Annotated in this window: 207 protein-coding genes, 1 tRNA gene, 2 pseudogenes, 1 riboswitch and 1 other annotated feature (2 of these 212 running past the window's edge); of the genes and pseudogenes, 178 read left to right on the forward strand and 32 right to left on the reverse strand. The window is 41.5% G+C overall.

Translation table 11 applies throughout. The features are described 5' to 3' along the window. The 3 genes from GOP56_RS02050 to GOP56_RS02060 all read left to right on the forward strand — a co-directional run. Positions 1 to 907: the 3' end of an amino acid adenylation domain-containing protein gene (locus GOP56_RS02050; RefSeq protein ID WP_163244362.1), read on the forward strand. 5,567 nt of this gene lie to the left of the window's left edge; only the last 907 of its 6,474 coding nucleotides appear in the window; its start codon lies off the left edge, out of view; its stop codon occupies positions 905 to 907. 136 nt (positions 908 to 1,043) lie between these two features. Continuing rightward, positions 1,044 to 5,546 (forward strand): amino acid adenylation domain-containing protein, encoded by a 4,503-nt coding sequence (locus GOP56_RS02055; protein ID WP_254068569.1) that lies wholly within the window; start codon positions 1,044 to 1,046, stop codon positions 5,544 to 5,546. 17 nt (positions 5,547 to 5,563) lie between these two features. Continuing rightward, positions 5,564 to 8,656 (forward strand): cyclic peptide export ABC transporter, encoded by a 3,093-nt coding sequence (locus GOP56_RS02060; RefSeq protein WP_254068571.1) that lies wholly within the window; start codon positions 5,564 to 5,566, stop codon positions 8,654 to 8,656. 163 nt (positions 8,657 to 8,819) lie between these two features. On the opposite strand, the gene GOP56_RS02065 is transcribed toward GOP56_RS02060, so the two are convergent. Continuing rightward, on the reverse strand, positions 8,820 to 9,470 hold the full coding sequence (locus tag GOP56_RS02065; protein WP_096887374.1) for a YHYH domain-containing protein: 651 nt from the start codon (positions 9,468 to 9,470) through the stop codon (positions 8,820 to 8,822). A gap of 605 nt (positions 9,471 to 10,075) precedes the next feature. Between GOP56_RS02065 and GOP56_RS02070 the strand changes: the two genes are divergently transcribed. The 15 genes from GOP56_RS02070 (at position 10,076) to GOP56_RS02140 (ending at position 25,165) form a co-directional block, all read left to right on the forward strand. Beyond that, positions 10,076 to 10,654, forward strand: a complete 579-nt coding sequence (locus GOP56_RS02070; protein ID WP_163244364.1) for a guanosine-3',5'-bis(diphosphate) 3'-pyrophosphohydrolase — start codon at positions 10,076 to 10,078, stop codon at positions 10,652 to 10,654. A gap of 139 nt (positions 10,655 to 10,793) precedes the next feature. Then, the gene (locus tag GOP56_RS02075; RefSeq protein ID WP_003338466.1) at positions 10,794 to 11,471 is read left to right on the forward strand and encodes a site-2 protease family protein; all 678 of its coding nucleotides are present in this window, start codon (positions 10,794 to 10,796) and stop codon (positions 11,469 to 11,471) included. A 32-nt stretch (positions 11,472 to 11,503) separates the two neighbouring features. Further along, the gene (locus tag GOP56_RS02080) at positions 11,504 to 12,265 is read left to right on the forward strand and encodes a segregation and condensation protein A (protein WP_003338467.1); all 762 of its coding nucleotides are present in this window, start codon (positions 11,504 to 11,506) and stop codon (positions 12,263 to 12,265) included. Continuing rightward, the gene (gene scpB, locus GOP56_RS02085) at positions 12,255 to 12,839 is read left to right on the forward strand and encodes an SMC-Scp complex subunit ScpB (protein ID WP_163244365.1); all 585 of its coding nucleotides are present in this window, start codon (positions 12,255 to 12,257) and stop codon (positions 12,837 to 12,839) included. The genes GOP56_RS02080 and scpB overlap by 11 nt, the downstream gene beginning before the upstream one ends. Positions 12,840 to 12,926: 87 nt before the next feature. Continuing rightward, a complete protein-coding gene (locus tag GOP56_RS02090) occupies positions 12,927 to 14,099 on the forward strand; it encodes a D-alanyl-D-alanine carboxypeptidase family protein (RefSeq protein WP_022583914.1) in 1,173 nt (390 codons plus the stop codon). Beyond that, complete coding sequence (locus GOP56_RS02095; protein ID WP_022583913.1) at positions 14,092 to 14,682, forward strand: nucleoside recognition domain-containing protein; 591 nt, start codon at positions 14,092 to 14,094, stop codon at positions 14,680 to 14,682. The genes GOP56_RS02090 and GOP56_RS02095 overlap by 8 nt, the downstream gene beginning before the upstream one ends. Before the next feature lie 14 nt (positions 14,683 to 14,696). Continuing rightward, the gene (locus GOP56_RS02100) at positions 14,697 to 15,230 is read left to right on the forward strand and encodes a spore maturation protein (protein WP_003338473.1); all 534 of its coding nucleotides are present in this window, start codon (positions 14,697 to 14,699) and stop codon (positions 15,228 to 15,230) included. A gap of 309 nt (positions 15,231 to 15,539) precedes the next feature. Then, positions 15,540 to 16,292, forward strand: coding sequence for a pseudouridine synthase (locus tag GOP56_RS02105; RefSeq protein ID WP_022583912.1), 753 nt, complete (start codon positions 15,540 to 15,542; stop codon positions 16,290 to 16,292). A 122-nt stretch (positions 16,293 to 16,414) separates the two neighbouring features. Continuing rightward, complete coding sequence (gene resA / locus GOP56_RS02110) at positions 16,415 to 16,948, forward strand: thiol-disulfide oxidoreductase ResA (protein ID WP_003338476.1); 534 nt, start codon at positions 16,415 to 16,417, stop codon at positions 16,946 to 16,948. Positions 16,949 to 16,969: 21 nt separating this feature from the next. Then, positions 16,970 to 18,631, forward strand: coding sequence for a cytochrome c biogenesis protein ResB (locus GOP56_RS02115; RefSeq protein ID WP_163244366.1), 1,662 nt, complete (start codon positions 16,970 to 16,972; stop codon positions 18,629 to 18,631). 18 nt (positions 18,632 to 18,649) lie between these two features. Beyond that, entirely contained in the window at positions 18,650 to 19,876 is a 1,227-nt protein-coding gene (gene ccsB / locus GOP56_RS02120) for a c-type cytochrome biogenesis protein CcsB (protein WP_163244367.1), read from the forward strand. Positions 19,877 to 20,019: 143 nt separating this feature from the next. After that, a complete protein-coding gene (locus GOP56_RS02125; protein ID WP_003338479.1) occupies positions 20,020 to 20,733 on the forward strand; it encodes a response regulator transcription factor in 714 nt (237 codons plus the stop codon). After that, positions 20,734 to 22,512, forward strand: coding sequence for an ATP-binding protein (locus GOP56_RS02130; protein WP_163244368.1), 1,779 nt, complete (start codon positions 20,734 to 20,736; stop codon positions 22,510 to 22,512). It abuts the gene before it with no gap. Between the two features lie 42 nt (positions 22,513 to 22,554). After that, the gene (locus GOP56_RS02135) at positions 22,555 to 23,691 is read left to right on the forward strand and encodes an HAD family hydrolase (protein WP_163244369.1); all 1,137 of its coding nucleotides are present in this window, start codon (positions 22,555 to 22,557) and stop codon (positions 23,689 to 23,691) included. A gap of 208 nt (positions 23,692 to 23,899) precedes the next feature. Then, positions 23,900 to 25,165 (forward strand): MFS transporter, encoded by a 1,266-nt coding sequence (locus GOP56_RS02140; RefSeq protein ID WP_163244370.1) that lies wholly within the window; start codon positions 23,900 to 23,902, stop codon positions 25,163 to 25,165. 143 nt (positions 25,166 to 25,308) lie between these two features. Here the strand turns inward: GOP56_RS02140 and GOP56_RS02145 are convergent, their stop codons facing one another. The 6 genes from GOP56_RS02145 to GOP56_RS02170 form a co-directional block, all read right to left on the reverse strand. Continuing rightward, positions 25,309 to 25,587 carry a hypothetical protein gene (locus GOP56_RS02145; protein ID WP_068793137.1) on the reverse strand — a complete coding sequence of 93 codons (279 nt, stop codon included), beginning with the start codon at positions 25,585 to 25,587 and terminating at the stop codon, positions 25,309 to 25,311. A 15-nt stretch (positions 25,588 to 25,602) separates the two neighbouring features. Then, positions 25,603 to 26,883 carry an ArsB/NhaD family transporter gene (locus GOP56_RS02150; protein WP_163244371.1) on the reverse strand — a complete coding sequence of 427 codons (1,281 nt, stop codon included), beginning with the start codon at positions 26,881 to 26,883 and terminating at the stop codon, positions 25,603 to 25,605. A gap of 129 nt (positions 26,884 to 27,012) precedes the next feature. Next, entirely contained in the window at positions 27,013 to 28,602 is a 1,590-nt protein-coding gene (serA, locus tag GOP56_RS02155; RefSeq protein WP_163244372.1) for a phosphoglycerate dehydrogenase, read from the reverse strand. Next, positions 28,595 to 29,749: a pyridoxal-phosphate-dependent aminotransferase family protein gene (locus GOP56_RS02160; RefSeq protein WP_163244373.1), complete on the reverse strand. Its 1,155-nt coding sequence runs from the start codon at positions 29,747 to 29,749 to the stop codon at positions 28,595 to 28,597. Before GOP56_RS02160 ends, serA begins: the two co-directional genes overlap by 8 nt. A gap of 110 nt (positions 29,750 to 29,859) precedes the next feature. Next, positions 29,860 to 30,099, reverse strand: a binding site (T-box leader). A 431-nt stretch (positions 30,100 to 30,530) separates the two neighbouring features. Beyond that, positions 30,531 to 30,740, reverse strand: coding sequence for a ferredoxin (locus GOP56_RS02165; protein WP_003338489.1), 210 nt, complete (start codon positions 30,738 to 30,740; stop codon positions 30,531 to 30,533). 114 nt (positions 30,741 to 30,854) lie between these two features. Further along, positions 30,855 to 31,781: a hypothetical protein gene (locus tag GOP56_RS02170; protein WP_163244374.1), complete on the reverse strand. Its 927-nt coding sequence runs from the start codon at positions 31,779 to 31,781 to the stop codon at positions 30,855 to 30,857. Between the two features lie 104 nt (positions 31,782 to 31,885). On the opposite strand from GOP56_RS02170, the gene GOP56_RS02175 reads away from it, so the two are divergent. The 6 genes from GOP56_RS02175 to GOP56_RS02200 all read left to right on the forward strand — a co-directional run bounded on the left by GOP56_RS02175 (position 31,886) and on the right by GOP56_RS02200 (position 38,194). Then, positions 31,886 to 32,998 (forward strand): YpbB family protein, encoded by a 1,113-nt coding sequence (locus GOP56_RS02175; RefSeq protein ID WP_163244375.1) that lies wholly within the window; start codon positions 31,886 to 31,888, stop codon positions 32,996 to 32,998. Further along, positions 32,983 to 34,605: a RecQ family ATP-dependent DNA helicase gene (locus GOP56_RS02180; protein WP_163244376.1), complete on the forward strand. Its 1,623-nt coding sequence runs from the start codon at positions 32,983 to 32,985 to the stop codon at positions 34,603 to 34,605. The genes GOP56_RS02175 and GOP56_RS02180 overlap by 16 nt, the downstream gene beginning before the upstream one ends. Beyond that, positions 34,602 to 35,192 carry a CPBP family intramembrane glutamic endopeptidase gene (locus GOP56_RS02185; RefSeq protein ID WP_163244377.1) on the forward strand — a complete coding sequence of 197 codons (591 nt, stop codon included), beginning with the start codon at positions 34,602 to 34,604 and terminating at the stop codon, positions 35,190 to 35,192. The genes GOP56_RS02180 and GOP56_RS02185 overlap by 4 nt, the downstream gene beginning before the upstream one ends. 20 nt (positions 35,193 to 35,212) lie before the next feature. Next, positions 35,213 to 36,046 (forward strand): LysM peptidoglycan-binding domain-containing protein, encoded by an 834-nt coding sequence (locus GOP56_RS02190; protein WP_163244378.1) that lies wholly within the window; start codon positions 35,213 to 35,215, stop codon positions 36,044 to 36,046. A 66-nt stretch (positions 36,047 to 36,112) separates the two neighbouring features. Then, positions 36,113 to 37,024, forward strand: coding sequence for an NAD(P)/FAD-dependent oxidoreductase (locus tag GOP56_RS02195; RefSeq protein WP_068793144.1), 912 nt, complete (start codon positions 36,113 to 36,115; stop codon positions 37,022 to 37,024). A 579-nt stretch (positions 37,025 to 37,603) separates the two neighbouring features. Beyond that, a complete protein-coding gene (locus tag GOP56_RS02200; protein ID WP_003338497.1) occupies positions 37,604 to 38,194 on the forward strand; it encodes a genetic competence negative regulator in 591 nt (196 codons plus the stop codon). 65 nt (positions 38,195 to 38,259) lie between these two features. Here GOP56_RS02200 and GOP56_RS02205 read toward each other — a convergent pair whose 3' ends face one another. After that, the gene (locus GOP56_RS02205; protein WP_163244379.1) at positions 38,260 to 39,018 is read right to left on the reverse strand and encodes a PIG-L deacetylase family protein; all 759 of its coding nucleotides are present in this window, start codon (positions 39,016 to 39,018) and stop codon (positions 38,260 to 38,262) included. 296 nt (positions 39,019 to 39,314) lie between these two features. On the opposite strand from GOP56_RS02205, the gene GOP56_RS02210 reads away from it, so the two are divergent. Continuing rightward, on the forward strand, positions 39,315 to 40,589 hold the full coding sequence (locus GOP56_RS02210) for a Glu/Leu/Phe/Val family dehydrogenase (protein ID WP_003341845.1): 1,275 nt from the start codon (positions 39,315 to 39,317) through the stop codon (positions 40,587 to 40,589). Between the two features lie 156 nt (positions 40,590 to 40,745). On the opposite strand, the gene GOP56_RS02215 is transcribed toward GOP56_RS02210, so the two are convergent. Next, complete coding sequence (locus GOP56_RS02215) at positions 40,746 to 41,717, reverse strand: asparaginase (protein WP_163244380.1); 972 nt, start codon at positions 41,715 to 41,717, stop codon at positions 40,746 to 40,748. Positions 41,718 to 41,806: 89 nt separating this feature from the next. On the opposite strand from GOP56_RS02215, the gene prsW reads away from it, so the two are divergent. The 16 genes from prsW (at position 41,807) to GOP56_RS02290 (ending at position 53,809) form a co-directional block, all read left to right on the forward strand. Further along, entirely contained in the window at positions 41,807 to 42,481 is a 675-nt protein-coding gene (gene prsW / locus GOP56_RS02220) for a glutamic-type intramembrane protease PrsW (RefSeq protein WP_003341841.1), read from the forward strand. Between the two features lie 23 nt (positions 42,482 to 42,504). Beyond that, entirely contained in the window at positions 42,505 to 42,669 is a 165-nt protein-coding gene (locus tag GOP56_RS23255) for a hypothetical protein (protein WP_003341839.1), read from the forward strand. Further along, entirely contained in the window at positions 42,599 to 43,324 is a 726-nt protein-coding gene (locus GOP56_RS02225) for a cell wall hydrolase (RefSeq protein ID WP_242401339.1), read from the forward strand. The genes GOP56_RS23255 and GOP56_RS02225 overlap by 71 nt, the downstream gene beginning before the upstream one ends. A gap of 31 nt (positions 43,325 to 43,355) precedes the next feature. Continuing rightward, the gene (ypeB, locus tag GOP56_RS02230; protein WP_003338503.1) at positions 43,356 to 44,732 is read left to right on the forward strand and encodes a germination protein YpeB; all 1,377 of its coding nucleotides are present in this window, start codon (positions 43,356 to 43,358) and stop codon (positions 44,730 to 44,732) included. A 113-nt stretch (positions 44,733 to 44,845) separates the two neighbouring features. Then, positions 44,846 to 45,529 (forward strand): flagellar brake protein, encoded by a 684-nt coding sequence (locus GOP56_RS02235; protein WP_163244381.1) that lies wholly within the window; start codon positions 44,846 to 44,848, stop codon positions 45,527 to 45,529. A gap of 35 nt (positions 45,530 to 45,564) precedes the next feature. After that, positions 45,565 to 45,750 (forward strand): hypothetical protein, encoded by a 186-nt coding sequence (locus tag GOP56_RS02240; RefSeq protein ID WP_003338506.1) that lies wholly within the window; start codon positions 45,565 to 45,567, stop codon positions 45,748 to 45,750. Positions 45,751 to 45,869: 119 nt separating this feature from the next. Next, positions 45,870 to 46,520, forward strand: coding sequence for a (d)CMP kinase (gene cmk, locus GOP56_RS02245; RefSeq protein ID WP_003338507.1), 651 nt, complete (start codon positions 45,870 to 45,872; stop codon positions 46,518 to 46,520). A gap of 14 nt (positions 46,521 to 46,534) precedes the next feature. Beyond that, positions 46,535 to 47,128 carry a lysophospholipid acyltransferase family protein gene (locus GOP56_RS02250; protein WP_163244382.1) on the forward strand — a complete coding sequence of 198 codons (594 nt, stop codon included), beginning with the start codon at positions 46,535 to 46,537 and terminating at the stop codon, positions 47,126 to 47,128. 177 nt (positions 47,129 to 47,305) lie between these two features. Then, a complete protein-coding gene (rpsA, locus tag GOP56_RS02255; RefSeq protein ID WP_163244383.1) occupies positions 47,306 to 48,487 on the forward strand; it encodes a 30S ribosomal protein S1 in 1,182 nt (393 codons plus the stop codon). A gap of 176 nt (positions 48,488 to 48,663) precedes the next feature. Beyond that, the gene (locus GOP56_RS02260; RefSeq protein ID WP_163244384.1) at positions 48,664 to 49,320 is read left to right on the forward strand and encodes a YphA family membrane protein; all 657 of its coding nucleotides are present in this window, start codon (positions 48,664 to 48,666) and stop codon (positions 49,318 to 49,320) included. A gap of 8 nt (positions 49,321 to 49,328) precedes the next feature. Further along, positions 49,329 to 50,243 carry a YIEGIA family protein gene (locus tag GOP56_RS02265; RefSeq protein ID WP_003341824.1) on the forward strand — a complete coding sequence of 305 codons (915 nt, stop codon included), beginning with the start codon at positions 49,329 to 49,331 and terminating at the stop codon, positions 50,241 to 50,243. Further along, positions 50,240 to 50,422 (forward strand): capping complex subunit for YIEGIA, encoded by a 183-nt coding sequence (locus GOP56_RS02270; RefSeq protein ID WP_003338513.1) that lies wholly within the window; start codon positions 50,240 to 50,242, stop codon positions 50,420 to 50,422. Before GOP56_RS02265 ends, GOP56_RS02270 begins: the two co-directional genes overlap by 4 nt. Positions 50,423 to 50,477: 55 nt before the next feature. Then, positions 50,478 to 51,791, forward strand: coding sequence for a ribosome biogenesis GTPase Der (gene der / locus GOP56_RS02275; RefSeq protein ID WP_163244385.1), 1,314 nt, complete (start codon positions 50,478 to 50,480; stop codon positions 51,789 to 51,791). A gap of 18 nt (positions 51,792 to 51,809) precedes the next feature. After that, positions 51,810 to 52,415, forward strand: coding sequence for a glycerol-3-phosphate 1-O-acyltransferase PlsY (gene plsY, locus GOP56_RS02280; RefSeq protein ID WP_022583886.1), 606 nt, complete (start codon positions 51,810 to 51,812; stop codon positions 52,413 to 52,415). A gap of 12 nt (positions 52,416 to 52,427) precedes the next feature. Continuing rightward, positions 52,428 to 53,462 (forward strand): NAD(P)H-dependent glycerol-3-phosphate dehydrogenase, encoded by a 1,035-nt coding sequence (locus GOP56_RS02285; protein WP_003338518.1) that lies wholly within the window; start codon positions 52,428 to 52,430, stop codon positions 53,460 to 53,462. Between the two features lie 83 nt (positions 53,463 to 53,545). Further along, entirely contained in the window at positions 53,546 to 53,809 is a 264-nt protein-coding gene (locus tag GOP56_RS02290) for a stage VI sporulation protein F (protein WP_003338519.1), read from the forward strand. Positions 53,810 to 53,941: 132 nt separating this feature from the next. Here GOP56_RS02290 and GOP56_RS02295 read toward each other — a convergent pair whose 3' ends face one another. Beyond that, positions 53,942 to 54,508 (reverse strand): hypothetical protein, encoded by a 567-nt coding sequence (locus GOP56_RS02295; protein WP_003338520.1) that lies wholly within the window; start codon positions 54,506 to 54,508, stop codon positions 53,942 to 53,944. 179 nt (positions 54,509 to 54,687) lie between these two features. Between GOP56_RS02295 and GOP56_RS02300 the strand changes: the two genes are divergently transcribed. The 7 genes from GOP56_RS02300 (at position 54,688) to folE (ending at position 59,437) form a co-directional block, all read left to right on the forward strand. Further along, entirely contained in the window at positions 54,688 to 54,822 is a 135-nt protein-coding gene (locus GOP56_RS02300; RefSeq protein ID WP_231929042.1) for a DUF2768 family protein, read from the forward strand. 11 nt (positions 54,823 to 54,833) lie between these two features. Continuing rightward, positions 54,834 to 55,133, forward strand: a complete 300-nt coding sequence (locus tag GOP56_RS02305) for a 2Fe-2S iron-sulfur cluster-binding protein (RefSeq protein ID WP_101668024.1) — start codon at positions 54,834 to 54,836, stop codon at positions 55,131 to 55,133. Between the two features lie 15 nt (positions 55,134 to 55,148). Then, positions 55,149 to 55,493 carry a 2Fe-2S iron-sulfur cluster-binding protein gene (locus tag GOP56_RS02310; RefSeq protein WP_068793151.1) on the forward strand — a complete coding sequence of 115 codons (345 nt, stop codon included), beginning with the start codon at positions 55,149 to 55,151 and terminating at the stop codon, positions 55,491 to 55,493. A gap of 10 nt (positions 55,494 to 55,503) precedes the next feature. Next, the gene (locus tag GOP56_RS02315) at positions 55,504 to 56,220 is read left to right on the forward strand and encodes a hypothetical protein (RefSeq protein ID WP_003338525.1); all 717 of its coding nucleotides are present in this window, start codon (positions 55,504 to 55,506) and stop codon (positions 56,218 to 56,220) included. Positions 56,221 to 56,425: 205 nt separating this feature from the next. Beyond that, positions 56,426 to 57,904: a stage IV sporulation protein A gene (spoIVA, locus tag GOP56_RS02320; RefSeq protein ID WP_003341806.1), complete on the forward strand. Its 1,479-nt coding sequence runs from the start codon at positions 56,426 to 56,428 to the stop codon at positions 57,902 to 57,904. Between the two features lie 404 nt (positions 57,905 to 58,308). Then, positions 58,309 to 58,581, forward strand: a complete 273-nt coding sequence (locus GOP56_RS02325; RefSeq protein ID WP_003338529.1) for an HU family DNA-binding protein — start codon at positions 58,309 to 58,311, stop codon at positions 58,579 to 58,581. A 289-nt stretch (positions 58,582 to 58,870) separates the two neighbouring features. Next, positions 58,871 to 59,437, forward strand: coding sequence for a GTP cyclohydrolase I FolE (gene folE, locus GOP56_RS02330; protein WP_173645579.1), 567 nt, complete (start codon positions 58,871 to 58,873; stop codon positions 59,435 to 59,437). A 432-nt stretch (positions 59,438 to 59,869) separates the two neighbouring features. On the opposite strand, the gene GOP56_RS02335 is transcribed toward folE, so the two are convergent. After that, positions 59,870 to 60,277 carry a lectin gene (locus tag GOP56_RS02335; RefSeq protein WP_163244386.1) on the reverse strand — a complete coding sequence of 136 codons (408 nt, stop codon included), beginning with the start codon at positions 60,275 to 60,277 and terminating at the stop codon, positions 59,870 to 59,872. A 373-nt stretch (positions 60,278 to 60,650) separates the two neighbouring features. On the opposite strand from GOP56_RS02335, the gene GOP56_RS02340 reads away from it, so the two are divergent. From GOP56_RS02340 to GOP56_RS02580, 51 genes are all read left to right on the forward strand, one after another. Beyond that, positions 60,651 to 60,794 (forward strand): hypothetical protein, encoded by a 144-nt coding sequence (locus tag GOP56_RS02340; RefSeq protein WP_163244387.1) that lies wholly within the window; start codon positions 60,651 to 60,653, stop codon positions 60,792 to 60,794. A gap of 263 nt (positions 60,795 to 61,057) precedes the next feature. Next, positions 61,058 to 61,789, forward strand: a complete 732-nt coding sequence (locus GOP56_RS02345) for a geobacillin-26 family protein (protein ID WP_163244388.1) — start codon at positions 61,058 to 61,060, stop codon at positions 61,787 to 61,789. Positions 61,790 to 64,213: 2,424 nt separating this feature from the next. After that, positions 64,214 to 64,290, forward strand: a tRNA-Pro gene (locus GOP56_RS02350). Positions 64,291 to 65,066: 776 nt separating this feature from the next. Further along, positions 65,067 to 65,807 carry a lytic transglycosylase domain-containing protein gene (locus GOP56_RS02355; RefSeq protein WP_163244389.1) on the forward strand — a complete coding sequence of 247 codons (741 nt, stop codon included), beginning with the start codon at positions 65,067 to 65,069 and terminating at the stop codon, positions 65,805 to 65,807. 45 nt (positions 65,808 to 65,852) lie between these two features. Continuing rightward, the gene (mtrB, locus tag GOP56_RS02360; RefSeq protein ID WP_003338534.1) at positions 65,853 to 66,092 is read left to right on the forward strand and encodes a trp RNA-binding attenuation protein MtrB; all 240 of its coding nucleotides are present in this window, start codon (positions 65,853 to 65,855) and stop codon (positions 66,090 to 66,092) included. Between the two features lie 286 nt (positions 66,093 to 66,378). Beyond that, positions 66,379 to 66,852 (forward strand): PTS sugar transporter subunit IIA, encoded by a 474-nt coding sequence (locus GOP56_RS02365; protein WP_003338535.1) that lies wholly within the window; start codon positions 66,379 to 66,381, stop codon positions 66,850 to 66,852. A gap of 18 nt (positions 66,853 to 66,870) precedes the next feature. Next, positions 66,871 to 67,158: a PTS sugar transporter subunit IIB gene (locus tag GOP56_RS02370; protein ID WP_003338536.1), complete on the forward strand. Its 288-nt coding sequence runs from the start codon at positions 66,871 to 66,873 to the stop codon at positions 67,156 to 67,158. A gap of 28 nt (positions 67,159 to 67,186) precedes the next feature. Then, on the forward strand, positions 67,187 to 68,530 hold the full coding sequence (locus GOP56_RS02375) for a PTS galactitol transporter subunit IIC (protein WP_003338537.1): 1,344 nt from the start codon (positions 67,187 to 67,189) through the stop codon (positions 68,528 to 68,530). A 229-nt stretch (positions 68,531 to 68,759) separates the two neighbouring features. Then, a complete protein-coding gene (locus GOP56_RS02380; RefSeq protein ID WP_163244390.1) occupies positions 68,760 to 71,495 on the forward strand; it encodes a PTS sugar transporter subunit IIA in 2,736 nt (911 codons plus the stop codon). Beyond that, positions 71,483 to 71,653: a hypothetical protein gene (locus GOP56_RS23260; protein WP_003338539.1), complete on the forward strand. Its 171-nt coding sequence runs from the start codon at positions 71,483 to 71,485 to the stop codon at positions 71,651 to 71,653. The genes GOP56_RS02380 and GOP56_RS23260 overlap by 13 nt, the downstream gene beginning before the upstream one ends. 166 nt (positions 71,654 to 71,819) lie before the next feature. After that, positions 71,820 to 72,806: a thiamine pyrophosphate-dependent dehydrogenase E1 component subunit alpha gene (locus GOP56_RS02385; RefSeq protein WP_163244391.1), complete on the forward strand. Its 987-nt coding sequence runs from the start codon at positions 71,820 to 71,822 to the stop codon at positions 72,804 to 72,806. Between the two features lie 27 nt (positions 72,807 to 72,833). Beyond that, positions 72,834 to 73,817, forward strand: a complete 984-nt coding sequence (locus GOP56_RS02390; RefSeq protein ID WP_163244392.1) for an alpha-ketoacid dehydrogenase subunit beta — start codon at positions 72,834 to 72,836, stop codon at positions 73,815 to 73,817. A gap of 15 nt (positions 73,818 to 73,832) precedes the next feature. After that, complete coding sequence (locus GOP56_RS02395) at positions 73,833 to 75,194, forward strand: dihydrolipoamide acetyltransferase family protein (protein ID WP_163244393.1); 1,362 nt, start codon at positions 73,833 to 73,835, stop codon at positions 75,192 to 75,194. Between the two features lie 11 nt (positions 75,195 to 75,205). After that, a complete protein-coding gene (gene lpdA, locus GOP56_RS02400) occupies positions 75,206 to 76,585 on the forward strand; it encodes a dihydrolipoyl dehydrogenase (protein WP_163244394.1) in 1,380 nt (459 codons plus the stop codon). A gap of 205 nt (positions 76,586 to 76,790) precedes the next feature. Continuing rightward, positions 76,791 to 77,759: a sugar-binding transcriptional regulator gene (locus GOP56_RS02405; protein WP_003338544.1), complete on the forward strand. Its 969-nt coding sequence runs from the start codon at positions 76,791 to 76,793 to the stop codon at positions 77,757 to 77,759. 13 nt (positions 77,760 to 77,772) lie between these two features. Beyond that, positions 77,773 to 78,123: a hypothetical protein gene (locus tag GOP56_RS23665; protein WP_022583872.1), complete on the forward strand. Its 351-nt coding sequence runs from the start codon at positions 77,773 to 77,775 to the stop codon at positions 78,121 to 78,123. Positions 78,124 to 78,227: 104 nt separating this feature from the next. After that, complete coding sequence (locus GOP56_RS02415; protein ID WP_003338548.1) at positions 78,228 to 78,731, forward strand: hypothetical protein; 504 nt, start codon at positions 78,228 to 78,230, stop codon at positions 78,729 to 78,731. Between the two features lie 153 nt (positions 78,732 to 78,884). Then, positions 78,885 to 79,715, forward strand: coding sequence for a heptaprenyl diphosphate synthase component 1 (locus GOP56_RS02420; protein WP_003341709.1), 831 nt, complete (start codon positions 78,885 to 78,887; stop codon positions 79,713 to 79,715). Between the two features lie 3 nt (positions 79,716 to 79,718). Beyond that, on the forward strand, positions 79,719 to 80,438 hold the full coding sequence (locus tag GOP56_RS02425) for a demethylmenaquinone methyltransferase (protein WP_003338550.1): 720 nt from the start codon (positions 79,719 to 79,721) through the stop codon (positions 80,436 to 80,438). Positions 80,439 to 80,473: 35 nt separating this feature from the next. Next, a complete protein-coding gene (locus GOP56_RS02430; protein WP_068793163.1) occupies positions 80,474 to 81,343 on the forward strand; it encodes a UbiA-like polyprenyltransferase in 870 nt (289 codons plus the stop codon). After that, positions 81,340 to 81,951, forward strand: a complete 612-nt coding sequence (locus GOP56_RS02435; protein ID WP_022583870.1) for a UbiX family flavin prenyltransferase — start codon at positions 81,340 to 81,342, stop codon at positions 81,949 to 81,951. Before GOP56_RS02430 ends, GOP56_RS02435 begins: the two co-directional genes overlap by 4 nt. Then, positions 81,944 to 82,804, forward strand: a complete 861-nt coding sequence (locus GOP56_RS02440; RefSeq protein ID WP_163244395.1) for a menaquinone biosynthesis protein — start codon at positions 81,944 to 81,946, stop codon at positions 82,802 to 82,804. The genes GOP56_RS02435 and GOP56_RS02440 overlap by 8 nt, the downstream gene beginning before the upstream one ends. Before the next feature lie 9 nt (positions 82,805 to 82,813). Continuing rightward, positions 82,814 to 83,779 (forward strand): polyprenyl synthetase family protein, encoded by a 966-nt coding sequence (locus tag GOP56_RS02445; RefSeq protein ID WP_163244396.1) that lies wholly within the window; start codon positions 82,814 to 82,816, stop codon positions 83,777 to 83,779. A gap of 229 nt (positions 83,780 to 84,008) precedes the next feature. Next, on the forward strand, positions 84,009 to 84,452 hold the full coding sequence (gene ndk / locus GOP56_RS02450) for a nucleoside-diphosphate kinase (protein ID WP_003338555.1): 444 nt from the start codon (positions 84,009 to 84,011) through the stop codon (positions 84,450 to 84,452). Positions 84,453 to 84,568: 116 nt separating this feature from the next. After that, complete coding sequence (locus GOP56_RS02455; RefSeq protein ID WP_003338557.1) at positions 84,569 to 85,348, forward strand: CheR family methyltransferase; 780 nt, start codon at positions 84,569 to 84,571, stop codon at positions 85,346 to 85,348. An 89-nt stretch (positions 85,349 to 85,437) separates the two neighbouring features. After that, positions 85,438 to 85,605, forward strand: a complete 168-nt coding sequence (locus tag GOP56_RS23265) for a hypothetical protein (RefSeq protein ID WP_003338558.1) — start codon at positions 85,438 to 85,440, stop codon at positions 85,603 to 85,605. Positions 85,606 to 85,726: 121 nt separating this feature from the next. Then, positions 85,727 to 86,890: a chorismate synthase gene (aroC, locus tag GOP56_RS02460; protein WP_003341697.1), complete on the forward strand. Its 1,164-nt coding sequence runs from the start codon at positions 85,727 to 85,729 to the stop codon at positions 86,888 to 86,890. After that, on the forward strand, positions 86,890 to 87,999 hold the full coding sequence (gene aroB, locus GOP56_RS02465; protein ID WP_163244397.1) for a 3-dehydroquinate synthase: 1,110 nt from the start codon (positions 86,890 to 86,892) through the stop codon (positions 87,997 to 87,999). The genes aroC and aroB overlap by 1 nt, the downstream gene beginning before the upstream one ends. Continuing rightward, on the forward strand, positions 87,996 to 88,367 hold the full coding sequence (gene aroH / locus GOP56_RS02470; RefSeq protein ID WP_003338561.1) for a chorismate mutase: 372 nt from the start codon (positions 87,996 to 87,998) through the stop codon (positions 88,365 to 88,367). The genes aroB and aroH overlap by 4 nt, the downstream gene beginning before the upstream one ends. 267 nt (positions 88,368 to 88,634) lie before the next feature. Beyond that, positions 88,635 to 90,179, forward strand: coding sequence for an anthranilate synthase component I (gene trpE / locus GOP56_RS02475; protein ID WP_163244398.1), 1,545 nt, complete (start codon positions 88,635 to 88,637; stop codon positions 90,177 to 90,179). Beyond that, positions 90,173 to 91,198, forward strand: a complete 1,026-nt coding sequence (gene trpD / locus GOP56_RS02480; RefSeq protein ID WP_163244399.1) for an anthranilate phosphoribosyltransferase — start codon at positions 90,173 to 90,175, stop codon at positions 91,196 to 91,198. Before trpE ends, trpD begins: the two co-directional genes overlap by 7 nt. Then, on the forward strand, positions 91,188 to 92,009 hold the full coding sequence (gene trpC / locus GOP56_RS02485) for an indole-3-glycerol phosphate synthase TrpC (RefSeq protein WP_163244400.1): 822 nt from the start codon (positions 91,188 to 91,190) through the stop codon (positions 92,007 to 92,009). The genes trpD and trpC overlap by 11 nt, the downstream gene beginning before the upstream one ends. Further along, positions 92,006 to 92,707: a phosphoribosylanthranilate isomerase gene (locus GOP56_RS02490; RefSeq protein WP_163244401.1), complete on the forward strand. Its 702-nt coding sequence runs from the start codon at positions 92,006 to 92,008 to the stop codon at positions 92,705 to 92,707. The genes trpC and GOP56_RS02490 overlap by 4 nt, the downstream gene beginning before the upstream one ends. Continuing rightward, the gene (gene trpB / locus GOP56_RS02495; RefSeq protein ID WP_163244402.1) at positions 92,679 to 93,893 is read left to right on the forward strand and encodes a tryptophan synthase subunit beta; all 1,215 of its coding nucleotides are present in this window, start codon (positions 92,679 to 92,681) and stop codon (positions 93,891 to 93,893) included. Before GOP56_RS02490 ends, trpB begins: the two co-directional genes overlap by 29 nt. Before the next feature lies 1 nt (position 93,894). Continuing rightward, positions 93,895 to 94,713: a tryptophan synthase subunit alpha gene (trpA, locus tag GOP56_RS02500; protein WP_163244403.1), complete on the forward strand. Its 819-nt coding sequence runs from the start codon at positions 93,895 to 93,897 to the stop codon at positions 94,711 to 94,713. Between the two features lie 29 nt (positions 94,714 to 94,742). Next, on the forward strand, positions 94,743 to 95,840 hold the full coding sequence (gene hisC / locus GOP56_RS02505; RefSeq protein WP_003338569.1) for a histidinol-phosphate transaminase: 1,098 nt from the start codon (positions 94,743 to 94,745) through the stop codon (positions 95,838 to 95,840). 165 nt (positions 95,841 to 96,005) lie between these two features. Continuing rightward, the gene (locus GOP56_RS02510) at positions 96,006 to 97,106 is read left to right on the forward strand and encodes a prephenate dehydrogenase (protein WP_163244404.1); all 1,101 of its coding nucleotides are present in this window, start codon (positions 96,006 to 96,008) and stop codon (positions 97,104 to 97,106) included. Between the two features lie 29 nt (positions 97,107 to 97,135). Next, positions 97,136 to 98,419: a 3-phosphoshikimate 1-carboxyvinyltransferase gene (gene aroA / locus GOP56_RS02515; protein ID WP_163244405.1), complete on the forward strand. Its 1,284-nt coding sequence runs from the start codon at positions 97,136 to 97,138 to the stop codon at positions 98,417 to 98,419. A gap of 212 nt (positions 98,420 to 98,631) precedes the next feature. Then, on the forward strand, positions 98,632 to 99,780 hold the full coding sequence (locus GOP56_RS02520; protein ID WP_163244406.1) for a DUF4097 family beta strand repeat-containing protein: 1,149 nt from the start codon (positions 98,632 to 98,634) through the stop codon (positions 99,778 to 99,780). 348 nt (positions 99,781 to 100,128) lie between these two features. Further along, entirely contained in the window at positions 100,129 to 101,265 is a 1,137-nt protein-coding gene (locus GOP56_RS02525; RefSeq protein ID WP_121474023.1) for an amidohydrolase family protein, read from the forward strand. Between the two features lie 266 nt (positions 101,266 to 101,531). Beyond that, on the forward strand, positions 101,532 to 102,125 hold the full coding sequence (locus GOP56_RS02530) for an RNA polymerase sigma factor (protein ID WP_003338575.1): 594 nt from the start codon (positions 101,532 to 101,534) through the stop codon (positions 102,123 to 102,125). Then, positions 102,122 to 102,772, forward strand: a complete 651-nt coding sequence (locus GOP56_RS02535) for an anti-sigma factor family protein (RefSeq protein WP_003341679.1) — start codon at positions 102,122 to 102,124, stop codon at positions 102,770 to 102,772. Before GOP56_RS02530 ends, GOP56_RS02535 begins: the two co-directional genes overlap by 4 nt. 77 nt (positions 102,773 to 102,849) lie before the next feature. Next, complete coding sequence (locus tag GOP56_RS02540; protein WP_003338577.1) at positions 102,850 to 103,797, forward strand: tetratricopeptide repeat protein; 948 nt, start codon at positions 102,850 to 102,852, stop codon at positions 103,795 to 103,797. A gap of 259 nt (positions 103,798 to 104,056) precedes the next feature. Further along, complete coding sequence (locus tag GOP56_RS02545) at positions 104,057 to 105,172, forward strand: hypothetical protein (RefSeq protein WP_163246786.1); 1,116 nt, start codon at positions 104,057 to 104,059, stop codon at positions 105,170 to 105,172. A 10-nt stretch (positions 105,173 to 105,182) separates the two neighbouring features. Next, positions 105,183 to 105,389 carry an IDEAL domain-containing protein gene (locus GOP56_RS02550; RefSeq protein ID WP_003338579.1) on the forward strand — a complete coding sequence of 69 codons (207 nt, stop codon included), beginning with the start codon at positions 105,183 to 105,185 and terminating at the stop codon, positions 105,387 to 105,389. Between the two features lie 76 nt (positions 105,390 to 105,465). After that, complete coding sequence (locus tag GOP56_RS02555; RefSeq protein ID WP_022583856.1) at positions 105,466 to 105,903, forward strand: DUF2487 family protein; 438 nt, start codon at positions 105,466 to 105,468, stop codon at positions 105,901 to 105,903. Between the two features lie 339 nt (positions 105,904 to 106,242). Beyond that, entirely contained in the window at positions 106,243 to 106,758 is a 516-nt protein-coding gene (locus tag GOP56_RS02560; protein WP_003338581.1) for a QcrA and Rieske domain-containing protein, read from the forward strand. Position 106,759: 1 nt separating this feature from the next. Then, positions 106,760 to 107,431, forward strand: a complete 672-nt coding sequence (gene qcrB, locus GOP56_RS02565; RefSeq protein ID WP_003338582.1) for a menaquinol-cytochrome c reductase cytochrome b subunit — start codon at positions 106,760 to 106,762, stop codon at positions 107,429 to 107,431. Positions 107,432 to 107,461: 30 nt separating this feature from the next. Beyond that, the gene (locus tag GOP56_RS02570) at positions 107,462 to 108,256 is read left to right on the forward strand and encodes a menaquinol-cytochrome c reductase cytochrome b/c subunit (protein ID WP_096887580.1); all 795 of its coding nucleotides are present in this window, start codon (positions 107,462 to 107,464) and stop codon (positions 108,254 to 108,256) included. A 188-nt stretch (positions 108,257 to 108,444) separates the two neighbouring features. Next, the gene (locus GOP56_RS02575; RefSeq protein WP_163244407.1) at positions 108,445 to 109,056 is read left to right on the forward strand and encodes a DUF1405 domain-containing protein; all 612 of its coding nucleotides are present in this window, start codon (positions 108,445 to 108,447) and stop codon (positions 109,054 to 109,056) included. Positions 109,057 to 109,104: 48 nt separating this feature from the next. Further along, positions 109,105 to 109,923 carry a sporulation protein YpjB gene (locus GOP56_RS02580; RefSeq protein WP_003341667.1) on the forward strand — a complete coding sequence of 273 codons (819 nt, stop codon included), beginning with the start codon at positions 109,105 to 109,107 and terminating at the stop codon, positions 109,921 to 109,923. 171 nt (positions 109,924 to 110,094) lie between these two features. On the opposite strand, the gene GOP56_RS02585 is transcribed toward GOP56_RS02580, so the two are convergent. Continuing rightward, positions 110,095 to 110,958: a YitT family protein gene (locus tag GOP56_RS02585; RefSeq protein WP_003338586.1), complete on the reverse strand. Its 864-nt coding sequence runs from the start codon at positions 110,956 to 110,958 to the stop codon at positions 110,095 to 110,097. A gap of 216 nt (positions 110,959 to 111,174) precedes the next feature. On the opposite strand from GOP56_RS02585, the gene GOP56_RS02590 reads away from it, so the two are divergent. The 15 genes from GOP56_RS02590 (at position 111,175) to GOP56_RS02660 (ending at position 127,099) form a co-directional block, all read left to right on the forward strand. After that, positions 111,175 to 111,507, forward strand: coding sequence for a nucleotide pyrophosphohydrolase (locus GOP56_RS02590; protein WP_003341666.1), 333 nt, complete (start codon positions 111,175 to 111,177; stop codon positions 111,505 to 111,507). Positions 111,508 to 111,518: 11 nt separating this feature from the next. Continuing rightward, positions 111,519 to 112,322 (forward strand): 4-hydroxy-tetrahydrodipicolinate reductase, encoded by an 804-nt coding sequence (gene dapB / locus GOP56_RS02595; protein ID WP_003338589.1) that lies wholly within the window; start codon positions 111,519 to 111,521, stop codon positions 112,320 to 112,322. 56 nt (positions 112,323 to 112,378) lie between these two features. Continuing rightward, positions 112,379 to 112,768 (forward strand): methylglyoxal synthase, encoded by a 390-nt coding sequence (locus GOP56_RS02600; RefSeq protein WP_003341664.1) that lies wholly within the window; start codon positions 112,379 to 112,381, stop codon positions 112,766 to 112,768. A gap of 13 nt (positions 112,769 to 112,781) precedes the next feature. Next, positions 112,782 to 113,483, forward strand: coding sequence for a bacillithiol biosynthesis deacetylase BshB1 (gene bshB1 / locus GOP56_RS02605; protein WP_003338591.1), 702 nt, complete (start codon positions 112,782 to 112,784; stop codon positions 113,481 to 113,483). Between the two features lie 72 nt (positions 113,484 to 113,555). After that, positions 113,556 to 114,674: an N-acetyl-alpha-D-glucosaminyl L-malate synthase BshA gene (gene bshA, locus GOP56_RS02610; protein ID WP_003338592.1), complete on the forward strand. Its 1,119-nt coding sequence runs from the start codon at positions 113,556 to 113,558 to the stop codon at positions 114,672 to 114,674. Between the two features lie 199 nt (positions 114,675 to 114,873). Further along, on the forward strand, positions 114,874 to 116,115 hold the full coding sequence (locus GOP56_RS02615; protein ID WP_163244408.1) for a CCA tRNA nucleotidyltransferase: 1,242 nt from the start codon (positions 114,874 to 114,876) through the stop codon (positions 116,113 to 116,115). Between the two features lie 83 nt (positions 116,116 to 116,198). Next, a complete protein-coding gene (locus GOP56_RS02620; protein WP_003341656.1) occupies positions 116,199 to 117,176 on the forward strand; it encodes a biotin--[acetyl-CoA-carboxylase] ligase in 978 nt (325 codons plus the stop codon). 268 nt (positions 117,177 to 117,444) lie between these two features. After that, the gene (panB, locus tag GOP56_RS02625) at positions 117,445 to 118,311 is read left to right on the forward strand and encodes a 3-methyl-2-oxobutanoate hydroxymethyltransferase (RefSeq protein ID WP_003338595.1); all 867 of its coding nucleotides are present in this window, start codon (positions 117,445 to 117,447) and stop codon (positions 118,309 to 118,311) included. After that, positions 118,308 to 119,165, forward strand: coding sequence for a pantoate--beta-alanine ligase (panC, locus tag GOP56_RS02630; RefSeq protein ID WP_163244409.1), 858 nt, complete (start codon positions 118,308 to 118,310; stop codon positions 119,163 to 119,165). Before panB ends, panC begins: the two co-directional genes overlap by 4 nt. 57 nt (positions 119,166 to 119,222) lie before the next feature. After that, positions 119,223 to 119,606, forward strand: coding sequence for an aspartate 1-decarboxylase (gene panD, locus GOP56_RS02635; RefSeq protein WP_003338597.1), 384 nt, complete (start codon positions 119,223 to 119,225; stop codon positions 119,604 to 119,606). Positions 119,607 to 119,703: 97 nt separating this feature from the next. Continuing rightward, on the forward strand, positions 119,704 to 121,173 hold the full coding sequence (locus GOP56_RS02640; RefSeq protein WP_174250649.1) for a tetratricopeptide repeat protein: 1,470 nt from the start codon (positions 119,704 to 119,706) through the stop codon (positions 121,171 to 121,173). Positions 121,174 to 121,223: 50 nt separating this feature from the next. After that, the gene (gene dinG / locus GOP56_RS02645; protein ID WP_163244411.1) at positions 121,224 to 124,112 is read left to right on the forward strand and encodes an ATP-dependent DNA helicase DinG; all 2,889 of its coding nucleotides are present in this window, start codon (positions 121,224 to 121,226) and stop codon (positions 124,110 to 124,112) included. Between the two features lie 80 nt (positions 124,113 to 124,192). Then, complete coding sequence (locus GOP56_RS02650) at positions 124,193 to 125,134, forward strand: ComEC/Rec2 family competence protein (protein ID WP_163244412.1); 942 nt, start codon at positions 124,193 to 124,195, stop codon at positions 125,132 to 125,134. 11 nt (positions 125,135 to 125,145) lie between these two features. After that, a complete protein-coding gene (locus GOP56_RS02655; RefSeq protein ID WP_003338602.1) occupies positions 125,146 to 125,769 on the forward strand; it encodes a redox-sensing transcriptional repressor Rex in 624 nt (207 codons plus the stop codon). 37 nt (positions 125,770 to 125,806) lie between these two features. Next, positions 125,807 to 127,099 (forward strand): amidohydrolase, encoded by a 1,293-nt coding sequence (locus GOP56_RS02660; RefSeq protein ID WP_035318530.1) that lies wholly within the window; start codon positions 125,807 to 125,809, stop codon positions 127,097 to 127,099. A gap of 97 nt (positions 127,100 to 127,196) precedes the next feature. On the opposite strand, the gene GOP56_RS02665 is transcribed toward GOP56_RS02660, so the two are convergent. Continuing rightward, the gene (locus tag GOP56_RS02665; protein WP_003341647.1) at positions 127,197 to 127,376 is read right to left on the reverse strand and encodes a hypothetical protein; all 180 of its coding nucleotides are present in this window, start codon (positions 127,374 to 127,376) and stop codon (positions 127,197 to 127,199) included. A 133-nt stretch (positions 127,377 to 127,509) separates the two neighbouring features. Here GOP56_RS02665 and GOP56_RS02670 point away from each other — a divergent pair, with 133 nt between their 5' ends. The 5 genes from GOP56_RS02670 to GOP56_RS02690 all read left to right on the forward strand — a co-directional run bounded on the left by GOP56_RS02670 (position 127,510) and on the right by GOP56_RS02690 (position 132,163). Then, on the forward strand, positions 127,510 to 128,220 hold the full coding sequence (locus GOP56_RS02670) for a hypothetical protein (protein ID WP_163244413.1): 711 nt from the start codon (positions 127,510 to 127,512) through the stop codon (positions 128,218 to 128,220). A gap of 18 nt (positions 128,221 to 128,238) precedes the next feature. Next, on the forward strand, positions 128,239 to 128,721 hold the full coding sequence (locus GOP56_RS02675) for a cell wall elongation regulator TseB-like domain-containing protein (protein ID WP_163244414.1): 483 nt from the start codon (positions 128,239 to 128,241) through the stop codon (positions 128,719 to 128,721). A gap of 199 nt (positions 128,722 to 128,920) precedes the next feature. Next, complete coding sequence (locus GOP56_RS02680; RefSeq protein ID WP_163244415.1) at positions 128,921 to 129,451, forward strand: hypothetical protein; 531 nt, start codon at positions 128,921 to 128,923, stop codon at positions 129,449 to 129,451. Then, the gene (locus tag GOP56_RS02685; protein ID WP_163244416.1) at positions 129,444 to 130,940 is read left to right on the forward strand and encodes an AAA family ATPase; all 1,497 of its coding nucleotides are present in this window, start codon (positions 129,444 to 129,446) and stop codon (positions 130,938 to 130,940) included. Before GOP56_RS02680 ends, GOP56_RS02685 begins: the two co-directional genes overlap by 8 nt. A 113-nt stretch (positions 130,941 to 131,053) precedes the next feature. Next, on the forward strand, positions 131,054 to 132,163 hold the full coding sequence (locus GOP56_RS02690; protein WP_163244417.1) for a WIAG-tail domain: 1,110 nt from the start codon (positions 131,054 to 131,056) through the stop codon (positions 132,161 to 132,163). A 129-nt stretch (positions 132,164 to 132,292) separates the two neighbouring features. On the opposite strand, the gene GOP56_RS02695 is transcribed toward GOP56_RS02690, so the two are convergent. Further along, the gene (locus GOP56_RS02695) at positions 132,293 to 133,276 is read right to left on the reverse strand and encodes a hypothetical protein (protein ID WP_163244418.1); all 984 of its coding nucleotides are present in this window, start codon (positions 133,274 to 133,276) and stop codon (positions 132,293 to 132,295) included. 218 nt (positions 133,277 to 133,494) lie between these two features. On the opposite strand from GOP56_RS02695, the gene GOP56_RS02700 reads away from it, so the two are divergent. From GOP56_RS02700 to GOP56_RS02825, 26 genes are all read left to right on the forward strand, one after another. Continuing rightward, complete coding sequence (locus GOP56_RS02700) at positions 133,495 to 134,679, forward strand: pyridoxal phosphate-dependent aminotransferase (RefSeq protein ID WP_096887567.1); 1,185 nt, start codon at positions 133,495 to 133,497, stop codon at positions 134,677 to 134,679. A 112-nt stretch (positions 134,680 to 134,791) separates the two neighbouring features. Continuing rightward, positions 134,792 to 136,084 carry an asparagine--tRNA ligase gene (gene asnS, locus GOP56_RS02705; protein ID WP_003341640.1) on the forward strand — a complete coding sequence of 431 codons (1,293 nt, stop codon included), beginning with the start codon at positions 134,792 to 134,794 and terminating at the stop codon, positions 136,082 to 136,084. Positions 136,085 to 136,415: 331 nt separating this feature from the next. Beyond that, positions 136,416 to 137,372, forward strand: coding sequence for an ABC transporter permease (locus GOP56_RS02710; RefSeq protein WP_003338614.1), 957 nt, complete (start codon positions 136,416 to 136,418; stop codon positions 137,370 to 137,372). Further along, the gene (locus tag GOP56_RS02715; RefSeq protein ID WP_163244419.1) at positions 137,359 to 138,315 is read left to right on the forward strand and encodes an iron chelate uptake ABC transporter family permease subunit; all 957 of its coding nucleotides are present in this window, start codon (positions 137,359 to 137,361) and stop codon (positions 138,313 to 138,315) included. Before GOP56_RS02710 ends, GOP56_RS02715 begins: the two co-directional genes overlap by 14 nt. After that, on the forward strand, positions 138,309 to 139,067 hold the full coding sequence (locus GOP56_RS02720) for an iron ABC transporter ATP-binding protein (RefSeq protein WP_003338616.1): 759 nt from the start codon (positions 138,309 to 138,311) through the stop codon (positions 139,065 to 139,067). The genes GOP56_RS02715 and GOP56_RS02720 overlap by 7 nt, the downstream gene beginning before the upstream one ends. A gap of 408 nt (positions 139,068 to 139,475) precedes the next feature. Continuing rightward, complete coding sequence (locus GOP56_RS02725) at positions 139,476 to 140,441, forward strand: siderophore ABC transporter substrate-binding protein (RefSeq protein WP_163246787.1); 966 nt, start codon at positions 139,476 to 139,478, stop codon at positions 140,439 to 140,441. A gap of 175 nt (positions 140,442 to 140,616) precedes the next feature. After that, positions 140,617 to 141,351, forward strand: a complete 735-nt coding sequence (locus GOP56_RS02730) for a DnaD domain-containing protein (RefSeq protein ID WP_163244420.1) — start codon at positions 140,617 to 140,619, stop codon at positions 141,349 to 141,351. A gap of 263 nt (positions 141,352 to 141,614) precedes the next feature. Beyond that, complete coding sequence (locus GOP56_RS02735) at positions 141,615 to 142,055, forward strand: hypothetical protein (protein WP_003341630.1); 441 nt, start codon at positions 141,615 to 141,617, stop codon at positions 142,053 to 142,055. Beyond that, on the forward strand, positions 142,052 to 143,233 hold the full coding sequence (locus GOP56_RS02740; RefSeq protein WP_163244421.1) for a glycosyltransferase family 4 protein: 1,182 nt from the start codon (positions 142,052 to 142,054) through the stop codon (positions 143,231 to 143,233). Before GOP56_RS02735 ends, GOP56_RS02740 begins: the two co-directional genes overlap by 4 nt. A 115-nt stretch (positions 143,234 to 143,348) precedes the next feature. Then, on the forward strand, positions 143,349 to 144,410 hold the full coding sequence (locus tag GOP56_RS02745) for a glucose-1-phosphate thymidylyltransferase (protein WP_163244422.1): 1,062 nt from the start codon (positions 143,349 to 143,351) through the stop codon (positions 144,408 to 144,410). Beyond that, positions 144,407 to 145,264 (forward strand): glycosyltransferase family 2 protein, encoded by an 858-nt coding sequence (locus tag GOP56_RS02750; protein WP_163244423.1) that lies wholly within the window; start codon positions 144,407 to 144,409, stop codon positions 145,262 to 145,264. Before GOP56_RS02745 ends, GOP56_RS02750 begins: the two co-directional genes overlap by 4 nt. Further along, positions 145,261 to 146,217: an NAD-dependent epimerase/dehydratase family protein gene (locus GOP56_RS02755; RefSeq protein WP_003341621.1), complete on the forward strand. Its 957-nt coding sequence runs from the start codon at positions 145,261 to 145,263 to the stop codon at positions 146,215 to 146,217. Before GOP56_RS02750 ends, GOP56_RS02755 begins: the two co-directional genes overlap by 4 nt. 4 nt (positions 146,218 to 146,221) lie before the next feature. Next, positions 146,222 to 147,319, forward strand: a complete 1,098-nt coding sequence (locus GOP56_RS02760) for a glycosyltransferase (protein ID WP_003338625.1) — start codon at positions 146,222 to 146,224, stop codon at positions 147,317 to 147,319. A gap of 35 nt (positions 147,320 to 147,354) precedes the next feature. Beyond that, a complete protein-coding gene (locus GOP56_RS02765) occupies positions 147,355 to 148,665 on the forward strand; it encodes a UDP-glucose dehydrogenase family protein (RefSeq protein ID WP_163244424.1) in 1,311 nt (436 codons plus the stop codon). Between the two features lie 121 nt (positions 148,666 to 148,786). Then, positions 148,787 to 150,601, forward strand: a complete 1,815-nt coding sequence (gene pepF, locus GOP56_RS02770) for an oligoendopeptidase F (protein WP_163244425.1) — start codon at positions 148,787 to 148,789, stop codon at positions 150,599 to 150,601. Positions 150,602 to 150,927: 326 nt separating this feature from the next. After that, positions 150,928 to 152,097: an N-acetylglucosamine-6-phosphate deacetylase gene (gene nagA, locus GOP56_RS02775; RefSeq protein ID WP_163244426.1), complete on the forward strand. Its 1,170-nt coding sequence runs from the start codon at positions 150,928 to 150,930 to the stop codon at positions 152,095 to 152,097. A gap of 3 nt (positions 152,098 to 152,100) precedes the next feature. Then, positions 152,101 to 152,835: a glucosamine-6-phosphate deaminase gene (gene nagB / locus GOP56_RS02780; protein WP_174250700.1), complete on the forward strand. Its 735-nt coding sequence runs from the start codon at positions 152,101 to 152,103 to the stop codon at positions 152,833 to 152,835. Positions 152,836 to 153,119: 284 nt separating this feature from the next. After that, positions 153,120 to 154,352, forward strand: a complete 1,233-nt coding sequence (locus GOP56_RS02785) for an efflux RND transporter periplasmic adaptor subunit (protein WP_163244428.1) — start codon at positions 153,120 to 153,122, stop codon at positions 154,350 to 154,352. Next, a complete protein-coding gene (locus GOP56_RS02790) occupies positions 154,349 to 157,444 on the forward strand; it encodes an efflux RND transporter permease subunit (RefSeq protein WP_163244429.1) in 3,096 nt (1,031 codons plus the stop codon). The genes GOP56_RS02785 and GOP56_RS02790 overlap by 4 nt, the downstream gene beginning before the upstream one ends. 171 nt (positions 157,445 to 157,615) lie before the next feature. Then, positions 157,616 to 158,311, forward strand: coding sequence for a 4'-phosphopantetheinyl transferase family protein (locus GOP56_RS02795; protein ID WP_163244430.1), 696 nt, complete (start codon positions 157,616 to 157,618; stop codon positions 158,309 to 158,311). A 43-nt stretch (positions 158,312 to 158,354) separates the two neighbouring features. Then, entirely contained in the window at positions 158,355 to 159,368 is a 1,014-nt protein-coding gene (locus GOP56_RS02800; RefSeq protein ID WP_163244431.1) for a zinc-binding dehydrogenase, read from the forward strand. Between the two features lie 167 nt (positions 159,369 to 159,535). Next, a complete protein-coding gene (locus GOP56_RS02805) occupies positions 159,536 to 160,015 on the forward strand; it encodes a hypothetical protein (protein ID WP_022583825.1) in 480 nt (159 codons plus the stop codon). A gap of 152 nt (positions 160,016 to 160,167) precedes the next feature. Further along, a complete protein-coding gene (locus GOP56_RS02810; protein ID WP_163244432.1) occupies positions 160,168 to 161,829 on the forward strand; it encodes an AMP-binding protein in 1,662 nt (553 codons plus the stop codon). A 382-nt stretch (positions 161,830 to 162,211) separates the two neighbouring features. Further along, the gene (locus GOP56_RS02815) at positions 162,212 to 162,649 is read left to right on the forward strand and encodes an Rrf2 family transcriptional regulator (RefSeq protein ID WP_003338637.1); all 438 of its coding nucleotides are present in this window, start codon (positions 162,212 to 162,214) and stop codon (positions 162,647 to 162,649) included. A gap of 79 nt (positions 162,650 to 162,728) precedes the next feature. Beyond that, positions 162,729 to 163,406 carry a DsbA family oxidoreductase gene (locus GOP56_RS02820; protein ID WP_003341596.1) on the forward strand — a complete coding sequence of 226 codons (678 nt, stop codon included), beginning with the start codon at positions 162,729 to 162,731 and terminating at the stop codon, positions 163,404 to 163,406. A 76-nt stretch (positions 163,407 to 163,482) separates the two neighbouring features. Then, entirely contained in the window at positions 163,483 to 164,412 is a 930-nt protein-coding gene (locus tag GOP56_RS02825) for an MBL fold metallo-hydrolase (protein WP_163244433.1), read from the forward strand. Between the two features lie 129 nt (positions 164,413 to 164,541). Here the strand turns inward: GOP56_RS02825 and GOP56_RS23670 are convergent. The 4 genes and pseudogenes from GOP56_RS23670 to leuC form a co-directional block, all read right to left on the reverse strand. Continuing rightward, positions 164,542 to 164,640, reverse strand: a pseudogene (locus tag GOP56_RS23670) (VOC family protein); the annotation flags it as partial. Between the two features lie 93 nt (positions 164,641 to 164,733). Further along, a complete protein-coding gene (locus tag GOP56_RS02835; RefSeq protein ID WP_163244434.1) occupies positions 164,734 to 165,075 on the reverse strand; it encodes a beta/gamma crystallin domain-containing protein in 342 nt (113 codons plus the stop codon). Positions 165,076 to 165,515: 440 nt separating this feature from the next. Then, a complete protein-coding gene (gene leuD, locus GOP56_RS02840) occupies positions 165,516 to 166,109 on the reverse strand; it encodes a 3-isopropylmalate dehydratase small subunit (RefSeq protein WP_163244435.1) in 594 nt (197 codons plus the stop codon). Between the two features lie 132 nt (positions 166,110 to 166,241). After that, a complete protein-coding gene (leuC, locus tag GOP56_RS02845; RefSeq protein ID WP_163244436.1) occupies positions 166,242 to 167,660 on the reverse strand; it encodes a 3-isopropylmalate dehydratase large subunit in 1,419 nt (472 codons plus the stop codon). 152 nt (positions 167,661 to 167,812) lie between these two features. Between leuC and GOP56_RS02850 the strand changes: the two genes are divergently transcribed. The 8 genes from GOP56_RS02850 (at position 167,813) to GOP56_RS02885 (ending at position 176,009) form a co-directional block, all read left to right on the forward strand. Continuing rightward, on the forward strand, positions 167,813 to 168,715 hold the full coding sequence (locus tag GOP56_RS02850; RefSeq protein WP_163246788.1) for a LysR family transcriptional regulator: 903 nt from the start codon (positions 167,813 to 167,815) through the stop codon (positions 168,713 to 168,715). 64 nt (positions 168,716 to 168,779) lie between these two features. Further along, positions 168,780 to 169,118: a thioredoxin family protein gene (locus GOP56_RS02855; protein WP_003338645.1), complete on the forward strand. Its 339-nt coding sequence runs from the start codon at positions 168,780 to 168,782 to the stop codon at positions 169,116 to 169,118. 129 nt (positions 169,119 to 169,247) lie between these two features. Next, positions 169,248 to 169,988, forward strand: coding sequence for a glycerophosphodiester phosphodiesterase (locus GOP56_RS02860; protein ID WP_163244437.1), 741 nt, complete (start codon positions 169,248 to 169,250; stop codon positions 169,986 to 169,988). Continuing rightward, positions 169,985 to 170,917 carry an RluA family pseudouridine synthase gene (locus tag GOP56_RS02865; RefSeq protein ID WP_163244438.1) on the forward strand — a complete coding sequence of 311 codons (933 nt, stop codon included), beginning with the start codon at positions 169,985 to 169,987 and terminating at the stop codon, positions 170,915 to 170,917. The genes GOP56_RS02860 and GOP56_RS02865 overlap by 4 nt, the downstream gene beginning before the upstream one ends. An 89-nt stretch (positions 170,918 to 171,006) precedes the next feature. Next, complete coding sequence (locus GOP56_RS02870) at positions 171,007 to 172,077, forward strand: YheC/YheD family endospore coat-associated protein (protein ID WP_163244439.1); 1,071 nt, start codon at positions 171,007 to 171,009, stop codon at positions 172,075 to 172,077. A gap of 168 nt (positions 172,078 to 172,245) precedes the next feature. Then, positions 172,246 to 173,211: a DMT family transporter gene (locus GOP56_RS02875; protein ID WP_163244440.1), complete on the forward strand. Its 966-nt coding sequence runs from the start codon at positions 172,246 to 172,248 to the stop codon at positions 173,209 to 173,211. Between the two features lie 67 nt (positions 173,212 to 173,278). Next, complete coding sequence (locus tag GOP56_RS02880; protein WP_163246789.1) at positions 173,279 to 174,703, forward strand: hypothetical protein; 1,425 nt, start codon at positions 173,279 to 173,281, stop codon at positions 174,701 to 174,703. Between the two features lie 116 nt (positions 174,704 to 174,819). Further along, positions 174,820 to 176,009, forward strand: a protein-coding gene (locus GOP56_RS02885) for an IS3 family transposase (protein WP_163244441.1) whose coding sequence is annotated in 2 segments (ribosomal slippage) — positions 174,820 to 175,108 and positions 175,108 to 176,009 — 1,191 coding nt in all. Because the reading frame shifts where the segments join, the coding sequence is not laid out codon by codon here. Positions 176,010 to 176,117: 108 nt separating this feature from the next. Here the strand turns inward: GOP56_RS02885 and GOP56_RS02890 are convergent. Next, on the reverse strand, positions 176,118 to 176,726 hold the full coding sequence (locus tag GOP56_RS02890) for a nitroreductase family protein (RefSeq protein WP_163244442.1): 609 nt from the start codon (positions 176,724 to 176,726) through the stop codon (positions 176,118 to 176,120). A gap of 290 nt (positions 176,727 to 177,016) precedes the next feature. Between GOP56_RS02890 and GOP56_RS02895 the strand changes: the two genes are divergently transcribed. The 5 genes from GOP56_RS02895 (at position 177,017) to GOP56_RS02910 (ending at position 179,559) form a co-directional block, all read left to right on the forward strand. Beyond that, positions 177,017 to 177,280, forward strand: coding sequence for a hypothetical protein (locus tag GOP56_RS02895; protein WP_163244443.1), 264 nt, complete (start codon positions 177,017 to 177,019; stop codon positions 177,278 to 177,280). A gap of 376 nt (positions 177,281 to 177,656) precedes the next feature. Further along, on the forward strand, positions 177,657 to 177,899 hold the full coding sequence (locus tag GOP56_RS02900; protein ID WP_101668075.1) for a hypothetical protein: 243 nt from the start codon (positions 177,657 to 177,659) through the stop codon (positions 177,897 to 177,899). A 143-nt stretch (positions 177,900 to 178,042) separates the two neighbouring features. Further along, positions 178,043 to 178,183, forward strand: coding sequence for a hypothetical protein (locus tag GOP56_RS23270; RefSeq protein WP_003338653.1), 141 nt, complete (start codon positions 178,043 to 178,045; stop codon positions 178,181 to 178,183). 30 nt (positions 178,184 to 178,213) lie between these two features. Next, positions 178,214 to 178,603: a kinase-associated lipoprotein KapB gene (kapB, locus tag GOP56_RS02905; protein WP_096887547.1), complete on the forward strand. Its 390-nt coding sequence runs from the start codon at positions 178,214 to 178,216 to the stop codon at positions 178,601 to 178,603. Positions 178,604 to 178,698: 95 nt separating this feature from the next. Continuing rightward, positions 178,699 to 179,559, forward strand: coding sequence for a spore coat protein (locus tag GOP56_RS02910; RefSeq protein ID WP_163244444.1), 861 nt, complete (start codon positions 178,699 to 178,701; stop codon positions 179,557 to 179,559). A 324-nt stretch (positions 179,560 to 179,883) separates the two neighbouring features. Here the strand turns inward: GOP56_RS02910 and GOP56_RS02915 are convergent. From GOP56_RS02915 to GOP56_RS02925, 3 genes and pseudogenes are all read right to left on the reverse strand, one after another. Next, positions 179,884 to 180,288, reverse strand: a pseudogene (locus GOP56_RS02915) (CatB-related O-acetyltransferase); the annotation flags it as partial. 440 nt (positions 180,289 to 180,728) lie between these two features. Beyond that, positions 180,729 to 184,562 (reverse strand): NTTRR-F1 domain, encoded by a 3,834-nt coding sequence (locus GOP56_RS02920; protein WP_163244446.1) that lies wholly within the window; start codon positions 184,560 to 184,562, stop codon positions 180,729 to 180,731. Between the two features lie 567 nt (positions 184,563 to 185,129). Next, positions 185,130 to 185,576, reverse strand: coding sequence for a MarR family winged helix-turn-helix transcriptional regulator (locus tag GOP56_RS02925; RefSeq protein WP_096887544.1), 447 nt, complete (start codon positions 185,574 to 185,576; stop codon positions 185,130 to 185,132). Positions 185,577 to 185,855: 279 nt separating this feature from the next. Between GOP56_RS02925 and GOP56_RS02930 the strand changes: the two genes are divergently transcribed. Then, positions 185,856 to 186,938, forward strand: coding sequence for a hypothetical protein (locus GOP56_RS02930; RefSeq protein WP_163244447.1), 1,083 nt, complete (start codon positions 185,856 to 185,858; stop codon positions 186,936 to 186,938). A 91-nt stretch (positions 186,939 to 187,029) separates the two neighbouring features. Here GOP56_RS02930 and GOP56_RS02935 read toward each other — a convergent pair whose 3' ends face one another. The 4 genes from GOP56_RS02935 to GOP56_RS02950 all read right to left on the reverse strand — a co-directional run bounded on the left by GOP56_RS02935 (position 187,030) and on the right by GOP56_RS02950 (position 191,146). Next, positions 187,030 to 188,073: a phosphodiester glycosidase family protein gene (locus GOP56_RS02935; RefSeq protein ID WP_003346080.1), complete on the reverse strand. Its 1,044-nt coding sequence runs from the start codon at positions 188,071 to 188,073 to the stop codon at positions 187,030 to 187,032. Next, positions 188,063 to 188,497: a hypothetical protein gene (locus GOP56_RS02940; protein ID WP_003337179.1), complete on the reverse strand. Its 435-nt coding sequence runs from the start codon at positions 188,495 to 188,497 to the stop codon at positions 188,063 to 188,065. The genes GOP56_RS02935 and GOP56_RS02940 overlap by 11 nt, the downstream gene beginning before the upstream one ends. Positions 188,498 to 188,884: 387 nt before the next feature. Beyond that, on the reverse strand, positions 188,885 to 190,645 hold the full coding sequence (locus GOP56_RS02945) for a SulP family inorganic anion transporter (protein ID WP_022584897.1): 1,761 nt from the start codon (positions 190,643 to 190,645) through the stop codon (positions 188,885 to 188,887). Positions 190,646 to 190,819: 174 nt separating this feature from the next. Beyond that, entirely contained in the window at positions 190,820 to 191,146 is a 327-nt protein-coding gene (locus tag GOP56_RS02950; protein ID WP_003346086.1) for an ArsR/SmtB family transcription factor, read from the reverse strand. Between the two features lie 624 nt (positions 191,147 to 191,770). Here GOP56_RS02950 and GOP56_RS02955 point away from each other — a divergent pair. Continuing rightward, complete coding sequence (locus GOP56_RS02955; RefSeq protein ID WP_163244448.1) at positions 191,771 to 192,130, forward strand: VOC family protein; 360 nt, start codon at positions 191,771 to 191,773, stop codon at positions 192,128 to 192,130. Positions 192,131 to 192,469: 339 nt separating this feature from the next. Further along, on the forward strand, positions 192,470 to 192,811 hold the full coding sequence (locus GOP56_RS02960; RefSeq protein ID WP_163244449.1) for a hypothetical protein: 342 nt from the start codon (positions 192,470 to 192,472) through the stop codon (positions 192,809 to 192,811). A gap of 99 nt (positions 192,812 to 192,910) precedes the next feature. Here GOP56_RS02960 and GOP56_RS02965 read toward each other — a convergent pair whose 3' ends face one another. Beyond that, entirely contained in the window at positions 192,911 to 194,209 is a 1,299-nt protein-coding gene (locus GOP56_RS02965; RefSeq protein WP_163244450.1) for a homocysteine synthase, read from the reverse strand. Between the two features lie 139 nt (positions 194,210 to 194,348). Further along, positions 194,349 to 194,456, reverse strand: a riboswitch (SAM riboswitch). Positions 194,457 to 194,933: 477 nt separating this feature from the next. On the opposite strand from GOP56_RS02965, the gene GOP56_RS02970 reads away from it, so the two are divergent. The 3 genes from GOP56_RS02970 to GOP56_RS02980 all read left to right on the forward strand — a co-directional run bounded on the left by GOP56_RS02970 (position 194,934) and on the right by GOP56_RS02980 (position 198,950). Continuing rightward, entirely contained in the window at positions 194,934 to 196,223 is a 1,290-nt protein-coding gene (locus tag GOP56_RS02970) for an NCS2 family permease (protein WP_163244451.1), read from the forward strand. A 109-nt stretch (positions 196,224 to 196,332) separates the two neighbouring features. Continuing rightward, positions 196,333 to 197,646 (forward strand): amino acid deaminase/aldolase, encoded by a 1,314-nt coding sequence (locus tag GOP56_RS02975; protein WP_163244452.1) that lies wholly within the window; start codon positions 196,333 to 196,335, stop codon positions 197,644 to 197,646. Beyond that, positions 197,643 to 198,950, forward strand: coding sequence for a D-arabinono-1,4-lactone oxidase (locus GOP56_RS02980; protein ID WP_163244453.1), 1,308 nt, complete (start codon positions 197,643 to 197,645; stop codon positions 198,948 to 198,950). The genes GOP56_RS02975 and GOP56_RS02980 overlap by 4 nt, the downstream gene beginning before the upstream one ends. Positions 198,951 to 199,050: 100 nt before the next feature. Here GOP56_RS02980 and GOP56_RS02985 read toward each other — a convergent pair whose 3' ends face one another. Then, a complete protein-coding gene (locus GOP56_RS02985) occupies positions 199,051 to 200,301 on the reverse strand; it encodes a dicarboxylate/amino acid:cation symporter (RefSeq protein WP_003337191.1) in 1,251 nt (416 codons plus the stop codon). Between the two features lie 195 nt (positions 200,302 to 200,496). Here GOP56_RS02985 and GOP56_RS02990 point away from each other — a divergent pair, with 195 nt between their 5' ends. The 3 genes from GOP56_RS02990 to GOP56_RS03000 all read left to right on the forward strand — a co-directional run bounded on the left by GOP56_RS02990 (position 200,497) and on the right by GOP56_RS03000 (position 201,750). Next, entirely contained in the window at positions 200,497 to 200,775 is a 279-nt protein-coding gene (locus tag GOP56_RS02990) for a hypothetical protein (protein ID WP_254068575.1), read from the forward strand. A 295-nt stretch (positions 200,776 to 201,070) separates the two neighbouring features. Continuing rightward, complete coding sequence (locus tag GOP56_RS02995) at positions 201,071 to 201,331, forward strand: hypothetical protein (RefSeq protein ID WP_174250650.1); 261 nt, start codon at positions 201,071 to 201,073, stop codon at positions 201,329 to 201,331. A gap of 20 nt (positions 201,332 to 201,351) precedes the next feature. After that, positions 201,352 to 201,750 carry a DUF350 domain-containing protein gene (locus GOP56_RS03000; RefSeq protein ID WP_096887537.1) on the forward strand — a complete coding sequence of 133 codons (399 nt, stop codon included), beginning with the start codon at positions 201,352 to 201,354 and terminating at the stop codon, positions 201,748 to 201,750. 107 nt (positions 201,751 to 201,857) lie between these two features. Here GOP56_RS03000 and GOP56_RS03005 read toward each other — a convergent pair whose 3' ends face one another. Next, positions 201,858 to 202,307 (reverse strand): hypothetical protein, encoded by a 450-nt coding sequence (locus GOP56_RS03005; RefSeq protein WP_022584886.1) that lies wholly within the window; start codon positions 202,305 to 202,307, stop codon positions 201,858 to 201,860. Between the two features lie 65 nt (positions 202,308 to 202,372). Here GOP56_RS03005 and GOP56_RS03010 point away from each other — a divergent pair, with 65 nt between their 5' ends. Continuing rightward, complete coding sequence (locus GOP56_RS03010) at positions 202,373 to 203,608, forward strand: glutathionylspermidine synthase family protein (protein WP_163244454.1); 1,236 nt, start codon at positions 202,373 to 202,375, stop codon at positions 203,606 to 203,608. A 7-nt stretch (positions 203,609 to 203,615) separates the two neighbouring features. Here the strand turns inward: GOP56_RS03010 and GOP56_RS03015 are convergent, their stop codons facing one another. Beyond that, positions 203,616 to 204,668, reverse strand: a complete 1,053-nt coding sequence (locus tag GOP56_RS03015; RefSeq protein WP_003344895.1) for a DctP family TRAP transporter solute-binding subunit — start codon at positions 204,666 to 204,668, stop codon at positions 203,616 to 203,618. Between the two features lie 80 nt (positions 204,669 to 204,748). Between GOP56_RS03015 and GOP56_RS03020 the strand changes: the two genes are divergently transcribed. From GOP56_RS03020 to tyrS, 3 genes are all read left to right on the forward strand, one after another. Next, complete coding sequence (locus GOP56_RS03020; protein ID WP_003344896.1) at positions 204,749 to 206,347, forward strand: ATP-binding protein; 1,599 nt, start codon at positions 204,749 to 204,751, stop codon at positions 206,345 to 206,347. A 2-nt stretch (positions 206,348 to 206,349) separates the two neighbouring features. Then, positions 206,350 to 207,030, forward strand: a complete 681-nt coding sequence (locus tag GOP56_RS03025; RefSeq protein WP_163244455.1) for a response regulator — start codon at positions 206,350 to 206,352, stop codon at positions 207,028 to 207,030. A 156-nt stretch (positions 207,031 to 207,186) separates the two neighbouring features. Further along, the gene (gene tyrS / locus GOP56_RS03030; RefSeq protein ID WP_003337201.1) at positions 207,187 to 208,470 is read left to right on the forward strand and encodes a tyrosine--tRNA ligase; all 1,284 of its coding nucleotides are present in this window, start codon (positions 207,187 to 207,189) and stop codon (positions 208,468 to 208,470) included. Between the two features lie 224 nt (positions 208,471 to 208,694). Here tyrS and GOP56_RS03035 read toward each other — a convergent pair whose 3' ends face one another. Beyond that, complete coding sequence (locus GOP56_RS03035; protein ID WP_003344898.1) at positions 208,695 to 209,327, reverse strand: nitroreductase family protein; 633 nt, start codon at positions 209,325 to 209,327, stop codon at positions 208,695 to 208,697. A gap of 435 nt (positions 209,328 to 209,762) precedes the next feature. On the opposite strand from GOP56_RS03035, the gene GOP56_RS03040 reads away from it, so the two are divergent. After that, positions 209,763 to 211,187 (forward strand): hypothetical protein, encoded by a 1,425-nt coding sequence (locus tag GOP56_RS03040; protein ID WP_233882744.1) that lies wholly within the window; start codon positions 209,763 to 209,765, stop codon positions 211,185 to 211,187. A 259-nt stretch (positions 211,188 to 211,446) separates the two neighbouring features. Here GOP56_RS03040 and GOP56_RS03045 read toward each other — a convergent pair whose 3' ends face one another. After that, positions 211,447 to 211,695, reverse strand: coding sequence for an aspartyl-phosphate phosphatase Spo0E family protein (locus tag GOP56_RS03045; protein ID WP_003337204.1), 249 nt, complete (start codon positions 211,693 to 211,695; stop codon positions 211,447 to 211,449). Between the two features lie 874 nt (positions 211,696 to 212,569). Here GOP56_RS03045 and GOP56_RS03050 point away from each other — a divergent pair. The 6 genes from GOP56_RS03050 to GOP56_RS03075 all read left to right on the forward strand — a co-directional run. After that, positions 212,570 to 214,036, forward strand: a complete 1,467-nt coding sequence (locus GOP56_RS03050; protein WP_163244456.1) for a class I adenylate-forming enzyme family protein — start codon at positions 212,570 to 212,572, stop codon at positions 214,034 to 214,036. A gap of 24 nt (positions 214,037 to 214,060) precedes the next feature. Then, complete coding sequence (locus GOP56_RS03055) at positions 214,061 to 214,336, forward strand: acyl carrier protein (RefSeq protein ID WP_022584878.1); 276 nt, start codon at positions 214,061 to 214,063, stop codon at positions 214,334 to 214,336. Positions 214,337 to 214,351: 15 nt separating this feature from the next. Further along, positions 214,352 to 216,226, forward strand: coding sequence for an asparagine synthase (glutamine-hydrolyzing) (gene asnB / locus GOP56_RS03060; RefSeq protein ID WP_163244457.1), 1,875 nt, complete (start codon positions 214,352 to 214,354; stop codon positions 216,224 to 216,226). 73 nt (positions 216,227 to 216,299) lie between these two features. Continuing rightward, a complete protein-coding gene (fabD, locus tag GOP56_RS03065; RefSeq protein ID WP_163244458.1) occupies positions 216,300 to 219,593 on the forward strand; it encodes an ACP S-malonyltransferase in 3,294 nt (1,097 codons plus the stop codon). A 39-nt stretch (positions 219,594 to 219,632) separates the two neighbouring features. Next, positions 219,633 to 226,352 (forward strand): SDR family NAD(P)-dependent oxidoreductase, encoded by a 6,720-nt coding sequence (locus tag GOP56_RS03070; protein ID WP_163244459.1) that lies wholly within the window; start codon positions 219,633 to 219,635, stop codon positions 226,350 to 226,352. 43 nt (positions 226,353 to 226,395) lie between these two features. Continuing rightward, positions 226,396 to 230,686 carry the 5' portion of an SDR family NAD(P)-dependent oxidoreductase gene (locus GOP56_RS03075; protein ID WP_163244460.1) on the forward strand. The gene runs 1,709 nt beyond the window's last position, so 4,291 of the gene's 6,000 nt are visible here — the first part of the coding sequence; its start codon is at positions 226,396 to 226,398; the stop codon falls past the right edge of the window.

Genomic DNA, 230,686 nt, shown 5'->3' on the forward strand with positions numbered 1-230,686 from the left:
GCAACGCTTTGGGCTCAGCCTGCCTTTGTCCGATTTATTTAAGGCCCCGACTATAGCAGGCTTATGTGATCATTTACAGAATCGAGAGTCTGTCCTAGACAAGAATGTTATTTTGCTTAAAAAAGGAAGTAGTAAGGTCCCTCCACTATTCTTGATTCACGGTCAAGGAGGAGGAGTTATTACATTCTCTCATTTAGCGCGTGAATTAGAGTGTGACTGTAGCGTTTATGGTATTCAAGCTGTTGGTTATGAGGGGGAAGCGGATGCTCTGTCAACAGTTGAAGAAATGGCTGCTCACTATATCGCTTCTATTCGACGGATTGCGCCAACAATGCCTATTCAGCTAGTTGGTTGGTCCTTTGGAGGCTTGGTTGCTTATGAAATGACTAAACAATTAGAGCAGCAGGGAGAACAGGTCGAATTACTGGCTATGATTGACTGTCTACCGCTGCTGGATAGGGAGCGCATTTCGATAGACCAGAGTTATAAAGAATTGGACGCTGTCATTTTATATGCGCTTCTAAATGGGATAAATCAGGAGGATTTGGCAGCAGTAGCGGAAGAAGAAAAAATGAGATTTTGCTGGGAAGAGGCATGCAAACAAAAACTGTTTCCCGACGAGGAGTATCGACCAGAGTTACTGTCTAAACTACGCATTCATGCAACGAACGGATTGGCTATTCACAAATATCGGCTTTCTGGGCAGATTGACACTGATCTGCACCTATTTCTTGCTTCAGATGAATCAATACGGCATCAGGTTACCACGAGTAAAGAGGTGACACGTTGGAAGCCATTTACTACGGGACAGATAAAGTCAGCATATTTTTCAGGGGATCATTACACGATGCTTGAAATGCCGCATGTTCAGCAGATGGCTAAAATCCTTAACGAGCTGATGATCTGAGATAGAAGAGTTTTCACCAATTGAGATTGACTGACATCTTTTTTATCGCTGATGGGATTCTACTTACCCTGTGGAAAATGGATTTGGAAAGCTGTAGCGATTTAGTAGTAGAGATTTATAAATACTGAAAGTGAGGGTGATTATTTTGACCGTTACGTATGAATACTTTCCGCTTTCGCATCCGCAAAAACGAATCTGGTACATAGAAAAAACATATCCTCACACCTCCATGTACAATATCGGGGGAATCGTTCAAATGAATGGCTCTGTTGATATTGCTTGCCTTACTCAGGCTATCAAGATTTTTATAAAAAAGCATGATGGGTTAAGGCTTCACATGCATGATAACGAGGGTAATGTAAGTCAATACATGGTAGAACTGGATGATGTTGAAGTGCCTTTCTACGATTTTAGTCATTCGGAGCATGCTGAAGAAGAGGCACTGAAATGGGCTGAGACAGAGTTTAAAAAGCCCTTTGTGCTAGTTGATCGTCCGTTGTTTTCTTTTGCTACTTTTCGAGCTCACGAGAAATATACTGGATATTTTGTTAAGTTACATCATATTATTGCTGATGGCTGGTCTATCAATATTATGACAAATCAAATCAGCAGTATTTATCAAAAAGTAAAAAATGGTCACGATTTAGCAGAAGAGGTTGAATCCTCATACTTAGATTTTTTGCAACAAGAGGACAAGTATTTAACTTCCTCACGTTTTGAAAAGAATAAGAAATATTGGAATGAGAAATTCCATTCACTCCCTGACAGCTTTTTGAATAAAAGCTCAGATCAGGTAGAAGGAAAGAGAAGGAGTATTGAGCTTGATAAAGACCTGTCAGCTCGTATAAATAGGTTTGCTACTAGTCACAAGCTATCGCTAAATTCCCTGTTTATCATGCTCGTCTTACTCTATCAGTACAAAACGCAACAAAATCATGATCAAATACTCGGTATCCCCGTACTTAATCGTTCGGGAAATAAAGAAAAAAATATCTTTGGAATGTTTACAAGCACCATGCCATTTCGCATGGTGCTAGAGGATACGGAAACATTAGTAGGCTTATCTAAACGGATTCATAATGAAATACTAAGTAATTTTTTTCATCAAAAATATCCGTATGATCTGTTGATTAGTGACTTGGAGCTGAAGAAAAAAGGCTATGATAACCTCTTCCAAGTTTGTGTGAATTATTATGGAACAAGACTAGTTAATGAGCTGGAAGGGATTCGCTTAGATAATGTGGAGTTTTATAGTGGGTATCAGGCTTATTCATTGCAGCTAGTAATAAAAGAATGGTCAAGTGAGAGCAAAATTACCTTATTCTACGATTACAAAACCAGTGATTATACCAATGAAAAAATAGAAGAAATTCACAATCGGCTAATGTACATGCTTGAACAGTTCTTAGAACAACCAGAGAAGTCGATCAAGGAGGTTTCTCTTTTAAGTCCTCAAGAAAAACATGAGAATTTGTATGGTCGAAATCAAACAGATGCGTTTTACCCAAAAGATAAGCTGATCCATCAGCTTTTTGAGGAACAGGTAGCGTTAACGCCTGATCGTGTGGCTGTGTGTTTTCAACAAAACACCTACACCTATTTTCAGCTAAATGAACAAGCCAACAGATTAGCACGCACCCTTCGTGCAAAAGGTGTAGGGCCAGATCAATTGGTTGGCATTTATATGAGGCATTCGTATGAGATGATTGTGGGCATCTGGGCGGTATTAAAAGCAGGAGGGGCATACGTGCCGATCGATCCTGATTTTCCGCTTGATCGTGTTTCATATATTTTGCAGGATAGTCAGGCCAAGCTTTTACTATCAAATGAAGATGTACATCTTGAAAGCTTCAAGGGAGAGATTATTCGTCTGGATGATCCAGCAAGCTATTCTTCAGAATCGCAAAACCTTACAACCCTTAATCAAGCAAGCGACTTGGTGTATGCGATTTATACTTCTGGCTCTACAGGAAAACCAAAGGGGACATTAATTGAACATAGAGGCTTGGTCAACTACATCCATTGGGCAAAACAAAAGTACATACAAACTCAGGATGAAACCTTTGCACTCTATTCTTCCTTAGCATTTGATTTAACCGTTACTTCTATTTTTGCTCCGCTTTTAAATGGAAATCAGGTGATTGTATATGTCGAGAATGACTCTGAATTTGTGCTAGATACAATTCTTCGCGAGAATCGTGTCAATATTCTTAAACTCACACCAGCACATCTTGCTTTAATTAGCAGCAGGGATAATCACAATTCCGTAATCAAGCGGCTTATCGTTGGTGGAGAAGACCTGAAGGCAACACTTGCCGCTAAAACCTATGAAAGCTTCAGCGGAGATATCTGTATTTACAATGAGTATGGTCCGACAGAAACGGTAGTGGGCTGCATGATTTATGAATATAATCCGCAGATAGATCGGATGGGTTCTGTGCCAATTGGTCGTCCAATTCATAACGTACAAATCTACCTGCTCAATGATGATTTACAGCCTGTACCTGATGGTGTTATAGGAGAGTTGTATATTTCTGGTGATGGAGTCGCTAGAGGATATTTGGCTAGAGAGGATTTAACGAAGGATCGTTTCTTAGACAATCCGTTTAAGCAGGGACATCGTCTGTACAAGACGGGTGACCTTGCCAGAATGCTACCTTCACAAGATATAGAGTATGCAGGAAGAATTGATCATCAGGTAAAGCTAAAAGGATATCGGATTGAATTAGGGGAAATTGAGAACTGCTTAACTAGTTTCGCATCTGTTAAGGAAGCTGTGGTCATTGATCGATTAGAGGAGAACGGGCACAAATACCTGTGTGCCTATATGATTGCAGATAAAAATATTTCCATCGTTGAGATGCGTGTAAAGCTAGCAAGCAAGCTCCCTTCTTATATGATTCCAAGCTATTTCGTTACGGTTGATACATTTCCATTAACCTCAAATGGAAAAATTGATCGCAATCAGCTTCCTGATCCGCTTGCTACAAATCGTGCTAATCAAGTGGGCGATAAACCGGCAAACGATACAGAAGGAATAGTAATGAAAATCATGAAAGAAGTGCTACAGACACATGAAATTACCGTAGATTCTAATTTTTATTTTCTTGGTGGAGATTCAATAAAAGCGATACAGGTTGTTAGTAAGTTAAACCAGATGAATCTGGGTGCAACCGTGAAAGATATTATGACTTTCCCAGTGATACATGAGCTTGCAGCAGCAATTGAATTGAACCAACAGCCTGTGGCTCCACAAACTGTGATGAGCGGTACAATTAAGCCAACACCAATCACCGCATGGTTTTTCTCACAGAATCTAAGTAAACCCGAGCATTGGAATCAATCTGTTCTGCTTCAACTAAAAAAGACATTTTCAACGGAACAAATAAGTAACGTACTCACAAAAATTGTCCATCATCACGATACGTTACGACTGAACTATGATGGGAAGGCAGAAGTCCTCTACTATAATGAGAAGCATTTAGCTCACCCAGTGGATGTTCAAACAGTTAATTTAATGGGAATGCCTATTGATAAACAGCTCGAAAAAATGAAACAAATGGGTGAGCAGGTGAAAAGCAGTCTAGATCTAGAAGGGGGATTATTGCTTAAGGCAGTATTGTTCCTGTTAGATGAAGGGCAGACAAGGTTGTTACTCACGGCACATCATTTAGTAGTAGATGGGGTTTCGTGGCGGATTTTATTAGAAGATATGGGGCTGCTTCTCGGCTGTATAGAAGGAGGACGTGATTTACATTTACCAGCAAAAACGCATTCGTTTCAAAAATGGGCGGAGGAGCTGGATGCTTATAGTAAAACAGGAGCATTACGCTATGAGCAATACTGGAAGGAAGCAATCGGGGCTCCGGTATTACAAAATGAAACAAAAAACGAAACCAAGGAATCCTTACAAAATACTGAAACACTTCATGCTGAGTTTAGCATAGAGTCAACGGAGCAATTGCTACGCAACGCCAACAGAGCATATCAAACCCATGCTCATGAGCTCATCATCATGGGAGTATGCTTAGCAATCAAATCTGCGATGAATGAAACTGACATAGTGCTTGAGATGGAGGGGCATGGACGAGAACAGTTGTTTTCTGATATCGATGTATCGCGTACCATTGGATGGTTTACGTCTATGTATCCCGTCAGATTACAACTTCCTCAGGGGGATATTGCTCAGGTAATGAAAGATATCAAGGAACAGATCAGAACTGTGCCTAATAAAGGGATCGACTTTGGAGTTCTCTCTTATTTGACAGGTACACTTACCCAGCCCTCAGATAAGCGAATTCGTTTTAACTTTTTAGGCGAAGTGGACAATCAAATGGACAACCAGTACCTTACGTTAGCACATGAGGATACGGGAACGGATATCTCCTTACAAAATCCAATGACATACCTCATAGAAATTAATGCCATGATCAAAGAGAAAAAATTGCATGTTGCTCTTACCTACAGTCAAAGCAACTATCAGCGAGTAGCCATGAAAGAATTTCTGGATATTATCATCACTAGCACAAACGATATTCTCAAGCATTGCTGCCAGTCAGAAGAGATACGAGATTTTACCCCTTCTGATTTTACTACTGTTACTCTCACACAAGATGATCTTGATGATTTATTCGCATAAGAAAGGAAACGAAACAGATGAACATGAAAAAATTGTTAAGCTTCCCCATTTTTTTGACATGGGTGCTTGCCTTTATTCTCTTCGTGTATCCAGTTACTCAAATCAGTGCAGCTACTCTTTCTCTATCACCCCAAAGCTTAGAGCAGATTGAATCGTTCATTACAAAGCAAATGAATACGGCTGAAATTCCTGGTCTACAGGTCATCATCGTGGAAAAAGACAAAACCATATATCAGAAGGGCTTTGGCTATGCAGATATATTGAGCAACAAGCCTGTTACAAATGAAACGTTGTTTGAACTGGGATCAAATAGCAAGGCTTTTACTGGTCTTGCCGTCTTAGAATTAGCTGATAAAGGACTGCTTGATTTGAATGACCCGGTAACAAAGTATCTTCCTTGGTTGAATCTTTCCTATAAAGGGAAGATTCAACCTATTACAATCAGACAATTCCTTTATCATACTAGTGGAGTTCCGTTCAAATCGATAGGTTTTCTCCCTGAAGGTAATGAAGAGGATGCACTTGAAAAAACGGTGCGAACATTGCTTTCACAGGAATTGAATCGTGAACCAGGTACAAGGTATGAATATGCGACCATCAATTACGATGTGTTAGGATTGGTAATAGAAAAGGTCACGAAACAATCTTTTGAAACCTATATCAAGCAAAATATCTTACATGCTCTTGAGCTTTCACATACATATGTTGGTGAGCAAAACGTCGATCAGACTCAAAAGGCCACAGGCTACAAGATAGGGTTCACAGAGCCTCAACAATACAATCCGCCTAGTTTCCGGGGAAATACGCCAGCAGGCTATCTCATAAGCAATGGAGTAGATATAGCTCGGTGGATGAAAATCCAAATCGGAGCAGCTAGCACAGGTAGTTTTAAGCCTGATCTAATAAAAGCATCTCATGAGCCAGATCGTAAGGTAAAACCTAGCAGCAATGGGTCATCATATGCGGCGGGCTGGGAGGTTTATCAAAGTGGAGATGGTGAGATTTCCCACTCCGGAAGTAACCCAACGTTTAGCTCGTTTATTGTCATTCGTCCAACTGAACAAATCGGAGTGGCTGTATTAGCCAATATGAACAGTACCTATACAGTTAATATCGGGCAGGGAATCATGAATATGCTTCTTGATAAAGAGGTGCCCCCCATTCATTCCGACCTGAATAAAAAACTGGACCAGTTAGCGTTTTCCATTATTTGTGTAGTTGCTCCAGTTTGTTTCGCCATTCTTTTTTTACTAGGCCGTATTTTTCTTGAAATAGGGAAAAAGCAACGAAAGCTTCAAGTGACAAAAAAGAAGGTAATTGTGGGTCTACTGTTCCATTTGTTGTTGTTATGCATATTTTCGTTAACCATTTTTTATTTGCCGAACCTACTGTTTATGGAATTAACGTGGCAATTTATTAAAGTATGGATTCCAGAGACAATTATGCTGGCTATATATGGAGTTACATTAGCATTTGTTCTCTATATATGTTATTCATTACTTCTTTTATTTTCTAAAAAAAAACAGGAAAACATCTATTTTTCCTTGATGGTTCTAAGCATTGTTAGTGGTTTTGGTAACGCCTTTATTATCTTCATTGTAAATGAAGCCTTTGTAAGAACGAATAATCTAGTTAACGGTTTATTGTTTTATTTTATCATCGGGATTTTTATGTATGTTGTAAGTCAAAAGGTACTTCGTTCACGTCTTGTGACATTAACCAATCAATTAGTTTATGAAAAACGGATGGAATTGGTTGATAAATTACTTCAAACTAGCTTTAGCAGCTTAGAACAAATAGAGCAAGGCCGTATTCAGGCAACACTAAACAATGATACAGAGGTTATTAGTCGAGCAATCAATATTATTATCACTTGTGTGACGAATCTAATCACGTTAGTGTGTTGCTTTATTTATCTAGGGGTCATGAATTTTTATGCATTTGTACTTTCCGCTCTGATCATCGGGCTTGTTGCAGCAATCTACTATCTGATTGGGGAGAAGGCAAATAAACTGTGGGAGAAAACACGTGATATTCAGAATGTTTTCTTCAAATTCATCAGCGATATGACTAGTGGAAGTAAAGAACTGACCTTGCATAGAAGGAAACGTGAAGAATTTCATCTTGCCGTTCAGGAAAGCTGCGCGGAATATCGGGACAAGCGAGCTGAGGGCGATCTTAAATTTGCCAACGTATTCATTATTGGAGAATTACTGTTTATTATCGTCATCGGTTGTGTCGTATTCATCTTTCCTGAGATTTTTAAACAAATGGATGTTGATATGCTGCGGAACTATGTTTTTGTTTTCTTGTATATGACCGGTCCTGTCAATGGTTTATTAAATGGACTCCCGCAAATTGTGATGATTCGTATTAGCTGGAAACGTATCACTAACATGATTCAAGAACTAGCTTTAGCCAAGGACAAAGAGCAAGATAAGGTGATATTGTCAGAGAGCGTCAAGCAACCCATTCGGATGGTCGTAACGGATGTTTCATACGATTATGAAGCTCAAGAGGAGCGAGGCTTTAGCGTTGGACCGATTAATTTTGAATTTGCGTCTGGAGAAATTATTTTTATTACAGGCGGAAATGGGAGTGGGAAGTCGACGCTCGCGAAGCTACTAACCGGTCTGTACGCCCCGGTAAAAGGGGAAATTTCTATCAATGGCAGCAAGGTGACACATGCTCAATTGAATCAATATTACTCTGCCATTTTTGGCGATTTCCACTTGTTTGATCGCCTTTATGGGATTGATTTTATGCAAAATGAAAAAGAGATTGAGCGTTATTTAGAGGTCTTAGAGCTACAGGATAAGGTGAAAGTGGAAAATGGGGTTTTCAGTACAACCAAGCTTTCAACAGGACAAAAGAAACGTCTTGCTCTTTTGATTACCTATCTTGAAGATCGGCCCATTTGCCTTTTTGATGAGTGGGCTGCTGACCAAGATCCTGAATATCGGCGCTTTTTCTACCAAGTATTATTGCCAGACATGAAGCAAAAAGGAAAATGTATTATTGCCATTACACATGATGATCAATACTTCCACATCGCAGATAAGGTGATTAAGATGGATGCGGGGCAAATGAAGAGCCCAGTATGTGTTTGAGCAGATGATGCGGTAGTTTGGTAAGCCAGCAAAGAGACTCACTTTTTACTGCCTTAAGCAGAAAGTGAGTCTCTTACTTTACCAAATCAGAAAACGTATGTAGTAGACAACTGGGTTCATCATTAGGCATCAAGGCATACTTGGGTTAAATTTATAGCAGAGATTAGTAAGCTACATTTTTGGAGATAAAACCGACAACCACGTTGCCATTTGAGTCCTTACTAGAACCATAGTACCAAGTCTGATTTTCTCCGACAACGGACACCTCAGCATGCAGCGGGGCAGAACCACGGGCTTTACTTTTAGTTGATGGTGTTGCATAGAAATAACCTTTATCAGCTTGGATGCTTACTTTTTTAGGGCTAATTACAGTGTATTGGGTTAGCAGTGTTTTAGAGAGATAGCCTTGCTCTAGGGAGGCAAACTGAGCTGAACCGCCTTTATCCTTTACCTCATAGCCATACCAGAGGGTTGTAGATACAGTAGCAGAGGTTGCAGGAGCACTATAGACAGGTGCTTGGTCGACTGCAACGATGGTTTTCTTCTGTACGACCGGGGCTTTTCCAGCAGGTTTCGCGGTGGGAGCAGTGCTTTTACTAGGTGCTTTAGCTTTGGTAGGAGATGTACCTTTGGTTGAACTGGAGCTACCACCATTATGGTAATGATATTCTCCATAGGAAAGGCCCCACTTTTCACAGTTGGTGCGGCAGGTATGCCCTCCGTTCTTGTCTGTACGACCTGGATGTGCAGAGGTTTGTTGGAAAGGAACAGCTAGCATCGTTACGAACAGAAAGAATAGTAGTGCTTTTTTCATAGAACATTCCTCCTATAATAATCTCGATTCTATCATAACATAAATCCAAAAAATGGAAAGTTATGAATTTATGCTCAAATATTGCTAGTAAAAATAGAAATGCATACAGCAAAAAAGAGAGGGACAGTACCCCTCTTTTTTGGTCAGATGTATCGCAATCATCGGTATTCATCTCTTATTTGGTGCACTCGTAATTCATCTCGTGGTATTCTTTAATTAGTTTTTTTAGAAGGATGCTTTCATAAGTGTTTAGACCTTGCGAATTCTCCAACATGATGAGGGAGTGTAGGTCGTTCTCTAGCATTAATTTCCTACGGTCTGTACTCGTTAGTGCCATGGGGTCTTCCCAACTCCTTTATTGTTAGATTGGTAATTAGTATATCGTTATTTCATTCTTTGGTAAAACATGGGAAATGGCGACCTCTCTTGATAATATAGCTTCTCATGGTCTGAGCGAAGCTGACTTAACCTATCCCTACAATTGCGACAATATAATGCCGAATACAGCCAAATACGGCTGTTTTGGGTAGAAATACAAGAAATAGGCATGATTTTTGTAATCATGGATTTCATCTAATAAAGAAGGTATTTAGGAGGAGTTACACATGAATATGGCTGTAGAAGCTGTTCTATTAGCAACAAAAGCACATGCCAATCAACAAGATAAAGGGGGACAGCCTTATATACTACATCCCTTGCGCGTTATGATGTACATGCCTTCGGACGAAGCGAGAGCCGTTGCTGTTTTACATGATGTATTAGAGGATACTGATGTCACTGTGGATGATTTGCGAGTAGCAGGATTTCCAAAGGAAGTTGTGGAGGCTGTTATGATTCTTACGAAAAATCCAAAAGAGGAATATGACAGCTATATTACAAGGGTGAAACACAATCAACTGGCGCGAGCTGTAAAGATTGCCGATATCAAGGATAATTTGGATTTAACTCGAATAGCTGAGCCTACGGAGGATGATTTGGCTTGCATAGAAAAATACAAGCGTGCACTTAAAGAATTAGAGGCTGATGATGAGAATAATCAAAAGGTAAAAAGGCAGGAGGCCAGTGCACCAGCACAAGCGGAGCTAGCAGAAAAAAACGAAGAAAGCACTTCTTGTGAATCTACAAAGGAAGACGATTCTCAAACAGAAGCGATGGCTAATGACCAACAAGATAAAGCGGAATGAAATTCTCAATAATTTTGATTGAAACTGCTTGGACTTGTGTCATTCTCTGAAGGCTGTTATTCTAATAAAATAGTGTATTTTTGCACAAGCGACCTACGATAAAGGAATGTGCAAGAGAGAGAGAATGAAGGAGGGCTCCATGGGCTTATTTCACTTTGACCTAAACACGCTCCCATTCCGGGTTATTGCGTTCGTGATTGCCTTTTCCATGCATGAATGGGCACATGCGTTTATTGCCTATCGATTGGGTGATAACACAGCGAAAAATGAGGGGCGTTTAACACTTAATCCAATTCCGCATCTAGATCCATTCGGACTCCTGATGATTTTGTTTGGACCATTTGGATGGGCTAGACCTGTTCCGTTTAATCCATATAATTTTAGAGGGAATAAACGCTTAGGAATTGTGTATGTTGCAGCAGCAGGACCGTTCATAAATCTAGTATTAGCATTTTTCTTTTCGTTTTTATGGTTTTATATTCAGACCCCATTCTGGGTAGATTTGATGGCTTCGTGGCCTGCCAAAGGGATAGAAGCAGTTTCCTTAACCTTGCAGTACTGTATTGTGATTAACTGCGCTATGTTAGTGTTTAACATGCTTCCTATAGCTCCATTAGATGGTTCTAAAATCTTGCGTTACATTTTACCTCAAAAATGCAGTGGATTCTTTGATAAATTAGATCTATATGGACCATGGCTGCTATTGTTAATCGTATTCTTGCCACCGTTGCGAGGATTGCTTAGCGTACCACTCAACATCGTATGGTCTTGGATTGAAAGCACGACTCGGTATGTGGTTATTCAGCTTTTTTTATAACATGATTGCAATGAAGTAAGGCGGGATTAGCGTTGTCATATAGTATTAAATTGGATTCGTTTGAAGGGCCGCTCGATTTGCTTTTGCATTTGATCGACAAGGCAGAGGTAGATATCTATGATATACCCATAGCTGTGATTACTGAACAGTATTTGGATACCATTCATACGATGCGTGAGCTTCAATTGGATGTAGCTAGTGAGTTCGTAGTCATGGCTGCTACTCTATTGGCCATCAAAAGCAAAACGCTGCTTCCGAAAAAAGAGGAGTTACATTTTGAGCCATTGCACGATGATTATGGTGAAGAGGAAGATCCTCGCGATGAACTGGTACAACGCTTATTGGAATATAAAAAATTCAAGCGTGTAGCCGAACAACTGCGCGAAATGGAGACGGGGCGTAGTCAGGTATTTACTCGACCGGCTGAAGACTTAACACCATATGTGCGTGAGGAAGAGCCCGGAGTTGCCAACGTAACCCTATTTGACATGCTTCACGCGTTAGAAAAATTGTTTGCTAGATTGCAAACAAAAGAGCCTGTAGCCAAGGTTTCACGGGATGAAATATCCATAAAGGATCGGATGAAAGAGATTCGTCAGCTCATTAAGGTTGGAGGAGGGCATGTTCGCTTCTCTCAATTGTTTATCACAAATGTTACTCGCACTGAGATTGTAACAACGTTCCTTGCCTTACTGGAATTGATGAAGGGAAAGGCTATCACGTGTGTTCAAAATCAATTATTTACGGACATCTTGATCAGTGAGGGAAAGGGAGAAACGGAACATGGATTATGATAAATTAAAATCGGTGATAGAGGGACTTTTATTTATCTCCGGTGATGAGGGGATAGATGCAAAGCAGATTGCGGAAATCATTGAGGTTTCTGAGGAGGTTGTCGTTGACCTACTCGAAGATATGAAGGCGGACTTTTACCGATCGAAAAGAGGCATTCAGCTTGTGGAAGTGGCGAAAGCTTATCAATTGACTACCTTGCCTGAACACATGATGTATTTTGAAAAGCTGGCTACTTCCCCTACCCACTCGTCTTTATCGCAAGCGGCATTGGAAACCTTAGCTATCATCGCGTATCGCCAGCCGATCACTCGCTCTGAGGTAGAGGAGATTCGTGGAGTTAAATGCGAAAAAGCGTTACATACCCTGACATCAAAGCTTTTAATTAAAGAAATGGGACGTGCAGAGGGGATCGGACGACCGATTTTATATGGCACTACCAAAGATTTTCTAGAGTATTTTGGATTGAAAGGAATTGCAGATTTACCAGAACCGCCAGTTGATTTTTCATTTGATCAGCAGGATGAGGATATGGCTCAATTGTTTGGCGGAAAGGAATCTGCTGGAAACGACTAGGACCCGATTAAGATTGGGGTATATCATAGGTCTTGTCTCCATATACTTGGTACAAACCCATTGTAAACCAAGCATGAGGAGGACACTATGAGATACCAACGAATAATCGGCGTACTCGTCGTTTTTCTTTTGTGCGTTAGCTATTTAGGCCCACAACCTCGTGCATGGGCATCGCTAGCACCTAAGGTTTCGGCGGAAGCAGCAGCTGTAATTGATGTTAAATCAGGACGTATTCTGTACCAGAAAAATGGAAACAAGAAAATGAGAATTGCCAGCTTGACGAAGACATTAACAGCCATAGTGGCAATAGAAGCAACCGATATAAAAAAGGTGGTTACGGTACCAGACAAAGCCGTAGGAGTGGAAGGCTCCTCCATTTATTTAAAAAGAGGGGAGAAGCTGACCCTAGAAGAATTGCTATACGGCTTGATGCTTCGTTCTGGTAACGATGCCGCTGCCACGATTGCTTTGCAGGTAGGGGGCTCCATTGAAGGGTTTGCCGCCATGATGAATGAAAAAGCTATGTATATTGGCATGGCTCAAAGTAATTTTATGAACCCGCACGGATTAGACAGTAGCAAGGAGCACTATTCCACTGCCGTAGACATGGCTAAATTATCTGCTTATGCCTTACAAAATCCACAGTTTCAGCAGATTGTTTCCACGAAAGTAAAAAGTATTTCCTGGGAAGGCGAGAAATGGGAGCGTAGGCTGCAAAACAAAAATAAAATGCTCCATCTCTATGACGGAGCAGATGGTGTCAAAACGGGATATACAAAGCTTGCCAAACGTTGCTTAGCATCATCAGCGACCCGAGATGGACGGCAAGTTGCTGTTATTACGCTTAATGCACCTGATGATTGGAATGACCATGCTAATCTTCTCGATTATGGCTTTCAACAGTTCAAAGAAAGCTCTTTACTTCACAAGGGCGAAAAATGTGATGCTCCTCAATCTATTAAATTGGAGGACAAAGGAAAGGTTGAGCTGGTTTCATTAGCTGACTTTACATACCCGCTTAAAGCTGAAGAAGAGCAGCATGTGAGTAAAAAGGTTCAACTGTTTCAAAAACAGGTAGGTCAACATGATGTAAATGAGCATGTTGGGTTTGTTGAGATATACTTAGGCCAACATCCCATTGGTAAAATACCACTTACCCTACGAAAAATGAAAGTAACGGATACCTTTCAAAACAAAACACCAAGTGGTATCTGGAAGCATGTCTCCCAATTGCTGAAGGGAGGATTACCTGATGCTTAACATCATATGGTTATTATTAATTATAGTCAGTGTGATCGTAGCAGCTGTAAACGGACGTATGGAAATGATAAGTCAATCAATATTTGAAGGTGCCAAAACAGGCGTTACTGTCTGTTTTGGTCTTCTCAGCGTCCTCATCTTCTGGATGGGGATCATGAAAATTGCCGAAAAATCTGGACTTTTACAGCTAATCTCAATCTGGTTATCACCTATTGTACAAAAGCTTTTCCCCGACATACCGAAAGGACATCCGGCCATTGGCTACATTCTCTCTAACATGAGCGCTAACATCCTCGGGCTTGGAAATGCTGCTACTCCTATGGGAATTAAAGCAATGGAGGAGCTACAAAAATTAAACCCCCACAAAGATATCGCAACCCCTGCTATGTGCACCTTACTTGCCATCAATACGGCCAGCATCACACTGATTCCTACTACGATGATTGCCATTCGCTTGCAATATGGTTCAACGAATGCGTTTGAAATCGTGGGTACAACGTTGCTCGCCTCCTTTATTGCAACAGCTTTTGCCCTGCTGCTTGATCGTGTGTATCGTCTGCGCTACAAGCGCAAGTCCCGTTAAAGGAGGGAGCTAGCTTGTACTCACTGATCAATGTCTTCTCGCTTTGGGCAATTCCAGTCTTTATTTCTTTCGTTTTAACATACGGATGGTATAAAAGAGTGCAAGTCTATGAAACATTTGTAGAAGGAGCTAAAGGAGGACTTGTGACAACCATCAAAATATTACCTCATTTAGTAGCGATGATGGTGTCCATTACTTTGTTTCGAGAATCAGGTGCATTAGATATTTTGCTCCAAGCGATGAAGCCTGTCCTCCACATTCTTCATATTCCCTCGGAAATTGTCCCATTGGCTTTGCTGCGTCCTTTGTCCGGTACAGGGTCACTCGCTATCACAACGGATTTAATTGCGCAATTTGGACCAGATTCAATGATTGGTAGACTTGCTTCTACGATGCAGGGAAGCACTGATACAACCTTTTATGTGCTGACCGTGTACTTCGGGGCAGTGGGGATCAAAAATGGCTTGTACGCATTAAAGGTAGGCCTATGGTCAGATTTGATTGGTGTAGTTGCTTCTCTAGTGGTTGTTTCCTATATTTTTTCCTAAAATGGCTACTCCTTCTCGCATGAGCGTGCGCCTTCATCTTTATCTGAATGTTTTAAAGCTTGTGTCAGTGGTTGCTGGTAAACTGTGATACAAGCTTTTTTCATTGGTTTGTTCTGTGCAATCTTTATAGACAACCAACAACATATTTTTTAACCCCATATGACAAGACTAATAATCATACTAGCAGTGGGGGATTCATTGTGTTTTTTCCTAAAAAAACTGCTCGTGTACGAGTAATTTGCAATCTTTGTCAACCGTGCTCTTGTCCAACCTGCTGGAAATAGGTAGAATGTGTGAGGGGTGGTCTATATGGAAGAACGCTTGCAGAAGGTGCTGGCACAAGCGGGTGTCGCCTCGCGTCGCAGCTGTGAAGAACTGATTAAGCAAGGTAGAGTAAAAGTAAACGGACAAGTGATAACCGAGCTGGGTACCAAGGTAAATGCCTCTGTAGATCAAATTCTGGTTGATAATAAGTCCATTGCACAAGAAGAACATGTATATCTCTTACTTAACAAACCTACAGGAGTCATTACAAGCATGAGTGATCCTGAAGGACGTAAAACCGTTCGTGATCTGGTTAAACAAATTCCACAGAGGGTCTATCCAGTGGGCCGTTTAGATTTTGATACATCGGGTCTCTTAATTATGACAAACGACGGGGAATTGGCTAATCGTTTGGCTCATCCGTCATTTGAGATGGATAAGGTATATCGGGCTTGGGTCAAAGGGATGCCTACATCGGAAAGTGTCTCTCGACTAGCTAAGGGGATTAAACTAGAGGACGGAATGACCTCTCCTGGAAAAGCTAGAATTTTGGAGCGAGATGTCAAGAAAAATCGCACCTTAATTGAGCTGACCATTCATGAAGGCCGCAATCGTCAAGTGCGCAGAATGTGTCAAGCAATTGGACATCCCGTAATTACCCTGCAACGAATTCAGGTTAGCTTTCTTACGCTAGGCAATCTTGGCCTTGGTACATATCGGTTATTAAAAAAGGAAGAAGTAGAACGATTGCGGAGTGAGTTAAAAAAAGTTCAAAAGAAACCGAACAAACGTTTGTGATAAATAGCACATCGTTCAAAAGTTGTTCAAAATATCCAACTCGTTTAAAATAGCGGCAAGCTATAATAAAGAAGGAATGAGTAATAATTGGAATGATTCTGAACAAAGTCAGGTGAACAAATGTGAATAAACAAAAAAGAACATCAATGCGAGTTGCTATTTTGGGAGTTTTGTTAGTTGCTCTCGTTTTTGCTTTGTACACAAGCTTTGCTAAGCCAAATGAAATTAAAAAAGGAGATAAAGCGCCTAATTTCAGTTTGCAAAGCTTAGAGGGTGAAACGATGACATTGGCTGATCTAAAAGGGAAGGGAGTCATCCTTAATTTCTGGGGCTCTTGGTGTGAACCCTGTAGAAATGAAATGCCCGACTTAGAAAAAGCATGGCTTGCCAATAAGGATCAAAACATTGTCATCGTAGGGGTCAACGTGGGAGAGTCGGAGGTATCTGCTGAGCAATTTGTCCGTCAGGTAAATACCACGTTTCCTATTTTGATGGATAAGCAAAAAGAAGTAACAAAAGCATATAACATCGGAAAAATGCCTAGTACGTTTTATATTGATCAGGATGGCATCGTTCAAGAAATCATCATTGGACAAATGGATGAAAAAAGAATAAATTCCGCGCTAGAAAAGATTAGACCTGTGAAGACAAATTAAACCGTAAGCGAGGACACGAACATGGATCAGAGAAAATGTGAGTGCGGACACACCAACCCGGTGGGGACGCTTTTGTGTGAATCCTGCGGTATACCTCTTTTGCATTCTGTTAAAGAGTTAGATGAAAAGAAAGCGTTTCCTGATATGCGTTATGAAGGAACAGCGCGTCGTTCCCAGACTTATTCCACCACGGTGGTGGACAAAGTCTGGAATTTCTTTTCGTCTGTAAAAATCGCAATCATCATAATAATCATTACCTTAGTAATGGCAGGAATTGGGACGATCCTACCGCAGTTGGAATACGTACCAGTCCCGTTGCTGGATGAACCAAGCAAAGCTTTGTTTTACGAGCAAACATACGGTTTTTTTGGCAAGGTATATTACGCCTTAGGTTTTCATGAGATGTATGGGTCCTGGTGGTTTGTTAGCTTACTGGTAATGATCGGAATATCATTGGTTATTTGTAGCTTAGACCGGGTAATTCCACTGTACAAAGCTTTGAATAAACCACGTTTGAATCAGCACCTATCGTTTTATAAAGGGCAGAAATTACATGCTGATACGGTATTGCCTGAGGGACTTTCCGTTGAAGAGAAGCTTGAACAAGTCCAGGGCTGGTATAAGAAAAAAGGCTATCGCGTTTACCGGGAAGGTAATTCCCTACTGGGAGAAAAAGCAAGGTTTAGCAGATGGGGTCCTTATGTGAATCATATTGGACTGATTATTTTCTTGTTAGGTGTTTTACTGCGTGGCGTCCCACAATTCTTTTTAGAGGAAACGATTTGGGTGCGTGAAGGGCAAACCGTAAAAGTGCCGGGAACAGAGTTCTATATTGAGAATTTAGATTATAAGACTGAATATTATACAAAGGATGAATTTGCTGAAGATCTTCCTTTGCAAGAAGGGCAAGTAATCGCGAAGAATTACCAGACTGATGCCGTTTTATACAAAAATGAAAATGATGGGCTAGCAGGAGCCAAGCCCAAATTGGTGGAGGTCAAGAGAGGATCGATTACTGTTAATCATCCAATGACTTACGAGGGTATCCTTTTATATCAATTGGATCGCCGAGAACAAATGCTGGGCGCTCTTAATTTTGACTTATATGATGCCAAAGAAAAAGAAAAAAGAATAGGTTCGTTCAAAATTGATTTGTATGAGCCGAAAAAGGAACAAAAGGTAGGCAATCATTACGTTGTTCGTGTCATGGATTATTTCCCAGATTTTGAGTTGGGCAAAGATGGATTACCAACGACCAAAACGACTTTACCAAATAATCCGATGGTTGCCTTGGAAATTATTGATTCCAAAACAAATGAAAGTGAACGATTAGCATACGTAGCTGGTGGTTTTATTGAAAATACAAAATCGCCTCGCTTCATTTTAGAGGTACATAAGCCTGATATCATTGATTCAAGCGGCCTATTGGTGCGTAAAGATACGATGATTCCGTTAATCTACAGTGGGGCTTTTATTACGATGATTGGATTAGTCATGGGCTTCTATTGGCAACATCGCCGTATTTGGGTCCATGTTACAAATAATGAGCTGTATCTAGCCGGTCACACCAATAAAAACTGGTTTGGTTTACAACAAGAAGCTAAGAACCTAGTGAAACAATTAGAGTTACCATTGGAACTCATTCTTGAACAAGATAAACAAAAATCGAAGAAGAAAGCGTAAAGAAAGGGGTTCTCACGATTGATACAGGTAAGTAGCAATCTATTATTGATGGCCTTTGTGTTGTATTTGATCGCTACGATCGTATTTGCAGTAGCAATCACGGGAAAACGTTGGTCTAACAGGGATGCAAAGGCGCACCAGGCACGATATGCAAAGATTGGCGTGGGAATCACTGTAATCGGGTTTTTAGGCCATTTGGGACAGTTTATCATAAGATGGATCGTGTCTGGACGTATTCCTACCAGTAATATGTTTGAATTTATCTCCTTTTTGTCAATATGTATTGTAGCCGCATTCTTACTGCTTTATTACATCTACAAATTAGGCGTACTTGGTGCCTTCGCAATGCCGCTAGCAGCTATTATGCTCGCTTATGCAAGTGTATTCCCTAAGGAGATCACGCCACTTATTCCACCGTTACAAAGCTACTGGTTAAAGATTCATGTAACGACTGCAGCACTTGGGGAAGGAATTTTGGCGGTTGGCTTTGCTGCGGGGCTCATGTACTTAATTCGCACCATTCCACAAATCAAAAAGTCAGCAAGTACCTTTTGGCTAGAGTTTTCCATTAGTGTTGTTTTAATGATGGTTGGATTTATTGTTGTCTCGGCATCCTTTTCCTCACCAAGCCTAAGAACATCCTTTGAATTTCCGGTTTATGACGAAAATAATCCGGCTATTGTTAAAAATATGCAGCAGGTTGAGTATAAATTGCCGGCAATTGTGGCACCACAAGAGTATAAAATCATCAAAGAAGGTCCAATCAAGCCATTATTTGAAGCGCCCACCTTTATGCATGGGAAGGATGCGGCTCGTAAATTTAATACGATGATCTGGTCTGTGCTGTCAGGAGTTGTGTTTTATGGATTGCTTCGATTGATTTTACGTAAACGGATTGCAGCAGCGATCCAACCAGCTTTAGAAGACATTGATCCAGAGCTCATTGATGAGATCAGCTACCGTGCCATTGCTATTGGATATCCCATTTTCACTTTAGGAGCGCTTGTTTTCGCCATGATCTGGGCAAATGAAGCATGGGGTCGCTTCTGGGGCTGGGACCCGAAAGAGACATGGGCATTGATTGTATGGCTGTTTTACAGTGTCTATTTGCACCTTCGTCTATCGAAGGGATGGATTGGAGAAAAATCTGCTTGGATGGCAGTACTAGGGTTTGTTATTATATTAGTAACACTGGTTGTAGTAAATTTGGTGATCGTAGGCTTGCACTCTTATGCAGGTGCTTAACTCTAAAAATTTGCTAACAAGTTAAAAAAGCTGGTTGTACGCCAGCTTTTTACTTGTACTATCAAGATGTATAGGCTATTTTAGATAAGTAGGTTGTACTCATTTTAACAATTAATTTCAATGTTGTAGCAGAGGTGATCTGGGTGGAGAAAGAAAGAATCCTCATCGTAGACGACGAAGAAAGAATCCGTCGCCTTCTAAAGATGTATTTGGAGAGAGAGAATTACTATATTGATGAGGCAGAGCATGGAGAAGAAGCCTTGGATAAGGCTTTAAATCAAGATTACGATATTATCTTGCTCGATCTGATGCTGCCTGGTATGGATGGAATCGAAGTTTGTACAAGAATTCGTGAGCAAAAAGCGACGCCAATCATCATGTTGACGGCTAAAGGAGAAGAAACGAATCGTGTGAATGGTTTCGAGGCTGGCGCAGATGATTATGTAGTAAAGCCGTTTAGTCCGCGTGAGGTTGTTTTCCGTGTGAAAGCGATTTTGCGTCGTTCTTCTGCTACTGCTTATTTAAAAACAGATACGGTATCCAGTCATTCCATTCTGGTTTTTCCAGAGTTAACAATTGATCATGATGCTCATAAGGTCACCGCAAATGGTGTTGAGGTAAATCTAACTCCAAAAGAGTATGAGTTATTGCATTATTTAGCATTATCTCCAGATAAAGTATTTACGCGAGAAGAATTACTAAAAGATGTTTGGCACTATGATTTTTTCGGGGATTTGCGGACCGTGGATACGCATATCAAACGTCTGAGAGAAAAGCTAAACAAAGTATCTCCTGACGCTGCTCAAATGATTTCAACCGTTTGGGGCGTAGGGTATAAACTCGAGGTGCCAAAATAAGTGGATAATATACTGCGAAGTGTTGTCGGAAAGCTTTGGATGACAATCATAGCGTTATTCGCGGTGGTACTTACGATTTTCAGCCTCCTGCTAGTTCAGTCCTTTGGCAGTTATTATCTGAAAAAGCAGTCGGCTGATTTAGCTCTTCTTGGAACAAAAGTTGCTGCCGATCTGGAAACTGTGCGTGATCAAAAAGAAATGCTGAAGATGGCTTCCAAAATCTTGACAGTATACCATACAGGTCTACTGGTAGTGGATGAGCAAAAACGCGTTCTTGCTCATGAAGCGACGGATGAAAAGCAACCGTCCCTTACGCTGGATAAGCTGTTAAACAGCGGGGGATTTCCTATAGACGATGCTTTTGCAGGAAAGCAGGTTGGCCCTAATCGTTTGATTTTTGGAGATAAAGCTTCAGACAGTCTTGAACACACGCAGTTTCTGGCTATGGCTATTCCTTTTTCCTTTGATGGGAAACAAAAATCGGCACTTATTTTATATCAAGCCATCCAAGAAGTGAATGGTACTTATCTCGAGATTAGACAACTTATTTTTGTTGTAGGTGTCATTGGATTTATTTTAACAACGGTATTCGCGTTCTTTCTATCTTCGCGTATTACCTCACCATTGCGTCAGATTAAGCAATCTGCTCAACGCATCGCTGAAGGAGAATTTAATACGGAAATACCGCTTCGATCTACGGATGAAATCGGTGAGCTAGCTGCTGCCTTTAATGTTATGACACTGAAACTGCGTAATGTAGTAAATGCTCTGTCGCATGAGAAGGAGCAAATGGCAACTGTTTTACGTAGTATGATTGATGGCGTTATCATGCTGGATCAAAAAGGGCGTGTCGTATTAACAAATCCTCAGGCAGAAGATTTTACTCGGGACTGGGCGTATGAAAATCAAGGGCGTCCTTTACCGATTCAGGAATTGTATCAAAAAATGTTGCTATCAGAACAAGAAGTAATGGAAGATTTTGAAGCACAAGGGCGTTTCTGGTCTGTTGTGATGGTACCGCTATACGATCACAATCAAGTTCGAGGGGCTGTCGCTGTACTGCGGGACATGACTAAAGAGCGGAAACTGGACAAATTACGCCAAGACTTTGTTGCAAATATTTCGCATGAATTAAGAACACCTCTGTCTATGCTACAGGGCTACAGTGAAGCCATTGTAGATGGCATTGCTTCCACTCCAGAGGAACATAAGGAGCTAGCTAAAATCATTTATGATGAATCAGTTAGGATGACGAAGCTAGTAAATGAATTACTAAGCTTGGCTCGTATGGAAGCAGGGCATGTGGAGCTCCATGAAGAAGTAACAGAGCTTCTTCCTTACTTCGAACGTGTGTTACGCAAATTTGCCAACAGAGCGGCAGAACGTAATATCGAAATCCAGCTTGATAGGCAAACGGATTATGACGCGATTTCCATTGATCCGGACAAAATGGAGCAGGTACTGACTAATTTAATTGACAATGCTATTCGTCATATTCCTGACGGTGGACTTATTACTGTTCGTATAAAGAATGAGGATGCAGGAAAAATAACCATTGAGGTAATCGACACAGGCAGTGGAATTCCGCAAGAGGATTTGCCATTTGTTTTTGAGCGTTTTTACAAAGCAGATAAAGCTCGAACGCGTGGTCGAGCTGGAACTGGATTAGGTTTAGCAATTGCAAAAAATATCGTAGCAGCCCATAACGGAAAAATTTCTGTCCAAAGTAAGATGAAGGAAGGAACAACCTTTACCATTACAATACCAGTCATCACATAGATAGAGAGTAAGATGGATGAGAGAATGGAGTGTTTTTTGGGGATGAACAAAACGATTTTATTTGATGTGGATGGTGTATTTTTAAGCGAAGAGAGATATTTTGACGCCTCTTCTCTGACCATTTGGGAAATGCTATTTAGCGAAAAATATATCGGAATAGAAGGACAGGATTTCACACCGACACCTGAGGAAAAGGTGATTAGACGTGTCCGAACCGAGATTTTTGCAAATGACCAAGTGCTGACCTTTCTGAAAGCTCAAGGTATTAACTCTAACTGGGATATGGTGTACTTAGTTGTTGCGTATCATCTTATTTGCCTTGTTGCAAAATTACAAGAAACGAAGCAAGAAGAAGTTCGTGAGCTGTTAACGAATCAGATTGGGCGAGCAGAGATTAAAAAAATTCAAGCTTTGCTGAAAGAAGCAAAACTTTCCTTTGCACCTGACTATGCGGCTTTTGTTTCGGATTTTGCAAAAGGGAATGTAGAGAAGAGTGAAATGCTACTCTATCTCAACCAAATTGCTTATGAAAAATGTGGAATAACCACGAACATTTTTGCGCGTACTAGCACGCTGTGGGAGCTATGTCAGGAGACATTCCAAGAATGGTATTTGGGCGACGGACTGATTGCTGATTCCATAGACAGAGCGGCTTATCAGGAAGGGAAAAGAGGATTTTTGTCAGACGAAATTCCGATCATTGAACCAGCCGTTATGAGAGAAGTGCTACAAGGCTTACGTGATCGTGGGTATCGTTTAGGAGTAGGTACAGGACGTCCTTCAATCGAAACGTATGTTCCACTAAAAGAGCTTGGTATTTTAGAGTTTTTTGACCCGGATTGTATTGTAACAGCCTCGCATGTATTGGAAGCTGAACAGCAATTCCCAGAAACCGCCCCGCTCTCTAAGCCTCATCCATACTGTTACTTTCAAGGTTACTTGACTAGAGGAAAAGGTGTTTCCGCCGCGCTTTCCTGCCAGCTAACAGAGGAAGAACGTAAGAATTTGCTAGTTGTTGGAGATTCTGTTGCTGACTTAATGGCAGCTAGATCAATTGGTTGTCAGTTTGCAGCTACTTTAACAGGGCTAACAGGAGAGGAAGCACGGGAGAAATTTGAAAAAGCAAATGCAGAATTTATTTTGCGTGATGTAAGCGAGATTGCAACAATCGAGTTTTAATCGAAATTGGATTGAGAAAGAGCATGTGAGCAACCACGGTTGTATTCATATGCTTTTTTCTTTTTATCATAGACGATAAATTGGAGACATTTTCCTCTAATAACGAAACAAATAAGAGGAATAGTAAAAAAAAGTATGTGCTTAGGGAGGAAACCCACATGCCCATCATCTCCATTTTTACTTTTGGAAAGGTCATTGGCTAATCAATATGGAAGATAAAAAAACTTGGGACCTTATTTCTGTAGCATCAATTCCTCTAGTTATGACACTGGGTAATTCTATGCTTATTCCGGTTTTGACCATAATGGAAAAGAAACTTGGGATTTCCTCTTTGCAGTCAAGTATGCTTATTACTACGTATTCTGTGGTAGCCATTCTACTTATACCGCTAGCCGGTTTTTTATCAGATCGTATGGGGAGAAAAACAATAATCATACCGAGTTTGTTGATTGCTGGCTTAGGAGGACTTCTTTCAGGCTGGGTTGCGTGGAAAATGGCTAATCCTTATATGATGATTCTAGTCGGTCGTACCTTACAGGGTGTAGGAGCAGCTGGAGCGTTTCCTATTGTTATGCCACTAATTGGGGACATGTACCGAAATGACAAGGAGGTTAGCACTGGTCTAGGTATCATTGAAACATCCAATACCTTTGGTAAAGTATTATCTCCCGTATTAGGTGCTTGGTTGGCTTCGTTGATCTGGTTTTTACCTTTTTTTGCAACCCCTGTCTTTTGCCTACTTTCTCTTTTATTAGTAGCCTGTTTTGTGAAAGCGCCAAGAGAGAAACAAAAACCAAAAAGCTTCGGAGAATATAAAAAGTCCATTCGGGCTATTTTTCATGCAGAGGGGCGTTGGCTGTATGCGGTATTTGCGATCGGATGTATCTCCATGCTTGTATTATTTGGCGTGCTTTTTCATTTATCGTCGGTGCTAGAGGATCAGTATAAGTGGGAAGGCATAAAAAAAGGGCTTGTGCTAGCCATACCATTAGCTTCCCTGTGTTTCGTATCCTATGTGACAGGGAAGGTAATTGGTGAAAATAAGCTGTTAATGAAATGGTTGTCCACTTCGGGAATGTTGGTCCTTTTTGTCAGTATGGTTTGGATTAGCCTTAGCCAGCCGAGCATATATCTGTTCCTGATTCTTTTATGTGCCGGTGGGGCAGGGATAGGAGCGACACTTCCAAGTTTAGATGCTCTGTTGACGGAACGCTTTGAAAAAACAGAGAGAGGAACCATTACAGCATTGTACAATAGTGCACGGTTTGTTGGAGTTGCCATAGGGCCGCCTTTATTTGCCTATTTGATTGCATTTTCGCATCGTGTATTATTTCTGATGGTAGCGGGAATCTGTTTAGTGGCCGTAATTCTTTCCTTGTTTGCTATTAAACCAGCAAAAACAGGGACCACAAAGAAAGAAGATAGTAGTTCTGAGTCAAGTATGATAGCCAGAAAGCGTAAAGCAAAAACGTAACGAGCAGAGAAATATCAGATACCTAGCTTAAAAACCAAGTGTTCATATTGGTTTGGTTGATAAATTGCAAAAAAGCCAAGGCAATAGGTGTATCTTCCTAAGCACTTGGCTTTTTACTACGGAGTACGATTTTTTCACTTCTATTATTCGTTCCAACGTAGCGATTCTAGACAATGAAAACGGAAGGCTTCCGTTAAAAATTTCAAATAGTAATCATTTCGAACGATAATTTCAAAGACTCCTTGCTGATCGGTATAAAATAATGCGTCTGTATAATCTTTATCGTTGTTTAGATAGGTACGCAATTCTTTGATACGATCCCGCATTGCCTCTGATTTTATTTCTACACGGAAGGTAACATCCTTCTCGTTAGGTGTTTCTTCAATGTGGATGGCTGTTTCATTAAACGTATACGCAACCATGATTTTTCCTCCTTTTTACATGAAATAAACCAAATACAGATAAAGATTAGACATCAAGATGGAAAGAAGCATGAGTGGGAAAGCGATCTTCATGAAGCCTAGAAAGCTAATGCGATAACCATCCTTCATGGCCAATCCAATCACAATGACGTTAGCACTAGCGCCGATTACTGTTCCATTTCCACCTAGACAAGCTCCAAGTGATAAACTCCACCAAAGAGGTTCTATATTTTCTATACCCAAATGGCCCAAGCCTTTAATCAAGGGTATCATCGTCGCTACAAATGGAATATTATCGACGAAGGCTGATGCTATCGCACTTAACCAAAGAATAAGAAAAGCTGAGCTCATAGCCTCTCCACCTGTTAGTGACATGACTCTCTTCGCCAGTAAATCAATTACTCCTGTTTCTACTAATCCACCAACCAAAATAAAGAGGCCTACAAAGAAAAACAGGGTTGTCCATTCTATCTGTAACAAGGCATCCTCTAAATAATTTTCTCCCGTTATCAATAATAAGAAAAATGCACCTGTTAAAGCGATAGTAGCCGTTTCCAATCCTAGTAGATTATGAATAACAAAGCCTGTAATGGTCAGACCTAGCACAATAAGGGATTTTACTAGTAAACGGATATCGGTCAGTTCTTCTTTTTCATTTAGTTCCATAATTTTGTCTTGCAGGTCTGGTGTTGTCACTAATTGCTTACGAAAAATGAAATACAATAAAGTAAGTGTTACGAGCATAATGAGGATGACGATCGGAGCCAGATTTGTTAGAAAAGCCATGAAGTCTAGCTTGGGGACAGCACTACCTATCATAATATTGGGCGGGTCACCAATTAATGTTGCGGTGCCTCCAATATTAGCGGCTAATATTTCACTTATCAGATAGGGAATGGGGTTTACTCTAAGGGAATGAGCGATACTAAAAGTAATGGGCACAATCAGCAAGACAGTGGTTACGTTGTCTAAAAAAGCAGAAGCCACCGCTGTAATCAAGCTAAGATAGATAAGAATCGCGGCGGGTCTGCCCTTCGCTAATTTAGCAGCTTTAATGGCCATATACTTAAAAAGGCCAGTTTGAGAAGTGATTGCCACTAAGATCATCATGCCAATCAACAGCCCAAGCGTATTAAAGTCAATGTAATGAAGCGCATGCTCCTGGCTGACGATGCCTGTTATAACCAGCAGGACAGCACCAACCATTGCAATAATGGTTCGATGAATTTTCTCACTGATGATACATGCGTACGTGAAAAGAAAGAACGTAAGCGCAAGATAGGCCTGGCTGCCCATTCTGATTTCCTCCTAGCTTTATTGTATATACCTAAAATATATTTTGGGAGAAAACAGCCAAAAAGGCAGAATCTCTACCAGTTTGGCTGTTTACAGGTTCATCTATACTTTACCTAGATTCTTATATTGTTATAACTCAATTTGCGTTACGCTAGAGATTTCAAGGGATTGACCTAGTTCATCCAAGAGTTCAGTGCTAAGCGGTTTATCAACGGTTAGCATCATAATGGCATCTCCGCCTACATCCTTGCGACCGACCTGCATGGTGGCAATATTGACACCATTTTGTCCAAGCACGCTGCCAACATATCCAATAACACCTGGGCGGTCATGGTGCTGAACGTATAGGAGGTAGCCTTGAGGCTGTACATCAATGGTGGATTGATCAATTTTGACAATTCGATCACCAAAGCCATTTAAGCGCGTACCAGCAATCGTTCTTGTCTCTAGATTGGAGCGAAGTGTCACAGTAATTAAATTGGTAAAACCACGGGATATTGTTGACTTTTCTTCCGTTACAGAGATATCCCGCATTTTTGCTAGGTAGGGTGCATTAATGTAGTTAACTTCGGCACCTAGTCGATATGCTAATAAGCCTTTTAAAATCGTGCGAGTTAATGGAGAGGTGCTCATCTCAGATAATTCGCCGCTATACGTAATTTTCACTTCTTGTAATGCACCGATTGTTAGTTGAGCTAAGAATTGTCCCAATTTTTCAGATAGGGAGAAGAAAGGCTGTACTCGTTCCATTAGATGAGCGTCTACAGTAGGTAAATTTACTGCATTTTTGAAAGTTTGATTACGTAATGCCTTGAGTAACTCTTCAGATACATCAATCGCAACATTTTCTTGGGCTTCCACAGTAGATGCCCCTAGGTGAGGAGTTGTAACAACTCGTGGATGACCTATCAATGGATTATTAACCGGTGGCTCTTCTTCATATACATCAAGTGCGGCTGCAGCAATTAATCCATTATCTAATGCATGCAACAAAGCCTTTTCATCAATGATTCCGCCACGCGCACAATTAATCACCCGAGTGGTTGGTTTCATTTTAGCGAACTGCTTGGCATTTAACAGATGCTTGGTCTCTTTCATTAATGGAGTATGCACGGTGATAAAGTCCGCCTGTGTAACAATATCATCTACAGTGCCGTTTGTTACACCAAGCTTTTGAGCGCGTTCGTCTGTCAAATAAGGATCGTAACCAATTACGTTCATCTGAAAGGCTTTTGCTCGCTTCGCTACTTCAGAACCAATTCGGCCCATTCCAATAATTCCTAAGGTTTTATTGTGAAGCTCTACACCCTGAAAGCTTTTACGGTCCCATGCTCCATCAACCAATTTTTTATGTGCCTGAGGAATGTTGCGAGCGACAGCCATAAGCATTGCAAAGGAGTGCTCAGCCGTGGAAATGGTATTACCATCTGGAGCATTGATAACTACAATACCTGCTGCCGTGGCTGTATTAATATCAATATTGTCGACACCAACACCGGCACGACCAATTACCTTTAGTTTCTTCGCTGCATGTATTACTTCAGCAGTCACCTGTGTTTGACTCCGAACCAATAAAGCATCATATTGTTCAATGATTTCAAGTAACTCATCAGGAGATAGAGCTGTTTTTTGTTCAACGATCACATCCTGAGCGTCTAGCAGTTGCTGAATACCTTGTTCACTTAAGGGATCACTTATTAATACGCGAAATCTATCCATGCTGAATCAATACCTCCTGAGCCGCACGTACACCGGCACCTAATGTTATTTCGTAACCAATCTGCTGCAAAGAGACTTCAATGAGTGAAATGACAGTCAATACGTCCTGCGGATCACAATAGCCCATATGACCAATCCGGAAAATTCTTCCTTTTAAATGCTGCTGTCCACCAGCAATGACCACATTATATTTGGTGCGCAATATTTTACGTAGCTCCTCAGCATCAAATAAATCGCCAGGATCTACGGATGTAACAGTAGGAGAGGCGTATTCATCCTCTGTCATTAACGGTAATCCTAATGCTCTCATGGCAGCTCGTGTCATATTTTTCATAAGCTCATGGCGAGCGAATACCTGAGGAAGACCTTCTTCATCGAGCATTGCTACTACTTCCTCTAATCCAAACACAAGGGATACGGCAGGGGTATAAGGCGTTGTCTGATCTGCCATACTTTTTCGATATGCCTTAAGATCAAGATAGAAGGCTTGAGGAGTGATTTGTTCAATACGTTTCCATGCCTGTTGGCTAACGGCAATAAAAGCAAGTCCAGTAGGCAGCATAAAGGCTTTTTGTGAACCTGTTACAACAATATCCAGACCCCATTCATCCATTTCGCAAGGCACAGCTCCTAAGCAACTAACCGCATCAACAATAAATAAAGCGTTGCTATGCTTTTTGACGACCCTCGATAATTCAGGTATTGGATTTAACACACCAGAGGATGTTTCACAATAGGTAGCAAATACAGCTTTTGCCATCGGATGCTGTACGAGAAAATCTTGCAAGAGTTCAGGCGTAATTGCTTCTCCCCAAGCAACCTCTAAACGGTGAACTTTGATTTGATACCGTTCGCAGATTTTTGCGAATCGTTCGCCAAAAGCTCCGCTAATCGTGACGATTGCTTCATCCCCGGCTTGCAAAGTATTAACTACGCTCATTTCCAAAGCGCTTGTACCGCTTCCGGCAATGACATACACTTGCTGAGTGGTACCGAAAGCCGGTTTTATTTTCTCAGCTACGTCAGAAAGCATTTGAGAAAATTGACCACTGCGATGACCGATCATGGGACGGTTCATTGCTTGCTGCACACGAGGTGGGATTGGGGTAGGGCCAGGTATACGTAATGTGATTTTCTCTTTAAACATGATTCTCATCCTCCTAAATATATCTCTATGGCTTCCTTACTTGTAGACATTTTGTCTTTTGAGCATATAAAAAAACTTCTCAGCCTCCCCACTACAAATCACATGATGTAGTGAGGGGCGAGAAGTTATATTCGCGGTACCACCCTCATTTGTTCTTCTTTTCGCAAAAAAGAACCTTACCAGGTAACAAGACCTGAGAGATAACGGATCATCCGTTCAAACCTACGACCGCAAGCGGGCTTGGTTTGCCAACTCGGAAGTGCTCATCTCTTAAAGGAATCACCGGTTCGCAGCACCCACCGGCTCTCTGAGGATTTCCTGTAAAAGCATCTCTTCGTCAAAGTTGTTTTGTATGTAGCTGTTAAAGTTAGAACTTACTTTATCACCGTACAACAGTAGCGTCAAGAAGAAAAATTGAAAAAGAAAGAACATTGATTTTATGTACTGTCGCTGTTGTTCGTAAATAAGTGAAGTATATACATAATTGTGTTGTAAAAACAGGTGAATGTACGGTTTTTGTGAGATGAAGAAAAAACGAGTAATGAGTAGAAAACGAGAGACAAATGGTAGAAAGTAATAAAAAATGAGAGATTGTTCAACCGAGGATGATAGAGTTAAAAATGAGAATGTTATAGATAAATATTCGGATTTTAGCAAGCAAGGTTTGCTTAAAAAAAGTAAATTTTTATTGAGATAAAACAAGGTTTGGACAGAAGAAAAACCACTCACACTGCTAAAGCAGAGTAAGTGGTTTTGGTCTTCCTTATTTGATTGCAATCGATTATCCGTCGATTTTAATAGAGTCAGTTGGGCAACCGTCTGCTGCATCACGAACATCATCGTGCAGGATCTCAGGGATCTCAGCAGTGTTTGTATTGTCGTCAATCGTGTTGAACGCCAAACCTTCATCGTCGTAATCAAATACATCAGGAGCTGTGGCGCCACAGGCCCCACACGCAATACAGGTATCTTTATCTACCCATGTAGTCATTATGGTTTCACCTCCTGCCCCTTGATAGTACGTCCAGCTTACACAATTATTGTATAATTACTTTATGCCGATTACAAGAATGAATCGCGTCCAAATATGTACCTAGAACACGATTTATTTATGATAAATCGGCACTTCAGGCAAGGAGAGAGCAGGGTAGATCTTTTTGTTTAATTGTACAAAATCTCCAGCATGTACCCCATTGCTTGCAATCAATACATTAACACCAAACGGGATGTTTTGCCAGCCTAATTTCACTGTCTCTTTATTTTTTATACGCGCATCGATAGAAGCCGTCAAATCCTGAGGGAAGAATTGAGGTATGCTTCTAATATTCTCCATATATCGTGCAGATATGTAATTGCGATAATGAAAAGGTAGTGTATCCCATGCTGCAAATGTCAGCGAGGTAATATCGACATCACCGATAGGGTGTTGTAGTACATAGATTTGTTCCCACATAGCAATTGCATGATAAAATTTTGTTTGAGCTTGTAAATATTCTGATTGAAAGTCTTTGGCATGACGCAGGGCTGCGATGTCTTCGGAGGAGTAGTGACTGCCTTTCGTATCTGCCATGGCTTTCGTTAAACTATTATGTAAGGTATGTAGGCTTCCAAGAAATTGATTTCTAGACGCAACCAACAAAGGAGAACGTTCACTGATATATACTTTTTCTAGCTGTTCGATTTTAGTCTGTACGACTTGTTTGAGTTGGCTATGAACTCCTTTTTGTTCTTCCAATGTTTTTCCCTGTAAGTTGGCTACATAATAAAAATAGTCGGTTTGAAAAGTGCTGAGTGGTTCATAAAAGCTGTAGTAATAATGGGTGAAATCTTGCTCGGGGTATAGTTTCTTTTCACGAATGAGTTTTTCCTGATTATGTGTTTGGTGCGTTAATTGCTGGAGCTGAGTTAGTTGCTCATCCATTTTAGATTGAACTACGTTTGCTCCCCAAAAAAATCCGACAACCAAACATGTTAATGATAAAATAATCATGTATGTAACAATATACTCGTGCTTGGACAAACGCTTTGTCATAGGTAATCCCTCCGTCTAAAGCAAAAACAGTACAATCAATTTTTGTCACTGCTTTCATGATAAAATAAATAAATTAATCAAACGTGAAGGAGAAACTTTGATCCATGGAGGAACAAGATTTCCGATTTTTTGAAGCTCTCGTATTGAAAGGTCTAGCTGTGTTGCAAGGGGAACGTACTCCTCAATCTCTCTACTACATGGTAAAAGGACGTAAAGCTAATCAAGTATGGCAGGATGTGAATAATTTTAACCTCCACTCCTATTATCGGCTCTTCCCTTGGATTTCAAGAGGGCTGTGGGAGCAAATCATCCAAAACCTCATGGAAAAAAAGTGGGTCTCAAATACTAATACAGTGCAAAAGGATGGTATATCAAGCTTTGAGCTAACTCATTTGGGGAATCAACAACTTTGTGAACAAAATAAAACCTATCAATTGGAGCGGTGGTTATCTGGAATTAATGGGATGTCGATAACAGAGCAGGCAATGTTATTTCGCTTACAAGCTTTGCTCATGGTTCAAACTATATCACAGCTACTACATGACAACTCTCACTTTTCACCGATTGTGCAAAACAAAGAGATTCAACGTAGAATCAAGCAACTGCTGGCAGAGCCGGATGAGCGAGCGGCATGGCTTAATGGATTGGTAGACGAGCTCTATCTGTTTATGGATATGCTTGAGCCTACGCTACAGCAGCAGTTTTTTTTGCAGTGGACGGGAGCTTCACAGGTAGGCCTCACAGCTCGGCAAATTGCCTACCAATTTCGTGAATCATTTCTACTTACGGAGGTAAAGCTGTTGTCGATTTGGAGTAGCTTTTATTCTGAGGTAAAGGAGAACAAATCAGGCCGATTCCCCTTATTACAAAAACTATGCCTGCTTCAACCAGCACAAAAGCCGCCAATCAGTATAAGTGCTTGGGAAACATATAACATGCTTCAAAAAGATATGACGCTTGAGGAGATTGCTTCTAGGCGTACGATTAAATTAAATACCGTAGAGGATCATCTGATTGAAGCTGCTTTAAAGGGGCTGCCTTGTAAGTATGGTCGTTTTGTGAGCGATCAGCAGATTCAATTCGTACATGAAGCAAGCGATCGCCTACAGACAAAGCGACTGCGACTGTTAAAGGATGAATTGGGCCATGATTATAGTTATTTGCAAATCCGATTGGCTTTGGCCATTAGAGGAGCGTCAGCATGGAAACAAATATGAAAAACATTCGTCTTATCTTACAACGGTACTTTGGTCATGCCGCGTTTCGCACTGGACAAGAGGAGATTATTAGTCGAATCTTAAAAGGGGAAAATGTGCTTGGTATCATGTCTACAGGTGGTGGGAAATCACTTACGTATCAGGTGCCGGCATATGTGCTACCTGGTATCACACTTGTAGTATCCCCGCTAATTTCCTTAATGGTCGATCAGGTTCAGCAGTTGTTAAAAAACGGACATCGGCTAGCGACCTACATAAATAGTTCCTTGGATCGTGATGAAATTCGCTTGGTCATAGATGAGCTGGAAGCGGGGAAATACAAACTTGTCTATATTTCCCCAGAAAAATTGCAACAACCTTCTATTATCCGGCTCCTCCAAAAAAGAGGTGTGTCCTTGGTAGCGATTGACGAGGCTCATTGCATATCGCAGTGGGGCCATGACTTTCGTACAGATTATTTAAAATTGCCGTCTTTGATTAAAGCACTGGGAGAACCTCCTGTGCTAGCTGTGACGGCCACTGCTACACATAACGTGGCGCAAGAAATTGCTGATCTGTTTGACATTGCTGTAGATAATCAAATCCGCTTAAGTGTGAATCGTTCTAACATTGCCTATGATCTATATCCGGCCAGCGATGAGGCAGACAAAAACACACGATTGCTTGCTCAATTACGTGAGTGCCAAAAGCCGGGCATCGTATACTGCAGTACAAGGCAAGCAGTAGAACAACTCGTAGTGCTGTGCCAGCAAGGCGGGATTCAGCGGGTAAGCGGCTTTCATGGTGGAATGAACCCGATGGAGCGGATTTTGATTCAAGAGCAATTTATTGCAAATCAATTAGACGTGATTATTGCTACGAACGCTTTTGGAATGGGAATTGATAAGCCAGATATCCGCTTTGTTATTCACTATCATCTTCCTGCAAGCATAGAAGCTTATACACAAGAGGTTGGACGGATTGGACGTGACCAACAACCTGGATATGCTTGTTTGTATGTACAGGAAGAGGATGTGCATATTCACCACCGTCTTTTCCAAAACGAATATCCAACAGACGAAGAATTAGTTGCCTTTCTAGGACTGCTACGTACCTCAGTTTACCGAGCTGATTCCCACGTTCTCACCAGAGAGGGGTATGAGCAAAAAATCACACATGAGGAACTTTTTGCAGCTATTGGCATTGGCGAGAATGTAACAAGGCTCTTATTTTACTATGCACAGGAAGCAGGAGCGGTTCATAGTGTTCAACTAGGAAAAAACGGGTATACCTACTGGATTCAACCACATGACCCCAAGCTCATCCATGGTACGATGAAGCAACGAATACAGCTAGTAAAGCGTTCTAAATTTGCGAAATTAGGGACTATGCAGGAGTGGATTCAGACCTCTGGTTGTTTGCGCGAAGCGTTGCTAGCTTATTTTGGGGAGAGGATGATAGACAAACCAGAGTCATGCTGTAGAACCTGCGGAATCAACAGAGAGCTTTATCATGAGTCTGCAAAGCAGGAACGGATTACTCGTGAAGCAGTCTGGAATCTTCCGGAAGCCCTGGAACGATTGTTGCCCCGTAAATCGCCAAACGAAGGAGGTTCCGCTTCGTTGTGAATAGAAAAAATGAGCTAGATCAGTTAGATGACCGTACGCTGTTACTCAATCTGTGGCTCACACAAGGTATCGTTCTTTTGATTGCCCTACTAGGGTCATGGTTTCTTTATACGAAAACAGAATTTTGGCAGCTTCTATTAACGATGCACCCTTCTTATCTTGGCTATGCAGTTCTTTTGATCGTCCTTGTTGTGGCTAGTAATATTATTATAGAAAAAACAGTTCCGCCAAGCTGGATAGATGATGGTGGAATGAATGAACGGATTTTTCGTTCTCTTTCGATTCCTACTACGTTTTTACTCTGTGTAGCTGTAGGGATTAGTGAGGAATGGCTTTTTCGCGGTGTAATTCATGAGTTGATAGGTAATGTGTGGACAAGTATACTCTTCACAGCGATTCATTTTCGATATTTACAAAAACCTATTCTCATTGGAATGGTGTTTCTAACAAGCTATTTACTAGGCATACTTTTTACCTGGACCAATAGTCTGATCACAGTTATGTTTGTTCATGCTACTATCAATTTCGTCCTTGCTTTATTTTTAAAATATAAGGCAAGCTCGATACATTCACAGGAAGATATGTAACACGAAGGGGAGGAAATAAGATGGAAGGTAGAGATGGAGACAAGCAAATAGCAGAGCAGCAGGATACCCTGCTTGGCTTACCTCCTAGAAAAACGAGGATCAAAAATAAAAAACAAGCACAAAAAAAGCAAGCAACTCGCATAAGCGAAGAAAAACAAGCAGCAAAGAGTGATAACGAAGGATCTAAGGAGCAAGTAAAGGCCTCGTCTACACTCGCTAGTGGAGGTGGATGGAAAATCATTGTTCCGTTAGCAGGAGCAGTAGTCGTGGCAGGTGTTTTATTCATCTGGAAGGAGATGAATTCGACACAACCGGCGTTCATTTTTAGTGGGCACCAGACGCGGACAGATGAGATTGCTTCAGGAACAGGAGTTTCCGTTACAGGATCTGAACCTCTAAATAGGGAGGGTACAGATCCGGCAAATGCTGCAAAGCCTGAAATGAACCCGCAGCCACATTTAGAGGATAAGAAACCAGCGAATAATGCAGTCCTTGGGCAGGAAGGGGATAAAGGTGGTTTAGGTACAGAGGCTACCGTTGCCTCTACGGCTAAATCTACCGTTAAACCTACTAGTACCTCGGCCCCAACTACTAATAAAACTACCGCTGAGCAGAAAACTAGCCCAACTTCAGTTCCAGCTTCAAACAAGCCTGAAACAACGGTAAGTGAGGAAAAACCTGCAAAAAAAATAAAAAGTAAATTGTATAAAGTTAAAAGAGGAGATAATTTACATAAGATTTCCCGTGCTTACTATGGAAATAATAATGGAGTAAAACGAATCGCAACTTTTAATGGTCTTAATACAGAAGCCCCATTAATAGAGGGAAAAACACTTTACATTCCTGTAGATTAGTGAAAGATAATCATGTTAATCGCCTAAAATGGTTACTCTAGATAGAGAAACCGTTAGGAGGGACTCATGATTTACGACACCATCGTGATTGGAGGCGGAATTGCTGGTTTACAAGCAGCAATTCAGCTCTCGCGAAGCTTACATAAGGTTTTAGTTATTGATAAAAAATCGGGGAGATCGACCTTAGCCCGTAAATACCGAAACATTTTGGGTTATCCAGAGGGTGTCAGTGGAATGGAACTGAGAACGCAGGGAGAAATAATGGCCAAGCGTTTTGGAGCCGCATTTATTCAAGATGAAGCAACATTTTGTGAGCAGAATCAGGAGCATATTTTCTGTGTGACCACAAGAGAACATAAGGAAACCTTTATGGCAAAGACTTTACTAATTGCCACGGGAATTACTGACCCTTTGCCAGAGATTCCAGGGTTGGTGGAATGCCTAGGGGAATCCATTTACATTTGCCCCGATTGTGATGGCTATGAAGTACAGCAAAAGCGTACAGTCGTAATTGGTTCGGGCAAGCAAGCCTTGCAAATGGCACAGGAATTAAAATACTACACACAAGATATCATGGTTATTAATCATTCGCTAACATCGCTGGATAAGGAGGATCAAATCAGGGCTAATGAATGGGGGAACTATTATAGAGAGGGTGAGATCGTCTCTATAGAACAGCAGAATGGTTATTTGTCATCAATAAATTTACGCTCTGGTGAAGCAATTTCAGTAGAACGAGGTTTTTTAGCTTTTGCCGGAGCACATGTTAATTCAGACCTACTACAAGCTTTTCAAATTCAACTTTTACCCCAAGGACATGTTCAGGTAGATCCACGAACCAAGGAAACGAATCATCGCAATATCTGGGCAGCTGGAGACGTCAATGCTCACTCTCAACAGGTTACGATCTCAATGGGAGACGGCTCTCAGGCTGCTATTTGGATACACAAGCGATTATTGGAGCTGGCACAAGAATAAAGATCGCCATAAGATGGGCTTATGATATGACGTTATAATCTTCCGCACTTGATGAGAAACGATGATGAACAGGCGTCGGGAAAAAGCTCATAAGTTTTCTGGAAGCAGTAACGTCATTTTTTTTTTCCATGCATATTGTGGATTATGAGATCATATTGAACAGGATCAATGAGTTGTATAAATACATATCAGTTGGGTATATTCTTTTTACATGAAACGAACTGCTAGAATATTACGTATAAGGTATATAATTGAGCCTGGCCTAGATGTTTTTCTTTCCTGAGAAAGTAAAATTTCTTACAATAATACCTTGGTTTTCCACTAGATTGACGATTTATGTCGGAAAGAGAGTAGTAGGAAAAACTTCAATATCTATGTTCTTGTCTCACAATGTGGTATTATACAAGAATGGATGAATTATATTTACAGCAGGATTATAGCTTAAAGGGAGTTTGTCTAGTAAGAATGAAATAGATATTTTTGTACGCCAGGTTATTCTATTTATAGATGTATGTACGGAACTATTACAGGCTTCTTAACATACGTTGTAATAGGACTGGATGGTGAGGAGGGACAGTCATGCGAGTTGAACGCCTTGGCCAAGACAAGATAAGAATTTTTTTAACCTTTGACGATCTTACGGAGCGAGGTATTGAAAAGGAAGACATGTGGCGTGACATTCCTAAAGTTCATGAGCTGTTTAATGATATGATGGAGCAGGCTTATGATGAGCTTGGATTTGAAATATCTGGTCCAGTTGCTGTAGAAGTCTTTGCTTTACCTGCCCAAGGAATGGTAGTCATTGTCACTCGTGGCAAAACAGGAATCACTGCTGAAAAAGATGAAGAAGATGATGTATACGAAATGGAAGTTACTTTAGAAGAGAGTGACTTAATCATATATGCTTTCCGCGATTTTGAACATGTCGTAGAGGTAGCTCACAGAATTAATGCCTTTTTAACATACGGAGGTAGCTTATATTCTTATCAGGATAAATACTACCTTGTTTTAGAGGATGTAGAGCTAGAACAAGAGCGTTACCAGCATCTCATTGCGATTTTATCGGAATATGGTGAGGCAAATCCTATTACTGTATATGTGTTAGAAGAATACGGAAAGTCGATCATGCCTGATGACGCTGTTAAAGAAATCGCTCGATATTTTCGTTAATAAGAAGAGAAGGACACCTATGTGCGTAAGTTATAAGGTGTCCTTCTTTTTTATGCTGTCATTTTTTATTGGATACCGGCAAATAAGTCGGTTTCTTTTTCTGTAGGCTGATAGTTGGGCAAGTTATGCCATGCCAATAGATAATAATTAGTGGTTGGTACGTTTTTATAATCATGAGAGGTTATACCTGGAAAGACTCGCTCGACAGATAAATGCTGGGTTTTATGTGCTAGTAAGGCTTTCGCTATCTGCTCTCTGTAGGGCTTTTGATCGATGACAGTTGTAATATCCTCCAATGAATCGCCATTGGTAGGTGTCCCGTTTTTACTCGTAAAGGGAGCTGTTAACGGGATGGTTGCATGATATAGCTTACGAACGCTTGAAGAATCGTCCAGCAGGTGATCCACAACATACTGAGTAGCCTTCGACATCGCGATATGATCAGGATGACCCGATATCCCATGCGGAGCAAACGTAATTAAAATTTGTGGTTGCTCCTCATCAATCATTGCTTTTATATGGGCAGCAAGCTCTTGTATGGGAGAATTGTCTACCAGTTTATCCTGATAATCTAATACCGCAACCCGATCTACACCTAAGATGTCACAGGCATGGCGTAATTCGGCTTCTCTATAGGCGGGTAGCTCCTCTGGTGTGCATAGTGGTGGTGTCCCTGCTTTACCTGCCTGACCTCTCGTAGCACACAGAAGAGTTTGACGTACATTCGCTTGGTCCTTATAGAATGCAATCGTGGCACCGGAGGCAAATGTCTCGTCGTCTGGATGTGCATATATTAGTAGAATTCCTTTTTGTGTTGTCAACAAATTCACACTCCTAATAGCCTTTTCTATTTGTTATTATGACATAGGTTCTCCCAATCGAATACAAAAGAAAGCACATTTCAGAGCAAGTAACCCTTTTCATTTTAGTAAAAGAGGAGTATGCTTTGGCTGTAGGAAAGTTTAGTGACAAGCGAGAATTTCTGTTTTTTCTTGAAAGTTCTTATAAATAAGGAAAAAGCAGAATTTTTACTTCTCTTTCAGGTATTGAGCGTGTATACTGAACGATGGATTTACTGAACATAACTTTTTGAGGTGATTATACAATGGGGAATCACGAAATGGTAACCAACAACACTGAGACTGCGCAACAAAAAGAAAGTTTGAATCTTTTGGCTTCGACGCAGACGGTGATTAAGGAAGCACTAGAAAAACTAGGTTACCAAGAGTCGATGTACGAACTGTTAAAGGAGCCTTTGCGAGTCCTGACTGTTCGCATCCCAGTTCGAATGGACAATGGCGAGACTAAAGTGTTCACAGGCTATCGTGCCCAACACAACGACGCTGTTGGTCCAACAAAAGGCGGCATACGTTTCCATCCAGAAGTTACAGAGGATGAAGTGAAAGCGCTTTCTATTTGGATGAGCTTGAAAGCGGGAATTGTTGATTTGCCTTATGGTGGAGGAAAAGGTGGAATTATTTGTGATCCGCGTGAAATGTCCTTCCCAGAATTAGAGCGTCTTAGCCGCGGTTATGTACGCGCTATCAGTCAACTAGTTGGACCAACGAAAGACATTCCTGCTCCAGACGTATTTACCAATTCACAAATCATGGCTTGGATGATGGATGAGTATAGCTGTATTCGTGAGTTTGACTCTCCAGGATTTATTACAGGTAAACCTATTGCATTAGGTGGGTCTCATGGTCGTGAAACTGCTACAGCAAAGGGAGTAACGATCTGCATTCGAGAAGCTGCTAAGAAAGTAGGTATCAACCTGGAAGGTGCTCGCGTGGTTGTACAAGGCTTTGGTAATGCAGGAAGCTATTTATCTAAATTCATGCATGATGCAGGTGCTAAAGTGGTAGGTATCTCTGATGCTTATGGTGCTCTATACGATCCAAATGGTTTGGATATTGATTACCTTTTAGATCGTCGTGATTCCTTTGGTACTGTTACCAAACTATTTACTAATACCATTTCCAATAAAGAACTATTGGAATTGGATTGCGATATTCTTGTACCGGCTGCTATTGAAAACCAAATCACAGCCGATAATGCACATAACATCAAAGCTTCTATTGTAGTAGAAGCAGCCAATGGACCAACTACTTTGGAAGCTACAAAAATTTTGACAGAACGCGGCATTTTGTTAGTGCCTGACGTACTTGCTAGCTCTGGCGGTGTAACAGTATCGTACTTCGAGTGGGTACAAAACAACCAAGGTTACTATTGGACAGAAGAAGAAGTGGAAGAGAAGCTAGAACGTGTAATGGTGCGCTCGTTTGAAAACGTCTATCAGACTTCTCAAACACGCCGTGTAAATATGCGCTTAGCTGCTTACATGGTAGGCGCTCGTAAGATGGCGGAAGCATCACGTTTCCGCGGATGGGTGTAAGCTAAATGAAGAGCCTTCTTGGTTTAATGCCAAGAAGGCTTTTTTTCTTATCATTATAATGAGCAAGGATGGGGAACGGGTAGAGCAAACCAAAACAGCCACGCAGAAAGGAAATATCCTACTTCTACGTGGCTGTTACTAATATACACTAAGTTTTTAGTGATCGAAGCAATCTTGCAATTTAGTTGAATCAACGGTTTGCTGCAAGGCTACCAACAGCTTCAGACGAGCCTTTTGTCCATTTAATCCGTTTGAAAAGATCATACCCATGTCTTTTAATTGACGGCCTCCACCTTCGTATCCATATAGGTCTTGTACCTGTCCATTGTAGCAACGAGAAACAACTACAATAGGTACATTTCGCTGTAATAGCTCCTTTAATACAGGAAGGATCATCGGAGGCAGGTTTCCTAATCCGAATGCTTCAATTACCATTCCGTCAATTTTTTGGTCTAATAAAAAGTGAAGCCAGGTAGGGTCCATACCTGTGACTGCCTTAATAAGCGGTACATTTCCATCCGCATGCGATATTTCGTAAAACTCGCGTGAAAGTGGTGCATGATGATATTGAATGGATTTCTTTGAGATAGTCCCAATCGGCCCATAGGAGGGAGATTGGAAAGTAGCTACATTAGAGGTATGGGTTTTGGTTACGTGCCGGGCTGCATGAATTTCGTCATTAAAAACCACAAGTACACCTTTGTTGCGACTGCTAGGGTCGATAGCCGTGCGAACGGAAGAAATCAGATTGACTGGACCGTCAGCTCCTAATTCATTACTAGATCGCATAGCGCCTGTAACGACAATCGGCACGGTTACTGGCAGGGTAAGGTCAAGAAAGTATGCGGTTTCTTCGAGGGTATCCGTACCATGAGTAATAACGATGCCATCGTAAGTATCCTGTAACAGCTCTTGCTCAATGATTTCCCGTAGTTTATTCATAATAGCAGGCGTCATGTGTGGGCTTGGTAGATTAACGAAATCCTTCATGACAACATCAGCATATTTACTTAAATAGGGAAGATTATGATTTAGGACATGCTCGTCTAACGGTTTAACGCTTTCTGTACCTTCTTCAACTGACATGGCAATGGTACCGCCTGTATTTATCACTAGCACTTTTTTCATAGGGATCTCTCTCCTGTTGCGGGTTTTCATATATTATCTTTCATGGTACGATGAATAGGGAACCTATGTAAAGGAGCAAACAAGAAAATATGATTCCGTTAATTGGTGCAGCTTTGGCGCCAGGACTTGCTTTGCTGTGTTATTTTTATTTGCGCGATAACTTAGAGCCGGAGCCAATATCAATGGTAGTGCGCTCTTTTATTTTTGGTATCTTGCTTGCTTTTCCCGTAATGGTGTTGCAATATATTTTTCAAAATGAGTGGGGCATCGATTCCGTCTGGTTTAACACGGTAATTTCACCTGCGGTTGTGGAAGAATTTTTTAAATGGTTAGTTGTATTTCATACCGCATATAAGCATGTAGAGTTTAACGAGCCGTATGATGGTATTGTCTATGCTGTAGCGGTTTCCCTTGGTTTTGCGACGCTTGAAAACTTTTTGTATCTTGTGATTAACGGAAAGCAAGTTGCCATGTGGCGTGCATTATTACCAGTTTCTAGCCATGCTTTGTTCGGTATCTATATGGGCTATTTTATGGGTAGAGCTAAATTTGCAAATGCCGACGAGAATCCACTATGGTTATTATTTGTCTCTTTAATGCTGCCCATGTGTTATCATGCGATTTACAATTTTATTTTTCTGTCTGTTAATTATTGGTTGTTCCTGGTCGTGCCATATATGGCAATACTTTGGTGGTTTGGAATGAAAAAAGTAGAACTGGCTCACGATATCAGTTCTAAAAATATATACAATCGTCCACAATAAAGGTTATGAGGAGGCGACTGTAATTGTTCAAAACCCAGCGATCTAAAATTATGATACGGTGCAACCAATGCGGCGAAAAATTTATCTTGCGTGGTCGCCCAGGCATGGAAGGAAAAGTTGACACAGGATTTAAGCAATGTATCTGCGACAATCAAGAAAAATTTGATATTACCCATCTGGAAGAATGAAAGAGACTGGTATTTACTGGTCTCTTTCTTTTTGTATAAACATGATTTCCCTCACGAACAATACAGACAAGGAAAGGAAATTTACCGGTCTGAAGGAGGAAGTCCAATGAGGAGTAAAGAGGTCAAAACATGGAGGCTAATGGTTGCAAGTACAGTTGTAGTAATCTGTACGGCATTCTATTTAATACTTGCTACTACCCCACCCCAAGTGGAGCACCAGCATGCAGATCAGCCGATGGAATCTAAGGTAACACCAGTGGCAGCTACCACAGCACAAAAAACGTTTTCAGCTTCACAGCTATCAGAAAATGACCTTAAGCTAATGGCAAATGCGGTATATGGAGAAGCGCGTGGAGAACCGTACATCGGGCAAGTAGCGATTGCGGCCGTAATTATAAATCGGACAAAGAGTTCATCGTTTCCCAATACGCCTTCCGCTGTTATTTTTGAACCTCGTGCTTTTACTGCGGTAGCAGATGGTCAGATTTATTTAAGCCCGAATGAAAATGCGAAGAAAGCAGTGAAGGATGCTTTAAAGGGGTGGGACCCTACTGAAGGATGTACCTATTATTTTAATCCCGAAACAGCTACATCCAAATGGATATGGGGGCGTCCTCAAGTAAAAAAAATTGGTAAACATATATTCTGCCGCTAATCAATAACAACGGAAGAAGGAGGATCTAGAAATGGTTTATGGTGCAATTTCACGAGTGCTGTTTCCAGTATGTTTAATCGGATTGGTCGGTGTTGGTGTATGGGGCTATCAGGAACATAACGAAAAAAACAGCATACTAATCAAAGCAGAGAATCAATACCAAAGAGCCTTCCATGATTTAAACTTTCATATGAATAAACTGCATGATGAGTTAGGAAAATCTGTTGTATTAAACACACGCAAGCAACTAGCTCCGTGTCTTACGAATGTGTGGCGTTTAGCGTATACCTCGCAAAACGATGTCGGTCAACTTCCTTTGACGCTAATGCCATTCAATCACACAGAAGAATTTTTATCCAAAGTAGCAGATTTTTCTTATGAAGTAGCCGTGAGAGATTTAAATCAGCATCCGTTGAGTGAAAAAGAGTATAAAACACTCAATAAATTGTACCAGAACTCTAAGCACATCCAAAAAGAATTATCTGGTGTGCAAACTAAGGTTCTTGATAGTAAATTGCGCTGGATGGATGTAGAAACGGCCTTAGCTAAACAGCAACAGCCTGGTGATAACACCATCATTGACGGTTTTAAAACGATTGATAAAAAAGTGCAGGAGTTCCCTGAAATGGAGTGGGGAATGACTGTCCAAAATATGGAAACGAAACGCCAGCAACGCATTAAGGGCATATCAGGAAAAACAGTTAGTGAACAGCAAGCGATCGATATTGCTAAAAAATTCGTTGGTAAAATTTCGTCTGGTGACAAGGTTTCTGTTGAAAAGAACGGAAAAGGCATGCAATACAATGCATACAGTGTCCGTATAACTGGTAAAAACGCTAGTCCGATCAATATGGATGTAACCAAAAAAGGCGGAAAGGTAGTCTGGTTATTAAACGAAAGAGAAATCAAACAAACAAAATTGAACTTAGATCAGGCGGAAAAAAGCGCTAAGAAGTTTCTAAAAGAAAAGGGATACGGCGACATGGTAGCGACGGAACGAGATACATACGGAGGGATAGGAGTATTTACGTTTGTGCCAAAAGTGGAAGACGTGCTCATCTATCCTGATTCCGTAACGGTCAAAGTAGCGCTTGATAATGGGGATGTAAATGGTTTTCATGCTGTCGAATATTTATTTAACCATAAGCAGCGCATCATTCCAAAAGCAAAGGTATCCGCCAAGCAAGCAAGAACGATGATCAATCCACATGTTAAGGTTACGGAATCTAGACTTGCCATGATTCAGGGGAAAAACAACGGGAAAGAAGTATTAGCATATGAGTTCTCTGGGCAATTTGAAAAGGATATCTATATGATCTATATCAATGCCCAGACAGGTGAAGAAGAGGATGTAATAAAAATGAGTGTAGGCGAGCAAAAAATGCCAAATCATGGCGAAAAAGGATAAGAGGATAAGAGAGAGTACAAAGAAGTTTGTCTAAGGGCAAACTTCTTTGTTTGCTGTATGGATAACAGCGTGTGTATAATGTTGGAAGAGGGTGAGAAGGGGAGGAAATAAGAGTGAGTGTGCTACCTCAAGTAGGACAAGTGATGCGTCTATCACTCGCGTCCTTGTCAGAAGAGCAAAGTAAAGAAGTATATAAGACTAGAGTAGCAGATTATTCTGAAAAAAACATTGCAATTGAATTACCCATCGACGAGGAAACAGGCAGAACGAAGACTCTTTCAATTGGGACGACCTGTTTCGTATGGTATGTTGGACAGGATGGCTCGCGTTTTGATTTTGAAACCAAAATTGTTGGTACCAAGCAAGAAAATATACCAATGCTTTTAATGGAAAAAGTGCCAAAGGAGCAGATCGTTCGCACGCAACGCAGAGGCTATCTACGAGTACCTGCAAGCTTTGAGATCTCTGTTAGCTATCCAAGCATTCGAGGAAAACAGAAGTTCCTAGCGAAGACGCTGGATATTAGTGGTGGTGGTCTAGCATTTGCATGTCCCAAGAACCATTTCTTAGAAGAAGAGCAGGAAGTAGATATGTGGATTAGCTTGCCAGCAAAAGCGGGGACTGTTAGTCATGCCTTTGCAAAAGCACAGGTAGCACGCGTTCAGGAGCAGGAGCTGAGTGACTTTAATTGGATATCTCTACAGTTTACAGCCATATCGGAAGCAGATCGAGCTAAAATTGTTCGTGTATGCTATGAACGTCAATTGGAAATAAGACAAAAAGGTATAGTTGAATAACGGTTGACTATCAACAGGAAGAGGAGCGTTACTCCATGAAAAAATCAACGTTTGATGCTCGCTTTATATTGCTGTCCAGTCGTTTAGAGAGACATCTTGTGAAAGCTATCATTGTTTTTATTGCTTCTTTACTGTTGGCTCAAACTATTTTAACATGGGGTTCCATTCGCCCTTATTTCGTTCGCGTTGAGAGAGTGGAGGGCATCCCAGCCATCCGCTAATTTGCTTCATAAGCGCTACTGTGGTACAATATACCATAGCTTGGCTTCGACGAACTGTCTTCGCTCGAGGCTTTTCTTCATTATTAACGTATTTAAACTCTAGTAGGTGAATTTACATAATGAATATTGCAATTGATGGACCTGCTGGTGCAGGGAAGAGTACCGTAGCACAGCTTGTGGCTGCTGCATTACAGTACGTTTATATTGATACAGGAGCGATGTATCGGGCTTTGGCATGGGCTGTATTAAAGAACGGCACTGCAATTGAGGATCAGGAATCCGTTGCAAGCCTGCTACAGCAAGCCAAGATTGAGTTGAAGCGCACAGAGGAAGGACAGCGTGTGTATTGGGATCATGAGGATATCACTCATCAAATTCGCACACAGGAAGTTAGTAATTATGCTTCCGTAGTAGCGAGCTATCCAGCGGTTCGTGCTACAATGCTGATACTACAGCGTGAGATGGCTCAGCAAGGAAACGTGGTTATGGATGGGCGTGATATAGGTACTCACGTGTTACCTGAAGCTGAAGTGAAGATCTTTCTGACAGCTTCCATAGAAGAGCGAGCTACACGTCGTTTTGGTGATCTTCTTGCAAAAGGAGAACAACCTGATATAAACGAATTACAAAAGGAAATTGCAGAGCGTGATAAACGTGACCGTGAGCGAGAAACAGCCCCACTCAAGCAGGCAGATGATGCTATCTTATTAGACACCACCGGAATGCCGCTAGATGAGGTTGTTAATAAAATTCTTGCGCTTTGCAAATGATTGGGTGAAATACATTGATTCTTTATAAATTTTTTCGAGCTATCTTCCGTATTGTGCTTAAAGGACTATACCGATATGAGTCCATTGGATATGAGAATGTGCCAAATGAAGGTCCAGTCATTCTATGCTCTAATCATATCAGTAATTGGGACCCGCCCTTACTAGGATGTGGAATAGATAGACAAGTCAGTTATATGGCAAAAGAAGAATTGTTTAGGTTCCCTGTTTTGTCCCATTTATTGAAAAGCTTTAATGCTATTCCCGTTAAGCGTGGTGGTAATGACCGTGGTGCTATCCGCACTACACTACAGGTTCTAGAGCAGGGAAAGGTCTTTGGTATTTTTCCAGAAGGAACGCGAAGCAAAACCGGAGAATTGAGCGAGGGAAAGACGGGAGTAGCGATGTTTGCTCTCAAATCAGAGGCAGCTATCATTCCTGTGGCAATCATTGGACCATACCGTTTGTTCCACAAAGTAAAGGTCGTGTATGGAAAGCCAATTGATATCTCGAAATACCGAGAGGCTAAAAGCAGCAGTGAAACGATGCGCGAGGTAACGCAGGTGATCATGAGCGAGATTCAAAAATTGAAAGATACTCATCAACAGTAGCAAAGTTACATTTCTGGAATTTGTATGGTTTTTCCAGTATCATCATATACTAATAGCTACTCTCCTGCTTAAAATTTGGAAGACCACACGCCATTGGCGGGGTTTAATATATTTTGTTCACAGGTTGGCTTCAATAACACTTACATGTCAATGTTGGCATTCGAGGAGGTTTGTTCAATGGTCGATGGCACAGATAACAACGTAAGTCTAACAGATGTTCAAACTCTGTCCGTAGGGGACATTGTGAAGGCAAAAGTGACAAAGGTAGAAGAGAAACAAGTATTGGTCGATGTAGGCTACAAATATGATGGTCTTATCCCAATCAGTGAGCTTTCTGGTCTTCATGTAGAAAAAACTTCTGATATTGTTTCAGAAGGCGATGAGTTTACTGTAAAAGTAACAAAACTGAATGAAGAAAAAGAAGAGCTGGTTGTTTCGAAAAAAGCGGTAGATGCTCAAATAGCATGGGAAGAACTAGCTAAAAAGCAACAAAACAATGAAACGATCGAAGCAGAAGTGAAAGACGTAGTAAAAGGTGGACTTGTAGTTGATGTAGGTCTGCGTGGTTTTATCCCTGCTTCTATGGTAGAGCGTCATTTTGTAGAGGATTTTAGCGATTACAAAGGACGTACGCTCACGCTAAAAGTTATGGAATTGGATCAAGAAAAGAACAAGGTGATCCTTTCTCATAAAGCTGTGTTAGAAGAAGAGGCCAAAGCGAGCAAAGGCAAAGTACTGGATAGAATCGAAGCTGGAAATATTCTTGAGGGTACTGTGCAACGCCTGACTGATTTTGGCGTATTTGTTGATATCGGTGGTGTAGACGGGCTGGTACATGTGTCCGAATTAGCTTGGGAGCATGTAGAAAAACCTGCTGATGTAGTAAAAGAAGGCGACAAGGTTAAAGTGAAGGTTTTGAAGGTGGATAAGGAAAATGAGCGCATCAGCTTGAGCATGAAAGAAGCGCAACCAGGACCTTACCATGATATCGCTGAGAAGTTCAAAAAAGGTGACGTGGTCACTGGTACAGTGAAGCGTTTAACCGGTTTTGGTGCATTTGTAGAGATTGCTCCTCATGTAGAGGGCTTGGTGCATATCTCACAAATCGCAAACCGCCGTGTGAAATCACCTAGTGAGGTATTAAAAGAAGGGCAAGAAGTAAATGTGAAGGTCCTGGAAATCAATCCTGCTGAGCAACGTGTAAGCTTAAGTATTCGCGCGGTAGAAGAAGATCGCGACGAAGAAGCAGAACGTGTATCTCGTAAGGAACTGCAACAATATACACAAGACAACAATCAACAGGGTATGGGTGTAACGCTGGGCGATTTGTTCGGCGACCTACGTGACAAGTTAAAATAAACACGTAATACCGTACTATACGTGAAAGAGGCAAGTGCTCGTTAATCATTAGATTAATGGAGTGGCTTGCCTCTTTTTTAGTAGATTTTGTCAAATGGGATTACTTGTCCTGTATCTGAGTCATACTAGGATTACTTACCTATGAAGCCTATGTTAACTAATGAAGGTGTTGTCAAATGAATGATGGAACAATAGCCATGATTGTAGAGTGGACACTACTTTGCGTGGTCTGGATGGGACTTACTGATCGTTTTTTACATCAAATGGGCTGGAAACGTTCAACAGCGTTGTTGATTCTAACGGCTTTTCTTGTTACAAGCTACAGTGAGTGGCGACTTTTTCTTTTGCCTGTAGAGGTAAATGTGAGCGGGATGCTTCTCCCCTTATTGTTAGGCGGGACATTATGGTATCATCTCAAAAAGAAGCGGCGAAAGTATATGATAACGAGTGCTATCCTTCTTGCCTTTGCGCTTATCCTGTTGCGTAAATTGTTTTTTTGGGACCCGGTGCTTTTATTCATAGATGAGATCATGATTTTACCGGTTCTTTGTGTCATTTTGTGTTTTATTGTGACCAGGCATGCTATCTACCATTGGTTTTTACTGTGTGTTGCTTTTCCGTTATCAGATGCGTTTTATCAGGTTTCTTTTCTCTCCCTTACAGAACGCTGCATCATTGGAGGAGAGTACCAGCAAGATTTATTTTGGACAGCATTCGCCTTGTGGTCAATCTGTTATTTGGTGATTCAATTGCTTCAAAAAACGGGTGTGGCCTTTCGCACAAGAATTGCCCCTTTGATTCGGTTTAAATCAAAATCCCCTACGAACAGGTGAAACAACATATGATCAAAGAATTGCTTTCAAATGAGTACGTGGTCCCGCTTTTACTTGGAATTCTCGCTGGGATTGTCACACGGCTGTATTTACTGCGGACAGATTATCGGCAATATCCTACTTATCCTCATGGTAAACTAATTCATATAGCATTAGGAATTATTGCCTCTGGATTAGGGGCGGTTGCGGTACCATCCTTTTTAAAGGAGGACTACACAGCCATTACGTTTTTAGCTCTTGCTGCTCAACAGTTTAGGGATGTTCGGAACATGGAACGAGCAACCCTGACAGAGATAGATAAGCACGAACTCGTTCCACGAGGTGGGAGTTATATTGAAGGAATTGCGATGGTTTTCGAAGGGCGTAATTATCTGGTCATTTTCGCTTCATTTTGTACTACGTTTGCGACTGTGCTGTTCAATTGGTACGGAGGAGTATTGGTAGGGATAGTTGTTTTATTGATTTCTCGTGCCTTTAAATCGGGGAAATCATTGAAACACATAGCGGACGTGGTACCATCATCTATTCGTCTCGATGGCGTGCATTTATATGTAGACGACATTTATATAATGAATGTAGGGTCGCCCGAAGCTCAGGACACCATCAGGGAGCGAGGTGTAGGCTATATACTAATTCCTAAGAATGCCAATGCAAAGGTAACGATTGCGCATCCAGGACAACGCCAGGCTATTCTTCACGATGCCTCAACGATTTTAGGAATTTATTCAGACGAGGGGGAGCCTTCTCTTACTCCTTTGGTAAAACGAGATTTGAAAACGGGTCGCATGGGGATTTTTCTGTTACCCTATGAGCATGGAATCGAAAAAGGGCAACGTGTCCTTGAAAATACGCCTATTATTGAAAGTGCCATTCGGATGCCTAGTGAAGCTAAGGTAAATCAGCCAAAGGGGAGTTCATCATGAATGCTGGTATTGTGGCGATCATTACAACCAGAAAAGGAGATGTAGCAGGCGGAGCGCCTATCTTTTTTGCCAAGGATAATCAAGAGATGCAAGATATGGCGTTTACACTAGAAAAAATAACAGATGCAATGATTCATCAAATTACACCAGAAATCCTGGTCATTGTTAGGCACAAGTAGAATATGGTATGATTAATAGATGAAATAAGCTAGCAGAGAGAGAGTGTTGTGTAGTATGGGATTACCAGTAGTTGCAATCGTAGGCCGCCCGAATGTAGGGAAGTCAACGATCTTTAATCGATTGATCGGCGAAAGAGTTGCTATAGTAGAAGACAAACCAGGAGTTACACGTGACCGTTTATATGCAAAAGGTGAATGGTTAAATCGTGAATTTCACGTCATTGATACAGGTGGAATTGAATTTGCTGAGACGGATCAAATCTTAACGCAAATGCGCTATCAGGCAGAATTGGCTATTGATGAGGCAGATGTTATTATTTTGATCGTTGATGTACGCTCTGGTGTTACTGATGCTGATTTAAATGTAGCTCGTATGTTAAACCGGACAGGTAAGCCAATTGTATTAGCTGTCAACAAAGTAGATAATTTTGAGATGCGTAATGATATTTATGAGTTTTATCAATTGGGCGTAGGAGAGCCATTCCCGATTTCAGGATCACATGGTCTTGGCTTAGGTGATATGCTAGACGAGGTTTTCCATCACTTGCCTCCTGTGGATGCAGAGGAGAAGCGCGATGATGTGATTCGTGTGTCTATCATTGGACGTCCTAATGTAGGGAAATCCTCTTTAACCAACGCAATTTTGGGCGAAGAGCGCGTAATTGTCAGCGAGATCGCAGGTACAACACGCGATGCGATTGATACGCCGTTTGTACGTGATGGACAGGAGTATGTGCTAGTAGATACAGCCGGTATGCGTAAAAAAGGCAAAGTATACGAAGGCACCGAGAAGTATAGCGTAATGCGCGCACTTAAAGCGATAGAGGATTCTGACGTTGTATTGGTGGTAATCAATGGCGAAGAAGGCATCATCGAGCAAGATAAGAAGATTGCCGGATACGCACATGAGGCTGGCCGTGGAGTCATCATTGTCGTGAACAAATGGGATGCCTTGGAAAAAGATGATAAAACCATGCAACGTTTTACAGAGCTGATCCGTGAAGAGTTCAAATACTTATCGTATGCACCGATTCTTTATGTTTCTGCGAAGACGAAACAACGTGTTCATACCATTTTACCTAAAGTCAATGCTGTAGCAGATTCACATTCAATGCGAGTGAACACCTCGGTCTTAAATGATTTGATTACGGATGCTACCATTATGGCACCTCCGCCAACAGACAGAGGAAAACGTCTTAAAATCAATTATACGACACAGGTTGCTGTTAAACCACCAACGTTTATCGTGTTTGTAAATGATCCTGAGTTAATGCATTTCTCCTATGAAAGATATTTAGAAAATAAAATTCGCGGAGCGTTTGAATTTGAAGGAACGCCAATCCGTATTTTAACCCGTAAGAAAACATAGGGAGTGGAGAATGCAATGATGGTATTGATTTCTCTGGTCATCAGTTATTTGCTTGGTTCTGTCAGTTTCAGCTATTTAGTTGCTAAAAAAATAGCTGGTATTGACATCCGAAGTCATGGTAGTGGGAATGCTGGAGCGACTAATACGCTTCGTGTTCTAGGTAAAGGACCGGCGATTGTGGTTTTACTTTTGGATCTATTAAAAGGTGTGCTAGCCATGTACATAACTCATTGGCTTACTAATGGAGATCCTGTGGCGTATGCTTTTTCTGGAATATTAGCGATCGTTGGGCACAATTGGCCCATTTTTTATGGATTCCGTGGCGGCAAAGGCATTGCTACAACTGTTGGGGTAGCTTTGGCCTTATCGCCACTAGCATTTTTGATTTGTACGATTCTGACTATTATTTGTATTGCTATTACCAGGTATGTCTCTGTGGGATCGTTGCTTTTTGTTACTTTATTTCCTATCTTGATTTGGTTTTTTAAACAGGACATTTATATTTTCTTGATTACCTTAGCCATTCCTGCATTGGCTTATTATCGGCATTATTCCAATTTGGTTAATCTATGGAACGGAACAGAGCGTAAACTTGGTGATAAATCGAATAGGAAACTAAGCTGAGTGGAGGGAAGAATGTTGACTAAGCGCATAGCAGTGATTGGAGCAGGCAGTTGGGGTACCGCCCTAGCTTCAGTCTGTGCAGCGAATGATTTTCAGGTGACATTATGGGTTCGAGATCCAAAAAATGCACATGAGATCAACACAAACCATACCAACGAAAAGTACTTACCAGGCATCACATTATCCGACACGATCGTTGCAGAAACAGACCTACAACAAGTGGTTACAGAAAAAACTTCTATTATTCTGGCATTACCTTCAAAGGCAATGCGTGAGGTAGTAAAGCAAATATCTCCGTGGCTACACCCTGATGTGACACTTATTCATGCAACTAAAGGCTTCGAGCTGGAGAGTCTAAAACGCATGTCAGAAGTGATCAGAGAAGAGGTGCCTAAGGAGATTGGTGATCGCGTTGTGGTGTTAACAGGACCAAGTCATGCTGAAGAAGTAATTCAACAATCACCAACAACAGTCGTTGTAGCTTCCGAATGTGAGGAAAGCATGCTCAAAGCTCAGGATATTTTGATGAATTCCTACTTCCGTGTATACACCAACCCTGACATGATCGGTGCTGAAATTGCGGGTGCCTTAAAAAATATTATTGCACTCGGAGCTGGTCTTAGCGACGGTTTAGGATATGGGGATAATGCCAAAGCTGCATTGTTAACCCGTGGTTTGGCCGAAATAGGACGTTTAGGTGTAAAATTGGGTGCTAATCCTTTAACGTTTGCTGGACTTGCAGGAGTAGGAGACTTGGTGGTGACGTGTACCAGTAAGCATAGCCGTAACTGGCGAGCTGGCTATATGCTAGGCCAAGGAAAAAATCTTGATGAGGTTCTTGCTCATATGGGAATGGTTGTTGAAGGAGTGCGCACCACTAAGGCTGCAAAAGCACTAGCTGAGAGAGAAGGCGTAGAGATGCCCATCACCAAGGTGTTTTATCAGGTGTTCTTTGGGGATTGCTCCCCTCGTCAGGCAGTGGAAGAGCTGATGGGGAGAGGGCGCAGACTTGAGCTAGAAGATATCGTTCGATATAAGGATAAATAGGCTTTACACCAATTTTGCTCCCGCTTCATACGCTAAAGAGAGTACCCATTTTGAGAATTGGGACGTATGAGGAGGAGTTACACATGAATAAGCGAATATCTAGAAGTTTGTTCAACAAGTTAACGGGCAAGACTAACATTGATCAATCGCAGTTGTTTCAGCTTGCTAGTTCTTTTAGTAAAGAGGACCTACAAGATGAGCAGAAGCTGCGTCAGTTGATTCAGATGGTTTCCATGATGAGCGGAGTTGCCGTAAGTTCAGACAAAGAAGAAGAGATTATGGGCATGGTTCAAAATGGCTCCTTTAATCCGGCTGATCTATCTGGAATGCTTGATAAAATGAAATAGGCTTCTTTTGCTCATAAATGGGCCACTTCGCTAGTTCCCAGCCTTCTACAATCACATAGAGTAAAATAGGAACAATCATGGCTCTACAGGGACATGGCTGCTCTATCCAATCAAGAAAAAAAGAGGGGAATCCTACCCCTCTTTTTTTCGTTTGCCAGAGTCGCTTGATGATTGGGTTAAAAGACTTTGCACTAAAGGTGATTGCAGTAATCCCAACAATTGGCCAATATCTAGTCCGCTAAATGGGTTTGACGTATTTTCTTGAGCAGGAGCTGTTTCTTCCGTCTCCTCCTCATCGTCAAAGAGAAAGGCAGATTCATGTTGTTGCTTTTGATTCGAGCTCTCTTCACTCGCTGTTTTCACGTCCCCGCTTTTATTTACCTTCCTAAACGAGTCCAACATCTCCATCGCACCAAAGATCGATTCCATTGTATCTTCCATTTGGCGAATAGTTGAGCTAATCCCTTTAATGTTAGTTCTCACCTTGGTGACAGAGGTACGCAAATCAAGGGTGCTTAGAATGTCCAGCGATGGCAGCTTTGATAAAAGTCCCTTTTTTTGAACAGTTTCTGCCACTACAGGTTCTTTTACAGCAATAGTTGCATTTTCTTTTACTTTTGTTTTGGCTTTATTGGCACTCGGACGAGAAGGTTTTTTATTAATGGTGACATAAGGATTTCGCCATTTTCGCTTACTCATGCAGCTCCCTCCATATGGGCGTGGATTATCTCAATATCCTATGCGACTACTCTTAAATAGGTTCTTGACCCGGATAATTATGCTATAATCAGGCTAAAAAGAAAAAGTAAAGGACGCAGAAGAATATGTACATTGACCCCATGACTAAAATGAATATTTCGCTTCTTGCGATTTTTCTTATGTTTGTGTGCAATTTACTCTTGTTATTCTCACGTAAAAAAGCGGGGACATTCCTAGGTATTATTCTGAAAATCTTGGCATTTCTCATGCTGTTGATTGTGTTTGGAATGATTTTAATCGTATTACTAGTCTAGGAGATGGTAGAATGAAAGAATTGACATTGGTTACCAAGCTTGGAGAGTCTCATGAAGTCATAATTGAAAAAAATATGACTATTGTAAAATTAGCGAAAAAAAATAAAATACAATGGGGTCATGCATGCGAAAGAGGTATCTGCGCACAATGCCGTACAAAGATTTTGGAAGGAGCAGAATTTCTTAATGAAGTCACAAAAGAAGAAAAGCTGCGTCTAAAAAAAGCAGAGCGTCAGGACCATTATCGTTTGGGGTGTCAAATCCAAGTTCAGGAAGAGGGCCCCGTTCGTTTGTGGCATGTCCCATATTAAAGTGAGGGAGCAGATATGCCAAAAGTAACATTTTATCCGAGTAAAAAAACCATAAAAGCTCGTCCGGGGCAAACAATATTGCAGCTCTCCCGAGTAGCTCGTGTCGCTATACCTACCCGTTGTGATGGAAATGCTGCTTGTTTGTTATGCAAAGTAACGATTGAGAAGGGAACAGCCTCGCCGTTATCAGCTGGTGAAGAACGTAAATTAGCCGAGCGTGATAAAGCGAGGGGAATGCGTTTAGCTTGTCAGGTCCGAGTGATGGAGGAAGACCTTGTCGTGCGTATTCCTGAGTCAAGATGGAAATCAGTTGTGGAGAAAGCCTTGGAGCGTCAACGCCTTGAGGAGGAAGAATGGTAGGAGGAACAGCATGATTCAGAAGAAGATTATATTATTTGCTCTTGTACTTTTGCTTTCCAGTTTCGTAAGCGGTTGCTTATACCCAGCAGACCGGAAATCGGAGAATCAGGTACCGCATCCAATTTATGTAGAACAAACGCAAAAGGCAGTAGAACAACTTCAAGAGCAATCTGGAGTGTTACCTATTGTTACGAAGGATGCATCAACGCCTTACTTTGAAAAGTATGAGGTGGATTTTACCAGACTAGTTCCAAAGTACATGCCAGATGCCCCGGCCAATGCTTTTGAAAAAGGGGGTAACTTTAAGTACGTCTTGGTTGATGTGGAAGAAAAGCCATTGGTGAAACTCATCAATTTACCTACAGTTAGTCTAGTGGCAGATGTTCAGCAAGCGGTTATTCGTTATCAAATTTCTCATGATAAGCTACCTATTAAGGAGCACATAAGCAATGGTTATTTTTCCATTCGCTATGATCTTATTGGTATAAAGGAGCCTGTAATTCATAGCCCCTATACACAAAATACTCTCTCATTAATCATGAATGCGAAAGGTGAAGTAGGGATTGATTACGCTATTGATATCGCTACGCTACTACGTGAGAAGAAATGGAATGTGCCAAAGGGAACAGATCCACGCTATGTATTGGCACGGGAAACATTTTTCGTACCTGTGAAGTCCTTTCCTTACAAGCTGGTGAATCATGAACCAGAATTATTGCAATTATAAGCGAGTAGTAGAAATAGACATGAATAATGAACGGGCGTCTGCATATTGCAGGCGTCTTTTTTAGTTCTAAAAATACGATCTATTCATATATTGATACTGTCCACAACACTTGTACAAAAAAGATTATTAAAAATGTTCGAAATCAGGGATAAATAAGAAAAAGAGCCATAGATTTAAATAGACAATCACAAGGAGGTTTTCGATGGTGGAACGAATCGATATCTTTAAAGACATAGCAGAACGTACGGGCGGTGATATTTATCTTGGCATTGTGGGTCCTGTCCGTACTGGGAAGTCAACATTTATCAAACGTTTTATGGAGCAAGCGGTCATTCCTAATATTCCATCCGAGGCAGATCGTATTCGCGCCACGGATGAACTACCGCAAAGTGCTTCCGGAAAAACCATCATGACGACCGAGCCAAAATTTGTTCCAAACCAAGCTGTACAAATAAACGTAACAGAAGGCCTTAATATAAATGTACGCCTTGTGGATTGCGTAGGATATACAGTAGCTGGAGCAAAGGGATTTGAGGATGAGAATGGTCCTCGGATGGTTAATACGCCTTGGTATGAAGAACCAGTCCCATTTGAAGAGGCGGCGGAAGTAGGAACGCGGAAAGTCATCCAAGAGCATTCCACCATCGGAATCGTCGTTACAACAGATGGTAGCATTGCTGAAATACCTCGTGAAGGCTATGTGGATGCCGAAGAGCGTGTAGTAGCTGAATTGAAGGAAGTAGGCAAGCCTTTTGTGATCTTAATTAATTCCACCCGCCCTCGCTCAGAAGAAACACAAGCATTACGCCTCGAACTTCAAGAGAAATATGATGTTCCGGTTGTGGCTCTCTCTGTTGATTCAATGACAGAGTCGGAAGTTCTCTTGATTCTAAAAGAAGTATTATTTGAATTCCCTGTACATGAGGTAAACGTAAATCTGCCAAGCTGGGTCATGGTGCTTGAGAGCGGCCATTGGTTGCGTCAGAACTATGAGGAAGCAGTAGGATTGACCGTTAAAGATATTCGTCGTCTGCGCGATGTGGACCGTGTAGTAGGACAATTTAACGAATATGAGTTCATTGAAAAAGCCGCATTAGCCGGTATGGATATGGGACACGGTGTAGCGGAGATTGATTTGATTGCACCAGATCACCTGTATGACCAAATCCTGATGGAAATCGTTGGCGAGGAGATTAGTGGCAAGGATCATTTACTACGAATTATGCAAGAATTTGCTCATGCAAAACGAGAATATGATCAGGTTGCAGAGGCACTGCATATGGTTCGTTCCACCGGCTATGGAATTGCGGCTCCATCTCTGCATGAAATGACATTGGATGAGCCAGAGATGATTCGACAAGGACCACGCTTCGGCGTCCGTCTTAAAGCTACGGCACCATCTATTCACATGATTCGTGTTGATGTGGAATCTGAGTTTGCCCCGATTATAGGAACGGAGAAGCAGAGTGAAGAGCTGGTGCGATACCTGATGCAAGATTTTGATAAAGATCCGCTGGCGATTTGGAACTCAGACATTTTTGGCCGATCCCTGCATTCCATTGTACGCGAAGGTATCCAAGCCAAGATTTTGATGATGCCTGACAATGCTCGCTATAAGCTGCAAGAGACTCTTGGACGTATTATTAACGAAGGCTCTGGAGGACTCATTGCCATCATCTTATAAAGGTGAAGCCACTATAGATAGACCCTGTTCTTTCTTCGTAGTACGAGAGAGGAGAACAGGGTTTTTTGCTATTGAAGAGAAGAAAATATAAAGCGACATAAGGAAGGAACACATCAACATTATTTATTTGAGCTTGATTGAAAAAGCAACAGATTTTTTCATTTTTTATATAATAGATGACGAATGTTTTTTAGGTGCTATCGTGTTTTTTTAACCAGTGTTCTCCTGCTAGAGAACTGTTTTTCGCTTTTGATGTGGAAAAGTCTTGTAAAAATAAAATCTCTGTATTACTATAAGCTTGTCAGAAGGCATAATTACGCCATTCTGCGTATAAAATTAGCTGAATCTGTTAAGACATGTAATACCATCTATGCAACTCCAAGTTTTGAGGGGAGGTGAATGTAATGAATAAAACAGAACTCATTGCAAAGGTAGCTGAAACGTCTGAACTAACTAAGAAAGATGCTACAAAAGCAGTTGACGCTGTTCTTGATGCGATTTCTGATGCGCTAAAAGAGGGTGACAAAGTTCAATTAATTGGCTTTGGAAACTTCGAAGTGCGCGAGCGTGCTGCCCGTAAAGGCCGTAACCCACAAACAGGGGAAGAGATCGAGATCGCTTCCAGTAAGATTCCTGCCTTCAAACCTGGTAAACAGCTGAAGGATTCAATCAAATAGATTGAAGCTCCAAGATCTTACATATAAAGGTCCCAAAGAGAAGTAGCTGCAATTTGCTACCTTCTTTTAGGGGCCTTTTTTGGCGATTTCACTAATAAATAGCCTCTTAAACTCTCAAAGTGCAATCCAAATGCTCTCCTAATCTGTAAATTGTTATCATAAAGGATGAAAAAGCAGTCTAATTAGGATATAGTAATAAGTAAGTTTCTACACATTGGTGTTTTGTATTTTTATATAGGGTATGATAAAATTGGCTTGTTCTTGTTGCAAAGGGTTTGAGGAGGCTGTCATTATGAATGTAGATCACGAAAAAATAAAACAAGCTGTTCGAATGATCCTAGAAGCTGTCGGTGAAGATCCAGACCGAGAAGGCTTATTGGATACACCTAAACGCGTAGCAAAAATGTACGCAGAAGCTTTTGAAGGCATGAATGTTGACGAAGAGACATACTTCGAAACCATATTCAGCGAAGACCATGAAGAAATTGTACTCGTTAAAGATATTCCTTTTTATTCTATGTGTGAACATCATTTAGTACCGTTTTTTGGAAAAGCGCATGTAGCTTATATACCAAAGGGTGGACGAGTTGTAGGATTGAGTAAATTAGCACGAGCTGTGGAAACGGTAGCACGTCGTCCACAATTGCAAGAACGTATTACTTCCACTGTAGCGAACGCAATTATGAAGAAACTAGAGCCACATGGTGTTATGGTGATGGTAGAAGCAGAGCATATGTGCATGACCATGCGTGGTGTGAAAAAGCCTGGCTCTTCTACTGTAACTACGGCTGTTCGTGGAGTATTTGAAAAAGATGCTAATGCACGTGCAGAGGTTTTGCAATACATCAAAGCTTAGTATCCTGTCGCGAAGAGCGAGCCGATTTTACTTCCTATGATAACAAGAAAATGAAAACCCGCCTTTCTTTATTAGGCGGGTTTTAGTGTGTTTTCATGAACTATTTTTGAAATGAACGCAATGCCCACCACTCCTCATACATAGGATGTGGGCTTTTTGCATAACGCTGGATTCATTTTGATATGGTCATTATATTATTGAACCACAATTCCCAATTAGGAAAAAAGAAGGGGGATCGTGAGGAGCATAGGGGGAAATTAACTCTAAGTTGAGGTGTAAAACGGAACCTATGGGTTAACAACAGGGATTTTGTTAGCTATCCACATTAATGGAGTTATGTAATGAAATGAATAATGATGTGATACAAACTAGATCGATTAGTATGAAATGAAAAAAGCACCACCTGTAATGGCAGTGCCTCCATAAAGAAATCTAGTTTGTACCTGTCCACCAGATTGCTTTTTGAGCTAAGTATATAACCACGTTCCCATCATTTTGTACAACCAATCTAGCTCCTGGGTTATTGTGAGTATTGGAATGCCAAATTGCATGAGGATAACCGTAAATTACTAGATTGCCATCTGCTTGCATAATTAAGTTACTAGCAGCTTGGCCATGTGTATTAGAATTCCACAATGCTCTTCCTCTTCCATAAAGGACGAGATTCCCATCATCTTGCATGACAAATTGATATTCACCATTGGTCGATTTCAGATACTGTCCTCTGACAAGCTTTTCACCCGGATCGAGGTGATCTTCTCCAGCAGCCGCGAAAGCTGGGATGCTTAACAATAGCATCATGGCAAAGAGAAAAAATGAAGCAGTAACCTTTTTTAGCACATGAAACACTTCCTTTCATTTGGTATGTTGATATGTGGAAATAATATCATATGATTCTAAAAATTACCAATATATTTTTTATTCCTACATTCATTATTGAGTTAGTCTTTTTTGCTGAGTACCTTTATTTAGACCTAGCAAGTTGAATAAGATATCGTGAAGGAAGGAATCTCCGGAAACTTTGGAGTTTCTTTGTGGTGGGGAGATTGGGGGATTGAAATGAAAAAACACCGCCTATAAAGGCAGTGTGCAAGAACTACTGGCTCGTGCCAGTGGGCCATTGTTTTTAAAAATCTTTGTTATAGAAAACAATTTTTGTTCATAACATTCAAAACATAACAAGAATATAAATATAAGGAAGGAGGTTAAAGCCATGAAAAAAGTTTTAGCATTCTCACTTGCTTTTGGTTTCGTTTTTGGAATAGCTGGATATACTCCTACGCCGACACAAGCCTCACAGCCCTCCGATCTAATTTGCATCCCACTTAAAGGCGGGCTATGGTTTTGTAATTATTAGCTTTTTTAGTAAGTAATCGTATATCGAAAGTGTAGCAAAAGAGGACATCTGACGACAACATTAGGTGTCCTTTTTGTTCGTTTAATCGTTCAATCGTTCAATAATGTCGGTAATATCACGACTCGTCTCGAATATATCTGCAGGCTTCTCGAATACCGTTTCATTTTTACTTTGTTAATTTTTACAATATGCTATTGATATTCTGGATACTAGAAATTATACTAATTTATGTAAAATGATTAGTTTATATTTCTAAGGAGAAAATGAAAAAAGTGATTTTATCTAGTGCTCTTGTTTTATCAGTACTATCTTCATCTAGTATTCCTGCTTTTGCTATAAATGAATCTAATCAAATGGTTGAAGCAGAAACCCTTGAAGACAGTCAAGGAAATAGATATAAGATTGAGATTTTAGAAGATAATGACAGTGTAAGGGTAGAGAGTGAAAATGGAATTATCGAGGCTACAGATGATAAGATGAATCACACTATAGAATTCGATGATAGCACCATAACACAGGTCTCGATAGCAGATTCTGAAGAACAGGTAAAGAAAGAAAAACACAAGCAAAAACAGTCTAAAATGGCGGCTTTTGCAAAGAAAGCTATCGTACGAGAAGCACATGAAAAATACTATGGTTATTATTATGTAATTGATAAAAGTGGCTGCAAAAAGTACTGGGATATCGGAAACGGTAAAGAAGGAACCTATGTAAAACAAACCTCTAGTAATAAAGTTGATTTGTTTCATTATGAGGATAAAGTTGATGAGTTAATGAAAGCTGAGGCTCTGTTAGTGGTGAACTCAACTGTTTCAGCCACTTCATTTATGGCAAGTACAAAAGGAATTAAATCAGGTTGGGGCGCTGATAGCATGATTTCCTTTTTTGTAGGTGCTGGTTTTGGCTTGGCAGCGGCCGTTAATGCAGCGGATGTGGTTATAGCTGAGAGAAAAGCAGCACGTGCATTTGATAGTATTATGGAAGGAGAAAAGTAGTGGGTGAAATAATAGCAAGTATTTTTTTTAGCAAGTGGATTATACTTCTTTTACCTTTGTATATATTCCTTAATCTAGCAATCCTACCTTTTCTTTTAAAGGGTAAATTCGAAAAGTTACGAAAAGTGCTCTATATTATAAATATTGTAGTGACGGCATACTCATTTATCATGTTTATATATATTTTTTATTCCATAATGTCCTTTTCTTTTTTTTAAACTATTACATTGGTAATTGCGGTGGTAGCGTTGGACTTCTCGATCACCGCGTTGGTACAAGCCGTGAAAAAACGCAATTAGTCGTCGGATAGCCGGCGGTTTTTTGTATTTGGAAGGATTTTGGTAATTTTCTTATCGAAAGGTGTAGGCAAGGAGGATAGGGTGAATACACATAATGGTTCGGGTTGGAGTTTCAAAAGATTTCCGGAGTGGAAACATTATGTAGACCCGGATTGGCACGATGCCCACGGTGAATAATATAGGGAGGTTATGTGACATGGCTAATCCAGAATGGCATTACGATCCTGGACACTAATTAGAGGAGGGAACCCTATGAGGTACGATATTAATTGGGTTGATGACCCGCAAGGCATTGTTGTTTGGTTCGAGGACCCTAGACACTAATAAAAGGAGTGTACACGGCATGCTAGAACCAGAATGGCCTGATGACCCCGGATACTAAAACGAGGGAGGAATCACGATTTGATTTATGATTGGACTGATAATCCACAAGGTATCGTTGATTGGATCGACAATCCCGGTCAATAAATTAGGAGATTACGGGGTATGACCGAATCAGACTGGGCAGTACAACCTAATTCCAAAACGGGGGATCGGGGTTAGACTGACGGTCCCTGGTATTAGTCGTAACAAAGACCAACCTCGTCTGAGGGTGTGGCTGACGCTGGTAGTCTGTCCTTTTGGGCTATGAGGGCGAGAAAATTCGGAATGGACGAGGAACCTCTATGTCGAAAGTAGTAAGATGAATGAAAAAAAACTGACGCCTAAATTCATTAGTCGTCAGTTAAGGTCATTTCGATATTCTAGAAATTACATCAAAAAATAACTTTACGATTACTTATATCTTTTATGTGTCTGAACAACCAAGAAAAGCAGCACGATATTAATTAAATAAAATATGCTTTGGGTTTCTATGGGATGATTATTTCTTTCTATACTACTCACAAAAATATAAAGATAAGAATTAATAGTAAAGATCATCAAACATAGTACGAATATAAGTATTTTCAAAATTTACCCCCAGAAAAGTATAAAGTGTTTATTCTTTAGTCGTAAGTCTTAATCTGTCGTCTTTATAGAAATATTTTACATTATATTTATGTTGTAAGTCAGCAGAGTTTGAACCAGTACTAAAACTAAGCCAAAATTCATCCCATACTTGGAGGTTAACAGAATTCCAATCAGGCCCTTTATCAATATATGCTCCTTGTGAGAATTGAAAACCCTTTCTGAAGGCAGCAAAATTATAGGGGTACATTGTCCATACAGCGTGATTAGTTGACATGGAAAACTCATGTTTCAGCGTCAACGATGTAATGAAATCGGCTGAGCTGGGGGCTGGTTCAATTTTGCTTGATATTTACCTACAAGAAAGAAAGGTTAAACGCGCATTCAGAGACGCGTATGATTCGGAATGATACTATTAAATATCATGTTTAATAAATGGGTTATTCTTTTTTATATAGCTTTTCTTGTACTTACACTTATATTATTGTTTTTTTTAAACAATAAAAAATTACCAAGGATAAGGAAAATATTCAATTATATTAGTTCTTTTCTTCTTATTTATCTTTCTATTGGTATTATTATTTTCCTTTATAACATTGTTTTAATGATATAGTGAAATAAAAAATGAACCTCGGATTTCTTTCGGTTTTTTTGCGTTAATCTCTTACTATGAAAATAAGCACTATAACGATTTTGATCGCTTTTACTTACCGAGAAAACGTGAACATTTCGAATGTTACACTGCATCAATGTTGGCGCGAGGTATCTGAGGAAGGGGGGCGAGTTCTTGAGGGGCTTTGCCAGCTCGTTTGATACTAAGAATGGAAGGAGAACATGGTGAGTAGACGTGGGAAGACTTGGGATATATCGCCAGTGTTGTGTAATGGAGTTATTACGGTACGGTTTAAGCGCATTATGGATGTCGGATTCTTTGTAAAGATTATCAAGGGTCAGTGACTAAATATCCAACCGAACAGAAGCTAATATATCTCAAAGCCTACGGAAATTATGTCCTATATAATGAAAGAAAAATAACACATGGGTGCGTTCCCAAATATTGCAAGGGTGCGCACCTATATGTTAAAATGGGGTTGTTACGAAGAAAGGTCGTTTTTGAGAGCAGACGGAAAATCCCATAAAATCAACGCTTTACAACGTTATAACCTGATTAAAACATCGGGATGTGGCGCAGCCAGGTAGCGCGCACCCTTGGGGTGGGTGAGGTCCAGGGTTCGAATCCCTGCATTCCGACCATGTAGAATTTAGGCACTTCTTCTGCATTTTGATGCGAAGAAGTGTTTTTAGATAAGACAGCTATATGAATTTTGACTATTTATGCTGTATTCATCCTTCACTGAAAACGAATATCCAATCAGAAAACCTACCCTTCATTTATTATTTAAAAAGCGCCACTAGAAGGTTGATAAAATACTAGTTTTGTCATTTGAAATACATGGAGCTATCAACGATTTAGGCTGTGTGAAACAATGCTATTACCAAAACAAGTAACCTTAATCACGTTAATCTGGTAAGAAGTCTTCTATCCTATTATGAAATCAAACAAACCCTACTAAGGGTGAATGTAGTTTCATCCCATTCCGTAAAGTCCACTCTGACAACAGACCTCAATACTGCCTACGTTCCTTTATAATGCAAGGCTCAATCAGCTTGATCTGATTCAAAGCATTCGGCATAAAGATGTTTATAGCAAGTAAGTTTTACAAGGGCTTTTGACCTATAAAAATTATCCGCGTTTAAACGATAAAATAAATAGAAGCAATAAAATGTTTTGTTATAAAGAAGCTGATCATAGGCAAAACGCAAATGTTTTCTGTCAGATGACATGATTACATTCTGAAAAGGATAGCCATTTTTCAAGCTGCCAACAAAAGAATAAAAAGGTTTCCGCTTTGTTTTCCTATTTTGATTTGTAATAGAATGCAGGTAAAGATTTTCTTGCGCCCGGGCCTTTTTTCTCTTGGCTCTATGGAAAGCCTTCCCTTATAATAGAACATAAAAGACAGAGGAGAATGGATGATCTAATCGTGAAAATAGATAATAATCAGTTTATTAAAACCCTTGCATCTACTGGGCAATACACATCGAGTGATGTTACTCAAGTAGCACAATTACAAGGGCTATTGGATAATCAGACAAATCCAGATGGACAAGATCCCTTGTTTTCTGATGTGTTTGAAAATGAACTGCAAAAATATCAGCATGTAATCTCTAAAGAACAGGTTCTAGCTGAATTAGATGGAACGAACCAGCAGCAAAATAGCTGGAATTCCTCTCTAACCTACTCTTCACCTTCACTTGATCTCACCTCTAATAAGGACGAATCCATGACGTGGGGCCGTCAGCAGATTGTGGATAAAATTGAGCAGGTGAGCAAACGCTTTGGCGTCAACTCTTCCTTGGTCAGAGAGGTAGTCCGCGCCGAGTCTAACTTTAACCCTACTGCTACCTCTCACGCGGGAGCAAAAGGACTTATGCAGTTAATGGACGATACTGCTCGTAGTGTAGGGGTACGCAATTCTTACGATCCCGATCAAAATTTGATGGGCGGAACCAAATATTTGGGCAAATTACTAGATCGATATGATGGCAATGTAAAGGTTGCTTTGGCTGCTTATAATGCAGGATCTGGTCGAGTCAGAAGGGCTGGAATTGAGACAGATGAAGACTTTGATCGTCTAGCAGTTAATCTTCCTCAAGAGACACAGCGCTATGTCGCCAAAATAACGACGAAATTGCAAGCGGAAGTTTAGGTAGGGTATAGTAAAGAGGAGAAATTCTCTTAGGGGGACACGTAGATGGAACAACATCAACAACGAAGCGGTGGCAGCCAAGACTTTTTTGTCATTAAAGCAAAAGAAAACGGAGTACATGTTATTGGATTAACCCGTGGCACAGATACACGCTTCCACCATACAGAAAAGCTAGATAAGGGTGAAGTTATGCTAGCTCAATTTACTGAGCATACATCTGCTATCAAGGTACGTGGCAAAGCAATTATTCAAACCAGACATGGAGTTATTGATACAGAGGAATAATGGTAGAAAATGTAGAAGAGAAAGTGACCATAGGTCGCTTTTTTTCTTTTCCGGTATAAAAAGTGAAGAAAATGTTGTTGACGTTTATCAGTAAGGATAGTATGATTAAGCTATAAGGAACAAATGATAAAAGTAAGAACAAATGTAACAGGAAATAATGGAATAATTTGTGAAAAGAGCCGCGGGCTAGTTTCGTATGAATGTCATACGATCTAGCCTTTTTTTGTATAGAAAAATTGGCTTTTTACACAAAACAGAGTCAGCTTAGATAGGAGGGAGAATCCACATGTCATTTTTGGAGATGGTGCAAACAGATCATTTGTTTATCTTTCCAGATGAAACCCGCCAAGACGTAATCTTAGAAACCATGGCAAAATCGTTATGGAGGAAGGGCTTTGTGCACGAGAGCTATGTAAACGCTGTCAAGGATCGTGAGCAGCATTATCCTACTGGATTGGAGTTGGCTGATGTACATGTGGCTATTCCGCACACGGATGCGTGTCATGTTAAACAGCAGACGATTGCATTGGGTCTTGTGAAACAGGGTACCAAGTTTCAGTGCATGGCAGATGCCAGCAGAATCATTTCAGTCAAGCTTATTATCATGCTAGCGATTGAAAAAAGTGAGGCTCATTTGGAGATGCTGGAAGAAATTATGACGTTCATTCAGGATGCTCCACGTTTGGAGGCACTTAGTCAGGCTAGCACACCAGTAGAATTACTTTCCGTTATCCAACCTGTTAACAGTTACAACCACTAATTTTAGGAGGAATTCATTATGGCAAAGAAAAAAGTTATGGTGATTTGTGGCACAGGTGTAGCAACTTCTACAGTGGTTATGCAGAAATTAAAAACGTTCTTACAAGAAAAAGGATTAGAGGCTAATTTAGAACAATCAAAAGTAAGTGATATTTTAAATAAAGGTGACCAGTATGATCTGATTATTTCTACTACAGCAGTACCGGCTCATATACAGGATAAAGTGATTAATGCTGTTCCTTTGTTAACAGGAATCGGTAAAGAAAAAGTATTTGCCGAAATTGAGAAACGGATGACCGCCGAATAGCCATTTAATTGAGTTAGGGGATGAGGAAATGGAGTATTTACAAAAGATTGTTAATTTAGGGCCAACTGTTGTATTGCCCATCATCATCTTCATTTTTGCGATTCTCTTAAAAACAAAGCCTGGACAGGCATTCCGGGCTGGACTCACTATTGGGATTGGATTTGTTGGGGTCAATCTGATTATCGGATTACTTAGCAGTTCACTCGGTCCTGCCGCTCAAGATATGGTTAAAAATTTGGGAGTGGAGTTAACGATTATTGATGTAGGCTGGCCGGCTAGCTCAGCCATTGCGTTTGGGACAACGATTGGTGCTTTAGCTATCCCGATTGGCCTTGGGGTCAACCTAGCGATGCTTCTTTTCGGACTCACGAAGACATTAAATGTGGATGTTTGGAACCTGTGGCATATCGCGTTTACAGGATCGTTGGTAACAGTTATGACTAATAGTGTACCGATGGGGCTATTAACAGCGATTGTTCATGCAATCGTGTTACTTGTACTAGCAGACATGTCTTCGAAGCATGTGTCAGAATTTTATGGTTATCAGGGGGTTACATTCCCGCATGGTACCTCAACTGCTTTTTATGTGATCGCCATGCCACTCGAAAAATTATTTGATATGATTCCAGGATTACGCAGTTTAAAAGCCGATCCAGATTCTATCCAAAAACGGATGGGAGTGCTGGGTGAATCAACTGTGTTAGGTCTTATATTAGGTATTATTATTGGCCTTTTAGCTGGATGGAGTGTCAAGGACGTTTTAACCTTAGGGGTAAATACAGCCGCGGTGATGCTACTGTTGCCTCGAATGGTAGCTGTTCTTATGGAAGGGCTGTTGCCAGTATCAGAAGCGGCTTCAGAATTTGTTCGCAGTAAGTTTCCAGATCGCGAAGTAAATATTGGGATGGATTCTGCGTTAGCTGTAGGACATCCAGCCGCTATAGCTTCATCGTTAATTATGATCCCTATCGTTCTGGCATTAGCCGTACTACTGCCTGGGAATAAGGTATTACCCTTCGGAGATTTAGCGACCATTCCGTTTATTGTCTGCTTAATGGTTCCTGTGTTTAAAGGAAACGTAGTACGTACGGTTCTGGGTTCGACGATCGCTCTGGGAGTAGGTTTACTATTAGCTACCTACGTATCTCCGCTCATTACTACCGCGGCAACTATGGCAGGGTTTAAATTCCCTGAAGGTGCTGCTGCAATCTCTTCCTTGGTCGATGGTGCCGTTCCTACCACAGCATTATTTGTTTTTGGGGCTAAGCTGGGTTACTTCGGTATCATTGGTATTGGCGCTATTGCCATAGGTACAGCCATTTATCGAAGACGACGGGAAAAAAGAGAGATACTACAACAACGCGAGATGTGATAAAAATATAATAACGAAAGATCAGTTGTTCCTTTAGATCACAAGTATGGATAACCAGGAGAGCATAATCTCCTGGTTCGTCTACGTTTGTCTCGCACTTTTGTGCCTGTGAAGAACAATTTCTACCATTGGTATAGATTGAGTGATCGGTGTGAATCAATCTCCATAAATGAAAGGAATTGTGAGCAATTGTCAGGGATTCTGCTAAAAAGGGAAGGAATGGTGGCAAATGAAGAGACAGTTCCTACAGATTGTAAGGGATGAAGATCCCAAAAATCCGCTGACTGACGAAGAGATTGCCGGAAAATTAGGAATTAGGAGAGATAAATGTACGTTGTTGCGTCAGCAGCTTCAAATCCCTGATTCCCGCAAACGGCGGTTACCATTGCTACTTGCAGAAATGAACCGGATTTTAAAGGAGCATTCACAGATATCCGATCGCAAGCTAACAGGAGAGCTACGTAAAATAGGTTTTGAAATATCAAAATTTACTGTGATGAATTTACGGAAAGAACAGCAGGAAGATTGGCAAGAGATGCCTCTGGCTACCGGATCTCATACTTCTTTAGGCAAGGAACAGTCAGTACACCGAAAACTGCGTCAGTTTGCTGATTTGATCGAGAGCGATGGCTTCCTTTTACCATTTGTCCAACAGGTGAAGGCGGTCATCTTATATCCGTACCAAAAGCTCCCCATTTTATTTCAGGGAGAAAAGGGAACAGGAAAGCGAGCTATTGCAGAAGCCGCCTTTTCCTTTGCAAAACAAGAGAAAAAACTGAAATCAGAAGCAATTTTTACAGAAATAGATATACGCGAAATGACGGAAGGCCCATTATTTGAGCAACAGATCTGCGATACACTAAGTAGCTATCAAGATGTAGGCGGGGCATTGTATATTCGGGAAATTCAGCTTTTATCTCTTGAGTCTATAGAAGCGGTGCTTAAGCGTGTACGAGAGATGGACTCACCCGTATTCATTTTTGCGTCCAGCACAAATACAGCAGGTTGGGGTGATCCTGACTTACTGCATCGTCTATTTCCTATTCAGGTTCACTTGCCATCCTTAGCTTCATGGCCGAGGGAGTCACAGCTTCGGTTAATTGATGATATGATTCAGCAGCAAGCACAACAAGCGGGGTGCCCGATTCATAAGGATAAATGCGGCGAGCGTAAAAAACTGATGAATGGGTATACGGGGAACATTTCGCAGCTACAAGCAGACATTCGCGCTTTTGTTTGTAACGAATTCATAGATTGGTTAGTTGAACATCTTTCTCCTGTCCAAGTTGATGAAAGAACGACACGAAGCGCTCTACCAGCATTAGCTCCTGACTCCATTTATCATTGGCTCCACATTCGATTTTCCCAAATGAATCAACAGGGAGTTCGGCCTGAATTAATTCGACTCCGATTACAGCAGGAATGCCGTGAACGATTAAGAGATGACAGTGGAAAACGTAAATCAGATGCGGAACGTGTGCGTAGTTTAAGTATTTTTGTCGGAGAAAAGGTCATGCAAATGGTAGAGCAAATGCTATGGATTGCAGAAAAGCACCTCGTACTCGATCATGAAAAACTAGTAATGGCTCTTGCCTTGCATGTGAAAGGAATGCTAGAACGTTATCAGGTTACAGAGCCAAATCAGATATATCATGGGGATCAAAAAAGCGAAGCAGCTTCCTCCTACCTTTCTATGGAGTGGATTGTTGCTCAGGAGATGGCAGAGGTAATCAAAAGCACGTGGGGAATTAGCATTACGAAGGCAGAAACAGAAATGCTGGCTCGCTATGTAAAGCATTGCACCCTGATTGAAAAAAATTCACCAACGGTAGGTATGGTGTTGGTTTCATACGGCAGTATTGCTGAGAGTATGGCAGAACAATTACATTCTTTATTTGGACAGCATCACATTCAAGCAGTTAGTCTCTCTGTAGATGATTCGGAGGAGCGCTTTTTGTCCAAAGTTAGCTCTGCGATTAAACGCGCAGATCATGGCATGGGAGTCGTTGTCTTGGCAGATGCGGGACGGATGGTAGGTAGTGAAGAGATTTGGCGAGAACATGTTCAAGTCGAAACATTGATATTTGCCCCCTTGAGCTTGCCATTTGCTATGGAGGTTATGCGCCGGTGTTTATATGCACCAAAGTCATTGTCTCATGTCGCGCAGGAAATTGTTCAATGGCGTATGCCTGTTTCCCCTTTTTTAGATGAGTGGAAAATAGTGAAACCCAAAGCGTTGATGTTGGTTTGCTTGACGGGGGAAGGGGCAGCACGTCAGCTTGGACAAATTGTGAGCGAGCATGTCGGTGATCGTGGTGGTGATCTGCATTATTTATTTGCTAATACTCATACAGTACGTTCCTCCTATACAAGGTGGAAAGAGGAATATCATATTTTAGCTGTTGTAGGCACGATTGATCCATTGGTAGAGGGACTACCATTCATCTCCTTACAGCATTTAATTGAGGGAAGCGGATTTTCGTTTTTAGACCGCTTGTTAATGATCGGGGATCTGACCGTTGGACAAGCTTCTGTTGACCAACGAACACCGCTACACATGCAGGATTTAATAGTGACCGACCTTATTTTTTCTGCTTGCAACATTTCGAATAAAAAGGAAGCAATTCTATTTCTTGCTCACAAGCTAGTAGAAAAAGGCTATGTAAAACCCGAATTCGTGCAAAAGGTGTGGGAACGAGAAAAACTCGGGTCAACATCACTAGCAGGTGGTATTGCTATCCCGCATGCAGAACCTGCTCAGACTATCAATCCTGCCATTGCCATTTTGCAATTGGCTCACCCTCTGGAGTGGGAACCGGGAATTCAGGTAGACTGGGTGATCATGCTGGCAGTTAATGATACATGCCAATTTGCTGTGGAAGAATTAATGGAAGCATTGGAGGAACCAGCAAATATCCAGAAGATTACAACCAGAGGTGGGGAGGAAGGGAGATGGAATCAATGAAAAGAGTGACTCCTGGTACAAAAATATATAAATTGTTTGAACACGATAAATTTGTATGTGAGGGTACGGAAGAAGTATTTCTTATTTCCATTGAAAAGTTGACCAAAGAGGAATTTAAAAAAAGATTGGAAGAAAACCCAAAGCTGTTAGAAGGATAGACAGCCCAGAAAGTAATAGTTGACGGATATAAAAAAAGAGGTAAAATAAAGGTGTAGAACAAATGTAATCAACTAGAACAAATGTAAAAGGGGCCTCGGGCCGAATGCTTCCCTGTGTGGAGGTATTCGGCCTTTTGTTTTTCTAAAGAGCAAAGGAGGGTACAACATGACTACTGCTTGGGAATTACCTAAGATGATTACGGAGCAAAAGTTGGTTGAATTATTACATCAAATGTGGGTCATACGCTTTTTTGATGAAAAGGTAGATGAATTTTTCGCAAAAGGATTAATTCACGGAACAACCCATCTATGTGTCGGACAAGAGGCAACGGCGGCAGGTGCAATCGCTGTGCTTCAACCAACGGATAAAATTACGAGTACGCACCGAGGTCATGGTCACTGCATTGCCAAAGGTGCTGATGTTAATAAAATGATGGCTGAACTATTTGGCCGTGAAACAGGATATTGCAAGGGAAAAGGCGGATCAATGCATATTGCGGATGTAGAGAAAGGCAATTTAGGCGCGAATGGAATTGTCGGTGGCGGTATCCCTATTGCAGTTGGAGCAGCGCTTACCTCACAAATGAAGAAACTAGGCTATGTTACAATCAGTTTTTTTGGCGATGGAGCGAGCAATGAAGGCAGTTTTCATGAATCACTAAATATGGCGTCCATCTGGAAATTGCCAGTTATCTTTTTCTGTGAAAATAATCAATATGGAATGTCTGGTCCTGTAACGGAAATGGTGAATATCGAAAATATTGCGGATCGGTCAAAAGCCTATGGTATTCCTGGTGTAGTAGTAGATGGAAACGATCTTTTGGCAGTCATGAATGCTGTAGCTGAAGCAGCAGAACGAGCTCGGCGTGGTGAAGGACCTACTTTACTCGAAGCCAAAACATATCGTTATAAAGGGCACTCTAAGAGTGATGCGAAAAAATATCGGACCCGTGATGAAGAACTGGATTGGCGGAAAAATCGTGATTGTATCAAAAGATTACAGGAAATCTTGATAGAAAAAGGCCTACTTACACAAGAACAGGCCAAAGAAATAGAACAGCAAGCAAAGAAGGAGATCGAGGAAGCAGTGGTGTTTGCAGAAAAAAGCCCGATGCCTTCCCTAGATACGTTGGAAGAAGACGTTTACGCATAACGGATAAAAAAGAAGGAAGGGAACCTCATGAGAGAGATTACGTACTTAGAAGCGGTCCGAGAAGCGATGACTCAGGAGATGCGTGTCAATCCAGATGTTTTTTTGATGGGAGAAGACATTGGAGTATATGGAGGAGCGTTTGGGGTGTCGCGTGGGATGATTGAAGAATTTGGTCCAGAGCGAATCCGCAACACACCGATTTCCGAAGCGGCGATTGCAGGGGCTGCTGTCGGAGCCGCTATGACTGGCATGCGACCTATCATGGAGCTACAATTCTCTGACTTCATAACCATTGCGATGGACCAGTTGGTAAATCAGGCTGCGAAAAATCGCTACATGTTTGGTGGGAAAGGGAATGTGCCGATGGTCGTGCGTACACCATCCGGTTCGGGTACAGGTGCCGCGGCGCAGCATACACAAAGCTTGGAAGCGTGGATGGCCCATATTCCCGGGCTAAAAGTGGTCCAGCCCTCAACTGCTTATGATGTAAAGGGGTTATTAAAGGCAGCCATCGACGATCATAACCCGGTGATTTTTTATGAACACAAGCTCCTCTATAAAACATTGGGGCATGTCCCAGAAGAATCATACAGTATTCCGCTTGGTGTGGCAGATGTAAAACGTGAAGGCACAGACGTAACAATTGTAGCCACTGCTATTATGATACACAAAGCATTAGAAGCAGCCTCCGAATTAGAAAAGGAAGGCATCTCTGTGGAAGTTATCGATCCACGAACATTGGTGCCATTGGATACCGACACCATTATTCGGTCAGTGAAGAAAACAGGAAAGCTGATTGTGGTTCATGAAGCGGTCAAGTTCGGCGGATTCGGCGGAGAGATTGTCAGCATGATTGCCGAGAGTGAAGCCTTCGATTATGTAGATGCCCCTATTAGACGATTGGGCGGTAAGTGGATACCAATGCCTTATAATCCCGTTCTAGAAAAGGCGGCAATCCCGCAGGTGCCTGATATTATACAAGCAGTAAAAGACACAGTGGCACATCGTTAGAAGGGGGAGAGGAACATGGCAACAGGAATCTTCATGCCGAAGCTTAGTATGACAATGGAGACGGGAACCATATTGCAATGGTTTAAAAAAGAGGGAGACCCGGTAGAAGAGGGTGACCTACTACTAGAAGTGATGACAGACAAAATTAACATTGAAGTAGAGGCGTATGCAACAGGTACGTTACTAAAAATTTATGATGATGTGAACGCGATTGTACCTGTACAAAAAATCATCGGGTATATTGGAGAGCCGGGAGAACAAGTTCCAGACATGCCTCTAGAGCTGGAGGAAGAAAAAACTCCTGCTGATATAAACAAAGCTAGTGAGGAGAGCGAAGCTAAAAGAGAGACTTCTACTTCTGAAGAAGAAGCGAATAAAGTGCGGGCTACACCAGCGGCTCGACGTCTTTCACGAGAAAACAGTGTCGCACTACATGAGATTAGAGGGCGTGGAACATATGGGCGCATTCATGCCGAAGATGTAGAAGCTTATGTTAAACAATCTCAAGAGAGAATGGTGACACCTCTAGCGAAAAAAATCGCCTCGAACACGGGAGTCCAGTTAAACAGCATACAGGGATCAGGTGCTAATGGAAAAATCACAAAACATGATGTTCTGCAGGCTCCTCCTAATCGTTTGCAAGTAGCTATGAACAGCAGTGTAGCAAACAACACAAAATCATCTGTGGAGTTATCGCGTGTGAAACTGGAGGGCATGCGTAAGGTTATCTCTGAGCGAATGATCCGAAGTGTTACTACAGCACCGCATGTCACGCTAGTAACGGAAGTAGATATGAGCAATGCAATCAAGCTTCGCAAAAGCTTACTCCCAGTGATTGAGAATCAGACAGGATATCGGTTGTCTTATACAGAGATCATCATGAAAGCGGTTGCGATAGCATTGCGTCAACATCCACAGATGAATGCTTCCGTTGAAGGTGACTATATTCTCTATAAACAGGAAGTAAACACTGGTCTTGCGGTTTCAGTACCAAACGGTCTAATGGTGCCAGTTGTCAAACATGCTGATCAGAAAGGCTTGGCGACATTAACGACAGAGTGCAAAGAGCTGGGACGATTAGCAAGAGAAGGTAAATTGCTTCCTGATCAGATGCAGGGAGGCACCTTTACCATTAGCAATCTTGGAATGTACGACATTGATGCCTTTACACCCATTATTAATCAGCCAGAGGTTGCCATTTTAGGGGTTGGCCGTATTACGGAAAAAGCAGTTGGGATTCACGGAGAGTTAAAACTTCGTCCGCAGATGACTTTGAGCCTTTCCTTTGACCACCGGATCGTGGATGGAGCACCAGCAGCAGAATTTTTACAAAGTATGAAACGTTCTCTTGAAGAACCATATCAGCTACTAGTCTAGGGGGAACAGCCATGAAAACCTACGATATTGTTGTCATCGGGGGAGGACCGGGCGGATACGTAGCGGCCATTCGCGCGTCAAAAGAAGGAAAGAAGGTGGCACTTATTGAGCAGGGACATTTGGGAGGAACCTGCTTGAATCGAGGGTGCATTCCATCAAAAGCGTTATTGAAGCATGCTGAAATGATTCATGCTATCAGAGATGCGTCCAAATACGGAATTGAGGTAGGAGACATGAGGCTCTCCTTACCAAAAATGATGCAGAGAAAAAATCAGGTTATTAATCAGCTCCGTGGAGGAATTGCCCATCTATTACGAACGGGAAATATTGATTTCTATCATGGTAAGGCTGAGATTCAACCAGACCAGATCGTGGAAATTACGGGTGATAAACCAGAGAGAATCAAGGCAGGGTCAATCATTATTGCGACAGGCTCCTCTCCAGCCGTACCTCCGATTGAAGGATTAGAGCAGGTAGCATATCACACAAGCGATACTATTTTTGATATAGAGAAAATTCCTGCGTCCCTTGCCATTATTGGTGGTGGTGTTATTGGTGTAGAGTTTGCCAGCATTTTTGAAAGCTTGGGAACAAAGGTAACAATCATTGAAATGGCAGATCGCATATTGGCTACAGAAGATGAAATGGCTTCACAGGTACTAACAAAACATGTAGGCAAAAGGGGAATTACGATTCTCACCAAGGCGAAAGTAGTTGCGGTTAAAGCCCTTGGCTCGCAAAAACAGCTTATGATCTACAATGAAGCTGGAGCAAAACAGGATGTTGTCGCGGAAGAAATACTAGTCGCAATTGGACGTCGCCCGAATCTGTCGGCATCTGCTAACCTATCGCTTGATATGGATGGTCCATTTATTAAAGTAAATGCACGTATGGAAACAAGTGTACCAAATCTCTATGCTATAGGTGACGTGGTTGGCAATTGGCAATTGGCTCATGTAGCAAGTGCAGAAGGAATTGTAGCTGCTCTGAATGCGACAGGGCACGTTAAAGATATGGAATACCATATCGTACCAAGATGCATCTACACCTACCCTGAGATAGCAAGTGTAGGGCTTAGCGAGCGTGAAGCAAAAGAAAAGGGCTTTCAGGTAAAAATCTCAATGTATCAGCTCGCAGTGAACGGTAAGGCCTTAGCAAGTGGTCAAGCAGAAGGCTTTGTAAAGCTGATTGCAGATGAGACCTACGGGGAAATAGTAGGGGCTGTGATGGTTGGCCCACATGTGACTGAGATGATTTCACAAATCTCTGCTTATATGCAATTGGAAGGAACCGTTGAAGAAATGGCAAATCTGATGTTTCCACATCCAACTGTATCAGAAGGATTACTGGAAGCAGCCAGTGATTGGTTAGGAAAAGGTATCCACTCGTAAAGGCTTGATATCTATAGAGCAGCTTACATGGGACACAACATAAAAGAAGAACTGGGGACGCCCTTCCTCAGTTCTTTTTTGCTCCTCTTATCTTAGAGATTTATGGATTGCTTACGATGGTACAGGAATTTGTAATCTTTTTCGCGCTCCTATGAGTTTATGTTTATAATAGATGAAGGATGATAGATGTAAGAGAGGTGAGACAATGGATTGGGCTGAGAAAAGGGAACTCGTGCGTGTCGCTAAACTATATTATTTTCAAGGACTAACCCAGGCAGAAATCTCTAAAAAGATCGGGGTTTCCCGCCCTGTAATATCCAAACTCCTACAAAAAGCAAAAGATGCTGGAATAGTAGAGATCATTATTAAAGATGAGACTGTAAACGTAGTGGAGATTGAACAAAAGCTAGAAGAAATGTTTTCTTTAGATGAAGCTATTGTTGTGCCTGCGAACGGAATAGAGAATCAGGAATTAATCAAGCAGCTAGTAGCTAAGGAAGCGGCCATGCATCTATCTAAATTGGCTAAAAACGTCAAAAGCATCGGATTATCATGGGGGACTACCCTCTATCATATGGTAAATGAATACCCGTACGAACGAAATCCAGAAATGATGGTGTACCCTCTAGTTGGAGGGACAGGACGAAAGCACGTGGAAATCCATTCTAACCAATTAGCCTATGAGCTCTCAAAACGAATGGGTGCAAACTGTGAATTTTTATATGCACCGGCATTGGTAGAAACAGTAGATCTCAAGGAACAAATTCTACAATCAGAATCCATTCGCGTTTTACTAGATCAAATTCGCAAGGTGGAAATTGCCCTGTTAGGAATCGGTTTTCTGGAAGAATCAACATTGTTTAACATGGGATATTTAAAAGAAGAGGAAATGGAAGAGCTAAAGCAAAATCAAGCTGTAGGGGATATAGGCTCCCGCTTTATCGACAAGGATGGCAAACAGATTCAGATACCGTTGAACAATCGCGTTATTGGGATTGACCTGCCCGATTTATTTCAAATTCCCACTGTTATTGCAGTGGCGACTGGGTTAGCGAAAGTGACAGCAATTAGAGCTGCTTTACGTGGTGGTTATTTCCATAAATTATTTGTAGACGAGCGCACAGCTAGAGAATTAATTGCTACATCTGATGATAAAGGCAACAGTGAGGAGTAAGGAGGGAACGGGTTTGGAAGAGACAGTGATTGAAACAGAACTCTACTGCATAACTTGTCTTGGTCAAGCACCTCACACTGTCACGTATGTACATGATATTTTATATATGGTTAAATGTGAGCAGTGTGGAAAAGAGAGCGTTATGGAACCAGATTTGTTGAAAGAAATTTATTCGCAGTATGTTGACCGAATTATTTCGAAGCCACAACGGATCACTCAGGAATTCAGAGAAGATTTAAGTCATTTTATCTCAACCATGCCGTACCGTGTTATCAGCAAGCCTTTTCGTACGTATAAGGAGCTAAAGGCGATTTTCCGCTATAGAAAAAAAGGCTACACTGATTCATCAAAGATAGATAAATAAGAAAATCGTTTCTACTCCTTTGAAGGGATTACCAGCATTTTTCTCTCTGGCAGGCATAGCCTGCTTTTTTCTTTTATAGAATGGAAAAAGGGGGAATGCATAAAATGCCACGGCGATTTTTATTTGCAATGATGATTTCAGTAGGTTTATCACTGATGCTGTCCGTTTTGCCGGTTTTTACAAAAAAAGGACCTGTCGCTGACGTCCCAACCTTTCGAGAATTTCCTAGACTTACAGTAAGTTCACACAATCTTGTGGATTTATTTACTTTACTGGAAACTCATTATAAGATAAGTCATGTAGAGTGGGATCAGCCTTCCATCATGCTCACGCTGTCCTTGCCTGAAGACCACAAGAAAGTAAATGACCTCATGTATCATGATGCCTATTCAATTGTTTATGTACTGATGAATAAGACGACGAATGTTAAGCATGTCACCCTCCAATTCACTAGATCCAATGAACAAAAAGCACAAAGCCCAGCTACGCTTCTGATCCAAGCAGATCGAGCGCAAATGGGACAAGAAGATAAATGGAAAAGCCCAACTGAACTAAGCGATGCAGAGCAGTATGTAAAGCAGCATTTTTTTGTTAAAGAAGCAACTTGATTACAGCAGAAAATTATTCCTTCCTTTAAAAGTGTGATATACTGTATGGCGATGGATTACTGCGTACCATTTTTTTGTGTTCAAAAACATTACATTCTTTGTAAAAAATGGGGACAGTGATGGAGCTTCAACGCTTTAAATGGAGGAGGCATAATGGGCACAGATCGAAATGCATATTCACAGGAATTAAAAGCTATCATCGAAGAAATTCAAGGTCGAATACAACAAACATATATTCAACAATATGTGGATGTCCCAGCTATGGCTGAAAATCGACTCGCTCTCTTATTCTTCTTTTTACATGAGAACGGCTTCACAAAAGAACGAGCTCATCTACTCTCGGTAGCGACTGGGTTCGTACAATTGGGCATTGATACACATGAAACCGTACGGAATCATTATGAAAAAACGCTGGTTTCCGAACGTAATAGACAGTTAACCGTTTTAGCGGGGGATTACTACAGTAGTCTTTACTATAATATACTCGCTGACGCTAATGAGATTGAAGCAATTCAAGTTTTGGCTGTAGGTAATCAGCTTGCTCACGAAACGAAAATGAAGCTATATATTGCTCAGAAAGAAAATAAATTGACACAGGAGACGTATCTTAGCTTGCGCAAAAAGATTGATACGGCTCTTTATGTAGCTTTTGTAGACAAATATGCAAAAAATGACTCTGTACGCGAATTTTGGACCAGCTTGTTTGAACAGACCTCAGCCTTTGAACAACTGATCGGGGAATGGGAGCAGTTACAATGGCAAGAGCAAGCTCCAAACGGCTTGACACAATTTTTGCTACAGAAGCCAGGCTCAACAATCGCCAATGCAGTCGAAATGATTGAAGGGAAAGTCATGGAATTATTGCATATCTGTGAGCAATTGATCGTTACCTTAAAATCGGGCGACACACAAAGCGAGTTAGCGTGGATGACTTCCCGCTATACCAATCGCGTACAACGGTTAAAGCGGGCAGAGGAGATGTAGGCTTTGAACACAAATGGACAACCATCGAAGGCGGAATATGTACATTCCGTTTTTGAGAGCATCGCGAATGAATATGACCGTATGAATAATGTCATCAGTTTTGGCAGCCATTCATCATGGCGCAAGTATACGATGAACCAAATGCAGGTGAAGCCAGGAGATGCTTGTCTGGATGTTGCATGCGGGACTGGTGATTGGACAATTAGCTTGGCCAAAACAGTAGGTCCTACTGGGAAAGTAATAGGGCTTGATTTTAGTCAAAATATGTTGAATGTAGGAGCGTACAAGGTCGAAAAGGAAGGGCTAAGTCAAGTGCAATTAGTGAATGCTGATGCCATGAAAATGCCCTTTGAAGATAATACGTTTGATTTTGTTACGATTGGATTTGCCCTACGCAACGTGCCCGATGTACAAACGGTGCTTAACGAGATGACACGCGTTGTAAAGCCAGGGGGCAAGGTTGTGTCTTTAGAGGTATCGAAGCCACCATTTATCCCATATCGTAAGCTATTTTATCTTTATTTCTATAAAATGCTACCAATTGTTGCTAAAATGGTAGTTAATAAGTATGAAGAATACGCTTGGTTACCTCAGTCCCTTACGAATTTTCCTGACAGTAAAGAGCTGGCTGAGATGTTTAGAAGAGCGGGGCTTGATCATGTACAGGTAAAATTGTTTATGGGCGGTGTCTCTGCCCTGCATATCGGTACGAAAAATCCATAGCCTATCCGCAAAATAGAATGGAAGTGCAAGTCGAAATGGTCTTTAATAAAGTGAAAATCATTCTCGAAATGATTAAATTTGAACATAGTATTTTTGCGTTGCCATTTGCTTTTATTGGGGCAGTACTAGGCAATATCATTATAGAAGGTACATGGCCTACCTGGGGGGAAATCTTCTGGGTTACGATAGCGATGGTAGCGGCAAGAAGCGCAGCGATGTCACTAAATCGGTTGATAGACCGTGTCATTGATGCAAAAAACCCGCGAACAGCGAAGCGTGCCATTCCGGCAGGATTGCTGTCTGTCACGGAAGTGCTTCTTTTTATTATTGTTTCTTTCTTGGTCTTATTCGTTGCTGCATCGCAACTAAACCCATTAGCAGTTAAGCTTTTACCACTTGCAGTCTTTGTATTAGTCTTATATTCCTATTGCAAACGATTTACGTGGCTCTGCCATTTTATCTTAGGTGTAGCCCTTGGGTTCGGGCCATTGGGCGGTTGGATTGCAACCACAGGTCAAGTAAATGGAACTGCAATGCTACTGTTCTTTACAGTCATGATCTGGACAGCCGGTTTTGATATTATTTATGCTTGTCAGGATACAGAGTTCGATGTTAAAGAAGGTCTCTACTCTGTCCCTAGTCGGTTTGGAATTAAGAATGCACTGATAATTGCTCGTCTCTGTCATTTGTTAACCATTCTAGGTCTTCTCTTGATGTATATGACGACTAATCTTTCCGTATGGTTTCTTGTCGGCATTATTGCTGGGGCAGCGATTTTACTCTATGAGCACAGTCAAGTTAAACATAACGACCTGTCTAAAATTGAAATTGCTTTCTTTGCAATGAATGGTATTTTTAGCGTAGTGATATGCTGCTTTACTGTTCTGGACTTGGTGATTCTATGAAAAAGATGAAACTAGGTGTAGGCATAACAGGAGCAAGTGGTGCCAAATATGGAATTCGACTAGTTGAAGAATTGCTAAGAGCTGGACATACGGTTCACTTGATGATAACAGAAGCTGGTTGGCAGGTTTTTCATGACGAATTGGATTTTGCACCTGCTGTGGATGAACGTGAGACGTTTTTACAAGGGTATTTTAAGAAATACTCCGCAGGCGAGCTTCATTATTGGACGCTGCGAGATTTTAATTGTCCGATGGCAAGTGGCTCGTATAAGAGTGATGGGATGATTATTATCCCATGTTCGATGGGAACACTTTCGGGTATTGCTCACGGTGCTTCCGGTAATTTATTAGAACGCTGTGCTGATGTAATGATTAAAGAGGGACGCAAGCTCGTGCTGGTCCCACGTGAAACACCCTTTAACGCGCTACATCTAGAGAATATGCTGAAACTAAGCCGTATCGGAGTTAAGATTCTCCCTGCGATGCCTGGTTTCTATCAACGCCCGCAAACACTTGATGACCTAGTGAATTTCGTGGTTGGCAAAGCGCTTGACCAACTTGATGTGGAAAATCATTTGTTTACGAGATGGGGAGAGGGCCATGAGTAAAAGACAACTACAGGTCGGACAAATCTTATATACAAACACGCTTCCTGTCTATTTTTATGTAAATTTAGACCGCTTTTTGGGGAAAGCTGATTTTATCCAGCAATATCCTGCACAATTAAATAAAGCTATGGCAGAGGGGAACATTGACGTAGGTCCTATATCCTCCTTCAGCTACGCGGAACATGAAGATCAATATGTGCTAATGCCAGATGTATGTGTTGGTGCTAAAGGTCCTGTAGGTTCTATTTTCTTATTTAGTAAACGTCCGATTGATCAACTGGATCAAGCTCGTATTGCATTAACAAATACCTCTGCTACCTCTGTTAATTTGTTGCGGGTAATATTGGAAAAATTTAAAGGTATGAGTCTTGAATACACCACAATGCGCCCTGATATCAAGTCGATGATGGAGGAACACGATGCTTCCCTGCTCATTGGAGATGAAGCAATTCTAGCCCGTCAGCAGGATCTGGGATATTATGTGTACGATTTAGGACAGCTGTGGTATGAGCATACAGGATACCCAATGACGTTTGCTGTATGGGCCATTCGCAGAGAAGCTGTTGAAACACATGGTAAATTGTTGCATCAGCTTCATGAGGAGTTTGTTCGTAGCAAAAACAAGAGTCATGCCGATTGTAGTGAAATCGTTCAGTATGCTCACCAGCATTTTGGTGGCGATGTATCTTTCTGGGAAGGGTATTTTACTGGACTCATTCATGATTTTACGCAGGAACAAATTATGGGATTGGAACATTACTATGCTTGCACGGCTGATCTTGGTCTATTGCCCAAGCCGGTGAAAGTAGCATTTTGGGCAACGGACAACATTACTACTATGTCAACGAGTTAGGTGGATGAAATGAATCTGGTCGATATCTATATGCAAGTAAAAAGTGATGTTTCATATATCGAACGAGAACTGGAACGAGCCATTAATCCAGAGTCTCGTGAACTCTACCAATCTTCTACCCATCTTCTGAAGGCAGGCGGAAAGCGAATCCGCCCTGTCTTTGTGTTGCTAGCGGGGAAATTTGGTGATTATAATGTGCAAAATTTATCTCAAGTAGCTGTACCGCTTGAGCTTATTCATATGGCTACACTTGTTCATGATGATGTGGTGGATGATGCAAACAAGCGCCGAGGCAAAGACACCGTACGCACGAAATGGGACAATCGAGTGGCGATGTATTCTGGGAACTACATACTAGCAAGAGCTTTAGGTATCGTAACGCAATTACCTAATCCAGCGATCCATCAAATTCTCTCCAAAGCCATCGTAGAGATGTGTAAAGGAGAGATTGAGCAAGTTCGTGATTTGGGAAATTGGAATCAGGGCTTGCGCAATTATCTCCGCCGGATTAAACGCAAAACAGCGCTTTTAATTGCGATTAGCTGTCAGCTTGGCGCAGTTGCGACTAATGCATCGGCAGATGTCGTGCGCCGTATGTACCATTTTGGGTATAATGTTGGAATGGCTTTTCAAATTACAGATGATATTCTAGATTTTACAGGAACAGAAAAACAGCTAGGTAAGCCGGCGGGAAGTGACTTGCGTCAAGGAAACGTCACTTTGCCAGCTCTTTATAGCGCTTATCAGGGCAGTACAAAGGATGTCTTTCAGGAGTGGATTCGTAAGGGTGATATCAACTCTCGTATTGAACAGGCAATTCCGCTGATTCATCAGGGAGAAGGAATTGCTTATTCACAAGCGTTGGCTGAACGCTATCTAAAAAGAGCAAAACTAGCATTAGCAGATCTGCCTGCATCTCCGACCAAAAAATCATTACTACAAATTGCTGATTATATTGGTGGGCGTAAATTTTAATCCAGAGTTGATGCAGAAGCCTCTTTCTTGTGGGAAAGGGGCTTTATGTATAGGGAGGATTTGCATGATTAACAGATGCATGCCTCTTACTATATGAAAATAACAACTTTTCCATATCGATCAAATTTATTGAAGTTTCTGCAATTGAGCGGTTGCTTGTACGGCTTTCTTCTGATAAAATTTTCGTTGGTACAAATATTTTCTACATAGAGGTATGGAGGGCATTCGAATGGAAAAAACTTTTATCATGGTAAAGCCAGACGGCGTACAACGTAATCTTGTAGGAGAGATCGTTGCCCGTTTTGAGAAAAAAGGCTTTGCTTTGGTTGGCGCTAAACTAATGAATGTGAGCCGTGAAAAAGCGGAAGAGCATTATGCTGAACATAAAGAGCGTCCATTCTTTGGTGAATTAGTAGACTTCATTACTTCTGGTCCTGTATTTGCAATGGTATGGGAAGGCGACAAGGTGATTAGCACTGCCCGTAACATGATGGGGAAAACGAACCCAGCAGATGCAGCACCTGGTACGATCCGTGGTGATTACGCAGTATCTGTAGGCATGAATATCATTCACGGTTCTGATTCTGCTGAAAGTGCAGAGCGTGAAATTGGTCTTTGGTTCTCAAAGGATGAAATCGTTTCCGTAGAAAAAACGATCGCTCGTTGGATCTAAAATGACAAATTTCGTAAGAAGGGCCTTCTTTTGAAGGTCTTTTTTTCGTATCGTAGCAGGATTTGACGAATAGTGTAACGAATGGCTTGGAGTAAGGCAAAAGGGGGATACACACAGTGGAGGATAAAGACTTCTTGCAATTTATTGCACTGATTAAAAAGAAAACAGGGATTGATCTAGCGTTATATAAAGAAGCACAAATGAAACGCAGATTAACCTCATTACGAATCAAGCGCGGATATAACAGCTTTGTCGCGTATTTTGAGGCCCTGAATAAAGATCTGGATTTATTTTACGAATTCTTGGATCGGATGACAATAAATGTTTCAGAGTTTTTCCGAAATCCAGGCAGATGGGAGACGCTCGAAAATAAAATTTTGCCAAGATTATACGCAGAATCCCGTCGTTTGAAGGTGTGGAGCGCAGCGTGTTCGACGGGAGAAGAACCGTATACACTATCACTTGTGTTAAAAAGAAAGCAATTACTAGCGTCCTCTAGCATCCTTGCTAGCGATATTGACGAGGGAGCGCTGGCGAAAGCGAAGCAGGGTGTATATTTGGAGCGTTCCTTACAGGATTGCCCTAAAGATTTATTACAGAAATATTTTCATAAGGACCAGCTTACTTATCGTTTAGATCAAGAAATTAAAAATGCCGTGAACTTTAAAAAGCATAATCTGCTTGCGGAGTCGTTTGATACAGGCTTTGATCTAATTATTTGCCGAAATGTCTTGATTTATTTTACAGAAGAAGCGAAGCATGAATTATATCAAAAGTTTAGTCGTGCCCTACGCCCTGGCGGCGTATTGTTTGTGGGAAGCACAGAGCAAATTTTCCAGCCGCAACAATATCAGTTTGAAGTAGAAGATACGTTTTTTTACAAAAAAACACTGTAAAATCGTAATGAAAGATGTATACCAATGATTTATTTATTGAACAATAGCTACTAGGAAGATAAACATTTCCAGATGGAGGCAACGAGTCAATGGATAAATCAAAGGTGATTGAAGCGTATCGACTTGGGCTCATCAATTTGCAGGAGTGCGGACAAATTCTAGGAGCGGAAACTCGCCAGCTGGAAAACCTAGTAATGCAGAAGCGACTCTACTATCGTGAGCAGGCTGATCGACTGATAACAATCGATCATCTATAGAGATGGCAGAATGCTTCTCCTTATTGTGAGAAGCATTTTGTCTATTTTTGTTTTCATCTTAGGCTATGTATGATATTATATCGCTTAAAAGTGTTAAAGGATTTGACTGGAGGAGAGAAGAGTGAGATATATAACCGCAGGAGAGTCACACGGACCACAATTAACAGCTATTATTGAAGGAATTCCTAGCAATCTCCCCTTTTCATTTGACGAAATAAACAAACAATTACACCGTCGCCAAAAGGGGCATGGCCGAGGTCGCCGGATGCAGATTGAGAAAGATACTGTTCAGGTCGTATCTGGTGTTCGTCATGGTTATACAACGGGGGCTCCTGTTACGTTGGTTGTTGAGAATAATGACTGGACCCACTGGCAAAAAATTATGAGTGCTACACCTGTGCCAGAAGAGGATGAAGCACGTCGTCGTGTATCACGTCCGCGTCCTGGTCATGCTGACTTGAATGGGGCTATTAAATATCACCAAAGGGATATGCGAAATATTCTGGAGCGCTCTAGTGCGAGGGAAACGACAATGCGTGTAGCCGTAGGTGCGGTGGCACGTCAATTGTTATCCCAATTCGGTATTCGGGTAGCTGGGCATGTTAAGCAGATTGGACAGGTAGTGGCCCAAGAACGTGAATTGTCCCTAGATGAGCTAATGCAAATAACAGAGGATTCACCTGTACGTTGCATTGACCCTGATGCAGAGAAAAAAATGATGGAGCTTATCGATCGTGCTAAAGAAGAAGGCGATTCTTTAGGCGGAATTGTAGAAGTAATTGTGGAAGGTGTACCGATTGGTTTAGGTAGTCATGTGCAATGGGATCGCAAGCTGGATGCTAGATTGGCGCAAGCTATTATGAGCATTCAAGCCTTTAAAGGAGTAGAGATCGGAATCGGTTTTGAAGCGGCAGGATTGCCAGGCTCACAGGTACACGATGAGATTGAATGGACAGAAGGAAAAGGCTACAGTCGCAAAACAAATCGAGCAGGCGGCTTGGAGGGCAGTATGACCACTGGAATGCCTATCGTTGTGCGAGGTGTAATGAAGCCTATCCCTACTTTATATAAACCGTTAATGAGTGTAGATATCGATACGAAGGAGCCATTTGCAGCAACTATTGAACGTTCAGATAGTTGTGCTGTACCAGCAGCAAGTGTAGTTGCCGAAGCAGTTGTTGCTTGGGAAATAGCGCGTGCCATGTGTGAGAAGTTCCCGTCCGATGCTTTAGACGATATGGTGGCAAACGTAGAAGAATATCGAGCTTATACGGAGAGATTCTAATGGAAAAACGTACGTTACTAGTTGACTTGAATGAAAGAGCTTATCCTATTCATATTGGGGCAGGTTTGTTGAGCCAAACACCTGCCCTATTGCAGGAAGCAAACATCAAAGTCTCTCAAAAATTATTCCTCATTACAGACGCTCATGTGGCGCAGCATTATTTGAAGCCGTTGCAGCTTCTTCTAGAACAAGCGGGATACCAGGTTTTTTCCCACATTGTTGTAGCTGGTGAAAAAGCGAAGCAGTTTGCTGTTTATGAAGAGGTGATGACAGCTGCTATTGAGGCAGGACTTGATCGTAAATCTGTCGTGCTAGCGTTAGGCGGTGGAGTCGTAGGTGACCTGGCAGGCTTTGTAGCGGCTACATATATGCGTGGAATTGATTTTGTGCAAATTCCCACAAGCTTATTGGCTCATGATAGCTCGGTAGGTGGCAAGGTAGCGATTAATCATCGTTTGGGCAAAAATTTAATTGGGGCTTTTCACCAACCCTTGATGGTTATTTATGATGTGGATACTCTGCAAACATTGCCTCGCAGAGAAATCTCCGCTGGCTTTGCGGAAGTGATCAAGCATGGACTGATTTCAGATGAGGGCTTTGTTGGATGGTTGGAGGAGCATGCAAAAGGCCTAATGGAATTGGATGCAAAACTGGTTAGTGAAGCCATCTATCGCGGCTGTGCCGTGAAAGCGGCGGTAGTAGCCAAAGACGAAACTGAGCAAGATATTCGCATGACCTTAAATGTAGGTCATACCTTTGGTCATGCCTTTGAGGCGTTAACTGGTTACGGTCAGCTTAATCATGGTGAAGCAATCTCCATTGGGATGGTTTTAGCCGCCCGTTATGCAGAATCCATTGGAATGTCGCCAGAAGGTGTAGCAAAACGTACAAAAAGAGTGCTTACAGCCTTTGGACTCCCAACTCAATGGCCAAAAGAATTGCATCCAGAAGATGTTTTACGGGCAATGCATTTGGATAAAAAGGGCGTAGCAGGTACACTTACACTTGTTTTGCCAACATCTATGGAGCATGTAGAGATCGTGCCTAGGGTAAAAGAAGAAGATGTACTACGGTTTATGAGCGAAGAGTGGGAGGAATCACAAAAATGAGTAAGGTACGAGGAGTCCGTGGTGCAACAACGGTCATCCGAAATGATAAAAGTGAAATCTTAGAGGCAACAGCTGAGCTTTTACGTGAAATGATTCATCAAAATAAAATTGAGACTGACGATATAGCAAGTGCTATAATCACGATGACAGAGGAGCTGGATGCTGTATTTCCAGCTCAGGCTGCCCGTGAGTTTTTAAAATGGGAGCATGTTCCCCTGATGTGTGCAAAAGAAATTCCTGTGGCTGGGAGTTTAAAAAATTGTATTCGTGTTATGCTTCACATCAATACTGACAAGTCTCCACATGAAATTACGCATATTTTTCTAGGAGAAGCAATTCGATTACGCCCAGATTTAGTAAAAGAATAGTTGACAGTAGGGGCTAGGTTTTGTAAAGTAAGAGCAAGTTTTACAAGTTCAGAGCATGAAGGTAGTTACGAGCAAGTTAGTAAGTTAGTCGAGAGCCGAGTAGAGTTGAGAAGAGATAGGTTGTATGAGACGAGGAGAGTTGAGACTGGTTTCGTTATGCTATAAACCAACACCCAGGACTCTTTCCTGGGTGTTTTTTGTCTTACATATTATCCCATCTTCTATACGACCATCCTCTTCTATCAAAAGAAGAGAGGTGTGTTGTCCATGTTAGAGCCCACATTTCAAGAGGTGCAGCACTATGCATCTACACACAATTTTATTCCCATTCGCCTTACTTTGTTAGCTGATCAGGAAACGCCGATCAGTTTGTATCAAAAATGTACGGAACAAGCAGCTTTTTTACTAGAAAGTGTTGAAGGGGGAGGACGCTGGTCTAGGTACTCCTTTATAGGACTACGCCCCTTTTTGCGAGTAGAAGCGATAGACCAGCAGGTGACGCTTCTTAAAGAATCGGGGGAACGAGAGCAGTATAACCGCAATCCAATGGAAGTGCTTCGAGAATTATGTCAGCAATATAGAGCGCCATCCATTGCTGAATTTCCACCGTTAACAGGAGGAGCAATCGGATATTTAGGATATAATACATTGCGCTATGTAGAGACGCAATTGCCTAAGCATCAGAACCAACCGCTTGATATCCCGGATATGCATGTCGTTTTTGTAGATGAAATGCTGGTTTATGATCATGCAAAGCAAGAAATTCAATGCATGGTTCACATTAGAGTTTCTGAGGAGGACACAGAAAAATCGTTGCAGATAAAGTATGCAAAGGCTAGTGCCCGATTGGTCGCTTTACGTGATCACATCCTGCATACACCTATACCGAAGGACACAAGGCTACAGCAATATCAATTAAGTCAGCTAGACGAAGCGGTCAAAAAGCCAGAGACCAGCAGCCTGCAAAGTAACATGAGTCTCTCAGAGTATAAGACCATGATCGCTAAAGCAAAAGATTATATTGCCAGCGGAGATATCTTTCAGGTTGTTCTATCTCAACGCATGACGATGAAGACGGATGTGGATCCATTTGCCGTTTATCGGATGCTACGAACGACGAATCCATCTCCTTACCTGTATTATCTACCATTTGGATCAGCGACTTTGGTAGGGGCATCACCGGAAGTGCTAGTAAAGGTTCAGAACAAGAAGGTTGAGGTTCGTCCGATAGCTGGAACTCGCAAACGTGGAGCAACAATCGAGGAGGATTTGGCGTTAGAGCAAGAATTGCTGGCTGATCCAAAAGAATTAGCGGAACATCATATGCTAGTTGATTTGGCCCGCAATGACGTAGGGAGAGTCTCCAAATACGGTACGGTAAAGGTGGAAAACCCCTTACATGTAGACCGTTATTCGCATGTGATGCATATTGTCTCAGATGTGTCAGGAGAGATGCGTGAAGATTTGGATTGTTTTGATGCTCTTCTTGCCGCTTTTCCTGCTGGTACTGTATCTGGCGCTCCTAAATTGCGAGCGATGGAAATCATTGCAGAATTGGAGCAAGACGCTCGTCACACGTATGCAGGCTCGATTTGTTACTTCAGCTTTACTGGAAATTTAGACAGTTGCATTACGATTCGTACCCTGTTGTTTACACAAAATCATGTGCATATACAAGCAGGAGGCGGCATCGTCGCTGATTCAGTAGCGGAGCTAGAATATCAAGAAGCAATGAATAAGGCAGCAGCAATGGTCAAAGCTCTAGAAAAGGCAGAGCTGCATTTTCAACCAAAGGGGGTAGCGTTATGCTAACGACCTCCTTAGATAAGATTACCCGAAAGCAACATCTAGATCGTACGCTGGCTCGATTAGCGATGGGTGAAATCATGGATGGAAAAGCAACACATGCACAGATCGGAGCATTTTTAGCGGCACTCAGGGTAAAAGGTGAACAGGTTGAAGAATTGATTGGCTTTGCAGAAGCGATGCGTGAACGGGTTAAAGCATTTCCTGTTGCTAAGCAAAACGTGATTGATACATGCGGCACTGGGGGAGATGGTGCTTCTACCTTTAATATTTCAACTGCCTCAGCCATTGTAGCCGCTAGTGGCGGTGTTAGTGTAGCCAAACATGGAAATCGTGCCGTTTCTAGCAAGTGTGGTAGCGCTGATGTGTTAGAAGCACTAGGGATTCCGATTCAACTGACGCCTGAGCAAGCGGGAGAATGTCTGGAAGAAACCAACCTTTGCTTCTTATTTGCGCCCCTATACCATGAAGCAATGCGCCATGCGGCTATACCGAGAAAAGAGCTGGCGATACGGACGGTCTTCAATTTACTGGGGCCATTAACCAATCCTGCTCGGGCTGATCGCCAGTTATTAGGCTTGTACGATCGTGGATTGCTGGTTCCGATTGCCAAGACATTAAGTGAGTTAGGTGTATCCAGAGCCATGGTTGTTGCTGGACTAGACGGTTTAGATGAACTAACGATTACAGGGGAAAGCGAAGTAGCTGAATTAAGAGATGGTGAGGTATCGGCGTATCGACTTGACCCGGAGCGGTTAGGATTGAGGCTTGGGACCTCCGCAGAGCTTGCAGGGGGTGATGCAGCAGACAACGCGCTAATCCTAGAGCAAATTTTTAAAGGTGAACGGGGTGCGAAACGCGATATTGTGCTGCTCAATGCAGGTGCCATTCTGTACCTCACGGATAACGTAAGTAGCTTGCAAAAGGGTGTCATCCGGGCTGCTGAGCTGATCGACAATGGAAATGCAATACGTAAGCTTGAACAACTACGTCAGGTCATGAGGAGGGTTCATCATGCTTCGTAAAATTGTGGAGCAAAAAAGAGGAGAAGTGGCGACCCTGCGTCAAGGAACAAGTCTTCAACAGATGCTAACGGAGATGAAAGCACTGCCAGCTACTCGCGGTTTTGTCAACGCTCTTACCACAAGCCCTCGGAAGGTAAGCTTAATTGCTGAGGTAAAAAAAGCTTCTCCGTCAAAAGGCATCATTCGTGCTAATTTTGACCCTGCCGCTATTGCTGGGTCTTATCAGGAAGCTAGTGTGGATGCGATTTCAGTTTTAACGGACGAAACGTTTTTTCAAGGTGAACTAAGGTATCTACAGATGATCAAAGAATTGGTTCCTCAGCCGTTGTTACGCAAAGATTTTACTATTGATGAATATCAGGTTGCACAATCAAGAGTGAGCGGAGCGGATGCTATTTTATTGATTGCAGCCATTCTGGATTCTGAACAAATCAAGCACTTTTATCAAATGGCAGTAGAGATCGGACTAGATGTGCTAATAGAGGTTCATGATCAAACGGAATTAGAGCAGGTGATGTCGGCAGTAGAACCTATGCTACTCGGCATTAATAATCGAGATTTGCGAACCTTCACCACGAATCTAGATACTTCCGTAGATCTATTGAAGCTGATTCCTAGCGGCATTCCTGTCGTAAGTGAGAGTGGGTTAGCGACAGCGGAAGATGTTCATTTAGTCGGGATGGCGGGAGCGCGCTCCATTTTAGTAGGTGAGCAGTTCATGCGTCAGCAGGACGTAGTTCAAGCCGTTCGTGAGCTAATGCAAGATCAACATATGAAGCCTCAGGTGATTTCACGAGGTGACACAATATGACCGCCTTAAAAATTTGTGGGATAAAAGACGCGAATACACTGGTCTTATTGCAGAAGCTTAGCGTGGAATATGCAGGCTTGGTGTTTGCCGAAAGTAAGCGTCGGGTGACAGTAGAGCAGGCTAGGACTCTGATTGCAGAGGCTAAGACTTCAGCGGATGCAGAGGTTTTAGAAAATATGAACAGACCTTTCCCGCATCTAGTAGGGGTTTTTGTGAATCCAGATGTATCTGAGCTTGATCGCATAGTGAATCAGGTCCCTCTGGACGTGATCCAATTGCATGGCCAAGAAACGCCAGAATTTTGTCAAATGGCCCAAAAACGCTTTGGCAAGCCTGTATGGAAAGCGATTGGCATCGGGACAGGGAGTGATTCCATTATAGAAAAGCTTGCCTCCTACAAAAATAGTGTGCAAGCCTACTTATTTGACACGCATGATCCAAAACAAGCGGGAGGTACGGGTAAAAAATTTGCCTGGGAGAACATTCCCGATTTGCAACGAATGGTAGCTCCCTTTCAAGCAATCATTGCTGGTGGTATTTCAATAGAGAATGTAGAGACTTTACTTAGCAAATATGCACCAGCCTTAATTGATCTTTCCAGCGGTGTAGAGACCAATGGGGAAAAGGATGCTCACAAAATAACAATTTTAGCGGAAAGGGTGAAGCAGCATGGCACAAGCTACGAATGTACGAGATGATTCTGTCCTACGATCAGGTCGATTTGGTGAATATGGGGGCAGATTTGTTCCTGAAACCTTAATGAAGGCATTAATCGAATTGGAGAAAAGCTTAGTGGAAGCGTTGGAGGATGAGACCTTTCATGCAGAATTAAATCAATTTCTTCGCTTTTATTCGGGTAGGCCGACTCCCTTTTATCATGCTGAACGTCTGAGTGAGCATCTGGGAGGGGCACACATTTACTTAAAACGAGAAGATTTAAATCACACAGGCGCTCACAAATTAAATAATGCCTTGGCACAAGCGTTACTGGCTAAACGAATGGGGAAGCAAGCTATTATTGCCGAAACAGGAGCTGGCCAGCATGGGGTAGCGAGTGCAACTGTAGCCGCGCGTCTTGGACTTTCTTGCAAGGTTTTTATGGGAGTAGAGGATATTAAACGCCAGGAGTTAAATGTTTTTCGGATGAAGCTTTTAGGAGCAGAGGTTATTCCAGTATCATCAGGAACAGCCACGTTAAAGGATGCTACCAATGAAGCAATTCGTTATTGGGTGAGTAATGTAGAAGAAACCTACTATGTAATTGGTTCGGCGATGGGACCTCATCCATATCCCTATATGGTGCGGGAGTTCCAAAAAATCATTGGAACAGAGACACGAGCCCAATCTCTGGAGCAGCTTGGGCGCTTACCTGATGAACTTATCGCATGCGTCGGAGGAGGGAGCAATGCCATTGGCTTTTTCTATCCATTTGTGGGGGATCAGGTGAGATTGACTGCAGTAGAAGCAGCAGGAGAAGGTGTGGATACAGACAAGCATGCGGCAACATTAACAAAAGGACGTCCAGGTATTATTCATGGCTCCCTAACATATCTGTTGCAGGATGATGATGGACAGGTGCAGGAAGCTCATTCCATTTCGGCTGGACTTGATTACCCAGGTGTTGGTCCCGAGCATTCTTATTTAAAAGACCGCGGCAGAGTGGAGTATGTGGCAATTACTGATCAGGAAGCTTTAGAGGCTTGCCAATTGCTTACGAAATTAGAAGGGATACTACCTGCCTTGGAAAGCTCTCATGCTATAGCGGAGGTCATAAAGCGCGCTCCGCGAATGAATTCCGATCAAATCATCGCTGTATGCCTTTCTGGACGCGGGGATAAAGATGTTCATACCTTACAAAACCATCTGAACAAGGAGGAGAATTAACATGCAACATACCATGACAAGAATGGAAGAGCTGTTTGCTGATCGAACAGTAAAACGATTCATTCCTTTCATAACGGTAGGAGATCCTTCTTTAGATGTCACCTTTGAACTGGTTCACAAGCTTATTGAAGCGGGAGCTGATGTCATTGAGCTTGGGGTTCCCTATTCTGATCCTTTGGCAGATGGGCCGATTATTCAACGAGCTTCACAGCGTGCCTTAGCACAGGGTGTGACATTAAAAGACGCTATTCAATTAGGAGAGAGGCTACGTGCATCAGGGGTGAGCATTCCGCTGGTGATCTTTACATATTGTAATCCAGTCATGCAATATGGTGTGGAACGTTTCTTTGCTGATTTGCGGGCGTATGGACTTGATGGTGCCATTATCCCTGATTTGCCGTTTGAGGAGAGTGCGGAGGCGCGTGGGGCGGCAAAGAAAAACGGAATACATTTGATTCAATTAATTGCGCCAACATCACAGGAGAGAATCGAGATGATCGGCAAAGAAGCAGACGGTTTTTTATATTGCGTATCGTCTTTGGGGGTTACAGGGGTTAGAGATAATCTTCCGTTTGAATTAGATGATTTAATTAAAACTGCTCGTGAAAATAGCAGTATACCTGTTGCAGTAGGGTTTGGGATTTCTTCTCCTGAACAAGTTCGCGCTGTTGCAGGTTATGCGGATGCTGTGATTGTGGGAAGCGCAATTGTTAGAGAGGTTGAGAAAAATATCGAGGCCCTCTCTAGTGAGGAGATGCGAAACAGCGGATTAGAACGTGTGAAAAAGTTTGTAAAATCCTTATCCAATGAGTTAAAATAACAGAAACAAAAAGCATGGGGTGAGGACAAGTGCTACCAAAAGAGCGAATTTTAAATGTTCCGGTGTACAAACCTGGAAAACCTATCGACGATGTAAAGCGCGAATTAGGACTTACAGAAGTAATTAAATTAGCTTCTAATGAAAATCCATACGGTTATTCCCCAGTTGTAAAAGAAGCGATGCTTGCTGCTATGAATGATCTGGCTATCTATCCAGATGGTGGAAGTATGCAACTTCGATGGGAACTTGCAGAATTTTTAAACGTACAACCTGAACAATTGATTTTCGGAAATGGTTCTGACGAAATTGTACTAATGATTTCCCGTGCTTATCTGGAGAAGGGGACCAATAGCGTAATGGCTACCCCGACATTTTCTCAATACAGGTCTAATGTGACGGTAGAGGGTGCTGATTTACTCGAAATCCCTCTAAAGAATGGCGTTCATGATTTAGAGGCGATGCTAGCTGCAATCAATGAACAGACCCGAGTGGTTTGGGTTTGCAACCCTAACAATCCATCTGGAACAATGAATACATCTGATGAGCTGCTTGCTTTTTTAGAAAAGGTACCAGCTAACGTATTAGTTGTATTGGACGAAGCTTATTACGAATATGTGGTGGATGAAAATTACCCTCAAACCATACCGCTCCTTGATAAATATAAAAATATGATTATTTTACGTACATTCTCGAAAATCTATGGATTGGCGGCTCTGCGTATCGGGTATGGTATAGCTAATCCAGAGGTCGTCTCACATCTGAATCATGTGCGTGGACCGTTCAATACAGGTTCCCTGTCGCAAGTCGCAGCACGTGCAGCGATTTCAGATCAGGAATTTGTGACACAATGTAGCCAGAAAAATCGTCAACAAATGAAGCGAATCACAGATAAATGTGATGAACTAGGCTTACACTATTTCCCTTCTCAAACCAACTTTGTTTTATTGGAGGTAAAGAGAGATTCAGACGAGGCCTTCCAATACTTGTTGAAAAAAGGAATTATCACTCGTTCAGGCAATGCGCTCGGTCATCCCGGTTATCTGCGTGTCACGATAGGAAATAGCGAGCAAAACGATAAGCTGTTAGCAGCTTTGGAAAGTCTAGTGACAGAAGCTGCTAAAAAATAGCGAAATAAAAAAATAATAGGGCAAAAAGTAAGAAGAAAAGTAGTGGAGCAGGCCGGTCAACACCGGCTTTTTCTACTATCTAAATGAACTCCTTTGTTCTCATGCAAAATATGAGGACAGGTATAGACGAAAAATAGAGAGATTCTTTGGAGTGGAGCGGAGAATATGAATAGAACAATTGCCATTCTGGGAGTTGGATTAATAGGAGCTTCCATTGGACTTGCGTTGCGTCAGAACCCTCTCAACAGAATTGTCGGGTTTGATTTACACCAGGAACAATTGGACAAGGCAATAGATAAAGGGGTTATCCATTCTGGAAGCACAGACCTGCAACTTGCTGTGCAGGAAGCGGATATTATCTTTATTGCAGCTCCCGTAGAGCAAATCCATCATCTTATGCGATCAGTTGCTCAATTGCGTTTAAAAGAAGGAACGATTATTACGGATGTAGGGAGCACTAAATATCAGGTAGTACAGAGTGCGCGCATTTTACGTGAGAAAGGTGTTACGTTTATCGGGGGTCATCCCATGGCAGGATCTCATAAATCAGGAGTAGAAGCAGGAAATGAACGTTTGTTTGAAAATGCTTTTTATGTGCTTACACCAGATGAAGAGACACCTTATGAGCAAGTAGAGCTTTTGAAGGAAGTGCTTGAGCCGTTACGTGCAAAGGTCATTGTGCTACAGCCTGACGAGCATGATGAAATCGTTGGGGCAATCAGTCATTTTCCTCATTTGATCGCTGCTCTATTAGTCAATCAAGTATCGAAATACAACACGCAAAAACCATGGTATCATCGATTAGCAGCAGGTGGATTTCGTGATATCACTCGTATTGCCTCTAGCAATCCTAAACTGTGGAGAGATGTATTATTAAGCAATAAGACATATCTGTTACAGATCGCTCGCGATTGGCAGGAGGATTTTACTGCGATTATCCATGCGCTGGAGCAGGAGGATGCAAACGAGATTGAGTCGTTTTTCCAAGATGCGCGTGAATTCCGTGACTCGATACCGGAACGACGCCCAGGGGCTATTCCAGCTTTACATGATTTATACATGGATATTCCTGACCATCCAGGTGAGATTGGTAGAATTACCACTTTACTGGGAAGTAAGGAAATTAGTATTACGAACATACAAATCAGAGAAACACGTGAGGACGAATATGGCGCGCTGCGAATCAGCTTTCGCAATGAAACAGAGCTGGCAAAAGGCATAGAACTCCTTGGGTATTTTGATTACAATGTGTATCGCAGAGACTAAAAGAGGGAAGTAAAGAGAGGAGTAACGTCATGTTAACCATTCAACCAGCTAAGAGAATACAGGGTGAAACACAAGTACCTGGAGATAAGTCGATTTCGCATCGGGCTGTCATGTTTGGGGCACTGGCAGAGGGAACCACGCATATAAGTGGTTTTTTACAAGGAGCAGATTGCTTGAGTACGATTGATTGTTTTTCCCGTATGGGCGTTGTAATAGCGCGAGAAGGTGATCGTGTAACAGTTCATGGGAAAGGCTGGTTTGGATTGCAAGAACCGGATCAAAAGCTTGATGTAGGCAACTCGGGTACCACCATTCGTTTAATGAGTGGTATTTTGGCTACGCAACCATTTCATTGTGTAGTAGAAGGAGATGAATCTATTGCGAAACGTCCGATGCGACGAGTAGTAGGTCCTCTACGTGAAATGGGCGCCAAGATAGATGGCCGAAAAAATGGTGAGTTCACGCCGTTATCCATACGTGGAGGCGATTTGAAAGGCATAACCTATACTTCCCCAGTCGCTAGCGCGCAAATCAAGTCTGCTATTCTCTTAGCTGGCTTGCAAGCTGAAGGAACCACAACTGTTGAAGAACCAAGCGTATCGCGCGATCATACCGAACGAATGTTGCGAGCTTTTGGTGTCCAAGTAACCCAATCTGGAAAAAGTGTCAGCGTGCAAGGTGGGCAAAAACTGATTGGTAGGGAGATCAGTGTACCAGGAGACATTTCATCTGCCGCTTTCTTAATTGCGGCTGTTATGATGCTGCCAGAAAGCGAGCTTCTGATTAAAAACGTGGGAATTAACCCAACACGTACTGGAATTATTGATGTAGTCCGCGCGATGGGTGGGACTATTGAATTACGCAATGAACGAGTAGTGAACGAGGAACCCGTAGCAGATATTTATGTAGCTCATACAAAATTGCATGGAACTATTATTGAAGGTGATCTCATTCCGCGTTTGATTGATGAAATTCCTGTGATTGCTGTAATGGCTACACAAGCCGTAGGAGAAACGATTATCCGGGATGCTGCAGAATTAAAAGTGAAGGAGACAGATCGAATTGCAACCGTGGCAAGCCAGCTAGGGAAATTTGGTGCAAAAGTTCAACCGACTGATGATGGCATGATCATTACCGGAGAATGCGACTTACACGGCGCGGATATCAACAGTATGGGTGACCATCGTATCGGTATGGCAATGGCTATTGCGGGATTGGCATCACAAGATGAAACAATTGTTCGACAAGCTGAAGCAATCGACGTATCGTTTCCTGGCTTTGCTACCTTACTTTCTTCCATTTGTCAGCGGTAAGTGTAGAGGATTTAATTCAATAAGTTAACAGCGTTTAGTAGGGATAGCTTCTATCATCATTGGTAGGAGCTATTTCTTGTTTAATGATAGATTTATATGAAACAATCGGGGGTCTTAGTCGAAGATACGTCCAAGGACTGAGCCGATATCAAATGTGTTATGCTACAATTAAGCCAACGCACAAACGGATGTAGTTTAGAGAGGAGAAGTTCATGCGTCAGCCGGAAGAAAAACAATCATCTTTACAATCCCACCGCTCGCGTCAAAAGCGGATAGGTCCTTGGCAGTTAGCCATAACTGTTTTAGCCGTAGGGATTGGTATTCTAGTAGATCAACTTTTTTATACGAACGTTTTAGCAACAGTCTTAAAGTTTTGGCCGTTGCTCCTAATTATCATTGGAGTTGAATTGATTTTCCGTCAATTATTCCAAACATCTGAGAATAGTCCAGGCTGGAAACTAGATGCTAGTAGCTTGATCCTAATGGTTGTGATTCTTATGGGAGCAAACGTTTACCAAGCTTTCTCTAATGGAAACATTATGGAGCTAGTAACGAATCGGCTTTATAAGGGGCCTGTGCAATTTGTTACAGTCATGGAAAAGGATTTGGAAGTGGCTGATATGAAAACGCTTCGGCTTACAAATGATTTTGGCAAGGTTATGGTAGAGGGTGCGGCGGATGGACGTTTTCATATTCGTGTTGATGGGAATGTGAAAGCTGATTCGAAGCAAGAGGCCCAGCAAAGAGCCAAGGATATAGAAGTAAATGTGGAACAAGGACAAGAAACCAGTATAGAGATCAGAGATAACTATAATAAGGCTAGAGATTTAACCTTATATGTGATGGTTCCCGAAAATACGGAGATTATCTCTGAGGTAAAAGCAGGTGTAACGGACATTAAGAAGGTAAGGAAAGCAGATGTGAAATCAGATGCAGGTAAGGTTACGGTTTCTGATATTACCGAACAGCTAAAAGTCAGTTCTAACGCAGGTGCTATTGAGGCGATGAACATTTCGAATACAACACTCCGTTCAAATGTAGGAATGATTACAGTGAGCGGATCAGTGCAAGGAACGCTGGATGTAGGAAATGATGCCGGTAAAATTAATGTATCAAGTGATGTAGTTCTTAATGGGCCATGGCAACTGCACTCGGATTTAGGGGCTGTTATGATACATATCCCAAAAGAGAGTCAGGTGACCTTAACAGCAAGTACCAAGTTAGGAAGTATTACAGGGAATGAGTTAGAAGTTGAACGGAGCGGAGCAAGTGTCAAGACGGTCAAAACCTTGGGAGATGGGACCTTTCCGATCCAGGTATCAACTGATTTAGGAAGTATCACGTTTGATGCTACACGATAATAAAATAAACCCCAGTAATGGAAAGAATTTTGTAAATAAAGCTCTCCTTACTGGGGTTCTATTTCTTTATAAAATACGTACTTTTCAAAAATATACTCACGATAAAAATAGTTTGACAAGTTACTAAATATGGGTATAATTAGAAGTACAGTATGGTTTCTCTCCACTCCTATCCAAATATTTTGCACAAGTGTGCTACCGTTGATTGAATGCGCTTTCATTCGATCAACGGTTTTTTTTTGAATCGAATGGTCTGAAGCCTAAAATTTTGGGAATAATCACCGAAATTTCACATATGCTCGTAGTAAAGATAATCTTACTAACGAAAAGATATAGAGGGGGACGAGCATGGATGGGCTTCTCACGATAATTCGTAACGCTTCAGTTGTTACACAGCATGCGGTGAAACAAACGGATATTTGGATTCAAAACGGTAAAATTGTGCGCACTCATCCAGATACATTGCGCAGAGAATGGAGTAGTGGACAAGCTAGAGTAGAAATTGATGCTTCCGATTATTATATTTTGCCTGGATTTTTGCAGGTAATGAAAGCACATTCACTCAATTATCGGCCTACCCAATCGTACGTTCAGCAGATCCAAATGCTAGTCGAACAAGGAATTACAACATTTATTGATACGATTAAGATAGGCAAATGGATGGATAAGTCACAATGCATGTACCAGCTATCCCCCCATTACAATAGTCCACTTGATTATGCAGTACGAATCGAAATCATGGCTTCTGAGTGCCATTACGATCGAATTCGGCAATTAATAAAACAAGGATTCCGTCTCATCCAAATTGTAGTGTGTACAGTAGAAGAAGTGCACCGAATTAACTGGAATAGCCTATATCCGCTCCTTCTGCAGGAGAGAGTGTCATTGCATTTGCACATTTTGGGTGAAACCATTTCCCAAGAAGATCGTCAAATTATCATAGAAGCATGGTTGCAATATTGCCATTATGGAAAAATTCGCACCTGCATAAATGAAAATCAAACAAAAGACGTAATAAATGAAGCGATTTCTTTTTATCATCTCCAGCCGGTTGGGAAACTTGAAGAAAAACAGAAAGAGCATGGATGGATCTTGAAGCACTTAAGAAATTGGTATTCGCACCATTCGTTATATGCTTCAATCAAGGAGTTAACTGTCCCATCACAATTTTGGGCGCGTGGACAAGCAGAGCGAATCCTGTCCTTAACAGTACGGCTAGCTTCGACGAACGTTGCAAAGCTGGCTGGCTGCTATCCGGTTAAAGGAAGCTTGTTGCCAGGTGCAGATGCTGATTTATTGTTCCTAAAAAAAGACAAATGGTTGACAAATCATTCTATTTCCACTATGCTCAATCTTAGCGAAGTATGTAATCCTGTGAGAGTTATGTCGAAAGGCGTCTTTATTTATCAGAACGGTACTCATCATTCGACAATTGGTGCAGGAAAACATCTGAGGCCATTACGGCCATATAACTACGCGATGTAACCCCGTCATGGGGTTTTTTCATACTGTTCTTACTATGATGAAGTCCCCTGATTTTCTTCTTTGTTACTCTACGTAGGCTACTTTTGCATAAGAAATGGTGAGTTGTAGAACGCGTCCCTTCAGAAGGGCTATGCTTTTCCTGAAGGCGGATTCTTCATCGCTGAAAAAGTTTATGCCTTTTCCGCAACTTTTGGTGATCTGCGTGGTCTAATTTAGTGCATGGGTCACTGGGGAGTTTGGAATCGCTTAGGAGGTAAACCTAGTCAATGACCGATTCCCAGTTAATTCGCGAAATAAAAGAGGGCAATATTGAGAGTTATGCCGAGCTGATACGTCGGTATGAAAGGAAAATCTTGACCTTTGTTGCTCATATGCTTCGCCAAGCACATCTGGAGCATATAGCCGAGGACATTTGTCAGGAAACCTTTTACAAAGCGTATAAAAGCCTTCATTCTTTCCGAGATGTGGAAGCTACATTTTCAACATGGCTGTATACCATTGCTCGCAACACCGTATTGAGTGAATTGCGTAAAAGTCGTAACGCTGACGTTTATTTGGAAGATAGTGTTCAGGTTCCAAGCATTTCCTTTGAACGGCTCCCTGAACAACAATTGTTGCAAACAGAGCGTGAGGATCTGGTGAGACAAGCGATTAATAATCTTCCCGAAAAACAACGGTCGGCGCTTATTTTACGTGAGTATGAGCAACTGGATTACAATGAAATTGCCAAAATCCTCGATCTTACGGTTAGTTCGGTTAAATCTCTTTTATTTCGGGCTAGACAAAGCATTAAATTACAATTGGAATCCTATTTTATCGATTCTCAATTGGAAGAAGCTGAAGGGATGAGTAAGCGATGAGGTGCGATGAAGCACAAGAAATGTTACATGACTATGCACAGGGTGATTTGCCAGAGTTATCGGAGCGCAGGCTTCAGAACCATCTGGCCTGTTGTGACTCCTGTCATTCTAAATATGATGTATTACTAGATAGCGACAAATTCATACAAATGCATAAAGATGACTACATAGCTAATCCACCTGCCACTTCGATTGTAGATGCCGTCATGGCACGCATTTTATCAGAAGAGAAATGGGCCATTCCGATTGGGAAAAAAGTGTTTACATTAACCGTGCGTATGCGACGTATTGGACTTAGTGTGGCCATGGTACTTTTAATGATATGTTCCTTCACTCTTTATCATAATTCAGATGACAATCTTAATTCGTTTGTACCTTATACTGCAAAAGCAGAAGCTCTGTCCTCTGATAATGTCAAATCTGAAGTAAGTACTGCCTCTGAATCAGATCAAGATGTGGTATTTCAGTCAATTGATTCTGGCGGTGAAACAACGGCTCCGTTAATAAAACAACAAAAAGAGATGCGTGTTAATGTGATTACCTCTGATATGGAACCATCGTCGAATAAACCAAATTATAGTGTCATTTTAAGCTTTTTTGGGATTTTAATTACGGTTTTGACTATGAGCTGGTTTACAAGAGCTTAAAATCATATAAAATAAAGGAAGAGGACCGTCATTTTGACGGTCTTTTATCGCTTAGTTATAGAAATGGGGTGTTTCGTATGCCAAAAAAATGGCTGCGTATCATTGAGGAAGCTGTTAATAAAATCGAAAATGATGAAATGGAACTTGGATTGCAAGTTTTACATAAAATAGGTGAACACGGAAAAGAAATTCCTGAAGTAATGTTCTGTTTGGCAGATGTCTGGTATGGACTTGGACATAATCAGGAAGCAATTAAGATCATTCGAGATTTGCTAGCAAATCCCACTATACCAAAAGAGATGGATCAGGAAGCCAAAATTATGGCTGCGGAGATTGCGTTAGACGAAGCAGACTACGATGCTGCCCATGAATATCTGTATGCGCTTAAAGAGGAAGGCTATGAAGAGATTCAATTGTATCTCCTACTGGCTGACTTGTATGCTATCCAGGATTTAGAAGAGGTAGCTGTAAAGTATTTAAAAATTGCTCACGAACGTGATCCAGATAATGAAGAATTGCGAGCGGCTTTAAGCGAGATGTATATGAAAACAGGCGAGGTGCAGGAAGCCATAAACCTGTTAGATGAAATTTCTGAAACCACGTTCCATGCGCTTGTATTAAAAGCACGTACATTTGCTCAGCAGGGTCAATTTGAAGAAGCCTATCAACTCTATACAAAGGCAGTGCAGTACGAGCAATTACCAGAGGTTGTATATGGCTGTGCTTTGATGTCTTTCTATACCGACAAATGGGAAGAAGCAGAGCGCTATATTCAGCTCTTGATTGCGATTGATGAAGAATATGTCATCGCCTACCCGCTGCATAGTGATATTTTATTATCCCAAGGAAAGACAGAAGCAGCGATTGATGCGCTGAAAAAGTATGTAGATCTTTCTGGTTTTGATGTAGAACATATCCGCCGTTTAACAGCTCTATTAATGCAGGCTGGTCGTTATGAGGAATCAAAAGAATATCAGAAGTTATTGGAGCAATGGGATTTACAAGAAGAGACAAACGAAGAATAAATCAGCAGGCTGAGTTGAAGGTAATCAAACGGCCTGATTGGACTTCATTCGCAGTTCTCTTCTTCCCATGCGATTTACAAAGCACAGTGAAAGCTGTGCTTTTTTTATTTGTCGCATCACCTAATAGGCTCAATTGCATTCGAATAATGATTTGATATGTGTCCAAGGTTTTCTTTATCAAAATGATTGGAGCAGGTTTAATCCGAGAATGAACTGGGCAACAATGGATGTAAATCTGCAAAGTAAGAAGGGATGCGCAATGAAATTAGCTGAAGTACTCGTTTACGCTGATATTGCCCAATTACATCAGATTGCGAGACATTATGGTTATCAGTGCGATCCGCATTCGAAAAACGAGTTGGTCACGACTTTAATGACCGGGCTGCGACATCAAAAGACAATACAAACGGAGCTAGAGCAGCTTTCTTCGGCTGATCTGCACTTCCTGTTGCTGTTATTTCTGGATAAACGCGAGCGGTATACACTCGAGGATTTACTAGCAAAAGCAGCGATTGCACAAGTAGAGGAGTGTGAGGAAAAGAAGGAAGAGGCGCGTAAAAAAGTAGCGTTTGCCTTAAAACGAGGTTGGATGTTTCCCGCGAAGGGTAGGCTGCAAGGACAATTTGAAATCCCAGTTGATATTCGTGAGCTGTATGTACAGACATGGATCCAGCACTTGCCTGGGATAAAAGTCCAGAATGAGGTCCCTAGTGCTTATCGTGATGAAGGAACGGCTTTATTAGATGATATGCTGATTTTGCTCCGTTTCCTGCAAAATGAGCCTGTTCCTCTTACTCAAGATGGAGGCATGTACAGACGCTTTCAGGTACAGCTATTTCATTTTTTAAGCGTAAAAGAGGAACCACTTGCTCCACAGAAATGGCGTTTTGGATATGGATTGCATTTTGACCTATATCCAGACCGATTCTCGCTACTTTATGATTTTTGTTACCATAAAGGTTGGATTGCTGAGGATGGGAAGCACGTTTTTATCACACCGATTGGTTTAGAGGTTCTCCAACAAGGAATTAGCCTGCATACTCAGAGTGAATGCATCCGTTTTTGGTTTCGTTTATATAAACGAGCGATTCCTAATCTTCCCTTGTTGGTTCAGTTGATAGCGATGCTAACTTCTAATCAATGGTACTCCTCCCAACAGCTATCCGATTTGTTACTACCTTGGATGAAGTCTTTTTATTATGACAAACGAGAGGAAATCCTATCGAACCGTATTTTAAAGATGATGGTTCATGTTGGATTGCTAAAGGTAGGACAATCGAGGGCAGGCGAGTGGGTTTATGAAAGAACGGACGTTTGCGAGGTTTGGCTGCGAGATTATAACGGTTTTGTCGATACCACCATATTAATGAAATGAGGGACTAGTCATGGAACAGTCCAAGTACTTGGGCAATGGTTTTATGTCGGGATTGCTATCGGAGATCATGATTGACCAGCAGGTGAGAGAATTTCGCAAGCGCACACTATATAAAGAGATTGATGAAGCATTGGCTGTAAAAAATAAGGAAAAGTTTCTAATGCTGACAAATGAATTGAAAGAATTACTAACATATGAGATAACTGAAACAGGTTAAAAAATGAGGAGCTCGCTTGTAAGCGGGCGTTTTTCCTCGTTTTAGCTTAAGATAACGGGGAGAGGCGGTACGCACTATGCAATGGAATGTAGAAGAACTGCAAGGGTTTGAGGCAGTTAGACCTTATTATGATTCAGCAATTTTACCGCATTACATATTTGACAAGAAGCTATCAATTGCAACAAATGCTACACGTATGGGTTACCTCTCTAGTCTAGCTATGGCTGTGGAACAACGATTGAAGGGAAGAATCGTGTTGTTTCCCCTCATGTATCAGATAAAAGAGGATGCCGCAGGACCCAACGAGATTCAATTACCCAATGAATTTGACTATAATTTTATTTTACGTTTTTCTGGAATCGATGTTCATCTACCACAATACCAGGATGTAGACACTCATGTGGAGTTCTTAACGATCAGTGATGAAGATTTAGAGTCAGAGATTCGCTTTCAAATTACATGTGATGTTTTATATCAAGAGATTTTACAAATTTGGCAAAAACATAAAAGATAGACTATTTTATAGAAATGTAAGAAAGGGAATTTACTTTTCGCCAGACAAGCCTGATTCTGGATGAGTAATCCCTTTCTTTCCAATAACAGGGTGAAAAAGAGACGGAATGATAAGGATTTTTGGATAACTCTTCCTTTTTCAGCCTAATTTGCCTGAATTGTGTTGAATTTTTGACAAAATCTTAACATTATCAGTATTTTCGCAAAGCAATGGTTACTCTAAAGAGTCATATTATTGACATTACTTGAGGGGTTAGCTATTATTGGTCTTGACCTAGTGTTTCCTATATGCATGTAGTCGAAATCTGAAAGAAATCTAACAGGATAAGGAGGGAAATAGATGAGCAAAAAAGAAATTTCCAGACGTACGTTTCTAAACTATGCGCTCATGGGAACTGGTGGTTTCTTGGCTGCAGGTATGATCACACCAATGATTCGCTTTGCCATTGATCCTGTGCTGAAAACTTCGGCTGCTGGAGATAAAGTTGCGGTTGGAAATGTAAGCGATTTTGGGCCGGAACCAAAGAACGTGAACTTTACTCTTCATACTAAAGACGGCTGGTATGAATCAGAAACAACAATGTCTGCCTGGATTCGCAAGCTAGAAGATGGCAAGCTGTTGGCATTGTCGCCTGTCTGTAAGCACTTGGGCTGTACCGTGAGCTGGAATTCAAGTGAAGATTTTAAAAACGAGTACTTTTGCCCATGTCACTTTGGTAGGTATGCAATTAATGGAGAGCACATTCTGAATACTCCGCCAACTCAATCGCTTGATGAGTACGAAGTAGAAATTAAAGATGGTAAAGTTTACTTAGGTAAAATTGTACCAAATCCACGTCCAGGGGTGAGCGGATAAAATGATACAAAAAATGTATGATTGGGTGGACGAACGCCTAAATATCACTCCTATGTGGCGTGATCTGGCTGACCATGAAGTACCTGAACACGTAAATCCCGCACATCACTTTTCAGCGTTCGTTTACTGTTTTGGGGGCCTTACTTTTTTTATTACTGTAATTCAGATTTTATCTGGAATGTTTTTGACCATGTATTATGTTCCAGACATCATTAATGCTTATGAGTCCGTAAAATACTTACAAACTGAAGTTGCTTTTGGTGTAATCGTTCGCGGTATGCATCATTGGGGCGCAAGTTTAGTAATCGTCATGATGTTCCTACATACCTTACGTGTCTTCTTCACAGGATCTTATAAAAAACCACGCGAATTAAACTGGATTGTAGGGATGTTAATTTTCTTCGTTATGCTTGGACTAGGCTTTACTGGTTATCTTTTACCTTGGGATAACACAGCCTATTTCGCTACAAAAGTAGGGCTTCAAATCGCAGACTCAATTCCGATAATTGGACCTTATGCGAAAACTTTGTTAACGGGTGGAGAAATTGTAGGAGCGCAAACGCTTACTCGTTTCTTCGCAATCCATGTATTCTTCTTGCCAGCTGGCTTGTTGGGATTATTGGGTGCTCACTTTATTATGATTCGTGTACAAGGTATTTCTGGACCTCTATAAAACTAGTCTTCAACAATAGGAGGAATTAGCATGGCAAAACAGGATAAAAATGCTACCTTCGTTGGAGACTCTCGGATCTCAGCGAAGCGCATGCCAAATGTGTCACCTTCATATTCTGACTATCCAGGAACCACTGAACCGTTTTGGCCAAACTTTCTGTTAAAAGAGTGGATGGTTGCTGCGGTTTGTTTGCTTGGTTTCTTGGTGTTAACGGTTTCACATGAATCACCACTAACAGCAAAAGCTGACCCAAATGATACTTCTTTTATTCCAGTACCGGACTGGTATTTCTTGTTCCTGTACCAATTATTGAAGTATCCATGGGCAGCAGGTGATCACGTACTGCTTGGCGTAATCGGTATTCCGGGCATTGCCTTTGGTGCTATGATTTTAGCGCCATTCCTTGATACAGGTAAAGAGAGACGTCCAATTCGTCGTCCTGTTGCAACTGGACTTATGCTTCTGTCCTTGTTCTCCATCTTCTTCTTAACTTGGGCAGCTCATGACGAGCATGAAAAACAGTTAGCTAAGCTAGGTGGCGGTAGCGGCGGCGGTGGAGGAGGAGCTCCTGCTGCTGCAGCGAAGGCTGATCCGAACTTTAAAGCTGACCCATTGTGGGCAGCAAATCAGTCTTGTATTGGGTGTCATGGTGGAAATCTTGAAGGCGGTATGGGACCTAATCTACAAAAAATTGGTTCAACCCTAAGCGCCGAGGATATCCACAAAACCATTGCAGAAGGAAAAGGTGATATGCCAGGTGGTATGTTTAAAGGATCAGATGAGGATCTGAAAAAACTGGTAGATTACCTAGCGAGTTTGAAATAGCAAAGAACGAAAGCTGGCTGATGACCTCGGTCAGCTTTTCTTATTTTTAGAGACTATACATAATAGACAGTTCGACACGCAACTGTAACACAATTCTTACAAACGTGTGTACATTGGTTGCAGATGGAAGTTGGTACATGTAAACTAGAGAGGTATCTTTTTACAGCTAATAGGGGTGACGTAAGGAAATGAAATGGATGTGGCTCTGGTTTCTAGGATCATTGAAAAAATCGTGGTTTCTCTGGACATTGTTCTTCATTAACTCTTTCGGGACAATCTACGGTTTTTACTGGTATAAGGACCAACTTGCAGATGTAGCTGCCTATAATTCGCCCTATTTGCTGTTATTTGTCCCAGATAGCCCTACTGGGAGCGGACTATTTACTCTAGTTATCTTCATGTATATATTGGGGCGAAATGTTCCAATATTGGAAGCGGTAGCATCAGTTACGAACTTTAAATATGGAATGTGGGCAGTTGGAGTTATTATTGCAGGCTGGTCCCTTGGCAACGAAGTTCGTTGGCAGGATTTGATGCTTTTAGCGTCTCATTTGGGCATGGCAGTAGAGTCGATGCTATATGCTCGTTACTATCAAATAACGTGGTTGGGGCTTGGAATAGCAGCGCTTTGGGTGTTAAATAACGATTTTCTCGATTACGTAATGGAAATTCACCCGTACCTACCAACACCACTGGTTCCATATACCGGTATCGTGGGCTTGTGTACGGTTGTTTTAAGCTTGCTTTCCATTGCGACTATTTATTATTTACATACACAAGCGAATAAAAATCAGGTCTAATCTTGTCCTCCATTCCATAGTCTGTACTATGGGAAAGGAGGTTTTTTTGTGCCAAAAAACATCAAAATGCTACTGCTCTTATTGGTGGTGGGATTTCTATTATCCATGCCGATTAGTTACTTTGTGACAAAAATGAACCAACCGCCAGAAGAAAAACATTTGGCTGAATTAGATAAGGTGGCAGGGGAGATGCTACGAGCTACTGAAAAAGGAGATTATGACACAGCAAAACTTAAAATAGAGAGGTTAGCTTCTCAATTTCCCAATGAAACCCTTCCTATATCTTTACGGATTGAGAGTCTGAATGCTGTAACACAGTCCATTTTATCAGCCAAAAAAGCCTATACAAATCCAAAAACGACAGAGAATCGGTTGCTGTGGCATGCCACGCAGGTGAGAGTCGCTGTAGATGCTCTGAGCCATCAAAGGAGTCCTATGTGGCGCACTTATTATAATTCCTACTCAAAGCAAATGCAGAATCTCCTGCAAGCCGCTGTGGAGCGAGATACCGAGACCCTTCGCGCGCAATATGAAGAAAATTACCAGTTGTATTTAGCACTACGGCCTGCAATGACGATCCAATTAAAAGAACAGGCAATGGATAAGGTAACACGAAAATATGAAGAAATAGCCAAGCATCTATTAAATCAAAAGCTGGATTGGCAGATAATGCGTTCTTCTATCAGAGAACTGAGTAGTACGATGCAGGAAGCGTTTGTTGGGGAGGATCAGACTGCTGTGGGATCATTTATGGATAATCCAGAATCAACATATCGTCTGATGGTTTGGATCTCGACATTAGTGACTGTTTCACTAGCATATGTAGCTTGGATAAAGTACTCTGCTATGAAGCAACGAAGAATCTAATGCGGAATGGAACGATTCATAACGAAAAAAGACCTCTTCACAATCAGAGAGGTCTTTTTTGAAGTAATCAAGATGAGATCACTCATTGGATGCGTAGAGATTCGCAAGTATCCATGATAACACCCAAAAGTCTTGATAATTCAAACTACAGATATAACGCACAAAGCCATTTTATGTTTGGCGCAAGGGCTTTTTATTTTCATCAAATGTAAAACCCTCACCTAAAACTTCATGAACCTCGCTAACGATCACAAAAGCATGAGGGTCAATTTCATTCATAAGGTTTTTAAGACGAGGGACTTCATTTCTGCTAACAACACAGTAGACAATCTCCTTCTCCATGCCTGAGAAGGCCCCTTTTCCATTTAGAATCGTGACACCTCGCCCTGTGGTCAGAATCTCCTGCGCTATTTTTTGAGGGTACTCCGATACGATCATTAAAGCTTTGCCAGCATATGCCCCGTCCTGGAAAAAGTCTATGACACGTGCAGCAATATAGACACAGACCAAGGTATACATAGCGTTTTGAATAGATAAGTAGACCAGAGAGGCACCGACTACTAGAATGTCACCCATGAGTAAGGTGCGGCCCATACTGATCCCAAACATTTTGTTTAATAAGCGGGCGATAATATCGACACCGCCTGTCGTTCCACCATAACGGAAAATAATTCCAAGCCCGCTGCCGATTGCTACTCCGGCAAATAATGCAGCAAGTAAAGTGTCGCCCAATTTTTCATAATCTAAAATCATGCCAAATACTGACAGCGAAACAGATAAAGAAACCGTTCCCACAAGGGTGTAAAAAAAGCTGACCTTCCCTAACAAACGATAGCCAATAAAGAATAAAGGAAGATTGAGTAATAGATACACAATCCCTTGATCAATAGCTGGAAAGGCTAGCTTGATCAGGATACTGATCCCTGTGATACCGCCTTCTGCCAGTCCGTTCGGAATGTTAAAAGCGTTAATGCCAAAACCCATGATGATAGAACCGAGGATAATTGCCAATATGTTCTTCAAATGCAATTTCATGAAGGGAAATCTCTCCTTTTCCGGTAAATCAAAAGGTAGCAAACATGCTGACTGTACACAGGTAGGAAAAACTTGCTTGTAACCCTAATCAGAGTCATTATAAAGGAGGTTTTTTGCCTTGTCTATTTATGATACACTTTAGCCAATGGGATTTTTGATTAATTGGCTTGCTTACATAGTTTGCTCGGTTTTGGGTCTAGTATGAGGGAGGAAAAAATGGATAATAAAAAAACATTACAAGAAATTCAAGAAGAAGTGGATCAGTATATCTCTCAGTTTAAAGAAGGGTATTTTTCTCCGTTAGCTATGTTGGCTCGTATGACTGAGGAAGTAGGAGAGCTAGCTCGTGAAATTAATCATTATTATGGAGAAAAGCCTAAGAAATCAACTGAAGCAGAAAAAACCGTTGAAGATGAACTAGGAGATGTATTCTTCATTGTCTTATGTTTTGCCAATTCTCTTGGTATCGATTTGCAGGAAGCGTTCGATCGAATTATGCACAAGTTTAATACTCGTGACAAGGATAGATGGACCAGAATAGAAGAGTAGGAGAGGGTAGGATGGAAAAGAAAATTCGCGTTGCCGTAGCTGGCGCCAAAGGAAGAATGGGGCGCGAAGTGGTTAAAATGCTTGGACAAGATCCCTCTCTGGAGTTTGTTGCAGGGATTGATTCAAAGCTGACAGGTGTAGATGTGGGTGAAGTGTTAGGCGGTAAGCCACTAGGCGTACCAATGGTTGATTCCTTAGAGGAGGCCCTGCTAGCTTTTAAACCAGATGTCGTCGTAGATTTTACCACACCTTCACAGGTTTACCAAAACATGCTTCTGTGTCTGAAACATGGTGTGAGACCAGTTGTAGGTACGACTGGTCTTAGTCCTGAAGAGATAGAAGAAATAAAACAAATATGTGTAGACAATGAGCTTGGAGCTATCATCGCGCCTAATTTTGCTATCGGAGCAATCCTATTGATGAAGTTCGCTAGCATGGCAGCTAAATATATGCCGCATGTCGAGATTATCGAACTGCATCACGATCAAAAGCTTGATGCCCCAAGTGGAACTGCGATTAAAACGGCAGAAATGATTGCTACAGCTCGTAATGATATCCAGCAAGGTCATCCAGATGAGAAAGAGATCCTTGATGGAGCACGTGGAGCGGATTATAACGGCTTCCGTATCCATAGTGTCCGTTTGCCTGGTATGGTAGCACATCAGGAAGTATTATTTGGAGCAATTGGACAAACCTTATCCATTCGTCATGACTCCATAAATCGTGAATCATTTATGCCAGGTGTTCAAATGGCAATTAAGGCAGTTGTCTCGTTACAGACGTTAGTATATGGACTAGAACACCTTATTGATTAATACCAAAAGAGTAGTGGTAAATAAGGATAGAATGAGTGACTGAGAGGGGATTTTACATGAACATCGCATTGATTGCACATGACCAGAAAAAAGAAGAGATGGTTCAGTTGGCTGTTGCCTATGAGGGGATTTTACAAAAGCATCATTTGTTTACGACAGGGACTACAGGGTTGCGCATTATGGAAAATACGAGATTGCAGGTAACCCGTTTTTTATCAGGACCATTAGGTGGCGATCAGCAAATTGGCGCTATGATTGCCAAGAACGAAATGGACGTCATCGTGTTTTTGCGTGACCCACTCACTTCTCAACCACATGAACCAGATATTCTGGCTTTATTACGATTGTGCGATGTTCATCGAATACCAGTTGCGACTAATCTAGCTACAGCAGAAATCTTGCTAAAAGCTGTGGAGCAGGGTAACATGGCTTGGCGGGAAATCTAACAGGGGGAATATTATGGAAGAGAATCACTTAGATATATTAGCCATTGGTGCTCATCCTGATGACGTAGAGATTGGGGCAGCAGGTGTCTTGCTACGAGCCAATCAACAAGGGAAAAAGACGGGTATCCTTGATTTGACGTATGCAGAGCTTTCTTCAAATGGGACAGTGGTACGTCGTCAAGAGGAGGCAGCCATTGCTTCTGAACATATGAAATTAACTGCTCGTTACAATTTTGGATTGCCTGATCGCGGACTCGAAGCAAACCGCGAAATGGCTATAAAAAAGGTTGTCGATCTTATTCGAAAAACTCAACCTAAAGTAGTTTTAGCTCCGTATTTTCATGATCGACACCCTGATCATGAGAGCGTAAGCCGGATCGTAAAAGAAGCGATTTTTTCGGCAGGAGTCAAAAAATTCGTAGGCGAACGCGAATTACCCGCCTATCGTCCTGAGCAATTTTTTTATTACTTCATTAATAGTACCGCTACTCCTAGTTTCTTTGTAGATATCACAGAGCTGTATCCGCAAAAAATACAGGTGTTAGAGTCGTATCGAAGTCAATTCGAACAAGAAGAAGGAAGTGTAAGCACTCCGTTAAACAATGGCTATATTGAATTAGTAGAGTATCGGGAGCGTTTATTTGGGCAACAAGCAGGAGTGAAATATGCAGAAGGGTTTGTGAGTGCCACACCTTTGGTGCTTTCATCCTTGTAACAGTGGGAGACGCCCGAGTGCCTGTCAGCCGATGACAGGCCATTTCCTGTGTAAAAAAAGGGAGGAATGAAAATGAATATAGGTATTACGTGTTATCCTTCCTTGGGCGGTTCCGGTGTGGTAGCCACAGAGTTAGGCAAATTGTTGGCTGAGCGTGGACATAATGTACATTTTATTACAGCAGGCATGCCGTTTCGTTTAGGGAAGTTTCACCCCAATATATTTTTTCATGAAGTAGAAGTAAATCAATATGATGTATTTAAATATCCGCCCTATGATTTAACATTAGCAAATCGGATGGCGCAGGTTGCACAAAATGAGAATCTCGATATTTTGCATGTTCATTATGCTGTACCTCACGCATTATGTGCTTATTTGGCCAAGCAAATGGTAGGCGATCATTTGAAAATCATCACTACTTTACATGGCACAGATATCACGGTCCTTGGCTATGATCCAAGCTTACGCGATATGATTCGCTTTGGAATTGAAAAAAGCGATATGGTAACGGCTGTTTCTGCTGATTTAATCCGTGAAACACATGATTCTCTTCAGGTAGATAAGAAGATCGAGCTTGTTTACAATTTTGTAGATAAGCGAAGATATTCACGTAAGGATGTAGCTGAGTGGCGGGCAAAATTCGCACCTAACGGGGAAAAAATCATCATGCACATTTCCAATTTCCGTCCGGTCAAGCGTGTCCAGGATGTAGTAGCAGCTTTTCGCTATGTTCGTGATGAAATGCCTGCTAAATTAATTCTGATTGGGGAAGGTCCTGAGCAGTGCAATATCAGGAAACTAATTCAGGAGAAAGATCTCTGTGACGATGTTTTCTTTTTAGGAAAACAAGATGACGTAGCAGAAGTTATTTCATTAGCTGACCTCATGCTACTACCATCCGAAAAAGAGAGCTTTGGATTAGTGGCATTAGAAGCAATGGCATGCGGTGTGCCTGTTGTTGCTTCCTGCGCTGGAGGTTTGCCAGAGGTGGTTTCACATGGTGAGTCTGGATATCTATGTGAGATTGGCGATACAAAGCAGATGGCGATGTATGCTCGTAAATTGCTACAGGACGAAAAGCTGTACGAAAGTTTTCGTGTAGAAGGACTGCGTCGCTCTGAGGATAAATTTAGCTATGACACTATTACATCCCAATATGAATCGTTATATGAGCAACTACTCTCTACATAAAAGAGCAACCTTATTTGCATCAAAGGCAATCAATTGACGTAGCCAAGGCCTAACGTGTGGTTAGGCTTTGCTACGAAATGAAGTGAAGAATTGAGAGATAAGCACAGCAATTCCTAGTAAAATACGCATATCTTAGCACCCCTATTTGAAAAGTAGATAGTAAAAATGGATGTAGCAAGAAAGGACAGGAGGCGAGTAAATGAAAGAAGAGGCGAAAAAGGTACTTAAAAAATTGGAAGAACACGGATACGAGGCTTATTTTGTCGGTGGTTGCGTCCGTGATTGGCTTCTTCACCGTCCTGTTCATGATATAGATATATGTACAAATGCCCATCCAGGAGACATTATGAAGCTGTTCCCCGACCATATTCCTACAGGATTACAGCATGGAACAGTTACTGTTAAACAGGATGGCTATTTATTTGAAGTGACTACCTTTCGAACGGAGGGAGTATATGAAGATTTTCGTCGACCAAGCGAAGTCACATATGTAAACGAAGTAGTAGAGGATTTGGCCCGTCGTGATTTTACAATTAATGCAATGGCGATGAAATATAATAAAGAATTAATTGATCCTTTTTTTGGACTAGAGGATGTAAATGATCATGTAATCCGAGCAGTGGGTGATGCTAATCGCAGATTTCATGAGGATGCATTACGACTGATTCGGGGAGTTCGTTTCGCTTCTCAGCTAGGCTTCCAGATTGAGGATGAAACAAGAAAAGCTATGAGGGATAATGCTCCATTGCTGATCCATATTGCCGTTGAGAGGGTTCGTGAAGAATGCAATAAGCTCATTGATAGCAGGCATCCTGATAAAGGCTTCCAATTTGCGAAACAAACAAAGATATTTCAGTCCATCCCTTTGTTACAACAATTATTTGATCAATCGACAATGCATTTATGGCGATTACAAACAGTGGAGAGCGTTATCCATAAATGGGTAGTGTTACTTTTTGCGGCAGACTTCAGTTGGGAGCAGTCGCGTGAATTATGCCGATATTTAAAGATGTCCCGGAAAGAGGAAGAAACCATTACGTTTCTCATGCAACAGCTAATGCTCCTTCAGCCATTATGGGATCAATGTCAATCTATAGACTGGACCCGATTGATTATGAAGCATGGTCGAGAGCGATGCTATGACTTGGAAAAAGTGTTGGATGTCCTATGGTGGAACGATCTCTCAAATAAGAAGATCACACTCCAAGCTACTTTAGATAAGATGGCAGTAAAAACCTTGAAGGAATTAGCGGTAGATGGATCGGAAATCAGAAAGCTGAGTGATCAAAAACAAGGCCCTTGGATACAGAAAACCCTAGAATATCTCTGGGAGCGTACAGTAACTGGAGAACTTGCTAACGTATCAGAGGCCTTGCTGATAGCGGCTAAAGATTTTATACATGGTGAGATGGAACATCCTGCAAATGAAATAAAAAAATGACGTTTGGTTCTACATATGCGTTTCATGGATGTACGAAAAAGGAATAGAATCGTTATTTTTTGCGGCTATGACGGAGGAGACCTATGAATATTAAGCAGGAAATATTACGCGCTTTTCGTAATCATCCACATGAATTTATTTCGGGTGAATATATAAGTCAAATTTGTAATTGTACGCGAGCAGCAGTATGGAAACATATTGAAGAACTGCGTCAAGAGGGATATGAGTTTGAAGCAGTACGCAAATCAGGGTATCGACTTGTTTCCTCACCAGATTCATTATCGGCAGAAGAAATTTTGTCTGCCATGCATACAGAACGTATTGGAAAAAATATAATTGCCTACGAAACGGTTGCAACAACACAGGCATTAGCCCATGAATTAGCTTCTAAGGGAGCGCCTGAAGGAACCCTAGTGGTAGCAGATCAGCAAACTGGCGGAAAAGGTCGGTTGGGTCGGGTGTGGCATTCACCAAAAGGGACAGGAATATGGATGAGCTTAGTGTTGCGTCCGGTTATCCCGATTGGGCGTGCTCCCCAAATGACGTTGCTAACAGCGGTTGCTATGGCGAGAGCGATCCAAGAGTTCCAAATCTCGGTTAAAATAAAATGGCCTAATGATATTTTTGTAAATGGCAAAAAAGTATGTGGAATTTTAACAGAGCTACATGCAGAGGCTGATCGTGTCAATTACTTAATTATTGGGATTGGCATTAATGTGAATAATCAAGAGTCAGATTTTGATCCGGCTCTGCAAGAGGTTGCGACCTCATTACGTATAGCATTAGGTGAGCCAATAAAGAGATCTCAATTCATTCAAGTATTTTGCCGTATATTTGAACAACTCTACCTGGCATATCTAAGCGAGGGATTTGGTCAAATCAAGGTCGAATGGGAAGCTTTGTCAATGTCCTTACATCGTCGTGTTACAGTCCGGACTCTGCAAGCAGCATTGGAAGGGGAAGCGACAGGCTTAAATGAAGAGGGAGTGCTCTTATTACGCGATGATGAGGGAGTCATGCACAAGGTATATTCTGCTGATATTGAGTATGGCGATACCTAGGAAATTTTGTTATACTGCTTCTGAAGGCTATATCCTATTGGAATAGCACTTCCATTTAAGAAGTATGCTAGGAAAACAACTGAAACAAAAATCTGCTCTAAGCCTAAATGGACCGAGACAGAAGGAAGAAATTCTAATGGATACGTGCTTTATTGCGTAAACACAACCTTCGCCTGCGGTGCGGAGGTTTTTTGGTATGTAGAAAGCACAACAAAGGTATGCCATTGGAATACATTCAAGACGGTATTGGGTGTAGGAGACAACGGGAGTGTCTGATGTGCAGGAAAAAAAACCGATAACGACGTCCAAGCTACGTCAAATGAAGCAGAACAAAGAGCCAATTACTATGCTTACGGCCTACGATTATCCCTCTGCAAAATTGGCAGAAGAAGCGGGAATAGACATCCTGCTAGTAGGGGATTCGCTAGGAATGGTTGTGCTAGGCTATGAATCTACGGTGTCTGTTACCATGGATGACATGGTTCATCACACAAAAGCTGTTACACGCGCAGCAAAAACAGCCTTTGTTGTAGCGGACATGCCTTTTTTGACATGCCATGGCTCTGTAGAAGAAGCCATTCATCATGCAGGCCGGTTAATTCAGGAAGGAAATGCAAAAGCCGTGAAGATTGAAGGGGGAGAAGAAATTCTTCCTATTGTCAAAAGATGCACAAAGGCTGGAATTCCTGTTATGGGTCATTTAGGGCTAACGCCACAGTCTGTCCATCAATTAGGTGGATATAAAGTACAAGGTAAGGATCTAGAATCTGCTAAGCAATTAATCACGGATGCGAAGGCATTAGAAGAGGCTGGAGCATTTGGAATAGTTTTGGAATGCGTACCAGCAGAAGTAACAGCAAAAGTTGCGGAAGCTGTGGAAATCCCTGTTATTGGTATTGGAGCTGGGGTACAATGCGATGGACAGGTTCTAGTGTTCCATGATGTACTTTCTTATGCCTCCAATTTAACGCCTAAATTTGTGAAATCATACGCCCAGATCGGTGACATGATTCAGTCAGCGATTTCTCAATACGTAATAGAAGTAAGAAGCAGACAATTCCCTGAACAACGCCATTCTTTTGCTGCATCAGAAGAAACGATTCAGCAATTATATGGAGAAGAGGTACGAGTATGATCACGATTAGCACCATCAAAGAACTACGTGAAGCGCTTTCTGTGCATAAAAGAGCAGGGAAAACAATCGGATTTGTACCAACGATGGGTTACTTGCATGATGGGCACCTCAGCTTAGTAGAGCGGGCAAAAAGCGAAACAGATGTGGTGGTCATGAGCATTTTTGTTAACCAGTTGCAATTTGGTCCAAATGAAGACTATTCCGTTTACCCGCGAGATTTAGCACGCGATCAGAAATTGGCAGAGAGTGCGGGAGTAGACTATTTATTTACTCCTTCTGTAGAGGAAATGTACCCCCGCCCTATGCTGACGAATATTTCTGTTCATAACATTACGGAAGCCTTGTGTGGTTTGTCGCGACCGGGACATTTTGATGGAGTGGCGACAGTGGTCAATAAGCTTTTTAATATTGTAGGCCCCCATAAAGCATTCTTTGGTCAAAAAGATGCACAGCAGGTAGCTGTTATTGAACAAATGGTTTATGATTTACAAATCCCTGTTCAGATTGTCCCATGCCCTATTCATCGCGAAAAAGACGGGCTGGCAATGAGCTCACGAAATGTCTTTCTTTCAGAGGAAGAGCGATCTCAGGCATTAATTCTCTCCAGAAGCTTGACTCGTGCCGAACAGATGATTGCGAATCATCAAAGAGACGTAGACGTTATTTGTAACGAAGTACGTAATCTCATCCAAAGTCAGCCTTTAGCAGAAATAGATTATGTAGAATTGAAACGTTATCCTGAAATGAGCGATATCGAATTTCTAAAAACAGGAGATAGAATTTTATTTGCACTTGCAGTAAAATTTGGTCGTGTCCGTTTAATAGATAACGTAATTCTTACGGTGATGGATTAAAGTGTGAACAAAAGATAATAGACATGAGAAGATTCACATAAAAGGGAGCGAATTTAGATGTTTCGTACAATGATGACTGCTAAAATTCACCGTGCTACCGTTACGGAAGCAAATTTAAATTATGTAGGTAGCATAACCATTGATAAAGAAATTTTAGACGCACTTGATTTACTGCCAAATGAGAAAGTGCAGATCGTAAATAACAACAATGGTGCGCGTTTAGAGACCTATATTATCGAAGGTGAACCAGGCAGTGGCGTTATTTGTTTAAATGGAGCAGCAGCAAGGCTTGTCCAACCAGGGGATGTGGTGATTATTATTGCTTATGCGATGATGACAGATGAACAGGCACGCAAGCATAAGCCTAAGGTTGCCATTATGGACGAGCATAATAAAATCGCTCAATTATTAGCGGAAGAAGTTCACGCTACTATTTTATAGAACAAGAGCTGGAAGGACTACCAGCGCCATTTTTGCATAGAGCCATCCCACTTGTGAGACAATGAGACTACTCACTCTGATAAAGGGGGTGGCTCTTGTGTTTATTGAGGATTGGTTTGAGGAGTTACGTCAAAAAGTAGATCGTATTGAAAAAGAATGGGCAACAGCTTCTACAGAAAAGCAGGAACACCTGATACGACAGCTAAAACAACTCCGAACATGCAGTGATCAGGTGATTGATCTGTGGTTAAAATATGAAGAAAAGCTAAATGAAGCAATTCGGATGATAAAGCAAACGAGTAATATACCCGCATCCGCTACAGAAAGCTTGGTAAAAGAATATGATAAGCTGTCGGAAGCAAAGCAGCCACTTGAATTCTCTACACTTCTTGAGGATGAACAGCCACAAATGGAACTACACAAGGAGCTATATGAAAAGGCAGAAGGATTTTATCATCTGCGGCTATATGAACAAGCTAAACAACACTTTGCTTCTTTCTTAGAACAAGCGCCTGACTGGGAAAGTGGACGCCTTTATTATGCCTATAGCCTATATTATTGTTGTGATTATGAACTCGCTCTAAAAGAATTTCGATTGTTGACACGAACGGCTGTTTCCCCTAAAGTTGTTTCCATCAGTTTCAATGCCTTAGGGTGTATGTATGTACAGGAGCAAAAATGGCTAGAGGCCATACAGGCATTTGAAATGGCAATATCTGTCCGTCCTCAGTACACGGAGAGTAGATACAATCTGGCCATCTGTTATTTGGAGCAGGGAGACACGGAAAAAACAATGAAATTATGTGAACAGCTATTAGCCGAGAATGATCAGGATTGGCAAGTGGAAGTGCTCTATTTACGTGCTGTTCGTCAGCTATTTGCTCGATATCCACAAAAAGATATAGAGCGAATGCTGAAAATGTACGATCCGAATCGAAATCTTGATTCGCCAACCTTATGGGAATTGGCTATGCTAGCAGAACAAGCTGGGTTTTATAGGCATGCGCTCAGTTGCTACCAATTCCTTTTGGAACGTCAACCATTAGATGCTGGACTTTGGCATGCCATTGCTTGGAATAAGTGGCTGTTAGACGGTCCTAAGCAAGCGATGCCTGCTTTAAAAAAAGCACTTACACTGGCACCTGAGCATCCAGATTACTTATTTTCATACGGTTGGATGCAGCTCGCAACAGGTGAGATTACTTCAGCTCGGATCGCCTTTTCAAAAATATTAAACGCCACAGAAAATCATCATCTTGGCCTACTGGGATTAATTTATGCCCATGAGGGAGAAGGGGCTTATGATCAAGCCAAGGATATAGCCACTACTCTCATTCAAAAACAGGATCAGTACTCCCAGATGCTAGGGCATTATCAACTGGGAAAATTATCTCTTCAACAGGGAAACCAAATCGAGGCAAGTCAATATTTGGAGAAAGCACGCTCTTACAGCGATGTTGTCCCAGAGGTCAATCAATGGTGGGAGAGATGTAAGAACACAAAGGACCATGTGCAGGTTACTACTAATCCAACAGCAGGAATTTCGACATCTACTGCCGAATGGTAAAAAGAAAACAGTAGCAGCATGAGTTGTGAGTGTCAATAGAGGTGACGATAATGAAGCAGTTCATCGTCGTAGATTTTGAAACTACGGGTAATCAGCCACGGCGGGGAGATTCCATCATACAAATCGGAGCTGTCGTGGTCGAGAATGGACAAATAATAGAAAGTTACTCCACATTTGTAAAACCAGATAAACCAATCCCGCCATTTATTACTCAGTTGACGGGAATAACCGATGAGATGGTCAGTGACGCTCCTTCTATTGAAGAAGTGCTTCCTGATTTATTGCGCCTTTTAGATGGGCGTACGTTTGTGGCACATAATGCAGCGTTTGACTTGAATTTTTTACAAGAAGCCCTGCTAAGTCAGGGCTATTATCCATTTGATGGGCCTATTTTGGATACAGTGGAATTAGCACGGGTATTATTGCCCATGCAAAGTGGCTATCGGCTAGTAGAGCTAGCATCTGATTTTGATATTCAGCATGAAAATCCACACCAGGCAGACAGTGACGCTATTGCTACTGCACACTTATTGTTACGATTGTTAGATATCCTGTATAAGCTTCCTCTTATTACAATTCAAGGATTGCAGATGATGATCTCTTCTTTCCGTTTTGATGTAGCGACCTTACTACGAGAAATTGAGATGGAGAAGCTCATGCACAGTTTTCCGGTAGACGAAGCAGGCTCCTTTATAACTGCATCTTCTGCTCCTGAGGAAACAAGCAATTATGATATCTATCGAAACCTTGGATTAAAACGACGAAAGAAATGGACGGAGAAGCAATCCGAACAGCCACCGATCCATTTTTCTTTTGAACCATTTTTCGAACGTATGGTTGCATTAGATGGCGACGGGCTCGCACTTCATCATGAACACTATGAGAAACGTGAGTCACAGGAAGCGATGATGCATGCTGTATACCAAGCTTTTACTGATCAGAAGCATTTGTTAGTAGAAGCGGGTACAGGAACAGGAAAATCGTTGGGTTATTTGTTACCAGGTATCCTATGGGCACGTATGCACAAACAGCAAGTAATCGTGAGTACGCATACCATTCATTTACAGGACCAGCTTTTTGGCAAAGATATTCCTCTATTACAAAAAGCATTGCCATTTCCCTTTCGAGCTGCTCAATTGAAGGGTCGAGGAAATTACCTGTGCTTGCGAAAATTTGAACAAAGCATAGAGAGCCAGGAGGGGGCCACACAGGATATACAGCTAGCCAAAGCACAGATTTTAACATGGCTTACCGAAACGACTACAGGTGATGTAGAGGAGCTTAGTTTAAGTCCGAGTGGGCAGTCCTTTTGGCAATCAGTCAGAAGTGACACAGCCTCCTGTCTAAATCGAGAGTGTCCGTGGTTTAGCCGCTGTTTTTACTTCCAAGCGAAGCAGCAAGCAAAAGAGGCTGATGTGATTATTGTTAACCATGCCTTATTAATTGGTGATATTGATAAGGAGAATGGTGTATTGCCATCATTTGAGGTTGCAATTATTGATGAAGCGCATCAGCTTGATGAAGTAGCAAGTCAACATTTTGGGACACAGCTCTCCAGCGTAGAATTGTTTCAATTGGTAGAGCAGCTTGGAACAGAAGGAGAAAAGCAAATGCTACTCCTGTTAGCCAATGAGTTGAAAATGTGGCAACCAGCTGAAAAGGCAAGAATAGAACAGCACCTACAACAAATAAGGATTGAGCAGCAAATGCTAAAAGAGGCTGTTACGAACTGGCTACAACTCTTTTATCATTGGGGTTCTGAACGGGGTATGGATACAGGGGAATCTCAAAGAGCTACACTTCGATATAAAACAGAAGACTTTAAGAAAAAATATAAGAAGCTTGCAAAATCCAGCGATCTCATTTTACAAAAGTTAGGGAATGTAGCCAAGGAAATTGAACAACTGTTACGTATTCTGCCATCTTCTAATGGGGAAGCTCCGTACTCCTTACAGCGGTTGCAAACGGATGCAGCTGGTTTAGTAGAAGAAATCAGTCAAGTGGCTGTAAAGCTTCATTTTTTGTTAGTAGAAGAGCAGGATGAGTATGTAAGCTGGATGGAAATAGAAACAAGAACATCCCGCAAACAACTCTTTTTCTTTAAAACGCCACTAGATATAGCTGATACCTTGCGTACAACTTTACTGGAGCCAAAACGCAGTATTATTATGACCTCAGCGACACTGACAGTGAAGAATAGGTTTACTTACTTTATGGAGCGAATGGGTTTTGCTAATCTTCCAGAAGAACGGGTCGAAACACTCTCACTCCCATCGCCCTTTGACTATGCGCTGCAAGGACTCATCCTGATTCCCTCCGATTTCCCTTCTGTAAACAAGGAAGGAGAACAGCGTTTTGTAGAAGCCGTAATTGCTGGCTGCGTTGATGCTGTTCGAGCAAGTGAGGGGCGGACAATGATTTTATTTACCTCATATAGCATGCTTAGAACTGTTTATGAAGGAATGAAAAGCTTACTCGAAGGTGAAGAGTTTGAACTATTAGGCCATGGAGTAGATTCAAGTAATAGAAGCAAGTTGGTACGTCGCTTTCAAACCGGGACAAAAACAGTGCTTCTGGGTACGAATAGCTTCTGGGAGGGTGTAGATATACCTGGAAATGTACTGAGCTGTCTGATCATTGTTCGTCTCCCTTTTCAACCGCCCAACCAACCACTTTTAGAAGGACGTTCGGAGCGGCTGAAGGCCGAGAAAAAGAATCCTTTTATGACGCTTTCTTTGCCCCATGCAGTTATTCGTTTTAAGCAGGGAGTGGGTCGATTAATACGTCAACAGACAGACAGCGGTGTTGTAATTGTATTTGATACACGCATCATTGAATCTAAATATGGTCGTATGTTTTTGCAATCTTTGCCGCCTTATCAGGTAGAGACTGGTCCATGGACTACATTACGTGAGCGAATAGCTCCTTTTTTACAATAAAATCAGTCCCTTAGGAAAAACAAATCTAAAATGATTGTATGAATTTTACCCAAGCCATAAAGTAGGAGGGAAGCAGATCCATGACTACAAAACGACATAACCTATGTCTAGTTATTTGTATAGGCATGATGATCTTTGCATTATCCCAAACCGTTGAAGCAAGCCGCCCCATTGCGATAGCACATCAGCAACAGCATATTGAGGACCCCGATGCTGTTGAACAGGAGGAAGATTTTGTGGGGCTTACCACTACTTTTTTCTCTTTACCAGAAGGAGAAAGTACGCTCATTCGCTTCCCTTCTGGTAAAACGATGCTAATTGATACAGGGAGCGAAAAAGATACGGAAAAATTGGTTTCCTTACTACTTGAGCGCCATGTTACAAAAGTGGATTACCTGTTATTGACAAACGATTTACCTACTCATATTGGCGGCTATGATAAGCTTGCGGAGAAAATTCAATTTGATAAGATTTACATGCCAAAATTGACAGCCTTCGTAATTCACAGTAATATCCATATATCTAGGGAAAAGCAAGTTGTGTATGTAAAGGAAAAGGATCAATTACTGGATGGGAAAGATGTGGTGATCACATTTTTACATCCCAGCGAGAACCTGTTTTTATCACCACAGGATAATTCGCTTGTGTTTAGTCTGACCCAAGGAGAGCTCCAGTTTTTATTCACCAGTGCCATCAATGAAAAAGCAGAGGAGCGTTTGTTTGCGAAATACCCTTCTTTACTGCCGGCTGAAATCTTAAAGGTTGCGGCACAAGGCAGCAATCAGGCTTCTATTCAATCCTTCTTAACTAAGGTTGATCCCCAGATTGCTGTTGTGCAGACCGGTATTGTTCGTGAGCAATGGAAAGACTCCATGCGTGAGGTGGTGGAGCGTTTGGAGGAATCATGGGCAGATACGTATGTGACTAGCCGGGATGGGTCAATTACCATTCTCTCTAACGGACAAGATTATAAGGTTTTAAAGGCAGTCAAGACCTCTACACGTGATAGACAACGAAGTTAGGAGTGCAATTTATGGGGAAAGTACCAAAAATTTCTGAAGCGGTCGTTCGCCGTCTGCCGATCTATTTGCGATATTTAACAAATCTACAGGAACTACAGGTAAAAACGGTGTCTTCCCAACAGATGGGCAAAACAATGGATATTAATCCAGCCCAAATTCGAAAGGACCTGTCTGCATTTGGTGACTTTGGCAAAAAAGGCATTGGCTATGACGTAGATTACTTGATTGAAAAGATTCGTCATATCTTGAAATTGGACCAAGTGATCCATGTAGCGTTGGTGGGGGCCGGTAATCTAGGTCAAGCGATTTCCAATTACAATGTGTATTTAAAAGATAACATGAAAATTGTTTCCATTTTTGATGCCGACCCGCAAAAAATAGGTAAGGATTTAGGTGGATTGGTCATTGAACCGATTGATAAAATGGAAGATATCATCAAGGAAAAACAAATTCGGATGGCGATAATTACGACGCCAGCCTCCGCCGCACAGGAAGTGGCAAATAAACTGATCGAAGCTGGAATAGAAGCGATCCTCAATTTTGCCCCAACAACCATTCGCACCGAAAAAGAAGTAAAAATTGATCATAACGATTTGACTTCCAGCTTGCAAAGCTTAGCGTATTATTTAAACTAAGTAATGACTAACAGATAAAGGGAGAGTGTCTACGTTGATGAAAATCATTACCAACGCAACCGTAATTACTGTTAATGAACAAAATGAGGTTATTTATAATGGAGCAGTTGGCTTTGATGGGGGAAAAATTACATATGTAGGTAAAACGCCAGAAGATTTATCAGCATATGACGAGATCATTGATGGAACGAATAAATATCTAATGCCAGGATTTATTAATACACATGGTCACGTAGGCATGTCTCTACTGCGCGGATTTGCGGATGACCTACCTTTAAAACAGTGGCTGGAAGATAAAATGTGGCCAATGGAAGGTCAATTTACAGCGGAGCATGTGAAATGGGGTACAGCTATTTCCATTATCGAGATGATTCGTACCGGTACAACTACCTTTGTAGATATGTATGATCATATGGATACAGTAGCACAGGAAGTGGAAGCATCCGGGATGCGCGGTGTACTATGCCGTGGGGTAATTGGTTTCTGCTCAGAAGAAGAACGCCAGCAGAAATTACAAGAAGCTGCATCTTTCGCATCACGTTGGAACGGAGCAGCCAACGGTCGTATCCATACCATGATGTCGCCGCATGCACCTTATACGTGCTCTCCTGAGTACATCCAGCAAATCCTTGAGAAGGCTATCGAGTTAAACGTACCATTACATATCCATATGTCTGAATCAAAAGCAGAAGTAGAACAAAACGTTCAGGATTACGGTGTACGCCCTGTTGCTCACTTAGAAAATCTAGGTGTATTTAATCACCCTACACTAGTTGCCCATGCAGTGCATTTAACGGATGAAGAAATTGATACATTGGCTAAATATAATGTTAAAGTAGCTCATAATCCAATTAGTAACTTAAAATTGGCAAGTGGTGTAGCAAGAGTGCCTGAGATGCTTGCGAAAGGTGTTTGTGTAAGTTTGGCAACTGACAGCTCAGCAAGTAACAACAACTTAAATCTATTTGAAGAGCTAAAATTAGCGGCTATCCTGCATAAGGGTGTTTCCTATGATCCAGAAGTGGTTCCGGCAGAAGAAGCGCTTCGTATGGCTACACGTTATGCGGCAGATGCTGTGTTCCAAAAAGACAGCTTAGGCTCATTAGAAGTAGGGAAAAAAGCAGATATGATTATGCTAAATGCTGCTCAAGCACATTTCCAACCGGCAAATGATCCGATTTCCCATGTTGTTTATGCAGCAAATGGCTATGATGTAACAGATACAATTGTTGATGGGCATTTCTTAATGAAAGATAAAGAGTTAATCACAATGGATGAACAAAAAGCAATCGCTGAAGTGAATCGTGTGTTTGCGCTTTTAAAGCAATAAACTCATAAAAGTCACCTCTTCATATGACAAAGGCTCCTGCCAAGTGGTTGATACGGCAGGAGACAGTGTAGTGTAGGTGTGTAGGCAGAGAAAAAATTTAATCCGTCCGTTGCATCTCTGTTTGCCATAAATCTGTAAGTGAGGAGTGACGAACAGAGAGCGTAGCGGTAGGTGGCAAGGTACGCAGCGGTGAGGACAGACCTACCCAGGATTCGTACAAATCGTGTTGTTCCCAACCCTGTTTTGGTAGGACAAGGCTCCTGTCGGTTTGATTCACACGCTCACCTCCTTGTGGTGTACTGATAGTATGGCTCCTTCTCATGACTCTATAATTAGTAAGTTTTCCACGTGGTTCTAAAACCTTCTTGTATCTCATAATTGTTAGGAGATACGCAAGGGAGGGGTTACCCATGTACGTGAAGCAACGGTATCTTTGGCTGTTGGTGCCAATATTAGCATGCTTATTTGGTTTGGGTGTATTATTGGGACAAGCAACAGACAAGCTATCTGTAGCACAAAACAGGACGAAGGAGCTACATGACAAAAGTAGATGGAATGCCGATCAAAATCAAAATAACACCAATCTAAAACAATTGATTGATCAGCTTTTTGTAGAGAAAGCAACTCCATTTGGAGTCAAGATACAGAATCAACCTTTTACAGGGAGCTATCGAGGCAATCACTTTCAACTAACGGGAGCATTACAGGGAAAAAAAGTGAAAATTGAACGTAACAATCGAGGTGCTTCGCTCGTCATAGATAATGAACTACGGGATTTGAACGTACTGCCCTATGCCTTGTTCACACCATCTGAGCATGCCTCAATCTTGAAGGATCAAATCTCACAGCTACAGCCTGTCGCAATCGTTTCAAGAGATGAAGCAGGTTTGCGAGGGTATAGCGTTAGCCTACAGCCAGAAAAAGTCAAAGACCTTTTACGAGAATGGTTGGGACCTTCTTTTCCTGTAGAAAATGAACTTGTACAATTACAGCAATCAACTACAATTAACTATCAATTGTGGTATGATGATGAAAGAAAGCAGTTGAAGCGTATGGTCGTCTTGCTTCAGTTGAAGAACCAGAAGGGCGATAGATCAGATCAACTGATTTTTAATTTTTAGGGAAGTAGGAGAATCATTGTGTGGAAACGCATCTTGATCATTTCAGCATGTGCGCTTGTTGTGCTAGGCGCATCCCTGTATCAGCTACTTTCCAGCTTATTGTCTGAGCGTCACACGTTAGAAGCAGAGGCCAGAGCATTAGTAGCAGAAAAAACAAACATTGCTGAGATCGATACGATAGAAGAATATCGAGGACGGGAAGCCTATATTGTAGTTACAGGCAAAAACAAGGTAGGAACCCCAGTGGTGGCTTGGTTTAGCAAAGAACACGTCACATTTGACTTGCTGGAAAAAGCTTTTCCTCGCACAAAAATTAAACAAGTAGCGGAAGCCTCTTATCCAGGAGCCCAGATCGAACGCATTGTACCTGGCTTAGAGGGTGATAAGAAGCTATGGGAAGTCACTTTAGTGGACAAGCAAAATCGTTACAACTACGTATATTATGATTTTTTGACTGGTCAAAAAATACGGGCATATACGTTAAATATTCCAAAATCATAAGATGACCCGTTCCTTCTGGAAAGGGTTTTCTTACTTTATCACCGTTTTTCTCTTCTTGAAATGGAATTGGTCGTAGTTCCAGCAAATACATAGCAAAAAGGTACCATAAAAATGCTATACTTGGTTTCGTAACTGATAATAAAGCCGTTCTGAACGGAACAAATAAAAGTTTTTATGAGCAAAGAAAGGGGAGTTATTGGTGAAATTACGTAAAGTACCTATGTTACTGTCACTGCTTGCCGCACTTACGCTCCTCTTTGGTGGCTGGTTTTTATACCAAAAGATGCAGGTAGAAAGTCCATTACGAGAAAAGGCACAACAACTAACGTCGGCTACCTTGGTCGATTTTAAGATGAATAAAGAGCGTGTTGATATGAAGCTACAAGTCACAAATCCAGATAAATTTGTAGAAGAATACCCGGAACTGTTAAAAACACTTCAAGCCTATGCACGCGGGAAGGCTTTTGATATAATGCTTACCAATCAAGCTGATTCACTCAAGCCGGTCTGGAATGAGGGGCTATTTGGACTAACAGAGGCCATCGAAGGCAAGGCTTATAGTCAAATTCCTGCCATTTTAGCTCAAATGAAAGATCGTTATAAGCTTGATGAAGCATATGGACGCATTGACGATGCAAATGTTTATATTTTTTTGAAACGAGGAACTGATGAATACTACCAAATTATTCCTCGTAAACAGTCAACAAGCGAGGTGGTAAACCTTGGGTAAAGAAATATTATTTGGTGTAGTACCAGCGGTTATCGTTTTCTTGCTGTTTTTGGGCATTAATATTGGACCATTTTTGCTATTTGGGGCAATTTTAGCAGGTACATACTTGTTGTTTTCCAAACAAGGTGGCATGCAGATTGGTTCCGGTAAAAGCAAAAGTGGCAGTCAGGTTGTGAAGAAATCCAATATTACCTTTGCCGATATCGGAGGACAGCAACGTGCAAAAAAAGAAATCAAGGAAGCCCTAGATTTCTTATTGCATAAAGATGCGATCGCTCAATACGGAATTCGTCCCTTAAAGGGTGTACTGTTAACGGGGCCTCCTGGAACAGGTAAAACGTTGATGGCAAAGGCCGCCGCTAATTATACGAACTCTGCATTTGTTGCAGCATCTGGCTCACAATTTGTAGAGATGTACGTAGGGGTGGGAGCTCAGCGTGTTCGTGAATTGTTTAAGGAAGTTCGTTCTTTAGCAGAGAAAAACAATCAAGATAGCGGGATTATTTTTATTGACGAAATTGACGTTATTGGTGGAAAACGCGATGGTCAGCAGCAAAGAGAATATGACCAAACCTTAAACCAACTGTTAACCGAAATGGATGGTATGACAACAAGTGAAAAACCGCGCATACTCATTATGGCGGCAACGAACCGAAAAGATATGCTTGATGCAGCATTATTGCGTCCAGGACGTTTTGATCGCCACATTCAGGTCGATTTGCCAGATAAACCAGCCCGCGAACAAATATTAACCATACACACAGAAAATAAACCACTTGCACTTGACATAAAATTGGAAAAAGTGGCGCAAGAAACATTTGGGTTCTCCGGTGCCCAATTAGAAAGTGTGTGCAATGAGGCTGCTATTTATGCAATGCGTGACAAATCCGATAAAGTGATGCAAAGTCATTTTTCACTTGCTATCGATAAGGTAATGATGGGGGAAATGACCGATCGTGAAGCACCTCAGACTGAGAAGGAGCGGGTAGCGATTCATGAATTGGGACATGCTATTGTTAGCGAACGAGTACGTCCTGGCTCCGTGTCACAGGTAACATTAACCCCTCGCGGACAAGCATTAGGTTATGTACGTCAAAACCCAATGGACGATCATTATCTTTATACCCGTGAGTATATGGAAGGGCAGATTATGGTTTGCCTTGCGGGTGCAGTGTCAGAAGAAATTTATTATGGCGGACGTAGCACGGGGTCTAAAAATGATTTTGAACAAGCCCTGCAAATGGCGCAAGAAATTGTTCAAAGTGGTATGTCTAGATTAGGGATTATTAATATGCAATATGCGGATAAAAATGCAATCCATCAAGAAGTACATTCTATCATTGAGGGATTGCTTGAAAAAACACGGTCTTTGCTCGGCGAACATGATTCAGTTTATCGCTATAGTCTGCAGGTGTTATTGGAGGCTGAAGTGTTAAGTGGTGATCAATTCCGCGAAAAGCTGGCCGAAATAGATATGGTAGTAGCGTAATGACCGATGGATACGTCTATCGGTTTTTCTTTTTGTCAATTAAAAAAGAATGGTCATGTTTCTCTTTCCTACATACAATATCGTATTCATAACAATAAGGAAAGGAAAAGAATATGGCTAAACAAAACTTACAAAAGCAGAATATGAAAAACAGACAAAGGAAATTGAAAAAGAAAAACAAAGCTCTTCAAGAGTTAGATGCACTGGAAACAGCCTTAGTTAATAATTGGATTGATGATAGTTCCGATTTTTACTTCCAAGAGGAGGAGACCTCTATACCTCACTTGGCAAATGACGTGAAGACATTGCTACAGGAATCTTCTCAAATGGAAATCCGTAAGCCTAACCGCTCACTATCCAAAAAGCGAAAGCAACGAAAAGGTCGTCGAAAGCCAAAACGTTTTTCTTCTAAGCGAAGCCCAACATATTCGGAACTTAAATTAGTGTCATCAAAAATTCCACAAAATCAGCAGCACTTCATTACAAAATGGAATGATGAAGAAAAAAGTAATGACGAGGATTCGCCTTATTCTGGCGTACCATCCTATTATGAGGACAGCGATTGCAAGCTTGTTGATGTAAAACCAAACATAGACGATCAAATTTTTTCTCAACTTCCGCATCAAGTTGCGCAATTTATGTTTACAATGCCAGAGGTTTTCGGGTTGACAGGGCATCATCTGCAACCATTGTCCGTCTTGACTCGACATTTGCAAGATTTTTTAAACGCTGAGAAAAAAATAGAAGCTGAGCATGCATTATCAAATCATTCAGATACTTCTGTTGTGGAAAATCAAATCGTTAACGATCCTCCAAGTGATCTTTCAAGTGGTTCTCCAAGCGATTCTCTAAGTGATCCTTCAAATGATCCTTCAAATGATCCTCCAAGTGTTCCATCTGAGGTGTCATTGGATCATCCACCGAATCAGTTGGAAATCATAGATCTACAACAAGTCGGAAAAGAAAACTTTACGTTACAACAAGGTCGCGTGAGAACAAGCTTGACAATCAATTTAACAGAACCCTTCCAAGAGAAGGATTATGTATTTATGGCAACGACAGATATACCTTTTTGTTTTGTCGTTGTAGAGAAGAAGGAATCGGATAAAGTGACTATTGAAATCCTACGTCAAATTGCTAATCGCGAGGTATCTGGACAGGTGGAATGGATTGCAATTGGTACAAAAAGGGTAGAGGAGCAGGTAGTTGAAATAGTGCAGTAGCAATTTGACGAGCTTGAGATAATTACTAATGAGAAACACCATGGAGGCCATGGTGTTTCGGCCTTCTCTTTTTACTGGAGAAAAACCTTATAAATAAGGTAAGTGAATCAATGTCTGGATGCTAAAGGATTAGCGCTTTGAAAATATGACCACAATGTTTTTCTGGTTCTTTCCGGTAGGCACAAAATATGTTTGCTTTAATGTGTTGTTACTCTGAATGGTAAAGGTATAGTTCATTTGAGAGACATGCTTTTTCAACGCAGGGGCTTGTTCCTTTTGCTCTAGGCAATCTTGTTCATTGAGGTCAGCATTGTCATGCTTTGTTTCTATTTGTTTTTCCGACAGCATTTTTTCTATTTCTTCTTTGTGAATGTTACTTACCATACTCCCAAGTAATTGTTGATAAAGGGCGGGATCATGTATGGTGAGGAGAGGATGAGTTGCTTCATTTGCGATCTTTTCGGAGGTTTGTAATTTTTTCTGGGAAATGCCCCCGTACATATAACAGGCTAAGCTGTTCATTTCATGAGGTTGTTTCCATTCGTTGTACAGCTCGGATGCCATTTTTTCCATAAAAGCAAGAAAGAGAGTGGCTTGTTTGGCAGCAAGACCGATAAGTATTTTTCGGGGATAAAGATAGGTTCGATCTCGCCCAGCACTTTTATCCACATTTTTTACCTTAAGCTGTCCAGATGGGAGCAGGTAGAGATTTTTCTTATCCGGATCACCTTGTTCAGAACTAATTTTTTTAAAGATAAAAAGTAGCTGTATTAGCTTCAGCAATAATTCTGTTGTTAAGATCTTCGTTTGTAGATATTCACGCAAATCCATTCCAGTTATTTGTTTCATTACAATGTTATTGTTGTCGTGCTCGGAGCTGTCTGAAAGTAAGGTTGAATGTTGTTCAAGTGGCAAGTCGTAATATTTACATTCACAATCCTTTAGCTTTCCAGACATGTTGGCGCAAATACTATTCATTAATTCGAATACAGCCCCTTGTTTCCCTGTTTCGATTGGTTGTATCGGGGGCGGATTTACTACTTCCACATCTTGATTTTCTTTTGGGATTACCCAAATGAGAGCTAAGCATTTAAGAAAATTGGTATACTCCAAAAGGTCCCCTCCTGACTGCTACATGACAGTATATTTGATATCTTTATTAGATGCACCAACTCCCATAGTCGTTCATAAAATAGTCGCTTGTACGTTTGATAATAGCCCTTAAGATTCTATAACGAAGAACTATACATCTATATCTATGTGTGATAGGCTAACAATAAAGTATTTGGCATTTTTTATAACACGACGTTACCAGGAGGTTCAGGTTTTCCATGAAACTTGCAAATCGAGTCACAGTTCTTTCTCCATCTTCTACTTTGGCTATTACGGCGAAAGCAAACGAAATGAAGCGGCAAGGGATTGACGTTGTTAGCTTTGGAGCGGGGGAGCCTGACTTTAATACCCCGGAACATATCATTGAAGCAGCCGAAAAAGCGATGCGCGAAGGAAAAACCAAGTATACTGCAACAGCCGGTATTCCTGAATTGTTACAAGCCATCAGCAACAAGTATCAGCAGGAATATAATTTGACTTACACCACCAAGCAAGTCATCGTGACCAATGGGGGAAAACATGCCTTATTCAACTTGTTCATGGCGTTGTTAAACCCTGGTGATGAAGTGATTGTCCCGATACCTTATTGGGTGAGCTATCCAGAGATGGTCAAGGTAGCAGAGGGCGTTCCTGTTTTTGTTGAAGGAAAGGAATCCAACAATTTCAAGGTGACAGCCGAGCAAGTAAAACAGGCTATCACCCCTCGGACACGTGCACTCATTATAAATTCTCCAAGTAATCCTACTGGCAGCATTTATACGCGTAAGGAATTGGAAGAAATTGTTGATGTTTGCTTGTCACATAATGTATTAATGGTATCTGATGAAATTTATGAAAAGCTGATCTATGATGGTCATGAAGCCGTTACAGTAGCCTCATTTGGCAAAGAAGCCTATGAAAACACAGTGATTATTAACGGAATGTCGAAACCATATTCCATGACAGGCTGGCGGATGGGCTACGCTTTAGGGAATGAGAATTTGATTCGTGCCATGGTTGATTTGTCGAGTCATAGTACTTCTAACCCAACTTCTTTTGCTCAATATGGAGCACTGGCGGCATTGACAGGACCTCAAACTTCCTTGGAAATGATGCGTGGCGAGTTTGTGAAGCGTCGCGATCGTGTAGTCGATTTATTAAATGAAATCGAGGGTGTGAAATGCCTAAAACCAGAGGGAGCCTTCTATGTTTTCCCGAATGTTGCTAAAGCCATGGAAAAACAGGGCTTTACTAATATAGATGACTGGAGTAAAGCGTTATTAGAACAACAAAAGGTAGCTTTAATCCCGGGTAGTGGCTTTGGATCTCCTGAAAATATTCGCATTTCTTATGCAACATCTATGGAACAATTGGAAAAGGGCATTGCTCGTATTAAGCAATTTGTGGAAGGAAAGTCTCTCTAAGGAGGGGCTTTTTTCCATGCCGAAAAAGAAGCAAGAACAAGCGTTGAAATTAGTAGAGCGAGGATAGTATAATTGTAAGGGTTATCTGGTACAGATAAATGGAGGTCTTATTATGTCATTAATTACAATTGGTCAGGTCGGGCAACATGTCGGGCAAGAAGTCAAGATAGGTTGCTGGCTATACAACAAGAGAAGCAGTGGGAAAATTCAATTTCTCCAACTGCGTGACGGCTCCGGATTTATCCAAGGGGTTGTAGTAAAAGCAGAAGTAAGCGAAGAAGCTTGGAACAATGCGAAAGAACTAACCCAGGAAAGTTCTTTGTACATAACAGGAATGGTACGCGCAGACGATCGTGCTCCAAGCGGTTATGAGCTAACAGTAACAGGAGTAGAAATTATTCAAATTGCTCAAGATTACCCGATTTCTCTTAAAGAGCATGGGGTAGACTTCTTGATGGATAACCGTCATCTATGGTTGCGTTCTCCACGTCAACGTGCCGCGATGGCTGTTCGCTCCGAAATTATTCGTTCCGTGTACGAGTTCTTCCAAATCAATGGATTTTATAAAGTAGATCCGCCGATTTTGACACCTACATCTGCTGAAGGAACAACTAACTTGTTCCATACGAAATATTTTGATGAAGATGCGTATCTTTCCCAAAGTGGTCAGTTATACATGGAAGCTGCTGCAATGGCTTTAGGACGTGTATTTTCTTTTGGTCCTACATTCCGTGCTGAGAAATCCAAAACACGTCGTCACTTAATTGAGTTCTGGATGATTGAACCGGAAATGGCATTCGTTGATCATGAGGAAAGCCTGCGCATTCAAGAAAATTTTGTGTCGCATGTGGTTCAGTCCGTATTAAAGAACTGCCAACGTGAGTTAAAAGCACTAGATCGCGATACTACGAAGCTGGAAAAGGTGAAAGCGCCATTCCCGCGCATTACGTACGATGATGCGATTAAGCTTCTTCAAGAAAAAGGTAGCGAGATTAAATGGGGCGACGATTTTGGCGCACCAGATGAGACCGCAATTGCTGAGCATTTTGATATGCCTGTTTTCATTACGCATTATCCTGCGGAAATTAAGGCATTTTATATGAAGCCACATCCAGAACGTCCAGAAGTGGTTCTTTGTGCAGACTTGATTGCACCAGAGGGCTATGGAGAGATTATTGGTGGTAGCCAGCGTATTGATGATCCAGAATTACTAGAGGCACGTTTTAATGAGCATAACCTCTCTGAAGAAACCTACAAATGGTATATGGACCTACGTAAATATGGAACAGCACCTCATTCTGGATTCGGCTTGGGCTTAGAAAGAACAGTGGCATGGATCTGTGGATTGGATCATGTACGTGAGACAATTCCATTCCCACGTCTGTTGTATAGACTATACCCATAATAGATTGTTTATCAATCAATAAACTTTTAATTTGTTAAATAGTATGAAAACCTCTTGTTCAAAAATAAGAACAAGAGGTTTTTCCTGTTTCCTATTGATTAAAACTACTTTGTTTAGGGAAGAAAAGGTTAGAAATGTAGAAAAGACGAAAAAACAGTTGAATATGAGAATGAAAATCATTTATAATACTCTTTGGATGATGGTTAATGAAAATCAATCTCATTTGTAATAATTTGTAATATAAACAATTACATAATTGATCCATAACACGAAAATAAAACGATTAAATACTAAAGATCGCATCAGTTGCTAATGTCATACGGGGGGAACTATGAAAAAGAGATATTTATTTTTAGCATTAATCATCCTATCCATGTGCTCCTTATTTATTGGAGTTAAAAACATTACTCCACTTGACATTCTAAATTTTAATAATGAGCAGGTTGAAATTTTCTTAATTAGCCGTGTTCCACGATTAGTTAGCATTATTGTGGCTGGTATTAGCCTTAGTATCTGTGGCTTAATCATGCAGCAGATCACCCGTAATAAATTCGTATCTCCTACTACTGCTGGAACGATGGACTGTGCTCGATTAGGAGTGCTGGTATCACTCATGCTATTTACTACGGAGAGTCCGATTGTAAAGATGATTGTCGCATTTATTTTTGCCTTAGGTGGCACCTTTATTTTTATGAAAATCCTTAGAAAAATAAAGTTCAAAGACAATATCTTTATTCCATTGGTAGGTATTATGTTTGGTAATATTATCAGTTCTATAAGCACTTTCTTTGCTTATAAATATGACCTGATACAAAATATATCCTCATGGTTACAAGGAGACTTCTCCATGATCATGAAGGGAAGATATGAGCTTTTGTATATTAGTATCCCGCTTGTCATTATCGCCTTTCTTTATGCGAATAAATTCACGGTCGCAGGAATGGGAGAAGAATTCGCGGTTAATCTAGGACTCAACTATCAGCGTGTGATCAATATCGGATTAATCATCGTTGCTATGATTTCCTCTCTGGTATTGCTCACAGTCGGAATGATTCCATTCCTTGGTTTAATTATTCCGAACATCGTTTCCATTTATCGTGGGGATAATCTACGGAACAGTCTACCGCATACAGCCTTACTCGGAGCCGTATTTGTCCTAGCATGTGATATATTAGGGCGTATCGTAATTTTTCCTTATGAGCTCTCGATTGGACTTATGGTCGGAGTTATCGGCAGTGGAATCTTCCTGTACTTACTCATGAGGAGAAATGCATATGCAACAATGTAGAAGAATGTTGGGCATCCTTGCGATGATCGCACTCGTCTTGATCGGATTATTTATTTTCTACAAGATAAATGCGAATAATTGGGATTATGTTCTTCCCAAACGCAGTAAAAATGTACTTGCTATCTTATTAACTGGGGGAGCGATTGCGTTCTCATCTGTTGTATTTCAAACGATAACGAATAACCGAATCTTAACTCCAAGCGTCATCGGTTTAGATTCGCTGTATATGTTTATTCAAACATTGGTCATTTTCTTATTTGGTTCTATGCACATCACAATCACGAATAACAACGTTAACTTTGTGCTTTCAGTAGGGCTCATGATTGTATTCTCAAGCATTTTATTTAAAACGCTGTTTAGAGGTGAGGGCAGGAATATCTTTTTCTTGCTATTAGTGGGGATTATCTTTGGAACCTTTTTCTCCAGTCTTTCCTCGTTTATGCAAATGTTAATTGATCCAAACGAATTTCAGGTCATTCAGGATAAAATGTTTGCCAGTTTTAACAGTGTAAACACAGATATCCTGATACTATCTGTGATTGGAATCGCCTTAGCTTGTGGTTATATTTTTAAACAGTTAAAATTCCTCGATGTCTTGTCTTTGGGAAGAGATCAAGCGATTAATTTAGGAATTAACTACGAGCGAGTTGTGAAAAGATTACTGATCGTAATTGCGGTGCTAGTGTCTATTTCAACCGCATTAGTTGGTCCGATTACCTTTTTAGGATTATTGGTAGCTAATCTGGCCCGGGAATTCTTAAAGGTGTACCAGCACAAATATTTGCTTATTGGTTCTATGCTGATTAGTACCATTGCTTTAGTTGGCGGACAGTTCATCGTGGAGCGGGTTTTTCAATTCTCGACACCGCTCAGTGTCATCATCAATTTTATTGGTGGTATGTACTTCTTATATCTGCTGTTAAAGGAGAATAAAGCATGGTAGAAGTTAAAAACGTCACAAAATTCTATGGAAATAAGCCTGTTGTTGAAAATATATCGGTGAAGATAAAAAAGGGAAGCATCACCTCCTTTATCGGTCCCAACGGTGCTGGAAAAAGTACATTGCTGTCCATGATCAGCCGCTTGCTCAAGAAAGATGAAGGCGAGGTTTATATTGAAGGACAGGAAATAAGTAAATGGAACAGCAACGATTTGGCCAAGAAGATTTCGATTCTAAAACAGTCCAACCATATTAATATTCGTTTAACCGTGAAAGAATTGATAAGTTTCGGTCGTTTTCCTTATTCACAGGGTAATTTATCACCGGAAGATTGGAAATATGTCGAAGAAGCGATTGCTTACATGGAACTGGAAGATATGCAGGATAAATATTTAGACCAATTAAGCGGTGGACAAAGACAACGAGCTTACATTGCAATGGTTATCGCGCAAAACACGGATTATATCCTGTTGGATGAGCCACTTAATAACTTGGATATGAAGCACTCGGTGCAAATCATGAAAACCCTGCGACGGTTGGTAGCTGAATTAGGCAAGACGATCATCATTGTTATTCATGATATTAACTTTGCATCCTGTTACTCCGATTATATTGTTGCATTAAAAGACGGTAAAATCGTCAAAGAGGGCTCGACCCAAGAAATCATTAACCCTAGGGTCTTACAGGACTTGTATGAGATGGATTTCAATATCCAAAACATCGAGGGTAATGACATTTGTGTCTATTTCGCTTAACAAAGAATATCGCTGAAAACCAATTTACAAATCATACTGAGAACGAAAACGGATGTAGTTGGATTCATGAAACAAAGAACCGAAAAAGGATGGCAAAACTGGCCTGCCGATGTGGGAAACCTTCTTTCCTCCCTTTCTTAACGTACGGAAGAGACCTACGGGTTGATTCCAAGCTGGGTAATACCCCCAATGACAAGCGTCCTGTCGTCACTCAAGCAAGGGGGATCACGGACCGCGTAGCAATGTAAGGACGTGAATTGACATAGGACACTTGGAGGAAGAGAAAGAAGGTACAAAGCAGGCACAGATAAGTTTTACCTTTGTTTCATTAGCTGAAGGAAGAGCAGATCTTCCTAGCATATGATCTGATCTACATCTTGTTTCAAAAAATTTATAGAGGTGAGAATGTTGAAGAAATTAGCAATGGTATTTGCTACATTTATGTTAGCATTGGTTACGGCGGCTTGCGGGTCAAATAATGCTACAGATAAAACATCTGGTGCTCAACCGGAAGCAGCAAAACAAACAGCTCCTGTAGAAATTACTGTAAAACACGAACTAGGTGAGACAGTAGTTAAGAAAAATCCACAAAAAGTCATTGTGTTTGACTTTGGTTCCCTTGACACTATGGATGCATTGGGCGTAGAACCAGCTGGTCTGCCACAAAAAAGCCTACCTAGCTATCTAGATAAATACAAAGATGAAAAATATATCAATGTTGGCGGTTTGAAAGAGCCTGACTTTGAAAAAATTCATGAAGCAAAACCTGATTTAATCATCATTGCTGGTCGTCAAGCCGATAAGTATGAAGAATTTAAAAAGATCGCTCCAACAATCTACATGGATGTTGATGATAAGAAATACATGGAATCCTTCACTACTAAAGTAAAAACATTGGCTCAAATTTTTGATAAAGAAGCAAAAGCTGATGAAATGCTAGCTAAAATTGAAAAAGAAATTAAAGACCTAAATGAAAAAACAAAAGCTGACGAGAAAAAAGCTTTAGTTATTCTTGCTAACGATGGCAAAGTAAGTGCTTATGGTTCTACTTCTCGCTTTGGTATTGTTCATGATGTGTTTGGCTTCAAACAAGCAGATGATAAAATCGGCGCATCTACACATGGACAAAGTGTTTCTTTCGAGTACATCTTGGAGAAAAACCCTGATTACATTTTCGTAGTTGACCGTACTGCGGCTATTAAAAAAGGTGAATCTTCTGCGAAACAAGTAATAGAAAATGAAATTGTGAAGAAAACGAATGCAGTTAAAAACAATAAAGTCATTTACCTAGATCCAGGATACTGGTACCTATCTGGTGGCGGATTAGAATCTGTATCTGAAATGGTAAAAGAAACAGCTGCTGTTTATAAATAAAAAATAAAATAGCACTGAAGGAACGTTACAGCTAGTAGAAATCCCCCTTTCTACTAGCTGTTTTCTTTTTTCAGCTTTTTTTATGGCAAAGAAAGGTCCTCCAATGGTTTATATGTTTTTTTACTAGGTGAATTTGCCTGTCCTTGTTATAATAGGGGAGAGGTGAAAGCACGACATGGATCGACAAATAAGACAATTGATACAAGAGGGTTCTACGTCCGTTTCTAATTTATTATTAAAAAATTATAAACGTATGTCGTTAGCGGACGAAGAAATGATGTTAATTATCCACCTCTTGTCATTTCAACAAGAAGGGAATCAATTTCCCACCTTATCACAGCTTGAGGATCGGCTCTCCATGTCTGGATTGCGTTTAATACAATTGTTGCAGAAAATGATGAAGGATCAATGGATCAGCATTGATGAGAATGTTGATGAACAAACAGGTTTTCGTTCGGAAAGCTACAATCTTTCTGTTGTCTATGACCGTTTGTTTGAGTGTTTGAAACAAAGTTATCAAGTACAACGTGAAGCATTTAGTGATTCCAGACAGGAAGTGGCAGTTACGTCTCACATGGATATACCGGGTGGACCTACTGATACGATGCTATTTACACTAGATGAGGAACAGCAGGCAGATAATTTGTACACACAATTTGAACAAACATTTGGGCGACCGCTTTCTCCGATTGAGGTAGAGACATTACAAATTTGGATGGAAGAGGATAGATATGCAGAAGAGCTAATCATAGCTGCCTTACGAGAGGCACAGTCTGTTGGCAAGCTATTTATCCGCTATATTGACCGTATCTTATTGGAGTGGCAACGCAATCAGGTCTGCTCTGTTGAGGAAGCGAGAGAGTACAGTCAACGATTTCGTCGCCAAGTAGCTGTAAAAGAGGGACGGTAGGTTAGCAATCAGAGATCATCTAGGCTACAGTATAAAAAATAAATAAAGAAAAAACCCCTTTACGTAATCGATAAAAGGCTCTATGTTTTCATGCTCTTTACCGATGCGCAAAGGGGTTTTTGTATTCCTTGGCTTTTATAGTAGCCAGCCATTAAGAATGCCGAGTGAGAGCATTGCATGATTTGAATGAGAACAACCTAGTAGGTATGCACCTATCAGCCGGTTAAGTACATAGAATATAACATGTAAAGGAGGGAGAACTAATGGATAATCGAAAGCAGCTAGAACTGAATACTGAGGGAGGGCCTTCTGTTTTCTCGGCCATGTTTGATTTGCAAGCCTCAGGGGGCCAAAATGACTGCCGGGTGATCCCTGATGCCGTTTTATTGGAGGGACTATATCCAAAAAAGGCGAAAGAAAAACAAGAATTACTTAATCAATGGAAGGAAATGCAGCAGCGTTTAGATCAGTTGGAGAAGGAGCGAACCGTATGGCAAGAACAAATTAAAGAATATCAGAAGGTAATGGCTACGATGGAATCCAAAATGGCTGCGATGATAAATCGATGGGAGATGTTACAGCACAATAGCGAAAAATGGAAACAACAAGTGGAGAAAGTAGTTCTTCAATGGAACAAGGAACGAGAACAAATTTATCAGATCGTGCTTACCATTAAAAAGGAATGGGAATCAAACAGAGCATGAGAATTGCAATCATAAGTCCTGGCCCTTTTTCTGTTCCACCTGTTCGAGGTAGTTCAGTTGAATTGGATATTGATGAGGTAAGTAAAAGATTAGCACTGTCTCATGATATCGAAATTTACACAAGAACCTGCGAAGATTACCCACGGTCAGAACTAGATGGCAGAATCAAGTATATTCGGTTATCGTATCATGGACAAAAGTCTTATATGAAGCAAGTAGCAAGTCGAATAAAAAAAAACAAGCCTGATTTAATTTTGATAGAGAATCGTCCAAGTTTTGTTTCTATAGTGCGCAAGGCTTGTAAAGATATACCTATTGTACTAAATATGCATTCTCATGTATTTGCTTCACGTAAGGTGATTTCGCCTCTCCGTATGAAAAAAGTGAAAAAGCAGGTAGATTGTTTTATTACCAACAGTAACTATCTACGACAATATCTTATCAAGAAGCATGGTATCTCAACACAGAAGATACACGCCGTTCACCTTGGAGTAGATGTTCCCACTTATTCACTGTCTAAGGAGGGGCAGAAGATCATTTCCGAAAAACGAGAATCCCTGGGTTATCAACCGCACCATCGCGTGATGATGTATGCCGGGCGATTAATGCGTGAAAAAGGGGTACATCTCTTAATTCATGCCTTCGAACAGATCGCTAAGCGAGACCAGCATGCACGTCTGCTCATAGTTGGCGGAAAAGGATATGGAAACAATGAGGAAAACAAATACGTACGCTATTTGAAAAAATTGGCTACACCCCTAAAAGAGAAGGTACGCTTTGTTAATTTTATTCCTTCGAAACAGATGCCAGAGTGGTATCATATCTGTGATATTGTAGCTACCCCATCCGTTTGGAACGAGCCGTTTTGTCGGGTTAATATAGAGGGAATGGCGGCAGGAAAGCCTATTTTAACTACAACAAAAGGAGGAATAGGAGAGGTGGTTGAACACAATGAGACCGGCTATCTCATTCCTCCTAAGGAATGGGTGAAAACCATACCAGACCTCTGGGAACAAATGTGGAATTCTGCCTCTTTCTTTACAACCTTTGGCTCTCGTTCGATATTACGAGCAAGTGAATTTACATGGGAAAAAACAGCTAATGAATATATGGAGGTTTTCTCTAAGGCAATTCAGACACGTGAACAGAAAATACAGCGCCCACGCCAGAAAACGTAGGCGCTTTTTACATAGGCATCCGCCACTATTTGGGTAATTATGGCCAATCACCCAAACCGTTGTTTTCCCTGTGCATACAGTATAGATATCTCTATGGAACAGGGGTGAATGTCATTTGAAAGGGTTAATTTTATGCGCTGGCCGTGGCACACGACTATATCCACTTTCCTATTCACAGCCCAAGACACTCCTACCTGTAGCTAATCTACCGGTGATCCAGCATTGTTTGCAAAAGTTACTTGATGTCGGTATTAGGGAAATAGGTATCGTGATTAGTCCAAACCAATTGCAAATACCCGCGTATGTTGGGAATGGACAAAAATATGGCGCAGTGATTAGGTATATTGAACAGCAGGAGCCATTGGGTATTGCCCATGCTGTTTCATTAGCTGAATCTTTTATAGCTGAAGATAAGTTTGCTTTGTTTTTAGGGGATAACTTAATGATGGAGTCCTTGCATAGTTTACACGACAGCTTCATTAAGACAGATGCTTACGCTGCCGTTTTACTAAGCGAGGTAGAGAAACCACAGGATTTTGGCATAGCTGAAGTGCAAGGAGAACAAATCCAATCCATTGTTGAAAAGCCACAATTTCCCAAAAGCAATTTAGCTGTAATCGGAGCCTACTTTTTTACCCCTGCTATCTTTCAAGTAATTGCTGGATTACAACCATCTAAGCGGGGCGAATATGAAATTACTGATGCCATTGCCGCACTTTTACAGCAAGGTAAAAAGGTAGTACATTCTACAACCAAGCTACCTTATTCCGATGTAGGGACGATGGAGAGATGGTTGGAGGCTAATCGCTGGATGCTAGACAAATCTATTGGAGATGAGGTGCAAGTAGGAGAGGGAAGTATGATTGATAACTGTGAGATTATAGGGCCAGTGATGATAGGTGAAAACTGCCTATTGTCTAACTGCACAATTGGTCCTTATGTATGTATCCAAAATGGAGCGGAGGTAAGAAATTGCCAAAGAATTGAAAACAGTATTTTATTAGAAGACACCAAATTAGTAAATTTAGATTGTTATATTCATGACAGTATTTTTGGGCGCTCATCTTATTTGGTTGGGGGAGTACCAAATGTTTTACGACAGGATATGGGGATATTTATTATGAGTGATCATTCGACGATAACACTACCTGCGACAAGGAGAATTGGGGTTTCATGACTGACATAGAAATAGAAGATAATGCAGTTATCCCCATGTTTACTGTCGTAATACCTACCTATAACCGATCGGATATGCTACAAAAGGCGATAAAAAGTGTCTTGAAGCAGACCTGTGATGATTGGGAAATACTCGTCATGGATGATGCTTCTACGGATAGTACGGAGGAAATTGTCGCTAACACTTTTACTCATGCGAAGATTCGATACTATCGTATGGAAAAGAATTCAGGCATATCGAAGGTCATGAATAAGGCATTGGGACTGACTCGCACTCCTTATCTGATTCAATTGGATTCCGATGATTGGTTAGCCAAACGTACTTTGGAGAGGTTTAAACAAGTCATTTTGAAAAATCAACATAGTAAAAAAAAGGAAAAATGTGCTCTGTACTATGGAAATATGAATGTGTGGCGTGTTTATAAAGGTAAATATCGTAAGCGAAAAGGCATTAGACATCGGCAAATTAGAGGGAAGTATGATTTTTTACAATATGATGGCTGGATGGTAGCACCGCGTTGTTATCGCGTGAATGCCTTGCAAGAGGTAGGGGGATGGGATACCTCGGACAAATTTGGTGGCAGAATTATGGAAGATCGTCGAATGATTTTACGCTTAATTGAAAAGTTTCCCGTTCAGCATATAGATAAAACGTTATATAACAGAACAAAGCATCGAAAACAATTGACAGAGCCAGGGTCGATTCAAAAACGTAATTATTTACGGAGGCAGACGTATGAATATTATTTAAAGAGATGGGGGAATAAATATCGTGCTATTTTTGGCACGAGAGGACGTTTTCTAGTCATTAAACAGCTAGTGAGGCGCAAAAAGAAAAGAGGTCATCGCAAATGAGGAAAAAAGCTGTGGTGACTGGCTGCGCAGGATTTATCGGCTCTCATTTGACAGAGCGATTGCTGGCAGACGATTATGAAGTAATTGGTGTAGATAATATGCTTCTGAACTACCCATTGTCTTATAAGGAACGCAACATCAAGGATAGTTTACAGGATTCCCGATTTCATTTCATCAATCAACCCATTCAGGATGTTGACTGGTCTTATCTGTTAAAGGGTGTGCAGTATATTTTCCACCTGGCTGCCTTACCTGGTGTGCGTGCAAGCTGGGGGGATGCTTTTCAGGAGTATGTTAAACACAATGTGACTGCAACCCAAATCCTATTAGAAGCTAGCCTTACTCATCAATCATTGCGAAAAATTGTGCTTGCCTCCTCCTCTTCTGTTTATGGAACAATGCAAGAAGGAGTAACACAGGAAACAGCTCCGCTTGAACCACTTTCCCCTTATGGTGTAACCAAAGTCTCCATGGAGTACTTGATGCAAGCTTATGTGAAAGCCTATCAATTACCAGTGGTTGCACTCCGCTATTTTACCGTATATGGCCCCAGACAGCGTCCTGACATGGCCTTTCATCGATTTTTTCGAGCTATGATGCACAAAGAGCCCATACAAATTTACGGGGATGGTAGTCAAAGCCGTAACTTTAGCTACGTACACGATGTGGTGGAAGCCAATCTGTTGGCAAGTGAGTTCGGTCAGGCGGGGAAGGTTTATAACATCGGTGGAGAACGAGAAATTAGCTTGTTAGAGGCCGTTTCGCTTATGGCAAAGATCATGCAAGTGGAGCCGGATATTACCTTCACAATAGCAGAAAAAGGTGATTCGAGGCGTACCTGTGCTGATATATCCCTAGCAGCTCAACAGATTGGCTATCGTCCACATACCTCGTTGGAACAGGGGCTCTACCAGCAATTTCAGGATATTAAGAAGCTGTACCAGGGGGGATGAAAGCATGCATCGTGTTCTTTTATATCGCCGAATTTATCTTCCAAGAAGTGAAACCTTCATTTACGAACAACTAATTGGACATACACAGGTGGAACCACTAGTAGTAACTAGGAGTAACCCGATTAATGTGGATCAATTTCCTCATAAGTCAATCTACGTAAAAAAGAAATTAACAAATCTCCATCATTGGGTGAAGAGAAAACAGATTAAGATACTCCACGCTAGATTTGGAACAGGGGGGCTTGAATTACTACCGGTTGCCAAACGTTCCAAATTACCGTTACTGGTGTCATTTCACGGAACGGATGTATCCCGCCGGCCCAATGTTGATCCTAACTATAAACGACAATTAAAGCAGTTGTTTCGGAGAGGAAGCGCATTTACAGTCGTAAGTAAGCACATGAAAAAAAAGATAATAAAACTAGGATGCCCGAAACACAAAATAACGTTGCTGCGATCAGGAATTGACCTTCAAAAATTTGCCTATCAGGCTATGCAACCTGTTTGGAATCATTTCTATAAATTTTTAAGTATTGGGCGACTAGTAGAAAAAAAAGGAATGGATACGCTCATTAGCGCCTTTCGACATGTACACAAGGTTTTTCCAAATGCTACGTTAACAATAGTAGGGGAAGGGGATCAGCAAAAGAAACTAAAAAAATTGATTAAGCGCTATAAGTTACAAAATAGTGTGGCGCTTAAAGGCGGTGTCAGCCACCTGCAAGTAGCCGAGGAGTTGGCTCGTTGTCATATGTTTGTACTTGCTTGCCAAACAGCGAAAGATGGCAATCAAGAGGGAATTCCTAATGTACTAATGGAAGCCATGGCTACAGGAAGGCCGGTTATTTCTACCAGCCATGCTGGCATTCCAGAACTGATAGAGCACGGTGTAAGCGGGTTACTTGCTCCCGAGAGGTCACCTCGCAAATTTGCCGAAATGATGATTCGTATGATCCAGGAAGAACAACGGTGGACAGAATACACCTTGAATGCACGTGTGAAAGTGGAAAAACAACATGACATTAACAAGCAACGTAAGGTTTTGGAAAACGTATATATACGACTAATAAAAGAAAACAATAGGCACTTAGCAACCAAGTAACATGAATATCACCAAATCATGGCGGAGGTGTCAGCATGAAAGTAGCCGTCATTGGAACTGGATATGTAGGAGTTACAACAGGGGTCGCACTAGCAATGGCAGGACATGAAGTGACGGGAGTGGATGTAGACGAAGAAAAGATACGCTTGTTGCAAACCGGCAAATCACCCATATATGAACCAGATTTAGATGAAGCTCTAGTTGATGTAATAAGTAGAGGAAAGCTGGAATTTACAACTGATCATACAGTAGCATTACTTTCAGCTCAGATCATATTTATCTGTGTAGGCACCCCTTCCGATCAGGAGGGAAGGGCTGATTTACGTGTTTTTAAGGATGTAATAGATCAAGTTCACCAGATGCTTTGTCACGATGATGATGAACGCATATTAGTCATCAAAAGTACAGTACCTGTAGGGAGTAATGATCAAGTAGCAGAGCTTTTTTCCGATTGTCCACAGATACACGTTGTCTCTAACCCAGAATTTCTACGGGAGGGAAGTGCATTACAGGATTCATTACAGCCAGCTCGCATCGTAATGGGAGCTTCGTCTACTCAGGCTTTTGAACGATTAGAAGAATTATACAAAAATATTGAAGCACCACGGATTAAAACGAGTCGATTAAATGCAGAAATGATAAAATATGCCTCTAATGCTTTTTTATCGATGCGAATTTCTTTCATGAATGAACTAGCACGACTAAGCGATAAGCTAGGAACAGATATTTCGATTATCGCTACTGGAATGGGTCTTGATTCCAGAATTGGTCCAGAATTTTTACAGGCCGGCTTGGGGTATGGGGGTTCCTGTTTCCCTAAGGATACTTCTGCTCTACTCTCAATAGCGGAAGAGAGAGATGAGCCATTGACTATTTTGTATCAAGTAGCTAAGGTGAATGAGCAACAGCCTACTTGGTTTTTGCAAAAGCTGGAACAACGCTTAGGAGACCTGGCTAACAAGCGAATTGCATTATTAGGTTTATCTTTTAAACCAAATACCGATGATATCCGAGAAGCTCCTGCACAGAAATTGCTAACGATCTTACGAGAAAAGGAAGCGCTCATCACTGCCTATGATCCTGTTGCTATGCCTAACATGCAACGCGTGTTTTCTGGTGAGCAGGTAACTTATACTCAAACACCTTATGAGGCTGTGAACGGAGCAGATGCGGTGATTCTTTGCACGGAGTGGGGAGAGTTTCTTGAATTAGATTATGAACGTGTTTACCAAATTATGAGGAAGCCTCTGATCTTTGATGGTCGCAATGCATTAGCCCACTCTGAATTAGGAAAAATTGGATTTGAATATGTAGGGATTGGAAATCAAGTGGGGAGCCTGGTGTAGAAGCCAGGTTTTTTCTATTGGTGCAAAGAATTGAATCAGAGCTTCGCTTGGTGTACGATGGAGAATAGTACCAGTTTTTCTGATGGCTCTGCCTATTTTCCATAAAAAGGAGTGTATTACCGTGAACAAAAGCAAAACATTACCCAAACGTAGCGAAGTACCGGACCAATTCAAATGGAAGCTAGAAGACATTTATGCTTCCACTAACGATTGGGAAAAAGACGCAGAGCTAGCAAAAACCTTGATTCAGAAAGCGCAAAGCTTTAAGGGAAAATTAGCTGATTCTGGGAAGCAATTGTTAGAAGCGCTGACATTAATGGATGAGCTATCTCAATTGATAGAAAAACTGTACGTGTACGCTCGCATGAGAAGAGATGAGGATAACGGAAACTCTACATACCAGGCTTTAACAGATCGGGCAACCTCTCTATCTACGCAGGTCTCCAGTGCATTGGCATATATCCAACCAGAAATTTTAGCAATAGAAGATGAGCGTCTCGAAGCTTTACTAAACGAAGAAAGTGGCTTAGATCATTACAGAAAATTTTTAGAAGTGGAGATCATTCGTTATAAGCCACATACGTTGTCAGCAGAGGAAGAGGTCTTGCTTGCTGAAATGCGTGAGATTGCGGGTGCTCCTTCCAATATTTTTACAATGTTAAACAATGCAGATATTAAATTTCCAATGGTTACAGATGAGAATGGTGAAGAGGTTGAACTAACAAAAGGTCGATACTCTCAATACATGGAAAGCAAAGACCGACGCGTGCGTCACGATGCTTTCAAAGCCTTGTATGAAACCTACCGAAACCATAAAAATACAATTGCAGCAACACTGATTGCAAGCGTAAAACGTGATGTGTTCTATGCACGTACCCGGAAGCATTCATCCGCATTACAGGCGTCTCTATTTAACGATAATGTAGATCAATCCGTATACGACAATCTCATCGCCACCATCCATAAGAATTTGCCTGAACTACAGCGTTATTTAGATTTACGCAAAAAAGTGTTGGGTGCAGATGAGCTTCACATGTATGATTTATATGTTCCGATTGTAGCAGAAGCCAACATGGAAATTCCTTATGAAGAGGCTGTTAAAACAGTAGAGGACTCATTGGCTCCACTTGGTGAGGACTATGGAAAGGTGCTGCATGAAGGATTCACTTCCGGATGGGTAGACGTCTATGAAAATCAAGGCAAAACGAGCGGTGCTTATTCGTGGGGGACATATTCTGTTCATCCTTACGTGCTAATGAATTATCAGGATAACCTCAATAACATGTTCACGTTAGCACACGAAATGGGCCACGCCATGCACAGCTATTATTCGCATAAAAACCAGCCATACACCTATTCTCAATATCAGATCTTTGTAGCAGAGGTAGCGTCTACATTAAATGAAGCTCTGTTAATGCAACATTTACTTGCTCAAACGACTGAAAAAGAAAAACGCATGTACCTGCTTAACTACTACTTAGAGCAGTTTAGAGCGACTGTTTTCCGTCAGACCATGTTTGCTGAATTCGAAAAAATGATTCATGCTACCATTGAAGAAGGGCATGCGCTGACAGTAGACTCTCTATCCAGCATGTATCGTGAGTTAAATGTGAAATATTTCGGAGACTCTGTGGTAATCGATGAGGAGATTGATCTTGAATGGGCAAGAATCCCTCATTTCTATAACAATTTCTACGTGTACAAATATGCTACAGGCTTCTCAGCTGCTACTTCTCTGTCGAAACAAATTTTGGAGGAGGGGGAACCAGCAGTCGAACGATACTTGAACTTCCTATCTAGTGGTGGTTCCGATTATCCTATTGAATTATTGAAAAAAGCTGGAGTCGATATGGCAAAACCAGAGCCGATCGAGGAAGCAATGGATGTCTTTAAAGGCTTGTTAGATGAATTGGAGCAATTAGCTTTATCTAAATAGAAGCGTTGCAGGAACTCACAAAGGGAGGGTGTGTAACCCTCTTTTTTGTTTGTAAACTACTACAGCTTGTCATATAGAAACACTAGCTAGAAGCAAGCAAGAATGCTGGTATGTCAATACTTCAGTTGTGTGTCTGTTTCTTGAAGAGTAAGAAGATTCTTGGGTAACAGCCTTGTTTTCTGTTACAATAATAAGTGAGAAATCGCTTACGTAGATTTTTTTACAAACGCTTTCTCCATAATAATTCTAGGAAATGCGTATAATCGGACGCCTAACTAAAAATAGACAGAGGCTTCCTGGAGTTTGAAAAATAGGAGGAGTACACCATGACTGTTACTCAAACACAAAAAATTATAAATGTGAATATTGTCACAGAAAAAGGTATTCTTGAACAGGCCATTCTCCTTATGGAAAACGGAAAAATTATCTATGTAGGCCCTGAAAATGGACAAGAAGCAGAATCTGTATACGATGGAAAAGGTGAAACTCTAGCACCGGGATTCATTGATTTACATGTACACGGTGGTGCGGGATATGATTTTATGGACAGCACACAGGAAGCAGTTGACGGCATTTGTAGCTTCCATGCTAAGCACGGTACTACTGGTCTATTGGCTACTACGATGACAGCTCCCATCGAACGTAATCTTGAAATATTAGAATTTTATTCAAATATAAAGGAGAACAAAGGTGCTAAAGTAGTTGGCGTTCATATGGAGGGACCGTTTATTAATCCAGTCTTAAAGGGAGCGCAAAATGGAGAGTGGATTGAGCCCCCAACACTTGCTAATATGCAAAAGGTTTTCTCAATCGCTCGTCCAGGCCTAGTCAAGCTTATGACATTAGCCCCTGAGCTGGTTACTGAAGAAGAGGTATTTGATCTATTGCGCGAACAAAAGGTCATTGCATCTGTTGGACACTCCTTACAAGATTATGATGGCGCATGCCAATGCTTACGCAAAGGGGTAAACCACGCGACCCATTTAGGGAATGCGATGAAGGGCTTGCACCATCGTGATGTGGGCATTATCGGTTTAGCCATGCAGAATCCAGAAATGACATTTGATTTTATCTGTGATGGTATTCATCTATCTCCTAACTTCATCCGTATTTTGGCAAAAGCATGCGAATTAAATCAAATGATGCTCATTACCGATGCGATGCGTGCAGCAGGCTTAGATGATGGTGAATATGATTTGGGTGGACAAAATGTGATCGTTCGTGGGGATGAAGCGCGTCTTTCTGATGGTACATTAGCGGGAAGTGTTCTTACCCTGGATAAAGCATTGTCTAACTTTATGAAGTTTACAAACATCCCTTTGGAAAAAGCAATTTACTTGCTTACAATGAACCAAGCAAAAAAATTAGGCATTAGTGAAACAAAAGGTAGCATCCAAGTAGACAAAGATGCTGATCTTGTACTGTTATCGAAGGAATATCAGGTTATGGCTACTTGGGTGGAAGGAAAAATCGTATTTGAAAAGACGGAGGAATAGATGATGCAGGTACAGGTTTTTGAGGATTATGACACACTCAGCCGCTATGCAGCAGATATTTTTTTAGAACAGATTAAGAAAAAATCTGATTCCGTTCTGGGATTAGCTACGGGCGGAACACCAGAAGGATTTTATCGACACCTGATTACTAGTTATAAAGATCAAAAGCTGGACTTTTCAAGATTGCATACTTTTAACCTAGACGAATATTATCCGATTAAGCGTGAGCATCCACAAAGCTATTGGACATTCATGCATGATCATTTATTTGCTTATGTCAATATACCAACAAGCAATATCCACCTTCCCAACGGCGAAACGATCAATGTGGATGCAGAGTGCAACCGATATGAAGAAGAGATCGGAGCAAACGGAGGAGTAGATATTCAAATTCTAGGAATAGGTGAAAATGGTCATATTGGCTTTAATGAACCAGGCGCTTCTTTCGATTCTCGCACGCGTATGGTCGAGCTGACTAAGAACACGATCCAAGCCAACTCTCGCTATTTCGACAGTGAGGAGGATGTACCGCGTCATGCGATTACAATGGGGATTGCTAGCATTATGCAAAGTAAAAAAATCGTAATCCTCGCAGCAGGTGTAAAAAAGGCAGAGGCAGTGGCGAAAGCGATTCAAGGCGAAATAACTGAAGCGATGCCAGCTTCTATTTTACAAAAGCATCCTGATGTAATCTTCCTTCTAGATAAGGAAGCAGCCTCCCTGCTCACTCATAACTAGCACATAGCTCTAAAAAGACGGTCTATATAAGTAGACGGTCTTTTTTTTATTTAGAAGAGAAGAATTGTTGGATAGCTCCTATTGAAGAGGATAGACTTGAGTTACTGTTTTTATATAAAAAGGTTATTAATTTTAATTTTGTATAAAATTTCATTTTGCTATTTTCAATACAACATATCAATCTCCGTCTTAAGTTGGATATAAGCTCCACCTGCTGGCCGTTCTGTTATTTCAGAAAATTAGAGAGAATAGAATAAAAAAGGAAAGAGCTGGGAGGAACAGATGTGAGACGTGTTGTCGTATCGGTTTTGGGCGCCTTTATTTTGTTAGTTAGTGGCTGTGGGAGTAATGTGGAGCCAGTAGCTAGTGTACAAGAGGAGAAAAATAACAAATGGGTGGAGACCTATAAGATTGAACAAGCACCAGCTTCAACTTTACTAGGATATTCGGGAGTAGTTGAAGCAAATAAGCAGGTAATGCTAGGCTTCGGTAGTTCAGGAAAAATTGCACAGGTAAACACCGAAAAAGGGGCACAGGTACAGCAAGGTCAGGTCTTGGCCTCTTTAGACGCGAAAGTATATCAGGTAGCTGCTCAGGCTGCCGCAGGGCAAGTACAATCCGCAACTGTTGCCGCTCAGGAAGCAAAGAAAGGAGCCTCTCAAGAAGCACTTGCTCAGCAAAAAATCAAGCTGGAGCGAGAGCAACAAAATGCTGCAGAGGCAAAAAAGGCCGCGAAGCAGGGCGATGTTTTGTTTCAAGGCGGTGCGCTTTCAAAAAATGATTATGAGGCTCTTCTTCTCAAAGCAAAGCAAGCAGAGATGAGTGTAAAAAATGAACAGATTGCACTTCAGGAGCTTCAAAGAGGGGCAAATCCAGATCAACTAGCTAGAGCAAGCGCTGCCATTACGCAGGCAAACAGCGAGGCTGTACGAGCGCAGGAGAGTTTACAACAAACCAAAATCATTGCGCCATTCTCAGGAACGATCGTAGCAGTGCATGAACAGACAGGGAAGGTCGTAGCTGGTGGACAAAGCGTAATTGAGCTAGTTGATTTGAAAACTGTTAAGGTAGTTTTGGCTGTTGAAAGCGATGAGGTGGGATTTTTTACGGAAGGGAAGCAGGTAGAAGTACAGGATGCTTCTGGTATAAGCAGTAAGGGGACAATTCAGTTTGTCTCACCTGTGATCGACCAAGCAAACGGGAAATATCGAGTGGAGATTCATATAAGTAATTCAGATAAAAAATGGCGAGGTGGTATGGTTGCGAATGTTAAGGTACCTCGCCCATTGCAGGGATTTTTATTGCCTCTAGAATGTGTAGGGCTTACAAATGAGACCCATTTCGTCATGAAGGTGGAGAATGGCATTGTTAGGAAACAACCTGTACAAGTCGGACAGATTATTAATGGAAATATTGAAATTGTAAAAGGTGTTTCAGTAGGGGAACAGGTAGTAAAAAGTGGAATCACCTATATCGTTGACGGTGAGAACGTAGCAGTGAAGGGAGTAAAACAATGAGTAAACTCCTATCATTCTTTCTCCAACGAAAGCTTATTGTGTATCTCTTAACTCTCATAATTTTATTCGCAGGCTTTGCTTCTCTTGCCTCCTTTAAAATATTTCTGGTTCCAAAAACGAATTTGCCTTGGATTATTGCTACTATTTCTGGCGGATCACTCCCTCCTGAAGAAATGGAGAAAAAAGTAGCGGAGCGAGTAGAAAATGAAGTGAAGGGAATGGAGGAGATAAAGGATTATTTTTCGTCTTCTTCTAGCGGCAAGGTTCAAATCACTTTGGTGGCGAAGGAAGGAAAAGGTGAGGCAGCAAAGCAAAAACTGGAGAGCATTATTAATCGTGAGCGATCCAATTTTCCGAAAGCGGTTGAACATAGTAATATCTATCAGGCCAATTATGGTGATGAAACTCTGATGGTGTTGGCTTTAACAGGCAATGATCCTCAATCATTATATAATTATGCTCAGGATACGCTAAAAGAGCGAATAGAGGCAGTATCTGGAGTGAAAGGCGTAGAGATTAGTAAAGGAAGCTTTGAAAATAAAATCACCATCACCTTATTGCCAGAGAGACTCTCGGCTTATCAGGTAACCCCTGCACAGATCTATCAGGAGCTACAAAAACAAAATTGGAAGCAGGCGCTCGGAACACTTGATAACGCCGGCTATCAGACGGTCATCGAATTAGATAAGACACTGCAACATGTAGAGGAATTAAAATCTGTAATGATCCCAACACCAAGGGGAATGGCATTGCTTGACCAATTGGCAACCGTGAAAGATTTACGTGGAAGTGAGAGTGATCAGACGCTTGCCATCTATAAAGGAAAACCCTACATTGGTATCTCGATAAAACGTACAGAGGGTAGCGAAATTATACCAACCCAAGCAAGGGTAGAACAGCTTATTGCCCAGATCAATCAAGAAGCAAACGGAATTTATCATCTTACATCCATTTTTGAAGCGGCTTCTTTTATCGAGCATTCCATTAGTAATTTAAGCAGAGATGTTATGATCGGTGGAGCTCTCGCTATTTTGATCTTATTTATCTTTTTACGTAACTGGCGGGTTACGATGGTCATTGCTACCACGCTACCGCTTTCGATTTTAATGACATTTATTGCACTGAAGGTATTTGGCTATAATTTCGATATGGTAACGCTTATTTCTCTTAGTCTGTCCGTTGGTTTAATTGTTGACGCTGCAATCGTGGTACTAGAGAGTATCTATCACTACCGAGAGCAGGGAAAAGCATTGCGTGAGTCAATTTTACTGGGTACGAAAGAGGTGCTTACGCCTGTATTATCATCACAGATCACCATGGTAGTTGTATTCTTACCTTTGGTATTAGCAGGCTTTGATGAAGCGTTGACGCCCATATTCACTACGATTGCTTTTACAGTGACAGCGGCTATTGTATCATCTACGATTGTATCAATTTTCTTTGTACCGATTTTCTCAGATAGCTTTCTAAAAAATGATAAGCAAAAGGTGAATGGAGAAAATCAAAAGGAAAATATCCTGGTGCGGAGCTTCGACCGCATCTTGCATCTGTGTTTGCGTCGACGATTTGTTACACTTGGTCTAGCTTTTCTCATGTTTTGCAGTATCTTTGTGCTGGCCCCCCACGTTAAAACCAATCTGGGGATTGATGTGAATGAGAACTTTATCTTTGCAGATATTACGTTGCCACATGGAACGTCCTTGGAGGCGGCCAAACAAGTCATTTCTCAAACGGAAGAAAAATTGTCTGCGATAAAAGAAGTTAAAGATGCATACATTGGTGGAAATTTAGAACGATTGCAGTTACAAATCGCCTTATTACCGAGAGCAGAGCGCTCATTGAGCAAAGAAGAAATTGGCAAGCAGATCATGGAAAAAACAAAAGAAGTAACAGGTGTAGAACGCTTTTCCTTTAGCACCAATAGCCCAGACGGTGGTGCAGTAACTGTTGAAGTAGAGATTACTGGCAAAGATTTAGAGAAGGCGAAAGAATTAAGTGAGCAAGTATCAGCAATGCTTGTTGGTATAGAGGGTATTTCAGGTGTTCGCAACGATTTTAGTGAGGGTAAAGAAAAGATAACCCTCATTCCCATAAAAGAAGCAATGAATCGATTACAGGTGGACGAACGGGTACTAGCTCAGCATTTATCCAGCATGATGGGTGAGCAAAAAGTGGCTGAACTTACAACCGACGGTACAAATGTGGATGTAATGGCTCGACTGCCTGAGCAAGAAATGAAACATCCTGAGCAACTAAAGAAGCTGTTAATTCCCACACAAAATCAGACAATGATTCCACTAATAGATGTCGTCGAATGGAAATATGGAAAGACGCCACAACAAATTAATCACCGTAACGGGGAACGTGTCATTAAAGTGTCTGCCGATCTTGTAGGAATCGATCCAGGGAATGCTACCCGTTTGTTACAAACGAAGCTGGATCAATTGGTAGTGCCGGCTGGTTTGCAAGTGGAGTTAGCAGGCAGTCTTAAAAATCAAGAAAGCAATATGTCCAGTGCATTGTTTGTGTTTTTAGGCGCTATTGCTTGCATCTATCTGATTATGGTTGCGCAATTCGGACGTTTGTCGCATCCATTTATCATCATGCTGACATTACCTATGGCAGGCGTAGGCGTTGTTGCTGGTCTCGTGTTGACACAACGCATGATGACAGCTATGTCCATCATTGGCATCATTATGTTAATCGGTATTGTCGTTTCCAATGCGATTTTGTTAATCGATCGAATAAATTTACTTAGAAAACGCGGCGTATCGTTACAAGCCGCAATTATTCAAGGGACCCATGAGCGAGTACGCCCCGTTTTGATGACTAAAATTACCGCCATTTTGGGCATGGTACCGATGGCTTTGGCATTTGGAGATGGTGCTAGCTTAGAAGCTCCACTCGCAACTGTAGTAATAGCGGGACTTGTGTTTCATACGTTAGTTACACTAGTGCTGGTGCCGGTGCTGTATTCCGTTTTTGAAGGAATTCGGGATTGGTGGGACCATAAAAGAGATAAGCGCATGCAAAAGAGATTACAGAGATCATTAGTGGCATCCGCAGAGGGTGCAATAGGGGAAGAAAAATAGAAATGTAGCTTAGAGATAGCAGAACGTAGCCAACAGAAGGGCTCTCTTTCCTCCATTCGGAGTGTTGAGAAGCCCTTCTATTTATTTCGAGCAGATCTAAAGATTTCAGATGACATGGTAGATTTGTTTGTAGATATCCTCTAAAATATGGAAAAGGGAGAGGGGAATTACATGACAAACGTATTTGCTCTACATATACCAGCAGAACTAGAGAAGGATACATTTACACGTTTATTAGATCATGTATCCCAAGAAAAACGTGAAAAAATCCTTCGATTTCGCAGACGTGAGGATGCCTATAGGGGATTGCTGGCTGATTTACTCGTTCGCTATATTTTGCTTACACATCACTTTATTTCTAAAGAGGAGATTCAATTTGAGTACAATGAGTATGGTAAACCTTATCTGCCATATACCAATTGCAATATGAACTTGTCTCACTCTGGTGAATGGGTAGTGTGCGGTACAGGCATTGAACCTGTAGGAATTGATATAGAACAGCAAAAGCCCATAGAGATGGAAATTGCTAAGCATTACTTTTCAAAGCAAGAGTACACGGATTTAGTAGTAAAATCAGAAGGAGAAGAACAACTGTCGTATTTTTATGACCTTTGGACATTGAAGGAGAGCTACATCAAGGCAGTTGGCAAGGGGCTATCCATTCCTCTTTCCTCTTTTTCCATTAGAAAAAATGAGAATGGTACCATTGATTTTAGCGAAGAGATACCGTCACAGACGAATTGGTTTTTTAAACAATATCAGCTAGCGAAAGGATATCCGTTGTCTGTATGCAGTGCTAGTAATCAGTTTGCAGAAGAGGTAAAAATGATTCGAGTAGACGAATTGATTCAATATTTTGTCTCCTAAATCTAATGAGAATGTCATTTGTAGCGAAAAGGAGGAAGGAACTATGTATCAAGCATTGCTACATCACGGTCAAGCAGGCTTAAAAGGAGTAACAATAGGAGAACGAGCTAAACGGATATTGGCTGCTGATGAGGTGCTAGTTCGGTTGAAGGCATCTGGTTTAAACCGTCGGGATTTACTCACGATCATGTGGAGAAGCGAACAAGACGCTCCGCTCGTTCTGGGTGCTGATGGTGCTGGAGAAATTGAAGAAATAGGTAGTGAAGTAGAGGGATGGCATGTCGGTGACGCGGTAATTTTGCATGCAGGCGTGAACTGGTTAACCAAAAGCGATGCTCCTCCTGCCACGTTCGAGATTTTAGGGACTTCCTTCGATGGGACCCATGCTCAGTATATTGTGGTTCCTGCTTCGCTACTCGTGAAAAAGCCTACCTATCTAACATGGGAAGAAGCTGGAGTACTCTCTGTAGCAGCTCTTACGGCTTATCGCGCCATATGTACAAAAGGACAGGTCAAAAAGGGAAATACGGTGTTGATTCCTGGAATTGGGAGTGGGGTAGCTACCTTTTTACTTCAAATGAGTAAGGCCTTGGAATGTCGTGTCATTGTTACTTCCCGGAGCAAAGCGAAACAAGAAAGGGCTCTGCAACTAGGTGCTGACGTTGCGATTGATACAGCAACCGATTGGAACGAGGCCTTACAGGGCGAGAAGGTTGACATCGTGTTTGATAGTGTGGGTCCTGCTACATTTCAGCAATCTTTGCATCAACTGCGCCCCGGGGGGACGTGCGTTACATTTGGTGCTACTACCGGTGATATCATAGAATTTAATCTAAGAAGCTTTTTTTACAGCCAGTGTAATATTCTAGGAACTACACTGGGTAGTAAGGAAGAATTTATTGAGATGCTAGGTTTTATGGAACAACATCAAATCCGCCCGATTATAGATCATGTCTATGAGCTGGAGCAAGGTATAACTGCCCTTCAACGACTACAGGATTCGGAACAATTTGGCAAAATCGTATTGCGTAGAAGAGAAACAGGGATGGATCTTTAGGGATAATACGCTTCATAATCGAAGGAAAAAGGAAGGAATTCCTCAGGTAAGATTTGATGAAATATATAAGCCTCATATGCTTGTAGCAGTTTTCTACAAGATTTACTTCTAACTCTCTTCATTCTCGCGTATGCATGTACAAATAGGGCGGAAAGGGAGAGTTACGAATGAAAGTATTTGTAATTAGTTTGCGCAAGTTGCTATATGGCTCTGCTGTAGGGGTTGGCTTAGTACTTGCCATCGTACTGGTAATATGGAAAGATCCATTACATGTCGCAACCCTGTTCCAATTTGATCGGGAAAGCATGGAGACAACAGCAAAAGTAGCAGACAACCCGTTTGCCTCCGAAAGGCCTCAGGTAGCTATGGATGTACAGGTAGAGAATAATGAGATAGCTGTTAATCTCATCACCACAGGCTTTACCTTTACAGAAGAGCAGTCCAACGCAGAACAAAAATTGGAGTCCATGCATGGGAAGGGACATGCACATCTCTATGTGGATGGAAAAATGATTCAGAAGATTTATCAGCCCCAATTTACTATTAAAAATATGCCAAAAGGGGAGCACGAATTGAAAATAGAATTAGCTTACCCGAATCATCTATCTTACAAGGTAGAAACAGTAAAAATACTGCAAATCAAATAGATGGGAAAGAAGTGCCTCGATGGTTGATACCTTATCGGGGACTTTTTGCTATATAAAATGACCATTAACAGATATGATGGTATATAGCGGGAAGCAGGAAAATATATGATTTGATGGAATGTTCTGATTAATACGGCTAGGAGGTCGAAAAAATGGCTGATCTACGTTCTATTACGATGGGTGATTTATTAGATGAGACAGCAGACATGTTTCCTGACAAGGAAGCCATTATTTATCATGAGCGTGAACTTACGTATACATATCGGGAGTTTCAGTTGGTGTGCAATCAATTAGCTCGGGGATTTATGGCCTTAGGTATCCAGCCAGGCGAACATATAGCAATTTGGGCTAATAATGTTCCAGAGTGGGTATTAACTCAGTTTGCCACAGCTAAAATAGGTGGTGTACTCGTGACCGTTAATACAAACTACCGTACACATGAGCTCGAATATTTGCTGCATCAATCGGATGCTACTACCTTACTATTAATTGATCAGTTTAAGGGTGTTTCCTATGTCGACATGTTGCATGAAATTTGCCCAGAACTACAAACTGCGACACCTGGAGAGCTTCAAGCAGAACGCCTCCCTCAATTACGCCGAGTAATCTATCTGGGAGAAGAGCGCCAGTCAGGCATGTATTTATTTAAGGACCTCTATGAGCTAGCTGAACAAGTGACGGAAGCGGAGCAAATTGATTGTCAAAAGACGATTCATCCCGATTCGGTAGTTAATATGCAATATACTTCAGGTACGACAGGATTTCCAAAAGGCGTCATGCTTAGTCATAACAATATTATTAACAATGCAATTCAAGTAGCTAGTTGTCAAAATTTACACCAAGAAGATCGCGTTTGCATTCCAGTACCATTTTTTCATTGCTTTGGCTGTGTCATGGGAACTTTAGCCTGCGTAGCAACGGGAGCAACGATGGTTCCTATCATTACGTTTCAGCCCAAAGTTGTGTTGGAGGTGGTTTCTAAGACAAGGTGCACTGCGCTATATGGAGTGCCAACTATGTTTATTGCGGAGCTGAATGAACCCACGTTTGCGCAGTATGATCTAAGCTCATTGCGCACCGGTATCATGGCGGGTTCGCCTTGCCCAGAAGAAGTAATGAAAAATGTCGTAGATAAAATGGGGATTCGTGATATTACTATTGCATATGGGCAGACGGAATCATCGCCAGTCGTAACTCAGACTAGAGTAGATGATAGCATCGAGCTTCGTGTGTCAACAGTAGGTCGTAAGCATGATCCGGTTGAAATTAAGCTAATGAATCCGGAAACAGGGGAAGAGGTGGCTAGAGGCGAGCAGGGTGAACTTTGTACGCGAGGCTATCAGGTTATGAAAGGATACTATAAAATGCCGGAACAGACAGCTCAGGCGATTGATTCTGAGGGCTGGCTCCACACGGGAGACCTAGCAACCGTTGATGAATCGGGGTACTATCGCATAACAGGGCGCCTGAAAGACATGATCATTCGTGGAGGAGAAAATATTTATCCACGTGAGATTGAAGAGTTTTTGTATACCCATCTCAAGGTGTTGGATGTACAGGTTATTGGTGTTCCTGATCCTCACTATGGTGAACAGGTATTGGCATGCGTTAAAGTGCGGGAGGGCGAAACCCTGACATCAAATGAGCTTAAAGATTTCTGTCAGGGGAAGATTGCTCGCTTTAAAATTCCATATTATGTACAAATTGTAAGTGATTACCCGATGACTGCCTCTGGTAAAATTCAAAAATATAAGCTAAGAGAGCAAGCCATTGAAATCCTTGGCTTGAATCAATCTGCGGCTACTAGGGAGTAGTTCGAAGGTAGAAATACCTTTATATATAAAAAAGGGATAGTGATATCCCTGTTAGCCTGGGAAGGTTTTTCCTAATAAAATCATTGTTTTAATCTGTTCGCCGTTAACTACTATGAACCCTCTGTCACAATAAAGTGGCAGAGGGCTTTACGTTTGTGAGGAAAATTTAATTTCTAGCCATTGCATAATCTCCACATCATCTTATGGAATGGGGATGTATTGATGGCTAGTAAAATTCTTGATCCATTTTGTTAAACAGTATATCTGAACGGAAACAATGAAATATATCGAAGCTCCTTTTACAAAATTAACAATTTCAAAATCCCTCTTGACACTCATGGCATGTTGTAACTATAATGGTTACATCGAGAGGGTGTCAGTAATGAAAATAAGCAGCAGATTTTCCATAGCGGTTCACATTCTTTCGTTGCTTTCTACAGCCAAGGATGCGCACTGCACATCGGAATGGATTGCTGGTAGCGTCGGAACGAATCCGGTTATCATTCGGAAAATACTCGGGCAGCTAAAGAAAGCAGGATTGGCGGGCGTTCGAGCCGGTAAAGGCGGAGCTTTTTTACTTAAAGGGCTGGAAGAAGTTACGTTGCTGGATGTTTACCGGGCGGCGGAAGTCGTGGAGGAAGGGGAGCTCTTTCATCTCCATGAACAGCCGAATCCCGACTGTCCGGTCGGTGCGAACATTCAAGCCGTTCTGGAACTGATCGTAAGACGGGCCCAAAACGCCATGGAAGCGATTCTGGCTGACATAACGATGCATGAGTTGCTTTCCGAACTTGCCGAACATATGAACATGAAAAAGTGAACCCATTTTTTTTGGAGTTGTTGTAACTTAAGTGGTTACAACAAAAAATCTCGAAATAAATGGAAAGGAGGTTCCCAGAATGAAAGTGGAAGTTTGGTCCGATTTTGCTTGTCCTTTCTGCTACATCGGCAAACAACAGATCGAAGCGGCGCTTGATAAATTTGCGCACAAAGATGATGTTGAAGTTGTTTTTCGAAGCTTCGAGCTTGATCCGAAAGCACAGAGGGACGTGGATTACGACGTACATGACATGCTGGTCGCCAAGTACGGCATGAGCCGGGATCAAGCGATTGCGATGAACGAGAATCTTAGCAGTAAAGCGAAGGAAGTCGGGCTTACATTCCAATTTGACACCTTGATTCTGACGAACACATTCGATGCCCATCGGTTGGCGAAGTACGCAATCAAGCAAGGTAAAATGAACCCGATGGCACAGGAACTGTTTCAGGCATACTTTACCGACTCCCGGCATTTGGGCGACCACGAAACGCTGGTGGAATTAGCAGTGAAGGTCGGATTGGATCGCGATGAAGCGCTCAAGGTGCTTGCTGGCGATGATTATTCCGCCGACGTGCGCGCGGATGAGGAAGAAGCAAGCCGGCTTGGCGTCAGCGGAGTGCCGTTTTTCGTCATCGACCGCAAATACGCCGTATCGGGGGCGCAGTCAACCGACATGTTTCTCAATGCTTTGCAGACGGCTTGGAAGGAATCGCAGTCGTTGAACGTGTCGGACGATGCCGGAAGTGAATCCGAGTGAGCAGCTTGTGCTGACGGCATTACGTTACGATTTTGATAACCGTTATTATTATTATTAGAGAGAGGGAGATTTACCGATGTTTAGCAAGAAATCATCAATAGGAGTTATTATGTTGCTTTGTTTCACGCTATTGCTGAGCGCATGCTCCAGTGAGCCGAGTAAGACGAATACCGCGAGCGAGGGAACTCAGAAACAGGCGGCTGAACTCAAGATCACGCCGTTCAACCCTGGAGAAAACGGGCTCTTCTCCGTCACATCTAGCCTGATCGAAGGGCCAAGCGAGGTGCTGCTCGTCGATGCTCAGTTCGAAAAGAGCAACGCCGCGCAACTGGTTAAGATGATCCGCGAAACCGGTAAGAAGCTGACTACAGTTTATGTCAGCCACCAGGATCCGGATTTCTATTTCGGCCTGTCGACGATCCGCGAGGCATTTCCTGATGTAAAGATCGTTGCCACCCCGGCTACAGTGGAAGGGATCAAGGCAACTATCAAACTTAAGAGTGAATTCTGGGGTCCGCTCATGAAAGAAAACGCCCCAACTGCGATGATCGTCCCTGATGTCCTTGACGGGGATAAGCTAACGGTTGATGGCCAAACCGTGCAGGTGATCGGTCTCGACGGTTCGGATCCGTCTCACACAGTCCTTTGGGTTCCGTCGAAAAAGACCATCCTGGGTGGTGTGCCGGTCTATGAGAACCTGCATGTCTGGATGGCAGACAACCAGACTCTAGAGAGCCGTGACCACTGGCGGGAGATTCTGGACCGAGTTCTCGCTCTGAAGCCTGAACGAGTTATCCCGGGCCATTTCATGAACAAGAGCTCTGAAGATATATCCAACGTCACCTTCACCCGTGACTACATTACAAAATTTGATGCTGCGGCAAAGCAGGCCAAGAACTCCGCTGAGCTGATTGCAGCGATGAAGAAGGCCTATCCTGACTTAAAGAACATAAGTGATCTGGAAATGGGCGCCCAGGTGATCAAGGGTGAGCGTTCTTGGCCATGATATAACGCCGAAACCGCCCGTTAGATGCGGAGATGGTTAACTACTGTTGCGGCTTATGAAGGCGCCCGGGTTTAGACCCGGGCGTTTTCATGATTACGGTGTGCTCGGCGGGGATACGTCGATAATTTCTTATTGTAATCTATCATCAAACATTAATTGTATTTGAATACCGAACGGGTTTTCAATAATACCGTATGCTTTGCTAAACACATTTTTAGATAAAGGGATACAACGATTTAGAAAGGCGTCTCATATCTTGACATCATCGCTTTTAGCCCATAGAAATATGGTCAGACCAGGTGCAGGAGATTTATCTCTTATTTAGCAGAGTCGAAAAGTTTTAATAGAAGAAGTGATATCATTAAAATCTTTGTGAATGTTGAAGAGATGGGATCGATCACTTGAATTTTCAAGCAGCTTTTTTCTACCTGTAAAATTTATATGCTCATATAAAACAACAAGCGTTTTAGGTGCGACACGTACAGACGAAATTCTGTCGTTCCAAGCATCCCCCACGTATGACAATCTATCTCCCGAGTTCAGAGTGAAAGACGCACCGTTTCCGTCTATATGTTCAAAAAAACGATTCACACGATGCTGAACTTCTACATAATGATACGGGTCATCATAATGCGGATTATAATCATACGGATTATAAAACATGAACACCTCTCCAATACTTTTTTGTAATTCATACACTGTATGCCTAATTGCCATATCTGTGCATTGACACAGGTATTTTTTTGAAATATGAGGAAAGATGGGGAATAGGAGCTTTTTAAGAGGCCAGAGTTAGCCAGATCAGCTATTTTCTCAGTTCTCTTATCTGATATATTCTTTTTCAACAAGACCTTCGCGAATGAATAGATTTTGAGAAATTTACTAGCAGTAGGTTCTCCGGAGACGAAGAATAAGGAAGGAACTTTAATAGCGGGATTCTATATGAAAAAAGCTAGGAGAGCAAAATGAGAACCAATCATATGCTGTCAAGGAAATCTATTTATGCTAAAAACGAAGCTGTTTTGCGATGAGAGACTGATCATAATGAAAAAAGGGCCACCTGCTGGTGAACCCTTTTTCTCTGTGTCTCAATTATTTATTACCTACCATGCAGGCATTTTTTGTTCATAAGCCATAATTTTGTCTTCTTGTTGTAAAGTAATTCCAATATCATCTAAACCATGTAACAAGCAATATCGGCGATAAGGATCTATCTCGAAAGGATAGGAGAGACCTCTGTCATCCTCTACTACTTGATTTTCTAAATCAATGGTTAATGTATAACCTTCAGTAGCTTCCGTACGTGTAAACAATTCCTCTATCTGTTGTTCTGTTAATTTGATTGGCAAAATTCCATTTTTAAAGCAGTTATTATAAAAGATATCTGCAAAGGACGGTGCAATGATTACTCTAAATCCAAAATCCAACAACGCCCAAGGTGCATGCTCGCGTGAGGAGCCACAACCAAAGTTATTGCGTGCAAGAAGAATCGTTGCTCCTTCATAACGCGGCTGATGGAGGACAAATGAATCAATTCGCTCGCCATCAATCGTAAAGCGCCATTCATAAAACAAGAATTGACCAAAGCCTGTACGTTCAATACGCTTTAAAAATTGTTTGGGGATAATAGCATCTGTATCAATATTGGCCCGATCAACGGGAGCAGCCAAACCAGTTACTTTTACAAATGGTTCCATGGATAGTGCCTCCTTTTACATGTAGGGATGAGCTTATGCTTTTCTCCAACAAAATTACCTGTTACATCTTGAGTGACTCAACCATTGCAAGATAAGCTGTTTACTTGCAATTTTCGAAATCCTAACGTCTATTTACACGACAGAAGCAGTGTTTAGCCATTGACGGACATCAACGAATCTACCTTCGACCGCGGCGGCAACCGCCATTTCAGGGCTCACAAGATGTGTGCGTCCATCGCGCCCTTGTCGGCCTTCAAAGTTACGGTTAGAGGTGGAAGCGCAACGCTCACCTGGTGACAAAATATCTGGATTCATCGCAAGACACATGGAGCAACCAGATTCCCGCCACTCAAAGCCAGCCTCAATGAAGATTTGATGTAATCCTTCTTGTTCAGCACGTTCCTTGACTGCTTGTGACCCTGGCACGACCATGGCATTAACCTTGGAGGATACCTTGCGACCTTTAGCTACTGCGGCGGCACGGCGTAAATCTTCAATCCGTCCGTTTGTACAGGAACCAATAAACACACGATCAATAGCGATTTCGGTCATGGGAGTACCTGCAACTAATCCCATATAAGAAAGGGCATCTCGTGCCGCCTTTTGTTCGGTTTGGCTCATAAATTCTTCAGGAAGAGGGACATTCCTAGTGATGCCGGTTCCCATACCGGGACTAGTTCCCCAGGTTACTTGTGGCTCAATCTCGCTTGCATGAATCTCAATGTAAGCATCATATTCGGCACCTTCATCCGTCACCAACTCTTTCCATACAGCAACAGCTTGGTCAAATGCTTCTCCTTGAGGAGCATGCCGGCGACCTTTTAAGTATGCGAAAGTAGTATTATCCGGAGCGATCAGACCTGCACGTGCTCCAGCCTCAATGGACATGTTACAAACTGTCATCCGTTCTTCCATTGTCAATTGACGAATAGCTTCCCCTGTATATTCAATAACATAGCCTGTGGCAAAGTCAGTGCCGAATTTTGCGATAATAGCCAAAATTAAATCTTTCGCAGAGACACCTAGTGGCATGGGACCTTTGACATGGACTTCCATTGTTTTTGGTTTTGCTTGCTGCAAGCATTGTGTTGCCAATACATGTTCAACCTCACTGGTTCCGATGCCAAAAGCAAGAGCACCAAAAGCGCCATGTGTAGAGGTATGACTATCTCCACAAACAATTGTTTTACCCGGATGAGTTAACCCAAGTTCGGGTCCAATGACGTGAACAATTCCTTGATCTGGGCTGTCTAAATCTGCAAGGGGTACTTCGAAATCTCGACAGTTATTGGTTAAGGTCTCCATCTGTGTTAGTGAAATGGGGTCTTCTACAAGATAGCGGTTCTTCGTGGGCACATTGTGATCCATCGTTGCAAAAGTAAGATCGGGACGGCGTACCTTCCGATTAGCTAGACGTAAACCTTCAAAAGCCTGTGGGGAGGTTACTTCATGTACTAAATGTAAATCGATATATAATAAGCTAGGTTTTCCCGGTTCTTCGTGAATGACGTGCTGATCCCAGATTTTTTCAAAAAGTGTGCGTGCTTTCATCGTATTTCCTCTCCTCTACATTGTAATCGCGTTCCTGCTTTTTTTAGTTGTATCATGGATAAGTAAATAGCACAAAGATATAATGATTATAGAATGGATAGGAATTACCTATATGTATGGAAGGAAGCAACGAATAGGTGGTGGAAACAGAGATGGAATTGCGACAAATAAGATATGTGTTGATGGTAGCTCAAGAAAAAAGCTTTTCTCGTGCAGCGGAGAAGCTTCATTTAGCACAACCATCACTTAGTCAACAAATTGCAAAATTAGAACGTGAATGGGGTGTTCTGTTGTTTCAGCGGTTGCCACAACGAGTCGAGCTAACTGATGCGGGCCATCGATTTCTACAATTAGCCACTCAGCTCATTGTGAAAGCAGATGCATTAGAACGTGAAATGGTTCAATTTGCAGAAGGGAACGCGGGGAGAATCGTTGTTGGTAGCCTTCCGATCACAGGGGCTTTTGTGTTGCCGGAAGCTTTTTCAGCCTTTACGAAACGCTATCCTCGCATCGAGGTTACTTTAATAGAAGACACATCTAGCAACCTGGAGCAAATGCTGGTGAATGGGAAGCTGGATATGAGCTTGCTAACAATGCCGATACAACATCCAGCAATAGTAACAACGCAGGTATTACAGGAGGAAATATATTTATCCTTGCCACCTCAGCATCCATTTGCGGAGGAGCCGGTTGTTGATTTAAAGGCATTGGCAGATGAACCATTTATTCTGTTAAAAGAGGGGCAAGGATTTCGTACCATCTCACTCACATTGTGCGAGCAGGCTGGTTTTATGCCTAAAGTAGTGTTTGAAAGCTCCAACATTCAGACGGTGCAAGCTTTAGTAGCATCAGGCATGGGAGTTTCTTTTGCGCCTCATATGATTACAGGTTCAATGAACGGTAACATCTGTCCCGCTTATGTGCATCTATCAACGCGCCCTAATAGAACCTTAGTAGTCGCATCCCATAAAGATAAGCATTTATCTGCTCCAATGCTAGCATTACGCGAAGAGATAGCCTTAGCCGGAAAGCAGTACTCACTAAACCTGGTGTAGAGACAAAAAAGTAGCAGGTGTGTTACACTATCAACAAAACATCATGGAAAGGAAGGATACATACATGAAAGAGATTAAAACAGAAGAAGCATTCCAAGAAGCCATCCGTTCTTCCAAACCGGTTGTAGTTAAATTTTATACAACCTGGTGCCCTGACTGCTTTCGGATCGACCCGTTTATGCCGGAGTTAGAGGAAGCCTATAAAGAACAATTGGATATGATAGCAGTTAACCGTGATGACCTTCCAGAATTGTCTCAGCAGTTAGAGATCATGGGTATCCCTAGCTTTGTTACGTTCAAGAATGGCAAGGAAGTTATACGTTTTGTAAGCAAATTAGCTAAAAGTCGTGAAGAGATCGAGCAATTTTTAGATCGTTCCGTGCAAATTAGCGCAGAACTTTAAAGCAAAAATTCGCTCTCAAAAATGTAAGGACGTTATGGCTTTTGCAAACAATTTGAGCAGATTTTGCTGAAAATGCTCATAACTATAAGCAATGAGGGAAAACTGGAGTTCTTTCAAGGAGGGTTGAGCTTGCGAAGCAATGTATGCATCGCGCACCGGGGTTGGTCAGGAGTTGCTCCAGAAAATACTTTGGCGTCTATCCGAATGGCACTTGAACACCCAAACATAGATGGGATTGAATTTGATGTTCAACTGACAAAGGACCAAATTCCTGTGGTTATTCACGACTATTCGTTGGGACGTACCACGAATGGAACTGGATGGGTCAAGGATCATACGTTTGCAGAGTTGCGTTCTCTCGATGCAGGCGGTTGGTTCAACAAGCAATTTGTCGGCGAGACGATTCCTTCCTTGGAAGAAGTGCTCATTGCCAATCGTGAGAAAAAATGGCTTAATATGGAGCTAAAGCAGATGGTGGCAAGCAAGGAGCAGGTGCTGGAAGAAAAAGTGATCCGTTTAATCGAACAGTATGATATGGAAGAGCATGTGATCATTACATCATTTCAACATCAGAGCGTCTATCACGTAAAAAGATTGGCTCCACGATTGCAGGTGGGACCATTGATTTATGGAATGCCACTTTTATTACACGAACAAGCCCAGCATATCGGGGCCGACGTGTTATCGCTCGCGTATCCTTATCTGACCCAAGAGATTGCGGACCAAGCGAGGGATTGGGGATTTCATATCATAGCTTGGACGATAGATGATCCAGAACATATGCGACAGGTAGCTGAATTTGGATCGCATGTGCACATCTGCACCAATCATCCCGATAGATGGTTTTCAAAGAAAGGAAGTACGGCATGATTTCAATGAAAAGAGAGGGAGAGTGGCTTCTTGGCACGCTAGGCGAACAAGAGGCTGCTCTTTCTTTTGGAGACTTGCTTCGAAAAAGATGGGGATTTCCCAAAAAAACAGCGCACCTTTTATTTCAAAACAAAGAGATTCTGGTCAATGGCCAACCAGCAACCCAAGTCCAAAAAACAGAAAGCGGACAACATATTGCGATCCGCGTTTGTCAGGAAGAGGAACTGGGATTAGAGCCAGTCAAAGGTTATTTACAAATTGTCTATGAAGACGATCATATCTTGATTGTTGATAAACCAGCGGGCTTGCTTTTACATCCTACCGAGCCTACTCACCATGAGACATTAGATCATTGGGTGGCCGGCTATTTTCAAGAACAGAACATAAAGAACAAGGTTCGACATATTCATCGTTTGGATCAAGATACATCTGGACTCGTGATGTATGCGAAACATCCACTCGCAGGAGCTATGCTTGCTGAGAGATTGGAAAGACGAGATATTTCTCGCCAGTACATCGCTTTTGTGGAAGGAATCATGCAGGAAGAACAAGGTAAAATAGATGCGCCTATAGGAAAAGATCGTCATCATGCAACGAGAAGACGTGTTTCGCCTCAAGGTGACCGAGCTATTACGCATTTTCATGTGATTGAACGCTATCGTGATACGACACAAGTATCCTGTCGTCTTGAAACAGGACGGACTCATCAGATTCGTGTTCATTTCGCTTATTTGGGCTATCCATTGCTCGGGGATATTTTGTATGGGGCTAGAAAAAATCAAGCACTGCAAAATAGACAAGCATTACATGCAACGAAACTTCATTTTATCCACCCATTTGGGGAGCAGCATGTGGAGGTCACAGCAAAGCTGCCACAGGATTTACAAGAGCTTAAGACCCGATTATTAAGCAATAAAAAGTCCTTTTAAAACAAACCCTAGAGAAAAAGCCGAAAGCCAGGAAACGAATGTCCGTATAATGAATACAATGCCTAGAGATCACATGAAAGGGCGATGGTATGAAAAAAACCATCATCGGTGTGCTAACCTGGCGATCAGGACGGACGTTTGCAGAACCTGGCTATTTTAAAAAGCTATTCCAAGCATCAAAGCGATTGGGTGTAATTCTGTACCTGTTTTCCCCTCAAGATGTAGATGAAAAAGCGAAGCTAGTGCAAGGATTTTTTTGGTCCGGTGACAAAGGGTGGCTTTCTAAACGCTTTCCTTGGCCGGATGTGGTGATTGATCGCTATCGTTATCGATCTGATCAGGCTTTCAAAAAGTATCTAGATTTTCGTAAGCGAAATCACATGCATTATGCAAATAATCGACTCGCTAACAAATGGAAGGTACACCAGGTCTTGTCCGCAGAGCCTTCTATGGTAAAGTGGCTACCGGAAACCTATTTGTATACAGAAGAGAGAATAGCGAAATTGCTAGGAAGCTATTCTCTTGTGTATATAAAGCCAGTCAATGGTACGGGTGGCAGAGGGATCGTAAAGGTGGAACGTGTAGGGAATCATTATGAGCTATTGGGAAGAAATGATCAGCGAAAGAAAATCAAAGCTACATGTAAAACACTCATGAAAACAACCAAATGGCTGGATACATGGAAAAGGAAGGATAAATGGATTGTACAGCAAGGCTTGCACATAGACCTGCTACCTGCAAGATCAGTTGATGTCCGTTTACTCATTCAGAAGGAAGAAACAGGTGTCTGGGATGTGACTGGAATGGGTGTTCGGATTGGCCCAATTCATTCAGCTACCTCTAATCTGCATGGTGGGGGACAGGCAAAAGAGTTAGCTTCGTTTTTGGAATCGTTATTTGGAGCAGAAAGAGCACAGATGATTAAAAAAGAGTGTCATCAATTAGCAAAACGGACTGCTCTCACAGTCGAACGGCATTTTGGCCGGATGCTGGAGCTTGCCCTTGATATTGGCATCGATGTAAATGGACTTATTTGGCTGATCGAGGTAAATCCTAAGCCTGGCCGGGAAATTTTCCGGGAATTAGGACAAATGAAAACCTACCAGCAAGCGATTGAACGTCCCATTCAATATGCAAAGTATTTGGCTTCACAACAATAGCACAGCTTTGGTGGCACGAGTTACCTCGAATATAACGGAAATACAAATATTCAGGCGCCCGAGTTCTAAGGAATAGACCGGCTACCGCCTGCTTTTTTTCGTTTCGAGGATGGACAAGGAATACTACATGTTATAAAAGCTGACAGGAGTAGAAGGAGAAACGAATGTATGAAAGCTGAAAAATTCTTTACACATCCCGCGGGTATTGCTGTTGCTGCCACAGTCACTACCTTTTTATGGGGAAGTTCTTTCCCGTTTATTAAAAAAAGCTATGAGCATTTACAGATCGCAAAGTCAGATATCTTTGAACAGATGCTTTTTGCTGGCTATCGTTTTGTGCTGGCTGCCCTTGGAATCTTATTGGTGATGTTTTTGCTTCGTAAACAGTTAGCGTATCAAACAGGCTCCTTGAAGCGATTGGTAAGGGTCGGAGCTTTTCAAACATTTTTGCAATATATCTTTTTTTATATTGGCCTTAGCTATAGTTCAGGGATTCAAGGCTCCATTATTGCAGGAACTACTTCCTTTTTTCAGATTATCCTAGCTCATTTTATGTATAAAAATGATTCATTAAGTATTCGAAAATGTGTGGGATTAGCGATTGGATTTCTAGGTGTTATTATTGTTAATTTACCGAGTGGAGGTTCAATGGCAATCACATTTGGAATAGGAGAGATTTGTTTATTGGCTGCTATGTTTTGTGGTGGGTTGGGAAATATTTTATCAAAGCAGGAAGCAGCTCATCTCGATATTCTATATTTGACCTCGTATCAAATGCTACTAGGGGGATTAGGTTTACTTGCAGTTGGAGCTAGTCAGGTAGGGATAATGCCTTTTCAGTTTGATTGGGACACCAGCCTGATGTTGCTCTATTTGGCATTTATTTCAGGTGCTGGTTTTGTATTATGGAACAACATCATGAAGTACAACAAAGTAGGGAATGTTTCCATGTATTTATTTTTGATTCCCGTGTTTGGGGTTCTTCTTTCCTCCGTTATGCTACAAGAAGCCATTCATCTCGTGGTATTAGTTGCTCTGGTTTGTGTAGCTGGGGGCATTATCATTGTTAATAAACAACGGTCCACAACATCAGCTACAGATCCTGTAGAAAAAGCTGGAAAACCATTGAAATAAAGATATGTGCATTCACCCACCCTCTCCTTTAGGCATATGGTACAAAAGGGGAGGGGTGTTGGAACTGATGCAGGTTGAGTTTGGATGGCTTCATTGGATATACGTTTTTTTTATCCTGCTCATTATTTTGCTAATGGTGCTGAGGAGAGACACAAGTCTTATCAGTATAGTAGGGATTGCTGTATTGGGTTTTGTGGCAAGTGGCTCCTTGTATACAGCAGTAGAGGGAATCTTTAATAGCTTCATTTATGCTATCAATGAGTTATTACCTACCATTCTCATTATTTGCGTAATTGTTGCCATGACCCTAGTATTATCAGCTTCTGGAGTAAATGAAACAATGATTACACCTATGACGTATTTTATCAAGGCACCAGGCCCAGCTTACTGGATCATTGGGGTTTTTATGATGGTGATCTCATGGTTTTTCTGGCCATCACCAGCAGTGGCTTTAATTGGTGCTGTTGTGCTCCCTGTTGCTGTTCGAATAGGGTTACCAGCAATAGGCGTTGCCATAGCGATGAATTTATTTGGTCATGGGATAGCATTATCTAGTGATTTTATTATTCAAGGCGCACCCACCCTTACTGCAGGAGCTGCTGGGATAGCAGTGGAGGATGTCATACGTGCAAGCGTCCCTTTAATCATGGTCATGGGACTTGTTTCAACAAGTGTTGCGTTTTTTTTATTACGTCGAGATATGAAAAAAGGAAAATTGCAAGCCGATTCAGGCTTGTTACCAAATAAAGCTTTTGTGGAGGAAAAAGGGGAAATAAGGGAGGATGCTTCAACAGATATTCCCTTGCTTTCAAAGCCAGTGCGTATTGCTTTTTCTATTTTAGTTCCCGCCTTGTTTGCCTTAGATGTTCTAGCTATGTGGCTTTTTGATCTAAGGGGAGGGGATGCAACAGCTTTAGTTGGTGGCACAGCCATGTCAATTATGTTGCTTGTCACTATGTCTATGCACAAAAAAAGGGGCTTGGAAAAGACTACAGAGTATCTCATCCAAGGGTTTCAATTCGGCTTCAAAGTGTTTGGGCCTGTTATTCCAATAGCAGCCTTTTTTTACATGGGAGATAGTGGTTTTATCAAGGTATTTGGTGAAATTTTACCTGTTCATTCTCAGGGAATAGTGAATGATCTTGGGGTTGCTTTGGCTCAGACCATTCCGTTAACCAAGGAAGTAGCAGCAGCGACTGTTGCGGGAGTCGGAATAATAACTGGTTTAGATGGCTCAGGATTCTCTGGTATTAGTTTGACTGGGTCGGTGTCCCATCTTTTTGCTTCTTCGATGTATGATGGTGTTGCCACTCTTACGGCTTTAGGTCAGGTTGCAGCCATATGGGTTGGTGGTGGTACTCTAGTTCCTTGGGCGTTAATCCCAGCGGCAGCGATTTGTGGTGTCAGTCCGTTTGAGTTAGCGAGGCGCAACTTGATCCCAGTTTTAATCGGACTAGGTGCGACAACAATCGTTGCTGTTCTTCTACTTTGAGAGAAAAGACCAGAGAGGCGTGAAGAGATACTTGGTATTATCCCCTTTGAGTAGACAGTGTAAAAAGCCCGCCCACCTGACGGTGGGTGGTACACTCTACTTGGAGGGGATTTCCTATGGCTAAAAAAGGTCAAAAATTCAAACGTTATTCCGAGGAGTTTAAGCTGAAGGCTGTAAATTTGTATCAAGAAAAAGGGATGTCTTATAAAGCGATAACTAAAGCATTAGGAATACCAAGTTCAACTCAGGTTAAGCAGTGGGTTCGAAAGTTCAATAGCGGAGAAGGGGTTATGGATAAACGAGGGAAGAGCCGTTCTGGTGACCACCCTTTTATTGGTCGTCCACGCACCAAATTTGCTACTGTGGAAGAAGAAAGAGATTATCTTAAAGCGCAGGTAGAATACCTAAAAAAGCGCAATCCGAATCTGCATCTGGGGGGAAGGTATGGAAAGTAAATCGGTTTTTAATCATAAATGAGCTACGTAAAAAATATCCCCTTACTTGGTTAGTGGAAATTGCGAGAGTGTCTCGATCCGGTTACTACAAATGGCTCAACGCAAAAGGAAAACCATCATTGAGACAAGAGCAGAATCAAAATCTGAAGGAACATCTAATAGCGATCCACCAAGCTCATCCATACTTCGGATATCCAAGAATGCAAATTGCATTAAGAAAGAAAGGATGGAATGTGAATCACAAACGAGTATACCGGTTGATGAAGGAGCTAAACCTTCGGTCTATTATCCGAAAGAAGAGACGTTATTTTGGTAAAACAGTATCTGTTATTCATCCTAATTTACTTAACCGTAAGTTTAAAACGGACAAGCCAAATCACTTGTTTGTAACAGATATCACCTTTGTATCGTTTCAAAATCGATTTTACTATCTCTCAGTCATCCAGGATCTCTATAACAACGAAGTTGTTAGTTGGAAGATTTCTCATCGAAATGACTTACAGCTCGTATTGGATACTGTGGAACAACTGAGCAAAAAAAGAGACGTGCAGGAAGCGATCCTGCATTCTGATCAGGGTTTCCAGTACACGTCTAAGCAGTACAATAAGCTAATAAAGGAACTTGGCATAAAAGGCAGCCACTCTCGCAAAGGAAACTGCCTCGATAACGCCTGCATTGAATCCTTTTTTTCGCATCTCAAAACCGAGACATTGTACTTTTCTGAGTGTAAAACAGAAGAAGAACTCTTTCAAGCCATAAAAAAATACATATGGTTTTATAACCATGAACGATTCCAGAAAAAATTAAACCAGTGTGCTCCGGTGGAATACCGAAACACACTGGCTGCTTAGGCTTTTTTAATACTGTCTACTTGACAGGGGTAAGACCAACTCTGGTCTTTTTGAGTTACCGGATGGTTTTTCGCTAGATGGGCTTCCATATATTTCATTTTCATATGATTAGGAAAATGGATCTCCAAATCTGCGTTCAAAAATGGTTTCGTCTAATTCTCGTCTAGAATTAGGCATCTCACGTTCTTGAAAGGCTTCTGATAAGGCTTCTTTTTCTCCCTGATAACCAATCGCGATAACGACTTCAATCTCGTATTCATCTGGAATCTTCAGTAGCTCACGGGCTTTGTCAGGATAGAAGCCACCCATTGCGTGAGTGACCAGACCCTGACGAACACATTCTAGTGCTAAATATCCCCATGATGTGCCTGCATCAAAGGAATGAGAGCGAAGCGGTTCATTGCGTGAGGAAAGCTTGCGAGATAAGAGAAGGGCAAGCACAGGAGCCTTGTCACACCAAGCGGTATTACCAGACATAATAAATTCCAGAAAGGTAGCCCGATCTTCTGGTGAGCATGCCAAAATATATCGCCAAGGCTGTTCATTACTGCCTGATGGAGCCCAACGTGCCGCTTCAAATATGCGATATAATTTTTCAGATTCGACAGGCTTTTCCGCAAATGAGCGTGGAGACCAGCGATTTAAATAAATAGGATCAATCGCATGCTGACTTTTGCGATGAAGTTGTCCCCATGTAGATTTTTCACTATGTTTCATTTGATTTGCCCTCCTTTTTGGTTGAAGCAAAAAATGTTTGGCTGAATTTTCTGTTATTTTCGCTTGATGTAAGTATAGCAATGCAAATCCTTTTTGGCACTTCTAAAACTGTTTAAGGGGAAAGTTATGCCTTTTAGGGTATCCATTATCGTAACGCATCTATCAAGAGGCTACTGATTTTTGTTTACATAATAAAATTATAAGCAACCATTTCCTACATGATTTCCACATTTCCTCCATACTCCTGCTTTATGTACTCGCTAAGATAACGATAGAAAGGCGGGAAGAGTATGCAAGAATTAAAAGCAGCACGCTTAGAAATCTGTGCTATGTTAAATCAGTGTCAGTCTTGCAATTTGCCTCTGCTTCATCGCCGTCCTGGTCAAAAAAAGCGGAACAATCAGTTCTGTGCTACCCATTGTAGTTTTTACAGGGAAATTCAGATGAAGCGACGTAGTATGGAGCGTTTGCAAATACAACGGAGAGTACAGCTTGGAGTGCCACGCACAGGGACAATGGAACCAGACGAGGAACGTGTTTTCGTTCTTAGTTAAAATAACATAGACAGTTTTACTTGCTTTCAGTTGAACATAGTGAAAAAAAGTCGACAAAAGCCCACAAAAAGCACATCAAATGTATCTTAGCTTGATTTATGTATTTGTAGGATGACTAAACAAATAGGAGATACGTTAAGAGAGAGTAAGCTTTATGTAAATGAGAGAACCGAACGCTAGTAAGGGTTGTTATTCTTTGCTTCACAATGTTTTGTGAGAGTAAACAATAGCAGCCCTTCTTTCATGCATAAAAATAAACGCTTGTCTATTCTTGTAGAAAATGTGCAAATAAATTAACTTGTACAAGCGACTGTTTCACTCTATCCTATAGATAAGAATTTAAAATCGGAACTGGAAGCAAGAGGAGGTAACCTATATGTCAAAAGATTTACTTGAAATGCTAGAGGAGCTACATGAAGATAAACAAAGATATGTACATTATTTAGAACAAAGTGAAAAATCTCTCTCGCAACTTATCATGACAAAGGGAGACGCTCATTGCGCAGACACTCTTAATCTTCTGCAAGCCACCGAATCGGAAGTAGAAACCTTACAAAAATTAATTTCTTATATTGACTTTAAGATAAAACTTTTACGAGTAAAAGAATACGCTTCCTAGGAACCTCATCGCCCCAGATGGGGTTCCTTTTTCATAATAATAGATATGATTTTTTACATAAAAAGTTGTCATCTGTTCGTATCCTACCTGCATCTGCTACAATAGGAGCATCAGCTATAAAACGATGACGGAGGGAAATACACATGTCACAAAACCAGGATCAACAACCACAAAATCATACAGAGCCTAGAGTAAATAAGGAAGCTAAGGTTGTCATTATTACTTTTATTGGGTTAATGGTCATTTGTGTGTTTATTATTGGCTGGTTTATGTTTCTCCGCTAGGATACAAACGAAGAAAGCAGGTGTAGTAATATGTCAGAACGATCTCTACAACTAGGTGATATCGTTACAGTAAGACATCGAACAGGCGAATATATTAGTGAGATTATAGAACTGACGCCAAGTAAAGCGTTAGTCAAAACATTAGCAGTGCTCACACACCCTACACAAGGTGATTTACATAATTTATATGAAACGAATGTACCTTTGTTTCATCAGCGCAAAGCAATGGCTTATCTTGAAAAGGTATATGTTCCTACAGCCGTTTTGCAACCCTATTCAGGAGAAGGTGTGCCATCCTATCCCGACTCTTTACAGCAGGCATTGCAAAAGCTAGAAGAGCAATTGCGTGAGCGCGGCGATGAGTATGCTAACCTTGCGCTACATCAATTAACTCAGCTTCGTGAGGAATATTTTTCATAAAAGGCAACCCTCTTTGGTCATAAAACACGGAAAAACAGGGAATCCTAATTAGGGATATAACTCTGATTTCTATCAAACCAAGGGGGTTTTCATGTATGGCAGCAGGATTAGGTGCACATGAGGTGCTAGATTTACATGAAGTCTTAGATGGCATGATTAACACTGGCAACAATATGCAAATGTATCGTTCGTATGTGAAAGATCCGCAATTAATGAGTATATTGGAGAATCAACTGCAATTTCATTTGCAATCCTACAACATGCTCATTTCTATTTTGCAACAGACAAATTATCAGAAACCCATCCAAGAGCGTCATTTGAAAATTTTGGGATATTCACAACCTACATATGGTTTGCGTCAACCTACTCCGTTAGCTCCTTCTACTTCTCCACAGGAAATAGATGATCGCGATATTGCTAGTTGCATGTTGGGATTACATAAATCTGCGGCGACTATTAAAATGACGGCGACATTGGAATGTGCAGACCCAACGTTGCGACGGGCACTATCACAAGCTGCTGTTAATTGTGCAGATATGGCATATGAAGTGTGGCAGTACATGAACCAGAGAGGCTATTATCAGGTGGCTACTTTGAAGGAAGTAACCACGCAGACCATGATTAATACATATCAGCCCACTATGAACCAATCATTTGGTCTACATTCTCCTCTTATGAATCAACCAGTTAAGCCATCTCCACAACTGGTCTCACAAGTCCAACACATGAATCAACCAAGCGCATCGATTTTACCTCAGCATACGTATGCTAATTATTCTGGGACTTCAGGAAGTGTTGATGTGCAGCACAGCAATCAAAATGTACCAAGTGGAGTAGGAAATCAAGCTATGCATGCTCAAACGCTAGATCATACCATTTCTCATGGGGAGCAACAACCATCCGCTGCTAGTATCTTTAGTAATCATGTGGGACAGGCTCCGCACACAACGGAATAACGAAGGACAGTACATCCCGATAAAAGCTACCTCCTTTTTTTAACAGGGGCTTTTACTCGGGATGTTTTTGCGAACTCGGGTATCATCGAAAGTTTGGCAATGTTCATGTTACATGTTTTGTACTATAATAGGGGAGTGTTTATATAAAAGGAGAGTTTTTAATGTCTCGGGCTGTCATAGATGCAATACTTTTTGGAATAGTTGCTCTGGTTCTCTTTGGGGCAATGGTCTACTACATTAAAAAATGGAAATGAGAAAAAACGCTAATCTTATCAGAGAAGGGATTAGCGTTTTTTGCATTTTATGAAGGTGCATTTGTGCGGCTTATTTCATATGTAGCAATGCCGTACGATCTCCATTCATAATGATATCAATGTGATTTGAGATTTTTTCAATGTCCCATTCCCACCATGCCACATCGAGCAGGGCTGCAATGATGTCGTCTGAAAATCGCTTCTTCAGCTCCTTGGAGGGATTCCCACCTACAATCGTATAAGGTTGAACGTCTTTGGTTACAACTGATTTGGCGGCAATAATTGCACCGTCTCCAATTTTCACTCCTGGCATGATACAAGCATTCATACCTATCCAAACATCGTTTCCAACCACGGTGTCTCCTTTATATGGAAGTTCTTCGATAGCTGATGTAAACTTTTCCTATCCATGCCCGAAAATGTTGAAGGGATAGGTAGAAAAGCCCTCCATCTTATGATTAGCCCCATTCATAATAATTTACTCCTTTTGGATTAGAATGAAAATGTCTAAATTTTATACAACAAAAAAACTCCTAATCCACTTTATGGATAGGAGGAGGTTGGCTAATCATGAACAGAAATAATCCACATGATAAAGGCAGAATTATTTCATCTAAAAATTAAAAAAGCCCGTACTAATCCTATCTAGAAAGTGTTTCGTATGATACGAAATTTTCATTAAAAATAGGATTAGTTGATCATTGGACTTTTGTTCACCCTTTCGAATTACATGTTCTCTACTATATTGGAGCAGAATGATCTTGTAAAGAAATGGATTCTTGAACAAATTGAAAGGAATAGTGCAGAGGGGGGAATCAAGATGCTTAGGATTCTTGATGCAAGATATAGATACATAGAACTTTTAGTTTTACTAAAAAAGAAAGGCGATATTCATCGCCTTTCTTTTTTAGATTTTTAGTTTAATTTAATAATTTTTATTATGACTCCACTTACACTGCTGCTATTGATAGTGAAAGCATTATTCAGTAAATTTCTCAGTTGCAGAGTGGAGTTAGACGGTATTGTCACAATAGCTTCTCTTGAGATTTGGATAGTACCTGTAGAGTCAGTGTTTGAAGTTACTGTGGAAGTTTTGAAACCAGGAATTTCTTTGTTATTAATTGTCAAGCCAACTTCGATATAATCTGGTTGCAATGCGCTGATTGGATTCACTGTTACAAGGAAGCAAATGGAATAGTCTCCTCCCTGAGTAACGCTGATAGTGGTTGCATCAGATTGTGAAATTCCTCCATGAGATGGACCAGTAATATCAAAAGGTATGGCTTCATTTGAAGATATTAACATAGTCTTGCTTAATTCGAAGAAACCGTAAGAAGGAGAGAACACTCCAGCTGGTCCAGTCGGTCCAGTCGGTCCAGTTGGCCCGATGTCGCCAGTCGGTCCAGTAGCGCCAGTGTCTCCGGTAGGTCCAGTAGCACCAGTAGCACCAGTTGGTCCAGTGTCGCCAATCGGTCCAGTTGGTCCAATGTCGCCAGTTGGACCAGTCGGTCCGATGTCTCCGGTAGGTCCAGTCGATCCGATGTCGCCAGTCGGTCCAGTTGGTCCAGTGTCGCCAGTCGGTCCAGTCGGTCCGATGTCTCCGGTAGGTCCAGTAGCGCCAGTGTCTCCGGTAGGTCCAGTCGGTCCGATGTCACCAGTCGGTCCAGTTGGTCCGATGTCTCCGGTAGGTCCAGTCGGTCCAGTGTCGCCAGTTGGTCCAGTTGGTCCGATGTCTCCGGTAGGTCCAGTCGGTCCGATGTCGCCAGTTGGACCAGTCGGTCCGGTGTCACCAGTCGGTCCAGTAGCGCCAGTGTCTCCGGTAGGACCAGTTGGTCCGATGTCGCCGGTAGGACCAGTTGGTCCGATGTCGCCGGTAGGACCAGTTGGTCCAATGTCGCCGGTAGGACCAGTTGGTCCGATGTCGCCAGTCGGTCCAGTCGGTCCAGTTGGTCCGATGTCTCCGGTAGGTCCAGTCGGTCCGGTGTCGCCGGTAGGTCCAGTCGGTCCGATGTCGCCAGTTGGACCAGTTGGTCCGGTGTCGCCAGTCGGTCCAGTCGGTCCGGTGTCACCAGTCGGTCCAGTAGCGCCAGTGTCTCCGGTAGGCCCAGTCGGTCCGATGTCGCCAGTCGGTCCAGTTGGTCCAGTTGGTCCAATGTCTCCGGTAGGTCCAGTCGGTCCGGTGTCTCCGGTAGGACCAGTTGGTCCAGTGTCGCCAGTTGGACCAGTCGGTCCGGTGTCACCAGTCGGTCCAGTCGGTCCGGTGTCTCCGGTAGGACCAGTTGGTCCGGTGTCTCCGGTAGGTCCAGTTGGTCCGGTGTCCCCGGTAGGTCCAGTCGGTCCGATGTCGCCAGTCGGTCCAGTGTTACCAGTCGGTCCAGTCGGTCCGGTGTCTCCGGTAGGTCCAGTTGGTCCGATGTCGCCAGTCGGTCCAGTTGGTCCAATGTCTCCGGTAGGTCCAGTCGGTCCAGTGTCACCAGTCGGTCCAGTTGGTCCAATGTCTCCGGTAGGTCCAGTCGGTCCAATGTCGCCAGTTGGACCAGTCGGTCCGATGTCTCCGGTAGGTCCAGTCGGTCCGGTGTCTCCGGTAGGTCCAGTTAGTCCGGTGTCGCCAGTCGGTCCAGTAGCGCCAGTGTCACCAGTAGGTCCAGTCGGTCCGATGTCGCCAGTTGGACCAGTCGGTCCGATGTCTCCGGTAGGTCCAGTCGGTCCGGTGTCGCCGGTAGGTCCAGTCGGTCCGATGTCGCCAGTTGGACCAGTCGGTCCGATGTCGCCAGTAGGTCCAGTCGGTCCAGTAGCGCCAGTGTCTCCGGTAGGTCCAGTCGGTCCGGTGTCTCCGGTAGGTCCAGTTGGTCCAGTGTCGCCAGTCGGTCCAGTCGGCCCGGTGTCGCCAGTCGGTCCAGTAGCGCCAGTGTCTCCGGTAGGTCCAGTCGGTCCGGTGTCTCCGGTAGGTCCAGTCGGTCCGGTGTCGCCAGTAGGTCCAGTTGGCCCGGTGTCTCCGGTAGGTCCAGTCGGTCCGATGTCGCCAGTTGGACCAGTTGGTCCGGTGTCGCCAGTCGGTCCAGTTGGTCCAGTGTCGCCAGTCGGTCCGATGTCTCCGGTAGGTCCAGTCGGTCCGATGTCGCCAGTTGGACCAGTCGGTCCGATGTCTCCGGTAGGTCCCGTTGGTCCAGTGTCGCCAGTCGGTCCAGTAGCGCCAGTGTCTCCGGTAGGTCCAGTAGCACCAGTTGGTCCAGTTGGTCCAGTGTCTCCAGTCGGACCAGTTGGTCCAATGTCGCCAGTTGGACCAGTCGGTCCGATGTCTCCGGTAGGTCCAGTCGATCCGATGTCGCCAGTCGGTCCAGTAGCGCCAGTGTCACCAGTCGGACCAGTCGGTCCGATGTCGCCAGTTGGACCAGTCGGTCCGGTGTCTCCGGTAGGTCCAGTCGGTCCGATGTCGCCAGTTGGACCAGTCGGTCCGATGTCTCCGGTAGGTCCAGTCGGTCCGGTGTCTCCGGTAGGTCCCGTTGGTCCGGTGTCTCCGGTAGGTCCAGTCGGTCCGGTGTCGCCAGTAGGTCCAGTTGGTCCGGTGTCTCCGGTAGGTCCAGTCGGTCCGATGTCGCCAGTCGGTCCAGTTGGTCCGGTGTCTCCGGTAGGTCCAGTCGGTCCGGTGTCACCAGTCGGTCCAGTCGGTCCGATGTCTCCGGTAGGTCCAGTCGGTCCGATGTCGCCAGTCGGTCCAGTCGGTCCGGTGTCGCCAGTCGGTCCAATGTCTCCGGTAGGTCCAGTCGGTCCGATGTCGCCAGTCGGACCAGTTGGTCCAGTGTCACCAGTCGGTCCAGTAGCGCCAGTGTCACCGGTAGGTCCAGTCGGTCCGATGTCTCCGGTAGGTCCAGTAGCGCCAGTGTCTCCGGTAGGTCCAGTTGGTCCGATGTCGCCAGTCGGTCCGATGTCACCGGTAGGTCCAGTAGCGCCAGTGTCACCGGTAGGTCCAGTAGCGCCAGTGTCACCGGTAGGTCCAGTAGCGCCAGTGTCACCGGTAGGTCCAGTCGGTCCGGTGTCACCAGTCGGTCCAGTAGCGCCAGTGTCACCGGTAGGTCCAGTCGGTCCGATGTCGCCAGTCGGTCCAGTCGGTCCGGTGTCGCCAGTCGGACCAGTTGGTCCAATGTCACCGGTAGGTCCAGTCGGTCCGATGTCGCCAGTTGGACCAGTCGGTCCGGTGTCGCCAGTCGGTCCAGTAGCGCCAGTGTCACCGGTAGGTCCAGTCGGTCCAGTAGCTCCGGTAGGCCCAGTAGCCCCTCCACTAACCTGTAATAATTCGATGTCATCAACAACTATATCCGCAGTAGTTAGGGTAGGAATTTTATTAATAATAAGCAAAGCTTGAGTAGCCGTTGCTGGAACAACAGTAGTGGTTTCATAAATTGTAGTCCAAATATTATCTGCGTTATCCGGAAGATGGCCTATAGGTATTGTAATATTAAGTCCAATACCAACAGGGGTAGCTGCCACATCTAAATAGAGAAGGGCAATATTTACTTGAGGACTCAATAAAGTACCTAATTTTGCAATGGATAGAAAAAATTCGAAGCTATCTCCAGGTGTTACAGGTACAGCTTGAAACAATAGACTATTTGCTGTAGTTCCAAATAATCGTGCACTAAAAAAACCGGAATGACTTTGTAGATTAGTAATTGCTACATTTGTAAAGCTCCACGGGATCAAGGTTCCCGTTTCAAAATCACCATTTACAATTTTGTTACTAAAGGGCAACTAAACCACCACTTTCATGAAAAAGGTTTTGGTGCTAGTACATCGTATGTTGCCCATTCTATTAAGGGAACGGTAAGTATCATTAGATCGAACCCCAATTTTGAAAGAATTGCCTAGAGTAATAGATTATATAAAAATCACATAAAGAAGATTAAAAAGCTTACTCACATAAAAGCGTACAGATGTAAAAAAGCAGAGATAATAAAAGACCGTATATTAGCAAAATAATTTTATAACTAGTTCTTACAAATAACGTTTCTTTCCTGAATATTGAGCTCCATGGAAAAGCAGAGGAGAGATGAATAAAAACAATCCATATAATTAAGGAAGCAAAAAATAATAGATGAATGGGAGGGATTAAACTAAATCGGGCTTGATAAAAGTAGCAGGGGGAAGAATTCATCCTTTCAAAAATGCACTTTTGACTCCTAATTTGCAACGAATAAAAAAGAAGCCTGATAAAAATAATAGAGGATTTTATCGATAATAAAATGGTTTTAATTTATAACTTCCATATGAAAATGAGATAATACCGGCGTAGCTGATACTACGCTGGTATTATCTAAATTAATGTACTCCCGTTTTAAGGCTGTTTAGCTGCGTATGTAAGGATTTTAACAATCTAAGTAAGGTATCCACATCTTCAGGGTCCATGCTTTGTAAAGCCGTTTCCATAACATGATGAGCAGAAGAGTGATTATTGATCGTTTGAGATAACTTGTGTCCTTCAGGTGTCAACGACAAAATAGTTTCGCGTCTATCTTGAGAAGGTTCTCTGGTAAGATATCCAAGCGTTACTAGTCCATCTATAGAAATACTCAGAGTGCTTTTAGCTGTTAACAAGCGATCTGTTAATTGTTTCAATGTTTTTAACTCTGGATGGAAGCGTATGACATGTAAAATAGCTAACTGTTGCAAGGTAAGGCCAGCATCGGCAGCATCTAGCTGGGTCAATTTAGATGTGATCCTATTGATAGCCCAAAATGATTGCAGAAACGCAAGGGATTGTTTCATTTCTACCCTCCTATTATTCACTTTTAACACCTTTGATTTCTGATAAATAGTTTAAGTTTGAATTATTGAATATCGAACGATTGCATGCATAAGTTTAGCTGATGCTTTATAAATTGTAAAGGATGCTTTCAACACACTTAGTGAGCTTGCATATAGTATAGGAAGCGGATATGACCAGCAAAGTGTCCGAGAGGTTGACTGGGTGTATTCATCTGACATCTAACCGTGTGTTACGTAGGGGTGTTGTTCGTCTATGACAATGAAGAGGGGGGATTTCATATGCCAAACCATGTACGCCATATTTTCGCAGCAGTCTATACCTCCAAAGGGTATTACAGCTTTTATGATTCCATTTTACAAGATATAAATTACCTGTACCTGATAGATGGCCCGATCGGTACCGGGAAGTCGACTGTTCTTGCATCGATCCAACAGAGGTTGGCTGAACAAGGGGATACCATACAAGTGGTTCATTCTCCTTGGGAGCAAAAAGATATAGATGCTCTGCTATTACCAACCCAACGAATTGCCATTTTAGATGGGAACATTTATGAGAAGGCAGTTGCCGACAAATCAAGATTTAAACGAACTGTTATTGATATAAAAGAAGCTTGTGATGTAACAAGGCTTACCCAATCAGAGTATCAAAATAGGGAATACGAAGAACAAATGGAGGCCGAATTAGAAGCAGCGTATGCTTCTTATCGTGATGCGTTGTTTGTTCATGATGATTGGGAGAGAATTTATATAAGTAATCTAGATTTTGAGAAAGCCAACAAGGCAGCAGAGGAAGTCTGCCAAACAATCTTTGGGGATGTTTTTTTACAGAAGGAATCACGTGTGCAAGAATGTTATTTTGGGGCAGCTACGCCAAATGGTAATGTGGATTATATTATGAGCCTAACGGAAGAGATCGTGCGGTATTTTATTAAAGGACGTCCTGGTTCAGGGAAGTCTACATTGTTAAAAAAGGTAGTGCAGGAAGCCAAACAGCGTGGTTTTGACATGGAAATTTATCATTGTGCCTTAGATCCAAATAGCTTAGACATGGTTATTGTACCGGAAGCTAATGTAGCGATTTTTGATAGTACAGCCCCGCATGAATATCTTCCCAGCCGTAGCTCTGATCGCGTTATTGATATGTATGAACGAGCAATTACTCCATTTACGGACCAGAAGTATGCCTTTCAATTACGTACCATATTGAAAAAATATAATCAGACAATCCAAAGAGCGAAGGAGCATTTGATTCAAGCTAAATGGTTCCGAGATCAGATCGTTAATCAAAATGAGCAAGCAGTATATTTTGAAAAGTTAGATGTGATTACAGATCGGTTACTAAAGCAGTTGAAGGAAGCATAATTTGATAGTCTATAAGGAAAAACAAAACGCGTCCCTGTTTATGTCGACCTCAGGAACGCGTTTTGTAATGAATCGTGTAGTACGAAAAAAGTTAAGGAAGAACTACTAAATGAGTAGTCAAAGATAATTCACGCCCGCTAGAAGGATGGTTTAAAACTTTACCATTATAATAAAAGACACTGGAACTTCCACCATCTAGGTTGTATGCGTCACGTACTTTAAACTCAAGCAATTTACGTTGGGCCTCCTCTAGGGTAACCCCTTTACTGCCACCTTTATTGCGTCCGTCAATTACGATAAATAACAGATCACCATTTTCAAAATTTCCGATCAGTGTACGTGGTTCACGCCGGTTTGCCCATGCTTTTGGAATTGCTTTTTTCTGACCATTTTCCAAAAGGATTGGCAAGAAGCTCGCTCCCTGCATGATGCCGTTCTTTTTCACTTGCTCCTGTGAGGTAAGACGTCCACTGTGCAAGCGACCATTTTTATTAAAGCCGACAAAGCTTAGATTCGGATTATTGGAAAATGTCTTGACCTGTCCATCTACCACTGTAATGCCGAGTGGGGCAAGTTTACCATTGCGCTTATCAAAACCACCTGCATTCACTGCTAAGACGGCACCTTTTCGTTTTGCTGCATGACTTGTTGTTTCCCCTCTACTATAAACGCTATCGTTGGCCAAGACCATTTTCAGCGCATTGGGGTTAAACAGATGGACTTTTGCCATGTAGCCGCTATATCCAGCTTCTTTAAGCGAGTACACTTTAATTCGCGAATTTTTACCGAAGTTTTGTCCAATTGGATCTCCTAGCAGGTTTGCTAGGATTTCATCTAGTAATCCAGTAGATTGCTTCGTCTGGTTTTTGCTAGCTGCGACAAGATTATCAAGCTGCTTCTGATAATGCTCTGCTTCTTTTTTATCCTGATCAGCCGTTTTACGTAGACTTGCCAAAATGTCTTTCGTTTCATTAGAGGCTTTTTCCAGCTCCGACATTTGGGCAGCGAGTTGAGCACTTTTTAACGATAGCTTGTCCATATTGGCTTCCAAGGGTGAGGGCTTGGCAAAAGCAAGCAGAATCCCACAAAGGGGAGCCAGCAATAAAACAAAAAACAGATTCAGCCTAGAAAGCACGAGCAGCATCCTCCAGTTTTTTCAAAGAGCCCTTCAGTTCCGCCAATTGTTTATCTAATGTTGTAATTCGTTGTGACAGAGCTTGCTTCGTCTTGTCTGTTCCAGAGATGGTCTCACCAGTTAATGCTAATTCCTCTTTAATTCCATTCATCTCGGACTGTACATCTCCCATTTGTGTTTCAATCATCTTCATCAACTCATCATTTTTGGCTTCCACCATGCTTATGCGCTGATCCAGATAACTCTGTGAAGCAGAGATATAACTTTGGGCAAGCAAAAAACCGCCAAAGCACAATCCACCCCAGAGTAGCACAATACCAGCGACTAATATTCCCTTGCGTTTGGGAGTGCTTAGTCGTTTTTGTTTTGATGGTCGCACGGCTGCTGAAGCTGATTTTGTTTGCTCCATATAGCTTTGATTCATTCCATTCCCTCCCATTCAAGAAGTCAGGACAGTCCCTTGTAGTTAGGGAGCTTTTTACTTGTTCTCTTTTTCGAAAAAGCTTGTCCAAACAAAGGCATCAAACAAGACACCATTCGTGTAATGTAGCGTTAGTACGACATTTTTTACACGACACTCTATTATAGCATGGAATGAATTACGTGTATTTTACCAACAAAATGGAAGAACGAAGAAAAGAGCTTATTTTCAGCAGTTATCTGCTAAATCCATGGAATTTCTCTGTTTTTCGACCTGTATAGCAAGGGTAGACTACTTGCTTGCAGTACTAAAGCTGGATTTAGCCGTTTATGTAAAAAATGGAAACGGACAGTTTCGTAATCCAAAACTGTCCGTTCGTTACATTCCTATTTATTGTTCTGATAATTGTTTGATGGGCAGAACGGATTGCTGTTTCGCTGCATTCGGATCGGATAAGACCGTACATTCACGGAAGCTAAAATGCTTACATCCTAAGCATTTTTGATAATCTAATTGAGTTAAAGCGTACTCAATAGCTTCACCTGTATGTGCAAAAAAGTGCTCCTCCCCAATTTTATCTGCCAGACCTGTTTTTGTTATCACTTCTTTAGGCTGAGTCTGAATGCCTGATATGAGAACTTTTCCACCGTTTCTTGTAAAATCGTTCACTACATTTGCAAGGTTAGACTCACCAGTGGTGTCCATAAAAGGAACCTTCGCCATCTTCAGGAGTAGTATTTTAGGGCGATAATGAATGGTTTGCATAATTGATGATTCAAACATAGCAGCCGCACCAAAGAATAGCGCTCCTTCAATGGTAAAAATAGCTATTTGGGGACAATCGTGTCCTTCCTTTACCATATGAGGAGACATTTTTTCGTGTTTTACTGTCGGATCAGGCAGTACCTTTGCAACGGTTAAAATGTCCCTCATTCGCTTCACAAACAGGATAATTGCCAAGATTAAACCTGCTTCGACCGCGGTTACTAAATCGGTTAATACAGTTAGGAAGAAAGTGATTACTAAGACAAGCGAATCACTTGTTTTGGTTTTTACGATATGAACAAATGCCTTGCGTTCACTCATATTCCAGGCCACAACCATTAAGATAGGGGCCATACTGGCTAAAGGAATGGAAGAGGCCCACGGAGCAAACAGCATTAATACGATTAACACAACCAGACTATGAATCATTCCTGAAATCGGACTCTTGGCACCACTTTTTATGTTGGTAGCTGTACGAGCAATGGCTCCAGTCGCAGGGATTCCACCAAACAAGGGGGTAATCATATTTGCAATTCCTTGCCCAATTAGCTCACGATTGCTTTTATGACGGGTTCCAGTCATACCATCAGCTACTACCGCAGATAACAGAGATTCAATTCCTCCGAGTAAGGCAATCACAAAGGCAGGCTTAAGCAACTGAACAATTCGATCCAAGGTGATATCAGGTATATGAAAGTGGGGAAGAGTGCTGGGAATTTCCCCATATGTCGAACCTATGGTTGCTACTTTTCCTTCAAAAAACCATGCTGCCAGCAAACTGGACAAGATAAGTCCGATGAGAGACCCAGGTATTTTGGGAAACAGCTTGGGTGTAATCAAAAGAATAGCGAAACAAATAAGTGCGGTTACAATGCTGTATGGATTGATCGTGGACAGATGGATTCCAAGCTCCCGCATATTCGAAAGAAAGTCTTGATGCCTTTGGACTCCTGTTAACCCCAAAAAGTTTGCAATTTGACCAGTAAAAATAATGACAGCTATGCCAGACGTAAATCCAATGGTAACTGGACGCGGAATGAATGCAATAAGTGCACCTAGCCTCAAGATTCCCATCAGAACGAGCATTACTCCAGCTAATAAGCCTGCAATTAGTAGATTCTCATACCCGTACTGCATGACAATCGCAAATAAGATGGGGATAAAGGCCCCAGTAGGTCCCCCAATTTGAAATTTGGACCCACCAAAGAAAGAAATAAGAAAACCAGCAATAATCGTTGTGTAAATTCCATATTGAGGGCTAACGCCAGCAGCAATAGCAAAAGCCATTCCTAAAGGAATGGCAATGACACCTACAATTAACCCTGATATGAGATCATGTCGAAAATAAGTACTGTTGTAGTGCTCGAATCTTCCCGACAATTTCATTTTTAACCCTTCTTTTTTTATATATTTGATTATTTGAATATAAGGGGAATATACACCCGTTGATCCGTTTTTGTCAATGTAGGAAAAGAGCTGATACATATGGTAAAAATTTGGGTTACAAACAAAAAAACAAGAAAATCCTGTTTCAGTGGGATTCTCTTGCTTTTTTTATGTTTATTCATCCCGCATGTTTTGAAGTAAAGAAATGGCATCTACTAAATGATTGTCAAAAATCTGCTTGGAAACCTTAAGTAAATCTTTAATAAGGGGATCTCTCAGTGAGTAGATCACAGAGGTGCCTTCTTTTGTTCCACTTACCACATTTTTATTTCTAAGGACAGCTAATTGTTGGGACACAGCAGAACCTTCCGTTCCTAAAATAGCCTGTAGTTCATTAACGTTTTTATCACCTTCACATAAAACCTCAAGGATTCGAATACGCAAGGGATGGGCCAGGGCTTTAAAAAATTCTGCTTTAAATTGTTGAATTTCTCGGTTCATATATCTAAACTCCTTACAAACAATTTTAATGATAGGAATATAAGAATAAGATAACACAGATAGTCAGGAAGTTGTAAAAGAGTACATTGCTACTAGTAATATTTTTTGATTCATTCTAATCATCTATGCTGTAGATCCCGATTTTAATAGTAACAGGAGGGTGATTTTCTTACCATTTTATTTTATTCATATTATGATCATATATATAAAATTTTGCAAACTGTTCAATTTGTGTACACATTTTTTCCATATAGGCAAATTTTGCTAGATTTTTTTCAAAATATGGGTTATGATCTTAATAGAAAGTGACTTTCTATTTTTACCCAAGGGGGAGATATTATGAGCATCGCAATCGCTGTATTACAATTCCTTGGCGCAGTAATCCCTTTAGTAATTGATCTTCTAAAGGCGATCGCTTAGGGCTAATCATTTTCAAATTGTTTTAATGTCCTTATTTTTAACATTATTGCCAAAAGGCCAGCTTCCTATGAGCTGGCCTTTTGGCATTTTTGAACTAGTAAACTATTTTGGTAGTGGCTCTGTTATCAACTCAATTGTTTTTTAAACAGTGTCAGGAAATGTCACTATTAGAGGCTAGAATGGAGGGAGAAAAGGGGGAGAATTATGTTTAAGCAATTACATTGCCTTGCCATTTATACGAAAGACTTGGAATCAGCTATTCTTTTCTATGAGAAAATGGGGTTAGTAAAAAAGTGGGAGGCTGAACAAATTCCGGGTAAACCATGGAAACTAGTAGGTATGGGGTTTGGAGAAGGCCATGCAGAGTTAGTTTTGAAAAATAACCCTGAATTACATTTCATAGAGCCAGAGATTTTTGTAGAAGATGTCACTGCATTCTATGAAGAGTGGAAAGACGATCCTTCCATTCAGTGGATTCGTCCGCCATTTTCCAATTCATTAGGTGGTCATGTAGCTATTATGGAGGCGCCGGATGGCAATGTATTTGTATTAATCGGGAAGTAGGCTGATAAATATGATACAATGGGAGGAATGTAACTTTTATTGATCATAAAAACATGGGGGGAGAGAGTGATTGAACTTTATTGGAAAACACTCGCTAAATCTATTGCTGCTGATTGTCGGGCCTACATTTTTCCTGAATCTATTTATTAAGGAAGGCACTGCAAAAAATATCATTAGTGTCGTTAGTTTCCTACTAGTGTTGCTTGTCGTTATTTGTGGAAGAAGATATCAAAAGAAGAATTCAGAATAACGGAAAAGATGTGATAAACCCCTTCTTTCTCGGTTCTTATGTGTGACCTTTCTACATACATTGTTGTCAGAACGAAAGGAGAGGGGCACATGGAAGCTACAATTGCTCGGTATTTTGCGATCAAACAACAGCAAAAAGAGTTAGAAGAGGAGCTGGCAGAGCTACGACGAATTCTGTTGGCTGTTTATCCAAAACCGTGTGAGATTGAGATAGGAGACTACCGTCTGAAAATTAGTCAACAAGAGAAGAAAGAGTTTAATGAGGAACACCTGCTTAAAGCCGTAGAAGATCCACAAATATGGAGGCTGATGTCCAAGGTGGATGTGGCAAAAATAAACAGCCTACTTAAGCTAGGTGTCATAAAAGAAGAAACACTCGCAGATACGTACACGGTGAAGCAGACCGCATATGTTCAGGTATCGAAAAAGTAAGCGATGAGCCAAAAGCCAAATTTACATCTTACATATAGAAAAAGGCGTGCGACTGGCAACAGTGAAGCACGCCTTTTTACATCCTACACGATTCTCAGCTTACACTTGTACAGCTTCCACAGCTTTTTGAATAGCCTGCTCTACATCCTGCAAAATATCTTCAATTGCCTCTGTACCTACGGAAAGACGAATCATCCCAGGGGTCACCCCGGCCTTAGCTTGTTCTCCTGGGGTAAGTTGGAGATGAGTAGTACTAGCTGGATGAATGATCAATGATTTGGAGTCTCCTACATTAGCCAAATGCGAGAACAATTGAACAGATTCAATTACTTTTTTGCCAGCTTCTACTCCACCTTTGATTCCAAAAGTCAACAAAGCCCCCTGACCATCTGGTAAATAGCGTTGACTAAGTTCGTAGGTAGGTGAGCTAGCAAGCCCTGGGTAGCTCACCCACTCTACATCGTTGTGTTGTTCTAAATATTGAGCAACAGCAAGTGCATTTTGACTATGCCGTTCCATCCGCAGGTGGAGAGTCTCTAGACCTTGTAAGAATAAAAAGGAGTTAAAAGGAGATAAGGTAGCTCCTACATCTCGCTGTAGCTGCACACGAGCTTTTACGATATAAGCAGCATCGCCAACCGCCTCTGTATATACAATTCCATTGTAGGTAGGGTCTGGAGTGGAGAGCCCAGGGAACTTGCCGTTACTCCAATCGAAATGACCGGAGTCTACGATAATTCCCCCGATAGATGTGCCGTGACCGCCAATAAATTTAGTAGCAGAATGGATAACGATATCTGCCCCATGTTCAATCGGTCGGCACAAAATAGGGGAGGCAAAGGTATTATCCACAAGGAGCGGTAATCCATATTCATGAGCTATGGTAGCAATAGCGTTTAGATCGGCAACCTGCATTTGAGGATTTCCGATCGTTTCGCAGAAAATCGCCTTGGTTTTGTCCGTAATCTTTGAACGGAAATTGTCTGGGTTGGATTGGTCAACAAAATGAACGGTAATTCCAAGCTTTGCAAAGGTATGGGCAAATAAATTGTAGGTTCCCCCATATAAACTGCTAGAGGAGATGATTTCATCACCGGCTTGTGCAATATTTAATAAGGCAAATGTAATGGCGGCTTGACCAGATGCAGTTGCAAGTGCCCCAATACCGCCTTCTAATAGGGCGACACGTTTCTCAAATACATCCTGGGTTGGATTCATGATGCGGGTATAAATGTTCCCAGGCTCCTGTAACGCGAATAGATTGGCTGCATGGCTGGTGTCACGAAACTCATAGGAGGATGTTTGATAGATGGGGACGGCAAGAGCGCCGGTAGTTGGGTCTGCCTCCTGACCTCCGTGAAGAGCTAGTGTTTCTCTTTTCCAATTGAGGTTTGACATAAAAAAACCACTCCTTTTCCATGTAAAGTAAGGTGATTCTCTTGGTTTCAATGGTGGCGCAGTAGAGAGGGAAGACAGGCTTCTCATAGCAAAAAGCCCTCCTCTGAGTAGAGGAAGGCTGCGTTACTAATTTCGCATACATTCATCTCTCAGAACCTTGCAGATTCTGCAGGATTTAGCACCATGAACACTATGTTCCGGTTGCCGGGCTTCGTCGGGCCAGTCCCTCCACCACTCTTGATGAAAATAAAAGTTTGTTTTATTGTAAGGAGCTTGGAATGATAAGTCAATAATATTTTGTGCATTCTGAAAAAATAGCGGAATCAAATTCAGTTTCCGTTTATGATAACTATTGAAATCATCTTGTTTTAACTTGATTAAACTTCTAAAAATTTAGCTACATATCGACAGCAAAACAGATTTATTTACAGGATACATGAAGTGAATAATCATGAATAAAAATACAAATAAGTATAATTATACATAATAAGATGCATAACTTGTATAGCAGCTTGCTTTTTGGAGGGTAAAATAGAAGTAGCTGGAAACATGAAAACCTACATACAAGCATAACTGCCTTTTTTATGTGCACATTTTTACATTTTCCTATTTACTCTTTTTCGTTCTTTTTGCTACTATAGGGAAAGGTGTCTTGCCCCAATTTTTGGGGTGAATTGGCACGGGTGGGCCGAGGGGTTGTTTTGCTTAAAGAAGGGAACCGATATTGTACTCATTTTTTCGTAAAAGATTTGATGTAAAAGGTCATCAAACAACGGTTCGCAACGAAATTTTGGCTGGTTTAACCACGTTTTTCACCGCTGTCTACATCATTGCCGTGAATTCAATGATCTTATCGGATGCAGGTATACCATTGGAAGCAGGTATTGTTGCCACGATCGTTATCTCCTTCATAGGATGCTTGATCATGGGTTTTTGGGCGAATGCTCCTGTAGCACTTGTTCCTGGTATGGGCATTAATGCGTTTTTCTCCTATACGATTGTTAAATCTATGGGATTATCATGGGAGAGCGCTTTGGCAGTTGTATTCATGTCAGGTGTTTTATTTATCGTGATTGCTTTTACACCGGTTGCCAAAATCTTAGCGAAAAGCATTCCACTGTCTCTAAAAGAAGGAATGACGGTTGGAATTGGGTTGTTTCTTACCTTTATTGGTTTGCAAAAAGGCGGCTTAATCGTACCTAATCCATCTACATTTATTGCTTTAGGCGATCTGGGCGATACGAAGGTAGTATTGGGATTGGTCAGCTTGGTAATTGCCGTTGTGCTATTTTTACGCAATGTAAAAGGTAGCTTTTTAATCAGTATTATTGTAAATACGCTGATTGCTATTGCCCTTGGTACGGTAGGTGGTACAAGTCAGGCAAGTGATTTCTCGTTCTCGACATACCTCACTGTCTTTGGAGCATTTTCGTTTGACGGCATAGTTACTACTGGATTTTGGCTGGCTGTGTTTCCGCTAACCATGGTGATTGTTTTTGAAAATATGGGGCTTTTGCACAGCATGGTTCCAGAAAGTAAATTTGCTCGTACTTTTCAAGCAAACTCCATTTCAGCTATGCTTTCTGGATTGTTTGGTACGAGTCCAACTGTGTCTTCAGCGGAAAGTTCTGCAGGAATTGCCGCTGGCGGGAAAACAGGGATTACAGCAATTACGGTAGGAATTCTGTTCTTGATCTCAATCTTTTGCATTCCTGTCATTCGTTACGTGCCGGATACAGCGATTGCTCCTATCTTAATTCTAGTTGGTAGCCTAATGATGCAAAGTGTCAATCAGATTAAGTTCTCCGACATGTCAGAAGGCTTGCCAGCGTTCTTGATCATTGTGCTGATTCCCTTTACAGCGAGTATTGCAGATGGAATTGCTTTCGGATTTATGGCGTATCCAATTGTTAAACTGGCGATGGGCAGACGAAAAGAAATTCCCTTGCCGCTTTTAATCATTTCGTTTATGTTTTTCCTATATTTTGTGTTGCTAGCATTGCAGCTTCATTAAGGTAAAAGGCAGCCATTTTCTCTTTTGAGAGGATGGCTGCTTTTTTGCATACGGGCATGAAAAGTATGAATGAAGGAATGCAGAATGGATATGGAACGGCTAGTCACTGTTGCTAGATGGAGCAAGCATTTTTCTTTTTTTACTAGTTTTAGACGCTTGCGTGACTGAATATACTGAAGAGAAATACATTCCAATCTATGAAACAGTAAAGAAGGTGAGATTTCTGTACGAGACGACGAGCAGATATCGCTATTACAGAGAAGCTTTGGCGAACCTATCTATGCCGTTTGCCTATATTGACCTTGATTTGTTGGATCAGAATATGGCTGAAATTGTAGCTAGGAGCAATGGTAAACGTATACGAATTGCCAGTAAGTCAATTCGTTCTATTCCTATGCTCCGATATATTTTAGATTATGATCCTTTGATCCAGGGCATCATGTGTTTTACAGCATCAGAAGCATTGTTTTTGTGGGAGAACGGATTTCATAATCTGCTACTTGGTTACCCTGTGGTGGACAGATCTTCGCTACTTACGATAGCACGAGCTGTACAGCAGGGCGCACAAATTACATTAATGGTCGATTCATTGGAGCATATTAACTTGGCGGAGGAGGTGGCCAAACAAGTAAGTACGCCCTTGTTGCTTTGTGTGGAGATGGATGCCTCTGACTCATTTTTGGGCTTGCATATTGGTGTATACCGCTCATCCTTACGTACATTCGAGCAAGTGATGCAGATGGTTGAAAGAATTGGATCGAGTCCTTGGCTTGTGTTGGATGGAATCATGAGCTATGAGGCGCAAATTGCTGGTGTTGGTGATAATATGCCAGGGCACGGTTTCAAAAATGGGGTTATCTCTTATCTAAAAAAACGTTCTATACGCGTAGTGAGGGAAAAGCGGAAACGTGTAGATGACGAATTACAACGACAGCATATTTCGCTCCGCTTTTTTAATGGTGGCGGTACCGGAAGTATGAGCTCTACTTGCTACGAGAATGCAGTGACAGAAGTAACGGTAGGCTCTGGTTTTTACGCTCCTGCCTTATTTGATTACTACAAAGAATTTCATTTCCAGCCAGCCGCGGGGTTTGCTGTTGAGATAGTGCGACAGCCTAGATTCAATATCTATACTTGTATGGGGGGCGGGTATGTGGCCTCTGGAGCGATAGGGAAAGAAAAACTGCCCCTCCCATATTTGCCACCACAGGCTGCGTTATTGCGCTTGGAAGGAGCAGGAGAGGTCCAAACGCCTGTACGTTATGAAGGCGATCAAAAGCTTGCAATTGGAGATCCCATCTTTTTTCGGCATAGTAAGGCAGGAGAATTATGTGAACGCTTTCCAACACTACACTTGCTACGGAAAGGGAAAAGGATAGGGGAGGCCATAACGTATCGGGGAGAGGGCAGGTGTTTTCTATGAGAACAGTAGCAATGCAACCATGGAAGAATTGGGCAGGATTAGCTACTAGCACACCACAGCAAGCGATTTATCCATCCTGCTTGGAGGAAGTGGTAGAAGTTGTAAAAAAAGCTAGTCAACAGGGAAAAACGATTCGTGTAGTCGGCTCAGGGCATTCCTTTCCTGCGCTTGTAGAAACAGATCAAATTCTTCTATCATTAGATGATTTACAAGGTGTACTATCAATTGATGAAAAGGAACAAACAGCAACTGTGTGGGCAGGGACAAAGCTCAGGCTTTTGGGAGAAATGCTATACGAGCGAGGCTATTCGCAAGAGAATTTAGGAGATATTAATGCCCAGTCCATTGGCGGAGCGATTAGTACAGGAACACATGGTACGGGGATTCGGTTCGGAAGTGTTTCCACACAAGTAGTTGGTTTAACTGTAGTAACCGCTCAGGGTGATTTGTTGGAATGCTCCGAAAGCTCTCATCCTGAACTTTTTCGTGCATTGCAAATCTCTCTTGGCGCACTCGGGATCATTGTCAAAGTGAAGATACGTGTGCTTCCTACGTACAACATTTATTATAAGAGCAGACGGATGAATTTAAACGACTGTTTAAAAAATTTGACCAGCTTTACTGATCGTCATCGTCATTTCGAATTTTACTGGTTTGTGTATACAGATATGGTACAAGCAAAATTCATGCAAATTACTCAAGAGCCGGCTACTAGAAATAGTGCTTGGAATCAGTTTAAAAAAATAGGTATAGAAAATGGTCTATTCTGGCTTTTATCAGAGGGATGTCGTTTATTTCCTCAGTTGTGTGCACCCGTAAGTAAACTTTCCGCAAGAGCTGTTCCTGATATGGAGGAGGTGGGGGCTAGTCATAAATTGTTTGCTACTCCACGCTGGGTTCGATTTAGTGAGATGGAGTATAGTGTGCCTGCTGATAAAATGCAAGAGGTAGTTCAAGAGATCAGAGAATGCATACAAAAGCATCGTTTTGCTGTCCACTTTCCGATTGAATGTAGGTATGTGAAAGGAGATGAAATCTGGCTTAGCCCGGCTTACAAGCGAGATTCTGCGTATATTGCGGTGCATATGTATAAAGGAATGCCCTATAAGGCGTATTTTCAGGAAATGGAGCGTATTTTTCTCAAATATGATGGGAGGCCGCATTGGGGGAAGTTGCATGAATTAACAGCTACTGATTTACAAGAGAGATTACCCATGTGGAGTCAGTTTATCGCAATTCGCAAAGAGCTGGACCCGAATGGATTATTTCTAAATCCCTACTTGTCACGGCTGTTTGGAGTATAATAGTTATCCATCGAAAAAAGCGTTCGTGATCCTGTAGAGGAGGAGAGAACGCTTTTTCGATAGAAGAGATAGGTTGACTCTTGGGCTTTTAACAATTGAATTACGAGGCGATAGTAGAATCTGAATGAGAAGCCATCGTAGGATGGAATTCTTTCTCCGATTTGGAAACCACTACAGTAGCAACACCGTTACCAATTAAATTAGTGACAGCCCGCGCTTCAGACATGAACCGGTCTACACCTATTAATAATGCGATTCCTTCAACTGGAATCATAGGAAAAGCAGCTAGAGTGGCAGCAAGTGTAATTAAACCAGAGCCTGTAACACCGGCAGCACCTTTTGAAGTGAGCATCAGCACAGCCAATAGAGTAATTTCCTGCCAGATTGTAAGGTCGATACCATAAGCTTGCGCAATGAAGATGGCTCCCATTGACAGGTATATGGAGGTTCCGTCAAGGTTAAAGGAATACCCGGTTGGGACCACTAGACCTACTACGGATTTGGAGCAACCATACGCTTCAAGCTTGCGCATCATGCCGGGTAGGGCAGATTCTGAAGAAGAGGTACCAACAACCAATAAAATTTCTTCCTTAATATAACGGATAAAGGAGAAGATATTAAATTTGTAGGCTTTTGCGATAAGACCTAATACTACGATGATAAAACAGCACATAGTTAGGTAAACAGAGCTCATCAGAAGGCCTAGGTTAATCAAAGATTTGATACCAAAATTACCGATTGTGTAGGCCATTGCTCCAAATGCTGCGATTGGAGAGAGGCGCATGATCATGTTAACAACGCCGAAGAATCCTTGTGCCAGCTTCTCGAATAACTGTAGAACGGGCTTCGCCTGCGACCCCATTGCCGTTAATGAAATGCCGAACAGAACCGCAAAGAATAAAATAGGAAGTAATTCGCCTTTTGCCATAGCACCTACTACATTGTCTGGAACAATATTAATAAGGAAGTCTAAAAAGCTACCACTTTCCGTTGCAGATGAGGTGTATTTTGAAATATCTGTGCTAGCAGCTTTTGATGTATCAATGCCCACGCCTGGCTTTATGATGTTAACGACAAAAATTCCGATCGTAAGTGCTAGTGTTGTTACAATTTCAAAGTAGAGCAAGGCCTTTCCGCCTATTCTGCCTACCTTTTTCATGTCTCCCATACCAGCAATACCATGAACGATTGTGAAAAATACAATGGGTGGAATAACCATCTTGATCATTTTAATAAAGACGTCTGCTAGGACTTTTAGTTTCGCTCCAAATTCGGGGAAGATAAAACCAACTATAATACCTAAAATTACACCCGTAATAACCTGGAACGTTAAATTTTTCAATATTTTCATGGATAGTTCACTTCCTTTGTTTGTAAGCGCTTTTATTTATCTGAATTTATTGTAAAAGCTTTTGGGAAGTTATAAAAGAATATGGTCTTATTGTTCTTTTTGGTTTTTTTGGTCATGAACAAATCAAGTTGTTTCGACGATAAGTAAACCATAATGGGTTAGTAAGCTGACCTCGAGGCTCATCGCTCTGGATTATTGAATTTTACCGATATTAAAATGTTAGACCAAAAAGTGATTCTTTTAGAAAATGCTGCTGTTACTGTAACACGAGCCGCTTTAAAAGGAACAATCGGCACAGAGCCAATGGAAGGGGAAATGTGTTATTCAGGAGAGTTAGATTTTAAACATTATAAATTTATATATAATATGGAAGTTTATGGCTGTACAGACAGCAACTCCTCCCATTATAATCAACTGTTGTATAGAGGCGATGTTCAGGTAAGCAAAAAGTGGCAGCATGTAACCATCAAATGATCATATGTATAGAAAAGGTTCGAGCTGTCGAACCATTCTTCTTCCTTCGCAGAAAGTAACGGATTTGGAAACAAAAGCTCAGCTAGTAGTACCAAAAGAGGTTTGGAGGAAGTTTTTATCGAAAAGGGCGATAGATAGGACACCAATAAAGCTGGAAAAGGAAGGATTAGGAGGATCACCATGAATCAAACAAAAAAAGTGGTTTCTAAGGTAGCAGCCATCGCGCTCGTGTCGATGGGCATAGCAGGATGTTCCTCCTCAGAGTCTGGGCCATCGTTACCAGAGGATCGTAATTGTGGCTCGTGGGATTATGACGGGGATGACGATGTATACAAGTGTTCAGATAGGAGTTCGTCTTATCATGGTAGCTACTATCATGCAGGCTCCTATTACAGTAATAAAAACCAGCTCTATGAGAGCAGCTCATATAAAAGCTACAGGAATAGCTCCAGCTTTAAAAGCTCATCTCGAAGCGGATTTGGTAGCGGGTCTCATTCTTCGGGTGGCTGAAGCTAGTCCAAAAGAGTGTTCCTTAGAGCAAGCAATAAGGATATAACATACAGGAGTGATGCATTCATGTCTTTAGTCATAAATTTTTTAAGCTATGCTGGCACAGCTTTTGCCATGATGCTAATTGGATTCATTTTATTTGTTGTCAGTACTACAAGAGTAAAAGAGTTTCAATTAATTGCAAATAATAATCAGGCAGCGGCATTGACCCTAGGTGGAAAAATGCTTGGTCTTGCGTATGTACTCGGTTCCGCTGTGGCCAATTCCGTCTCCTTGGTGGATATGGTGATTTGGAGCGGAGTTGGAATCGTAGCTCAAATCATTTTCTCTTATCTAGCTGAACTCATTACGATTCGATTTAGCATTCGGGAAGCAATAGAAAAGAATAATACGGCTGTCGGAATCCTTTTAATGATGCTATCGTTATCAATTGGCTGGATAGTAGGGCAATGCTTGACCTATTAGGCTGATACGAAAAAAGTTGTCGAAGCGAATCAGCTTTTGCGCTTTCCCGGGTGATGAATTTCCCAGAATAAAAAATTCATACGGGAAAGCGTAAAATGCTCGAAATGCTACACCACATAAATGACGTAGACACCGCGATCTTCATCAAGTTCGGTAGAATCCACCTCGAAATGTCCTAGCTCTGGGATATGGATATAATCCTTCAACAAATAACGGACCACATCCATATGATGACGGACGGTTATGTGGCTTAGAAGCTCTGTATCGCCAGCGGCTAGCAGTCTCCGAAACTCAATGAGAACCCCTTTATTCTTGTTAAATAGCTCGTCGTGAAAGTATTCTGCACTTCCTTGGTATTCATAAATGAGGATTTCTCTATTTTCCTCCATCTCATTTGAAAGAAGCTGATATTGCTTTCCATCTTTAACGAGATAATGGCATAAGTGACGAGCTAAAATACCATCCTCTCCGATTTCTGTAGAATGGTATTCGGCAAAGGCCGTGAATTCATCTTCCTTTTGTTTGATATAACACGTACACGTATGGATATAAATCACCCTTTCATCTGATAGATTGATTATGACATACGCTCTTACGATAGAAAAGGATGCGACTCTCCTTCATGAATCATAAAGAGAAAAGAAAGCAATTTTATCAGCAGATCCCACAATATTGGGCAGATTTATATGGTCAGGAGTATAGCTTATACGACATGCATCTGGTGACAGAGCAAGAAGCCTCTACCATTCGAAAAACGACTAATCGGGTAGGGCATTTATTCTTTAAAACAGCAGAGTTAATGCGTCAGCTAGATGATGATCTACTGCTTTCGTTAGGCTTTCCTGCTAGTTCCTTGCGTTTTTTGCGTATTCACCACATCAATGTAGAGAGTGTTATTGCAAGGTTAGACCTCGTGCAGGTCGATAAACGATATGTAGTCCTCGAAATCAATAGTGACACGCCCACATTTTTGAAGGAATTATTCTTTGTAAATGAGCGGATTTGTAAGGAATTTGGTTATAAAAACCCGAATGAAGGGGAGGAAAAAAGGCTCAAGGAGGCTGTTCAAGCTGCGATTTTTATGAGCCTTGAGGACATGGTGCCAAGCCATGTAGAGACGCCGCATATCGCATTTACCTCGCATGCTGATAACCCGGAAGATCGATATACAGCAGAGTATTTACGTGAAATGACACCGTTACCTAGCCGCTATATACCTCTTCATGAACTACAAATCGTCGAGGGAAAGGGGTTATATGATGCTGACGGCCAACGCATTGATCTTTTATACCGTCAAACATACCCCATTGAGCAAATGCTAGCTGATTATGATCCGATTACCAAAGAAGCCGTGGGTGAGATGCTCCTTGAATTAGTAGCTCTTCGTAAGCTGGCTATACTTAACCCAATCTCAGCATTTTTGTTGCAAAGCAAAGCGATCCAGGCTGTTATTTGGGGCCTGCATGAGGAGCAGCATCCTTTTTATTCAACTGAGGAACACGCATGGATTGCCGAACACTTTTTACCCACTTATTTAGAGCCTGATCTTTTCCGAGAACAAGGAGTAGCTTATGTACAAAAGCCTGCCTTTGGAAGAGAGGGGGATACCGTGCAGATTATGAAGGATGATGCCATTCTCCATGAAGATAGTAACAAATCATATGCCGACTTTTTATCTGTTTATCAGAAATATGTACCGCTTCCAACTACTTATGTCCAGACCGTTGAAAAAATCGTCAAGGGACACCTCATGGTTGGAAGCTTTCTTATCAATGGTCAGGCCTCTGCCTTTGGCTATCGGTTAGGCGGGCCTATCACAGATAATATGGCGTATTTTCTCCCTTGCGGCTATAAGTAATAAGCTCTTATTTTTTTGCCTTCAAGTCAACTATCTTTTGCATGAGTTCCTTACCGATGAATGGTTCAAATTGCTTGTATATGGGCTGGAGTGTAGCAATCCAAGCTTCTTTTTGTGCAGGTGTCAGCGTTTGAATATAAACATCCTTTTTTCGGCGTAATAAAGCTAATTGCTGTCTGTTCATTTCAATTGCTCGCTGCCTGTTCCACGCAGTTGTTTCTGCTAAAGCTTCTGTTAACACATCTCGGGTTTGTGGTTCAAGCTCTTCCCAAAAGTCTTTATTTACAATGACTGCATAACCCAAATATCCATGGTTACTGATAGTGATATAAGGCTGTACTTGGTCCAGATGCTTCGTGAAAATGTTCGAAATCGTATTTTCTTGTCCATTGACGTAACCCGATTCAATATTACGATAGACCTCTGTGAAGGGCATGACTACGGTATTAGCCCCTAACAGCTTAAATTGGCTTTCAAGGACTTTACTGGGTAAAATGCGAAAGGTATGTCCAGTAAAATCAGCAGGGCGAAGCAAGGGATGCTGATTGCTGCTTACCTGTTTAAAGCCATTACTCCAAAAGGCCAAGCCATGCATGTTTTTTTGCTCTAGTGTTTGAAACAGGAGACGACCAATCTCACCATCAAAGACTTGATGAATGGAATCCTGATCGGGATAAGCAAACGGCAAATCTAGTGCAAGCCACTGCGGTATCACATTAGACAGATTAGAAAAAGCCGGGGCGATCATCTGAATGTCACCCTTGGCTAAAGCTTCAAATTCATCCTTGTCTGAGTAGAGAATACCATTTGGGAATACTTGGACCTCAACCTGATCGTTTGTTTTCTCTTTGACTAATTGAGCAAATTTCTCAGCGGCTAAGCCCTTCGGAGTATTTTCTGCTACTACATGACTAAATTTTATGATAACTCGATGCTTTAGTCCGCTTTGTTCCTCGTCAAGAGGTTTTATTCCAGGAATTAATTCTGTACGAAAACCAATGAACAAAGCCGTTAAAAGCCCGATTAGGATAAAGGAAAAAATACCGACAACTGATTTCAAACAATTCACCTGCTTTCTTAGTTGAAGAATCCGTCAATCTATTTCAAAATAGAAACAATAAAGATGATAGCGGAAGGATTGTGAAGATTCTGCTCAAAAACCTACAACTTCATTGGAAAATTACGATTCTCTCCTTTGGTATTGTACTATTTTCTCTCTTGATTGGGGGAATTATTATTATCGGAAAAATGTCAATGGAGATAGAGTCAGAGTTAGGACAGCGGTTGTTGGTTACTGCGCGTACCGTTGCTGAAATACCTGCGATAGCAGAAAATATCGTAAAACCAGATGGCTGGAAGTCGATTCAATCAACAACGAAACGCATCCAAATTGTAAATGATGTGAGCTATATTGTTGTATTGTCGATGAATCGAATTCGTTTATCGGATGTAATGGAAGAGAGAATTGGCACAGCCTTTACCGGGAAAGAAGCCGGGCCAGCCTTTGCGGAACACACCTTCGTGCATAAGGTAAAAGGGGAACTTGGGGTGGCTTTACGGGCTTACGTACCTGTTATGAATGCGGAGCACCGTCAGATTGGGGTAGTGATGACAGGACATATGCTGCCTACTTTATATGAAATGCTGGCGAATCAAAAAGAGAGCATCACCATCACGTTGTTTCTATCTCTCTTGTTTGGCGTAATAGGCTCATGGCAGTTAGCTCGGCATATGAAAAAGCAACTGTTAAATCTAGAACCCCAGGAAATTGCCCGGTTACTAATTGAACGCACTGCAACCTTTCAAGCTATGCATGAAGGTGTGATTGCGATTGATAACGCTTTAACGATTACGATTTTTAATGAGCACGCCAAGCGAATCTTTCGTGTTTCAGGTGATGTGATCGGTAAAAAAATTAATGATGTAATCCCCGATTCCAGACTGCCGGAAATTTTACGCTTAGATCAACCTATCTATAATCAGGAATTGCAAATGCAGCATGCCGTCATTTGGTCCAATCGTGTCCCGATTAAGGTAAATAATAAAACAGTAGGGGCACTTGCAATCTTTCAGGATCGCACAGAATTTGCCAAAATTGCTGAGGAATTAACGGGAGTGAAAGCGTTTGTAGAAGCACTGCGGGTACAAAACCATGAGCATCGCAATAAAATGCATACCATCGCAGGCTTACTCCAATTAAATCAAGCTGAGAAAGCCTTGCAGTACGTTTTTGATGTTTCCGAAAAACATGAGGAGCTAAGCAGTTTCCTGACTGAAAATATTTATGACGATAATCTTTCAGGTTTATTACTCAGTAAAGTGGGTCGAGGCAAAGAACTGGGCATACAGGTGGAAATCGACCGGAAAAGTAGATTCTATGCATTTCCAAATAGGATGGATCACCATGATTTTGTGCTAATCATTGGTAATCTAGTTGAAAATGCTTTTGACGCTTTAACCATGTCAAAGAGGGAAGACAAGCACTTATTTATCAGCATACACCAAGACGAGGAAAGCTTATCATTAATGGTAGAAGACAATGGAACTGGAATGGATGCCAGTACCGAAGCACGCGTGTTTGAGAGAGGTTTTACAACCAAATACGAGCATAATCAGGGATTAGGACTATATTTGGTAAAAACGCTTGTGACAAAAGGACGTGGGGAAATTTCGGTTGACTCTGAACCGGGATATGGAACTACCTTTTTCATTCAGCTTCCCATGAAAGGAGAGAAATGAGTATGTTTCGTGTCGTTATTATCGAGGACGATCCGATGGTCCAGGAATTGCATCGCTTGTTTATCCAACAGGTGGAAGGATTTACGGTAATAGGAGTGGCTTCTAATGGATTGGAAGGACTTTCTATGATTCAAGAGCTACAGCCGGATTTGGCCATCATGGATATTTTCATGCCCTCCCAAAATGGTATTGAGACACTAAAACAATTGCGTAGTGGCGATAATCCAGTAGAGATAATCGTAATTACTGCCGCTAAAGACATGGAGACTATCCAAACCATGATGCGTCACGGAGCTTTTGATTATATTATGAAACCGTTTAAATTTGAACGAATAAAGCAAGCACTTGATAATTTCAGTAAATATGCGAAGCAGACAGGCGAACAATCCACAATGTCACAATCCGAACTAGATTCTCTCTTATTTGGGCAACCCGCTAAACAAGAGCATCAGCAGCAGGAATTACCAAAAGGCTTAAATTCGATCACCATGCATCAAATCAAACAATTCATGGTTGAACAAAAGCAGTCCATGTCGGCTGAGGAGGTAGCTGAGCATGTGGGGCTTGCCCGAGTTACAGCTAGGCGTTATCTCGAATACTTGGAACGTACACAGATGGTGGAGCGTGATGTTCAATATGGTGGAGTTGGCAGGCCTGTTAATCGCTATTTAATCAAAAAATAGGTAAAAGCTTGTATCTTGCATGAGCTATAATGAAACATATTTATTTTCGTCTTTATCGCTTGTAAATATTTTTTTTGGTACAATATAAAATTATGTGCGAACTTATGCTATGATATACAAATTACACAAATTATTGCAAAGGAGAATTAGGTAGCAATGGATATTATTCAAGAGCTAGAAAGCAGAGGGCTGATCTACCAAACAACAGATAAAGAAGAACTAACAAAGCGTCTTCAACAAGGTAAGCTCACACTGTATACGGGCTTTGACCCAACTGCTGATAGCTTACATATTGGGCACCTTCTTCCCATTCTAACCTTACGCCGCTTTCAGCAGGCAGGTCATCAGCCAATCGCCCTAGTAGGTGGGGGGACAGGTATGATTGGCGATCCAAGCGGTCGTTCTACAGAGCGTTCATTAAACACAGCAGATGTTGTAAAAGGCTATTCCGACAAGCTAAAAAACCAATTGGAGCGTTTTTTAGATTTTGATCGTGAGGGTAATCCAGCGATCATGGCTAATAACTATGATTGGCTAGGGCAGCTAACCCTAATTGAATTCCTTCGTGATATTGGAAAACATTTTTCGATTAACTATATGCTCGCTAAGGATTCTGTAAGTGCTCGTTTGGAAAACGGAATCTCTTTCACTGAGTTTAGCTATATGATTATGCAGGCATACGATTTCTGGAAATTAAACCAAACCCATAACTGTGAATTGCAAATGGGTGGTAGTGACCAGTGGGGAAATATCACTGCTGGTACAGAATTCATTCGACGTGCGAACCAAGATAATGAAAATCAGACGGAAGCGAAAAAAGTATTTGGCTTGACGCTACCATTGGTTCTTAAAAGTGATGGTACAAAGTTTGGTAAAACAGCGGGTGGAGCAGTATGGTTAGATGCTAGCAAAACCTCTCCATATAAATTCTATCAGTTCTGGTTAAACACGGATGATCGTGATGTTGTGAAGTTCTTAAAATACTTTACGTTCTTAAGCATGGAAGAGTTGAATGCATTAGAAAATGCAGTAGCAACTGAACCGGAAAAACGGGAAGCGCAACGTACTCTAGCTCGTGAAGTAACAAGTCTGGTTCATGGGGAAGCAGCAATGAAACGTGCCGAAGAAATTTCTGTTGCTCTGTTTAATGGGGGACTAAAAGAACTAACACCATCTGAAATTGCTGATAGCTTCAGCGATGTGCCATCTACTACTCTAGAGGATGGAGAGCTAACAATGGTAGATGTACTAGTTCAAGTAGGTGCAGCTAAATCAAAACGTGAATCCCGCGAATATCTGAACAACAATGCTATTACAGTAAATGATGTTCGTTTCACTGATTTAGAAACCAAGCTGGCCGATATTGAGCTTCTAGGCGGTCAGTACCTGGTAATTCGCCGCGGGAAGAAAAACTACTACCTTGTTGAGTACAAAGGATAAGTATCTTTTAAAAATATCCTTACTGGGAATAGAAAAGGGTTGTTGTTATCATGACGACAGCCCTTTTTCTTACATAAAGGAAGAGGTTGGCTAAGATCAATCTTCGTATGTCAAATAGCGTTTACCTAGTAAAATGCGAGTAAAGCTCGTGCTAGTTTTTACACAATAAAAAAAGCTTGGTAAGAGGAGTTGCTCTCACCAAGCCTTTGTTTTATTTCTATAGCTTAAAAGCTCTCATTGATGACGAGATCACTAAGAGGCAAGCGACCAGTAGCATGTGCAGGAGTACTTGCTTTTCCCAATGTTAGCATCATGACCGGGTAATAACGATCCGGAATATTGCATTCCTTCACAATACCATCACGATCAATTCCACCCATTGGGCACGTATCATAGCCTTTTGCTTTTGCTGCAAGCATTAATTGCATGGAAGCAAGAGAGGCATTCAAAATAGCTTCCTTCATGCCAATTTCAGAATTGCTTGCATAAGCACCTTCTACTTGATTTACCATGATATCAAACACTTGCTGGTTAATTAGACCTTCTTCTAAAGCTTTTCCGTAGATATCGCGTACAGCTAGATTTGCTTTAACATCACCTAGAACGATAATTACCGCAGATGCATCTACGACTTGTTGCTGATTGTAAGCAAGTGGGAGCAGCTTCTCTTTTTTCTCTTGATTTGTAACTACTAGGAAACGCCAATGTTGCAGGTTCCAAGAGGAAGGAGCAGATGCAGCTAGTTCCAAAATTTCATCAAGCTCGGAACGAGGAATTTCTACTCCAGTCTCGTATTTGCGTACACTATGACGTGCTTTCATAACCTCAACAAGTGTTTCGAATGTAGCAGTATTCATAGGGAAATCTCTCCAATCATTAAATGAAGTAGCATAACTGTAACATAAATCGAAGTTACTTACAATAATATAGTGTGCTATGCATGATTTATTCATGTTTATTGAAGCTGCTGGTTATATTCTAACCAAAATGTGTATAAAGTAAATGGTGCGATTAGAACTGAGTCATTCAGGGATATTTTGTTTTTACGAGAATATTTAGGGAAAAAGTCCTATTTATCATATAGGTATATATAAAATCAGTAAGAATAAAGTTATATTTTTGAAAAGTAGAATAACAAAGTCTAATTTGTAGCGTCTAGTATATAGGAGAACCGAACATATCACTAATAAATGAGGGATTGCTTGGATCAAGTAGGATGGATAACGCTTAATTTAACTCAAAAGAAACAGACACATGGTTCTAATTCAAGGGGAGATTGAGGTGAACGTTTGTTGACAAAGAAAAAATGGATACAGGCGCTTTCGGGTATGCTACTACTTACATGTCTTACTCCTTACCCTAATGTACAAGGGGGAGACACACACCAAGGCTTACAAGAAACTTACTCAGAACAGCGTACAACTCAATATAATTTACAGAAAAAACAAATAATGTTCTCTAATCAGGATCGTTATTGGATCGAACGGATACAATCTAAACCAGGCGTAAAGCAAATCAAGCAAAAAATTTCCCTGTTTATTCCCGGTACGCAAGGGGAATTCCGCTATCTTACAAGTAATGGGGCCAAAACGAAATGGACGAAAGCATCTTTACAGGGAAACTTACCTGTACATACCGGGTATATCAAGACAGATCAGTATTCGATCATTTTAAGTAAACCACATATTTATATACCACGGACACATAATTCAATTGAGATTGTACCTAAAAATATGAATCAAATTAAAATGATTGCGAAAAAGACATATGGTGGTTTTAACGTGAGTATTGAAATGCCAGTGGAATCTCATATGTTTGGAGAAGTGTGGGCATTAGAATCGTTTCAACCATTAATTGACTGGGATGCACTAAATATGGAGCTTATCTGGAAAAGTATTGATTTTGAAGATCGGTTACGCTGGAGCTGGGATGGTTTCTACGATCGAACACCCACTACATATGTTCCAACAGGTCCCAATTATTTCTGGCGCAATCCCGATAACTATTTTGCTACTTCTTTTGTGATTACGCGAGGAAGTAGGGCAGCGCATGATCTTGGCTGGATGATGCTTCACACTATTTTGCCAAATCAAAATGCACAAGGATTTTGGCCATCAGCTCCTAAATCAACATGGTTATGGAATGATTACCAAGTAGATGCTGGGTTTTATGATACACGATTTAATACGGATATTGCCTATTTGTTATTGAAAGCGTATCAATCTTATCATGATGAACGATTATTACAAGCAAGTATGCGGTATGCGGAGTTTCTCTTACAGCATAGCCAGCAAAATCATTTTCTAATTGAAAGAAATGGTCAAGTAGGGATATTGGTAAGTGATTATTCCCATGAAAAGCCACATAAATTAACTCATAGCTCCTTGAACCATCAATTACAGGAGATGAATTATCTGTATGAGTTATACATGCAAACAAAAGACGAGCGATTCAAAGAGCTTGCAGATAAAATGCTGTGGGGAATTAAATTAACGCGGGATGCTTGGGTGATGCCAAATTCTAACTTACATTATGCATATATGCCTGATGGTACGATGGGACTTAAAGATTATCCATTCCTGACGTATAATGATCTGCATGCCGTTCAAAGTGTTCTAATGCTTATACAAGGCTGGGAAGATCCCGACTTAGCTTATTTAATGCAAATGAAAAAGCAATGGATGGATGCAAATAACGTGACAGGTTATAGAAAATAGGTAAGCATTTGCAAGTTGCATAAGCATGAAGAAGCGCTGTGAGAACGAGAACTAAAACTAAAAAAGGTACGAGGCAAGGGCGTAGGCTCTTGCTTTTTTTTTGTAATTTTTTGATCCAACAAATAAAAGACGAAATGCTTATTTGGAGATAAACGCCAAATGGGGAGCACTTCGTCAGGGTTTTGTCTGTTTGTTCATGTTTTTCCTCCATTTATCATGGGCAGCGAGATTGAGTTTCTAATGAATTGAGTTTTGGCTGTTAGGCGTATTGCCAAAGGAGGCTGGGTGAGAAAAATGAGGTTGAGTGAATTTTTCTTTTTTGCATCTGCAAGATGTAGGTATCCAAAGTCTGACTTAGGTGAATAACCGAGTGATCTAAAAAGCTACCCTTTTCTGATACTAATTGAACCAACTCATTTTTTAATTGATTAATTACGTTTTGTAGCTCGATTTCATCCTCTAAGGGCTCAGGGACATTTGTCCGTATTTTTAGCTGTTTTGGTTCCATCGAATTTTTCTCCTCTCATCTTTTTCTTACCCTTACTATATCTAGCGTATCAAAGGAAAAGGACTTATTCGGTAATTAGAAACGTTTTACAGCCTTCGACAGTCGTCGTCCGGTTTCTTTCAGACATAATTCTACAGATGCTCACTAGTAATATCATTATTTTGTATAACATTCATCTAAGATAAAAAAGTTAAAAAATAAAAACATGATACGATGTCGTCTGCATCCTGAAAACACTCGATTTCATTCGATGATTACACCGTTACATAAGCATATTGCTGATGGAGATTCGCGGTTTCTAATGTGGTTTGCGTTAATTTTTATTATGATTCTAAAAAAGTAAATAAACAAACAGAGCCTTCTTTTTACAATGTGATCAGCAGATCAAAGCGCCAAAATAAGAAAATGTCGAGTGAATTGGTAATTCTGCTTTTTTCTACTTCGTTTTCCACATATAAAGTGGGATGTCGGAATAATACCCTGTTATCCTGTCAAAGTTTTTCGAATTACTTCGAATGGATGGATTTTAGGAGAGGTTCAGCAGTGGCTAGCAGTGGGGAAGTCACATGAGAGACGGTTTTCGAATGAGGGTTCATATTCGATGGTATAGTGATATACATTCATCAGAAATCAGGTGGATTTGTTACTGACATATAGTGAAATATTAAGCTTTCGTGACATGATCTTATTTATATTTACTAACATGACATTTTGTGGTAACTTTAGTTTGCGACTAGCAAATGAAGTAAAAATTAACATTTTATCAACGGAATAAAACAGATATGAACAAGGCTGAAAAACATTAAGGCTGAGGGCTGTTAACACTCAGTTGCATTAGATGAATAGGTATTTAGAAGCGAAAGCTGGTGATTTCATGATTTATCAACATTTGAAGCAACGAAACGAGCATAACCCTCATGCAATAGCCATTATCAAAGAGACAGAAGAGATACCTAATCAGGCTATGGTAAGTGAAGTAGATCATCTGATTCGGAATTTTCAAAAATTTGGCTTGGATAAAGTGACGCCTCTAGCCATTGTTCTCCAAAAAAGTGAAGTTATCTGGGCAGCGATCATAGCCGCTAGTCATCTGGAAATTTCGGTCATGTTAGTTGATCCTCATTTAAAAGAAGAGGAAATGCAGAAGATCATGACAATGTATCAAACAGATTATGTACTGCGTGAAATAAATAGTAAGGCAATAGATTCACTTGGATACAATGAATGGTACGAGCTTTCCTGTTTTGAACATGTTTTTTTAATTGGGAATATAGGCGAGCATGCAGCGTGTTGGAACGAATACTTAAAGCCAGAGGTAAATCAGAGCCATCTGGTGTTTCTAACGTCCGGCTCAACCAAGATACCGTCAGCAGTGGTTAAAAAAATGGAAAGCTTTATGCTTGATGGAAAACGAATAGGTGAGGCTCTTGGAATTGTCCCTGAAGATCGTATCTTATGTGCAACACCCACCTATCATATTTATGGCACAATTTGTGGATGCTTTGTTCCTTTCTTATGTGGAGCATCGGTATCGTTTACTGGCGCGTATGTTTTACCATCTAGCTTGGAAAAGAAAATAGACAAGCAGGCATGTAATATACTAATGGCTGTACCTGCCCATTATAAAATGCTGGTAGAGCATGTTCATAAGCCGCTAGATCAGATTAGGATTGCTTTATCAGCAACTTCTCCATTGCAAGATGACCTGATGTTGACCTGTAAGGAAAAATTGAACCTATCAATCCAAAACATATATGGGTCTTCAGAAGCAGGGGTTGTTTCCATTCAACGCAATCCTCAATCTATCGGCGAAGCTACTAACGTAGGTGTTCCTGTTGATGGCGTAGATGTAATGCTTGATGAGACGAGTCCATTTGAATTTGATGGAAAGACGGTTTATGAAGTACTCATCAAAAGCGATTCGCTTGCTAAGGGATACTTGCGTAAGGAAGAGGTGGATGATAGTGGTTATGTAGTAGAGGATGGATGGTGGAGAACTGGGGATTTGGCCTATTTAAGTAAAGAGAATGAACTTCATCTGGTTGGTCGTCTGAATATTACAATAAATGTGAATGGTAAAAAAGTGAATCCGTATGAAATTGAGGAGGTACTAAGTCAGCATCCAGCAATAGAAGATTCAGTAGTGGTTGGCGAACATGACCCTATCCGTGGGGAAATGGCGGTAGCCTATGTAGTAGTTAAAAATCACATTACGGAAGCAGAGTTACTCGAATATTGTCGTGCAAAACTATCTGATTTCAAAGTACCAAGACGAATTGAATTTCGAGATGATTTACCTAAAACGGCGGCAGGCAAGGTACGTCGAAAAGAAGTGAGATAGCTTAAGAAAAAGGGGCGAACCAACGTGGGAACTACAAATTCAGCAGACTACGGTCTAGTCATTAAAAATGATCTGGCGGAGATTATAAAATCACATTATGGTCAGGAAGTTGATCCCGCTAGTATTTCAAACGACCTAGATATTATCAAACAATATAATTTAGATTCCATTGTTATTATGGAATTGCTAGTAACGATCGAAAAGCGATTTGATATTCAAATAGAAGATGATGAGCTTAGTTCAGAATTAGTACGGACAATTCATACGGTAGTGACTTATATTCAGTCGAAAAAAAGATAAAGAGGAGTCCTTGATATGTGCGGGATAACAGGCTGGATCGATTGGGAACATAACTTGTTGCATCAAAAGCATATTTTACAGCAGATGTCTGATTCTATTCGTCATCGGGGACCGGATGCTGAAGGATGTTGGATCACGGAACACGCAGCATTAGCACATCGGCGTTTAATAGTGATTGACCCTGAGGGCGGGGTTCAACCCTTTATCTATCACGAGTCTGAGCCTTTATATGCTATGACTTATAATGGGGAGATTTATAATTATCTAGAACTACGTCGTGAATTAATTGAACGAGGACATCGATTTAAAACCAATTCTGACACGGAAGTATTGCTACATGCTTACATGGAATGGTCAGAAGATTGTGTCAAACATTTGAATGGTATTTTTGCCTTTGCGATTTGGGATCAGGTGAAGCAGAGTCTGTTTTTAGCACGAGATCATTTAGGCGTCAAGCCCTTGTTTTATTATCAACAAGGAAGCTCCATTTTATTTGGATCTGAAATAAAGGCAATTCTGGCTCACCCAGAAGTGAAACGCGAAGTTGATGTTCAAGGATTAGCTGAATTAATTGCTCTTGGTGGCATACGTACGCCTGGCAATGGGATTTTTTCAAATATTTTCGAAGTAAAGCCCGCTCATTCCATAACCTTTACAAAGGAAAGAACAAGAGAGACCCAATATTGGCAGCTCCAGAGTAAGTTGCATACTGAAACGGCAGCAGAAACTGCTGATCATATCAGATATTTGCTAGAAGATACAGTTAAGCGCCAATTAATTGCTGATGTTCCGGTTGTATCCATGCTTTCAGGTGGATTGGATTCAAGCGGCTTAGTTTCGATTGCGGGACGTCAATTTTTTGATAAAGGTCAGCAGCTATCTACATACTCAGTTGACTTTGTAGGAAGTGATCAGGATTTTGTAGCGGATAAAGCTCGTCCTAGTTTAGATGCACCGTATGCAAAAATGCTGTCTGAGTATGTGGGAACGAAGCACCATTTTATAACGCTTACCTCTGAAGAATTGCTCAAAAATTTACTTATTCCCATGCGTATGCGCGATCTACCCGGCTATGGCGATATGGAAACATCCTTACACTTATTATGTAAGGAGATGAAGAAGGATGCTACGGTAGCTATTTCAGGTGAGTCGGCAGACGAAATATTTAGCGGGTATCCATGGTTCCACCAAGAAGAATATTTGAATTCTCGTATGTATCCATGGCTGTTAAACACATGGGATAAATTTGCCTCTTTATTACAGCAGGATGTGATAGAGGGCATTCAACCAAATCATTATGCAGCGATGAGATACGCTGAAGCGACGAAGGAAGTACCACTGCTTGAAAATGAAACAATAACACAGATGCATCAACGCAGAATGTCATACTTATTCATCACTCGATTTTTAGTCGGTTTATTGGAGCGCAAGGATCGGGCAAGTATGTATGCGGGCTTTGAGGTACGTGTTCCCTTTTGCGATTACCGTTTAGTGGAGTATGCATTTAATATTCCATTTGAGCTGAAGACCGTGGGGAACATCGAGAAAGGTATACTTCGTCAAGCCTTCCTAGGTTCGATACCAGAAGAAGTACGACTTCGTAGAAAGAGCGCTTATCCATCTACCCAAGACCCAGTCTATTTCGCAGGTGTTCAGTCTATTTTTCAAGAGATCATGTCAAATCCGAATGCACCTCTTCATGATTTATTGGATAAAAAGAAAGTGATGCATGTAGTAGGTGGGAACTCCTCGCTCTTGCAGGGAAAAATGCACTCTAGTCAAGGATTGTTACTCAAGCTAATGGAGTACTTTATTCAAGTAAATATGTGGCTAAGCGAATATAAAATTGTGCTCCAATCCGCTAACCGTAATCTACACGGCTCAATGTAAACATTGAGATACCAGCACAATATTGAGTAGGTAAGACTAATCTTTATTCAATTCTACCTTGAGGTGTTTCCAGATGAGTCCATCGCTTGTATTTATGTATTCGGGTCAAGGCTCGCAGTATTATCAAATGGGAAAAGCCTTATTTGAGCACAATCGTATTTTTAGATCGTACATGAATGAATTAGATGCGAAAGCACGCGAGCTGATTGGCATATCGGTACAGAGTGAGTTGTATGGGACCAATAGGAACATGACAGAGCCTTTTACTCGTACGCTGCATACGCATGTGTGTATTTTTATGGTGGAATATGCCACTACGATGGTTTTATTAGAAAATGGAATGGTCCCAGATGCTGTTATTGGTGTGAGTATGGGGGAATTTGCAGCATCGGTAGCAGCAGGTGTATGTAGTGTGGATACGGCACTCAAATCCGTTGTGAAGCAGGCACAATTACTAGAAAAGCATTGTGATAAAGGGGCTATGTTAGCTATTTTGGATCGTCCGTCCCTTTTCTTGTCTGATCTGGTGTTGTACGAGAATAGCGAATTGGTTTCTATTCATAACGAGAATCATTTTATTGTATCAGGTAGAAAAGAACATATGGCGATGATTGAACAGCATGCGAAGAAAAATGGAATCATGTGTAGCAAATTACCGGTTACTCATGGATTTCATTCTTCTAGCATTGATCCAGCATCAGATGAATACGTTGCTTTTTTACAAAAGCAACTTTTTCTTGATCCTAGAATCCCTTATATATCGAGTGTGTCCGGCAGCTTGCTCAGCGAATGGAATACGGATTATTTTTGGCAGGTAATTCGAAAGCCCATTCAATTTACAGAGGGGATCACCTTCTTACAAAAGGACGATGATGATCGAATTTATATAGATGTAGGTCCTTCAGGAACGCTATCTACTTTGTGTAAATCGATGTCCAATCTAAAAAAGAATCAAATAATGCTACCCATTATCACTCCATATAAAACGGAGCTACAAAATTTGGATTATATCCTAACGAACTACGCTAGCAAAAGTAGGACTACAGTAAAAAAGGAGAATAAAAGTATGCTTGCTTTTGTATTTCCTGGACAAGGATCGCAAAAAAAAGGAATGGGGGGAGATTTATTTGATCAATACCCTGAAATCACGAGTCAGGCAGATTCGATTTTAGGATACTCCATTAAAGAATTGTGTCTAGAAGACCCATTAGGAAGATTACAACAGACCGAGTACACACAGCCTGCGCTGTATACGGTAAACGCACTGATGTATTTGAATACCGTTAACGAGACGGGAAGAAAACCAGATATCCTAGCGGGGCACAGCTTAGGTGAATATAATGCGTTGTTTGCAGCAGGAGCTTTTGATTTTATAACGGGATTAAAGCTGGTGAAAAAAAGAGGGGAAGTAATGAGCCAAGCCGTTGGAGGGGGGATGGCAGCGGTTATAGGAATAGATGAGAAACAGATAAAGCATATCTTGCTTCAAAATCAATTAGATAGCATTGATATTGCGAATTTTAATTCTCCTCGCCAGTTTGTCATTTCCGGACTACAATCAGATATTGCTCGGGCCAAGCTCGTGTTTGAAACGGAAGGCATCACGTATATTCTGTTACGAGTAAGTGGAGCCTTTCATTCAAGATATATGGGAGAGGCAAGAGAGCAGTATAAAAATTATATTGATTCATTCGCGCTTTCTGAATGTACCATCCCTGTATTGTCAAACGTCAACGCAAGATACTATCAAAAAAACGATATGAAAATAAATTTGGTCAGACAAATAACGGAGTCAGTCCGCTGGTGTGAGACGGTGCAAGTGTTAATGGGATTTGAAGGAATGGAAATCAAAGAAATTGGACCAGGAAACGTGTTAACAGGACTGATGCGAAAAATAACAGCAGAAGCAACTCCCATTTACTTACCTCTTGAAACAGAGCATCAGCAGCCTACAAATTCAACTATTCTCCAGCAATCCAATAGCGATAGCGATGAAAAGCACTTCATTCAACAACCAAACGCTAATGTGATTACCGCTATTGGATGCAAGCAATTTATGCAGGATTATCATTTGAAGTACCCCTATGTAGCTGGTGGAATGTATAAAGGAATCGCCTCTAAAGATGTAGTAGTGAAACTGGGGAAGGCTGGGATGATGGGCTTTTTCGGTACGGGAGGCTTACGGCTGGCTCAAATCGAGGAATCGATTCAATACATTCAAAAGGAACTAACGAGCGGACAAGCGTATGGAATGAACCTTCTTCACACTCCAGATCAACAAGAAAGAGAAGATCAACTGGTTGAATTATATATTCGATACGGTATCAACGTCATAGAAGCATCTGCTTACATGAGCATTACTCCAGCATTACTAAAGTATCGTGCACATGGAGTCAAAATGCTCCCGGATGGAGCTGTAATGAGCACGAATCGAATCATCGGCAAGGTATCAAGAGCAGAAGTGGCTGAACTATTTCTACGTCCTGCCCCAGAGTACCTCGTCGAGAAAATGGTTCGGGAAAATCAAATTACCAGAGAACAAGCTCAATTGCTCAATAAAATCCCTATGGTAGATGACTTGTGTATCGTAGCTGACTCAGGGGGGCCTACAGATGGAGCAGTAGCCTATGTTTTATTGCCAGCTATGATACAGCTACGTGATGAGATGATGAAAAAATATAAGTACCCTAAGAAAATCCGAATCGGTGCAGCAGGAGGAATTGGTACTCCTGAGGCAGCGGCGGCAGCTTTTATTCTAGGTGCGGATTTTATCTTAACGGGTTCTATTAATCAATGTACCGTAGAAGCGGGCACAAGCGAGGCTGTTAAAGACTTGCTACAGCAGGTACACATTCAAGATACCGCATATGCACCGGCAAAAGAACGGTTTGAAATAGGAGCGAAGGCTCAGGTTGTAAAAAAGGGAGTGTTTTTCCCTGCTAGAGCGAGCAGGCTGTTTGAATTATATTCTCGATACCAATCACTTGACGAAATGAGCGAAAAAGATAAAAAACTCATTCAGGTTAAATACCTGAAACGTAGTTTTGAGGAGGTTTATGAGGAATGCAAGCAGAACGCCTCCCCAGTTGAAATAGATAAAGCAGAAAAAAATCAGAAGTATAAAATGGCTATGATTTTTAAGTGGTACCTAGCTCATTCTGTTCATGTAGCAATCGATGGTATTTTGGAACAACAAGCAGATTACCAGATTTATTGCGGGCCAGCGTTAGGGGCGTTTAATGACTGGGTAAGGGGAACAAGCTTGGAGAGCTGGAAAAATCGCCATGTAGATGAGATTGGTGTAAAAATAATGGAAGAAACTGTTAAAGTTTTGAATGGGAAATTTCAAAATCTTGTGATGGGCTAGTCTGATTGGAAAATTCATTACTGAAACGAGGTATATTTCATGTTATCTACCTTACATCATTATTCTCATGGGTATTTGGCAATTCCAGTGCTTTTATCGTGCAAAAAACGAGGTTTATTTGATCTTTTGCAAAAAAGTCGGTCTACTCCGTTTAGTCAGCTTGTAGATGAGCTACATGCCAATAGTGGTCACTTACGCAGTGCTCTTCAGTTATTAGAGTCTCTACAAATCCTGTGTCGAGATAGTAAGGATACGTATGCGTTACTGTCCGGATGGAATGTGGTAGAAACAATTCCGGAAGATGTCATGGAGTTATTCGATTTTCCGATGAAGGAATACTTCAAAAAATCTCAGAGAAAGTATCGTTTGCAAAAATGGATTGAGCTGTCCGGCAAACAATGGAATGTCGAAAATGCGATGTATTCACATTTTTTAGATGGGATCGTAATGATTCCTTTGTTATTCGCGTTAAATGAACAAAGATTCATTTTGCGCGATTCTCCTCAGCAAAATGAATTAGTGCTCCAAAACGTATCTGGTATCGCGAAGCAAGAAATTACACAGTTATTTCAGCAAAAGCATTGGATGGATCAAACAAGAAAGAACGGGGTTTTAACGGAAACCGGCAAGTATATGCTAGACGCGATTTTGAATATGGCATCCATTCATTCCTATCGTTCCATAATAAAAAATATGGATCAGCTACTATTTGGTGATTGCCAAGCTCTTGTTGCTAGCACGAATCAAGCGTATGAGACATATATGGAACGTATGCTAGAGATGCTAGAGTGTGGCTTTCAGCAAGAGGAGTATTTTTGCGATTTAGAGCAGACCATTATTTCTGTTTTTAATAGAGAACCAGTAGAGGAGCAGCCGAAATATATAGCTAATATGGGATGTGGCAATGGGTTGCTTCTAAAAAAGATATACGAGACGATCAAAATGAAATCACGAAGAGGCAAGAGGTTTGATGAATATCCCTTGACGTTGATTGGAATTGACAACAAGGAAGAATCTCTAGCAAAAACGGCTATCACTCTAAAGGATATCAACCATGTTTTGCTCAAAGGGACGCTTGATAATCTAAATGAGCTTATGATTGATTTACGAAAAGAAGGAATTCGTGACACAGAACATATCCTACATGTTCAGTCATTTTTTAATCACGAGCGACCTTGTATCATATCAGCAGAAACAGTTGAAGCAAGGGGTCAGGCTCCAAGCTTCACCAAGTCAATTTTTGTAGATCAAAATGGACGTGAATGTTCTTCTACATTAGGCATGAAAAAACTGCACGAACACCTACAACATTGGTCACATCTAGTAAATAAGCATGGATTGATCCTTTTAGAAGCGCATTGTTTGGAACCGAAAACGATTCGTCCATATATGGATAAATGTGAGGGCTTACATGTAGATGCGATTCATAGATTCTCGCAAAAGCTGCTAGTAGAAGCAGATACTTATATGTTGACTGCCGCAGAGGTAGGATTGTTTCCTCATAAACAACATTTCCACAAATATCCAAAAACCATGCCTTTTTCACGCATTACGTTACATTTGTTTGAGCAGAGAGAATACCGGATTAGGATGGCACATAAGAATGACATTTCGGTATTAAGGCAGCTTGAGCTGCAATGCTGGGGGGAGGAACTAGCTGCTCCTACTGAAAGGATTTTACAAAGAATAAGGAAATATCCAGAAGGGCAGTTAGTTCTTGAAGTAGAGAATCGAGTAGTTGGTGTGATTTATTCTCAAAAAATTAGAGATATGAACGAGATAAAGGGACTTCAAAGCAATACTGTTGAACAGCTTCACCAGCCTGAAGGGACAATTATACAATTGTTAGCTATCAATATTCTACCAGAGATGCAGGATCGCAAGCTGGGAGATCAGCTTTTAGAATTTATGCTTCAGCGCTGTAGTTTGATAAGTGGAGTCAGGAGTGTCATTGGGATAACAAGGTGCAAGGATTATCAGCGATATTCTACGATCGCTACGGACAAATATATCACTCTTCGTAATAAACATAATAAATTAGTCGATAAAACATTGCGATTTCACGAAATGCATGGAGCAAAGATTAAAGAATTAATTCCGAACTATCGGCCATTAGATGATGCCAATCTTGGCTATGGTGTACTTGTTGAATACGACATGTTAAATCGGGGAAATGATGAGCCTCCTGCTATCGAACGAAATCAAGAATGTCATGAGAAGAATAGCCATTCTTTTCAAACGGGGAGCACGGATCGTTCTAAGACTATTACAGCTTTTGTATTAGATTGTATCGGTTCTCTTTTAAATGAAGAGAGAAAGGATGTTCTAGCTTATGTAGATCGTCCTCTTATGGAGCTTGGCTTGGATTCAGGAGATTTGCTGGAATTAAACGATCTGCTGGGTACGAGGTTTCGCATAGAACTCGAAACAACATTCTTTTTTACATACAATACCGCTAGAAAAATCATTTCGTATCTTATAGAAAATGCAGATGAAATAGCGCAGGCGTCTGCATCAGAAGAATCTGTTTCAAAAAACGAAGCAGTCTCATGGAGTCATTCTAATGTAGAAAAGGATGACATTGCCATCATAGGCGCGGCCTGTCGTCTTCCTGGAGGAGTGAGCAATCTTGATGAATTATGGGAATTATTAGTGAACAATCGTGATGCTATTAGACGGATGCCTGAGCATAGATGGGCTTGGCCTGGTACAATTCATCCTGCTACGGAACATAAGGGAATAGATCAAGGTGGATTTTTGGATCATATTGCTGAATTTGACCCGCTGTTTTTTAGAATTTCCCCTTCAGAGGCGGAGATTTTGGACCCTCAGCAACGTTTACTAATGGAATTAAGCTGGGAGTGTATAGAAGGGGCTAATTATTCTGCAAGTGCAATTTCAGGTAGTAATACAGGTGTATTTATAGGAGCAAGCGGCTCCGATTATAGCAAGCTTTTAGATCGCTACAGTGACGAGGTTCAAGCTAAGTATGGCATAGCTACATCCATGGCGATTCTCTCTAATCGAATCTCTTATTTTTATAATTTTCATGGTCCAAGTGTTCAAATCGATACAGCTTGCTCTAGTTCTTTGGTTGCCGTTCATCAAGCCGTTACATCTCTACAAAGCGGAGAGTGCGAGCAGGCTTTAGTAGGCGGGGTCCATCTTATGTGTCATCCTGCTAACAGCATTGCTTATTATAAAGCTGGAATGCTGTCCACAGATGGAAAATGTAAGACGTTTGATAAAGCTGCAAATGGCTATGTTCGTGGGGAAGGTGGAGTTGTACTACTGTTAAAGCCTGTGAAACAGGCAGAGCGCGATGGTGACTCTATCCTTGGTGTCATAAAAGGAACAGCTACGAATCATGGAGGACAGGCAAACGGAATAACTGTGCCCAATCCGGCTAAGCAAGCTGCCTTAATCAAGAAGGCCTTCCGCTCTGCCGATATTGCCCCAGAGTCTGTAGGCTATATTGAAGCACATGGGACAGGCACTTCATTAGGTGATCCGATTGAATTTGCAGCCTTGAAGGACGCATTTTTAGAGCTTTCACAGCAAAGTGACAACAGAAATGAACCCTATTGTGGGTTAGGTTCTATTAAAACAAATATCGGACACCTGGAAGCTGCCGCCGGGTTGGCAGGCCTAGTTAAGGTTTTAGTCAGTTTACGCCATCGTATGATACCGGCATCGTTGCATTTTCAGGAATTGAACCCACACATTCCTATTGAAAACTCCCCATTTTATCTTGTAACGAGCAATCAAAAGTGGATGCCATCTCATAGAGAAGGCTTGCGTAGGGCGGGAATTAGCAGTTTTGGCTCGGGTGGTTCAAATGCTCATATTGTGATTGAGGAATATCGGTCTAACCATCGTGTAGATACGAAAAGGGCTACCAGTAATAGTAATCCTGTCATGATTGTGCTGTCCGCTAGGAATGAAAATCGTTTACAAGAGCAAGTGAAGCAATTATTACAAGCAATTAAAAACCAAAACCTGACTGATGTTCATCTCAAAGATATGGCCTATACCCTTCATGTTGCAAGAGAGGCAATGGAAGAGAGATTTGCTACCGTCGTATGCGATATTGATGAATTAGAAAAATCATTACTCGATTACCTTGATAGGAAAGGAACACTGAAAAGCAATTATCAGGGGAATGTGAATGAGAATCATTCGATTTCTAGTTTATCGATTGGAAATGAAGAAAAGCATGAGATGGTTAATCACTTTATTGTTAACAATGATTTGCATCAATTGGCCTATTTATGGGTGTCGGGACTAGACATTGATTGGAAGGTGCTGTACAAATCCGAGGCAGATTATCGAAAAATGTCACTTCCAACATATCCGTTTGCAAGAGAACGTTATTGGATATCAGAAATAAGTTCCCGTTACGACATAAGCCAGACAGAAAAAATATCTGCGGACACACGCGATATGCTTCATCCGCTGTTGCAGCAAAATACATCTAATTTATCAACGATTCGCTTTTGCTCCACGTTTACAGGCAAGGAATTTTTTCTGAAGGATCATGTAGTGAGTGGCAGCAAGGTTTTACCTGGTGTTGCTCATCTGGAAATGGCGCGCAAGGCTATGGAACAAGCTCTGGAAAATAAGCATGATCAGGTGATTGAACTTCATAACGTGATTTGGAAAAAGCCCATCCTTCAAGAAGAAGAATCAAAGCAAGTGCAGATTCGCGTTTTTTCAGGTGTACAAGGTGAGGTAAATTATGAGATTTACAGCGAGGAAATACCAGGAAACAGCAAACCTGTTGTGTTTAGTTCAGGCTATGCAGTATGTAGAGAACAAAAGGAAGCATTCATCTTGGATATCTCTGGCATACTCTCCGCATGTAAGCAGCATGTGCTGACAGGTAGAGAATGTTATCAAGCCTTTCAGCAGGTAGGGATTACTTACGGCAAAAGTCATCAGGGAATACAACGTGTGCATATAGCAGAGGATCAGGTGTTGGCCGAGCTAGTCTTACCTGCTTGCATAAAACATACCCAAGAACAATATGTCCTGCATCCTAGTCTATTGGATGCTGCTTTACAGGCATCCCTTGTATTTCAGATGCAAGTACAGAATACCTCCAACACATCCGTACAGCCATCGTTACCTTTTGCTTTGGAAATGATCGAAATCGTTCGTCCGTGCACATCAAAAATGTGGGCTCATGTACGACACAGTGAAGATCATATCAGTGGAAATGAGACACAGAAGTATGATATCGACCTTTGTGACGACAGAGGAAACGTTTGTGTCCGAATGTTTGGATTTTCGTCAAGGATATTAGAGGGAGAGATTGCAACCGGTGGCTCTATTGATTCTACACAGAGAGAAACGATAATGACACAGCCATTTGAACCTGTGATGATCTCCCCGATTTGGGAAGCAATCCGTCATGAAGAAGGACAAAAGCTTCCTGCTCTCACTGACAACTTAGTCATAGTCGGAGGCAATGAAACCATCTGGAATGAAATCCGAAAGCAATACCCGCATGCGCGTGTGCTATCCATTCATCATGATGATTCAGTTGAGGAAATGGTCCAGATATTCAGCCAGCTCGATCCTATCGATCATATGCTATGGATTGCACCAGAGGAGCAGTTGCCATCCCTCACAGACGACAGCATCATCGAGGGACAGGAAAAAGGGGCAATTTATCTCTTTACAATCATCAAAAGTCTGTTAGCCCTAGGGTACGATAGTAAACAAATAAGCTGGACGGTTATTACCCAAAAAGCACAGCCTCTTCATAAATACGATGAGGTAAATCCAACCCATGCCAGTATTCACGGCTTAATGGGGACGCTGGCCAAGGAATATAGCCATTGGAAAATCCGAGTCATCGACCTAGAATCCCTAGCGAGCTGGCCCATGCAGGAGCTGTTTACCCTGCCAAGTGATGCAGACGGGAACCCTTACGTTTATCGAGAACAGCAATGGCATCAGCAGGAGCTGGTTCCGGTACGTTATAACCAGCAGGAGGAAACACTGTATAAGACTGGTGGCGTGTATGTGGTGATTGGAGGCGCTGGGGGAATTGGCGAGGTATGGAGTGAATACGTGATTCGAATGTATGAAGCTAAGGTGATTTGGATTGGCAGAAGAGAAAAGGATGCCAATATTCAAGCAAAGATAGACCGACTAGCATCAATCGGTCCTACACCTAGCTATATCGCGGCAGATGCAGCAGACCAAGAAGAGCTGTACCGAGCCTACGAAGAAATCAAACAGCAATACGGCCCTATTCATGGAATCGTCCATTCTGCCATCGTGCTGCTGGATAAAAGTCTAGCGAATATGGAGGAGGAAAGATTCCGAGCTGGGCTTCGTGTCAAAGTAGACGTGAGTGTGAATATAGCAGAGGTCTTTCAGGATGAGCCGCTTGATTTCGTGTTATTTTTCTCGTCAATGAATTCGTTTGTCAAAGCCGCTGGACAAAGCAATTATGTAGCAGGCTGTACATTTAAGGATGCTTTTGCCAGTCAATTAGCTCTGGAATGGCCATGTGCCGTAAAGGTGATGAACTGGGGATATTGGGGAACGGTAGGTACGGTAGCATCCGAGGAGTATCAAAGACGGATGAAAAGCAGAGGGGTTGGTTCGATTGAGCCTCCAGAAGCAATGAAAGCATTAGAGGCCCTTTTGGTCGGACCGATGAACCAATTAGCGTTTGCAAAAATGACTACGTCTTCAACCTGGGTTGAAGTTAATCGAGGAAAGTGTATAACGATTTATCAATAAAAAATTCGTATTCGTCAGAAATCAACCAATAGAGAGGTAAAACATGAAAAATGATGATCAATTCATTTATGTGACTAAGCAATTGGGCGATATGGATAAGCTTCTCATCAAATTAATGTGGGAAAAATGTAGAGGGATACAGATGTTTACATCGAACTCCTTCGATCCAGCAACTGTCATCACAAGAATAGGAATCATCGATTTATATAAAAAATGGGTAGATGAGACGCTTGCTATATTTACGAGGAGTGGGTATTTGTCATTTGACGGCGAAACGTATACAGTCACGAAACATACATCTATTGAAGATACCAGCTCTTGGAAAGAGTGGGAATACCGAAGAGAGGAGTGGCTAAAGGATGATAACCTAAAATCTCAGGTTGTATTGGTAGAGACGATGCTAGGTGCATTACCTGACATGCTTACAGGGAAACAACCTGCCACCGATATCATGTTTCCCCAGTCATCTATGACTTTGGTGGAAGGAGTATATAAGTACAATTTACTCGCAGATTACTTTAATGATGTACTCGCTGAAAAAATAGTCGCGTTTATGCAGGAACGTATCAATCAAAGCAATGTTACAAGTAAATCAATCCGAATCTTAGAGATTGGAGCCGGGACGGGGGGAACCAGTGCTAGTGTTCTTTCTAGACTAAAGCCGTTTCAGGAGTATATCGAGGAATATTGCTATACAGATCTTTCTTTGGCTTTTCTTAGACATGGAGAGAAGGAATATGGCTCAGGGTATCCATTTGTCACATGTAAGATTTTTAATATTGAACAACCTGTTGCGACTCAGGATATTGATCCGAACGGATATGATTTGGTCATTGCTACAAATGTTGTGCATGCCACGAAAAATATCCGTCATACGCTACGCAATGTAAAAGCGGCAATGAAAAATAATGGTTTATTGCTATTAAATGAAATAGCTGATCGTTCTGTGTTTACACATCTTACCTTTGGCTTTTTACAAGGCTGGTGGATGTATGAAGATACAGCTCTACGTATTCCGGGCTGTCCAGGCTTATATCCAGATAGCTGGAAAAAGGTACTAAAATCGGAAGGCTTCCATTCTATTGACTTCCCCGTAGATGAAAAAAACGATTATAAGCAACAGATTATCTGTGCAAAAAGCGATGGAGTCACCTTACAGCTTCAAGACCTCGGCCCTGTTACAGCTATGGCAGACAACAAACAAGACGAGAGAAAGACACCGTTTGCTCATAAGGGGCTTCAACAAAAGCAGTCTGAAGGGGAAAGTCCGAAAGACAAGCTGGGGCATATGGATATAACGGATCAAATGATCGAGGAGCATCTTATCCAGATAATCCGAGAAAGCATTTCTGAAGAATTGAAGATCAACGAGGCAATGATTCACAATGATCAGAGTTTTTCGGAGTACGGTGTAGATTCCATTATCGGCATTCAACTTATTCAGCGCATTAATAATAAATGTCATACACGGCTGCAAACGACTGTTGTCTTTGATTATAATAACGTAAATCAATTGGTTCATTACATGATAACGGAATATAGAGAGACATTAGTAGCTCTTTTTGATATCCAAAAACCTATGGATGTCTCAAGCTCAACGAAATGGAACAAAGAAGAGGACATGCAAAACAATCAACGAACAGTTACCGCAACTAGTGAAAAAATGATCCAAAAAAGTGATTCTATAAAAGCTGGCATGAATCATTCGAATGAACATTCATCCCTTAATAGGGAACGGTCTACGTTTCATAGGGTGCTTATTGAATCCCCAGGGGGAATCGATGATATTCAGATTGTAGAATCAGATATTTTAGAATTGAAAGAAGATGAGGTAAGAATTTCGGTTCGAGCTTTTTCCCTAAATTTTGGGGACCTATTATGTTTACAAGGCTTATACCCGACTATGCCCCCCTATCCGTTTACTCCTGGATTTGAAGCTAGTGGTGTAGTAGTTGAAGTGGGGAGTGCAGTGAGCACGATCCGTCCTGGAGATGAGGTTGTGTATTGCGGGGGAGAGCATTTGGCTGGACAGGCCAGTTTACTTACATGTAAGGCAGCCTATGTTTTTCCTAAGCCTTCTTCGCTGTCCTTTGAGGAAGCATGCTCCTTACCGGTTGTATCGATGACGGTGATCGCTGCTTTTCGTAGAGCACAGGTAAAGAAAGGTGAAAAAATTCTCATCCAAACAGCGACGGGCGGAGTTGGACTTATTGCTGTCCAACTGGCTAAGCATTATGGAGCTGACATTTATGCGACTGCAAGCTCTGAGCATAAGCTAGAGTATGTAAAGCAAATGGGTGTTTCCCATGCGATTAATTACATGGAGTCTGATTTTGAGCAAGAAATCTCTCGACTGACGAATGGTAAGGGTGTTGATGTCGTCATCAATACGTTAGCAGGAGATGCTATTCAAAAAGGCTTAGGCTGTCTAGCAAGAGGTGGTAGATACATTGAAATTGCGATGACAGCACTGAAAAGCGCCCGAGACATTGATTTGTCCATTTTAAACAACAATCAATCTTTTATAAGCCTTGATCTGAGAAAATTGATGCTGGAGCAGCCTAATGCACTACGTGATTATCGAAACGAGATGCTTCGATTAATAAAGGACAATGTGATTCAGCCGACTATCTATCAAGTATTTTCATTTGACGAGATAAAAGAAGCTTACCAGTGTATGAAAAATCGAGAGAATATCGGAAAAATAGTCGTACAGCTACCTAAGCGATACCAATATAAACCAGCCCTTTCTATCCAGAGAGAACCCATTGCGATTATTGGGATGAGTGGAAGATATGCAAAATCTAAAACGGTTCATGAGCTATGGGAGCATCTAGCAAAGGGCCATGACCTCGTAGAAGAAGTATCGCGTTGGGATCTCTCACCGTATTACGAAGAAGATGCATCCTATTGTAATCAGGGCAGTTTTGTTGACCGAATCGACCAATTTGATCCACTTTTCTTTAATATCTCAGGTGTTGAAGCCATGTATATGGACCCGCAGCAACGAATCTTTTTGGAGGAATCCTGGAAAGCATTAGAGGACGCTGGATATGCAGGAGCGGGAGTTCAGGGTAAAAAGTGTGGCGTGTATGTGGGCTGTAGCGGTAAAGACTATCAAAATTTATTCGATACGAAGCCTCCTGCCACTTCGTTTTGGGGAAATGCAGCTTCCATCATTCCGGCACGCATTGCATACTATCTCGATTTACAGGGTCCGGCGATAGCTGTAGATACCGCTTGTTCTAGTTCGTTAGTAGCGATCCATCTTGCTTGTCAAAGTCTTTGGACAAAAGAAACAGAAATGGCATTGGCCGGCGGTGTATTCCTTCAATCGACCCCTGCTTTTTACTTAGAGTCGAATCGAGCAGGGATGCTGTCTCCTGCTGGTCGCTGTCATACCTTTGACGAACGGGCAGATGGTTTTGTTCCCGGTGAGGGAGCGGGAGTCATCATACTGAAACGTTTGTCTGATGCCATCGCGGATCGGGATCATATTTATGGAGTGATTCGTGGTTCGGGAGTCAATCAGGATGGCAGTACAAATGGCATTACCGCACCTAGCGCCAAATCACAAGAACGATTGGAGCAAGAGGTATATGATACCTTTAACATTCAGCCCCGACACATTCAAATGATCGAGGCCCATGGAACAGGCACGAAGCTGGGGGATCCCATCGAATTTCAGGCCTTGACGCGGGCATTTACGAAATACACGGATGAAAAAAATTATTGTGCAATCGGATCAATAAAAAGTAACCTTGGACATTTAGCCTTTGCGGCCGGAGTCACAGGCATCATTAAAATTTTATTGTCTTTACAGCACAAACAGATTCCACCAACGCTACATTTTCAGAAGGGAAATCCAAATATCGAGTTTGAAGATAGTCCCTTTTATATCAATACCGCACTGACAGAGTGGACGGCTGAACCAAACAAGAAGCGCTGTGCAGCTATTAGCTCATTTGGCTTTAGTGGAACAAATGCACATATGGTTATTGAAGAAGCGCCGAGAAGACAGCTAACATCCTCACCAAAATCAGGCTATTTACTAACATTATCCGCTCGTACACAAGACCAGTTAAAACAACAAGTAGAACAGATCATTCAGTATTGTGAAAAAGCAGAGCAGATTCACTATGGAGATATGAGTTATACCTTATTGCTGGGAAGAAAGCACTTTAATCACCGCTTAGCCTTTGTGGTTCACGAGCGCAATGAACTCGTACAGGTCTTGAAAAGATGGCTAGAAAAAGGAAAAGCACCAGATGTATATACCTCTATCGTAAATAAAAATGAACAACGCGAGCAAATCGCATTAAAACGCTACGGAA

Source organism: Brevibacillus sp. 7WMA2, assembly GCF_010748895.1.
Classification (GTDB): domain Bacteria; phylum Bacillota; class Bacilli; order Brevibacillales; family Brevibacillaceae; genus Brevibacillus_B; species Brevibacillus_B halotolerans.

Bases quoted from the DNA above. Each gene is read 5' to 3' on its own strand.
- GOP56_RS02060 (WP_254068571.1), top strand. From the start codon at position 5,564: ATGAACATGAAAAAATTGTTAAGCTTCCCCATTTTTTTGACATGGGTG.
- GOP56_RS02065 (WP_096887374.1), bottom strand. From the start codon at position 9,470: ATGAAAAAAGCACTACTATTCTTTCTGTTCGTAACGATGCTAGCTGTT.
- GOP56_RS02070 (WP_163244364.1), top strand. From the start codon at position 10,076: ATGAATATGGCTGTAGAAGCTGTTCTATTAGCAACAAAAGCACATGCC.
- GOP56_RS02075 (WP_003338466.1), top strand. From the start codon at position 10,794: ATGGGCTTATTTCACTTTGACCTAAACACGCTCCCATTCCGGGTTATT.
- scpB (WP_163244365.1), top strand. From the start codon at position 12,255: ATGGATTATGATAAATTAAAATCGGTGATAGAGGGACTTTTATTTATC.
- GOP56_RS02090 (WP_022583914.1), top strand. From the start codon at position 12,927: ATGAGATACCAACGAATAATCGGCGTACTCGTCGTTTTTCTTTTGTGC.
- GOP56_RS02095 (WP_022583913.1), top strand. From the start codon at position 14,092: ATGCTTAACATCATATGGTTATTATTAATTATAGTCAGTGTGATCGTA.
- GOP56_RS02105 (WP_022583912.1), top strand. From the start codon at position 15,540: ATGGAAGAACGCTTGCAGAAGGTGCTGGCACAAGCGGGTGTCGCCTCG.
- GOP56_RS02115 (WP_163244366.1), top strand. From the start codon at position 16,970: ATGGATCAGAGAAAATGTGAGTGCGGACACACCAACCCGGTGGGGACG.
- GOP56_RS02135 (WP_163244369.1), top strand. From the start codon at position 22,555: ATGAACAAAACGATTTTATTTGATGTGGATGGTGTATTTTTAAGCGAA.
- GOP56_RS02140 (WP_163244370.1), top strand. From the start codon at position 23,900: ATGGAAGATAAAAAAACTTGGGACCTTATTTCTGTAGCATCAATTCCT.
- GOP56_RS02145 (WP_068793137.1), bottom strand. From the start codon at position 25,587: ATGGTTGCGTATACGTTTAATGAAACAGCCATCCACATTGAAGAAACA.
- GOP56_RS02150 (WP_163244371.1), bottom strand. From the start codon at position 26,883: ATGGGCAGCCAGGCCTATCTTGCGCTTACGTTCTTTCTTTTCACGTAC.
- serA (WP_163244372.1), bottom strand. From the start codon at position 28,602: ATGGATAGATTTCGCGTATTAATAAGTGATCCCTTAAGTGAACAAGGT.
- GOP56_RS02160 (WP_163244373.1), bottom strand. From the start codon at position 29,749: ATGTTTAAAGAGAAAATCACATTACGTATACCTGGCCCTACCCCAATC.
- GOP56_RS02165 (WP_003338489.1), bottom strand. From the start codon at position 30,740: ATGACTACATGGGTAGATAAAGATACCTGTATTGCGTGTGGGGCCTGT.
- GOP56_RS02170 (WP_163244374.1), bottom strand. From the start codon at position 31,781: ATGACAAAGCGTTTGTCCAAGCACGAGTATATTGTTACATACATGATT.
- GOP56_RS02175 (WP_163244375.1), top strand. From the start codon at position 31,886: ATGGAGGAACAAGATTTCCGATTTTTTGAAGCTCTCGTATTGAAAGGT.
- GOP56_RS02180 (WP_163244376.1), top strand. From the start codon at position 32,983: ATGGAAACAAATATGAAAAACATTCGTCTTATCTTACAACGGTACTTT.
- GOP56_RS02190 (WP_163244378.1), top strand. From the start codon at position 35,213: ATGGAAGGTAGAGATGGAGACAAGCAAATAGCAGAGCAGCAGGATACC.
- GOP56_RS02195 (WP_068793144.1), top strand. From the start codon at position 36,113: ATGATTTACGACACCATCGTGATTGGAGGCGGAATTGCTGGTTTACAA.
- GOP56_RS02200 (WP_003338497.1), top strand. From the start codon at position 37,604: ATGCGAGTTGAACGCCTTGGCCAAGACAAGATAAGAATTTTTTTAACC.
- GOP56_RS02210 (WP_003341845.1), top strand. From the start codon at position 39,315: ATGGTAACCAACAACACTGAGACTGCGCAACAAAAAGAAAGTTTGAAT.
- GOP56_RS02215 (WP_163244380.1), bottom strand. From the start codon at position 41,717: ATGAAAAAAGTGCTAGTGATAAATACAGGCGGTACCATTGCCATGTCA.
- prsW (WP_003341841.1), top strand. From the start codon at position 41,807: ATGATTCCGTTAATTGGTGCAGCTTTGGCGCCAGGACTTGCTTTGCTG.
- ypeB (WP_003338503.1), top strand. From the start codon at position 43,356: ATGGTTTATGGTGCAATTTCACGAGTGCTGTTTCCAGTATGTTTAATC.
- GOP56_RS02240 (WP_003338506.1), top strand. From the start codon at position 45,565: ATGAAAAAATCAACGTTTGATGCTCGCTTTATATTGCTGTCCAGTCGT.
- cmk (WP_003338507.1), top strand. From the start codon at position 45,870: ATGAATATTGCAATTGATGGACCTGCTGGTGCAGGGAAGAGTACCGTA.
- rpsA (WP_163244383.1), top strand. From the start codon at position 47,306: ATGGTCGATGGCACAGATAACAACGTAAGTCTAACAGATGTTCAAACT.
- GOP56_RS02260 (WP_163244384.1), top strand. From the start codon at position 48,664: ATGAATGATGGAACAATAGCCATGATTGTAGAGTGGACACTACTTTGC.
- GOP56_RS02265 (WP_003341824.1), top strand. From the start codon at position 49,329: ATGATCAAAGAATTGCTTTCAAATGAGTACGTGGTCCCGCTTTTACTT.
- GOP56_RS02270 (WP_003338513.1), top strand. From the start codon at position 50,240: ATGAATGCTGGTATTGTGGCGATCATTACAACCAGAAAAGGAGATGTA.
- der (WP_163244385.1), top strand. From the start codon at position 50,478: ATGGGATTACCAGTAGTTGCAATCGTAGGCCGCCCGAATGTAGGGAAG.
- plsY (WP_022583886.1), top strand. From the start codon at position 51,810: ATGGTATTGATTTCTCTGGTCATCAGTTATTTGCTTGGTTCTGTCAGT.
- GOP56_RS02285 (WP_003338518.1), top strand. From the start codon at position 52,428: ATGTTGACTAAGCGCATAGCAGTGATTGGAGCAGGCAGTTGGGGTACC.
- GOP56_RS02290 (WP_003338519.1), top strand. From the start codon at position 53,546: ATGAATAAGCGAATATCTAGAAGTTTGTTCAACAAGTTAACGGGCAAG.
- GOP56_RS02295 (WP_003338520.1), bottom strand. From the start codon at position 54,508: ATGAGTAAGCGAAAATGGCGAAATCCTTATGTCACCATTAATAAAAAA.
- GOP56_RS02300 (WP_231929042.1), top strand. From the start codon at position 54,688: ATGTTTGTGTGCAATTTACTCTTGTTATTCTCACGTAAAAAAGCGGGG.
- GOP56_RS02305 (WP_101668024.1), top strand. From the start codon at position 54,834: ATGAAAGAATTGACATTGGTTACCAAGCTTGGAGAGTCTCATGAAGTC.
- GOP56_RS02310 (WP_068793151.1), top strand. From the start codon at position 55,149: ATGCCAAAAGTAACATTTTATCCGAGTAAAAAAACCATAAAAGCTCGT.
- GOP56_RS02315 (WP_003338525.1), top strand. From the start codon at position 55,504: ATGATTCAGAAGAAGATTATATTATTTGCTCTTGTACTTTTGCTTTCC.
- GOP56_RS02325 (WP_003338529.1), top strand. From the start codon at position 58,309: ATGAATAAAACAGAACTCATTGCAAAGGTAGCTGAAACGTCTGAACTA.
- GOP56_RS02340 (WP_163244387.1), top strand. From the start codon at position 60,651: ATGAAAAAAGTTTTAGCATTCTCACTTGCTTTTGGTTTCGTTTTTGGA.
- GOP56_RS02345 (WP_163244388.1), top strand. From the start codon at position 61,058: ATGAAAAAAGTGATTTTATCTAGTGCTCTTGTTTTATCAGTACTATCT.
- GOP56_RS02355 (WP_163244389.1), top strand. From the start codon at position 65,067: ATGGATGATCTAATCGTGAAAATAGATAATAATCAGTTTATTAAAACC.
- mtrB (WP_003338534.1), top strand. From the start codon at position 65,853: ATGGAACAACATCAACAACGAAGCGGTGGCAGCCAAGACTTTTTTGTC.
- GOP56_RS02365 (WP_003338535.1), top strand. From the start codon at position 66,379: ATGTCATTTTTGGAGATGGTGCAAACAGATCATTTGTTTATCTTTCCA.
- GOP56_RS02370 (WP_003338536.1), top strand. From the start codon at position 66,871: ATGGCAAAGAAAAAAGTTATGGTGATTTGTGGCACAGGTGTAGCAACT.
- GOP56_RS02375 (WP_003338537.1), top strand. From the start codon at position 67,187: ATGGAGTATTTACAAAAGATTGTTAATTTAGGGCCAACTGTTGTATTG.
- GOP56_RS02380 (WP_163244390.1), top strand. From the start codon at position 68,760: ATGAAGAGACAGTTCCTACAGATTGTAAGGGATGAAGATCCCAAAAAT.
- GOP56_RS23260 (WP_003338539.1), top strand. From the start codon at position 71,483: ATGGAATCAATGAAAAGAGTGACTCCTGGTACAAAAATATATAAATTG.
- GOP56_RS02385 (WP_163244391.1), top strand. From the start codon at position 71,820: ATGACTACTGCTTGGGAATTACCTAAGATGATTACGGAGCAAAAGTTG.
- GOP56_RS02390 (WP_163244392.1), top strand. From the start codon at position 72,834: ATGAGAGAGATTACGTACTTAGAAGCGGTCCGAGAAGCGATGACTCAG.
- GOP56_RS02395 (WP_163244393.1), top strand. From the start codon at position 73,833: ATGGCAACAGGAATCTTCATGCCGAAGCTTAGTATGACAATGGAGACG.
- lpdA (WP_163244394.1), top strand. From the start codon at position 75,206: ATGAAAACCTACGATATTGTTGTCATCGGGGGAGGACCGGGCGGATAC.
- GOP56_RS02405 (WP_003338544.1), top strand. From the start codon at position 76,791: ATGGATTGGGCTGAGAAAAGGGAACTCGTGCGTGTCGCTAAACTATAT.
- GOP56_RS02415 (WP_003338548.1), top strand. From the start codon at position 78,228: ATGCCACGGCGATTTTTATTTGCAATGATGATTTCAGTAGGTTTATCA.
- GOP56_RS02420 (WP_003341709.1), top strand. From the start codon at position 78,885: ATGGGCACAGATCGAAATGCATATTCACAGGAATTAAAAGCTATCATC.
- GOP56_RS02430 (WP_068793163.1), top strand. From the start codon at position 80,474: ATGGTCTTTAATAAAGTGAAAATCATTCTCGAAATGATTAAATTTGAA.
- GOP56_RS02435 (WP_022583870.1), top strand. From the start codon at position 81,340: ATGAAAAAGATGAAACTAGGTGTAGGCATAACAGGAGCAAGTGGTGCC.
- GOP56_RS02440 (WP_163244395.1), top strand. From the start codon at position 81,944: ATGAGTAAAAGACAACTACAGGTCGGACAAATCTTATATACAAACACG.
- GOP56_RS02445 (WP_163244396.1), top strand. From the start codon at position 82,814: ATGAATCTGGTCGATATCTATATGCAAGTAAAAAGTGATGTTTCATAT.
- ndk (WP_003338555.1), top strand. From the start codon at position 84,009: ATGGAAAAAACTTTTATCATGGTAAAGCCAGACGGCGTACAACGTAAT.
- GOP56_RS23265 (WP_003338558.1), top strand. From the start codon at position 85,438: ATGGATAAATCAAAGGTGATTGAAGCGTATCGACTTGGGCTCATCAAT.
- aroB (WP_163244397.1), top strand. From the start codon at position 86,890: ATGGAAAAACGTACGTTACTAGTTGACTTGAATGAAAGAGCTTATCCT.
- aroH (WP_003338561.1), top strand. From the start codon at position 87,996: ATGAGTAAGGTACGAGGAGTCCGTGGTGCAACAACGGTCATCCGAAAT.
- trpE (WP_163244398.1), top strand. From the start codon at position 88,635: ATGTTAGAGCCCACATTTCAAGAGGTGCAGCACTATGCATCTACACAC.
- trpD (WP_163244399.1), top strand. From the start codon at position 90,173: ATGCTAACGACCTCCTTAGATAAGATTACCCGAAAGCAACATCTAGAT.
- trpC (WP_163244400.1), top strand. From the start codon at position 91,188: ATGCTTCGTAAAATTGTGGAGCAAAAAAGAGGAGAAGTGGCGACCCTG.
- GOP56_RS02490 (WP_163244401.1), top strand. From the start codon at position 92,006: ATGACCGCCTTAAAAATTTGTGGGATAAAAGACGCGAATACACTGGTC.
- trpB (WP_163244402.1), top strand. From the start codon at position 92,679: ATGGCACAAGCTACGAATGTACGAGATGATTCTGTCCTACGATCAGGT.
- trpA (WP_163244403.1), top strand. From the start codon at position 93,895: ATGCAACATACCATGACAAGAATGGAAGAGCTGTTTGCTGATCGAACA.
- GOP56_RS02510 (WP_163244404.1), top strand. From the start codon at position 96,006: ATGAATAGAACAATTGCCATTCTGGGAGTTGGATTAATAGGAGCTTCC.
- aroA (WP_163244405.1), top strand. From the start codon at position 97,136: ATGTTAACCATTCAACCAGCTAAGAGAATACAGGGTGAAACACAAGTA.
- GOP56_RS02520 (WP_163244406.1), top strand. From the start codon at position 98,632: ATGCGTCAGCCGGAAGAAAAACAATCATCTTTACAATCCCACCGCTCG.
- GOP56_RS02525 (WP_121474023.1), top strand. From the start codon at position 100,129: ATGGATGGGCTTCTCACGATAATTCGTAACGCTTCAGTTGTTACACAG.
- GOP56_RS02530 (WP_003338575.1), top strand. From the start codon at position 101,532: ATGACCGATTCCCAGTTAATTCGCGAAATAAAAGAGGGCAATATTGAG.
- GOP56_RS02535 (WP_003341679.1), top strand. From the start codon at position 102,122: ATGAGGTGCGATGAAGCACAAGAAATGTTACATGACTATGCACAGGGT.
- GOP56_RS02540 (WP_003338577.1), top strand. From the start codon at position 102,850: ATGCCAAAAAAATGGCTGCGTATCATTGAGGAAGCTGTTAATAAAATC.
- GOP56_RS02545 (WP_163246786.1), top strand. From the start codon at position 104,057: ATGAAATTAGCTGAAGTACTCGTTTACGCTGATATTGCCCAATTACAT.
- GOP56_RS02550 (WP_003338579.1), top strand. From the start codon at position 105,183: ATGGAACAGTCCAAGTACTTGGGCAATGGTTTTATGTCGGGATTGCTA.
- GOP56_RS02555 (WP_022583856.1), top strand. From the start codon at position 105,466: ATGCAATGGAATGTAGAAGAACTGCAAGGGTTTGAGGCAGTTAGACCT.
- GOP56_RS02560 (WP_003338581.1), top strand. From the start codon at position 106,243: ATGAGCAAAAAAGAAATTTCCAGACGTACGTTTCTAAACTATGCGCTC.
- qcrB (WP_003338582.1), top strand. From the start codon at position 106,760: ATGATACAAAAAATGTATGATTGGGTGGACGAACGCCTAAATATCACT.
- GOP56_RS02570 (WP_096887580.1), top strand. From the start codon at position 107,462: ATGGCAAAACAGGATAAAAATGCTACCTTCGTTGGAGACTCTCGGATC.
- GOP56_RS02575 (WP_163244407.1), top strand. From the start codon at position 108,445: ATGAAATGGATGTGGCTCTGGTTTCTAGGATCATTGAAAAAATCGTGG.
- GOP56_RS02585 (WP_003338586.1), bottom strand. From the start codon at position 110,958: ATGAAATTGCATTTGAAGAACATATTGGCAATTATCCTCGGTTCTATC.
- GOP56_RS02590 (WP_003341666.1), top strand. From the start codon at position 111,175: ATGGATAATAAAAAAACATTACAAGAAATTCAAGAAGAAGTGGATCAG.
- dapB (WP_003338589.1), top strand. From the start codon at position 111,519: ATGGAAAAGAAAATTCGCGTTGCCGTAGCTGGCGCCAAAGGAAGAATG.
- GOP56_RS02600 (WP_003341664.1), top strand. From the start codon at position 112,379: ATGAACATCGCATTGATTGCACATGACCAGAAAAAAGAAGAGATGGTT.
- bshB1 (WP_003338591.1), top strand. From the start codon at position 112,782: ATGGAAGAGAATCACTTAGATATATTAGCCATTGGTGCTCATCCTGAT.
- bshA (WP_003338592.1), top strand. From the start codon at position 113,556: ATGAATATAGGTATTACGTGTTATCCTTCCTTGGGCGGTTCCGGTGTG.
- GOP56_RS02615 (WP_163244408.1), top strand. From the start codon at position 114,874: ATGAAAGAAGAGGCGAAAAAGGTACTTAAAAAATTGGAAGAACACGGA.
- GOP56_RS02620 (WP_003341656.1), top strand. From the start codon at position 116,199: ATGAATATTAAGCAGGAAATATTACGCGCTTTTCGTAATCATCCACAT.
- panC (WP_163244409.1), top strand. From the start codon at position 118,308: ATGATCACGATTAGCACCATCAAAGAACTACGTGAAGCGCTTTCTGTG.
- panD (WP_003338597.1), top strand. From the start codon at position 119,223: ATGTTTCGTACAATGATGACTGCTAAAATTCACCGTGCTACCGTTACG.
- dinG (WP_163244411.1), top strand. From the start codon at position 121,224: ATGAAGCAGTTCATCGTCGTAGATTTTGAAACTACGGGTAATCAGCCA.
- GOP56_RS02650 (WP_163244412.1), top strand. From the start codon at position 124,193: ATGACTACAAAACGACATAACCTATGTCTAGTTATTTGTATAGGCATG.
- GOP56_RS02655 (WP_003338602.1), top strand. From the start codon at position 125,146: ATGGGGAAAGTACCAAAAATTTCTGAAGCGGTCGTTCGCCGTCTGCCG.
- GOP56_RS02660 (WP_035318530.1), top strand. From the start codon at position 125,807: ATGAAAATCATTACCAACGCAACCGTAATTACTGTTAATGAACAAAAT.
- GOP56_RS02670 (WP_163244413.1), top strand. From the start codon at position 127,510: ATGTACGTGAAGCAACGGTATCTTTGGCTGTTGGTGCCAATATTAGCA.
- GOP56_RS02690 (WP_163244417.1), top strand. From the start codon at position 131,054: ATGGCTAAACAAAACTTACAAAAGCAGAATATGAAAAACAGACAAAGG.
- GOP56_RS02700 (WP_096887567.1), top strand. From the start codon at position 133,495: ATGAAACTTGCAAATCGAGTCACAGTTCTTTCTCCATCTTCTACTTTG.
- asnS (WP_003341640.1), top strand. From the start codon at position 134,792: ATGTCATTAATTACAATTGGTCAGGTCGGGCAACATGTCGGGCAAGAA.
- GOP56_RS02710 (WP_003338614.1), top strand. From the start codon at position 136,416: ATGAAAAAGAGATATTTATTTTTAGCATTAATCATCCTATCCATGTGC.
- GOP56_RS02715 (WP_163244419.1), top strand. From the start codon at position 137,359: ATGCAACAATGTAGAAGAATGTTGGGCATCCTTGCGATGATCGCACTC.
- GOP56_RS02720 (WP_003338616.1), top strand. From the start codon at position 138,309: ATGGTAGAAGTTAAAAACGTCACAAAATTCTATGGAAATAAGCCTGTT.
- GOP56_RS02730 (WP_163244420.1), top strand. From the start codon at position 140,617: ATGGATCGACAAATAAGACAATTGATACAAGAGGGTTCTACGTCCGTT.
- GOP56_RS02735 (WP_003341630.1), top strand. From the start codon at position 141,615: ATGGATAATCGAAAGCAGCTAGAACTGAATACTGAGGGAGGGCCTTCT.
- GOP56_RS02740 (WP_163244421.1), top strand. From the start codon at position 142,052: ATGAGAATTGCAATCATAAGTCCTGGCCCTTTTTCTGTTCCACCTGTT.
- GOP56_RS02750 (WP_163244423.1), top strand. From the start codon at position 144,407: ATGACTGACATAGAAATAGAAGATAATGCAGTTATCCCCATGTTTACT.
- GOP56_RS02755 (WP_003341621.1), top strand. From the start codon at position 145,261: ATGAGGAAAAAAGCTGTGGTGACTGGCTGCGCAGGATTTATCGGCTCT.
- GOP56_RS02760 (WP_003338625.1), top strand. From the start codon at position 146,222: ATGCATCGTGTTCTTTTATATCGCCGAATTTATCTTCCAAGAAGTGAA.
- GOP56_RS02765 (WP_163244424.1), top strand. From the start codon at position 147,355: ATGAAAGTAGCCGTCATTGGAACTGGATATGTAGGAGTTACAACAGGG.
- nagA (WP_163244426.1), top strand. From the start codon at position 150,928: ATGACTGTTACTCAAACACAAAAAATTATAAATGTGAATATTGTCACA.
- nagB (WP_174250700.1), top strand. From the start codon at position 152,101: ATGCAGGTACAGGTTTTTGAGGATTATGACACACTCAGCCGCTATGCA.
- GOP56_RS02790 (WP_163244429.1), top strand. From the start codon at position 154,349: ATGAGTAAACTCCTATCATTCTTTCTCCAACGAAAGCTTATTGTGTAT.
- GOP56_RS02795 (WP_163244430.1), top strand. From the start codon at position 157,616: ATGACAAACGTATTTGCTCTACATATACCAGCAGAACTAGAGAAGGAT.
- GOP56_RS02800 (WP_163244431.1), top strand. From the start codon at position 158,355: ATGTATCAAGCATTGCTACATCACGGTCAAGCAGGCTTAAAAGGAGTA.
- GOP56_RS02805 (WP_022583825.1), top strand. From the start codon at position 159,536: ATGAAAGTATTTGTAATTAGTTTGCGCAAGTTGCTATATGGCTCTGCT.
- GOP56_RS02810 (WP_163244432.1), top strand. From the start codon at position 160,168: ATGGCTGATCTACGTTCTATTACGATGGGTGATTTATTAGATGAGACA.
- GOP56_RS02815 (WP_003338637.1), top strand. From the start codon at position 162,212: ATGAAAATAAGCAGCAGATTTTCCATAGCGGTTCACATTCTTTCGTTG.
- GOP56_RS02820 (WP_003341596.1), top strand. From the start codon at position 162,729: ATGAAAGTGGAAGTTTGGTCCGATTTTGCTTGTCCTTTCTGCTACATC.
- GOP56_RS02825 (WP_163244433.1), top strand. From the start codon at position 163,483: ATGTTTAGCAAGAAATCATCAATAGGAGTTATTATGTTGCTTTGTTTC.
- GOP56_RS02835 (WP_163244434.1), bottom strand. From the start codon at position 165,075: ATGTTTTATAATCCGTATGATTATAATCCGCATTATGATGACCCGTAT.
- leuD (WP_163244435.1), bottom strand. From the start codon at position 166,109: ATGGAACCATTTGTAAAAGTAACTGGTTTGGCTGCTCCCGTTGATCGG.
- leuC (WP_163244436.1), bottom strand. From the start codon at position 167,660: ATGAAAGCACGCACACTTTTTGAAAAAATCTGGGATCAGCACGTCATT.
- GOP56_RS02850 (WP_163246788.1), top strand. From the start codon at position 167,813: ATGGAATTGCGACAAATAAGATATGTGTTGATGGTAGCTCAAGAAAAA.
- GOP56_RS02855 (WP_003338645.1), top strand. From the start codon at position 168,780: ATGAAAGAGATTAAAACAGAAGAAGCATTCCAAGAAGCCATCCGTTCT.
- GOP56_RS02865 (WP_163244438.1), top strand. From the start codon at position 169,985: ATGATTTCAATGAAAAGAGAGGGAGAGTGGCTTCTTGGCACGCTAGGC.
- GOP56_RS02870 (WP_163244439.1), top strand. From the start codon at position 171,007: ATGAAAAAAACCATCATCGGTGTGCTAACCTGGCGATCAGGACGGACG.
- GOP56_RS02875 (WP_163244440.1), top strand. From the start codon at position 172,246: ATGAAAGCTGAAAAATTCTTTACACATCCCGCGGGTATTGCTGTTGCT.
- GOP56_RS02880 (WP_163246789.1), top strand. From the start codon at position 173,279: ATGCAGGTTGAGTTTGGATGGCTTCATTGGATATACGTTTTTTTTATC.
- GOP56_RS02890 (WP_163244442.1), bottom strand. From the start codon at position 176,726: ATGAAACATAGTGAAAAATCTACATGGGGACAACTTCATCGCAAAAGT.
- GOP56_RS02895 (WP_163244443.1), top strand. From the start codon at position 177,017: ATGCAAGAATTAAAAGCAGCACGCTTAGAAATCTGTGCTATGTTAAAT.
- GOP56_RS02900 (WP_101668075.1), top strand. From the start codon at position 177,657: ATGTCAAAAGATTTACTTGAAATGCTAGAGGAGCTACATGAAGATAAA.
- GOP56_RS23270 (WP_003338653.1), top strand. From the start codon at position 178,043: ATGTCACAAAACCAGGATCAACAACCACAAAATCATACAGAGCCTAGA.
- kapB (WP_096887547.1), top strand. From the start codon at position 178,214: ATGTCAGAACGATCTCTACAACTAGGTGATATCGTTACAGTAAGACAT.
- GOP56_RS02910 (WP_163244444.1), top strand. From the start codon at position 178,699: ATGGCAGCAGGATTAGGTGCACATGAGGTGCTAGATTTACATGAAGTC.
- GOP56_RS02925 (WP_096887544.1), bottom strand. From the start codon at position 185,576: ATGAAACAATCCCTTGCGTTTCTGCAATCATTTTGGGCTATCAATAGG.
- GOP56_RS02930 (WP_163244447.1), top strand. From the start codon at position 185,856: ATGCCAAACCATGTACGCCATATTTTCGCAGCAGTCTATACCTCCAAA.
- GOP56_RS02940 (WP_003337179.1), bottom strand. From the start codon at position 188,497: ATGAATCAAAGCTATATGGAGCAAACAAAATCAGCTTCAGCAGCCGTG.
- GOP56_RS02945 (WP_022584897.1), bottom strand. From the start codon at position 190,645: ATGAAATTGTCGGGAAGATTCGAGCACTACAACAGTACTTATTTTCGA.
- GOP56_RS02950 (WP_003346086.1), bottom strand. From the start codon at position 191,146: ATGAACCGAGAAATTCAACAATTTAAAGCAGAATTTTTTAAAGCCCTG.
- GOP56_RS02955 (WP_163244448.1), top strand. From the start codon at position 191,771: ATGTTTAAGCAATTACATTGCCTTGCCATTTATACGAAAGACTTGGAA.
- GOP56_RS02960 (WP_163244449.1), top strand. From the start codon at position 192,470: ATGGAAGCTACAATTGCTCGGTATTTTGCGATCAAACAACAGCAAAAA.
- GOP56_RS02965 (WP_163244450.1), bottom strand. From the start codon at position 194,209: ATGTCAAACCTCAATTGGAAAAGAGAAACACTAGCTCTTCACGGAGGT.
- GOP56_RS02980 (WP_163244453.1), top strand. From the start codon at position 197,643: ATGAGAACAGTAGCAATGCAACCATGGAAGAATTGGGCAGGATTAGCT.
- GOP56_RS02985 (WP_003337191.1), bottom strand. From the start codon at position 200,301: ATGAAAATATTGAAAAATTTAACGTTCCAGGTTATTACGGGTGTAATT.
- GOP56_RS03000 (WP_096887537.1), top strand. From the start codon at position 201,352: ATGTCTTTAGTCATAAATTTTTTAAGCTATGCTGGCACAGCTTTTGCC.
- GOP56_RS03010 (WP_163244454.1), top strand. From the start codon at position 202,373: ATGAATCATAAAGAGAAAAGAAAGCAATTTTATCAGCAGATCCCACAA.
- GOP56_RS03025 (WP_163244455.1), top strand. From the start codon at position 206,350: ATGTTTCGTGTCGTTATTATCGAGGACGATCCGATGGTCCAGGAATTG.
- tyrS (WP_003337201.1), top strand. From the start codon at position 207,187: ATGGATATTATTCAAGAGCTAGAAAGCAGAGGGCTGATCTACCAAACA.
- GOP56_RS03035 (WP_003344898.1), bottom strand. From the start codon at position 209,327: ATGAATACTGCTACATTCGAAACACTTGTTGAGGTTATGAAAGCACGT.
- GOP56_RS03045 (WP_003337204.1), bottom strand. From the start codon at position 211,695: ATGGAACCAAAACAGCTAAAAATACGGACAAATGTCCCTGAGCCCTTA.
- GOP56_RS03050 (WP_163244456.1), top strand. From the start codon at position 212,570: ATGATTTATCAACATTTGAAGCAACGAAACGAGCATAACCCTCATGCA.
- asnB (WP_163244457.1), top strand. From the start codon at position 214,352: ATGTGCGGGATAACAGGCTGGATCGATTGGGAACATAACTTGTTGCAT.
- fabD (WP_163244458.1), top strand. From the start codon at position 216,300: ATGAGTCCATCGCTTGTATTTATGTATTCGGGTCAAGGCTCGCAGTAT.
- GOP56_RS03070 (WP_163244459.1), top strand. From the start codon at position 219,633: ATGTTATCTACCTTACATCATTATTCTCATGGGTATTTGGCAATTCCA.